Origin of the sequence: Sphingopyxis selenitireducens (genome assembly GCF_051550705.1) — a bacterium.
Taxonomy (GTDB): domain Bacteria; phylum Pseudomonadota; class Alphaproteobacteria; order Sphingomonadales; family Sphingomonadaceae; genus Sphingopyxis.
Map to the genome: position 1 here is coordinate 569,528 of NZ_JBPULG010000002.1, position 226,007 is coordinate 795,534.

General features: G+C 63.1%; 214 protein-coding genes, 4 tRNA genes and 1 pseudogene (2 of these 219 running past the window's edge). 121 read left to right on the forward strand and 98 right to left on the reverse strand.

Annotation, left to right across the window (positions count from 1 at the left end; all coding sequences use genetic code 11):
• Window positions 1-1,075, reverse strand: partial view of a CaiB/BaiF CoA transferase family protein gene (locus ACSYDV_RS08530; RefSeq protein WP_438323366.1) — the 5' portion only. 86 nt of this gene lie to the left of the window's left edge; 1,075 of the gene's 1,161 nt are visible here — the first part of the coding sequence; its start codon is at window positions 1,073-1,075; the stop codon falls past the left edge of the window.
• Between the two features lie 135 nt (window positions 1,076-1,210).
• Window positions 1,211-2,152, reverse strand: a complete 942-nt coding sequence (locus ACSYDV_RS08535; RefSeq protein ID WP_438323367.1) for a DMT family transporter — start codon at window positions 2,150-2,152, stop codon at window positions 1,211-1,213.
• An 84-nt stretch (window positions 2,153-2,236) separates the two neighbouring features.
• Here ACSYDV_RS08535 and ACSYDV_RS08540 point away from each other — a divergent pair, with 84 nt between their 5' ends.
• Window positions 2,237-2,746, forward strand: coding sequence for an Lrp/AsnC family transcriptional regulator (locus ACSYDV_RS08540; RefSeq protein ID WP_438323368.1), 510 nt, complete (start codon window positions 2,237-2,239; stop codon window positions 2,744-2,746).
• Window positions 2,747-2,752: 6 nt separating this feature from the next.
• Here ACSYDV_RS08540 and ACSYDV_RS08545 read toward each other — a convergent pair whose 3' ends face one another.
• From ACSYDV_RS08545 to ACSYDV_RS08555, 3 genes are all read right to left on the reverse strand, one after another.
• A complete protein-coding gene (locus ACSYDV_RS08545) occupies window positions 2,753-4,078 on the reverse strand; it encodes an MFS transporter (protein ID WP_438323369.1) in 1,326 nt (441 codons plus the stop codon).
• Window positions 4,079-4,197: 119 nt separating this feature from the next.
• Window positions 4,198-5,436: a helix-turn-helix transcriptional regulator gene (locus tag ACSYDV_RS08550; protein ID WP_438323370.1), complete on the reverse strand. Its 1,239-nt coding sequence runs from the start codon at window positions 5,434-5,436 to the stop codon at window positions 4,198-4,200.
• Window positions 5,437-5,785: 349 nt separating this feature from the next.
• Window positions 5,786-6,979, reverse strand: a complete 1,194-nt coding sequence (locus ACSYDV_RS08555) for a type III PLP-dependent enzyme (protein ID WP_438323371.1) — start codon at window positions 6,977-6,979, stop codon at window positions 5,786-5,788.
• A gap of 225 nt (window positions 6,980-7,204) precedes the next feature.
• Between ACSYDV_RS08555 and ACSYDV_RS08560 the strand changes: the two genes are divergently transcribed.
• Window positions 7,205-8,851 (forward strand): FAD-dependent oxidoreductase, encoded by a 1,647-nt coding sequence (locus tag ACSYDV_RS08560; RefSeq protein ID WP_438323372.1) that lies wholly within the window; start codon window positions 7,205-7,207, stop codon window positions 8,849-8,851.
• 6 nt (window positions 8,852-8,857) lie between these two features.
• Here the strand turns inward: ACSYDV_RS08560 and ACSYDV_RS08565 are convergent, their stop codons facing one another.
• The 4 genes from ACSYDV_RS08565 to ACSYDV_RS08580 all read right to left on the reverse strand — a co-directional run bounded on the left by ACSYDV_RS08565 (window position 8,858) and on the right by ACSYDV_RS08580 (window position 12,109).
• Entirely contained in the window at window positions 8,858-9,265 is a 408-nt protein-coding gene (locus ACSYDV_RS08565) for a hypothetical protein (protein WP_438323373.1), read from the reverse strand.
• A gap of 7 nt (window positions 9,266-9,272) precedes the next feature.
• Window positions 9,273-10,445: a carboxynorspermidine decarboxylase gene (locus ACSYDV_RS08570; protein ID WP_438323374.1), complete on the reverse strand. Its 1,173-nt coding sequence runs from the start codon at window positions 10,443-10,445 to the stop codon at window positions 9,273-9,275.
• A gap of 12 nt (window positions 10,446-10,457) precedes the next feature.
• Complete coding sequence (locus ACSYDV_RS08575; protein WP_438323375.1) at window positions 10,458-10,811, reverse strand: DMT family protein; 354 nt, start codon at window positions 10,809-10,811, stop codon at window positions 10,458-10,460.
• Window positions 10,812-10,900: 89 nt separating this feature from the next.
• Window positions 10,901-12,109 carry a saccharopine dehydrogenase family protein gene (locus ACSYDV_RS08580; protein ID WP_438323376.1) on the reverse strand — a complete coding sequence of 403 codons (1,209 nt, stop codon included), beginning with the start codon at window positions 12,107-12,109 and terminating at the stop codon, window positions 10,901-10,903.
• A 64-nt stretch (window positions 12,110-12,173) separates the two neighbouring features.
• Here ACSYDV_RS08580 and ACSYDV_RS08585 point away from each other — a divergent pair, with 64 nt between their 5' ends.
• Genes ACSYDV_RS08585 through ACSYDV_RS08595 form a run of 3 tightly spaced genes read left to right on the forward strand, consistent with a single transcriptional unit; the run spans window position 12,174 to window position 14,305 of the window.
• Entirely contained in the window at window positions 12,174-13,163 is a 990-nt protein-coding gene (locus tag ACSYDV_RS08585) for a threonine ammonia-lyase (protein WP_438323377.1), read from the forward strand.
• 49 nt (window positions 13,164-13,212) lie between these two features.
• On the forward strand, window positions 13,213-13,659 hold the full coding sequence (locus tag ACSYDV_RS08590; protein WP_438323378.1) for a hypothetical protein: 447 nt from the start codon (window positions 13,213-13,215) through the stop codon (window positions 13,657-13,659).
• 55 nt (window positions 13,660-13,714) lie between these two features.
• Window positions 13,715-14,305, forward strand: a complete 591-nt coding sequence (locus tag ACSYDV_RS08595) for a GNAT family N-acetyltransferase (protein WP_438323379.1) — start codon at window positions 13,715-13,717, stop codon at window positions 14,303-14,305.
• Between the two features lie 2 nt (window positions 14,306-14,307).
• Here ACSYDV_RS08595 and ACSYDV_RS08600 read toward each other — a convergent pair whose 3' ends face one another.
• From ACSYDV_RS08600 to hemA, 3 genes are read right to left on the reverse strand one after another with little or no spacing between them, the layout of a single operon-like run.
• Window positions 14,308-14,985 (reverse strand): nitroreductase family protein, encoded by a 678-nt coding sequence (locus ACSYDV_RS08600; RefSeq protein ID WP_438323380.1) that lies wholly within the window; start codon window positions 14,983-14,985, stop codon window positions 14,308-14,310.
• Complete coding sequence (locus tag ACSYDV_RS08605) at window positions 14,972-15,442, reverse strand: DUF695 domain-containing protein (RefSeq protein ID WP_438323381.1); 471 nt, start codon at window positions 15,440-15,442, stop codon at window positions 14,972-14,974. Before ACSYDV_RS08605 ends, ACSYDV_RS08600 begins: the two co-directional genes overlap by 14 nt.
• Window positions 15,439-16,659, reverse strand: coding sequence for a 5-aminolevulinate synthase (gene hemA / locus ACSYDV_RS08610; RefSeq protein ID WP_438323382.1), 1,221 nt, complete (start codon window positions 16,657-16,659; stop codon window positions 15,439-15,441). The genes ACSYDV_RS08605 and hemA overlap by 4 nt, the downstream gene beginning before the upstream one ends.
• Before the next feature lie 193 nt (window positions 16,660-16,852).
• On the opposite strand from hemA, the gene ACSYDV_RS08615 reads away from it, so the two are divergent.
• Window positions 16,853-17,386, forward strand: coding sequence for a hypothetical protein (locus tag ACSYDV_RS08615; protein ID WP_438323383.1), 534 nt, complete (start codon window positions 16,853-16,855; stop codon window positions 17,384-17,386).
• Between the two features lie 18 nt (window positions 17,387-17,404).
• Here ACSYDV_RS08615 and murI read toward each other — a convergent pair whose 3' ends face one another.
• Window positions 17,405-18,211 carry a glutamate racemase gene (murI, locus tag ACSYDV_RS08620; protein ID WP_438323384.1) on the reverse strand — a complete coding sequence of 269 codons (807 nt, stop codon included), beginning with the start codon at window positions 18,209-18,211 and terminating at the stop codon, window positions 17,405-17,407.
• Between the two features lie 209 nt (window positions 18,212-18,420).
• On the opposite strand from murI, the gene plsY reads away from it, so the two are divergent.
• The 5 genes from plsY to ACSYDV_RS08645 all read left to right on the forward strand — a co-directional run bounded on the left by plsY (window position 18,421) and on the right by ACSYDV_RS08645 (window position 25,647).
• Complete coding sequence (plsY, locus tag ACSYDV_RS08625; protein ID WP_438323385.1) at window positions 18,421-19,026, forward strand: glycerol-3-phosphate 1-O-acyltransferase PlsY; 606 nt, start codon at window positions 18,421-18,423, stop codon at window positions 19,024-19,026.
• Window positions 19,023-20,108: a DNA-processing protein DprA gene (dprA, locus tag ACSYDV_RS08630; RefSeq protein ID WP_438323387.1), complete on the forward strand. Its 1,086-nt coding sequence runs from the start codon at window positions 19,023-19,025 to the stop codon at window positions 20,106-20,108. Before plsY ends, dprA begins: the two co-directional genes overlap by 4 nt.
• A gap of 114 nt (window positions 20,109-20,222) precedes the next feature.
• The gene (locus tag ACSYDV_RS08635) at window positions 20,223-21,770 is read left to right on the forward strand and encodes a VWA domain-containing protein (protein ID WP_438323388.1); all 1,548 of its coding nucleotides are present in this window, start codon (window positions 20,223-20,225) and stop codon (window positions 21,768-21,770) included.
• Between the two features lie 86 nt (window positions 21,771-21,856).
• The gene (gene topA, locus ACSYDV_RS08640; protein ID WP_438323389.1) at window positions 21,857-24,454 is read left to right on the forward strand and encodes a type I DNA topoisomerase; all 2,598 of its coding nucleotides are present in this window, start codon (window positions 21,857-21,859) and stop codon (window positions 24,452-24,454) included.
• Window positions 24,455-24,519: 65 nt separating this feature from the next.
• Entirely contained in the window at window positions 24,520-25,647 is a 1,128-nt protein-coding gene (locus tag ACSYDV_RS08645) for an alpha/beta fold hydrolase (RefSeq protein WP_438323390.1), read from the forward strand.
• Window positions 25,648-25,650: 3 nt separating this feature from the next.
• Here the strand turns inward: ACSYDV_RS08645 and ACSYDV_RS08650 are convergent, their stop codons facing one another.
• From ACSYDV_RS08650 to lepB, 4 genes are read right to left on the reverse strand one after another with little or no spacing between them, the layout of a single operon-like run.
• A complete protein-coding gene (locus ACSYDV_RS08650) occupies window positions 25,651-26,091 on the reverse strand; it encodes a hypothetical protein (protein ID WP_438323391.1) in 441 nt (146 codons plus the stop codon).
• Window positions 26,092-26,113: 22 nt separating this feature from the next.
• Window positions 26,114-27,007, reverse strand: coding sequence for a GTPase Era (gene era, locus ACSYDV_RS08655; protein ID WP_438323392.1), 894 nt, complete (start codon window positions 27,005-27,007; stop codon window positions 26,114-26,116).
• Complete coding sequence (rnc, locus tag ACSYDV_RS08660) at window positions 27,004-27,684, reverse strand: ribonuclease III (protein WP_438323393.1); 681 nt, start codon at window positions 27,682-27,684, stop codon at window positions 27,004-27,006. Before rnc ends, era begins: the two co-directional genes overlap by 4 nt.
• On the reverse strand, window positions 27,681-28,574 hold the full coding sequence (lepB, locus tag ACSYDV_RS08665; RefSeq protein ID WP_438323394.1) for a signal peptidase I: 894 nt from the start codon (window positions 28,572-28,574) through the stop codon (window positions 27,681-27,683). The genes rnc and lepB overlap by 4 nt, the downstream gene beginning before the upstream one ends.
• 142 nt (window positions 28,575-28,716) lie before the next feature.
• Here lepB and pgi point away from each other — a divergent pair, with 142 nt between their 5' ends.
• From pgi to ACSYDV_RS08685, 4 genes are all read left to right on the forward strand, one after another.
• Complete coding sequence (gene pgi, locus ACSYDV_RS08670; RefSeq protein ID WP_438323395.1) at window positions 28,717-30,222, forward strand: glucose-6-phosphate isomerase; 1,506 nt, start codon at window positions 28,717-28,719, stop codon at window positions 30,220-30,222.
• Window positions 30,223-30,331: 109 nt separating this feature from the next.
• The gene (gene gor / locus ACSYDV_RS08675; RefSeq protein WP_438323396.1) at window positions 30,332-31,678 is read left to right on the forward strand and encodes a glutathione-disulfide reductase; all 1,347 of its coding nucleotides are present in this window, start codon (window positions 30,332-30,334) and stop codon (window positions 31,676-31,678) included.
• Window positions 31,675-31,932 (forward strand): helix-hairpin-helix domain-containing protein, encoded by a 258-nt coding sequence (locus tag ACSYDV_RS08680; protein WP_438323397.1) that lies wholly within the window; start codon window positions 31,675-31,677, stop codon window positions 31,930-31,932. Before gor ends, ACSYDV_RS08680 begins: the two co-directional genes overlap by 4 nt.
• Before the next feature lie 67 nt (window positions 31,933-31,999).
• The gene (locus tag ACSYDV_RS08685; protein ID WP_438323398.1) at window positions 32,000-33,133 is read left to right on the forward strand and encodes an NAD-dependent epimerase/dehydratase family protein; all 1,134 of its coding nucleotides are present in this window, start codon (window positions 32,000-32,002) and stop codon (window positions 33,131-33,133) included.
• Here the strand turns inward: ACSYDV_RS08685 and ACSYDV_RS08690 are convergent.
• Window positions 33,052-33,837 (reverse strand): SDR family NAD(P)-dependent oxidoreductase, encoded by a 786-nt coding sequence (locus ACSYDV_RS08690; protein WP_438323399.1) that lies wholly within the window; start codon window positions 33,835-33,837, stop codon window positions 33,052-33,054. The genes ACSYDV_RS08685 and ACSYDV_RS08690 overlap by 82 nt on opposite strands.
• Before the next feature lie 110 nt (window positions 33,838-33,947).
• On the opposite strand from ACSYDV_RS08690, the gene ACSYDV_RS08695 reads away from it, so the two are divergent.
• Complete coding sequence (locus ACSYDV_RS08695; RefSeq protein ID WP_438323400.1) at window positions 33,948-34,844, forward strand: LysR family transcriptional regulator; 897 nt, start codon at window positions 33,948-33,950, stop codon at window positions 34,842-34,844.
• On the opposite strand, the gene ACSYDV_RS08700 is transcribed toward ACSYDV_RS08695, so the two are convergent.
• Window positions 34,841-36,250, reverse strand: a complete 1,410-nt coding sequence (locus ACSYDV_RS08700) for a helix-turn-helix domain-containing protein (protein WP_438323401.1) — start codon at window positions 36,248-36,250, stop codon at window positions 34,841-34,843. The genes ACSYDV_RS08695 and ACSYDV_RS08700 overlap by 4 nt on opposite strands.
• A 124-nt stretch (window positions 36,251-36,374) precedes the next feature.
• On the opposite strand from ACSYDV_RS08700, the gene ACSYDV_RS08705 reads away from it, so the two are divergent.
• From ACSYDV_RS08705 to ACSYDV_RS08765, 13 genes are all read left to right on the forward strand, one after another.
• Complete coding sequence (locus ACSYDV_RS08705; RefSeq protein WP_438323402.1) at window positions 36,375-37,907, forward strand: acyl-CoA carboxylase subunit beta; 1,533 nt, start codon at window positions 36,375-36,377, stop codon at window positions 37,905-37,907.
• The gene (locus ACSYDV_RS08710; RefSeq protein ID WP_438323403.1) at window positions 37,908-38,177 is read left to right on the forward strand and encodes a hypothetical protein; all 270 of its coding nucleotides are present in this window, start codon (window positions 37,908-37,910) and stop codon (window positions 38,175-38,177) included.
• Between the two features lie 134 nt (window positions 38,178-38,311).
• A complete protein-coding gene (locus ACSYDV_RS08715; protein ID WP_438323404.1) occupies window positions 38,312-39,061 on the forward strand; it encodes a hypothetical protein in 750 nt (249 codons plus the stop codon).
• Between the two features lie 10 nt (window positions 39,062-39,071).
• On the forward strand, window positions 39,072-39,512 hold the full coding sequence (gene mce / locus ACSYDV_RS08720) for a methylmalonyl-CoA epimerase (RefSeq protein ID WP_438323405.1): 441 nt from the start codon (window positions 39,072-39,074) through the stop codon (window positions 39,510-39,512).
• 178 nt (window positions 39,513-39,690) lie between these two features.
• The gene (gene scpA, locus ACSYDV_RS08725; RefSeq protein ID WP_438323406.1) at window positions 39,691-41,844 is read left to right on the forward strand and encodes a methylmalonyl-CoA mutase; all 2,154 of its coding nucleotides are present in this window, start codon (window positions 39,691-39,693) and stop codon (window positions 41,842-41,844) included.
• Between the two features lie 30 nt (window positions 41,845-41,874).
• Entirely contained in the window at window positions 41,875-43,152 is a 1,278-nt protein-coding gene (locus ACSYDV_RS08730) for an O-acetylhomoserine aminocarboxypropyltransferase (protein WP_438323407.1), read from the forward strand.
• The gene (gene bioB, locus ACSYDV_RS08735) at window positions 43,149-44,168 is read left to right on the forward strand and encodes a biotin synthase BioB (protein WP_438323408.1); all 1,020 of its coding nucleotides are present in this window, start codon (window positions 43,149-43,151) and stop codon (window positions 44,166-44,168) included. Before ACSYDV_RS08730 ends, bioB begins: the two co-directional genes overlap by 4 nt.
• The gene (locus ACSYDV_RS08740) at window positions 44,165-44,416 is read left to right on the forward strand and encodes a hypothetical protein (RefSeq protein ID WP_438323409.1); all 252 of its coding nucleotides are present in this window, start codon (window positions 44,165-44,167) and stop codon (window positions 44,414-44,416) included. The genes bioB and ACSYDV_RS08740 overlap by 4 nt, the downstream gene beginning before the upstream one ends.
• Window positions 44,413-44,805: a lysozyme inhibitor LprI family protein gene (locus tag ACSYDV_RS08745; RefSeq protein ID WP_438323410.1), complete on the forward strand. Its 393-nt coding sequence runs from the start codon at window positions 44,413-44,415 to the stop codon at window positions 44,803-44,805. The genes ACSYDV_RS08740 and ACSYDV_RS08745 overlap by 4 nt, the downstream gene beginning before the upstream one ends.
• 4 nt (window positions 44,806-44,809) lie before the next feature.
• Window positions 44,810-46,816, forward strand: a complete 2,007-nt coding sequence (locus ACSYDV_RS08750) for an ATP-binding protein (RefSeq protein ID WP_438323411.1) — start codon at window positions 44,810-44,812, stop codon at window positions 46,814-46,816.
• Window positions 46,817-46,864: 48 nt separating this feature from the next.
• Window positions 46,865-47,821, forward strand: a complete 957-nt coding sequence (locus ACSYDV_RS08755) for a hypothetical protein (protein ID WP_438323412.1) — start codon at window positions 46,865-46,867, stop codon at window positions 47,819-47,821.
• 11 nt (window positions 47,822-47,832) lie between these two features.
• Window positions 47,833-48,204 (forward strand): tRNA-binding protein, encoded by a 372-nt coding sequence (locus tag ACSYDV_RS08760; RefSeq protein WP_438323413.1) that lies wholly within the window; start codon window positions 47,833-47,835, stop codon window positions 48,202-48,204.
• A 60-nt stretch (window positions 48,205-48,264) separates the two neighbouring features.
• Window positions 48,265-48,669, forward strand: coding sequence for an MAPEG family protein (locus tag ACSYDV_RS08765; protein ID WP_438323414.1), 405 nt, complete (start codon window positions 48,265-48,267; stop codon window positions 48,667-48,669).
• Between the two features lie 33 nt (window positions 48,670-48,702).
• Here the strand turns inward: ACSYDV_RS08765 and ACSYDV_RS08770 are convergent, their stop codons facing one another.
• A complete protein-coding gene (locus ACSYDV_RS08770; protein WP_438323415.1) occupies window positions 48,703-49,467 on the reverse strand; it encodes a cyclase family protein in 765 nt (254 codons plus the stop codon).
• Between the two features lie 108 nt (window positions 49,468-49,575).
• Between ACSYDV_RS08770 and ACSYDV_RS08775 the strand changes: the two genes are divergently transcribed.
• Both ACSYDV_RS08775 and alr read left to right on the forward strand, forming a co-directional pair.
• Window positions 49,576-51,204: an MFS transporter gene (locus tag ACSYDV_RS08775; protein WP_438323416.1), complete on the forward strand. Its 1,629-nt coding sequence runs from the start codon at window positions 49,576-49,578 to the stop codon at window positions 51,202-51,204.
• A gap of 44 nt (window positions 51,205-51,248) precedes the next feature.
• Window positions 51,249-52,295: an alanine racemase gene (gene alr, locus ACSYDV_RS08780; protein WP_438323417.1), complete on the forward strand. Its 1,047-nt coding sequence runs from the start codon at window positions 51,249-51,251 to the stop codon at window positions 52,293-52,295.
• A gap of 19 nt (window positions 52,296-52,314) precedes the next feature.
• On the opposite strand, the gene ACSYDV_RS08785 is transcribed toward alr, so the two are convergent.
• Window positions 52,315-55,434 carry a TonB-dependent receptor domain-containing protein gene (locus tag ACSYDV_RS08785; protein WP_438323418.1) on the reverse strand — a complete coding sequence of 1,040 codons (3,120 nt, stop codon included), beginning with the start codon at window positions 55,432-55,434 and terminating at the stop codon, window positions 52,315-52,317.
• A gap of 244 nt (window positions 55,435-55,678) precedes the next feature.
• Between ACSYDV_RS08785 and phaR the strand changes: the two genes are divergently transcribed.
• The 3 genes from phaR to ACSYDV_RS08800 are packed head-to-tail and all read left to right on the forward strand — an operon-like array spanning window position 55,679 to window position 60,091.
• Window positions 55,679-56,218 carry a polyhydroxyalkanoate synthesis repressor PhaR gene (gene phaR, locus ACSYDV_RS08790; protein ID WP_438323419.1) on the forward strand — a complete coding sequence of 180 codons (540 nt, stop codon included), beginning with the start codon at window positions 55,679-55,681 and terminating at the stop codon, window positions 56,216-56,218.
• Between the two features lie 42 nt (window positions 56,219-56,260).
• Window positions 56,261-57,787 carry a proline--tRNA ligase gene (gene proS, locus ACSYDV_RS08795; protein ID WP_438323420.1) on the forward strand — a complete coding sequence of 509 codons (1,527 nt, stop codon included), beginning with the start codon at window positions 56,261-56,263 and terminating at the stop codon, window positions 57,785-57,787.
• Window positions 57,788-60,091 carry a ribonuclease R family protein gene (locus ACSYDV_RS08800; RefSeq protein ID WP_438323421.1) on the forward strand — a complete coding sequence of 768 codons (2,304 nt, stop codon included), beginning with the start codon at window positions 57,788-57,790 and terminating at the stop codon, window positions 60,089-60,091.
• Window positions 60,092-60,191: 100 nt separating this feature from the next.
• Here the strand turns inward: ACSYDV_RS08800 and ACSYDV_RS08805 are convergent, their stop codons facing one another.
• Complete coding sequence (locus tag ACSYDV_RS08805) at window positions 60,192-60,977, reverse strand: helix-turn-helix domain-containing protein (protein ID WP_438323422.1); 786 nt, start codon at window positions 60,975-60,977, stop codon at window positions 60,192-60,194.
• Between the two features lie 120 nt (window positions 60,978-61,097).
• Here ACSYDV_RS08805 and ACSYDV_RS08810 point away from each other — a divergent pair, with 120 nt between their 5' ends.
• Window positions 61,098-61,493: a hypothetical protein gene (locus tag ACSYDV_RS08810; protein WP_438323423.1), complete on the forward strand. Its 396-nt coding sequence runs from the start codon at window positions 61,098-61,100 to the stop codon at window positions 61,491-61,493.
• Here ACSYDV_RS08810 and ACSYDV_RS08815 read toward each other — a convergent pair.
• Complete coding sequence (locus tag ACSYDV_RS08815) at window positions 61,486-61,941, reverse strand: universal stress protein (protein ID WP_438323424.1); 456 nt, start codon at window positions 61,939-61,941, stop codon at window positions 61,486-61,488. The genes ACSYDV_RS08810 and ACSYDV_RS08815 overlap by 8 nt on opposite strands.
• A 160-nt stretch (window positions 61,942-62,101) precedes the next feature.
• Between ACSYDV_RS08815 and ACSYDV_RS08820 the strand changes: the two genes are divergently transcribed.
• The 7 genes from ACSYDV_RS08820 to ACSYDV_RS08850 are packed head-to-tail and all read left to right on the forward strand — an operon-like array spanning window position 62,102 to window position 68,830.
• Window positions 62,102-63,457 carry a pyruvate dehydrogenase complex dihydrolipoamide acetyltransferase gene (locus ACSYDV_RS08820; protein ID WP_438323425.1) on the forward strand — a complete coding sequence of 452 codons (1,356 nt, stop codon included), beginning with the start codon at window positions 62,102-62,104 and terminating at the stop codon, window positions 63,455-63,457.
• A gap of 13 nt (window positions 63,458-63,470) precedes the next feature.
• The gene (locus tag ACSYDV_RS08825; RefSeq protein WP_438323426.1) at window positions 63,471-63,656 is read left to right on the forward strand and encodes a hypothetical protein; all 186 of its coding nucleotides are present in this window, start codon (window positions 63,471-63,473) and stop codon (window positions 63,654-63,656) included.
• Window positions 63,657-63,666: 10 nt separating this feature from the next.
• The gene (gene lpdA / locus ACSYDV_RS08830) at window positions 63,667-65,064 is read left to right on the forward strand and encodes a dihydrolipoyl dehydrogenase (RefSeq protein WP_438323427.1); all 1,398 of its coding nucleotides are present in this window, start codon (window positions 63,667-63,669) and stop codon (window positions 65,062-65,064) included.
• A gap of 50 nt (window positions 65,065-65,114) precedes the next feature.
• Entirely contained in the window at window positions 65,115-65,750 is a 636-nt protein-coding gene (locus ACSYDV_RS08835) for a phosphatase PAP2 family protein (protein ID WP_438323428.1), read from the forward strand.
• A 10-nt stretch (window positions 65,751-65,760) separates the two neighbouring features.
• Window positions 65,761-66,681: an aminotransferase class IV gene (locus tag ACSYDV_RS08840; RefSeq protein WP_438323429.1), complete on the forward strand. Its 921-nt coding sequence runs from the start codon at window positions 65,761-65,763 to the stop codon at window positions 66,679-66,681.
• Entirely contained in the window at window positions 66,678-67,442 is a 765-nt protein-coding gene (locus tag ACSYDV_RS08845) for a sulfotransferase-like domain-containing protein (RefSeq protein ID WP_438323430.1), read from the forward strand. Before ACSYDV_RS08840 ends, ACSYDV_RS08845 begins: the two co-directional genes overlap by 4 nt.
• Before the next feature lie 53 nt (window positions 67,443-67,495).
• A complete protein-coding gene (locus ACSYDV_RS08850; RefSeq protein WP_438323431.1) occupies window positions 67,496-68,830 on the forward strand; it encodes a Xaa-Pro dipeptidase in 1,335 nt (444 codons plus the stop codon).
• A 94-nt stretch (window positions 68,831-68,924) separates the two neighbouring features.
• On the opposite strand, the gene ACSYDV_RS08855 is transcribed toward ACSYDV_RS08850, so the two are convergent.
• Both ACSYDV_RS08855 and ACSYDV_RS08860 read right to left on the reverse strand, forming a co-directional pair.
• Window positions 68,925-69,707 carry a tyrosine-protein phosphatase gene (locus ACSYDV_RS08855; RefSeq protein ID WP_438323432.1) on the reverse strand — a complete coding sequence of 261 codons (783 nt, stop codon included), beginning with the start codon at window positions 69,705-69,707 and terminating at the stop codon, window positions 68,925-68,927.
• A 2-nt stretch (window positions 69,708-69,709) separates the two neighbouring features.
• A complete protein-coding gene (locus ACSYDV_RS08860) occupies window positions 69,710-70,513 on the reverse strand; it encodes a crotonase/enoyl-CoA hydratase family protein (RefSeq protein ID WP_088471202.1) in 804 nt (267 codons plus the stop codon).
• Window positions 70,514-70,564: 51 nt separating this feature from the next.
• Between ACSYDV_RS08860 and ACSYDV_RS08865 the strand changes: the two genes are divergently transcribed.
• Entirely contained in the window at window positions 70,565-71,704 is a 1,140-nt protein-coding gene (locus ACSYDV_RS08865; RefSeq protein ID WP_438323433.1) for an acyl-CoA dehydrogenase family protein, read from the forward strand.
• Window positions 71,701-72,408 (forward strand): acyl-CoA dehydrogenase family protein, encoded by a 708-nt coding sequence (locus ACSYDV_RS08870; protein ID WP_438323434.1) that lies wholly within the window; start codon window positions 71,701-71,703, stop codon window positions 72,406-72,408. Before ACSYDV_RS08865 ends, ACSYDV_RS08870 begins: the two co-directional genes overlap by 4 nt.
• A 119-nt stretch (window positions 72,409-72,527) precedes the next feature.
• Here the strand turns inward: ACSYDV_RS08870 and ACSYDV_RS08875 are convergent, their stop codons facing one another.
• From ACSYDV_RS08875 to ACSYDV_RS08900, 6 genes are all read right to left on the reverse strand, one after another.
• Complete coding sequence (locus ACSYDV_RS08875; RefSeq protein ID WP_438323435.1) at window positions 72,528-73,658, reverse strand: CaiB/BaiF CoA transferase family protein; 1,131 nt, start codon at window positions 73,656-73,658, stop codon at window positions 72,528-72,530.
• 103 nt (window positions 73,659-73,761) lie between these two features.
• Window positions 73,762-75,012 (reverse strand): acetyl-CoA C-acetyltransferase, encoded by a 1,251-nt coding sequence (locus ACSYDV_RS08880; protein WP_438323436.1) that lies wholly within the window; start codon window positions 75,010-75,012, stop codon window positions 73,762-73,764.
• 50 nt (window positions 75,013-75,062) lie between these two features.
• Entirely contained in the window at window positions 75,063-75,845 is a 783-nt protein-coding gene (locus ACSYDV_RS08885) for an SDR family NAD(P)-dependent oxidoreductase (protein ID WP_438323437.1), read from the reverse strand.
• A gap of 12 nt (window positions 75,846-75,857) precedes the next feature.
• On the reverse strand, window positions 75,858-77,063 hold the full coding sequence (locus tag ACSYDV_RS08890) for an acyl-CoA dehydrogenase family protein (protein ID WP_438323438.1): 1,206 nt from the start codon (window positions 77,061-77,063) through the stop codon (window positions 75,858-75,860).
• A complete protein-coding gene (locus ACSYDV_RS08895) occupies window positions 77,060-78,154 on the reverse strand; it encodes an acyl-CoA dehydrogenase family protein (protein ID WP_438323439.1) in 1,095 nt (364 codons plus the stop codon). The genes ACSYDV_RS08890 and ACSYDV_RS08895 overlap by 4 nt, the downstream gene beginning before the upstream one ends.
• Window positions 78,155-78,264: 110 nt before the next feature.
• The gene (locus ACSYDV_RS08900) at window positions 78,265-79,434 is read right to left on the reverse strand and encodes an acyl-CoA dehydrogenase family protein (protein ID WP_438323440.1); all 1,170 of its coding nucleotides are present in this window, start codon (window positions 79,432-79,434) and stop codon (window positions 78,265-78,267) included.
• Between the two features lie 189 nt (window positions 79,435-79,623).
• Here ACSYDV_RS08900 and ACSYDV_RS08905 point away from each other — a divergent pair, with 189 nt between their 5' ends.
• Window positions 79,624-80,604 (forward strand): NAD(P)H-dependent flavin oxidoreductase, encoded by a 981-nt coding sequence (locus tag ACSYDV_RS08905; protein ID WP_438323441.1) that lies wholly within the window; start codon window positions 79,624-79,626, stop codon window positions 80,602-80,604.
• Window positions 80,605-80,819: 215 nt separating this feature from the next.
• On the opposite strand, the gene ACSYDV_RS08910 is transcribed toward ACSYDV_RS08905, so the two are convergent.
• Window positions 80,820-80,895, reverse strand: a tRNA-Lys gene (locus tag ACSYDV_RS08910).
• 45 nt (window positions 80,896-80,940) lie between these two features.
• Entirely contained in the window at window positions 80,941-81,477 is a 537-nt protein-coding gene (folK, locus tag ACSYDV_RS08915; RefSeq protein ID WP_438323442.1) for a 2-amino-4-hydroxy-6-hydroxymethyldihydropteridine diphosphokinase, read from the reverse strand.
• A gap of 23 nt (window positions 81,478-81,500) precedes the next feature.
• On the opposite strand from folK, the gene ACSYDV_RS08920 reads away from it, so the two are divergent.
• Window positions 81,501-82,190, forward strand: a complete 690-nt coding sequence (locus ACSYDV_RS08920) for a uracil-DNA glycosylase (RefSeq protein ID WP_438323443.1) — start codon at window positions 81,501-81,503, stop codon at window positions 82,188-82,190.
• On the opposite strand, the gene ACSYDV_RS08925 is transcribed toward ACSYDV_RS08920, so the two are convergent.
• Entirely contained in the window at window positions 82,151-82,627 is a 477-nt protein-coding gene (locus tag ACSYDV_RS08925) for an RNA pyrophosphohydrolase (RefSeq protein ID WP_438323444.1), read from the reverse strand. The genes ACSYDV_RS08920 and ACSYDV_RS08925 overlap by 40 nt on opposite strands.
• On the reverse strand, window positions 82,624-83,565 hold the full coding sequence (locus ACSYDV_RS08930; RefSeq protein ID WP_438323445.1) for an alpha/beta hydrolase: 942 nt from the start codon (window positions 83,563-83,565) through the stop codon (window positions 82,624-82,626). Before ACSYDV_RS08930 ends, ACSYDV_RS08925 begins: the two co-directional genes overlap by 4 nt.
• A gap of 183 nt (window positions 83,566-83,748) precedes the next feature.
• Here ACSYDV_RS08930 and ACSYDV_RS08935 point away from each other — a divergent pair, with 183 nt between their 5' ends.
• From ACSYDV_RS08935 to ACSYDV_RS08955, 5 genes are all read left to right on the forward strand, one after another.
• Window positions 83,749-85,611, forward strand: a complete 1,863-nt coding sequence (locus tag ACSYDV_RS08935) for a 2-oxoacid:acceptor oxidoreductase subunit alpha (protein ID WP_438323446.1) — start codon at window positions 83,749-83,751, stop codon at window positions 85,609-85,611.
• Window positions 85,608-86,645 carry a 2-oxoacid:ferredoxin oxidoreductase subunit beta gene (locus ACSYDV_RS08940; protein WP_438323447.1) on the forward strand — a complete coding sequence of 346 codons (1,038 nt, stop codon included), beginning with the start codon at window positions 85,608-85,610 and terminating at the stop codon, window positions 86,643-86,645. The genes ACSYDV_RS08935 and ACSYDV_RS08940 overlap by 4 nt, the downstream gene beginning before the upstream one ends.
• Before the next feature lie 40 nt (window positions 86,646-86,685).
• Window positions 86,686-87,639 (forward strand): metal-dependent hydrolase, encoded by a 954-nt coding sequence (locus tag ACSYDV_RS08945; RefSeq protein ID WP_438323448.1) that lies wholly within the window; start codon window positions 86,686-86,688, stop codon window positions 87,637-87,639.
• Window positions 87,640-87,714: 75 nt separating this feature from the next.
• Window positions 87,715-88,995, forward strand: a complete 1,281-nt coding sequence (locus tag ACSYDV_RS08950; protein ID WP_438323449.1) for a class I SAM-dependent methyltransferase — start codon at window positions 87,715-87,717, stop codon at window positions 88,993-88,995.
• A 16-nt stretch (window positions 88,996-89,011) separates the two neighbouring features.
• A complete protein-coding gene (locus tag ACSYDV_RS08955) occupies window positions 89,012-90,184 on the forward strand; it encodes a serine hydrolase domain-containing protein (protein WP_438323450.1) in 1,173 nt (390 codons plus the stop codon).
• A gap of 93 nt (window positions 90,185-90,277) precedes the next feature.
• Here the strand turns inward: ACSYDV_RS08955 and ACSYDV_RS08960 are convergent, their stop codons facing one another.
• The 3 genes from ACSYDV_RS08960 to purF are packed head-to-tail and all read right to left on the reverse strand — an operon-like array spanning window position 90,278 to window position 92,921.
• Window positions 90,278-90,664: a hypothetical protein gene (locus ACSYDV_RS08960; protein WP_438323451.1), complete on the reverse strand. Its 387-nt coding sequence runs from the start codon at window positions 90,662-90,664 to the stop codon at window positions 90,278-90,280.
• 60 nt (window positions 90,665-90,724) lie between these two features.
• Window positions 90,725-91,459 carry an SDR family NAD(P)-dependent oxidoreductase gene (locus ACSYDV_RS08965; protein WP_438323452.1) on the reverse strand — a complete coding sequence of 245 codons (735 nt, stop codon included), beginning with the start codon at window positions 91,457-91,459 and terminating at the stop codon, window positions 90,725-90,727.
• A 4-nt stretch (window positions 91,460-91,463) separates the two neighbouring features.
• On the reverse strand, window positions 91,464-92,921 hold the full coding sequence (purF, locus tag ACSYDV_RS08970) for an amidophosphoribosyltransferase (protein ID WP_438323453.1): 1,458 nt from the start codon (window positions 92,919-92,921) through the stop codon (window positions 91,464-91,466).
• 146 nt (window positions 92,922-93,067) lie between these two features.
• Here purF and hisI point away from each other — a divergent pair, with 146 nt between their 5' ends.
• The 5 genes from hisI (at window position 93,068) to ACSYDV_RS08995 (ending at window position 97,883) form a co-directional block, all read left to right on the forward strand.
• Complete coding sequence (gene hisI, locus ACSYDV_RS08975; RefSeq protein ID WP_438323454.1) at window positions 93,068-93,448, forward strand: phosphoribosyl-AMP cyclohydrolase; 381 nt, start codon at window positions 93,068-93,070, stop codon at window positions 93,446-93,448.
• Entirely contained in the window at window positions 93,432-93,974 is a 543-nt protein-coding gene (locus tag ACSYDV_RS08980; protein ID WP_438323455.1) for a hypothetical protein, read from the forward strand. Before hisI ends, ACSYDV_RS08980 begins: the two co-directional genes overlap by 17 nt.
• Before the next feature lie 65 nt (window positions 93,975-94,039).
• Complete coding sequence (locus tag ACSYDV_RS08985) at window positions 94,040-94,471, forward strand: MerR family transcriptional regulator (RefSeq protein ID WP_088471169.1); 432 nt, start codon at window positions 94,040-94,042, stop codon at window positions 94,469-94,471.
• A gap of 52 nt (window positions 94,472-94,523) precedes the next feature.
• Window positions 94,524-96,326: an acyl-CoA dehydrogenase C-terminal domain-containing protein gene (locus tag ACSYDV_RS08990; RefSeq protein WP_438323456.1), complete on the forward strand. Its 1,803-nt coding sequence runs from the start codon at window positions 94,524-94,526 to the stop codon at window positions 96,324-96,326.
• A 45-nt stretch (window positions 96,327-96,371) separates the two neighbouring features.
• Entirely contained in the window at window positions 96,372-97,883 is a 1,512-nt protein-coding gene (locus ACSYDV_RS08995) for a phospholipase D-like domain-containing protein (protein WP_438323457.1), read from the forward strand.
• A gap of 96 nt (window positions 97,884-97,979) precedes the next feature.
• On the opposite strand, the gene ACSYDV_RS09000 is transcribed toward ACSYDV_RS08995, so the two are convergent.
• From ACSYDV_RS09000 to ACSYDV_RS09025, 6 genes and pseudogenes are all read right to left on the reverse strand, one after another.
• A complete protein-coding gene (locus ACSYDV_RS09000) occupies window positions 97,980-98,831 on the reverse strand; it encodes an HpcH/HpaI aldolase/citrate lyase family protein (protein WP_438323458.1) in 852 nt (283 codons plus the stop codon).
• Window positions 98,831-99,292, reverse strand: a pseudogene (locus ACSYDV_RS09005) (MaoC family dehydratase); the annotation flags it as partial. The pseudogene ACSYDV_RS09005 and the gene ACSYDV_RS09000, both read right to left, overlap by 1 nt.
• 177 nt (window positions 99,293-99,469) lie before the next feature.
• Window positions 99,470-101,311 carry an acetyl/propionyl/methylcrotonyl-CoA carboxylase subunit alpha gene (locus ACSYDV_RS09010; RefSeq protein WP_438323459.1) on the reverse strand — a complete coding sequence of 614 codons (1,842 nt, stop codon included), beginning with the start codon at window positions 101,309-101,311 and terminating at the stop codon, window positions 99,470-99,472.
• A gap of 12 nt (window positions 101,312-101,323) precedes the next feature.
• A complete protein-coding gene (locus tag ACSYDV_RS09015; RefSeq protein ID WP_438323460.1) occupies window positions 101,324-101,773 on the reverse strand; it encodes a hypothetical protein in 450 nt (149 codons plus the stop codon).
• Window positions 101,774-101,778: 5 nt separating this feature from the next.
• Window positions 101,779-103,377, reverse strand: a complete 1,599-nt coding sequence (locus tag ACSYDV_RS09020; protein WP_438323461.1) for a carboxyl transferase domain-containing protein — start codon at window positions 103,375-103,377, stop codon at window positions 101,779-101,781.
• Window positions 103,377-104,981: an AbgT family transporter gene (locus ACSYDV_RS09025; protein WP_438323462.1), complete on the reverse strand. Its 1,605-nt coding sequence runs from the start codon at window positions 104,979-104,981 to the stop codon at window positions 103,377-103,379. Before ACSYDV_RS09025 ends, ACSYDV_RS09020 begins: the two co-directional genes overlap by 1 nt.
• Window positions 104,982-105,184: 203 nt before the next feature.
• On the opposite strand from ACSYDV_RS09025, the gene ACSYDV_RS09030 reads away from it, so the two are divergent.
• Window positions 105,185-107,272, forward strand: coding sequence for a M13 family metallopeptidase (locus ACSYDV_RS09030; RefSeq protein ID WP_438323464.1), 2,088 nt, complete (start codon window positions 105,185-105,187; stop codon window positions 107,270-107,272).
• A 21-nt stretch (window positions 107,273-107,293) separates the two neighbouring features.
• Here the strand turns inward: ACSYDV_RS09030 and ACSYDV_RS09035 are convergent, their stop codons facing one another.
• The 4 genes from ACSYDV_RS09035 to ACSYDV_RS09050 are packed head-to-tail and all read right to left on the reverse strand — an operon-like array spanning window position 107,294 to window position 109,479.
• A complete protein-coding gene (locus ACSYDV_RS09035) occupies window positions 107,294-107,581 on the reverse strand; it encodes a hypothetical protein (protein ID WP_438323465.1) in 288 nt (95 codons plus the stop codon).
• Window positions 107,578-107,931: a hypothetical protein gene (locus ACSYDV_RS09040; protein ID WP_438323466.1), complete on the reverse strand. Its 354-nt coding sequence runs from the start codon at window positions 107,929-107,931 to the stop codon at window positions 107,578-107,580. Before ACSYDV_RS09040 ends, ACSYDV_RS09035 begins: the two co-directional genes overlap by 4 nt.
• Before the next feature lie 13 nt (window positions 107,932-107,944).
• Window positions 107,945-108,313, reverse strand: coding sequence for a hypothetical protein (locus tag ACSYDV_RS09045; RefSeq protein ID WP_438323467.1), 369 nt, complete (start codon window positions 108,311-108,313; stop codon window positions 107,945-107,947).
• Window positions 108,310-109,479 (reverse strand): isovaleryl-CoA dehydrogenase, encoded by a 1,170-nt coding sequence (locus tag ACSYDV_RS09050; RefSeq protein WP_438323468.1) that lies wholly within the window; start codon window positions 109,477-109,479, stop codon window positions 108,310-108,312. Before ACSYDV_RS09050 ends, ACSYDV_RS09045 begins: the two co-directional genes overlap by 4 nt.
• A gap of 100 nt (window positions 109,480-109,579) precedes the next feature.
• Here ACSYDV_RS09050 and ACSYDV_RS09055 point away from each other — a divergent pair, with 100 nt between their 5' ends.
• The 6 genes from ACSYDV_RS09055 to ACSYDV_RS09080 all read left to right on the forward strand — a co-directional run bounded on the left by ACSYDV_RS09055 (window position 109,580) and on the right by ACSYDV_RS09080 (window position 116,083).
• The gene (locus ACSYDV_RS09055) at window positions 109,580-110,482 is read left to right on the forward strand and encodes a LysR family transcriptional regulator (RefSeq protein ID WP_438323469.1); all 903 of its coding nucleotides are present in this window, start codon (window positions 109,580-109,582) and stop codon (window positions 110,480-110,482) included.
• A 26-nt stretch (window positions 110,483-110,508) separates the two neighbouring features.
• Complete coding sequence (cysD, locus tag ACSYDV_RS09060) at window positions 110,509-111,471, forward strand: sulfate adenylyltransferase subunit CysD (RefSeq protein WP_438323657.1); 963 nt, start codon at window positions 110,509-110,511, stop codon at window positions 111,469-111,471.
• The gene (cysN, locus tag ACSYDV_RS09065) at window positions 111,471-113,372 is read left to right on the forward strand and encodes a sulfate adenylyltransferase subunit CysN (RefSeq protein ID WP_438323471.1); all 1,902 of its coding nucleotides are present in this window, start codon (window positions 111,471-111,473) and stop codon (window positions 113,370-113,372) included. The genes cysD and cysN overlap by 1 nt, the downstream gene beginning before the upstream one ends.
• Window position 113,373: 1 nt before the next feature.
• The gene (locus ACSYDV_RS09070; RefSeq protein WP_438323472.1) at window positions 113,374-114,117 is read left to right on the forward strand and encodes a 3'(2'),5'-bisphosphate nucleotidase CysQ; all 744 of its coding nucleotides are present in this window, start codon (window positions 113,374-113,376) and stop codon (window positions 114,115-114,117) included.
• A gap of 74 nt (window positions 114,118-114,191) precedes the next feature.
• Window positions 114,192-115,331 carry a zinc-binding dehydrogenase gene (locus tag ACSYDV_RS09075; RefSeq protein ID WP_438323473.1) on the forward strand — a complete coding sequence of 380 codons (1,140 nt, stop codon included), beginning with the start codon at window positions 114,192-114,194 and terminating at the stop codon, window positions 115,329-115,331.
• Window positions 115,332-115,786: 455 nt separating this feature from the next.
• The gene (locus ACSYDV_RS09080; RefSeq protein ID WP_438323474.1) at window positions 115,787-116,083 is read left to right on the forward strand and encodes a hypothetical protein; all 297 of its coding nucleotides are present in this window, start codon (window positions 115,787-115,789) and stop codon (window positions 116,081-116,083) included.
• Window positions 116,084-116,129: 46 nt separating this feature from the next.
• On the opposite strand, the gene ACSYDV_RS09085 is transcribed toward ACSYDV_RS09080, so the two are convergent.
• From ACSYDV_RS09085 to ACSYDV_RS09100, 4 genes are all read right to left on the reverse strand, one after another.
• Window positions 116,130-117,281, reverse strand: a complete 1,152-nt coding sequence (locus ACSYDV_RS09085; protein ID WP_438323475.1) for a cell wall hydrolase — start codon at window positions 117,279-117,281, stop codon at window positions 116,130-116,132.
• 9 nt (window positions 117,282-117,290) lie between these two features.
• The gene (cysK, locus tag ACSYDV_RS09090; protein ID WP_438323476.1) at window positions 117,291-118,211 is read right to left on the reverse strand and encodes a cysteine synthase A; all 921 of its coding nucleotides are present in this window, start codon (window positions 118,209-118,211) and stop codon (window positions 117,291-117,293) included.
• Entirely contained in the window at window positions 118,208-118,879 is a 672-nt protein-coding gene (locus tag ACSYDV_RS09095) for an RBBP9/YdeN family alpha/beta hydrolase (RefSeq protein WP_438323477.1), read from the reverse strand. Before ACSYDV_RS09095 ends, cysK begins: the two co-directional genes overlap by 4 nt.
• A gap of 153 nt (window positions 118,880-119,032) precedes the next feature.
• A complete protein-coding gene (locus ACSYDV_RS09100; protein WP_438323478.1) occupies window positions 119,033-120,337 on the reverse strand; it encodes an MFS transporter in 1,305 nt (434 codons plus the stop codon).
• 128 nt (window positions 120,338-120,465) lie between these two features.
• Here ACSYDV_RS09100 and ACSYDV_RS09105 point away from each other — a divergent pair, with 128 nt between their 5' ends.
• Entirely contained in the window at window positions 120,466-122,187 is a 1,722-nt protein-coding gene (locus tag ACSYDV_RS09105) for a DUF885 domain-containing protein (protein WP_438323479.1), read from the forward strand.
• 52 nt (window positions 122,188-122,239) lie between these two features.
• Here ACSYDV_RS09105 and ACSYDV_RS09110 read toward each other — a convergent pair whose 3' ends face one another.
• Complete coding sequence (locus ACSYDV_RS09110; RefSeq protein WP_438323480.1) at window positions 122,240-123,538, reverse strand: RsmB/NOP family class I SAM-dependent RNA methyltransferase; 1,299 nt, start codon at window positions 123,536-123,538, stop codon at window positions 122,240-122,242.
• 52 nt (window positions 123,539-123,590) lie between these two features.
• On the opposite strand from ACSYDV_RS09110, the gene ACSYDV_RS09115 reads away from it, so the two are divergent.
• Complete coding sequence (locus ACSYDV_RS09115) at window positions 123,591-123,800, forward strand: DUF1674 domain-containing protein (RefSeq protein ID WP_438323481.1); 210 nt, start codon at window positions 123,591-123,593, stop codon at window positions 123,798-123,800.
• 205 nt (window positions 123,801-124,005) lie between these two features.
• Here the strand turns inward: ACSYDV_RS09115 and ACSYDV_RS09120 are convergent, their stop codons facing one another.
• Both ACSYDV_RS09120 and ACSYDV_RS09125 read right to left on the reverse strand, forming a co-directional pair.
• On the reverse strand, window positions 124,006-124,785 hold the full coding sequence (locus ACSYDV_RS09120) for a SapC family protein (protein WP_438323482.1): 780 nt from the start codon (window positions 124,783-124,785) through the stop codon (window positions 124,006-124,008).
• Window positions 124,786-124,896: 111 nt separating this feature from the next.
• Window positions 124,897-126,321, reverse strand: coding sequence for an FAD-binding oxidoreductase (locus ACSYDV_RS09125; protein WP_438323483.1), 1,425 nt, complete (start codon window positions 126,319-126,321; stop codon window positions 124,897-124,899).
• A gap of 188 nt (window positions 126,322-126,509) precedes the next feature.
• On the opposite strand from ACSYDV_RS09125, the gene ACSYDV_RS09130 reads away from it, so the two are divergent.
• On the forward strand, window positions 126,510-127,040 hold the full coding sequence (locus tag ACSYDV_RS09130) for a hypothetical protein (RefSeq protein ID WP_438323484.1): 531 nt from the start codon (window positions 126,510-126,512) through the stop codon (window positions 127,038-127,040).
• Between the two features lie 128 nt (window positions 127,041-127,168).
• Complete coding sequence (locus tag ACSYDV_RS09135; RefSeq protein ID WP_438323485.1) at window positions 127,169-128,551, forward strand: DEAD/DEAH box helicase; 1,383 nt, start codon at window positions 127,169-127,171, stop codon at window positions 128,549-128,551.
• A 15-nt stretch (window positions 128,552-128,566) separates the two neighbouring features.
• Here the strand turns inward: ACSYDV_RS09135 and ACSYDV_RS09140 are convergent, their stop codons facing one another.
• On the reverse strand, window positions 128,567-129,583 hold the full coding sequence (locus ACSYDV_RS09140) for an NADP-dependent oxidoreductase (protein ID WP_438323486.1): 1,017 nt from the start codon (window positions 129,581-129,583) through the stop codon (window positions 128,567-128,569).
• A gap of 100 nt (window positions 129,584-129,683) precedes the next feature.
• Between ACSYDV_RS09140 and ACSYDV_RS09145 the strand changes: the two genes are divergently transcribed.
• Window positions 129,684-129,759 (forward strand) — tRNA-Ala (locus ACSYDV_RS09145).
• 82 nt (window positions 129,760-129,841) lie between these two features.
• On the opposite strand, the gene ACSYDV_RS09150 is transcribed toward ACSYDV_RS09145, so the two are convergent.
• The 3 genes from ACSYDV_RS09150 to ACSYDV_RS09160 form a co-directional block, all read right to left on the reverse strand.
• Window positions 129,842-130,729, reverse strand: coding sequence for a hypothetical protein (locus ACSYDV_RS09150; protein ID WP_438323487.1), 888 nt, complete (start codon window positions 130,727-130,729; stop codon window positions 129,842-129,844).
• 74 nt (window positions 130,730-130,803) lie between these two features.
• A complete protein-coding gene (locus tag ACSYDV_RS09155; protein ID WP_438323488.1) occupies window positions 130,804-133,110 on the reverse strand; it encodes an ATP-dependent helicase in 2,307 nt (768 codons plus the stop codon).
• Window positions 133,111-133,238: 128 nt separating this feature from the next.
• Entirely contained in the window at window positions 133,239-135,044 is a 1,806-nt protein-coding gene (locus ACSYDV_RS09160) for a sensor domain-containing diguanylate cyclase (RefSeq protein WP_438323489.1), read from the reverse strand.
• 141 nt (window positions 135,045-135,185) lie between these two features.
• On the opposite strand from ACSYDV_RS09160, the gene ACSYDV_RS09165 reads away from it, so the two are divergent.
• A complete protein-coding gene (locus ACSYDV_RS09165) occupies window positions 135,186-136,460 on the forward strand; it encodes an MFS transporter (protein ID WP_438323490.1) in 1,275 nt (424 codons plus the stop codon).
• Here ACSYDV_RS09165 and rsmD read toward each other — a convergent pair.
• Together rsmD and ACSYDV_RS09175 are read right to left on the reverse strand one after the other, a co-directional pair.
• Window positions 136,457-136,999, reverse strand: coding sequence for a 16S rRNA (guanine(966)-N(2))-methyltransferase RsmD (gene rsmD, locus ACSYDV_RS09170; protein WP_438323658.1), 543 nt, complete (start codon window positions 136,997-136,999; stop codon window positions 136,457-136,459). The two genes, ACSYDV_RS09165 and rsmD, sit on opposite strands and share 4 nt — an antisense overlap.
• A gap of 5 nt (window positions 137,000-137,004) precedes the next feature.
• Window positions 137,005-137,856 carry a pseudouridine synthase gene (locus ACSYDV_RS09175; protein WP_438323491.1) on the reverse strand — a complete coding sequence of 284 codons (852 nt, stop codon included), beginning with the start codon at window positions 137,854-137,856 and terminating at the stop codon, window positions 137,005-137,007.
• Between the two features lie 156 nt (window positions 137,857-138,012).
• Between ACSYDV_RS09175 and ACSYDV_RS09180 the strand changes: the two genes are divergently transcribed.
• Both ACSYDV_RS09180 and ACSYDV_RS09185 read left to right on the forward strand, forming a co-directional pair.
• Window positions 138,013-138,450, forward strand: a complete 438-nt coding sequence (locus ACSYDV_RS09180) for a response regulator (RefSeq protein ID WP_438323492.1) — start codon at window positions 138,013-138,015, stop codon at window positions 138,448-138,450.
• A gap of 125 nt (window positions 138,451-138,575) precedes the next feature.
• Window positions 138,576-140,252 (forward strand): AmpG family muropeptide MFS transporter, encoded by a 1,677-nt coding sequence (locus ACSYDV_RS09185; protein WP_438323493.1) that lies wholly within the window; start codon window positions 138,576-138,578, stop codon window positions 140,250-140,252.
• Between the two features lie 152 nt (window positions 140,253-140,404).
• Here ACSYDV_RS09185 and ACSYDV_RS09190 read toward each other — a convergent pair whose 3' ends face one another.
• The 9 genes from ACSYDV_RS09190 to purB form a co-directional block, all read right to left on the reverse strand.
• Complete coding sequence (locus tag ACSYDV_RS09190; RefSeq protein ID WP_438323494.1) at window positions 140,405-141,751, reverse strand: bifunctional folylpolyglutamate synthase/dihydrofolate synthase; 1,347 nt, start codon at window positions 141,749-141,751, stop codon at window positions 140,405-140,407.
• Between the two features lie 149 nt (window positions 141,752-141,900).
• Window positions 141,901-142,752, reverse strand: a complete 852-nt coding sequence (gene accD / locus ACSYDV_RS09195) for an acetyl-CoA carboxylase, carboxyltransferase subunit beta (protein ID WP_438323495.1) — start codon at window positions 142,750-142,752, stop codon at window positions 141,901-141,903.
• Complete coding sequence (trpA, locus tag ACSYDV_RS09200) at window positions 142,749-143,549, reverse strand: tryptophan synthase subunit alpha (protein ID WP_438323496.1); 801 nt, start codon at window positions 143,547-143,549, stop codon at window positions 142,749-142,751. Before trpA ends, accD begins: the two co-directional genes overlap by 4 nt.
• Window positions 143,546-143,740 (reverse strand): hypothetical protein, encoded by a 195-nt coding sequence (locus ACSYDV_RS09205; RefSeq protein ID WP_438323497.1) that lies wholly within the window; start codon window positions 143,738-143,740, stop codon window positions 143,546-143,548. Before ACSYDV_RS09205 ends, trpA begins: the two co-directional genes overlap by 4 nt.
• Window positions 143,737-144,948 carry a tryptophan synthase subunit beta gene (trpB, locus tag ACSYDV_RS09210; RefSeq protein ID WP_438323498.1) on the reverse strand — a complete coding sequence of 404 codons (1,212 nt, stop codon included), beginning with the start codon at window positions 144,946-144,948 and terminating at the stop codon, window positions 143,737-143,739. The genes ACSYDV_RS09205 and trpB overlap by 4 nt, the downstream gene beginning before the upstream one ends.
• A complete protein-coding gene (locus tag ACSYDV_RS09215) occupies window positions 144,945-145,574 on the reverse strand; it encodes a phosphoribosylanthranilate isomerase (RefSeq protein WP_438323499.1) in 630 nt (209 codons plus the stop codon). The genes trpB and ACSYDV_RS09215 overlap by 4 nt, the downstream gene beginning before the upstream one ends.
• A 10-nt stretch (window positions 145,575-145,584) precedes the next feature.
• Complete coding sequence (pyrF, locus tag ACSYDV_RS09220; RefSeq protein WP_438323500.1) at window positions 145,585-146,259, reverse strand: orotidine-5'-phosphate decarboxylase; 675 nt, start codon at window positions 146,257-146,259, stop codon at window positions 145,585-145,587.
• Complete coding sequence (locus ACSYDV_RS09225) at window positions 146,256-146,630, reverse strand: lipopolysaccharide assembly protein LapA domain-containing protein (protein ID WP_438323501.1); 375 nt, start codon at window positions 146,628-146,630, stop codon at window positions 146,256-146,258. The genes pyrF and ACSYDV_RS09225 overlap by 4 nt, the downstream gene beginning before the upstream one ends.
• 120 nt (window positions 146,631-146,750) lie before the next feature.
• Entirely contained in the window at window positions 146,751-148,061 is a 1,311-nt protein-coding gene (purB, locus tag ACSYDV_RS09230; RefSeq protein WP_438323502.1) for an adenylosuccinate lyase, read from the reverse strand.
• A gap of 197 nt (window positions 148,062-148,258) precedes the next feature.
• On the opposite strand from purB, the gene ACSYDV_RS09235 reads away from it, so the two are divergent.
• Window positions 148,259-148,525, forward strand: coding sequence for a hypothetical protein (locus tag ACSYDV_RS09235; protein ID WP_438323503.1), 267 nt, complete (start codon window positions 148,259-148,261; stop codon window positions 148,523-148,525).
• A gap of 4 nt (window positions 148,526-148,529) precedes the next feature.
• Complete coding sequence (locus tag ACSYDV_RS09240) at window positions 148,530-148,964, forward strand: EF-hand domain-containing protein (protein WP_438323504.1); 435 nt, start codon at window positions 148,530-148,532, stop codon at window positions 148,962-148,964.
• Window positions 148,965-149,172: 208 nt separating this feature from the next.
• On the opposite strand, the gene rnk is transcribed toward ACSYDV_RS09240, so the two are convergent.
• Together rnk and radC are read right to left on the reverse strand one after the other, a co-directional pair.
• On the reverse strand, window positions 149,173-149,577 hold the full coding sequence (gene rnk, locus ACSYDV_RS09245) for a nucleoside diphosphate kinase regulator (protein WP_438323505.1): 405 nt from the start codon (window positions 149,575-149,577) through the stop codon (window positions 149,173-149,175).
• Window positions 149,578-149,948: 371 nt separating this feature from the next.
• Window positions 149,949-150,626, reverse strand: a complete 678-nt coding sequence (gene radC, locus ACSYDV_RS09250; protein ID WP_438323506.1) for a RadC family protein — start codon at window positions 150,624-150,626, stop codon at window positions 149,949-149,951.
• A 251-nt stretch (window positions 150,627-150,877) separates the two neighbouring features.
• Between radC and ACSYDV_RS09255 the strand changes: the two genes are divergently transcribed.
• The 8 genes from ACSYDV_RS09255 (at window position 150,878) to ACSYDV_RS09290 (ending at window position 157,413) form a co-directional block, all read left to right on the forward strand.
• Window positions 150,878-153,997 (forward strand): intermembrane phospholipid transport YdbH family protein, encoded by a 3,120-nt coding sequence (locus ACSYDV_RS09255; RefSeq protein ID WP_438323507.1) that lies wholly within the window; start codon window positions 150,878-150,880, stop codon window positions 153,995-153,997.
• A complete protein-coding gene (locus ACSYDV_RS09260) occupies window positions 153,994-154,209 on the forward strand; it encodes a YnbE family lipoprotein (RefSeq protein ID WP_438323508.1) in 216 nt (71 codons plus the stop codon). Before ACSYDV_RS09255 ends, ACSYDV_RS09260 begins: the two co-directional genes overlap by 4 nt.
• Before the next feature lie 17 nt (window positions 154,210-154,226).
• The gene (locus ACSYDV_RS09265; protein ID WP_438323509.1) at window positions 154,227-154,628 is read left to right on the forward strand and encodes a YdbL family probable chaperone protein; all 402 of its coding nucleotides are present in this window, start codon (window positions 154,227-154,229) and stop codon (window positions 154,626-154,628) included.
• A 221-nt stretch (window positions 154,629-154,849) separates the two neighbouring features.
• Window positions 154,850-155,170, forward strand: a complete 321-nt coding sequence (locus ACSYDV_RS09270) for an AtpZ/AtpI family protein (protein WP_438323510.1) — start codon at window positions 154,850-154,852, stop codon at window positions 155,168-155,170.
• Between the two features lie 68 nt (window positions 155,171-155,238).
• On the forward strand, window positions 155,239-156,024 hold the full coding sequence (locus ACSYDV_RS09275) for a F0F1 ATP synthase subunit A (protein ID WP_438323511.1): 786 nt from the start codon (window positions 155,239-155,241) through the stop codon (window positions 156,022-156,024).
• A gap of 40 nt (window positions 156,025-156,064) precedes the next feature.
• Window positions 156,065-156,292 carry a F0F1 ATP synthase subunit C gene (locus ACSYDV_RS09280; protein WP_003044110.1) on the forward strand — a complete coding sequence of 76 codons (228 nt, stop codon included), beginning with the start codon at window positions 156,065-156,067 and terminating at the stop codon, window positions 156,290-156,292.
• A gap of 85 nt (window positions 156,293-156,377) precedes the next feature.
• Window positions 156,378-156,878 carry a F0F1 ATP synthase subunit B family protein gene (locus tag ACSYDV_RS09285; protein ID WP_438323512.1) on the forward strand — a complete coding sequence of 167 codons (501 nt, stop codon included), beginning with the start codon at window positions 156,378-156,380 and terminating at the stop codon, window positions 156,876-156,878.
• The gene (locus ACSYDV_RS09290; RefSeq protein ID WP_438323513.1) at window positions 156,871-157,413 is read left to right on the forward strand and encodes a F0F1 ATP synthase subunit B family protein; all 543 of its coding nucleotides are present in this window, start codon (window positions 156,871-156,873) and stop codon (window positions 157,411-157,413) included. The genes ACSYDV_RS09285 and ACSYDV_RS09290 overlap by 8 nt, the downstream gene beginning before the upstream one ends.
• Before the next feature lie 273 nt (window positions 157,414-157,686).
• Here ACSYDV_RS09290 and ACSYDV_RS09295 read toward each other — a convergent pair whose 3' ends face one another.
• Window positions 157,687-157,986 (reverse strand): GIY-YIG nuclease family protein, encoded by a 300-nt coding sequence (locus tag ACSYDV_RS09295; protein WP_438323514.1) that lies wholly within the window; start codon window positions 157,984-157,986, stop codon window positions 157,687-157,689.
• Window positions 157,987-158,066: 80 nt separating this feature from the next.
• Window positions 158,067-158,786, reverse strand: coding sequence for an SDR family oxidoreductase (locus tag ACSYDV_RS09300; RefSeq protein ID WP_438323515.1), 720 nt, complete (start codon window positions 158,784-158,786; stop codon window positions 158,067-158,069).
• A gap of 73 nt (window positions 158,787-158,859) precedes the next feature.
• On the opposite strand from ACSYDV_RS09300, the gene uvrC reads away from it, so the two are divergent.
• The 7 genes from uvrC (at window position 158,860) to ACSYDV_RS09335 (ending at window position 165,599) form a co-directional block, all read left to right on the forward strand.
• Entirely contained in the window at window positions 158,860-160,794 is a 1,935-nt protein-coding gene (gene uvrC / locus ACSYDV_RS09305) for an excinuclease ABC subunit UvrC (protein WP_438323516.1), read from the forward strand.
• A 14-nt stretch (window positions 160,795-160,808) separates the two neighbouring features.
• Entirely contained in the window at window positions 160,809-161,201 is a 393-nt protein-coding gene (locus ACSYDV_RS09310) for a PaaI family thioesterase (RefSeq protein ID WP_438323517.1), read from the forward strand.
• Window positions 161,189-161,926, forward strand: coding sequence for a DNA repair protein RecO (gene recO, locus ACSYDV_RS09315; RefSeq protein WP_438323518.1), 738 nt, complete (start codon window positions 161,189-161,191; stop codon window positions 161,924-161,926). The genes ACSYDV_RS09310 and recO overlap by 13 nt, the downstream gene beginning before the upstream one ends.
• A 163-nt stretch (window positions 161,927-162,089) precedes the next feature.
• On the forward strand, window positions 162,090-163,178 hold the full coding sequence (leuB, locus tag ACSYDV_RS09320; RefSeq protein ID WP_438323519.1) for a 3-isopropylmalate dehydrogenase: 1,089 nt from the start codon (window positions 162,090-162,092) through the stop codon (window positions 163,176-163,178).
• A gap of 5 nt (window positions 163,179-163,183) precedes the next feature.
• A complete protein-coding gene (locus tag ACSYDV_RS09325) occupies window positions 163,184-164,392 on the forward strand; it encodes a trans-sulfuration enzyme family protein (protein WP_438323520.1) in 1,209 nt (402 codons plus the stop codon).
• A 17-nt stretch (window positions 164,393-164,409) separates the two neighbouring features.
• A complete protein-coding gene (apaG, locus tag ACSYDV_RS09330) occupies window positions 164,410-164,811 on the forward strand; it encodes a Co2+/Mg2+ efflux facilitator ApaG/CorD (protein WP_438323659.1) in 402 nt (133 codons plus the stop codon).
• Complete coding sequence (locus ACSYDV_RS09335; RefSeq protein ID WP_438323521.1) at window positions 164,808-165,599, forward strand: LysR family transcriptional regulator; 792 nt, start codon at window positions 164,808-164,810, stop codon at window positions 165,597-165,599. The genes apaG and ACSYDV_RS09335 overlap by 4 nt, the downstream gene beginning before the upstream one ends.
• Window positions 165,600-165,628: 29 nt before the next feature.
• Here ACSYDV_RS09335 and ACSYDV_RS09340 read toward each other — a convergent pair whose 3' ends face one another.
• From ACSYDV_RS09340 to parE, 3 genes are read right to left on the reverse strand one after another with little or no spacing between them, the layout of a single operon-like run.
• The gene (locus ACSYDV_RS09340; protein WP_438323522.1) at window positions 165,629-166,942 is read right to left on the reverse strand and encodes a serine hydrolase; all 1,314 of its coding nucleotides are present in this window, start codon (window positions 166,940-166,942) and stop codon (window positions 165,629-165,631) included.
• A gap of 10 nt (window positions 166,943-166,952) precedes the next feature.
• Window positions 166,953-167,459, reverse strand: a complete 507-nt coding sequence (locus tag ACSYDV_RS09345; protein WP_438323523.1) for a GFA family protein — start codon at window positions 167,457-167,459, stop codon at window positions 166,953-166,955.
• The gene (gene parE / locus ACSYDV_RS09350; RefSeq protein ID WP_438323524.1) at window positions 167,422-169,401 is read right to left on the reverse strand and encodes a DNA topoisomerase IV subunit B; all 1,980 of its coding nucleotides are present in this window, start codon (window positions 169,399-169,401) and stop codon (window positions 167,422-167,424) included. Before parE ends, ACSYDV_RS09345 begins: the two co-directional genes overlap by 38 nt.
• Before the next feature lie 169 nt (window positions 169,402-169,570).
• On the opposite strand from parE, the gene ACSYDV_RS09355 reads away from it, so the two are divergent.
• Complete coding sequence (locus ACSYDV_RS09355) at window positions 169,571-170,407, forward strand: outer membrane protein (protein ID WP_438323525.1); 837 nt, start codon at window positions 169,571-169,573, stop codon at window positions 170,405-170,407.
• Window positions 170,408-170,465: 58 nt separating this feature from the next.
• Here the strand turns inward: ACSYDV_RS09355 and ACSYDV_RS09360 are convergent, their stop codons facing one another.
• A complete protein-coding gene (locus tag ACSYDV_RS09360; protein ID WP_438323526.1) occupies window positions 170,466-170,864 on the reverse strand; it encodes a PaaI family thioesterase in 399 nt (132 codons plus the stop codon).
• Window positions 170,861-171,556, reverse strand: coding sequence for a GcrA family cell cycle regulator (locus ACSYDV_RS09365; protein ID WP_438323527.1), 696 nt, complete (start codon window positions 171,554-171,556; stop codon window positions 170,861-170,863). The genes ACSYDV_RS09360 and ACSYDV_RS09365 overlap by 4 nt, the downstream gene beginning before the upstream one ends.
• A 124-nt stretch (window positions 171,557-171,680) precedes the next feature.
• Here ACSYDV_RS09365 and ACSYDV_RS09370 point away from each other — a divergent pair, with 124 nt between their 5' ends.
• Window positions 171,681-172,553: an ABC transporter permease gene (locus ACSYDV_RS09370; RefSeq protein ID WP_438323528.1), complete on the forward strand. Its 873-nt coding sequence runs from the start codon at window positions 171,681-171,683 to the stop codon at window positions 172,551-172,553.
• A 73-nt stretch (window positions 172,554-172,626) separates the two neighbouring features.
• Here the strand turns inward: ACSYDV_RS09370 and hspQ are convergent, their stop codons facing one another.
• Entirely contained in the window at window positions 172,627-173,016 is a 390-nt protein-coding gene (gene hspQ, locus ACSYDV_RS09375; protein WP_438323529.1) for a heat shock protein HspQ, read from the reverse strand.
• 190 nt (window positions 173,017-173,206) lie between these two features.
• Here hspQ and ACSYDV_RS09380 point away from each other — a divergent pair, with 190 nt between their 5' ends.
• Window positions 173,207-173,833: a Yip1 family protein gene (locus ACSYDV_RS09380; RefSeq protein ID WP_438323530.1), complete on the forward strand. Its 627-nt coding sequence runs from the start codon at window positions 173,207-173,209 to the stop codon at window positions 173,831-173,833.
• Between the two features lie 67 nt (window positions 173,834-173,900).
• Here ACSYDV_RS09380 and ACSYDV_RS09385 read toward each other — a convergent pair.
• Together ACSYDV_RS09385 and ACSYDV_RS09390 are read right to left on the reverse strand one after the other, a co-directional pair.
• Window positions 173,901-173,990, reverse strand: a tRNA-Ser gene (locus tag ACSYDV_RS09385).
• A gap of 91 nt (window positions 173,991-174,081) precedes the next feature.
• Window positions 174,082-177,312 carry an amidohydrolase family protein gene (locus ACSYDV_RS09390; RefSeq protein ID WP_438323531.1) on the reverse strand — a complete coding sequence of 1,077 codons (3,231 nt, stop codon included), beginning with the start codon at window positions 177,310-177,312 and terminating at the stop codon, window positions 174,082-174,084.
• Window positions 177,313-177,453: 141 nt separating this feature from the next.
• Between ACSYDV_RS09390 and ACSYDV_RS09395 the strand changes: the two genes are divergently transcribed.
• Window positions 177,454-178,632 (forward strand): CaiB/BaiF CoA transferase family protein, encoded by a 1,179-nt coding sequence (locus ACSYDV_RS09395; RefSeq protein ID WP_438323532.1) that lies wholly within the window; start codon window positions 177,454-177,456, stop codon window positions 178,630-178,632.
• A gap of 75 nt (window positions 178,633-178,707) precedes the next feature.
• The gene (yghU, locus tag ACSYDV_RS09400; RefSeq protein ID WP_438323533.1) at window positions 178,708-179,583 is read left to right on the forward strand and encodes a glutathione-dependent disulfide-bond oxidoreductase; all 876 of its coding nucleotides are present in this window, start codon (window positions 178,708-178,710) and stop codon (window positions 179,581-179,583) included.
• 36 nt (window positions 179,584-179,619) lie between these two features.
• Here yghU and ACSYDV_RS09405 read toward each other — a convergent pair whose 3' ends face one another.
• The gene (locus ACSYDV_RS09405) at window positions 179,620-180,696 is read right to left on the reverse strand and encodes an MBL fold metallo-hydrolase (RefSeq protein WP_438323534.1); all 1,077 of its coding nucleotides are present in this window, start codon (window positions 180,694-180,696) and stop codon (window positions 179,620-179,622) included.
• Window positions 180,697-180,865: 169 nt separating this feature from the next.
• On the opposite strand from ACSYDV_RS09405, the gene ACSYDV_RS09410 reads away from it, so the two are divergent.
• Together ACSYDV_RS09410 and ACSYDV_RS09415 are read left to right on the forward strand one after the other, a co-directional pair.
• Complete coding sequence (locus ACSYDV_RS09410; RefSeq protein WP_438323535.1) at window positions 180,866-182,059, forward strand: acyl-CoA dehydrogenase family protein; 1,194 nt, start codon at window positions 180,866-180,868, stop codon at window positions 182,057-182,059.
• 107 nt (window positions 182,060-182,166) lie between these two features.
• A complete protein-coding gene (locus ACSYDV_RS09415) occupies window positions 182,167-183,306 on the forward strand; it encodes an acyl-CoA dehydrogenase family protein (RefSeq protein ID WP_438323536.1) in 1,140 nt (379 codons plus the stop codon).
• Window positions 183,307-183,351: 45 nt separating this feature from the next.
• Here the strand turns inward: ACSYDV_RS09415 and ACSYDV_RS09420 are convergent, their stop codons facing one another.
• The 4 genes from ACSYDV_RS09420 to ACSYDV_RS09435 form a co-directional block, all read right to left on the reverse strand.
• Window positions 183,352-185,859 carry a TonB-dependent receptor gene (locus ACSYDV_RS09420; RefSeq protein ID WP_438323537.1) on the reverse strand — a complete coding sequence of 836 codons (2,508 nt, stop codon included), beginning with the start codon at window positions 185,857-185,859 and terminating at the stop codon, window positions 183,352-183,354.
• A 2-nt stretch (window positions 185,860-185,861) separates the two neighbouring features.
• Complete coding sequence (locus ACSYDV_RS09425) at window positions 185,862-186,797, reverse strand: FecR family protein (protein WP_438323538.1); 936 nt, start codon at window positions 186,795-186,797, stop codon at window positions 185,862-185,864.
• Window positions 186,790-187,455 (reverse strand): RNA polymerase sigma factor, encoded by a 666-nt coding sequence (locus ACSYDV_RS09430; protein ID WP_438323539.1) that lies wholly within the window; start codon window positions 187,453-187,455, stop codon window positions 186,790-186,792. Before ACSYDV_RS09430 ends, ACSYDV_RS09425 begins: the two co-directional genes overlap by 8 nt.
• An 85-nt stretch (window positions 187,456-187,540) precedes the next feature.
• Window positions 187,541-190,747, reverse strand: coding sequence for an autotransporter outer membrane beta-barrel domain-containing protein (locus ACSYDV_RS09435; RefSeq protein ID WP_438323540.1), 3,207 nt, complete (start codon window positions 190,745-190,747; stop codon window positions 187,541-187,543).
• Between the two features lie 387 nt (window positions 190,748-191,134).
• Here ACSYDV_RS09435 and napE point away from each other — a divergent pair, with 387 nt between their 5' ends.
• From napE to ACSYDV_RS09465, 6 genes are read left to right on the forward strand one after another with little or no spacing between them, the layout of a single operon-like run.
• Window positions 191,135-191,293 (forward strand): periplasmic nitrate reductase, NapE protein, encoded by a 159-nt coding sequence (gene napE / locus ACSYDV_RS09440; RefSeq protein WP_438323541.1) that lies wholly within the window; start codon window positions 191,135-191,137, stop codon window positions 191,291-191,293.
• A complete protein-coding gene (gene napF, locus ACSYDV_RS09445) occupies window positions 191,290-191,796 on the forward strand; it encodes a ferredoxin-type protein NapF (RefSeq protein WP_438323542.1) in 507 nt (168 codons plus the stop codon). Before napE ends, napF begins: the two co-directional genes overlap by 4 nt.
• Window positions 191,789-192,082, forward strand: coding sequence for a chaperone NapD (locus ACSYDV_RS09450; protein WP_438323543.1), 294 nt, complete (start codon window positions 191,789-191,791; stop codon window positions 192,080-192,082). Before napF ends, ACSYDV_RS09450 begins: the two co-directional genes overlap by 8 nt.
• Window positions 192,079-194,571: a periplasmic nitrate reductase subunit alpha gene (gene napA / locus ACSYDV_RS09455; protein ID WP_438323544.1), complete on the forward strand. Its 2,493-nt coding sequence runs from the start codon at window positions 192,079-192,081 to the stop codon at window positions 194,569-194,571. The genes ACSYDV_RS09450 and napA overlap by 4 nt, the downstream gene beginning before the upstream one ends.
• A 14-nt stretch (window positions 194,572-194,585) precedes the next feature.
• Window positions 194,586-195,086: a nitrate reductase cytochrome c-type subunit gene (locus ACSYDV_RS09460; protein ID WP_438323545.1), complete on the forward strand. Its 501-nt coding sequence runs from the start codon at window positions 194,586-194,588 to the stop codon at window positions 195,084-195,086.
• Window positions 195,083-195,706 carry a cytochrome c3 family protein gene (locus ACSYDV_RS09465; protein ID WP_438323546.1) on the forward strand — a complete coding sequence of 208 codons (624 nt, stop codon included), beginning with the start codon at window positions 195,083-195,085 and terminating at the stop codon, window positions 195,704-195,706. Before ACSYDV_RS09460 ends, ACSYDV_RS09465 begins: the two co-directional genes overlap by 4 nt.
• Window positions 195,707-195,763: 57 nt before the next feature.
• On the opposite strand, the gene ACSYDV_RS09470 is transcribed toward ACSYDV_RS09465, so the two are convergent.
• A tRNA-Ser gene (locus ACSYDV_RS09470) sits at window positions 195,764-195,853 on the reverse strand.
• A 212-nt stretch (window positions 195,854-196,065) separates the two neighbouring features.
• Between ACSYDV_RS09470 and ACSYDV_RS09475 the strand changes: the two genes are divergently transcribed.
• From ACSYDV_RS09475 to ACSYDV_RS09540, 14 genes are all read left to right on the forward strand, one after another.
• The gene (locus ACSYDV_RS09475; protein ID WP_438323660.1) at window positions 196,066-197,061 is read left to right on the forward strand and encodes a lytic murein transglycosylase; all 996 of its coding nucleotides are present in this window, start codon (window positions 196,066-196,068) and stop codon (window positions 197,059-197,061) included.
• On the forward strand, window positions 197,045-198,013 hold the full coding sequence (locus ACSYDV_RS09480; protein WP_438323547.1) for a septal ring lytic transglycosylase RlpA family protein: 969 nt from the start codon (window positions 197,045-197,047) through the stop codon (window positions 198,011-198,013). Before ACSYDV_RS09475 ends, ACSYDV_RS09480 begins: the two co-directional genes overlap by 17 nt.
• Window positions 198,014-198,024: 11 nt before the next feature.
• Complete coding sequence (locus ACSYDV_RS09485; protein WP_438323548.1) at window positions 198,025-199,248, forward strand: D-alanyl-D-alanine carboxypeptidase family protein; 1,224 nt, start codon at window positions 198,025-198,027, stop codon at window positions 199,246-199,248.
• Window positions 199,245-199,871 (forward strand): dTMP kinase, encoded by a 627-nt coding sequence (gene tmk / locus ACSYDV_RS09490; RefSeq protein ID WP_438323549.1) that lies wholly within the window; start codon window positions 199,245-199,247, stop codon window positions 199,869-199,871. Before ACSYDV_RS09485 ends, tmk begins: the two co-directional genes overlap by 4 nt.
• The gene (locus ACSYDV_RS09495; RefSeq protein ID WP_438323661.1) at window positions 199,868-200,848 is read left to right on the forward strand and encodes a DNA polymerase III subunit delta'; all 981 of its coding nucleotides are present in this window, start codon (window positions 199,868-199,870) and stop codon (window positions 200,846-200,848) included. The genes tmk and ACSYDV_RS09495 overlap by 4 nt, the downstream gene beginning before the upstream one ends.
• A 38-nt stretch (window positions 200,849-200,886) precedes the next feature.
• Window positions 200,887-202,461, forward strand: a complete 1,575-nt coding sequence (metG, locus tag ACSYDV_RS09500) for a methionine--tRNA ligase (protein ID WP_438323550.1) — start codon at window positions 200,887-200,889, stop codon at window positions 202,459-202,461.
• The gene (locus tag ACSYDV_RS09505; RefSeq protein ID WP_438323551.1) at window positions 202,461-203,237 is read left to right on the forward strand and encodes a TatD family hydrolase; all 777 of its coding nucleotides are present in this window, start codon (window positions 202,461-202,463) and stop codon (window positions 203,235-203,237) included. Before metG ends, ACSYDV_RS09505 begins: the two co-directional genes overlap by 1 nt.
• Window positions 203,238-203,250: 13 nt before the next feature.
• A complete protein-coding gene (locus ACSYDV_RS09510; protein WP_438323552.1) occupies window positions 203,251-204,015 on the forward strand; it encodes an MBL fold metallo-hydrolase in 765 nt (254 codons plus the stop codon).
• A complete protein-coding gene (locus ACSYDV_RS09515; protein ID WP_438323553.1) occupies window positions 204,012-204,188 on the forward strand; it encodes a hypothetical protein in 177 nt (58 codons plus the stop codon). Before ACSYDV_RS09510 ends, ACSYDV_RS09515 begins: the two co-directional genes overlap by 4 nt.
• Entirely contained in the window at window positions 204,185-205,270 is a 1,086-nt protein-coding gene (locus tag ACSYDV_RS09520) for a glycosyltransferase (protein ID WP_438323554.1), read from the forward strand. Before ACSYDV_RS09515 ends, ACSYDV_RS09520 begins: the two co-directional genes overlap by 4 nt.
• Window positions 205,271-205,651: 381 nt before the next feature.
• The gene (locus tag ACSYDV_RS09525; protein ID WP_438323555.1) at window positions 205,652-205,993 is read left to right on the forward strand and encodes an SDR family NAD(P)-dependent oxidoreductase; all 342 of its coding nucleotides are present in this window, start codon (window positions 205,652-205,654) and stop codon (window positions 205,991-205,993) included.
• Window positions 205,987-206,481, forward strand: coding sequence for an SDR family NAD(P)-dependent oxidoreductase (locus tag ACSYDV_RS09530; RefSeq protein WP_438323662.1), 495 nt, complete (start codon window positions 205,987-205,989; stop codon window positions 206,479-206,481). The genes ACSYDV_RS09525 and ACSYDV_RS09530 overlap by 7 nt, the downstream gene beginning before the upstream one ends.
• Before the next feature lie 94 nt (window positions 206,482-206,575).
• Window positions 206,576-207,625 carry an alpha/beta fold hydrolase gene (locus ACSYDV_RS09535; RefSeq protein WP_438323556.1) on the forward strand — a complete coding sequence of 350 codons (1,050 nt, stop codon included), beginning with the start codon at window positions 206,576-206,578 and terminating at the stop codon, window positions 207,623-207,625.
• On the forward strand, window positions 207,622-208,164 hold the full coding sequence (locus tag ACSYDV_RS09540; protein WP_438323557.1) for a cytochrome P460 family protein: 543 nt from the start codon (window positions 207,622-207,624) through the stop codon (window positions 208,162-208,164). Before ACSYDV_RS09535 ends, ACSYDV_RS09540 begins: the two co-directional genes overlap by 4 nt.
• 129 nt (window positions 208,165-208,293) lie before the next feature.
• Here the strand turns inward: ACSYDV_RS09540 and ACSYDV_RS09545 are convergent, their stop codons facing one another.
• From ACSYDV_RS09545 to ACSYDV_RS09555, 3 genes are read right to left on the reverse strand one after another with little or no spacing between them, the layout of a single operon-like run.
• Window positions 208,294-209,079: an alpha/beta fold hydrolase gene (locus ACSYDV_RS09545; RefSeq protein WP_438323558.1), complete on the reverse strand. Its 786-nt coding sequence runs from the start codon at window positions 209,077-209,079 to the stop codon at window positions 208,294-208,296.
• A gap of 27 nt (window positions 209,080-209,106) precedes the next feature.
• Window positions 209,107-209,520, reverse strand: coding sequence for an organic hydroperoxide resistance protein (locus ACSYDV_RS09550; protein ID WP_438323559.1), 414 nt, complete (start codon window positions 209,518-209,520; stop codon window positions 209,107-209,109).
• 27 nt (window positions 209,521-209,547) lie between these two features.
• On the reverse strand, window positions 209,548-210,732 hold the full coding sequence (locus ACSYDV_RS09555; protein ID WP_438323560.1) for an epoxide hydrolase family protein: 1,185 nt from the start codon (window positions 210,730-210,732) through the stop codon (window positions 209,548-209,550).
• Between the two features lie 285 nt (window positions 210,733-211,017).
• Between ACSYDV_RS09555 and ACSYDV_RS09560 the strand changes: the two genes are divergently transcribed.
• From ACSYDV_RS09560 to ACSYDV_RS09575, 4 genes are all read left to right on the forward strand, one after another.
• Window positions 211,018-212,103, forward strand: a complete 1,086-nt coding sequence (locus ACSYDV_RS09560; RefSeq protein ID WP_438323561.1) for a redoxin domain-containing protein — start codon at window positions 211,018-211,020, stop codon at window positions 212,101-212,103.
• Between the two features lie 212 nt (window positions 212,104-212,315).
• A complete protein-coding gene (locus ACSYDV_RS09565) occupies window positions 212,316-215,009 on the forward strand; it encodes an ATP-binding protein (protein ID WP_438323562.1) in 2,694 nt (897 codons plus the stop codon).
• Between the two features lie 95 nt (window positions 215,010-215,104).
• Window positions 215,105-215,647, forward strand: coding sequence for a TetR/AcrR family transcriptional regulator (locus ACSYDV_RS09570; RefSeq protein ID WP_438323563.1), 543 nt, complete (start codon window positions 215,105-215,107; stop codon window positions 215,645-215,647).
• 47 nt (window positions 215,648-215,694) lie between these two features.
• Window positions 215,695-216,663 carry a quinone oxidoreductase family protein gene (locus tag ACSYDV_RS09575; protein ID WP_438323564.1) on the forward strand — a complete coding sequence of 323 codons (969 nt, stop codon included), beginning with the start codon at window positions 215,695-215,697 and terminating at the stop codon, window positions 216,661-216,663.
• 127 nt (window positions 216,664-216,790) lie between these two features.
• Here ACSYDV_RS09575 and ACSYDV_RS09580 read toward each other — a convergent pair whose 3' ends face one another.
• Complete coding sequence (locus tag ACSYDV_RS09580; protein WP_438323565.1) at window positions 216,791-217,288, reverse strand: hypothetical protein; 498 nt, start codon at window positions 217,286-217,288, stop codon at window positions 216,791-216,793.
• A gap of 62 nt (window positions 217,289-217,350) precedes the next feature.
• Window positions 217,351-217,590 carry a hypothetical protein gene (locus tag ACSYDV_RS09585; RefSeq protein WP_438323566.1) on the reverse strand — a complete coding sequence of 80 codons (240 nt, stop codon included), beginning with the start codon at window positions 217,588-217,590 and terminating at the stop codon, window positions 217,351-217,353.
• Between the two features lie 135 nt (window positions 217,591-217,725).
• Between ACSYDV_RS09585 and ACSYDV_RS09590 the strand changes: the two genes are divergently transcribed.
• Window positions 217,726-219,525 carry an ABC transporter ATP-binding protein gene (locus ACSYDV_RS09590; RefSeq protein ID WP_438323567.1) on the forward strand — a complete coding sequence of 600 codons (1,800 nt, stop codon included), beginning with the start codon at window positions 217,726-217,728 and terminating at the stop codon, window positions 219,523-219,525.
• 103 nt (window positions 219,526-219,628) lie between these two features.
• Here ACSYDV_RS09590 and ACSYDV_RS09595 read toward each other — a convergent pair whose 3' ends face one another.
• The 5 genes from ACSYDV_RS09595 to ACSYDV_RS09615 all read right to left on the reverse strand — a co-directional run bounded on the left by ACSYDV_RS09595 (window position 219,629) and on the right by ACSYDV_RS09615 (window position 224,953).
• On the reverse strand, window positions 219,629-221,851 hold the full coding sequence (locus tag ACSYDV_RS09595) for an esterase/lipase family protein (protein ID WP_438323568.1): 2,223 nt from the start codon (window positions 221,849-221,851) through the stop codon (window positions 219,629-219,631).
• Between the two features lie 104 nt (window positions 221,852-221,955).
• On the reverse strand, window positions 221,956-222,555 hold the full coding sequence (locus tag ACSYDV_RS09600) for a hypothetical protein (RefSeq protein ID WP_438323569.1): 600 nt from the start codon (window positions 222,553-222,555) through the stop codon (window positions 221,956-221,958).
• A gap of 143 nt (window positions 222,556-222,698) precedes the next feature.
• Window positions 222,699-222,908: a hypothetical protein gene (locus ACSYDV_RS09605; protein ID WP_056370653.1), complete on the reverse strand. Its 210-nt coding sequence runs from the start codon at window positions 222,906-222,908 to the stop codon at window positions 222,699-222,701.
• Between the two features lie 207 nt (window positions 222,909-223,115).
• Window positions 223,116-223,862 (reverse strand): LytR/AlgR family response regulator transcription factor, encoded by a 747-nt coding sequence (locus ACSYDV_RS09610; RefSeq protein WP_438323570.1) that lies wholly within the window; start codon window positions 223,860-223,862, stop codon window positions 223,116-223,118.
• Window positions 223,859-224,953 carry a sensor histidine kinase gene (locus tag ACSYDV_RS09615; protein ID WP_438323571.1) on the reverse strand — a complete coding sequence of 365 codons (1,095 nt, stop codon included), beginning with the start codon at window positions 224,951-224,953 and terminating at the stop codon, window positions 223,859-223,861. The genes ACSYDV_RS09610 and ACSYDV_RS09615 overlap by 4 nt, the downstream gene beginning before the upstream one ends.
• Window positions 224,954-225,158: 205 nt before the next feature.
• Here ACSYDV_RS09615 and ACSYDV_RS09620 point away from each other — a divergent pair, with 205 nt between their 5' ends.
• Window positions 225,159-226,007, forward strand: partial view of an aspartyl protease family protein gene (locus tag ACSYDV_RS09620; protein ID WP_438323572.1) — the 5' portion only. It continues 123 nt past the right edge of the window; only the first 849 of its 972 coding nucleotides appear in the window; the start codon lies at window positions 225,159-225,161; its stop codon lies off the right edge, out of view.

The following is a 226,007-nucleotide window of genomic DNA, read 5'->3' on the forward strand; positions in this document are numbered from 1 at the left end:
CGGCGCCATATTTCACCGGCGGCTGCATCTCGTCATAGGCGCCCACATCGGGATGGGGCCGGCGGCGGAAAAAGCCTGTCGCCGCCAGATGCGGGTCGTCCTTGATATTCTGCAAATCGCGCGCCTCCATCGCCGGGATGTCGTTCGCGGCGAACAGTTCCAGCCATTCGGCGGTCGTCCGTGCGGGGGTTTTGCGTGCGATCTCGCTATAGATGATCTGCATATGCTGCCCCGTGGCTTTGGCAGCTTCATATTCGGGGGTTTCGAGCAGGTCGGTGCTGCCGAGCAATCCCATCAGCCGCACGGTCGAGGCGGGCGTATAGGGAACGATCGCGAGATAGCCATCGGCGGTGGGGAAGGGTTGGCGCGTCGGATCGAGCTGGCGCGGATAGCCCGTCGGACCGATCGCCGGGTCGAGCGTTGCATCGCGCAAATGTTCGGTCAGCATGAATGAAGCGAAGCATTCGAACATCGGCACCTCGACCTCCTGACCCTTTCCGGTGCGCAATTTGTGGATGATTGCGGCGAGGATCGCCTGCGCGCCATAATGCCCCGCGACCTTGTCGGCGATCAGCGAGGGCAGATAGCGGGGGCGCGGATTGCCATCGACGCGCGGCAGCAGGCTGGTGGTGCCGGTCGCGGCCTGAATGACATCGTCATACGCCTGAAGATCCGCGTAAGGGCCGTCCTGCCCAAAGCCGGTGCCATGGACATAGATGATGTCGGGTTTGATCGCCTGACAGCCTGCATAGTCGAAGCCGAGCCGCGCGATCGCCTTGCCCCGGACATTGTGAAAGAAGACGTCGGCGGTCGCGATCAGGTCGCGCAGCACGGCCGCATCCTCGGGCTTTTTGAGGTCGAGGGCGATCGATCGCTTGCCGCGATTTACGGTGAGGTGGATCGACCCCATGGTGGGATCAGGAATGCCATTGCCAAGGTAGCGCGAGACATCGCCGAGTCCGGGGGCTTCGACCTTGATGATGTCGGCGCCGAGATCGGCGAGCATCTGAGTGGCATAGGGGCCGAAAATCACGGTCGTCAGGTCGATGATGCGGATGCCGGAGAGTATGGTCATGCGTGGGCGGCTCGCGCGGAAGCCGGGGCAGCGCACATCTTTGCAAAGTTGATCAGGGCCATATTGCATCTCTCCTGTCGTTGTTTCGCAATATGGTTGCAGAAGAAAACCGAAGAGGCAATCGGCGCGCGCCTTTTAATGCGGCGCCGCCGCCATCCTGCGATGCGCCGCGACGCACGAGATCACGCTGGCGCTGATCAGGAGGAATGCCAAAGCCTCGAGGAGCGTCGGCCCGCGCTGTTCCCAGATAAAGCCATAGATGAGCGCAAAGAGGGTTTCGAACAGGATCATCTGGCCGACGAGGGTGAGCGGTAGCAGGCGGCTCATCCGGTTCCACAGCGCATTGCCGGCGATCGAGGCGAGCAGGGCGACGCCGATCGTCACGCCGGCGAATTGCGCCCATTCAAGCCCGCCATGCGCGCGGGTTCCGATGAACAGGGCTACCGGGACGAGCAGCGCGCTTTGCATGCCGGTGACGATCCCGGTCAGCAGATTCCAGTCATGGCCCGAAACGCCGTCGAGCCGCGCGAGCCAGCGGGCGTTGCCGACCGCAAAGGTGGTCCAGGAGATAAGTGCACCGATCGCGCAGATCAGGCCGATAAGCGGGGCGAAACTGGTGCTGGCGGCGAGGGTGACGATCGCCTGCCACCCGATACACACTGCGCCGGCGCCGCAGAGCAGTAGCGAGGGAGCGAGCTTCGTTAGCGGGACGGCGCTACGGTCGCGGCTGCCGATGATCGTCACTGCGACTGGCAGAAAGGCGATGACCAGCGACGTCATCGCGATGCCGCCCATCTGAACCGCGCTGGACAGGAGGATATAGTAAATGGTGTTGCCCGCGAGCGCGAGCCAGCCGAGCGCGAGCCATTCGCGCCGTCCGAGCCGTGCGGTCAGCACGCGCCAGCGCGGCGCGATGAGCAGCGCAGAGATCGCACCATAAGCGAGGTAGCGGCCGATGGTCAGTTCAAGCGGGCTGAACGCGCTGGCGAGTTCGGGCGCGAGGAAGACCAGGCCCCACAGTGCGCCTGCGCCGGCGCCGCAGATGATACCTATCAGCGTCGATTCCCGGTCTCTCACTCGATGTCCTATCCCGTTGCGTCGTGAACGAGCCGGGGCATATCATCGTCTCAACGAGTAATGCGCTCTTGATTGGAACCCAAAATGCAACAAATACTCGGCGCCATGTCCAAGCCCGTCGACAGTTCCGCGCGCAAGATCGATTCCTTCGATCGGGCGATCATTCGCATCCTGCAAAAGGACAACAAGACACCGCAGCGCAAGATTGCCGAGGCCGTGAATCTGTCGGCGGCGGCGGTGCAGCGACGCGTTGCCGCGATGGAGGGGGCGGGAGTCATCACGCGCAATGTTGCGCTCGTCGATCCCTATGCCATTCCGCTGACGATTACGTCGATCGTCGAAGTGCGGCTGCACGATGAGCGGGTGGCGACGGTTGACGCCGCGAAAGCACTGTTCCGGGGAACGCCGGAGGTTCAGCAATGCTATTATGTCACCGGCGGGATCAGCTTCGTCCTCGTTATCGTGACGTCCGACATGCGCGCCTATGAGGTGCTGACGCGGCGGTTGTTTGCCGAAAATGACTATATCGAAAGCTATCGCTCGCTGATCGCGCTCGACCGGGTGAAGGCCGATACGAGCATCATCGTCCCCTGATGCGGATTATTGCGCCGGAACGGGTTCAGCGCCTTCGGTGCCTGCACTGGCATAGGTTGCGGAAATCTGGCGATAGGATTTCGACCGCAGCGCTGCGATGGTGACAATGATGCCGAGCAGTCCGGTGATCGTGAAGACGAGCGCGATACCCCTTTCGGGGCCGCGTCCGTACCAGTCGCCGATCGCCTCGGCGCCCGCGCCGTCGGTCATCAGCGGTACGAAGACGAACTGGGCGAGCGGGGCGATGAGAAAGGCGGTCAGCGGCGAAGCGGCCTGTTCGATCGACTGGGCGAAGCCGAAAACGCGGCCTTGCCGTTCGAACGGCACGACCTTTTGCAGCGCGGTTTGTTCCGCCGCTTCGGCGTAGGGCCCTACGAAGAGCCAGATGAAACAGCCGATCGCGAGCAGCGGGATGGATGACTGGATGGTGAAAACGGCAGCGACCACCCATTCGATCATACAGACGAAGAGCAGAGTGCGGATCGGATTGGTGCCGAGCCCGGTGCGGGCGATCATGGCGCCGCTGAGAATGAAGGCGCAGGAGACGAAGGCCCAGAGCAGCCCCCATTGTTCGACCGCCATCAGCGACAAGCCATATGCGTCCATCAACGCCATGAACACGCCGCCGAGCAGATTATTGAACGATGAGAAGAGGATCAGCGCGAACAGCCCCGATATGCCGGTGACGAGGCGAAAGGTTCCGGCAAGGTCGATATTCCGCGGCGCGTCATGCTCGCCCGAACTCCGCGGCTCGTCGATAGGAACGAACAGCAGATGAAGCGCGACGCACAGAGCAAAGATCATCGCAAAGCCCAGCGTCGCGACCATCCCGCCCCATGCGACGAGGAAGCCGCTGATCGCCGAGGTCGTGAGAAAACCGATGCCTGACACCATGCCGACCAGCCCGTTCGCCTTGTCGCGCCGGTCTTCGGGGACGAGGATGGTGACCAAAGTGGGCAGCGCGATCATCCGGATATTGCCGACGATGACGCCGGCCATGGTAAGCAGGATGAACAGCCACAAAGTGACGCTGGATGTGTTTGCGGTGCGGATATCGGGGACGAGCGCATAGGCGCCGAGCGCCGCGGCATAGAATGTCAGGGACATGATGCTGGAGGCGATCATCATGTTGCGCTTGCGATGATGGTCGACAAGGCTGCCGAACCAGATTCCGAGCATCGCGGTGATCACCAGATAAATACCCGCGATCATTCCTGTCGCAAACACCGACCGGGTTTCGAGAAAAATCCAGAAAGTCAGCGCGAACCACACCGTGAAATTGGTGATGTTGGCGACCAGATTATTGGCGAGGAGGAGGTGGAAGGGCTTCATTACAGGCAATCTTCATGGCGCAGGTCGATGCCGCCCTGTCCAAATGCTAGCATGGCTTGCCGGGATCGAAAAGATACGCAGCACCCCAGTCATGCAGGGCAGGTTGCGGGGCACGCCAATTACCGATCGGGCGTCATTGCGTCGCCGGAGGAGGAGGGAAGCCGCGCAAGCATGGCGACCAATTTGGCCTGGCTGACCGCGCCGGTCTTTCTGAAGACCCCTTTCAGGAGGAAGCGGACGGCGTTCAGGCTGACTGCGCGCTGGGCGGCATAATCCTGCAAACTATGTCCGGCGGCGAGGCCGACGGCCAGCCGCGCCTCGGCCGGGGTCAGCGCGAACCATTGCGCCACCCTGTCGATTTCAACGACGGGGGTTTCGCCGGGAGCGCTGCCGAGGGTCACGATCAGCGACGCGCCCGCGCTGAATCCGCCGATCTGCTGCACCGATTGCTGCGTGATGCGCGCGACCAGCACCGGACATTCGGCGCCCGACGCGCCGACCGCCTGAAAGGCGAGGCCGGCCGGATTGGGACTTTTGACCAGATCGAGCAGCCTTTTCTGGCTGGCGGGGTGAGCGAAGGCGAAGCGATCCTGCGTGACGCGGATGAAACCCGCCTCCGCATATTGGGCGGAGCGGCTGTTGGCGGCGAGAATGTTCAACTGATCGTCGAGGCTGAAGATGGCGAAGGGAGCAAAGTCGGTCGCCGCGCGGGCCGCGCCGGCGGCGAGTTCCAGCGTAGCGATGCGATCGCTGATCCGCATGGCGCGCTGAATATGCGGAGCGAGGATGCGCAGGCCGCGCTTGAGCCGTTCGACATCGCGGTCGCCCGGGCCCGGCAGCATCAATCCCAGCCGCTCCTTTCCGCGCCGGTCGAGCATGACGCAAACCATCCGGTCGATTCCCCATGGTTCCAGGAAATTGCGGAAAAAAGCCGATTCCGAAAATTCCTCACGGGTCATGATGTCATTGCTGTCGACGACGCTGCCATTGCCATAGCGCATCAATTTTCGCGACCAAGGGTGGGTTCCGGCATAGACCGCCGAATAGATTTCCTGAACGCCGGCGGCGAGCCCGGTGGCCGCGACGAAATGCGCGCGGGGCGGGGAGTTGCTTTCCCAGAGAATGAAGGCGGCTTCCCAACTCAGGGGGCATAAGGTGCCGGTTATGTGTGCGAGCGTTTCGTTCCAGCATTCGGGGTGGAGCACCGAATCGTAAATGCGCCCGATCAGCGCGTTGAGGCTTTCCCATTCGGCAGGCTCATTGTGACCCCGCGCAGCGATCGGAGCATGATCAATCGACACCCGCATCCCCCCGTTGAGACGATTGGCCGCGACGCCCTTTGAGACGGGCGTCGCCATAATATACCAAGGCCTGAGGCGGAAAGCGCATAAAAAATTTCGGCGCTACTCAAGTGGGTAGCGAAAGAACGCATCAAATGGGTCATTCACCGGGTGCGACCCGAGGGCAGGATGGTCGGCAAGGCCATCCTGTTCCTTTTAAGTCCGCCGGTCTTTGCCCGGCGGACTTCTTTTTTTCGCGAAGTCGGCAGCGGCGGACGCCCGGCGGCATTCGCACCGCGCTGCGCCGGACGGCGTTCCGGTGATATGGGGCGAAATCGACTGCGGCTGAGGCGCCCGTTTGGTGAATAAAGAAGGGGCTGGTCGCATCGCTGCGCCAGCCCCCTTTGTTTCGCTTGTCTCGCGTCGCTCAGAACAGCTTGGTCACCGTCGCGCTGCGGCGTTCCTGTTCGACTTCGCCGGTGTAGAGGCTCGCCATTGGCTCGTCGCTGACGACGTGGATTTCCTCGGCACCAAAGCCGTTGAACTTGGTTCGCATCGCGCAGCCATAGGCGCCGAGCATACCGATTTCGATGAAATCGCCAGCCTTGATATCCGCGGGCAGAAAGAAAGGGCCTGCCATATGGTCAAGGTCGTCGCACGTCGGGCCATAGAAGCTGAACGCCACCATCTCGGCATCGCTTTCCACTTCGCGTTGCAGGCTGACGGGGAAGCGCCAGCCGACATGCGCGGCGTCGAACAGCGCGCCATAGGCGCCGTCGTTGATATAAAGCTCGTCGCCGCGGCGCTTTTCGACGCGCACGACCAGCGAGCTGTATTCCGCCGACAGTGCGCGGCCCGGTTCGCACCATAGTTCGGCCGAATAGCTGATCGGCAGGCTTTCGAAGCTGCGGTGGATCGTGTCGAAATAGGCACCCAGCGGCGGGGGCTCCATCCCGGGATAGGATGACGGGAAGCCGCCCCCGACATCGATAATGTCGACGGTGACCGACGCCGCGACAATCGCAGCGCGGACGCGCTCCATCGCCTGCGCATAGGCATGCGGGGTCATCGCCTGGCTACCGACATGGAAGCAGATGCCGAGCGCATCTGCCGCCTGACGCGTCGCCATCAACAGTTCAGCGACTTCGTCGGTTTCGGCGCCGAATTTGGCGGCGAGGCTGAGCTTCGAATGATCGGACGAGACGCGCAGACGCACGAGCAGGTTCAGGTCCTGTGCGCCTTCGGTCGCGCGGACGATCTTTTCGAGTTCGTCGAGCGTGTCGAGCGAGAAGGTGCGCACGCCATGCTTCCAATAGGCCTCGGAAATCGCTTCCTCTGCTTTTACGGGATGCATGAAGCAGAGCACCGCCTGTGGCAGCGTGCGCGCGACAAGCCGCACCTCGGCGATCGAGGCGACGTCATAATGCGTGACACCCGAATCCCACAGCACGCGCAACAGGTCGGGCGATGGGTTCGCCTTGACCGCGTACAGGGTCGTGCCGGGAAACCGGTCGATGAAGAAACGCGCTGCGCGCCGCGCGGCGTGCGGGCGGACAAGCGTAACAGGTTCGACCGGCGAAAGTGCCTGAATCAGCCCGTGGGCGCTATGATGCTGGTGCAACTCAAGGGACCCCCAAAAATAACGTTCAACACAAAGGCTGCCTTGCGGTTATTGGAAGTCCCCCTGGGGCAGCGGAGGCGCATATATGGTGGGGGGTCCCCCCTGTAAAGACCCTATGCTTGCATCCGGTCGCGGACGAGACACTTTTATGTCGCCGAGGCGACGCAATAATAAGCTATTCCGGGCCTTTCGCGTCATGCGAAGAGGACCCTTAAGGAGAATTCGATGATAGCCCGCGCCGACGTCAATTACGATTTTACCGACGCGGAACTCACCGAACTGGCGGCTTATGGCATGATCGAGTCGCACAAGGCGGGCGATCTGATCGTCGCCGAAGGCGCGATGGCGCCCGATTGCATCGTCACCCTGTCGGGACATACCGACATTTTCGCTTCGACCGATGAGGGGCGAAAGCGCGTTGGCTGGATGGAGCGCGGGCAATTTGCCGGCGATCTGTCGGTGCTGACCGGCCAGCGGCACCTGTCGCGGGTCGAAATGGGCGCCGATGGCGAGATATTGCGGATCGCCCACGCCGACTTCCAGCGATTGATTGCGGCCAATTCGCATTATTCGGACATTTTCGTCCGCGTCCTGTCGGCGCGGCGCGAGTTCAGCAACCATCGCGGTTTTGCGGTGGTGATCGTCATCGGAGCGGCGATGGATCGCGGCGTCTATGCGCTGCGCGACTTGCTGGCAAAACATGGCGTCGCGCATCGCTGGTTCGACTCCGCCGATGGCCCGGTCGCGGCGCATCTGATGGCCGAACACGGATTGACCGAAGAGCAGTTGCCGGCGGTCATATTGGGGGCGGCCGATGTGCTGGCTCAGCCAACGCCCGAACAGCTTGCCGCGGGGCTTGGGCTCGACCTGCTGCCTGATGGTGCGACCGCCGACGTCATCGTCGTCGGGAGCGGACCCGGCGGGCTGGCGGCGGCGGTCTATGCAGCGTCAGAAGGGCTTTCGGTGATCGCGATCGATGCGCTGGCACCGGGCGGACAGGCGGGGACATCGTCGAAGATCGAGAATTATCTGGGCTTCCCAACCGGCATTTCGGGCAATGAACTGGCGCGGCGCGCGACGGTGCAGGCGCAGAAATTCGGCGCACGGATCGTCGCCCCGGTGCGCGGCGCGGCGATCGACCGCGACAGCGACGCCTATTGCCTGAGCCTCGCCGACGGGCGGAGGCTCCGCTCGCGCGCCGTGGTGATCGCGAGCGGCGCCCAATATCAGCGCCTGCCGATCGACGGCATCGAACATTATGAGGGTCGCGGTATCTTCTATGGCGCGACGCCCATGGAGGCGCAGCTGTGCGGCAATGCCGAGGTGACGGTCGTCGGCGCAGGGAATTCGGCGGGGCAGGGCGCGATCTATCTCGCCAATGCCGCGCGCAAGGTTCATGTCGTTTTTCGCCGTGGCAGCCTGCGCGAAACCATGTCCGAATATCTGGTCAAGCGGTTGGAAGAGCATCCCAATATCGAATTGCATGCCGCGACCGATGTCGTCGGATTGCGAGGAGAAGACTGGCTCGATGCCATTTCCTATCGCTGCCGGGTGACGGGCGCCGAAACGGATTGCGGCTGCAGCTTTCTGTTCCTCTTTCTTGGCGCGAGCCCGAACACGGGGTGGCTGCCGAAGGAAATGGTGTGCGACGAGCGTGGCTTCGTGAAGACCGGTGTCGACATCGCGCCGATGGAGCTGGTCAAGGCGGGCTGGTCACTGGGTCGCATGCCGAGCCGGTACGAGACCAGCTGGCCGCGCATCTATGCCATTGGCGACGTGCGCAAGGGATCGGTGAAGCGCGTCGCGTCATCGGTCGGCGAGGGATCGGTGGTGATCAGCGACATTCATCAGGCGCTGGCAGAGATGAATTGATGCCGGTCAATCGACGCGGTGGATTTCGACTTCAGTGAATTTGGCGATCTCTTCTTCGGCGAGCGCTTGAAGATCGCGAACCATCAGGAAGCTGCCCGAAATCGAATCGAGCAACCATTGGCCTTCGACCTGCCGGCCATCGCCACTCAGCGTGCCCCGGTAAATCACGGTATGGCCATAGGCGCCATCACCGTCGTAATATTTCCGGAAACTGACGTCAGTTCCTTCCCTCGTGCCCCGGATATCGGCGCGCTCGTCGATGCCCGTAAGCACGTCGGATGGCTCGGTCGTCGTACCCGCCAGCAGGCCGCCGTTGTCGCTTATCGTTGCTACAAAACCCGTCGGTGGTTCCCATGGTTCAGCATACCAATACTGGCCGGTCCAAAGTCCTGTGATGTTCCGCGGATCGGTCACGGCTGCTTCAACTCAACCGCGACTTGAAATCCTCATATCCAAATTCGCGGATCGGCTTCAGCGCATCGCTCTCGCTGTCCCACAGCCAGATCGACGGCAGCGGCACGCCGTTGAATGTGTTGGTTTTGACCATCGAATAATGCGCCTGATCGAGAAAGGCGAAACGCTGGCCGATGCGCGCGCCGCCGGGGAGGCGGTAGTCGCCGATCACGTCGCCCGCGAGGCAGGAAGGGCCGCCAAGCCGCGTAGGGGCACCGTCGGTGGCTTCACCGAGCATTGCGGGGCGGTAAGGGGCCTCGATCACGTCGGGCATGTGACAGGTCGCCGAAATGTCGGTGATCCCGATCGGCATGCCATTGTCGAATAGGTCGAGCACTTCGCCGATCAATATGCCGGCATCGAGCGCAATCGCTTCGCCGGGTTCGATCATCACGTCGCAATTGGTTTCTGCCCGGACGCGTTTCAGGAAGGCGATGAGATCGTCGACCTGATAATCGGCGCGGGTGACATGATGGCCCCCGCCGAAGTTGATCCATTTCAACTGGCCGAAGAAAGGGCGCAGCATCGGGTGAACCGCAGCCCATGTGCGCGCGAGCGGCGGGAAATCCTGTTCGCACAGGCTGTGCATATGAATGCCGTCGATGCCCTCCATATGTTCGGGGAGCAACTGGCTGACCGGATAACCCAAGCGGCTGCACGGTGCAGCGGGGTCATATTTTGCGACCTCGCCCTCGCTGTGCTGGGGGTTGATGCGCAGCCCGATGTCGAACGTCTCGCCCGCCGCGCGCAATTCGTCGAGCAGGGGACGAAAGCGCGCGATCTGGCCAGGTGAGTTGAAGATCAGATGGTCCGACAGGCGCGCGATCTCGGGAAGGTCGGCTTCCTTGTAACCGGCGCAATAGGTCGCAACCTCTCCGCCATATTCTTCGCGGCCAAGCTTTGCTTCATAGAGCCCCGAGGCGCAGACGCCGTCGAGATATTCGGTCACGGTCGATCCGAGCGACCACATCGAAAAGGCCTTGAGCGCCGCCAGAACGCGGGCGCCGGACGCATCGCCGATATGACGCAGCACCGACAGGTTCGCGCGCACTTTCGCCGCATCGACGACGAAAGCGGGCGAAGGGACGCTGGCGAGATCGAAACGGGCGAAAGCTCCGGGGTCGCCGGCACGGGTTTCCATGGTCGAAAATTCCTATGAGACCGCAATCGGTCCCTTGAAGATGAAAAAGGCCCCGCCGGCAATCAGCGAAAAGCCGACGAGATGGTTGAGCGTCAGCTTCTCGCCGAGCCAGAAGACCGCGAAGCCCGCAAAGATGAGAAGAGTGATCACCTCTTGCAAGGTCTTGAGTTCGGCGGCGCTGTAAACGCCATAGCCGATGCGGTTCGCGGGAACGGCCAGGCAATATTCGAAGAAGGCGATGCCCCATGCGATCAGGATCGCGAGCCACATCGGCCGCGACATGTCCCCCAGATGCCCGTACCAGGCGAAGGTCATGAAGATGTTGGAGATGATGAGCAGCCCGATGGGCGCAAGATAGGCCGTCATACACACCTCGTCGGTCATGCCAGCGAAGACGTCGCTGACGCGCTTGATGACCGGAAACGGCCCCGGCTTTAACCGGGGCCGATCTTACATCAAAAGTTCAGCGGTCCGTCCAATTCCTTCACCTGCCAGGGCAGGCCATGCTTGTTCAGCATGTCCATGAAGGGATCGGGGTCCATCTGTTCCATGTTGAACACGCCGTCACCCGCCCATGTGCCGGTGACCATCATCGCGGCGCCGATCATCGCGGGAACGCCGGTGGTATAGCTGACCGCCTGATTGCCGGTTTCGGCATAGGCGTCCTCATGGTCGCAGATATTATAGAGATAGAGCGTCTTTTCCTTGCCGTCCTTGCCAAGGCCGGTGGCGATGACGCCGATGTTGGTCTTGCCCTTCGTCGTTTCACCCAGGCTCGACGGTTCGGGCAGCACGGCTTTCAGGAACTGCAGCGGCACAATCTCGCGGCCTTCGTAGAGCACCGGGTCGATCCGCGTCATGCCGACGTTCTGCAGCACATTGAGGTGGGTGATATAGGCCTCACCAAAGGTCATCCAGAAACGGATGCGATTGATTTCGGGCAGGTGCGTCTTCAGGCTTTCGATTTCCTCATGATACATGAGGTACATCGTCTTTTCGCCGACCGCCTCGAAGTCGAATTTCTGTTTCACTGACATCGGCGGGGTTTCGACCCAGTCGCCGTTTTCCCAGTGGCGCGCGACGGCGGTGACTTCGCGGATGTTGATCTCCGGATTGAAGTTGGTCGCGAAATGCTGGCCATGATCGCCGCCGTTGCAGTCGAGAATGTCGAGCGTGTCGATGCGGTCGAAGTGATGCTTTTTGAGCCAGGTCGTGAAGACGCTCGTCACGCCGGGATCGAAGCCCGAGCCGAGCAGCGCCATCAGGCCGGCATCCTTGAAGCGTTCCTGATACGCCCACTGCCAATGATATTCGAACTTCGCCTCGTCGCGCGGTTCGTAGTTAGCGGTGTCCATATAATGCGCGCCGGTCGACAGACACGCCTCCATGATCGTCAGATCCTGATAGGGGAGCGCGAGGTTGACGACGTGGGTCGCACCGATTTCGCGGATCAGCGCCGCGGTGGCCTCGATATTGTCGGCGTCGACTTCGGCGGTCTTGATCGTCACGCCGGTGCGGGTCTTCACCGAATCCGCGATCGCATCGCATTTGAACTTGCGACGGCTGGCCAGCGTGATGTCGGGGAAAATATCGGCGTTCATCGCCATTTTATGTACCGCGACCGAACCGACGCCGCCTGCGCCGATCACCAGAACCTTGCTCATGAAAAATCTCCTGTGCGGACCTTTGCCGCCTTGTCTAGTATGAACGGCCCTATAGGACGAAGCCATGACACAGCAAAGCCCCGATCCCCTCCTCAACCCCAATCGAGCCCCCACTCTTGCTGGGATCGAACGCGCCGCGGCAAAAGTCGCTGCATTGCTGCCGCAGACACCGCTGTTGCCGCTGGAGGTCGATGGAAGGACGATCTGGTGCAAGGCCGAGTGCCTGCAACCCGTCGGCGCGTTCAAGATTCGCGGCGCGTGGCACCGGCTGACCGACCTGACACCCGAACAGGCGGCTGCGGGTGTGGTCGGCGTGTCGAGCGGCAATCATGCGCAGGGCGTCGCGTGGGCGGCAAAGAGGCTGGGGATATCCGCGACGATCGTGATGCCCGGAAATGCGCCGCAGATGAAGATTGCGGCAACGCGCGCGCTGGGAGCGGAGGTGGTGCTGTACGACCGGCTGACCGAATCGCGCGATGCGATCGCGGCGGCGTTGATCGAGAAACGCGGCGGGACACTGGTCCATGCCTATGGCGATCCGTGGATCATCGAGGGGCAGGGGAGCATGGGGATCGAGGCGCGCGCGCAGATGAAGGCGCGCGGCGTCGCTGGCCCCGACCGGATTGTCGCCTGTTGCGGCGGTGGCGGGCTGTCGGCGGGGCTGGCGCTTGCCTGTCCCGATGCAGAGGTTTTCGCGGTCGAGCCTGAAGGCTGGGACGATGTGACGCGCAGTCTGGTGGCGGGTGAAATCCTGGCGGTCGAAGACCTTGCCTGGCCGACTGAATGCGATGCGCTCCAGACGCCGCAAACCTGGCCGATCAATTTCGCGGTGCTGCGCGCGCGCGGCGTGCAGGGCGTTGTGGTGACGCGCGACGAGGTCCGTCACGCGATGCGCGTCGCATTCGAGAAATTGCATCTGGTGGTCGAGCCCGGCGGCGCGGCGGCGCTCGCGGCGGTGCTGGCGGGGAAGGTCGAAGTCAGCGACGCGACATTGATTACGCTTTCAGGGGGCAATGTCGATCCCAGGCTCTACGCGGAAATTTTGGCAGGATAGGCTGCGGAAACTTATCCGCCGCGGTGCGTTTGGACGGGGAAGGAGAAGCATGATGAAGATGAGCATGATCCTGACGGGGGCTGCAGCCATGGCGTTGCTGACCGGATGTGAAAAGGCAGAGGCGCCCGCGCCGACCGATGCGACGGTGACCGAGGTTCCGGTCGAAACGGTGCCGTCCGAAACACCCCCCGCCGAAGATGCCGCCACCGCGCCGCACCGCTTTTCGAGCTGGGCGGGCAAATGGACGGGGCCGGAAGGCATGTATGTCACCATCACCGCCGCCGAGCCCGGCAAATACAAGCTGGAGATGCAGTCGGATCTCGATACCAAGGGCACCTATGACGGCAGCGACAGCGAGCATGGCATCCAGTTCACGCGCGGCGCCGAGAAAATGTCGCTTACCCGTGCGAGCGGCGACGAGACCGGCCTGAAATATCTGGCGGGCAAGAAAGAGTGCCTGAAGGTCAAGGACGGCGAAGGCTATTGCCGCGATTGAATTTTCCCGCCAACCCTCGTCCTTTCCGCGAAGACGGTGAGGGCGAGGGGGCAGGATGAACGACATTATATCGGCGGATAAGGCCGATCACCCGGTATTGATCGAGACGCTGGCGCAGGCGTTCCAGACCGATCCCGCGCTATCGTGGATATTGCCCGACGCCGCCCACCGCGCTCGCGCGCTGCGCAGCCTGTTCCGCATACTTGTGCCCGCTGACGTCCGCGCGGGCATTGCGCTTCGTGCATCCGCCGATGAAGCCGCTGCGCTGTGGCGCGCGCCGGGACAGGCGCATGGCGGAACGATGGAGTTTCTGCGCACCGTCATCCCGCTTGTCGCGACCTTCGGCACGGCATTGCCGCGGGGGCTGAAGGCACAGGCCGGAATTGACGCGCACCGGCCCAAGGGGCGCTTCTGGTATCTCCACTATGTCGGCGTTCGCCCCGAGCATCAGGGCAAAGGGCATGGCGGCCGGATCATCCGCGCGCAGACCGCGGTGGCCGATGCCGAAGGCCTGCCGTGCTGGCTGGAAACCGCGACGCCCGAGAATGTGCCGCTTTACGAACGACTGGGTTTCGTCACGCAGGTCGAATGGGATGTTCCCGGCGGCGGCCCGCATTTCTGGGGAATGATGCGTCCGGCAGGCTGAGGTCAGTCGAAGCCGACGAACCGCACGGCTTCATCAACGCTCTTGCGGTTCGACACCACGGCGTTGGCGGGAAAATCCTCGTCCGGCCAGCCCATCGCGACGCAGATCATGATGACCTGATCGTCGGGGATATGGGCATGTTCACGCACCACCGGGCTTTGCATGATGCCCTGGCTGTTGATGACGCAGCCCAGCCCGCGCGACCAGGCCGCGTTGACCAGCGCGTTGGTCACCGCGCCGCAATCGAAGGGGGCGATGTCGCTGCCGAGCAGGATGCGGTCATAGGTCACGACGACGCTTACCGGCGCATCGAATTGACGAAAGCCGCGCAAAACCCAGTCCTGCCGCGCGTCCTTGTCCTCGCGTTCGATGCCCATGGCGCCGAACAGCTGCTTGGCGATCTCGATCTGACGGGCACGATGGTCGTCGGCGATGCCGTCGAAGCGGCGGAACTCGCGGCTGTCGGGTTTGCCGCCCAGGATGCCTTCGGTATTGCCCTGACGGATCGCCTCGAGCGGGGCGCCGGTGACGACCGAGAAATTCCAGCACTGATTGTTGAAGGAAGAGGGCGCGCGCATCGCGACTTCGATCACTTCGGCCACGAGCGCCTTGGGTACGGGCTTGTCGAGAAAACCGCGGATCGAGCGGCGTCCGACGACGATTTCGTCAAATGTCTTCATGGTCACCATCACTGTCATTGGGAGCCGATTGCAGTTCGGCGAGGGCGAGCCACTCGGGGTCGTCATATGCCTCAAAGGCGAGCGGGAAAGGATCCATCTCGCTCAGGACTCTGTTGAAATTGTCCATGAACTCGGAGGTGTCGGGTGTGTAAAATCGCCATTCGCGAATGCCGTTTTCGGTCAGGACGGCGACGCCCGAACCCCAATATTTTTCGTGGTCGGAAGCCTCCAGAACGGCATCCTCGAACTCGGTCATCTGGTCGAGCGTGTCGTCGTCGGGCAAACTACCCGTGTTCGGATCGGCATATTGCCAACGGATGATAACGAGGTTCGAAAACAGCGCCCGGTCTGCGCTGGACGGCATTCCGTTCCGATAGCGCGAAAGGACGGGGCCATGGGGGCCCATTCCCCTCGCTACAGCCCAATCGTCCGTTGGGAAAATGCCGGAATCGCTCACGCGGCTTTCTTGAGTTCCAGCTCCAGCCGGCCCCAGATTTCGGTCAGCGCCACCGTCAATTCGCGCATCATCGCCTCGTCATGCGCCGGGCCCGGGGTGAAGCGCAGGCGTTCGGTGCCGCGCGGCACGGTCGGGAAATTGATCGGCTGAACATAGACGCCATATTCGGCGAGCAGGATGTCGCTGATTTTCTTTGCGCGCACCGGATCGCCGACCATCAGCGGAACGATATGCGTGGTCGAGTCCATCACCGGAAGTCCGGCGTCGCGGAAGCTCTGCTTCAGGAAGGCCGCGGCCGCCTGCTGCGCGTCGCGCTCGACGCTCGATGCCTTGAGGTGGCGCACCGCGGCGAGGACGCCCGCGACGAGCACCGGCGACAGGCTGGTCGTGAAGATGAAGCCCGGCGCATAGCTGCGGATCACGTCGATGATATTCTTGTCGGCGGCGATATAGCCGCCCATCACGCCGAACGCCTTGCCAAGCGTGCCTTCGATGATCGTGATGCGGTTTGCCGCTTCGTCTCGATCACTGATGCCGCCGCCGCGCGGGCCGTACATGCCGACGGCATGGACTTCGTCGCAATAGGTCAGCGCGTTATATTTCTCGGCAAGGTCGCAGATCGCGTGGATCGGGGCGATGTCGCCGTCCATCGAATAGACGCTTTCGAACGCGATCAGCTTCGCCGCGCCTGAATCATCGGCCGCCAGCAACTCTTCGAGATGTTCGAGGTCATTGTGGCGCCACACGCGCTTTTCGCAGCCCGAATTGCGGATGCCCGCGATCATCGAGGCGTGGTTCAGTTCGTCCGAGTAGATGATGCAGTTCGGCAGCAGCTTGCCAAGCGTGCCCAGCGTCGCCTCGTTCGAGATATAGCCCGAGGTGAAGAGCAGCGCCCCTTCCTTGCCGTGCAGGTCGGCAAGCTCGGCCTCGAGGTCGATATGATAGTGGGTGTTGCCGCCGATGTTGCGGGTGCCGCCCGATCCGGCGCCGACGTCGTTCAGCGCCTCTTCCATCGCGGCGACCACCTTCGGGTGCTGGCCCATGGCGAGATAGTCGTTCGAGCACCAGACGGTGATCGGCTTGGGGCCATTGTGACCCGCGAAGCAGCGCGCGTTCGGAAATGCGCCCTTGTTCCGCAAAATGTCGATGAAGACGCGGTAGCGCCCTTCTTCGTGCAGCCGATCAATGGCTCGAGCGAATATGTCGTCGTAGTTCACGTCATGCCCCGCATGTGCGCCGCCTTGTCTGCGGCCGTCGATGCGGCAGCCATTAGCGGCGAAACGTGCCAAAATCCAGTGCGAACGATTCGCAAGTCATGGGCTTGATGACTGTGATCCTTCGCACGGCATCATTGACGTCGGCCGCCTAGCATGAAACGGAAATGAAGGTTTTATGAAGGAGTTGTCCAATATGCGTCTGTTCACGGTTGCGCTGCTGTCGATCGCATCGCTCGGTGTCGGTGTTTCGGCGACAAAGCCCGCTCCGAATCCGAGTCCGGCGCCGTTCGACGGCGCATGGATGAGCTGCGAAACATATCAGGGGTCGCGCATCTGCAGTTACAACCTGCTGGCCCAGCGCGGCGAGCGGGTCTGCGGCCTGCAGAGCTATTTCGCGACCAATGCCGTGTATGAGCAAAGGTTCATTGCCACCGCAAAAGCCAATGTGGCGCGCATCGACAAAATCTGCGGCGACCCGGGGTCGGAGACCGATACCTATTGCGCGGGCAAGGCGCCGTCCGATGCGGAGAAGGTCGGCTGGGGAACGTCCGACGAGACACTGATGATATGCGGCGGGCGCCTCCACGGCGTTTCCGATGGAGACGCGCCGAGCTGCGCGAAGATGAGCCGTCAGTCCGGCCTGCCCAAGGTCCGCAGTCTGGGCGATCAGGCGCCGGAAGCGACCGAGCGCGCATGGCTGGCGTCGTGCCTAAGCGGCGCCGAATAGGCGCCGCTTAGGCGAGGGTCAGATCATCTCGATCCGGTCGATGCCATAGGGCGCCAGCGTTGCGAGCGGCGGCGGCGGGCGATCGTCGCTCCGCGTGAACACCGCGATGCCGGGCGTTGCCGAGGCAGGCCATGCCTGTCCCGCGGTGAGCGCGGCGGTGCGGCGCGCAATACCCTCGGCGCCGTCGATCAGGCGGACATTGGGGCCGGCGGCCGCCTGCAATTCGTCGAGCAGCAGCGGGAAGTGCGTGCAGGCGAGAACGATGACGTCCATCGCTTCGCCGCCTGGCTGGTCGCGAAGACCGGCAATGGCGCGTGCGACGACGGCGGGATCGATCGTCCCGCCGTTGAGTTTCGCCTCGGCGCCGGTGACGAGCCCGGGGCTGCCGTGGCGCAGGACCGTTTTGCCGCCCGCGAATTTCGCGCTGAGATCGTCGACATAAGGCTGACGCACGGTAGCTTCGGTGCCCAGCACGCCGATGACGCCGCTTTCGGTGATTTCCGCCGCAGGCTTGATCGCCGGAACGGTCCCGACGATCGGAAGATCGAGCGCGGCGCGAATATGGGTGAGCGCGATCGTCGATGCCGTGTTGCACGCGACCACGACGAGCCGCGGCTGATATCGCTCGACGAGCCGCCCGAGCAGCGCCGGGACGCGCGCCGCCAGTTCGGCCTCGCTCTTCTCGCCATAGGGCAGCCCGGCATAATCGGCGGCATAGACGATCGGTGCGGTCGGCAGCAGCGCGCGGGTCGGCGCGAGGACACTGAGCCCGCCGAGGCCGCTGTCGAAAAAGAGGATGGGCGCGTCGGGTGCGGGGGCGTGCATATGTGCCGCCTAGCAGGCGGCGATGCGGCGCTCAATCCAATCTCGTCGCCCCCGCGAAGGCGGGGGCCGCAGGCGATATTGCGCTACGCCGATAGCGGCCCCCGCCTTCGCGGGGGCGACGGTCTTGTCCATTTTGGCGGCGTGACTATCCGAATCCATTGATTGCGCCGCCCAATATCGTCACACTGGCGCAAACGGAGTGGGGTTTCATGACGATATATTTGCTGATCGCCGCGGGTTATTTCCTCGGTTCCATCCCCTTTGGCGTCCTGATTACGCGAGCCTTTGGCGCGGGCGACCTGCGCCAGATCGGGTCGGGCAATATCGGCGCCACCAATGTATTGCGTACCGGACGTAAGGGGCTCGCGGCGGCGACCTTGATCCTCGACGGCGCCAAGGGTGCCGTCGCTGTGTTGCTGGCACGCCATTTCGTCCCCGAACTGGGCGACGATGGCGCGATGATCGCGGGCGCGGCGGCGATGATCGGCCACTGCTATCCCGTCTGGCTGCGCTTCAGGGGCGGCAAGGGGGTTGCGACCCTGCTGGGCCTGTCGCTCGCGCTCGCCTGGCCGATCGGGCTGGTCTTCGCCGCCGTATGGCTGGCGACCGTCTTGCTGCTGCGCATCTCGTCGCTCGGCGGGATGCTCGGCGCGGTTGCCGCGCCGGTTGCTGCGCTGGCGTTCGGCCATCCGACCTATGCGATCGGCCTCGCGGGCCTCGCGGTCATCGTGCTCTGGCGGCACCGCGAAAATATCGCCCGGCTGCGCGCCGGGACCGAACCGCGCGTCGGCAGCGGCAAGAAGGACGCTGCATGACCCATGCCGAGCGGCTGGCACGGCTGCGGCTGATCCGCACCCCGCACGTCGGCCCGGTGAGCTGGCATCAGTTGATGATGCGCTTCGGATCGGGAGAGGCGGCGCTGGACGCTCTGCCCCATCTGGTTCTTCGCGGCGGTGCGGGGAAGGCGCGGATCGCCCCCGCCGACGTTGCGCTGCGCGAATTGGAGCGTGTCGCCGAATTGGGCGCGCGGCATATATTCAGCGACGATGCGGATTATTCGCCGCTGCTCCGCGAAGTCGAGGGCGCACCCCCGGTGATCGTCGTTCGCGGCGACACCGCGATGCTTCAACGGCCGTGCGTTGCGATCGTCGGCGCACGCAATGCGTCGGCCGCAGCCTGTCGCTTTGCACGTCAGCTTGCCCTCGACCTGGCCGCGCGTGATGTCACGGTGGTCAGCGGGCTCGCGCGCGGCGTCGATACCGCTGCGCACGTCGGCGCGCTTGGCGGCGCGACTGCGGCGGTGATCGCGAGCGGGATCGATGTCGCCTTTCCGCCCGAAAATGCGCAGCTTCAGGAAAAGATCGCGGTGGACCAGCTGTTGATCGCCGAACAGCCGCCGGGAACCGAGCCACTGGCGCGCCATTTTCCGTCGCGCAACCGCATCATCGCGGGGTTGGCGCAGGGCACGGTGGTGATCGAGGCGGCGCCCAAATCCGGGTCGCTGATCACCGCGCGCCGCGCCGGCGATTATGGCCGCGAGGTGATGGCGGTGCCGGGATCGCCGCTCGATCCGCGAGCGCAGGGCTGCAACCTGCTGATCCGTGAGGGCGCGACGCTGATCCAGAATGTCGACGATGTGCTGGAAGCGGTCGGGCCGATCGACGCGCGGATGCTGCGGGAGCCCGCGCGCACCTATGCGCCTGCGCCGACGCAGGGCGAGGGGAGCGAGGGCGACCGGCGTGCGATCGCCGAACTGCTCGGTCCGACCCCGGTCGCAATAGACGAACTGGTTAGGCAGTCGGGGCAGCCCGCAGCAGCGGTGCAGCTCGTGCTGCTCGAACTCGAACTCGCGGGGCGTATCGAGCGCCATGCCGGAGCGCGAATTTCGCTGATGTGACCGGGCGCACTGCGCCGAAACCCCCTATCATCTAGCCGTTCATCGCGGTTCAGCCACGGTTCAGCGGCCGAATCGCAGTTCAATGATATTGTATAACATTCGGGGAGTCCGATGATGCGAAGTCGATTGCTGACGAGTGTAACGATGACGGCGATACTGGCGTCGGCGTCCACCCCGATCCCGCTGGCACAGGCGAGGACGGTGGCGCCGCAACAGGGCTTCTGCCGCACCGCCGATCCGCTGCCCCGTCTGGGCGTCGAGGTTGAGCAGGATCAGCAGCAAACGGGTTATGGCGCTGGCGGAAAACGCGGCGAAATGGTCGCGATGGCGTCGCCGCCGCCTCCGCCTGCTCCGCCGCCGCCACCGACATCGACCTATGTCGATGCCGCGTCCGCCGACGCGGCGGCAGTAAGTGAGTCGTCGGGTTCGGCAGAAAGTGCACGCAGCGCCGAGCCGGCGTCGCCCGAAGCGGGGTCGACGGGAGACTATCGCACCAGCCCGTCGATCTTGCCGCGGCGCCCCTATCCACGGCCACAACCGCAGCCCCAATCGGGGATATTGACCGCAGGCGAGCATGATGATCTGCTCAACCCCGAACTTTACGCCGCTTATGTCAATCGCAGCGATCTGGGGCAGGACATAAGGGCCCTGCCACGCGTTGATACGATGCGCGTCGTGACGGTGAAGGTGAACGACCGCAACGGTCAGCCGATCCCCTTTGCCGATGTCGTCGTGACATGTTCGGACGGCAACAGCATCACCATGGCGACGCAAGCCGACGGCAGCGCGGTCTTCTTTCCCGGCCTCGACCGGCTGAGCGAGCGCATCAGCGTTTCGGCGAAAAAGGCTGGACGCACGATCGCCGATGCGCGGCCCGTGCTGGTCGCCAACGCACCGGGTGGACAGTCGGTCGGGCTGACCGCGAACCAGATGGCGACGAAAGCGACCAAGCTCGACCTGATGCTGGTGATCGATACCACCGGCAGCATGGGTGACGAGATCAGCTTTCTGCAGGCGGAATTGCGCTCGATCATCGGCGCGATCACCGCGAAGCACCGTGACCTCGATATCCGCATCGGCTTTGTCTTCTATCGCGATATCGGCGACGAATATGTCACGCGCAGCTTTGCCTTCGACCGCGATATCGGCAAGGCGCAGGGCATGCTGGCGCGGCAATCGGCGAATGGCGGCGGCGATTATCCCGAGGCGATGGATCAGGCGCTGATCCGTGCGGTGGGTCAGGAATGGCGCCCCGACGCGGTGAAGTCGCTGCTGCTCGTCGCCGACGCGCCGCCGCACAATGACAAGTTCGGGCGGACGTGGGCGGCCGCCGAGGCCGCGCGCGCCAAGCGCATCCACATCACCCCGGTTGCGGCATCGGGCGTTGCCGACGAAGCCGAATATGCGATGCGCGCGATGGCGGCGGCGACCCAGTCGCGTTACCTGTTCCTGACCGACGACAGCGGGGTCGGCAATCCGCACGCACCGCCGGCGATCGATTGCTATCTCGTCACGCGCCTCGACGCGCTCGTCCGCCGCGTGGTCGACAGCCAGATCAGCGGCCGCCGCATCGAGCCCGAGGATCAGGAGGTCATCCGCAGCGTCGGCAAATATGATGCCGGCAAATGCGTGCTGCCCGCCGACTTCCAATGGCAGAGCTGATCGCGAAAAATCCGGCTTGACGGAATCAAGCTATCCCCGCCACCCTCGCGCGTACATGTGAGAGCCGGTAACGGGGATAGTTTTGAATGCAATTGGTAATCGTTGAATCGCCGGCCAAGGCGAAGACAATCGAGAAATATCTGGGCCGCGATTTCAAGGTATTGGCGTCCTATGGCCATGTCCGCGACCTGCCGCCGAAGGACGGCTCGGTCGATCCCGACGACGGCTTTGCAATGCAGTGGCAGCTCTATCCCGACAAAGCCAAGCGGATGAAGGAAATTCAGGACGCCGCGAAAACGGCGGATCGTCTGATTCTCGCGACTGACCCTGATCGCGAAGGGGAAGCGATCAGTTGGCATGTGCAGGAATTGCTGCGCAGCAAAAAGGCGCTGCCCGCCGAAGTCGACCGGGTCACGTTCAACGCCATCACCAAGGATGCGGTGCTGACCGCGATGGCGCAACCGCGCGCGCTCGACGACGATCTGATTGACGCCTATCGCGCCCGCCGCGCGCTCGATTATCTCGTCGGCTTTACCCTGTCGCCGGTATTGTGGCGCAAGCTGCCCGGGGCCAAATCGGCGGGCCGTGTCCAGTCGGTTACGCTGCGGATGATCGTCGAACGCGAGCGTGAGATCGAGGCTTTTGTTGCGCAGCAATATTGGTCGATCACGGGCCTGTTCGAAATGTCGGGGACGCCGTTCAAGGCACGTCTGGCGCGCTGGCGCGGCGACAAGATCGAGCGGCTGACGATTACCAGTGAAGCCGACGCGCGGGCGGCCGAGGCCGATGTGAAAGCGGGTCATTTTACCGTCGATCTGGTCGAGACGAAGCCGCTGACGCGTAACCCGCCGCCGCCATTCACGACGTCGACGCTGCAACAGGAAGCGGCGCGCAAGCTTGGCTTCTCGGCCAGCCATACGATGCGGATCGCGCAGGGCCTCTACGAAGACGGCGCGATCACCTACATGCGTACCGACGGCGTCCAGATGGACGGCAGCGCGATCAGCGCGGCGCGCAAGGCGATCGCGAACCGCTATGACGGCGGCTATGTTCCCGACCAGCCGCGGCAATATCAGACCAAGGCGAAGAATGCGCAGGAAGCGCACGAAGCGATCCGCCCGACCGACTTTTCGAAGGACAAGGCCGGCAGCGGCGATCATGGGCGTCTGTACGAGCTGATCTGGAAGCGCGCGCTGGCGAGCCAGATGGCGTCAGCGCGGCTCGAACGCACCAGCATCGACCTCACCGACGGCACCGGCAAGACGATGATGCGCGCGACGGGGCAGGTGGTGAAATTCCCGGGCTTCCTCGCGCTCTATGACGAAAGCCGCGACGACAATAATGACGACGATGATGCGCGTCTGTTGCCGGCGATGGCCAAGGGCGATGTGCCGGCGAAAACCGGGGTCGAGGTCGAGAGCCACGAGACGCAGCCGCCGCCGCGTTATTCGGAAGCGAGCCTCGTCAAGAAGATGGAAGAACTGGGCATCGGGCGCCCGTCGACCTATGCCGCGATCCTTCAGGTGCTGAAGGACCGTGCCTATGTGACGGTCGAAAAGAACCGCTTCATGCCGGAAGAAAGCGGGCGTTTGCTGACGGCGTTTCTCGAGCGCTTCTTCGAACGCTATGTGCAATATGATTTCACCGCCGGGCTTGAGGAAGAGCTTGACGACGTGTCGGGTGGCCGCGCGCAATGGCAGGCGGTGCTCGATCGTTTCTGGCGCGACTTCAAGCCGCGCACGGGCGAGGTGATGGAACAGAAGCCGTCGGAAATTACTGCGGCGCTCGACGAATTTCTCGGCCCCTATCTCTTCCCCGACAAGGGCGACGGCAGCGATCCGCGCATCTGTCCCAATTGCGGCACCGGCAAGCTGGCGCTGCGCGGCGGCAAGTTCGGCCCGTTCATCGCGTGCAGCAACTATCCCGACTGCAAATTCACGCGGAAGTTCGCGCAACCGGGTGGCAGCGATGGTGCCGATACCGGGCCCGAAACGATGGGCACCGATCCCGAAAGCGGACTGGAAGTGACGAAACGCAGCGGGCGCTTTGGTCCCTATATCCAGCTTGGCGACGGCAAGGAGGCGAAGCGCTCGTCGATCCCCAAGGACATAGTGGCCGAAGATTTCGACCTCGACTATGCGCTGCGGCTGCTCAGCCTGCCGCGTGAGGTCGGGACGCATCCCGAAAGCGGCAAGCCCATCATGGCGGGGCTGGGGCGCTACGGCCCCTATCTGCTCCATGACGGCAAATATGCGAAGCTGACGGGCACTACCGAAATCTTCGACATCGGCATGAACGCGGCCGTGGTCCGCATCGCCGAAGCCGCTGCGGGCGGCGGGCGCGGGCGTGCCAAGGCAGAGCCGCTCAAGACCTTTGGCGCGCATCCGACCAGCGGGGGCGACATGAAGCTGATGGCGGGACGCTTTGGCCCCTATGTCACCGACGGCACGACCAACGCGACTTTGCCAAAATCGATGGAGCCCGACGCGCTGACCGAAGAGGAAGCGATCGCGTTGATCGACGCGCGCGCTGCGAAGGGGCCGGCGAAGGGCAAGAAGAAGGCGCCCGCGAAAAAGGCACCGGCGAAAAAGGCCGCGCCGAAGAAGGCTGCGGCCAAGAAAGCTCCGGCGAAAAAGGCTCCCGCCAAGAAGAAGGCGGCGGCAGAGGACGAGGTCGCGGAATAACGGCGTTCGCAATCAAGGCTTTCGCTGTCGAGGAGGCATGATAGGGTGGCGCAGGGGAGAAATCCATGCGCCACCTGATCGCGATCCTGTTCGCTGGTACGTCGGTTTTGACTTCACCCGTCGCTGCGCAGCAGCCGGGAGACCTTGTGGCATCCGTGCCTGTGGCAGCGGCTCCGGCGGGGATGCAGGCGTGGCGGGTGCGCTATTGGACGACGCGCCAGGACGGCGTGCGGCAGGAAGTGACCGGCATGGTCGTCGCGCCGCGCGAAGCGGTGCCGCCCCGTCCACGCCGCGTGATCGCGTGGGCACATGGAACGTCGGGCGTAGTCGAGAAATGCGCGCTGTCGACCAACCCCGATTTCTTCACCGCGACCCCCGGGCTCGAACAGGCGATCCGTGAAGGCTATGTCATTGTCGCGCCCGATTACCCGGGGCTCGGCTCGCCGATGCCGCATCCCTATCTGGTCGGCGGAGATACCGCGCATTCGGTGCTCGACGCAGTGCGCGCTGCGCGGTCGATCCCCGGCGCTGCAGCGGGCGAGAAATTTGCCGTTTGGGGGGAGTCGCAAGGTGGTCATGCCGCCTTATGGACCGCTGCGAGGGCGCGATCCTATGCGCCCGATCTGACGCTCGTCGGGACGGCCGCAGCCGCGCCGCCGACGGAACTGGCCGAGAATATGCGCAAGGCAAGCGAACCCAATGTGCGTGCGCTGTTGATGGGCTTTACCATGTACAGCTGGTCGCAGCGCTTCGGCTATTCGATGGACGGCATTCTGGGCAAGGTGAACCAGGACGTCGCGCGCAAGCTGGCGCAGAATAACTGCCTGTCGCTTGATGCCAGTCCGCGCCTCGCGACGATCATCGGAATCCTGTCGTTACGCGGCGCGCTCAAGAACAAGGATCTGGGGCGGATCGAGCCATGGGCGAAGGCGATGCGCGCCAACAGTGTTGATGCGGCAAGCATGCCGGGGCCGCTGCTGATCGCCCAGAGCGTCAAAGACCCGCTCGTCGCGCCGAACGTCACGAAAAAATTTGCGAAATCGGTGTGCCGACAGCGTACCGCCGTGCGCTGGGTCGACCTTCCGGGCGGCGACCACGCCCATACCGCGCGCGACAGCGCGGCGGAGACGCTGGCATGGATCGGCGCGCGGTTCGACGGACAGGCGCCGCCGAACGATTGCCGACGGATTTAGTTTCTAGCGGAAGGTGTCCGGATCCACTGGCGGCTTACGGCTGAACCACGCGATGGAATCGGGCCGGAAGAGCATGTATATCGCTGCGGCCTGAATCACGCTGATGACGAGCGCTACTGCGAGTGAGATCCCCTGCGGCCCGAGCGGGTTGTTCATATTGCTCAGCATCGAAAGCAGGCCGATGACGAAAAACGCGGTCAGTATCCATTTGGCAATTTTGCTCGCCCGCGCCGAAATGAAATACCAGATGATCAGGTTGATGATCATGCCGATGGCGAATGATGTGACGAGGAAGCCTGTTCCAAAGCCGGTCGCCGCCATTTCGGGTGAACTGGCTAGTTTGGCCGAAAGCTCGTTCCACCCGAAGATGAAGTTGAGCACGCCGAGTACCAGCGAGCCCATAAAAAGACGGTCGAAAAGCACAATGGAATTGGGTTTCGTCATTTTCCAGCCCCCCGTTTTTGATTCAATCGACCCAATCAAGACCCATGTCGCGATAGACGCCGCGATCTTCGTCCCAGTTTGCCTTGACCTTCACATGCAGGAACAAATGGACCTTGCGGCCGAGCAGTTCGGCCAGTTCGGCGCGCGACTTGCTGCCGATTTCCTTGATCCGCTCTCCCTTGTGCCCAAGGATAATCGCGCGCTGATTGTCGCGCGCGACGAGGATTTGCTGGTGGATTTCGGCGCTGCCATCTGCGCGCGTCGTGAACTTCTCGGTCTCGACGGTCGACTGGTACGGCAGTTCCTCGTGAAGCTGGCGGTAAAGCTGTTCGCGGGTAATTTCGGCGGCGAGCATCCGTTCAGGCGCGTCGCTGACCTCATCCTCCGGGAAGTGCCAATGGCCTTCGGGCATCAGGGCTGCCAGCGTTGCCTTGAGCCCGGGAACGCCGTCGCCGGTGCTGGCCGAGATGAAGAAGGTTTCGTCGAACTTCACCCGCTCGTTGAGCTGGGTGGCGATCGTCAGCAGCTTGTCCTTGCGGGTCAGGTCGACCTTGTTGAGGACGAGGAATTTCTTCTCGGGCCGTCCCTCGATCCCCTGCAGCACGCGTTCGGCGCGCTCGCCGAGCTTTGCAGCGGCGTCGATCATCACCAAAATCGCTTCGGCCTGGTCGAGGCTGTTCCACGCGGCGGCGACCATCGCGCGGTCGAGACGGCGCGTGGGGGCGAAAATGCCCGGGGTGTCGATCAGGACGATCTGGGTCTCGCCCTCCATCGCAACGCCCATCAACCGGGTACGCGTCGTCTGCGCCTTGGGGCTGACGATCGCGACCTTCTGGCCGACGAGAGCGTTGACGATGGTCGATTTGCCCGCATTGGGCGCGCCGACAACGGCGACAAATCCACAGCGGTGGGTCATTCACTTTGTCCTTCAAGTTCCGCAAGAAGTGCGGCTGCTGCGGCTTTTTCGGCCGCCTGTTTACTGGTGCCTTCGGCTTCGGCGCGGGCAAGCTTGCCGATGGTGACCGCGACGCGAAAACGCGGCGAATGGTCGGGCCCTTCGCGCGCGACAATTTCATATTCGGGCGGGCGGCGTTTGCGCGCCAGCGCCCATTCCTGAAGCGCCGCCTTCGGATGCTTTGGCGCCACTTGCTGCCCGTCGATCATATCGCCCCAATGGGCAAGGATGAAGGCGCGCGCGGCGTCGGCGCCCCGATCGAGATAAAGCGCCCCGATCAGCGCCTCGATCGCGTCGGCGGCGATATTGTCGCTATAGCGCCCACCGTCGCTCCGCGCTTGCGCCCCGAAGCGGACGAGCGCGGTCAGATTGAGACGCTGCGCGATCGCCGCACACGTCGCGCCCGATGCCAGCACGTGCAGCCGTGACGACATTTCGCCCTCGCTGGCCCGGGGAAAGCGCGTGTAAAGTTCGGACGCAATGACAAGGCCGAGCACGCGGTCGCCCAGAAACTCCAGCCGTTGATAATCGGCGCGCCCGGTGCTGCCGTGGGTCAGCGCCAGATCATAGAGCGCCAGATCATCCGGAGTGCAGCCGATGATTTCGGCCAGCGCCCCGGCATTCAGCGGGTCGCTCAAAAGCCTTCCCCGATGCGGCTCCACCGCGCGGCAGTGAACCAGCTGATCGGGTTGAACCAGCTTGCCGAACCGTCGGTCGAGAACATGCCGACCAACGCGTGACCAACCAGATTTTCCTCGGGAACGATACCGATGCCGCCGCCCTCGACCGCCGGGAAGCGGCTGTCGGCGCTGCGGTCGCGGTTGTCGCCCATCAGGAACAAATGGCCTTCGGGAACGACGACGAGCGGGGTGTTGTCCTCGGCGATTGTTGTGATGTCGAGGATGGGATAGCTTTTGCCGCTCGGCATGGTTTCGCGGAACTGTTTGTAGCGGCACTGGCGCTGGCCGTTCGCGCTGACTTCCTCGAACTCCATCGAATAACAGGGCAGGGTGCCTGTCATCTGCGAGGCTTCGATCATATTCTGCGTTACGGGGATTACGAAATCCTCGATCGCTTCACGCTTCAGCGGTGCGCCGTTCAGCCAGACGATACCGTCCTTCACCTGTACGCTGTCGCCGCCGACGCCGATGACGCGCTTGATATAGTCATTGTCGGCAACAGGCGGCGCTTTGAACACGACGACGTCGCCGCGGTCGGGCGTGCGCGCGAAAATGCGGCCGGGGATCAGCGGAACGCTGAACGGCAGGCTGTGCTTCGAATAGCCATAGGCCATTTTGTTGACGAGCAGATAGTCGCCGATCAACAGGCGCGGCTGCATCGATTCCGACGGAATATTAAAGGGCGACAGGAAGAAACTGCGGAAAATCAGTACCGCGATCGCCAGCAAGACAAGGAAGCGGGCGGTATCGACAGCCTCTTCCTTCGCCGAAACCGGTGTCGGGTTCGGAGCGGAGGGGACAGGGCCGGATGCGGGCGGCGTCGTGGCGGCAAGGCTGGCGTCGGTCATGGCCGGGCATTGGCGATGAATAGGTCTGCGCGTCAAGCAAATATCGGCGGACGACACTGGCGCGCGGACCGCCGCGGGCCTATGAAATGGCCCTTATTCGGATCCCGTTCGACGCAGGCGGGACAATTTGGGAAGCGATTTGATGATGAAAGCCGATCATGCATGGCAGTCCCTTTCGGACTGGCAGCCGCAGCCGCTGACGGAGCTTGTCACGGCCGATCCCGAAGCGCGGCTTCAGATGCTGGTCCGCAACGTCGCCGATATCCGCTTCGATTTCGCCAAGACGCACCTCGACAGCGAGGTGGTCGCGATCCTGTCGGGCCTTGCCGATGCACAGGACTTTACAGGACGTCGCAAGACGCTGTTTTCGGGCGGTGTCGCCAACCCGACGGAGGATCGCGCCGCCGAGCATAGCGCCGAACGCGGCGACGGCGCCCCCGAGTCCGTCCACCGTGCGCAGATGTTGCACCAGCGGATGCGGATGCTGGTCGATGCGATCGAGGCTGGGGCGTTCGGCGAAATCCGGCATTTGCTCCACATCGGTATCGGCGGATCGGCACTGGGCCCCGACCTGCTCATCGACGCGCTCGGCCGTCACGGCGCGCGCATCGACGTCGCCGTCGTGTCCAATGTCGACGGCGCGGCGCTCGACGAAGCTTTCGCCAAATTCGACCCGGCGCACACGCTGGTCGCGGTCGCGTCGAAAACCTTTACCACCACCGAAACCCTGCTGAACGCCGCGTCGGCGCTGCAATGGCTGGAGGAGGGCGGGGTCGACGATCCGGTCGGTCGCGTCATCGCGCTGACCGCGATGCCCGAACGCGCGATCGAATGGGGCGTCGACGAAACGCGCATCCTGCCGTTCAGCGAAACCGTCGGCGGGCGCTATTCGCTCTGGTCGTCGATCGGCTTTCCTGCGGCGCTCGCGCTCGGCTGGGACGCATTCGCCGACATGCTGGAGGGGGCGGCCGAGATGGACCGTCATTTCCGCCTTGCGGACGGCGCCGACAATGTCTGCCTGCTCGCTGCCTTTGTTGACCAGATCTATGCCAACCGGCTGGGCTGTCAGACGCGCGCCGTCTTTGCCTATGACGAGCGACTGCGCCTGCTTCCCGACTATCTGCAGCAGCTGGAGATGGAATCGAACGGCAAGGCGGTGACGCTCGACGGCCAGCCGCTTGGCCGTCACAGCGCGCCGATCACCTGGGGCGGGGTCGGCACCGATGCCCAGCATGCGGTATTCCAGCTGCTCCATCAGGGCACGCACCTGATCCCCATCGAGTTCGTCGTCGCGCGCGAGCCCGACCATCTGCTCGACGAGGCGCATCACGAAACCCTCGTCGCCAATTGCATCGCGCAAGGCGCGGCGTTGATGACGGGCCGTGCGAGCAAGGATGGCGCGCGCAACTATCCGGGCAATCGGCCCTCGACGACGATCCTGCTCGATCAGGTGACCCCGCGCAGCCTGGGGGCGCTGATCGCCTTTTACGAGCATCGCGTTTTCGCCGGCGCGGTCCTGCTGGGCATCAACCCGTTCGACCAGTTCGGGGTCGAGCTGGGCAAGGAAATGGCCAAGGGGCTGGCCGAAGGAACGGTCGAATTCGATCCGGCGACGCAGGCGCTGATGCAGGCGGCGCTGGGTGAGTGAGGCCGCGTTCGTCACACTGACCGCAATTTTCGATTGGCAAGACGGGCAGGCGTAACCACATAGGCGTCCGATCCGAGACCTGTCCCATCGGAAAATCAGGGGTCCCCTAATGAGCAAATTCGACTTCGACCTGTTTGTCATCGGCGCCGGGTCGGGCGGGGTCCGCGCCTCGCGCGTCGCCGCTTCGCACGGCGCGCGCGTTGCGGTGGCCGAGGAGCATCGCGTCGGCGGCACCTGCGTCATCCGTGGCTGCGTTCCCAAGAAATTGCTCGTTTATGGTGCGCATTTTGCCGAGGATCTGAAAGACGCGCGCCATTTCGGCTGGGACGTTCCCGATTGCAAATTCGACTGGGACCGGCTGCGCGACAATGTGCTGGCCGAAGTCACCCGGCTCGAGGGCCTGTATGGCCAGACGCTCGACAATCACAAGGTCACCCTGTTCAAGACGCGCGCGACCGTTGTCGGCCCGCAGAAGGTACGACTTGCGGACGGGCAGGAACTCACCGCCGAACGCATCTTGATCGCGACCGGGGGCTGGCCCTTCGTCCCCGAATTTCCGGGCAGCGAACATGCGATCACCTCGAACGAGGTGTTCCATCTGGAGAAGCTGCCAAAGCGCATCGTGATTGCGGGCGGCGGCTATATCGCCAATGAATTTGCCGGTATTTTCAACGAATTCGGCAGCAAAGTGACGATCGTCAATCGCGGCGATACCATCCTTCGCGGCTATGACGAGCAGATCCGCGACCGTTTGCTCCAGATTTCGATGACCAAGGGCATCGAGTTCAAATTCAACGCGCCGTTCGAGAAGATCGAGAAGAAGGCGGACGGGGCGCTGACCGTCCATCTGGGCGGCTGCGACCCGATCGAGGCCGATGCGGTGCTCGTCGCGGCGGGGCGCGTGCCGAACGTCAAGGGTCTGGGGCTTGAGGAAGCCGGGGTCGAACTCGACGACCAAGGCGCGATCAAGGTCGATGAAACCAACCAGTCGTCGGTGCCGAGCATCTATGCCGTGGGCGACGTCACCAACCGTATTCAGCTGACCCCGGTGGCGATCCGCGAGGGGCAGGCCTTTGCCGACAGCGTTTTCGGCGGCAAGCCGACTGTTGTCGATTATGCCAATGTCCCGAGCGCGGTGTTCTGCCATCCGCCGATCGGCGCCGTGGGCATGACCGAGGCCGAGGCGCGCAACAAGCTGGGGTCGATCCGAACCTATACCAGCGACTTTCGCGCGATGAAGAATGTCCTCGCCGGCCGCAACGAGCGCGCGCTTTACAAGATGATCGTCAACGCCGCGACCGATCAGGTCGTCGGGCTCCACATGATCGGCCCCGACGCGCCGGAGATTTTGCAGGCGGCTGCGGTCGCGGTGAAGGCCGGACTGACCAAGGCCGATTTCGACGCCACCGTCGCGCTGCATCCGAGCATGGCCGAGGAACTGGTGCTGATGAAATGACCGTGCAGGCTGGTTTTGCACCAGAGGAGCGCGCGATATTGCTGGCGGTGAAGGGCGTTGGTCCAACTGTCGTCGCGCGGCTTGAAGAAATCGGCATCGCTTCGCTGACTGACCTCGCGACGCGCGACGCCGACGATATCTGCAAGCGCGTCAGCCTGCTCCTCGGCGCCAGTTGCTGGCGCAACAGCCCTCAGTCGCGCGCTGCAATCGCAGGCGCAATCGCGGGCGCCAAAGCCGGAGTGATGGGCGGCTGACGGTCCCGCTTTCGCAGGGGGCTGGCGCCTGCTAACCGCACCTCCGAAAACCGGCAGGAGGCGTCGCATGGCGGGCACGGCATTGGTTACGGGAGGCAGCGGCTATATCGCGGGCTTTCTGATCCGGCAGTTGATCGACAATGGCTGGACCGTCCACGCGACGGTGCGCAGTCTGACGCGCGAGCCCGAGGTGCGGGGCTGGCTGAAGGTGGACAATGACCGGCTCAAATTCTTTGCCGCCGATCTGGAACATGACGCCGGCTGGGCCGAGGCGATCGCGGATTGCTCTCACGTGGCGCATGTCGCTTCACCCTTTCCGATGAGCGTCCCCGCACATGCCGACGAACTGGTGATACCGGCGCGCGAGGGCGCGTTGCGGGCGCTGCGTTTCGCGCGCGCGGCGGGGATCCGGCGTTTCGTCCTTACCTCGTCGATGGCGGCGGTTGCCTATGGCCATGGCAAAGGCGCGCGGATGAACACGGAGGCGGACTGGACCAACCTCGATGATCCGAATGTCATGCCCTATGTCCGCTCGAAAACCGTCGCTGAGCGCGCCGCGCGCGACTGGGTGGCGGGCGAGGGCGGCGACATGGAATTTGCCTCGGTCAATCCGGCGGCGGTGTTCGGCCCCTTGCTGTCCGACGATCTGTCGACCTCGATCGAGGTGGTGAAGCAATTGCTTGAGGGCAAGGTGCCAATGTGTCCCGACGTGGGCTTTGGCATCGTCGACGTTCGCGACGTCGCCGACCTCCATTATCGCGCGCTGACCACGCCGGGTATCCGCGACGAACGCTATGTCTGTTCGGGTCCGTTTCTCAAGATGATCAACGTTGCCGACATCTTGCGCGACAATCTGGGGCCGCAGGCGCGCAAGGTGCCGACGAAGAAGATGCCGAACTGGATATTGCGCGCGCTTGCGATCGTGCGTCCCGAACTCAAACAGCTCGTCGCCGAACTCGGCAATGTTCGCGGCGGTGACAGCCGCCATGCGATGAAGACGCTCGGCTGGACGATGCGCCCGCCCGAAGAGGCGCTGCTGGCAACGGCGCATAGCCTGATCGAGCGGGGGCGTTGTGAAGGTCTGATGCCCCCTCCCGCAAGCGTGAGGGGGGGGGAGGCTCACGCAATCGTCGGAATAATCCCGCCCTCGGCGCGGATCGCGGCGCCATTGGTGACTGCGGCGAGCGGACTTGCCAGATAAGTCACCATCGCGCCAATCTCGTCGGCCTCGATCAGGCGGCGGATCAGCGACAGCGGGCGCAACTCGTCGAAGAACGCCTTTTCGCGTTCGACCTCGGGCGCATCGGGGTTCGACACGACCGAGCGGATGAAATCGGCGATGCCTTCCGATCGCGTCGGCCCCGGCAGCACGCTGTTGACGGTGACGCCCGTCCCCTTGGTCTGCTCGGCAAGCCCGCGCGCAATGGTCAGCTGGGCGGTTTTGGTCATGCCGTAATGGATCATCTCGGCGGGCGGCAGAAGCCCGCTTTCGCTCGCGATGAAGATTACGCGGCCCCAGTTGTTTTCGATCATCCTGGGGAAATAGTGGCGCGACAGCCGCGCACCGCTGACGACATTGACCTCGAAGATGTGGTGCCAGTCGGCATCGCTGATCTCGGCAAAAGGCTTGGCTTCATAGATGCCGAGATTGTTGACGAGGATATCAACCGCAGGAACGGCCGCGATCAACGCTTCGGCGCCTTCGGCAGTGGCCGGATCGGCCAGTACGCCGCGAACCGTGCCGACCTCGGCCAGTTCGGCCGTCGCAGCGTCGAGCTTTTCCTGACTGCGTCCGGTGATAACGACATCGACGCCTTCCGCGGCGAGGCGCCTGGCGATCGCAAAGCCGATGCCGGCGGTCGATCCGGTGACGAGGGCGGCCTTGCCTTTGAGCTTCAGGTCCATGGGAATTACCCTTCTTGGTGTGATTGGATGAAGCAAAGATAGCGCCGCGCATCATTGTTGATTAGAATGCGCTTCATCATTTCAGTCATGATTCAAAATCAGGAATGGCCATGGACAATCGGTTCGGCGATATCGAAACCTTTCTGGCGGTGGCGAACGGCGGCAGTTTCGCGGCCGCTGCGAAAGCGCTCCGTCTGACGCCTTCCGCCGTGAGCCGGAGCATCGCCCGGCTTGAAGGGCGATTGGGCGTGACGCTGATGCGGCGGACGACGCGCTCGCTTGCGCTGACCGCCGAAGGGATCGCTTATCGCGACCGGATGAGTGCGCTGCTCGCCGAACTGGAGAGTGTCGAGAGCGGGCTCGGGAGCGCGCAACAGGGACCGCGCGGACTGCTCCGCATCAATGCATCGCCCTCGATCGGAACGATGGGGCTCTTGCCGATCCTGCCGCGCTTCACCGCGCGCTATCCCGACGTCACAATCGATCTCGCGCTGTCGGACGCCATCGTCGATCTGGTCGAAGAGCGCGCCGATATTGCGATCCGCATCGGCCCGCTACGCGACACGCAGCTCCGCGCCAAGAAGCTGGGGCATAGCAGGATGATGCTCGTTGCCAGCCCTGATTATCTTGCGCGCCGTGGCACGCCCAGGACGCCCGACGATCTGGAGGGGCACGATTGCCTGCGCTTCAGTTTTCGTCGTTCGGTCGATAGCTGGCCGTTTCGTATCGACGGAAAGATCGTTTATCGGCCGGTGCACGGCAGTTTCTTTGGCAATTCGGGGGACGTGGTGCGCCTGATGGCGGTTGCGGGCGGCGGGATTGCGCGGCACGGGCGTTTTCACGTCGCGGCGGATCTGGCGGCAGGTCGCCTCGTCGAGGTGCTTCCCGATCATAATCCCGGTGACGGAGAGGATATTCACGCGCTCTACGCGCCCGAAGATCGTGCGGCAGCGCGCATCCGCGCTTTTCTGGATTTTCTCGACGAAGAGCTTGTGATCGAGGGTTAGCCGATCCGGTATGGCACGACATCGCGCCGGTCGGGATCGACCAGGATCGGGCGGTCGCTCGGTGGGAATGCCCGCTGGTCGCAATCGTCGCGCGGACAGATGCGGCACGACGGGCCGATCCGGGTCGCAGCCTGCGGCGCGCTCACATCGACTCCGTCGGCATAGACGAACTCGCCCGCATATTGGGCCTCGCATCCCAGCGCGACGGCGTAGCGGCGCGGGCTGCGCGCATAGCTGCCCGACGGCTTCACCAATCCCTTTGCCATCGAAACATAGCGCAGCCCGTCGGGCGTCTCGGCGAGCTGGAACAAGATGCGGTCGGGGATCGCCGCGGCCTCATGCACCACCCACAAGGGGCAGGCGCCGCCGAAGCGCGCGAATTGCAGCCGCGTCGCGCTGTGCCGTTTGGTGATATTGCCCGCCATGTCGACGCGGCAGAAGAACATCGGAATGCCGCGTGCGCCGGGGCGCTGAAGGGTCGAAAGGCGGTGACACGCCTGTTCGAAACTCACCCCATATTCCAGCCGCAGCCGGTCGATGTCATGGCGCACCGCGCGCGCGCTGGCGCGAAAGGGGGTATAGGGCATCAGCACCGCGCCAGCGGCATAGTTGGCGAGTCCCACGTGGAGCAATTGGCGCGCCGCCGCCGTGCGCAGCGGCGAGGCTTCGACCACCGCTGCGATTTCGCGCGTCAGGGCAAGCGCGGCGAGTTGATGCGCTAACTGAAAGCGGCGGGTTTCGGCGGGCTGTGACGGATCGATCACCAGATGGCGCATCGTCGCGTCATAGTCGCGCAGCGCCTGATTTTGCCGATAGACGATCGAAATGCCCAGGCCGCCTTGCAGCCGTCGTTCGATGGCCTCGATCGCGGGCGAATGCTCCCGTCCGCGAAGTTGACCCGCCAGCGCCTCGGCGGCGCGATCGAGCCGGTCGACATAATTGCCCGCGTCGTGGAACCAGTCGCGCACCTCTTCCCACGGAAGGCGGCTACCCTCGGCCGTGCCGCCGGTCAGCGCCTCGTCGATGATCTGGAGCCGCTGTCCTGCGCGGCGATAGGCGGCGTGGAGCGCAACAAACTGGTCGGCAAGCTGCGGCTGTTGCAGCGCCGCGCGCTCAAGCTGTTCGGGCGCCAGCGGCGCGGCGGCGAACAAAGGGTCGGCAGCGGCTTCGCGCAGCGCCCCCTGACGGCGATCGTCGGCGTCGGTGGTGACTTCTTCCCATTCCAGCGGGAACAGGCGTTGCAGCCGGTCGAGCAGCGCCGGAGTCAGCGGCCGGTCGTCATGCTCGATCTGGCTGAGATAGGAAGTCGATATGCCAAGAGTATCGGCGAACTCGGCCTGCTTCAGGGCGCGGTCGATGCGGAGTGCCTTTAGCCGGCTTCCTGCGAAGATGCGTTGGCGTGACATGCGGCGAACTCCTCGAAGGAAGGGGGTAGTTTGCAAACAATCACTTTGCAACTTTGCAAATTCACATTTGCGCCAGATGCGCAAAGGGGGCAGGGGAAATGATCCGAATTTGATGGAGAGCCATGTGTCCGCCAATATCGCCGAAATGGAACGCCGCCGTGCAGCCGCCGCGCTGGGTGGCGGGCAAAAGCGCATCGACGCGCAGCACAGCAAAGGCAAGCTGACGGCGCGCGAGCGGCTCGACGTGCTGCTCGACGAAGGCTCGTTCGAAGAGCTCGACACCTATGTCGAGCATAATTGCACCGATTTCGGCATGCAGGATCAGATCGTCCCCGGCGACGGCGTTGTCACCGGTTCGGGCACGATCAACGGCCGCCTCGTCTATGTCTTCAGCCAGGATTTCACCGTTTTCGGCGGCTCGCTGTCGGAACGGCATGCCGAGAAGATCATGAAGGTGATGGACAATGCGCTGAAGGTGGGAGCGCCGGTCATCGGCCTCAACGACAGCGGCGGCGCGCGTATTCAGGAGGGCGTTGCAAGCCTCGGCGGCTATGCCGAAGTGTTCCAGCGCAACGTGCTGGCGTCGGGCGTCGTGCCGCAGATCAGTCTGATCATGGGCCCCTGTGCCGGCGGCGCGGTTTACTCGCCCGCGATGACCGACTTCATCTTCATGGTGAAGGACAGCAGCTACATGTTCGTCACCGGCCCCGACGTGGTGAAGACGGTGACCAATGAGGTCGTCACGCAGGAAGAGCTTGGCGGCGCGATCACGCACACGACCAAAAGCTCGGTCGCCGATCTGGCGTTTGAAAATGACATCGAGGCGCTGCTCGCCGCACGCGATTTCTTCGACTATCTGCCCGAGAATAACCGCAGCGGGGTTCCGGTGCGCCCGACCAACGATCCGTGGGACCGCGCCGAGCCGAGCCTCGACACGCTGATCCCGCCGTCGGCGAACCAGCCCTATGACATGCACGAGCTGATCCGGAAGACCGTCGATGAAGGCGATTTCTTCGAGGTTCAGCCGGCGCATGCCGCGAACATCATCTGCGGATTCGGCCGCATCGAGGGGCGCACGATCGGTATTGTCGCGAACCAGCCGCTGGTGCTGGCGGGTGTGCTCGATATTAATTCGTCAAAGAAGGCGGCGCGCTTTGTGCGCTTCTGCGATGCGTTCGAAATCCCGATCATCACCTTCGTCGATGTTCCGGGCTTCCTGCCCGGCACCGCGCAGGAATATAATGGCATCATCAAGCATGGCGCGAAGCTGCTGTTCGCCTATGCCGAGGCGACGGTGCCCAAGATCACGGTGATCACGCGCAAGGCCTATGGCGGCGCCTATGACGTGATGGCGTCGAAGCATCTGCGCGGCGACCTCAACTATGCCTGGCCGACTGCAGAAATCGCGGTGATGGGCGCCAAGGGCGCGGTGGAAATCATCTTCCGCAGCGATATCGGCGATCCCGCGAAGATTGCCGAGCGTACCAAGGAATATGAGGACCGCTTCGCCAACCCGTTCGTCGCGGCATCGCGCGGCTATATCGACGAGGTCATCCACCCGCACAACACGCGCAAGCGGATCGCGCTTGGCCTGCGCAAGCTGCGCAACAAGAATATCGAGAATCCCTGGAAGAAGCACGACAATATCCCGCTGTAGATGATCGAGATGGAGTGGGTCTGGGCGTTTATTTCGGTTTTTTGGACGTTTGGCGTTTGGATGGTGGTGCGCACGGCTTTGGCGATGGGCAAGAGATGGGATGAGGCCGGATTCATTGCCAACGGCCTTGGCACGAGAATTGAGCGTGCGACTAATCCCTTAGGCTTCTCTCTCGCTCGATGGGGCATTCGGTTTTTTGCAGCTTTTGGCGTGCTGTTTGTCTTGGGCGGAATCGCAGTGACAATTGGGTGGATTGTGAAAGCGATATGAAGTCGAGGGACCAATGTTTTCGTAGGTAGCTCGTCGATTGTGACCCGAGGCACATCGTCTACGCCGGGCTAGAGGCAAGAGCAGGAAGCGGCTACGCTGCCGCGATGGTCTTGATTTTTCAATGAGGTTTGAAAATGCGTAAGCTTCTTCTCCCCCTGTCGATCCTTCCGCTTCTGGCTGCGGCACCCGCCGCATGGGCGTTCGATCCCGACACCCCGATCGACGAACCTCGGCCAGCCTTTCCCGTTACGCTGGGCAGCGAAGAGAATGAAACGATCGGAGCCGCGTTCCGGACCGCCTTCGGGCTTGCGAAGGGCGCCGAAGCAACGGCGGTGCGCGAGATTGACGGGCGAACCTATCAGTTCCGTCCCGCGGCGATCCATCTGCTGGCCAACAATGTCGGCGTGCTGCTGAGCCTCGGCAGCCTTGACGATGCGGGGCACAGCGACGGCGGGATCAACGCGATCCATTATCTGCAGGGCGGCCCGTCGGGCTGGCAACGCAAGGGCGAATGGCTGAACCTCGGTGCGGTCGGCACGGTCGGCAATGCCGCGACGAGCTGGGCCTTCAGCGATGCGATCGGCAAGAACGCCTATCTGGTCACGGCGGGCGGCGGCGTGTGGCAGGGCTGCGCGATCAGCACGGCGACGCTGACCGAACTTGCGCCGGACGGCCCGGTCGATCGCGCGGGCTTCACCGACGGGATGAGCTCGGGCGCCGGGATCGGCCAGAAGGAAGAGCAATATGAGGGCGTGATCGCGGCTGCGGTTCCCGACAAGAATTTTACCGTCGCCTACACCGGAACGCGGGCGTTCAAGCAGCAATATATATTGAAGAACGGCAAATATGAACTGGTCGGAAAAGACCAGATTCCGGGTTGCTGAGGAGAAAATGATGAAACTGGGTCGTCTCAATCATATCGGTGTTGCGACGCCGTCGATCGCCGACAGCATCGTCTTTTATCGCGATGTGATGGGGGCGACCCGAATTCACGAGCCGTTCGACCTGCCCGAACAGGGCGTGAAGGTGTGCTTCGTCGACACGCCCGGCGCCGACGGCGCGCTGAACGGCACGCAGATCGAGCTGGTCGAGCCGCTGCCCGGCAACACCTCTATCGCGGGCTTTCTCGAGAAGAACCCGGCGGGCGGGCAGCATCATATGTGCTACGAAGTCCCCGATATCCACGCCGCCAAGGCCGAGTTCGAAGCGCTGGGCAAGCGCGTCCTCGGCGAACCGCGCATTGGGGCGCACGGGACTTTGATCTTCTTCGTCCACCCGCGCGACATGGGCGGGGTGCTGACCGAAATTATGGAAACGCCGCAGGGCGGCCACTAAAAATCTTACCCCCTCTCCCGTCGGGAGAGGGTTGCGCAGCCTTGGTCCGACGGACCTAGGCGAAGCTGGGTGAGGGGATGGAACTATCGAGAGGGCGCTGCCCTCACCAACTCCGGCTAGGCGGCAAAGCCGCCAAGCCTTCATATCCTCTCCCGGTGGGAGAGGGAGGGATTGCAATATGACCGACAAACCGACCATCGACCAATGGGCCGCCGCCGCGACCAAGGAAGTCAAGGGCAAGGACCTCACCTGGCACACGCCCGAGGGGATCGACGTCAAGCCGCTCTACACGGCGGAAGACGTCTCGGTCGATCCGGGCCTTCCCGGTTTCGCGCCCTTCACGCGCGGTGTGCGCGCGTCGATGTATGCGGGGCGGCCGTGGACGATCCGGCAATATGCCGGTTTTTCGACCGCCGAGGAATCGAACGCCTTCTATCGCCGTAACCTTGCCGCGGGCCAGAAAGGCCTGTCGGTCGCCTTCGATCTCGCGACCCATCGCGGCTATGACAGCGACCATCCGCGCGTCGTCGGCGACGTCGGCAAGGCGGGCGTCGCGATCGACAGCGTCGAGGATATGAAGATCCTGTTCGACGGCATTCCGCTCGATCAGATGTCGGTGTCGATGACGATGAACGGCGCGGTGATCCCGATCCTCGCCTTCTTCATCGTCGCGGGTGAAGAGCAGGGCGTCGATCGCAAATTGCTCGACGGAACCATCCAGAACGACATCCTCAAGGAGTTCATGGTCCGCAATACGTACATCTACCCGCCCGAGCCGAGCATGCGGATCATCAGCGATATCTTCGGCTATACGTCGCGCGAGATGCCGAAGTTCAACAGCATCTCGATCAGCGGCTATCATATGCAGGAAGCCGGCGCGACGCAGGTGCAGGAGCTGGCCTTCACTATCGCCGACGGCATGGAATATGTGAAATATGGCGTGGCGTCGGGGCTCGACATTGACAAATTCGCCGGGCGGCTGAGCTTCTTTTTCGCGATCGGCATGAATTTCTTCATGGAAATCGCCAAGCTGCGCGCGGCGCGCGTGCTGTGGCACCGGGCGATGACGACGCTGGGCGCGCAAGACGAGCGCTCGAAGATGCTGCGCACGCACTGCCAGACCAGCGGCGTGTCGCTCACCGAGCAGGACCCGTACAACAATGTGATGCGCACGACGATCGAGGCGATGGCGGCGATGCTGGGCGGCACCCAGTCGCTCCACACCAACGCGCTCGACGAAGCGATCGCGTTGCCGACCGATTTTTCGGCGCGTATCGCGCGCAACACCCAGATCGTCATCCAGGAAGAAACCGGGATGACCAAGGTGGTCGATCCCCTGGGCGGCAGCTATTATGTCGAGGCGCTGACCCAGCAACTCGTCGACGCGGCGCAGGAGATCATCGACCGCGTCCAGTCCGAAGGCGGGATGGCAAAGGCCGTTGCGGCAGGCTGGCCCAAGGCGATGATCGAAACCGCCGCCGCCGCCCGGCAGGCGCGGGTCGATCGCGGCGACGATGTGATCGTCGGGGTCAACAAATATCGCCTGAAGGACGAAGATCTGCTCGAAACGCTTGAGGTCGACAATACGAAGGTGCGCGAGGCGCAGGTCGCACGCATCAACAAGACCAAGGCGAACCGCGATGAAGCGGCTTGTCAGGCGGCGCTTCAGGCGCTCCGCGATGGAGCGGCGGGCGAGCAGTCGATCGAGAACAACCTTCTCGCACTCGCGGTGGAGGCAGCGCGTGCCCGCGCGACACTCGGCGAAATCAGCTCGGCGATGGAAGAAAGCTTCGATCGCTACGGCACCCAGCCGACCCCGGTGAAGGGGGTCTATGCGGCGCCCTATGAAGGTGACGCCCGCTGGCAGCAGGTGCTCGACGGCGTAAAGGCGGTCGAACGCCGCATGGGCCGCAAACCCAAATTGCTCGTCGCGAAAATGGGGCAGGACGGTCATGATCGCGGCGCGAACGTCATCGCCTCGGCGTTCGGCGACATGGGTTTCGACGTCGTATCGGGGCCTTTGTTCCAGACACCCGATGAAACCGTCGTCCTCGCGCTCGACAGCGGCGTCGATGTCGTCGGCGCGTCCAGCCTTGCCGCGGGGCACAAGACGCTGATTCCTGAACTGATCGGCAAGCTCAAGGAAGCGGGACGTAGCGATATCAAGGTCATCGCGGGCGGGGTGATTCCGCCGCAGGACTATCAATATCTGCGCGACGCCGGGGTGCAGGGCATCTATGGACCCGGCAGCAATGTCGTCGAATGTGCCGCCGACGTGCTGAGGCTGCTTGGGCATAATATGCCGCCGCTTGATGCGGATCAGGCCGCCTGAACCTTATCCTGTGATGGAGATGTCGAAGCCGTGACCCACAAACCCGAAACACTGGCGGTCCATGCCGGAACCGCGCCCGACCCGACGACCAAGGCGCGGATCACGCCCATCTATCAGACCGCATCCTATGTCTTCGACGATGTCGAACATGCCTCGCGCCTGTTCAACCTTCAGGAATTCGGGAATATCTACACCCGGATCATGAACCCGACCAACGGCGCGCTCGAAGGCAAGATTGCGGCGCTCGAAGGCGGTCAGGCGGCGCTCGCTGTCGCGTCGGGTCACGCCGCACAGTTCCTCGCATTCCACACGCTGATGGAACCGGGCTGCGAAATCGTCGCGGCGAAGAAGCTTTATGGCGGCTCGCTCAACCAGCTTGGGCACAGCTTCCGCAAAATGGCGTGGAACACAAATTTCGTCGACGCCGACGATGCGGGCAATGTCGCCGCCGCGATCAATGACAAGACCCGCGCGGTGTTCATCGAAAGCCTCGCCAATCCCGGCGGCGTCGTCCAGGATATCGAGGCGATCGCCAAGGTCGCGCATGATGCCGGCGTGCCGCTGATCGTCGACAATACGATGGCGTCGCCGATGCTGTGCCGCCCGATCGAGCATGGCGCCGATATCGTCGTCCATTCGACGACCAAATTCCTGAACGGTCACGGCAATGCCATCGGCGGCGTGATCGTCGATGCGGGCAGCTTCGACTGGGCGAAGGGCGGCAAATATCCGACGCTCAGCGAACCCAATGCCTCTTATCACGGGCTGAAATTCACCGAGGCGTTCGGCAATCTCGCCTTCATTCTCGCGGCCCGCACGCTTGGCCTGCGCGACCTCGGCCCGGCGCTCGCGCCGATGAACGCCTTTCTCGCGCTCACCGGCATGGAAACGCTGGCACTGCGGATGGACCGGCATTGCAGTAATGCGGTCGAACTCGCGAAATGGCTGAAGGCGCATCCGAAGATCAGCTGGGTTTCCTATGCGGGCCTCCCCGACAGCCCGTACCACGAACTCGCCCAAAAATATCTGGGCGGACGTGGCGGATCGGTGTTCACCTTTGGCCTGAAGGGCGGATATGACGCGGGGGTCAAGCTCGTGTCGTCGGTCGAACTGTTCAGCCATCTCGCCAACCTCGGCGACACCCGCTCGCTGATCATCCATCCCGCATCGACCACCCACAGCCAGTTGTCCGAAGACGAACTGGTGCAGGCCGGCGCCGGCCCCGACGTGGTGCGCGTGTCGGTGGGGATCGAAAATATCGAAGACATCATCGCCGACCTCGCACAGGCGCTGGAGAAAATCGCATGACCGAAGACATGACCCGTACCGACTGGACGCGCGAGGAAATCGCCGCACTGTTCGATCTGCCGTTCGACGAGCTGATGTGGGAGGCGCAGGGCGTCCACCGCCGCCATCATTCGCGCGGCGAGGTGCAGCTTTGCACGCTCCTGTCGATCAAGACCGGCGGCTGCGTCGAGGATTGCGGCTATTGCTCGCAGTCCAAGAGCGCCGACAGCGGGCTGAAGGCGACCAAGCTGATGGACGTCCGCGCGGTGCTCCAAGCGGCGGCGCAGGCGAAGGATTCGGGGTCGCAGCGCTTCTGCATGGGCGCCGCATGGCGCAACCCCAAGGAACGCGACATGCCCGCGATCGTCGAGATGATCGAGGGCGTGCGTCAGATGGGCATGGAAACCTGCATGACGCTGGGGATGCTCAGCAAGGAACAGGCACAGACGCTCGCGGTCGCGGGCCTCGATTACTATAACCATAATATCGACACGAGCCCCGAAAATTACGGCAATGTCATCACGACGCGGACCTTTCAGGAACGCCTCGACACGCTGGAAGAAGTGCGCAGCGCGGGCATCAACGTGTGCAGCGGCGGCATCCTTGGCATGGGCGAGAACCGCGCCGACCGCGTCGGCTTCATCCACGCGCTTGCGACCCTGCCCGAACATCCGGGCAGCGTTCCTATCAACGCGCTGGTCCCGGTGAAGGGCACCGTGCTCGGGGACATGCTGGCGGGCACGCCGCTCGCGGCGATCGACGACATCGAATTCGTCCGCACCGTCGCCGTCGCGCGCGTTACCATGCCTATGAGCATGATCCGCCTGTCGGCGGGCCGCGAGAGCATGTCGGACGCAACGCAGGCGCTTTGCTTCATGGCGGGCGCGAACAGCATCTTCACCGGCGACAAGCTGCTCACCACCGCCAATGCCGGTGACAGCAAGGATGCGGCGCTGTTCGCGAAGCTCGGCCTCAAGCCGATGGAGAGCGAAGAGCCGATGCGCCGGGACGCAGAGATGGAGGTTGCGGCCGAGTGACCCGCAAGCCGCTCCTTGCTGTGCTGATGTCGCTGCTCCTGCTTCCCGCCTCCTGCGCGCTCGGCGTTGTGGCGGGCGATATGCAGGGCGTGCGGCTGGGCAGGGCGCCGGGTGCGGGCGGCCCGCTGTGGGTCGAAAATCTGCTTTGGATCGGTGCGCTTGCGCTGATCCTCTATTGGGCGCGGCAGATCAGCCGCCTGTATCGCAAACCTGCCATTGAACCGGCACCGAAGGAAACGACCGAATGATCATCGCACCTTTGCTCCTCTTGTCCGCGATGGCGGCCGAGCCCGCGGTAGATTGCGACAATGCGATGGCTCAGTTTGAGCTGAACGCCTGCGCCTATCAGGAATATGAACGCAAAGACGCGGCGCTCAACGCACAGTGGAAGCTGACGGCTGCGGCAATGAAGGTGCGCGATCGCAAGCTCGACCGCAGTTCCGACAATCGCCCCGGCTATTTCGACACGCTTCTCGCCGCGCAGCGCGCCTGGCTGACCTATCGCGACAAGCATTGCGCCAGCGAGGGGTACACAATGCGCGGGGGTTCGGCCGAACCGATGGTGATCAGCGGCTGCATGGCGACGCTCACCGAACAACGCACCAAAGATTTAAAAGCCCTCATCGAGGAATATTGAGACGATGTTCAAGAAAATCCTGATCGCCAACCGCGGTGAAATCGCCTGCCGCGTCATCAAGACCGCGCGCCGCATGGGCATATCGACCGTCGCTGTCTATTCGGACGCCGATGCGCGCGCGCCCTTCGTCCAGATGGCCGACGAGGCGGTACATATCGGCGCGTCGCCCGCGTCCGAATCCTATCTGATCGCCGACAAGATCATCGCCGCGTGCAAGGCAACCGGAGCCGACGCGGTGCATCCGGGCTATGGCTTCCTGTCCGAACGCACGAGCTTCGCCGAAGCGCTGGCCAAGGAAGGCATCGCCTTCGTCGGCCCGCCGGTGAACGCGATCGCGGCGATGGGCGACAAGATTGAATCGAAGAAGCTCGCGATGGAAGCGGGCGTGAACGTCGTTCCCGGCTTCGTGGGCGAGATCGACGATACCGAACATGCCGTGCGTATTTCGAACGAGATCGGCTATCCGGTGATGATGAAGGCGTCCGCAGGCGGCGGCGGCAAGGGCATGCGCCTTGCCTATGACGAAAAGGACGTCCGCGAGGGTTTCGAGGCGACGAAGCGCGAAGGTCTCAACAGCTTCGGCGACGACCGCGTGTTCATCGAGAAATTCATCCTCAACCCGCGCCACATCGAAATCCAGATCCTCGGCGATCAGCACGGCAACATCCTCTATCTGAACGAGCGCGAGTGCAGCATTCAGCGTCGCCATCAGAAGGTGGTCGAGGAAGCGCCGTCGCCGTTCGTGACCGAAAAGATGCGGAAAGCGATGGGCGAACAGTGCGTCGCACTCGCGCGCGCCGTCGGCTATTACAGCGCGGGCACCGTCGAGCTGATCGTGTCGGGTGCCGATCCGACGGGCGAGAGCTTCTATTTCCTCGAAATGAACACGCGGCTTCAGGTCGAGCATCCGGTGACCGAGGCGATCACCGGCATCGATCTCGTCGAACAGATGATCCGCGTCGCCGCGGGCGAAAAGCTCGAGATGACGCAGGACGACATCAAGATCGACGGCTGGGCGATCGAGAACCGCGTCTATGCCGAGGATCCCTATCGCGGCTTCCTGCCATCGACCGGGCGCCTCGTGCGCTATCGCACCCCCGTTCCCGCATGGGCGGGCGACGAGCGCGGCGAGGATGGCGTGCGCGTCGACGCAGGTGTCGAAGAGGGCGGCGAAGTGTCGATCTTCTATGATCCGATGATTGCCAAGCTGATCACCTGGGGCAAGACGCGCGACGAAGCCGCCGATTTGCAAGTCGCGGCGCTCGACCGTTTCGAGCTCGAAGGGCTTGGTCACAATATCGATTTCCTGTCGGCGATCATGCAGCATCCGCGTTTTCGCGCTGGCGAACTGACGACCGGCTTCATTGCCGAGGAATATCCCGAGGGCTTCTCTGGCGCGGAAGTTGAAGAGGATGTCGTCCGCGCGCTCGCCGCGATCGCAGGCTTTATGGCGAGCGCCGAGGCCGATCGCGCCCGCCGCGTCGACGGCCAGCTCGGCGACCGGCTCGAACCGCCTGCCAAGTGGCAGGTCAGCGTCGGCGGGGCGGCGCACAAGGTCAAGGTTGGCCACAAGCACATCAAGGTCGATGGCGACAAGGTCGATATCGCGCTCGAATATACGCCGGGCGACCGGTTGGTGGTTGCCGACATCGACGGCAGCGAACTGGCGGTCAAGGTCGCGAAGACGCGCAGCGGCTGGCGGATGACGGCGCGCGGGCGCATCCACACTGTTCAGGTTCTGCCCTGGCATGTCGCGCCGCTGTCGGCGCATATGATCGAGAAGATTCCGCCGGATCTGTCGCGCTTCCTGATCTGTCCGATGCCCGGTCTGCTCGTCGCGCTGCACGTCGGCGAAGGGGACAAGGTCGAAGCAGGCCAGCCGCTCGCGACGGTCGAGGCGATGAAGATGGAAAATATCCTTCGCGCCGAAAAAACCGGCGTGGTAAAAACCGTCAACGCCGCGCAGGGCGACAGCCTTGCCGTCGATGCTGTCATTCTGGAGATGGAATAGGCGTTCGCTTGCTGCTAACGGGTGACCGTTGGCACAAGGGGCAAGATTATGAATCGGCGCAATTTTCTGGCAGGCTCGGCGTTCGCCGGGCTTGCCTTGACGCACACGGCGGCACAGGCGCAGTTCGGTAATCTGGGCGATGTCGTCAAAGGTCTGGGCACGCCGAAACTGCCGAAATTCCTGCGCGGAGCCGATCCGGTTTCGACGAACATCAAGGACGCGGTCTTTGGCGACCCGTCGAAGGATGGCTGGAAGCCGCCGGCGAAGGTCGGCAATCTGATAGCACTGGCGCGAACCTCGGCGGGCGGGTTTACCCTCGCCGCAGGCTATTACCGCATGACCGCGCAAAGCTATTGCCTGCACGCCGGGACGCACGGGCCAGGCGGCGGTGACGGCTATCTTTACGCGCCGCTCAAAGGGTCGGCGCGCGAAGCGGTGGCCAGCATATTGCAGAACAGCGTGGCAAAGCCCGAGATAACTCAGCACGATATTCAGCTTCTTCTGTGGGCGATCGTGTCGCGGTCGAAGTTCGAGGATCTGAACAGCAATCTCAAACTCGTGGCCGGCCAGCTTCTGACCCCCAAGCAGATTGCGTCGTTGAACCGCAGCGCGCTGTCGGTGCTCACGAGTTCGGAATTTCAGCGGGTTGTGGGCGGTGTTCCCGAACCATTGCGGAGCGTGATGGAAGCCGAATCGCGGATGCGCAGCATGTTTTCGGGTCCGGCGCTGGCTTATCAGGACATGGAGCGCGTCGCGATGCTTGCGGGTGCGGTTCCTGTCGGCCCGGGAAGCGTCGACACGCCAGCGACGCGGTGGAGCCGGCACCCCGACGGTTACCTGGTACGCTATGTCCCCAGCGGATATAGTCAGACGCTGGTCGAAATCTGGGTCGAACCGGCGGGCGCCGGGGTTGGCGCCATCTATGATCCCGCGCAGCATGTTGCGGTGCCGGGCAACACGTCGCGGCAGCGACTGGCGCTGTCGGGCCGCGAATATCGGCGATAGAGGGCGATGCGATGCACTTGAATCATGACATGGCCGCACCGGCGCTGGACACCATTTCCTTCGACGACTTCCTGAAGGTCGACATCCGCGTCGGGACGATCCTGAGCGCGGAGCCCTTTCCCGAGGCGCGCAAGCCCGCGTACAAGCTGCTGATCGATTTCGGACCGGCGATCGGCACGAAGAAGAGCAGCGCGCAGATCGTCGACCGTTATGCGATCGAGGAATTGCCCGGGCGGCAGGTTGCGGCGGTGGTGAACTTCCCGCCGCGGCAGATCGGCAAGTTCATGTCCGAAGTGCTGACGCTGGGTTTCGCCGACGAAGCGGGCGCGGTGATCCTTTTCGCGCCCGACCGGGCGGTGCCGAACGGATCGCGGCTCTTCTGACCTTTCATCGCTGCGCGAGGCCGGTTAGGCTGTGCGCGGGAAACAGGGGGAAAAGAGACTATGAGCTTGCCGGTAACCGCTTTCGTGGCCGCCATCTGCGCGCTGCTGCTTTTGTTCACTGCGATCGACACCGTGCGTCAGCGCCTGCGGCTCCGTGTCGCGTTCGGCGACGGCGGCGACGATCGGCTGATCAGTGCGGTCCGCAGCCACGCCAACCTTGCCGAACATGCGCCGATCGTCATCATATTGATCGGCCTGCTCGAAACCGTCGAGGCGAACCATATGGCGCTGATGGCGATCGGCGCGATCTTCCTGATCGGCCGCGTCGCGCATATTGTCGGCCTCCATGCGCCGGTCAGCGGCAAGCCGCCGGTGCCGCGCCAGATCGGCGTCATCGCGACCTGGGCCAGTCTGCTACTGCTCAGCGGCTGGACGCTGTGGATGCTGGCGACGGTGAATCTGTAAAAGCTTCGTCCGGGGCGACGAAGAGGATAAGGTTTAGTCGACCAGCGCCACCGCGCGGATCCACCCCGCGCTTGCGCGCTCGATCTTCACCGGAAAGCAGCTCAGCGTCCAGCCGGTCGGCGGAAGCGCGGCCAGATTGGTCAGCTTCTCGATCTGGTAATAGGGCCTGATCCGCCCGGCCTTATGACCTTCCCAGATGATCGAGGGATCGCGCGTTTCGGCCCAGCGGCGCGCGGTGTGGCTGAACGGCGCGTCCCAACTCCACGCGTCGGTGCCGACGACTTTTACGCCGCGTGTCGTCAGGTAAAGCGTTGCCTCGGCGCCCATGCCGCAACCCTGATCGGTGAAATTGTCGGTGCCATAGACTGCGCCCGACTGGACCAGCACAATGTCGAGCGGCTGAAGATCATGCCCGATCCGCGCCAGTTCGGCTTCGACCTCGGCGCCGCGCACGACATGCCCCGCCGGGCGGTCCGAAAAATCGAGCTTTACCCCGGGGCGAAAGAACAGGTCGAGCGGCGCTTCGTCGATGCTCGGCGCCGCGCTCGCGCCGCTGTCGGTGGTCGAATGGAAATGCCACGGCGCATCCATATGCGTGCCATTGTGGGTGCTGAGCGTCAGGCTTTCGATCGCCCAGCCTTCGCCGTCGGGCAAGTCGTCCTTCGTCAGCCCGGGAAAGAACATCGCAATCTGTTCCCACGTATTTTCGTGGGTCATGTACGTGATCTGCGGGCGCATCACCGGCGGGTCGGAAATGACGTCGTTGGTGATCGGGATCGAAAGGTCGATGAACTGCATGGGGTGCAGTCTGCCATCATCGGCCGTCCTCGCCAAGAAGACTTGCGCGCCGCCGCTTGCCCGGTAGATATGCGGCAAAGCCCCGTACAGCGGGGCAGGGGAGAGTGTATGACCGACCACGCCGCCGCCGCCCATCCGGGCGCGGACTATCAGCCGACCGCGAAGGATATTCGCATGGTTATCGCCGCTTCATCGGCGGGGACCGTGTTCGAATGGTATGATTTCTTCATCTACGGCACCTTGGCGGCGATCATCGGCAAGGCCTTTTTCCCCAGCGACAATGCGACGCTCGAAGTGCTGCTCGTCTGGGCTGGCTTTGCGGTCGGTTTCGGGTTTCGGCCACTCGGCGCGGTGCTGTTCGGCTTTCTCGGCGACCGTCTGGGACGCAAATATACTTTCCTCGTCACCGTCACCCTGATGGGGATCGCGACCGCCGGGGTCGGCATGATCCCTTCGGCGGCGTCGATCGGCATCGCGGCGCCGATCATCGTCATTGGTCTGCGCATCCTGCAAGGCCTTGCGCTCGGCGGCGAATATGGCGGTGCGGCAATCTATGTTGCTGAACATTCTCCGCCCGGAAAACGTGGTTTCTACACCAGCTTCATTCAGGCGAGCGTCGTCGGCGGTTTCGTGCTCAGCCTGATAGTCGTCCTCGGCTGCAAGGCGCTGATGTCGGACGCGATGTGGGAAAGCTGGGGCTGGCGCGTGCCTTTCCTGCTGTCGCTGATCCTGCTCGCCATCTCGCTGTGGATGCGCCTGAAACTTTCCGAAAGCCCGGTGTTTCAGGCGATGAAGGCGCAGGGCGAACTCGCCAAAAATCCGCTAAAGGAAAGCTTCACCTATCCGGGCAATCCGCGCCGTCTGTTCATCGCGCTGTTCGGGATTGCCGCAGGGCTGACGGTGATCTGGTACACCGCGATGTTCTCTGGCCTTTCCTTCCTGAAAGGACCGATGAAGCTCGACGACACGGCGGCCGAAATCATCGTCGGTGTTGCCGCCGCGGTCGGCATGGGCTTCTTCCTGTGGGCCGGGCATCTCTCGGATCGGATCGGGCGCAAAAAGCCCATCGTCTGGGGCTATGCCGCGACGCTGGTTCTGCTCTTTCCGCTCTTCTGGCTGATGGGCAGCGTCGGCAACCCCGCGCTGACCGCCGCTGCGGAGAAGGCCCCGGTGACGGTCACGGGATCGCAGTGCAGCTTCGACCCCTTCGCACAGAAACAGACGACAGCCTGCGGCAAGACGCTGGGCGAACTGACCCGGCTTGGCGTGCCGTACAACATCGTCACGACGGCCAGCAGCTTCGACAGCGTCAAGGTCCTGATCGGCAATCGCGAGGTTGCGGGTGAAGACCCCGCCATACTCAAACCCGCGCTCGAGGCGATGGGCTATAATTTCGAAAAGCAGGTTCCAGGCGTGTTCGGCATCGCTGCCATTCTTCTGGCGCTTCTCGGGCTCTGCGCTCTGTCGGGCTTCACCTATGGCCCGGTCGCGGCGCTGCTATCCGAAATGTTCCCGCCGCATGTTCGCTATTCGTCGCTCTCGATCCCTTACCATCTTGGCACCGGCTATTTCGGCGGCTTCCTCCCCCTGATCGCGAGTTTCATCGTCGCCAAGACCGGCGATGCCTATTCGGGGCTCTGGTATACCTGGGGCGTCGTTCTGGTCGCCTTCCTGATCACCGCCTTCATGCTCAAGGACCCGGTCGAAGGACAATGGGACAAGGCATCGGGGGGCTGATCAGCCCATTGGCGCTATCGCCAAACCCGTCTAGTGGCGGGGGAATGATTTCTATCCCGTCGCCGCTCCGGCTCCGCCTCGATTCCGCAGCCCTTATCGCCAACTGGCGCTGGCTAGCCGCAGAGAGCGGCGCGGCTGCGTGCGGCGCGGCGATCAAGGCCGATGGCTATGGCCTCGGCGCGCGCGCGGTGATGGCGCATTTGGTCAAGGCGGGCTGCCGCGATTTTTTCGTCGCGACATGGGGCGAGGCAGCGGCATTGATGCCGCTTCCCGAAGGCGTGTCGCTTTCGGTCCTCCACGGCGTCGGCTCGACCGATATGGTTGCGGCCCGGATGCTTCCCGCACGCCCGGTCCTCAACAGCCTCGAACAGGTCGCGCGTTGGCGCGATGCGGGCGAAGGGCGGCCGTGCGATGTCATGATCGACACCGGGATGAACCGGCTGGGTCTGCGCGTCGAAGAGGCGTCGGGCGGCGCGCTTGATGGCCTCGCTATTCACACGCTGCTCAGCCACCTCGCATCGGCGGACGAGGACAGCCCGCAAAATGCGCAGCAGCTGGCGGCTTTTCGCGCGGTTCGTGAGAAGGTTCCCGCGCGCCGATACAGCCTCGCCAACAGCGCCGGTATCTGCCTCGGCGCTGAATATGCTTTCGACCTGACACGTCCAGGCATCGCGCTTTACGGCGGAATTCCGCGTGCCGAGTCCGAAGGAAAACTCCGCCAGGTCGTTTTTCCCGAAGCCCGCCTGTTGCAGATGCGCAGCGTCCCTGCGGGCGAAAGCGTCGGCTATGGCGCGACCTGGACAGCACCCGCCGACAGCCGCGTCGCGGTCGTCAACATGGGCTATGCCGACGGCTATCTGCGCTGCCACGCGGGCAGGGGCGGCGCGACCTGGAATGGCAAGGCCCTGCCGCTGATTGGCCGCGTCTCGATGGACCTGATTGCGTTCGACGCGACGGGCGCCGCCGGGCTGAACGAAGGCGATTGGCTGGCCATCGACTATGATCTGCCCGGTGTCGCCAGCGCGAGCGGCCTGTCCCAATATGAATTGCTGACCGGGCTCGGGGCGCGCTTCGACCGCTTTTGGGTCTAGGCGCGCCGCCGATGCCTGATCAGAAGCTGGCGCTGGCGCCCAGCCGGAAATAGCGTCCCATCACCCCGCTGAAATAGGTGATCGTCCCGCCCGTCGCCGGATAGGGATAGGGCGGCTGCTTGTCGAAGACGTTGTCGACCGTCAGGCGAAGGCCGAAACGATCGCCGACGCGGACGCTGGCCCCCATATTGACGAACAGCACGCTCGGCAGGTCGCCAAGGCCGTCGGGGTAGAAGTTCGGCGCCGCCTGCGGATTAATCTTGGCCTTTCCGGTATAGTCGAGCTGGGTGAACAGGCCGAAACTGTCATCGCGATAATCGAGGGTCAGCACGCCCTGATGCTTTGAATAGCCGATTGCGCCATCCTGCTTCGTCCGCTGCGAAGCCGTGTCGGCGCGGGTGCTGAGTTCGTCGATATACTGGTATGACAGGTTAAGCCCGAACGAACCCGTGGCGCCGAAGGCCGGGACGCGATAGTCGAGCGCCGCCAGATAGCCTTTGTACCGCTGATCGGCGAGGTTGAGGTACTGGACCTCGATGAAGTTCAGCTGATCGTCGGGCCCGCGCGTGAAGCGCGTGCAATCGGGCGCATTCGGGAAATCGGACGAGTCATAGCAATTGGCGACGATGCTGTCCGCCCCGCCATTGGTGATCGCATCCTTCAGGTGAATGTCGATATAATCGACGCTCGCGCGCAATCGCGGCGCGAAGCGCGGTTCGACGATGACGCCCAGGGTCCAGCTGTCGGACTTTTCGTTGCGCAGTGTCGGATTGCCCTCGATCGCCTGCAGGAAAGTCCGGCTGCTCGACAGCGAGGCAAAATTGGCGGGGAGGCCCGCCGCGGCGCAATTGGTCTGGCGCGTTGTCGGATCCGGGCCGTTACCGCGATTGACCGCATCGCACGGATCGCTCGCAAAACCGAAATAGCTACTCGACGGATTGAACAATTCGGTGATCGCGGGGGCGCGGATTGCGCGCGTGAAATTGCCGCGGATCACGACGTCCGGGACGAGCCCCAAGCGTCCGCCGAGCGTCCAGGTCCAGTCGCCGCCGGCGATCGAATGATCGACATAGCGGACCGCGCCTTTCACTTCGAGCAGATCGATCGGCGCGTCGTTCGAGGACGATATAATGGGCGCGAGAAATTCGGCCGAGAATTCATCCGTGTTGAACTTGCCATAGACCGGCATGACCGGGGTGCCGCGACCATAGCTGATGCGGTCGTTCGCCGGATCGCCGTCGCCATTGCTGTCGGTCAGCGGATCGGGATCGGCGGCGCCATAGAAGAAGGCGCCCGGGTCGAAGTCTTGCGATTCGCTGCGATGCTCGTAACCAACAGCGACCGAGAAATCGCCGCCGGGCAGCTTGAACAGCGGGCCGGTGAGCGAAGCGGTGAACTGTTTTTGCTTGTTCAGCGACACCGGAGTCGCGATCGAGGTGACATAATCGAGCGCGGCTTGCGAATTGCGCCCGGTGCCCAACAGGTTGATCGGCGTACACTGGCTGTTCGGCGTCGTGATCGGCGAATTGACCACGCCCGGACGGCAGACGATGTTGCCGTTGCCATCATCGATCGCATCGACGGCGTTCAGGAAATTCTGCTGCACCAGTTCGCGCGACCTGCTGCTGGTTTTCGACCGGCCATAATTGCCGGCGACTTCCCAATTCCATTGGCCTGTGAACAGATCGAACTGACCGTCGAAGCCGGCGACGAAGCGCATCACCTCGACCTCACCCGTCGAATTGCCGGTCGTCAAATCGCTGTTCGCGCGGGCGAGGTAGAAATAATCCTGCGGAAAGCCGCCCATATTCTGATCGGACATCGGGTTGTTGGCGATCGAGGTCAGGATTGCCGCGCGCGCCGCATCCGACAGGAAGGGATTGTCGATGCTGATCAGGATATTGCCGTCGGGCGATCCGGCGGGACCGGCAAGACCGGTGTTGAACACGGGCTGGGTGCGCAAATTGCGCCCCTTGCTGTTCGAATACCAGGCTTCGCCAAAGAAGCGGATGCCGTCCGACAGTTCATAATTGGCCGTTGCGACGGCGCTATACCGGCGCGTCGAGGCGAGAAGGTTGGTCGTCGGCACCGCGCTGAAGCCGTTGCCGCCTGCGAAATCGGCCCCGAAGGTTCCCGGCGCCCCGGCATATTGGCCAAACGCGATCGGCGTCAGATTGCCATTGGCATCGAAACGCAGCTGATTGCCGCTGCCGTCGGACACGCCAAAATTGGGGCCGACGACGCCGAAGAAGGCAAGTTGCTGTTCGGGGCTGAGCGGAATGCCGTCGCCGACGATCGGAATGCCCGCTTCGGACACGGCAGGCAGGCGGCGATCGGCGTAAAGTTGCTGCAGGAAGGGCGAGGCGGGATCGCTCGCGTTGCCAAAGAACAGATCGCGCGCGAACAGGGGACGGTCGGAACCGGTCAGGCCGTCGGCCTTATTATACTCGCCGGCGATCGTGATATTGCCACGGCCATCGGCGAAATTATGGCCTGCCAGTGCGCGGAAGCGGTAATTGGCCGCGTCGCCCCGGCTCGACAGCCCATATTGGCCGTCGATCTCGAAACCCTGATAGTTGCGTTTCAGGATGATGTTTACGGTGCCGGCAATCGCATCGGCGCCATAGATGGGCGCGCCGCCGACCGCGATCGTTTCGACGCGGTCAACCAGCTTGGTCGGTATGATGTTCAGATCAACCTGACTGCCCGCGCCGGTCGGGCCAAAGGTCGATGCGGTGTTCGACGAAACGAAGCGGCGTCCGTCAACCAAGGTCAGCGTGCGCTGCGAACCGAGACCGAGGAAGTTGGCAAAGGACTGTCCTTGCGACAGTGGCGACTGCGCGCCGACCGGGGATGCGCCGGGTACGCCGAACGCCGGCTGATCCTTCAGCACCTGACCCAGCGTTTCAAAGCCGCGAGCGTCGATGTCGGCCGCGCCGATGACGATCGCGGGTTCGACGGTTTCGAAGCGCGGACGCGCGATGCGCGATCCGGTGACGATGATCGCATCGCCGTCGCATGCCGCGGCGCTGCCGGCTTCGCCGCAAGCGGCCATGCTGTCCTGCGCCGAGGCGACGGGGCTGGCGGCGATGGCCACGGCGAGAGTTGCGGCACTCAGCAAGAGGCGCGGCTTGTTCATTCGATACTCCAAGGACTGTCTTGCACATAAAATGTGCCGGGGGCCTTTAGGTGTAGAAGAAATTTACCAACAAATGATGAAGCGGCGCGGGTGCTGGCGCTTCGCTCGCCATCGCGGATGTTGCAGCACCGCACCCATGTTGCGGCGCATCATATTTTGGTGCTAATGCAAGGGCTGCACACTCATCGGGCCCGGCGCGACGGAAACGCCTTTGCCATGAGTTACTAAGGGAGCGCAGGTCACAATGGCGAAGTCCAAGGCGGTTGGGGACGATGGTGTCGTCACGATCAAGAAATACGCCAACCGGCGCCTCTATGATACCGAACGCAGCTGCTACATCACGCTGGACGATCTGGGCGCGATGGTTCGCGACGGCCGTGAATTCCGCGTCGTCGATGCCAAGAGCGGTGAGGACATCACGCATAATGTGCTGACTCAGATCATCATGGACACCGAAACGCGCGGCGAAACCTTGCTGCCCGTTCCGTTCCTGCGCCACCTGATCGGCATGTATGGCGACAAGATGCAGTCGATGGTTCCGCAATATCTGGAAGCCTCGATGACGGCGTTCCGTAAAAACCAGCAGGATGTGCGTTCGGCGCTTGAGGGCGCACTCGGTGCGAATCCGCTCGCTGAACTGGCACGGCGGAATATGGAAATGTTTCAGCAGGCGGCGGGCGCCTTCATCCCGGCCGTCGGCGGCGGCAAAGGCAAGGACGCCGAAATCGCGGAGCTCAAGGCCGAAGTCGCCGAACTCCGTGCAGAACTCGCCAAGAAGAAGTAATCAGGGCATTTTTCGCCCTCAACGACAGCAAACGGAAAATTCATGGTCAAACATGCGCTCAGCGTAACCCGGCAGGCCGATTTCGCGGCCTGGTATCAGGATGTCATTGCCGAAGCCGACCTCGCCGAGGAATCGGGTGTGCGCGGCTGCATGGTCATCAAGCCGTGGGGTTATGGAATCTGGGAACGCATCCAGAAGGTGATGGACGCCGCGATCAAGGACGCAGGGGTTCAGAACGCTTACTTCCCGCTGTTCATCCCCTTGAGTTTCTTTGAGAAGGAAGCGGACCATGTGGATGGTTTCGCCAAAGAAATGGCGGTCGTCACGCATCACAGGCTGATCGGCGACGGCAAGGGCAAACTCGTCCCCGATCCCGAAGCGAAGCTGGAAGAGCCGCTGATCGTGCGCCCGACATCGGAGACGGTGATCGGCAACGCGATGAGCCGCTGGGTACAAAGCTGGCGCGACCTGCCGCTGAAGGTCAATCAATGGGCCAATGTCGTGCGCTGGGAAATGCGCACGCGCATGTTCCTGCGCACCAGCGAATTCCTGTGGCAGGAGGGCCATACCGCGCACGCCGACCGCGCCGATGCGATGGTCGAGACGCTGCGCGCGCTCGAAATGTACCGCAGCTTTGCCGAGGATGTGCTGGCGATGCCCGTCGTCGCGGGCGAAAAGCCCGAGCATGAACGCTTTCCCGGCGCGGTCGCGACCTATTCGATCGAGGCGATGATGCAGGATGGCAAGGCGCTTCAGGCCGGCACGTCGCACTATCTTGGCACCGGTTTCGCCGAGGCGGCGAATATTCGCTATCAGGACAAGGACGGCGGCCACAGCCTCTGTCACACCACCAGCTGGGGCACGTCGACCCGCATGATAGGCGGCGTCATCATGACCCACGGCGACGACGATGGCCTCCGCTGCCCGCCGCGCATCGCCCCGCATCAGATCGTCATCGTGCCGATGCTGCGCGACAATGAAGAGGATCAGGCGATCCTCGACTATTGCCGCGGCCTCGAAACCGAACTGAAGGCGCTCGACGCGTTCCGCGAGCCCGTCCGCGTCCATCTCGACGCCGGGGCGAACAAGGCACAGACCAAGCGTTGGGGCTGGGTCAAGAAGGGCGCGCCGGTCATCCTCGAAATCGGCCCGCGCGACGTCGCGGGCGGCAATGTCGCGGTGATCCGCCGCGATCGGCTCTACAAGGACGACGGCAAGCTCAACACGGCGTTCGTCGCGAAGGGCGATTTCGTTGCGGCGGCGGTCGCCACGCTCGGCGAGATTCAGGACAATCTCTACGCCGAAGCCAAGGCGCGCCTCGACGATAATATCCGCCGCGATGTCACCGACCTGAAGGCGCATTTCGCCGGTGATGATAAGTTTGTCGGCTGGGTCGAAGTGCAATGGTCGCGTCCGACCGGCGCCGTCCTCGAAGGGATCGTCGAGCAGTTGAAGGCTCTCAAACTCACGATGCGCAACACCCCGCTTGATGCAGCGCCGGTTGACGGTGCCTGCTTCTTCACTGGCGAGCCCGCGACCGAGCGGGTTCTGATAGGACGGACCTATTAATTGGCGAAAGCGCAAAAACCCGCTGGCTTGCCCACGCCGGACCAAATTCTGCGTTTCATTGAAACGAGCCAGGACGCCGTAGGCAAGCGCGAGATTGCGAAATATTTCGGACTTCATGGGGCCGAGAAAATCGCGCTGAAAGCGCTGCTCAAGGATATGACCGACGAAGGCCTCGTCGATCTGGCCGCAGGCCGCGCTTTCCACAAGCATGGCGGCTTGCCGCGCGTCACTGTGCTGCGGGTCGCGTCGATCGACGGCAGCACCGTTTGGGCCGTTCCCGACCGCTGGGAAGCCTCAACCCCGCCGCCGCAGGTCCGCGTGATGGAAAAGGGTCGCAAAGGCGCGCTCGGCGTCGGCGACCGCATCCTCGCACGGACCGAGGAGCGCGGCGCCGGCCATATCGCTCACCCGATGAAGAAATTGCAGGCCGGCGGCGAAACGATCATCGGCGTTCTTGTCGAAGATATGGGGCCGGGCGGAAAGCCGATCCTGTGGCTGCGCCCCGCCGACAAGCGCGCGCGCTATGATTTTGCCGTTGCTGACAAGGGCGATGCCAATGTCGGCGATCTCGTCCGCGCCGAACTGACCGGGCGCGGCCCAGCGATCAAGGCCAAGGTCATCGACCGCATCGGCGATCCCTTTGCGCCGCGTTCGCTCAGCATGATCGCGATCGCGAAGCACGAAATTCCGCACGTCTTCGGCGCCGAAACGCTTGCCGAGGCTGAAATCGCGGCGAAGTTGCCGCTGACTCCTGAGGGCCGAGAGGATTTGCGCGACCTGCCGATCCTCGCGATCGATCCTGTCGATGCGCGTGATCATGACGATGCCGTCTGGGCGATTCCCGACGAGGATCCGGCCAACAAGGATGGCTGGCGCGCGATCGTCGCGATCGCCGATGTCAGCTATTATGTCCGCCCCGATGGCGCGCTCGACCGCGATGCGCGGCGCCGCGGCAATAGCGTCTATTTCCCCGATCAGGTCGTGCCGATGCTGCCCGAAACGCTGTCGGCAGGCGTCTGCTCGCTGAAAGCGGGACAGGACCGCGCGGCAATGGCGTGCCACCTCGTCATCGACAAGCATGGCAAGGTGACGTCATGGCGTTTCACCCGCGCGCTCGTCCGGCTGCACGCGAACATCGCTTATGAACGCGCACAGGCGGCCTATGACGCCGACACGCCCGACGAGGGCTGGGACGCCGACGTCCTGCCCGCACTCAAAAACCTGTGGGCCTGCTGGACGCTGCTCGCCAAGGCGCGGGCCGCGCGGGCGCCGCTCGACCTTGACCTCCCTGAGCGGCAGGTGATCCTCGACGAACAGGGCGGCATCGCGGAGATACGCGTTCGCGACCGGCTCGACGCGATGCGGCTGATCGAGGATTATATGATCGCGGCGAACGTCGCGGCGGCGAAAGCGCTCGAGGCGAAGAAATCGCCCGTGATGTACCGCATCCACGAGCCGCCGAGCCGTGAAAAGCTGGTCAGCCTGAAAGATTATCTCGAAACTTTCGAACAGAGTTTCGCGCTCGGACAGGTGATCACCCCCGCGGTGTTCAACCGTCTGATCGACGGGTTTTCGGAAGACGACCGGCTGCCCGAAATCATGCAGGCGATCCTGCGCAGCCAGACGCAGGCCTATTATGGTCCCGCCAACGCGGGCCATTTCGGCCTCGCGCTCGGCAGCTACGCCCATTTCACTTCGCCGATCCGCCGCTACGCCGATCTGATCGTCCACCGCGCGCTCGTCGACAGTTACAAGCTGGAGGTGCCGGGCAAGGTCAAGGATCTGCCCGCGCGCACCGGGCTCGGCGAGGCCGACGCCAAGGGGCTGTCGCGTATCGGCGAGGCGATCAGCGCGCTCGAACGCCGCGCGATGGAGGCCGAACGCGAAACCGTCGACCGCTATGTCGCGGCCTATCTGTCGACCAAAACCGGCGAAATCGTCCCCGCGCGTATCACCGGGGTCCAGCCTTTCGGCTTTTTTGCAACCGTCGACGGACTCGGCGGCGACGGGCTGGTGCCGGTATCGACCCTCGGTAACGAGCGCTTTTTCTATGATGAGGCCGCGCGCAGCCTCGACAGCGAGCGTGGCCGCGTCAGCTATACGGTCGGGCAACGGCTGGACCTCAGGCTGATGGACGCCAACCCGATCAGCGGCGCGCTGCGCTTCGAACTTCCCGATGCGCCCGAAGGCGGCTTCCGAAACCGCCCGCCGCGCCGCGACGGGATGAAGGACAAGGCCGGCAAGCATCTTGTCGGAAAACGCGGGCGACCTGCGAACATCAAGCACAAGGGCAAACGGCGGTAAGCCTGCCATCTACACTATCGTCACCCCCGCGAAGGCGGGGGTCCCGCTTTCTTTTAACCGCCATTGAGCTGGATCCCCGCCTTCGCGGGGATGACGAAGATCAGAGATTCGCCGCCAACTGCTGCAACAGCGCCGCGCTCTCCGCATCTGCCGGGAAGAACGCCTCGATCGCCAGCTCCGACAGCGTGATATCGACCGGCGTCCCGAAGATCGTTACCGTCGACACGAAGGAAATGCGCCCCGCGACCGTGTCGAGGACCAGCGGCACCGCGATGCCGCTCGTATGATCGCCGCGATTGTCGTTCGCTTCCACAGCATAACCGCCAAGTTCCTCGCGCAACGCAACCAGCCCCGCGTCGGCGCTTGCCTCGATCTGCAAATCCAGCCGGTGCAATATATGGTCGCGCCATTCGCCATAGTTGACGATCTGCGGCGCCAGCCCTTCGGGATGCAGCGCGATGCGCAGCACATTGACCGGCGGTACCAACAGGGCAGGGGCGACCTGTTCGATCAATATCGCGATCGCTGCATTGGCCGCGACCATATTCCAGTGCCGATCGACCGCCAGCGCGGGATAGGGCTCATGCCCCTTCAGCACATGCTCGACGATCGCACGCATCGCCGCCATGTCGGGGCTGTCGAGCGGGCGCTCCTGATAATCGGGCGCATAGCCCGCCGCGAGCAACAATGCGTTGCGTGCGCGATGCGGGACGCCCAGCCGGTCGGCGATGCGCTGCAACATTTGCGCACTCGGCTTTGATCGCCCGGTCTCGATAAAGCTGAGATGGCGCGTCGAAATTTCGGTCTCGAACGCAAGGTCCATCTGGCTCATCCGCCGCCGTGACCGCCAATCACGCAATTGTTCGCCCAGCGGGGTGACTTGCATCGCATCTCTCCTTCGATGACCGGGCTAGCGAAGGTTTCGCCGCATTTCCATTACCTCCGGCGTAATCGACTGGCGTCATTTTTCGAAGGAAACAGGCGAGGCATTTGAAAGGAGAACATCATGTCCATCCAGAGCCTGAAATCCATTCTTGTCCTCGATGCCATCACCTGCGCGGGGATTTTCCTGATCGCGCTGCTCGCGGCGGTCCCCATTGCGTCGCTGCTCGGGCTTCCCGTCATCGTCGTCACGCTGGCGGGCTGGATCTGCCTTGCCAGCGCCGTGTTGATGGCTGTGGTCGCCACGCAGCAACCGCCAAGCGCCGCGCTCACCAAGTTGATCGTCGTCGGCAATCTCGGCTGGGTCGCGGCGAGCTTTGCCGTCCTCGCCGCCTTTGCAGGCCAGATGACCGACATCGGCATGGCGCTTGTGATCGCACAGGCGCTCGCGGTCCTTGTCTTTGCGTTTCTCGAAGCCAGAGGGGCTTCGGCACTCGGCCGCGTCGCCGCTGTCAGCTAAGTTCGTCGAGCCGGGCGATATCGATCCCGCCGGGCACCAGCATCACCGGGCAGTTCAGCCTTCCGGCGTCCTGCCCGGTGAAATGCGCGACCAGCGGCCCGGGCGCGCCGCTTGCGGCGGTGGCGAGCACCAGCGCCGCAATTTCGTCATTGGCATCGATCACTTCGCGCACCACCTCGGCGGGCTTGCCCGATTTGACCATGATCTGCGGCGTGAGATTGGCTTCCTGCGCCACCGCATCGGCCGCCGCGGCCACCAGTTCCTCGGCATGTTCGCGCGCTTCGGCCTCGATTGTCGCCTGAACGCCGCCGAATGCGACGAAATCCTGCGGCGGCACGATCGCCAATACCATCACCCCGCCACCGGTCCGCGACGCGCGCCGCGCAGCAAAGCGCAGCGCCAGCGACGCCTCCGGACTGTCATCAATCACCACCAGATATGTCCGCATCGCCCCGACCCCTCTTTGCTTTGCTGGTGGTCAGAGTGCTTCACATTCGTATGAAAGGCAAGTTTGCCCGGATAGACCTTGACCAAAGCAATGCTTATGACGAGGAACAATCCGTAGCGGCAGGCACCACCTGCAAGACTCCGAGGGACAAAAGCTTACCATGCCGATCGAACTGAAAATGCCCGCCCTGTCGCCGACCATGGAGGAGGGAACCCTCGCCAAATGGCTGGTTAAAGAGGGTGACACCGTCCAGTCGGGCGACCTGCTTGCCGAAATCGAAACCGACAAGGCGACGATGGAATATGAAGCGATCGACGATGGCGTGATCAGCCAGATTCTGATTCCCGAGGGCACCGACAATGTGAAAGTCGGCACCGTGATCGCGGTGATTGCGGGCGAGGGTGAAGATGCCGGAAGCGCCAAGGCGGCACCGGCTCCCGCACCTGCGGCAAAGGCCGAGGCCGAGGCTGCTCCCGCAGCGTCGGCACCAACACCTGCACCTGCACCTGCACCTGCACCTGCACCTGCACCTGCACCTGCTGCTGCTGATGCGTCGGCGCCTGCGTCCGCGCCCGCTGCCGCTGCCGCACCGGCTGCTGCGGGCGACCGCATCAAGGCAAGCCCGCTCGCCAAGCGCCTCGCCGCCAGCCAGGGCATCGATCTGTCGACGCTGACCGGCACGGGCCCCGGCGGTCGCATCGTCAAGGCCGATCTCGAAGGCGCACCCACCGGCGCCGCCGCGCCAGCGCCTGCAGTAACTGCTCCGGCAGCAGCCGCGCCGGCGGCCGCGCCCACGGTAACGGCCGAAGGCCTCCCCGATTTCGGCATCCCGCACGAAGACGTCAAACTGTCGGGCATGCGCAAAACGATCGCGCGCCGCCTGACCGAATCGATGCAGCAATCGCCGCACATCTACCTCACCGTCGATATCCGCCTCGACGCGCTGCTCAAGCTGCGCGGCGAGCTCAACGCCAGCCTCGAAAGCCGCGGGGTCAAGCTCAGCGTCAACGACATGCTGATCAAGGCTCTCGCGGTGTCGCTCGAACGCGTGCCGGCGTGCAACGTCAGCTTCGGCGGCGATGTGATGCGCCAGTACAGCCGCGCCGACATCTCGGTCGCGGTCAGCATCCCGGGCGGTCTCATCACCCCGATCATCACCGACGCGGGCGGCAAGTCGATGTCGAAAATCTCGACTGAAATGTCCGAACTCGCCGCGAAGGCGAAGGAAGGCAAGCTTCAGCCCGCCGAATATCAGGGCGGCACCGCCAGCATTTCGAACATGGGCATGATGGGGATCAAGCAGTTCACCGCCGTCATCAATCCGCCGCAGGCGATGATCATGGCGATCGGCGCGGGCGAGAAGCGTCCCTATATCGTCGACGACGCGCTCGCGATGGCAACCGTCATGTCGGCGACCGGCAGCTTCGACCATCGCGCGATCGACGGCGCCGACGGCGCGCTCTTGATGAAGACCTTCAAGGAACTGGTGGAGAACCCGCTCGGGCTGGTGGCCTGATCGGAACGGGGTGATGCGTTTCGTTCGGCAAATGCTTCATTTGTTGATCGGACTGCTCGCAACGGCATTTGTCGCAGCCGCGGCCAGCTGGGTCTGGCCCGCCGCGACGCACTGGATTTGGATCGTCGCCTATGTGGCCATGGCCATTCTCGCCCTGCGCGAGTTGGTCAAAATGCTGCGCACAAAGGCGGACGGATAAGGAGAATATTGTGGCTGACGCAAACTACGATCTGATCGTCCTCGGCTCGGGACCCGGCGGCTATGTCGCGGCGATCCGGGCCGCGCAGCTCGGTCTGAAGACCGCGATCGTCGAGCGCGAGAATCTGGGCGGTATCTGCCTCAACTGGGGCTGCATCCCGACCAAGGCGTTGCTGCGCTCGGCCGAAATCTATCATTATATGCAGCATGCGGGCGATTATGGTCTGATCGCCCAGCAGATCAGCGCCGACATCGACGCGGTGGTGAAACGCTCGCGCGGTGTGGCCAAGCAGCTCAGCCAAGGTGTTGCCTTCCTGATGAAGAAGCACAAGATCACCGTCCATATGGGCGAGGGCAAGCTGACCGCGCCGGGCAAGCTGGAAGTGAAGGGCGAAAAGGGCAGCGAAACCCTGACCGCCAAGAACATCATCGTCGCAACCGGCGCCCGCGCCCGCGACCTGCCGTTCGCGCCAACCGACGGCAAGCGCATCTGGACCTATCGCCACGCGCTCGTCCCGCCCGAAATGCCCAAGAAATTGCTGGTCATCGGTTCGGGTGCGATCGGGATCGAATTTGCGAGCTTCTACAAGGATATGGGCGCCGACGTGACGGTGGTCGAAATGCTCGACCGGCTTGTTCCCGTCGAAGACGCCGACGTGTCGGCCTTCCTTGAAAAGGCGCTCAAGAAACAGGGTATGACGATCCACACGGGCGCGGGCGTCGAGGAGCTGAAGGCGACCGCGAATGGCGTCAGCGCCAAGATCAAGGGCAAGGACGGCAAAGTCGAATCTGCCGAATTCAGCCACGCGATCGTCGCAATCGGCATCGTCCCGAACACCGAAAATATCGGGCTCGAAGCACTCGGCGTGAAAACGACCAAGGGTCATATCGACACCGACGCGATGTGCCGCACCAACGTCCCCGGCATCTGGGCGATCGGCGACGTCACCGCGCCGCCGTGGCTCGCGCACAAGGCGATGCACGAATCGATCATCGCGGTCGAAGCGATTGCGGGCAATCATCCGCACGCGATGGACGTTCGCAACATCCCCGGCTGCACCTATTGCCGCCCGCAAATCGCCAGCGTCGGCCTGACCGAGGCGAAGGCGAAGGAACTGGGCTATGAGGTCAAGGCCGGCACCTTCCCCTTCATCGGCAATGGCAAGGCGATCGCGCTGGGTGAAGCGGAAGGCTTCACCAAGACCGTGTTCGACGCGAAGACCGGCGAGCTGCTCGGCGCGCATATGATCGGCGCCGAGGTCACCGAACTCATTCAGGGCTATACCATCGGCAAGACCGCCGAACTGGTCGAGGATGATTTCATCGGCACCGTCTTCCCGCATCCGACGCTCAGCGAAACGATGCACGAAGGCGTGCTGGCGGCGTTCGGACGGCCGCTGCACATCTAACGTAATATCTTCGTCATCCCCGCCTTTGCGGGGATGACGAAGGAGGATTGATGACCACCCGCCTCCCACATTTTCTTGTCGCTGCCGCCGCCTTGCTCCTCGGCGTCATCCTGCTCGGGATCGCGGTCGGGGCGGGCTGGACGCAGGCAATCGACTGGCAGGTCTCGCACGGTCTGGCGCTTCGCGTCGACGAGAGCAGCCCGGCGTTCGTGTCCTTCATGCAATGGGCAAGCTGGATCGGCGGCGGCATACCGCGCTGGATCATAGTCATTCTGCTATGCGGGCTCGTCTGGCACTGGTGCGGCCCGCGCTGCGCCGTCGCGCTGGGCGGCGCGTCGCTGATCGCAAACCTCGCCTCCAGCGTGATGAAGCTCGGCTTCGGTCGCGCGCGCCCCGACGTCATCGATCACCTCGACCTGCAGACGAGCTTTTCCTACCCCAGCGGCCATGCGACCAGCGCCGCGGTCGTCTATCTGCTACTCGCCTGGCTCGCGCCGCCGCGCTGGCGTGCCGCGGCATGGACGCTGGCCGCGGCGATGATCGTCCTCAACGGCTTTTCGCGCATCATGCTGGGCGTCCATTGGGCGAGCGATATCGCTGGCGGCACGATGCTCGGTACGGCCTTCGCGCTGCTCGGCGTGTGGTGGGTCCGGCTTTCCGCTCGACAGTCCCGCATCAGCGGCTAGTCTTGCCTGCATGGCTCAAGGCACGCATGATTTCGTCCCCGATCCGCGCAACGACGCGATCCTGATCAACGTCAACGGCGACCTTGTCCCGCGCGCGCAGGCAAGCGTGTCGGTGTTCGACAGCGGCTTCATGCTGGGCGACGGCGTGTGGGAAGGCATCCGCGTCCACAAGGGGCGCATGGCCTTTCTGGATCAGCATCTCGATCGTTTGTGGGAGGGCGCAAAGGCGATCGCGATGGACATCGGGATCTCGCGCACCGAACTCGAACAGCGCCTTTATGCCACGATCGATGCCAACGACATGGATGCGTGCCATATCCGGCTGATGGTCACGCGCGGCATCCGCTCGACCCCCTATCAGGACCCGCGCGTCGTCATCTCGCCCGCGACGATCGTCATCATCGCCGAATATAAGAATCCGCTGCCTTCGACGGTCGAACAGGGGCTCTCGCTCTTCACCGTCCACGTCCGCCGCGGCGACCCGGCGGTACAGGATCCCAAGCTCAATTCGCATTCGAAGCTCAACTGCATCACCGCGTGCATCCAGGCCGCGCAGGCGGGCGCCGACGAGGCGCTGATGCTCGATCCCCATGGTTTTGTCGCGACATGCAATTCAACCCATTTCTTCATCGTCCGCAAGGGAGAGGTGTGGACGTCGAGCGGCGACTATTGCCTCGGCGGCATTACGCGCAGCAACGTGATCAGGCTGTGCCGCGAAAATGACATCCCGGTGTTCGAGAAGAATTTCTCGCTCACCGACGCTTACGGTGCCGATGAGGCGTTCGTGACGGGAACCTTCGCAGGGGTCGTCCCGGCGCACACGATCGACGGGCGCGTGCTGACCGAGGGCAGGGGGCCGATGGTCGAGCGATTGCAAACTCTCTACAAGGCGCTGATCGAGCGAGACATCGCCGGACGGTCGCGGCCGTGAGCGAAAGCGTCCGCATCGCCTCGAGCGGGGAGCCGCTCAAGATCGCGATGTGGTCGGGGCCGCGCAACCTCTCTACCGCGATGATGCGCAGCTTCGGCAGCCGCGCCGACAGCTTCGTCAGCGATGAGCCTTTTTACGGTGCCTATCTCAAGCACACTGGCGATCCGCAGCCGATGATGGATCAGGTGATGGCGTCGATGGATTGCGACTGGCACGGCGTCGCCCGGACGATGACCGGACCGTGCCCGACCGGGGCGCCGGTCTGGTATCAAAAACATATGGCGCATCATATGGTCGGCCCTGTCGCGCACGACGATCTGGCGGGGCTTCGCCATGCTTTCCTGATCCGCGATCCAGCCCGCGTCGTTGCCAGCTATGCCGCCAAACGCGTGTCGGTGCGCCCCGATCACCTCGGCACTGACAAGCAAGTCGAATTTTTCGATCGTGAGGCTGACCGGCTGGGCCATGCGCCGCCGGTGATCGACAGCGCTGACATTTTGCGCGACCCGCCCGCGATGCTGCAGAAATTATGCGCTGCGCTCGGCATCGCATGGGACCCCGCGATGCTGCATTGGGCAGCCGGGTTGCACCCGACCGACGGCATATGGGGCGCGCACTGGTACGACGCCGTCGTATCGAGCACCGGCTTCGGGGCGCCGGACAAGCCGCAGCCCGAACTGACGCGCGACGAACGGGCGGTCGCCGAAGCCTGCCGTCCCGATTACGACCATCTGGCGCAGCACAAGATTCCGCTGTCCTAACAACTGCTGTTTTGCCATCAATGGGATGGGCACAAATGACAGGCGGATAGAACATGCAATCCAGAATGAAGTTGGGCAGTTTTCTGCGGGGAATCGCTTTTGGCGGAACGCTCCTTTTTGCGACCTCGATGGTGCCCGCTGCAGCGCAGGAGGCTGGCGGTCAGACCGTCATTACCGCCGCACGCTATGTCGATGTGCTGACCGGCAAGACGGTCGACTATCCTGCCATCTTTGTCGGCGCCGACGGCCGTATCACCAACATAGCCGACGCGCGCACCGTTCGCTGGGGATCGAACGTCAAGCATATCGACCTCGGTGACAAAACGCTTGTTCCGGGACTGATCGACATGCACGTCCACCTCGACGGTCCCGCCGACATCGGCGGCTATCGCGGGCTCGAATTCACCGACAGTTTCTGGGGCATGACCGCGGTCAAAAATGCGCGCGACATGCTCGGCGCGGGCTTCACCACCGTCCGCAATCTTGGCGCCGGCGAGCGCAATGATATCGGGCTGAAACAGGCGATCGACAATGGCTATGCGACCGGCCCGCGCATCGTCCCCGCAGGCTATGCGCTCGGCGCGACCGGCGGACATTGCGACAGCACTTTCCTGCCGCCCAGCCTCGAAAAGAAGGACGGCAAGGAAGAGGGCATCGGCGATAACCCCGAGGAGCTGCGCTATCAGGTCCGCCGTCAGCGCAAATATGGCGCCGAGGTGATCAAGGTCTGCGCGACCGGCGGGGTCTTTTCCCGGAACACCGAACCCGGCCAGTTGCAGGTTTCCGAACCCGAATTGCGCGCGATTGCCGATGAGGCGCACCAATGGGGGCTGCGCGTTGCCGCGCACGCCCATGGTGCCGAGGGTATTCGCGCCGCGATCGCGGCGGGGATCGACACGGTCGAACATGTCAGCCTGCTCGACGACGAAGGCATCCGCATGGCCCTCGCGCGCAAGCGCCCGGTGTGGTTCTCGATGGATATCTATAACACCGAATATACGCAGGCAGAGGGCGCGAAGAATGGCGTGCTCGAGGATAATCTCCGCAAGGATCGCGAGATCGCGCAGATCCAGCGCGACAATTTCCGCAAGGCGCACAAGGCCGGTGTCCGCATGGTCTTCGGTTCCGATGCTGGCGTGATGCCGCACGGCGAGATCGGCAAACAGTTCCGCGTCATGGTCGAATATGGGATGACGCCGTTACAGGCGATTCAAGCTGCAACGCGCAACGCCGCCGAGGCGCTGGGCCGCGAAAAGGATGTCGGTGCGATCGCGGTCGGCCGCTATGCCGATATCGTCGCGGTCGATGGCGATCCGCTGACCGATGTGCGCCAGCTGGAAAGCGTTGATGCAGTGGTCAAGGGCGGCACGCTGGTGACGGGCGGCTGATTGTGAAGTCCGTCGCCCCCGCGAAGGCGGGGGCCGTTGGCAACCTTTTGCGAAGCTGATAGCGGCCCCCGCCTTTGCGGGGGCGACGCGTGGCTCAGTAAACCACCAACTTACCGACCAGCGCCTCGTGCATATCCGGCGTGAAGTTCAGCACCGCCTCAGCATAAGTCGCCACATCGCCATGGTCGCGGCGCACCGTCGCCAGAGCGGCGTCGAGGAAAATCGGGTTGACCGACATCAGCGTGCGGATCGCATCTTCGTGGATTTCGGCGCCATAGCGCGCCCGGATGGCATTGCCGCCCTGCGCGATCCGCTCCTCGATCTTCCCCGCCGTATTGGTCAGCAGATAATCCTGCATCAGGTCATCCTCATGGACGCCGAGCAGTCGGTGAACGATAGCAACCGCAAAGCCGGTGCGGTCCTTGCCCGCGACGCAATGCACCAGGCTCGGCGCGTCATATTCGGCGAGCGCGGACAGATAGAGGCGCAGCGTGTTCACCAGCGCCGGGCGATAGGGCATGCCGGCATAGACATCGACCATCCGCGAGCGTGCGGTGTCATTGTCGATCGTGCCGCCTGCGGCCTGCAAATGGGGGGCGAGGCCCGCCGTATTGCCCCCGGCGAATAGCACGCGCGCCGAAAATTTTTCCGATCGCTTGCACGGATGCAGCGCGCGCTCGTCGTCGCCGCGCAGATCGACGACGGTTTCGATCCCCAGCGTATCGACCGTGCCCAGATCGTCGGCGGTCGCTTCCTGATGATGCGCCGACCGCCACAGCACGCCGCTGCGCAGTCGCCCGCCGCCCTCGACGCCATAACCGCCATAGTCACGGAAATTGTGAATGCCGGACAGGGGCAGGACACGTTCGGCAATCATCATCATTCTCCCGTAAACACCGGCGCGCGCTTTTCGATGAAGGCATCGATAGCCTCACGGTTGTCGGCGGTTTCGTGCACGATTGCCTGATAGGCGGCACTGAGTTCGAGGATGTCGCTCATCCGGCTGTGCTGCGCTTCCCGCAGCAATCGCTTGGTCAGTCTTAGCGCACGTGGGGGGTTGCACACAATGCGTTCGGCAATCGCGACGGCACGGTCCAGCAACTCTTCGTCGGGCACGACGTCGGTGACGAGGCCATATTCCTTCGCCTGCTGCGCATCGAAACGGTCGCCGGTCAGGAACAGCTCGGCCGCGCGTGGATAACCGACGATTTTCTGGAGAAGCCACGCGCCGCCATCGCCGGGAACGATGCCGACCTTGACGAAGCTGCACGCGAATTTGGCGCTCTCGGCCGCAATGCGGATGTCGCAGGTGCAGGCGAGGTCGGCACCAAGGCCGATGGCATGGCCATTGATCGCCGCGATCATCGGGATTTCGCAATCCATCAGCGCGCGGATCACGGCCTGCACGCCGCGGCGATAGTTGGACCGCGTCGAATCGGGCTGGTCGAGCACGCCGATTCCGGTGCGGTCCTTCATGCCCTTCAGATTGCCGCCGGCGCTGAATGCCTTGCCGCTGCCGGTCAGGATGATCGCGCTAATGCTGCGGTCGCGGCCGATCTCCTGCATCGTGTCGATAATGTCGTCGCAATCCTCGTGGGTGCCGATCGCATTCATGCTGTCCGGCTTGATCATCGTCAGGATTGCGATCTTGCCCCGCCGCTCGACACTCAAAAACTCACCCATGTTCAATTTCCCTTTGCTGCTCCCGAAAAGCTATTGCATGGCTGTCGGGACATGCAAGACTTTGCACTCTATCCTTTTGATCCACCCGGCGACATTCTCGCACTGCGCGCCGATTTGCGGGCGTGGCTCGCGGTGCATCAACCCCGGGTCGATATTGTCGCGCGCGCCAATTGCTGGGCAAGCTTCGATGCGGATTTCAGCCGTGCTCTCGGCGCCGCCGGTTACATCGGCATGACGCTTCCCGCGCGCTACGGTGGCGGCGATCGCCATCCGCTCGAACGTTATGTGGTGATCGAGGAATTGCTGGCGGCGGGCGCCCCCGTTGGCGCGCACTGGATTGCCGACCGCCAGACGGGGCCGCTGATTCTGCGTTATGGCAGCGAGGAACAGCGGCAGCGCTATCTGCCCGGTATCGCGCGCGGCGAACTATACGCCTGCATCGGCCTTTCCGAACCCGGCGCAGGGTCCGACCTTGCTGCCGTGCGGACCAGCGCCCGCGAGACCGCCGAGGGCTGGCGCATAAATGGTCAGAAGATCTGGACCACCGGCGCCCATCTGTCGCACGTGATGCTCGCGCTGGTACGGACCGAGGAAGGCAGCGAGCGCAATGCGGGGCTGAGCCAGTTTCTCGTCGATCTCGACACTCCCGGCATCACGATCCGCCCGATCATCGATATGGCGGGCAATCATGACTTCAACGAGGTCTTTTTCGACGATGTCCTCGTCCCCCACGGCGCACTGGTCGGCGAACGGGGCCAGGGGTGGAAACAGGTCACCGCCGAACTCGGCCTCGAACGCTCGGGTCCCGAACGCTATTTGTCGAGCCATGCGCTGCTCGCCGCGCTGATCGACGCTGCGGGACCGGACGCCGATCCGGCTGTCGCAGGGCTGATCGGCGAACTCACCGCCGAAATGTGGACACTGCGCCAATTGTCGATGTCGACTGCGGCGAAACTCGCGGCGGGGGAGGATCCGATGGTCGAGGCGTCGGTGGTCAAGGAACTCGGCAACAGCTTCGAACAGGATATGCCGCGCCGCATTCAGGCGGTGGTGCCAAGCGGCTGGGACGATCCTGACGATCTGGCGCGGCTGCTCCGTGCACTGCTCATCGCATCGCCCAGCTTCTCGCTGCGCGGCGGAACGCGCGAAGTGATCCGCGGGATCATCGCACGCGGACTGGGTCTCAGATGAGCGCCGCGCGCGAAATGCTGTGCGATACCGCCAGCGCCGTCTTCGCCGAAGCCGCCGATGCGGGGATGGCGCCGGTCGAGGCGGCGGGCTTTGCCTTGCTGCTCGTGCCCGAGGACGATGGCGGTTTCGGTGGCGACTGGGGCGACCTCAATGCCGTGTTGAAGATTGCCGGGGTCATGGTGCCCGACCTGCCGGTTGCCGAACTGATCCTGTCGGGACTCGGCGAGGTGTCGGACGATCTCCATGCCGCCGCGACTGTCAGCCTGATGGCGGGCGCGATGGGGCAGGCGCTCGCGCTGTCGGTCGAACATGTGAACACCCGCCAGCAATTCGGCCGCCCGCTCGGCAAATTTCAGGCGGTGCAGCAATCGCTGGCAGTGATGGCGTGCGAAGTGCGCGCCGTCGATGCGGCGGCGGCGGCGATGGCAGCGCGGCTGGACTCAGCGGGATTTGATGCTGCCGATTTCGAGATTGCGGCGGCCAAGCTGCGCGCCAACCGCGCGGTGGGTGTCGTCACCGCCATCGCGCATCAAGTGCATGGCGCGATCGGCTTTACGCAGGAATATGATCTGAACCGCGTGACTATCCCGCTGATGCGCTGGCGCGGAACGCACGGCAATGATGCGCATTGGGCTGGGATGTTGGGCTGGCAGGTTGCGGGCTTTGGCGGCCCCGGTCTTTGGAAAACGCTGACCGAGCGCTGACTTCCGCCAACTATCCGTTCGCCTAACCTGTCCCGTTCGCATCGAGATCAGTCGAGATGCCCATCGTCGGCGCGTGCCTTTGGGGTGCCTCGACTTCGCTCGACACGAACGGGGAAGATTTAACGGACTGCGCCGCCTGATTTCAGCGCGGCAATCTTGTTGGCGTCATAGCCCAGACCCGCCAGCACAGCCTCACCGTCGCCGCCAACCTGCGGCGCCGGGCGCGGCGTGTCGTTCACCGTGGCCGAATAGCGCGGCGCGGGAGCGGGCTGGATCGCGCCGCCAACGGTCAGGAAGGTCTCGCGCTCGACATTGTGCGGATGCTTCGGCGCTTCGCTCAGCGACAGCACCGGCGCAAAGCAGACGTCGGTCATCTCCATGAGTTCGCACCATTCGTCGCGGGTTTTTGTCGCGAACAATGCGGCGACCTTGTCCTTCTTCGCCGGCCAATTCTCCTGATCGTCCTGCACGTCGAAGTCGGGATCGGTATCGAGCCCGGTCTTGGCGCGGAGCAGCGCGTAAAATTGCGGTTCGATCGACCCGATCGAGATGAACTTGCCGTCGCTGCAGGTATAGGTGTCATAATAGGGCGCGCCGCCGTCGAGCCGGTTGACGCCCGCCTCGTCCTTCAGCGCCCCCGCGCTGTGGAACCACCAGCTCATCCCCGCAAGCAGCGCCGAACCGTCGGTCATCGCGCAATCGATCACCTGGCCTTCGCCTGTCTTCGCGGCGTGGAGCAGCGCGCTCGACATGCCGAATGCCAGCATCATGCCGCCGCCGCCGAAATCGCCGACATAATTGACCGGCGGAACGGGCTTGCCGCCGCGCACGCCGATGCCGTGGAGGACGCCCGACAACGAGATATAGTTGATGTCGTGCCCCGCCGCCTGCGCATAAGGGCCGAACTGGCCCCAACCGGTCATGCGGCCATAGACGAGCCTGGGATTGTCGCCGAGCAGCACATCGGGGCCGAGTCCCAGCCGCTCCATCACGCCGGGCCGATAGCCTTCGATAATCCCGTCGGCGGTCTTGCACAGATCGCGGGCGATCTGCACCGCTTCGGGGTTCTTCATGTCGAGCGAGATTGAGGTGCGGTTGCGCGACAGCGGATCGCGCGGGTCCATGAAGCCGCCGGGCCGGTCGATGCGGATGACTTCGGCGCCATGGTCGGCGAGCATCATGCTGCAAAAGGGACCCGGGCCGATGCCCGCAAATTCGATGATCCTGATACCCTTGAGCGGTCCGGACATGTGGCTCTCCCATAAAAAGATGCGGCCCCGGGCATCGCCCGATCCGCAAAATCATCCTAATCATGTGACTGGCCCGGGGTGTCCCGGGCCAGTCTGAACATATTTACAGTCGCTCGATGATGATCGCGGGCGCCATGCCGCCAGCGGCGCACATGGTGACCAGGCCATAGCGGCCGCCCGAGCGTTCGAGTTCGTCGAGCGCGGTGCCGATCAGGATCGAACCGGTGGCGCCGATCGGATGGCCCAGCGCCATCGATCCGCCGTTGATGTTCACCTTTTCGCGGTCGAGGTCGAGGTCACGGATGAATTTTTCGGCGACGACCGAAAAGGCTTCGTTGATTTCCCAGACGTCGATGTCGTTCTTGGTCAGTCCCGCCTTTTCGAGCACCTTCTCGGCTGCCGGAACCGGCGCGTTGAGCATCAGCGTCGGATCGTCGCCGATGTTGGCATAGGCGACAACGCGGCCGCGCGGCTTCAGGCCATGCTTGTCGGCATATTCCTTCGACGTCAGCAGGATCGCGGCGGCGCCATCGACGACGCCCGACGAGTTGCCGGCATGATGGAAGTGCTGGATTTCCAGATCGGGATAACGGCGGTTGATCTGCTTGCGGAAGGTGAAGCCGCCGCCAAGGTCGAAATCGGCGAGGCCCGTGAAGCTGGGCTTCAATGCGGCAAGGCCTTCGGCCGTCGTTTCGGGACGCGGGAATTCTTCCCGATCGAGCGCGACGCTGCCGTCGGTATTCAGAACCGGCACCACCGACTTGTCGAAACGGCCTTCCTTGATCGCACGGTCGGCGCGCTGCTGGCTGACCAGCGCCAGCGCGTCAAGCGCCTCGCGGCTGATACCTTCGATCGTTGCGATCGCGTCGCCGCACACACCTTGATGCGACTGCGGGTGCAGTTCGTCGAGCGCTTCGTGGCCCGATCCCATCAGGCGCGGCGGCAGACCGGCGTTGGCCTGCTCGGCGGCATGCGCGGTGGTATAGCTCATCATCTCGGTACCGCCGGCGATGACGCAATCTTCCATGCCCGACATCACCGATGCTGCGGCGAAATTGACCGAGCTGATGCCGCCGCCGCAGAAGCGATCGAGCGTCGTGCCGCTGGCCTTGGTGTCATAACCCGCCGACAGTGCCGCCATACGGCCGAGGTCGCCGCCTTGCTTGCCGTTCTGGCTCGACGTCGACCAGACAATGTCGTCGACGGTCGCGGTGTCGAGATTGTTGCGATCGCGGATCGCGGCAAGGACGGTCGCGGCAAGGTGCTGCGGGTGAAGGTGCGACAGTGCGCCCTTGCCGGGCTTGCCGATCCCGCGCGGGGTGCGAACGGCGTCAATGATATAGGCTTCGGCCATGGTGATAGTCCTTTCAGTGGGGAGTGATGATTAAAGGGGAGCCATGCGGCTCAACGAGGGGCCATTCTGATCGCGCCGTCGAGACGGACCGCCTGACCGTTGAAATAGGTGTTGCGAACCATTTCCATTGCGAGGCTCGCATATTCCTCAGCCTTGCCGAGGCGCTTGGGGAAGGGCACCGATGCTTCGAGGCTTTCCTTCACCTTCGGGTTCATATTGTTGAGCAGGGGCGTGCCGAACACACCGGGCATGATGGCGTTGACGCGGATGCCAAGGTCCATCAAGTCGCGCGCCATCGGTAGGACAAGGCCGTTTACACCGGCCTTGGCCGAACCATAGATGACCTGGCCGATTTGTCCGTCCTGCGCCGCGACCGAGGCGGTCAGGATGATCGCACCGCGCTCGCCGTCTTCCATTTCGGGAAGCGTCGCCATGCCCTCGGCCGAAATCGACGCGATGCGATAGCTGGCGGTCAAGATGCCCGCGACGCCAAAGGCATAATCCTCGGTCGGAGTGCGGCGGAACGTGCCGCTTTCCTTGTTATAGGCCAGCGTTTTGCCGCGGCGCGACGTCATGGCGCAGTGAACGCAAATGCGCTCCTGCCCGTGCGCCGCACGCGCTTTGGCATAGCCGTCCAGCACCGATTGTTCGTCGGTGATGTCGACGTGGCAGAAAATGCCACCGATCGATGCCGCGACTTCTTCGCCCAGTGCTTCGTTGATGTCGAAAATGGCAACCTTGACGCCCGCGGCGGCAAGCGCCTCGGCGGTCGCCCGGCCGAGGCCCGACGCTCCACCGGTCACAACAGCCGCCGTCGATGTATCGAATTTCACTATATTGTCTCCTCAGGCCGGGATTTCGTTGAACGGCACGCCCTTATCGGGGCGGTGATCCTGCGGCAGGCCAAGGACCTTTTCCGCAATGGTGTTGAGCAGGGTTTCGTCCGAACCGCCCGCGATCCGGCCCGTCGGCGCGTTGATCCAGCTCGACGCCCAATTCTCCCGCTGCGAGGCATGTTCATCGAATGCAAAGCCGTCGCTGCCGCGCAGGTCGATCGCCAGTTCGGACAGCTTCTGGCGCGACCGCACCGCGACCAGCTTGTTCAGCGATCCTTCGGCGCCCGGCACCATGCCCGCTTCCATCATCAGCCGCGCACGCACGTTGATCGAATCGAGCCCGGCGCGCATCGCATGGTTGCGTGCGATCTGCTGACGGATGCGGCCATCCTCGATTGCCGGGCGGCCGTTGACTTCCACCTCTTTGGCGAGGTCGACGAACAGGTCGAGGTGCGGACCGAAGCCCGCGCTGTCGGTCGCCACATAGCGTTCGATCATCAGCGTTGCGATAGCGACGGCAAAGCCGCCGCCAACCGGAGACATGCGGTGATCGTCGCCGATCTTCACATCGTCGAAGAACACCTCGTTGACGTGGCTGTCGCCGCCCGCCAGCTTGATCTGGCGCACGGTGACGCCGGGCGCCTTCATATCGACCCAGAAATAGGTGAGACCCTTGTGCTTGGGGACATTGGGGTCAGTACGGACGACGATGACGCCATAGTCGCTATAATGCGCCCAGCTGGTCCACACTTTCTGGCCGTTGATTTTCCAGCCATTGCCATCGGCTTCGGCCTTTGTACGCAGACCCGCAAGATCCGATCCCGCTGCGGGTTCGGAGAAAAGCTGGCACCAGATTTCCTCTCCCTGTAGCGCCTTCAAAACGCGTTCCTTGACGAACGCCTTGTCGCCACCGAATTGCATCAGGATTGGCACCGGCATGCCCAGCGAGATTCCGAAATAGAAGTTCGGGAACCCGTGCTTCATCTCTTCGGCATCGAATGTAATTTTCTCGAGATGGCCGAGGCCCTGACCGCCATATTCGACCGGCCAGTTGATCCCGGCATAGCCCGCGTCGAACTTAGCCTTCTGGTATCGGCGGCCTAGCGCCAGATCGTCGGCTTCGGACAGGCCCTGACGCGCGTCGCGGCCAAAGTCGGGGACCATCGTTTCGAGCCACGCGGCAGCTTTGGCGCGATAGGTTTCGAGATCGCTCATGCCGCTTCTCCTGCCAGCCGGTCGACCAGAACATCTTCCCAGAACATGCTGTTCCCCTGCTCGATGGCGAGGCTGCGCGCGCGGCGCATGTGGAGGTGGAGCCCGATTTCCCACGTCACCCCGATACCGCCATGAATCTGGACACAATCGCGTGCCGCGGTGTCATAGGCCTCGGTCGCCGATAGCCGCGCGGCTGCAGCGGCCGTGATGAAATCATCCGCCCCTTCGCGCGAAGCCGCATGAATGCAATTTGCGCGCGCCAGTTCGACCAGCCCGTAAAGCTCTGCAATCCGATGCTTGACCGACTGGAACGCGCCGATGACCTGACCAAAGGCACGCCGCGTAATCGCATAGTCGCGCGCAATCTCCATCAACGCCTCGGCACCGCCGGTTTGTTCATGCGCGGTGATGACAGCCTGCAACGCGAGGATATGCAGCGCGGCGTCGCGCGCCGATCCGCCCGCTATCAGCGCGTCAGCGGGCGTCCCTTTGAAATCCAAGTCAGCGACACAGCGGCTGTTGTCGAAACTCGGAACGATGCGCCGTTCGGCATTCGCAAGGTCTGCGATCGCCAGCACCGGACCGTCCGGACCCGTGGCGAAAACAACCGCAACATCTGCCGCAGCTCCGGCGGATACGCCGGTCATTGCGCCATTCAGCTGGCCGCCCGCAAAGGTGACAACGGGCTTCGCCGGCAGCGCATCGGCGCCCGCAGCAAAGGCCACGGCTCCGATTACCTCACCGCTCGCAAGCCCTGGTAGCCAGCGCGTCTTCTGCGCGTCGCTGCCATAAAGTTCGATCGCCTTGGCGGCGCCGAAGCTGGAGGTCAGAAAGGGCGCGCCGCTGAGCGTGCGACCTGCTTGATGCGCGATCAAACCCATCTCGATCAGGCCAAGGTCCAGCCCGCCATAGGCTTCGGGAAGGGCGAGGGCGGTCCAGCCCTGTTCCTTCGCCATCGTCCAGAAGCCCTCATGATAGCGGCCAGTGACTTCCAGCAGCGGCAACAGGTCGTCCTTGCGCATCCGCGCTTCGAGCGCGCGGCGCGACTCGGTCGCGATCGCCTGTTGTCCCTCGTCGTACAGGATGCTCATGGCCGCATTATCCTCTCCCGATATCATTATTGTCCGCCAGTGAACCGGACGTTGACGTAAACGTCAAGTTCTTTGACGCTATTGGCCGCGGCCGGCAACTGGCGGCTGTGTCAGGCGCGTCCGGCCCTCCAGTCGCGCTTGATCTTCTTCGCGAGGCTCCATTTGTGAACCTCCGTCGGGCCGTCATAGATGCGGAAGGCGCGGACTTCGCGGAACACCTGTTCGACGATCGTCTTGTCGGTGACCCCGGTGCCGCCCATCACCTGAACACAGCGATCAGCGATGCGCATCAGCGCTTCGGACACCGCGACCTTCGCCATCGAGCTTTCGACCGTGCCAAGCGATCCGGTGTCGAGCACCGACGCGCACCAGTCGATCATCAGCTCGGCCTGCTTCAGGTCGATCATATTTTCCGCGAGCATGAAGCCGACGCCTTCGTGATCGACCAGCGGTTTGCCGAACGCTTCGCGGCGGTTGGCATAATCGGTCGCAATCTCGTGCGCGCGGATGCAGGCGCCCAGCCAGCGCATGCAGTGCGACAGGCGGGCGGGGGACAAACGGACCTGCGCATAGCGAAAGCCTTCGCCGGCTTCGCCCAGCATCTGGTCGGCGGGGATGCGGAGGTTGTCGATCGTCAGTGTTGCGTGGCCGCCGGGCATCGAACTGTCGATGGTGTTCGGAACATCGTCGATACGGATCGCGGGATCGGGCAGGTCGACGAGGAACATGCACGCGCCCTGTTCCGACTTCGCCATCACGATCCCGACGCGGGCGCCCAATGCGCCGGTGATAAAAGTCTTGCGACCGTTCACCACCCAATGATTGCCGTCGAGATGGCAGGTCGTTTTCATCATCGACGGGTCGGACCCGGCGCCACCCTCTTCGGCGGGTTCGGTCATAAAAAATGCGGAGCGGACATGGCCTTCGACCATCGGCTTCAGGAAGCGCTCCTTGAGTTCGGGGCTGCCTTCCTTGCCGAGGAGATACATATTGCCCTCGTCGGGCGCCATCGTGTTGCAGGCGAGCGGACCGAGCGGCGACAAGCCGCTTTTGATCAGCACCACGGCGGTCTCGCGCTGGTTGAGGTGATCGCCGTCGCCCAGAATATGCGGCGTCAGCACGCCGGCGCCGCGCGCATGTTCGCGCATTTCCATGACCAGTTCGTCGGTCGGCGCGCCATGATGGTCGCGGCGCGGGTCTTTTTCATAAGGGACGATGATTTCGCGGACGAAAGTTTCGACCTTTGCAGCGATGGCGAGGGCTCGGTCCGAAATCGTCATGCCGCCGTCCTCACGCTGCTTTGGCAAGCCATGGGGGAGGGAGTTTTGCGGCGATCTGTCATCACGGACGATTCCTTTTTTCGTTGAACTTGTCTTGCCAATCAACCGGACGTTGACGTAAGCGTCAAGTTAAATCGCGCCCGAAGGCGTTAATGCCGTAGGGTCAGCATCGACAGGGAAGGACGTTTCATGGCTTTCAAGACGCGCATCACCGAAATGTTGGGTATTGAGCATCCGATCGTGCAGGGCGGGATGCAGAGCGTCGGCTACGCCGGGCTCGCGAGCGCGGTGTCGAACGCCGGCGGCCTTGGCATCATCACCGCGCTGACCCAGCCGACCCCCGAAGCATTGCGCGAGGAAATCGAGAAATGCCGGTCGATGACCGACAAGCCCTTCGGCGTGAACATGACCGTCTTCCCGACGATCAACGCCCCCGACTACAAGGCCTATGCCCAGGCGATCATTGATGGCGGCATCAAGATCGTCGAGACTGCGGGAACCCCGGCGGTTCGCGAAATCTGGGAAATGCTGAAACCGCACGGCGTCACCATCCTCCACAAATGCACCGCGGTTCGCCACGCCTTGTCGGCCGAGCGCGCCGGCTGCGACATCATTTCGATCGACGGCTTCGAATGCGCAGGCCATCCGGGCGAAGACGATATTCCGGGCCTGATCCTCATCCCGGCCGCCGCTGACAAGGTCAAGATTCCGATGCTGGCTTCGGGCGGCTTCGGCGACGGCCGCGGTCTCGTCGCCGCGCTCAGCCTCGGCGCCGAGGGCATCAACATGGGCACGCGCTTCTGCGCGACGGTCGAAGCGCCGATCCACGACAATGTAAAACAGGCCTATGTCGACAATGACGAACGCGGCAGCTTCCTGATCTTCCGCAGCCTCAAGAACACCGCGCGTGTCGGCAAGAGCGATGTCAGCGAGGAGGTGGTGCGCCGCCTCGCTGTTCCCGATGCGACTTTCGCCGACGTCGCCGAACTGGTGAATGGCAAGGCAGGGCGCGAATTGCTGGAAACTGGCGATCTCTCGAAGGGCGTTTTCTGGGCCGGGATGGTGCAGGGACTGATCCACGACATCCCGACCTGTCAGCAGCTGATCGACCGGATCATCGCCGAAGCCGATGCGATCGTCGACCAGCGTCTCGCAGGCTTTCGCGCCTGACCCCTGACGCCGGCGCGTTTCGCGTGCACTTCATTGAACGTCGGCGCAATGCGTCGGCGTTCGATGATGTGCGCGGGTCAGGATGGGGCATCTGCGGCGCGCGCCTGTCAGGTATCAACCTGAAGACGGAAAATCTTTTCCGGTATCTTCCGGTTTACGGATTCTTGGGAAAACACCATAAACCGGCGCTTCCGGGGAAGCATGCCGTGATAATATGGTGAGCCCTGCTGGGTTCGAACCAGCGACCTACTGATTAAAAGTCAGTTGCTCTACCGACTGAGCTAAGGGCCCCGACGCGGTGCCGACATCGGTCGGTGCGCGAAGTGAGCGGTCGCCCTAGAGCGATGATGCGCTCCGGTCAACCGGCTTGGATCGCGTAAGTTGCATTGCCAGTTGCCGGACGCTGCGGGCGGTCACCGGATGACGCCAGTCGGGCGCGATAACGGACAATGGATCAAGGACGAAGCGCCGCTCTGTCATCGCAGGGTGTGGAATCGTGAGCGTCGCGTCGGCCCAGATCCCGCCCGACCACAGCAATATGTCGAGGTCGAGCGTGCGTGCGCTCCAGCGCTGGCCGGTGCGGCGTCCGAACGTCGACTCGATTGCCTGCAACCGTTCGAGCATTTCGGGCGGGGCAAGCGGCGATGCGACGAGCGCCACCGCATTCGCATATTGTCGCCGCGACGGGCCGATCGGGGCGCTGGCAATGATCGGGCTTGCATCGACCGGCTCGATATCTGCGCTTTCCAGCGCAGCAAGCGCCGCCATCAACACCCCGCGCGGATCGCCGTGCAGCACATGGCGGCGATTCGAACCCAGGCCAATCGCGTAGAGCGGCAGAGGAATGGTGGGGAAGGGCGTTGCATCGCGCATGTCGCTGCGCCTATCTCAGCAGGGTGGAAATTGGTAGCCCCTTGCCCGGCACCGAGCCGCCGCGCGACTGCCCGCGCTGCCCCCGCCTCGCCCGGCTGCGCGCAGAGTGCCGGACCGAGCATCCCGATTGGTGGAACGCGCCGGTCCACGCCTTTGGCGATCCGGAAGCATGGTTGGCCTTTGCCGGCCTTGCCCCCGGTAAACATGGCGCGAACCGCACGGGCCGACCTTTTACGGGCGATTATGCTGGAGACCTGCTGTTCGCGACGCTCGCCGAATTCGGGCTCAGCAGAGGGCATTATGACGCCCGGATCGACGATGGGTTGGAGCTGGTTGGCACGATTATCGTCAACAGTGTCAAATGCGTGCCGCCGCAGAACAAGCCGACGCCGCAGGAGATTGCGGCATGCCGCCCCTTCTTTGAAACCCAACTCGCTGCATTACCAAAGGTGCAAGTGATCATCGCGCTCGGCCGCATTGCGCACGACGCCGCGCTCCGTGCCGTCGGCGAACGCCTCGCGGCGCATCCGTTCGCGCACTGTGCCGTTCACGTGCTGCCCGACGGGCGGCATCTGGTCGATAGCTATCATTGCTCGCGCTACAACACGAACACCGGCCGGCTGACGCCTGCGATGTTTGCCGATGTGTTTCGTATGGCGCTTACGCTGAAAGGTCAGACGAGCGGGCCGAATTCCTCGACCAGCCCGCGGTAGAGCACCCGCTTGAACGGGACGATCAATTTCTCGATCTCCCCCAGTTCGGCCCAGCGCCAGGCACGAAACTCCTGATGTTTGGTGTGGATGTCGATGTCGCTGTCGGTGCCCATGAAACGCATCAGGAACCAATATTGGCGTTGGCCGCGATATTTTCCGCCCCACATTTTGCCGACGAGATGGTCGGGCAGATCATAGAAATATTCCTCGCGGCTGCGCGCGATGATCTCGACCAGCCCGCCATGGACGCCGGTCTCCTCGCCGAGTTCGCGGATCGCCGCCATTTCGGCATCCTCGCCGGGATCGATCCCGCCTTGCGGCATTTGCCAGGCCTCGCTCGACGTATCGAGTCGCTGCCCGACGAACACACGGCCATCGCGGTTCGCCAGCATCACCCCGGCGCAAGGGCGATAGGGAAGGGCGCTGTGGTCGGTCATGCGCTGGCTTCGGCGACGATCGCCTTGAGCGTAGTCAGCGCGCCGCTGATGTCGGCCTGTGCGCTGGGAATGGCCTGCGCCAGATTGATATAGCCGTGAATGCTGCCCTTCGCCTCGCGATAGGTGGTCGGCACCCCGGCCTCGATCAGCTTTGCGGCATAAGCGCGTCCCTGATCGCGCAGCGGGTCGAGCCCGGCGGTAACCAGCAGCGTCGGTGGCAGCCCTTCAGCGGGGAAGTCGAGCGGTGACGCGCGATAATCCGCCGGATCCGGGGCATATTGGTTGCCGAACCAGATCATGCTGCCCTCGGTCAGCAGATGGCCTTCGCCAAAATCGCGGTAGCTTTGCCAGTCATTGTGCGTGGTGACCGCGGGATAAATGGGGTGGATCGCGATCACCGGCTTCGACGCCGGCTTGTCGCGAAGCGTCAATGCGGTTGCGATGGTCAGATTGCCGCCGGCGCTTTCGCCCGACAGGACCAGCCCGGTGCAGGGGACATTGTCGGCGACCCAGCGCGTCGCGGCTTCGCAATCCTCGGGCGCCGCGGGAAAGGGGTGTTCGGGCGCGAGTCGATAATCAACCGCGATCACCGGCATGTCGAGCAGCCGCGCCGCCTCCGCGCAATAGGGATCATGGGTGTTCAAATCGCCGATCACCCAGCCGCCGCCATGGTAGAATACCATGACCGGACCGGCCTCGCGGGTCGGGCGATTGTCATAGATGCGGATCGGAATGTCGCCAGCCGGGCCGGGGATTGCGCGATCTTCGACATGTGCGATCTCGCCGCGCGGAACATCGGCCATCTGCCCCATAACGCGGAACATTTCGCGCGCCGCTTCGGGCGGCAGTTCCTCCATTTTCGGGCCGTCCTGTGCGTTCAAGAAGGCCAGAAAGCCCGCCACATCGGGGCGGGTGTAATGGGGTGTGCCGTCGGTCATACTGCTGATCCCTCGTTCTGTGTTCGGACGCAGCTATTCGGCATCGCAGGGCAATATTCAATGGCGAATCGAAACCGACCGCGCTCTTCCGCTTTGCGCTGCACAAACTTTTCTGAATTGCGGCTTGTCGCGGACGGGCCTAGGCCCATGTTACAGGTCGGCAATATTAAGGCAGAAAAGACAATGGCGACAGCGGTAGAGGACCGGGCAGCAGCATCTCCATCCCCCCTTTCCGACGCAGTGGTAGTGCGCTTTGCCGGGGACTCCGGCGACGGGATGCAGCTCACCGGCGGTCAGTTCACCCTCTCGTCGGCGCTGGCTGGCAATGACTTTGCGACCTTCCCCGATTTTCCCGCTGAAATCCGCGCTCCGCAGGGCACTTTGTTCGGCGTCTCGGCCTTCCAGATCAACTTCGGATCGTCGGCAATCGACACCGCGGGCGATGCGCCCGACGTCCTCGTTGCGATGAATCCTGCGGCGCTCAAGACCAACGTGCCCCAGCTTAAGCAAGGCGGTCTGATCATCGCCGACGAGGGCGAATTCAACGACCGCAACCTCGCCAAGGCGAAATATGAGTCGAACCCGCTCGAGGATGGCAGCCTGGCCAAATGGCAGCTGCTCAAGCTCAACATCAGCCAACTGACGATGGACGCCGTGAAGCCATTCGGCCTCGGCAACAAGGAAGCGCTGCGCTGCAAGAATATGTGGACGCTGGGGCTTGCGCTCTGGATGTTCGACCGCGATCGCCAGCCGCTGATCGACTGGCTCAACGGCAAATTCGCCAAGGCGCCCGACCTTGCCGCAGCCAATATCGCGGCGCTCAACGCCGGGCACGCCTATGGCGAAACCGCCGAACTCGCGGGGCCGCTTAAGCAGCACCATGTCGATCCGGCCCCGGTGGCACCCGGCCTCTATCGTACCCTGACCGGCGCGGAGGGCATCGCGCTGGGCCTCGTCGCGGGCGCGCAGCTTGCGAAGCTGCCGATGTTCTTCGGCGGCTATCCGATCACCCCCGCCTCGGCGATCCTGCATCACCTGTCGCGGCTCAAGGAATATGACGTCACGACCTTTCAGGCCGAGGACGAAATTGCCGCCATTTGTTCGGCGATCGGCGCCAGCTATGGCGGCTCGCTGGGCGTTACCAGCTCATCGGGGCCCGGCATCGCGCTGAAGGGTGAGGCGATGGGCCTTGCGATCATGACCGAACTGCCGCTGATCATCGTCAATTCGCAGCGCGGCGGCCCCTCGACGGGCCTGCCGACCAAGACCGAGCAGTCGGATCTGTATCAGGCGGTCTATGGCCGCAACGGCGACGCTCCGATGCCCGTGGTCTCGGCGCGCTCGCCCGGCGATGCGTTCGAATGCGCGATCGAGGCCGTGCGGATCGCGGTGCAATATATGACGCCGGTGATGCTGCTCACCGACGGCTATATCGCCAACGCCGCCGAGCCGTGGGCGGTGCCTGACCTCACCACCTATGACGACTTCCCGGTCGAATTTCTGACCGAAGTGCCCGAGGAGGGCTTCAAGCCCTATGGTCGCGACGAAAATCTCAAGCGTCCGTGGGTCAAGCCCGGGACGCCCGGCCTTCTCCATCGCATTGGCGGCATCGAGAAGGAAATCGACACCGGCCACATCAATTACAATCCGTCGAACCATCAGGCGATGACGGACATCCGCAAGGACAAGATCGACGGCATCAAGGTTCCCGACCAGATCGTCGAGCTCGGCGCCGAAGGCGGCAAGCTCGCGGTTGTCGGCTGGGGCTCGACCTTTGGTCCGATCCATCAGGCGGTGCGCCGCAAACGCGCCGAGGGTGCGGACGTCAGCCATATCCATATTCGTCATATCTGGCCGTTGCCGGCGAACCTGGGCGAACTGCTGAAAAGCTATGACAAGGTGATCGTGCCCGAAATGAACACGGGGCAATTGAAGACCGTGCTGCGCGACCAGTATCTGGTCGATGCCAAACCCGTGAACAAGGTGTCGGGCCAGCCCTTCACCATCGCCGAAATCGAAGCTGCTATTGAAGGAGCGCTCGCATGAACGAGATGACCACCATCGCGCGCCCGACGACGCTGAAAGATTGGGAAACCGATCAGGAAGTGCGCTGGTGCCCCGGTTGCGGCGACTATGCGATCCTGAAGGCCGTTCAGCGCACCATGCCCGAAATCGGCACCGCGCCTGAAAACACCGTGTTTATCAGCGGCATCGGCTGCTCGTCGCGTTTCCCCTATTATATGGAAACCTATGGCTTTCACACGATCCACGGCCGCGCGCCGGCGTTCGCGACGGGGCTGAAGCTTGCCAATCCGAACCTCGACATCTGGATCGTCACCGGTGATGGAGACGGACTGTCGATCGGCGGCAACCACACGATGCACCTGATCCGGCGCAATCTCGATTGCCAGATCATGTTGTTTAACAACGAGATCTATGGCCTTACAAAAGGTCAATATTCCCCGACCAGCCGCGTCGGTACGACCAGCCCGTCGACGCCCTATGGTTCGGTCGACCGTCCGGCCCAGCCCGCCGCCTTCGCGCTAGGCGCCGGCGCGCGTTTCGTTGCGCGCGGCTTCGACGTGTCAAAGAAGTTGCCCGAAGTGTTGAAAGCGGCACACGCGCACAAGGGTGCGGCTTTCATCGAAATCTTCCAGAACTGCATCGTCTACAATAAGGATGTGTTCGAAGATTTCGCCGCACCAAAGGGCGCCGAGGATCGTCAGCTCTGGCTCGAAAATGGCGAACCGATGCTGTTCGGCAAGGGCTTGAAGGGCATCGCGCTCGACGCCGAGGCGCTGCACCTGAAGGTCGTCGACGTCATTGATGGCGACTGGCAGGCCGCGGGCGTGATCGTCCATGACGTCACCAACCGCAGCGTCGCGCACATGCTCGTCGAAATGCGCTTCGGCGAATTTCCGATGGCGCTAGGCGTGCTGTACGACGATCCGCGCCCAACCTTCGAAGCCGATGTCTGGCGCCAGAATGAAGCGGCCCGCGAAGGGAAAACCGCCGATCTGCAAGGCCTGCTGAAAAAGGGCCAGACCTGGACTGTCACCGAAGGCGGTCCCGAACTCTGACGTCTTGCGCCGCGCCGACGGGTCGGGTCTATAGGACCATATGGACAATCTGACCCACAGCCTCGTTGGCGCCGTTCTTGGGCAAATGGGGCTCAAGAAAAAGACCGGCCTCGCGATGCCGACGCTGATCATCGCAGCCAACCTTCCCGATATTGATGCCAGCTGTGCCATTTATGGCATTGAATCGCTGTCGATGCGGCGCGGGATCACCCATGGGCCTATCGCGCTGCTGTTGCTGCCTATCCTGCTGTGGGCGGCGATGATCGCCTTCGATCGCTGGCAGGCTCGACGCGGCAAGCGGCCTGCCGGGCGGCTTCCGATCGACAAAGGCTGGCTGCTCGCGCTCGCCTATATCGGCTGCCTTAGCCATCCGGCGCTCGACTGGCTCAACAATTATGGCATTCGCCTGCTCGAACCCTTTTCGTCGCAATGGTTTTATGGCGACAGCTTGTTCATCATCGACCTGTGGATATGGATCGCGCTTGCGCTATCGGTCTGGTTTTCCCTCCGGCGTGAGCGCCGCGGGACAGCGAATTGGCAGCGTCCGGCGTGGGTCGGCTTTGCTGCCGTCTGCGCCTATATTTTTGCCAACGGCCTGATCACCGGCGCCGCCGAGAAAATGGGAGCCTCTGCGTTAAGCGGCAGCGGTCAGGGCGATGCGCTGGTCGTCGCGAGCCCGCCACCATTGGCTTTCTGGAAACGCGATATTTTCTGGCGCACCGCCGATCGCTTTGGGAGCGGGAGTTTCGTACCCGGCGTCGGTGGACAACTCGATATTACGGGCGAACCCATCGGCATGGACGATCCCCGACGGCCGACCTGGGTAAAGGCCGACCCCGCGGCGCGCGCCTTTCTGTTCTGGGCGCGCATGCCCGTTGCGCAGCGCGACGGCGACGCGATCCTGATCCGCGACCAACGCTATATGCACCCACTGGCGCAGAGCCGGTTCGAGGTCCGACTGACGGCGCCCGATACGGCAAGCCATCCCGAATGATTGCGGTTCGCTGAACTTGCGAGGGCGCAGCGACAAGCGATTGTCAGAAAGCTGCGTTTGGGGCAGGAAGGGGTAATGAACACGCATGTCAGCCCCCGCCGCGGCAGGCAATTGTTGCGCGCAGACCGGGCCTATCGCTCGGGCGGTATATTGGCGCGGCTGATCGCGTTGGCTCCGGCGAGCCTCTTTCATCGCATGCTCGACCGGATCGACGCAGGGCTCGGTCAAGGTACCATCGAAGCCACGCTGCCCGATCAAAGCGTCCGCTTGCTTGGCGGGCGGGGCAAGGGGCCGGCGGCGGTTGTTCACCTCCATCACTGGGCGTCGCTGGCCCGGCTTGCCCTGTCGGGATCGGTCGGATGGTATAGGGCATGGGAAAAGGGCGAATGGTCCTCACCCGATCCCGTGCCCTTGTTTGACCTGTTTATGCGCAATGGAGAGGCGCTGGGCGACGTGGGCCGCGCCCACGGGCCGTCGCGCTGGATTTACAAGACGATCCACGCACTCCACCGCAACGACCGACGGGGAGCGCGGCGGAACATTCACGCTCACTATGATTTGGGTAATGATTTCTATCGTTTGTGGCTCGATTCTGCGATGAATTATTCGAGCGCGCTGTTCACTGATCCGGGACAATCGCTGGAGCAGGCGCAGGCTGCAAAGGTCGACGCGATTCTTGACCGGCTCGATCTGCGGTCGGGCAGCCGGCTGTTCGAAATCGGTTGCGGCTGGGGCGCACTCGCCGAGCGTGCGGTCGCGCGGCACGATGTTATCTACACCGGCATCACCCTGTCGCCGGCACAGGCGGAAATCGCCGACGCGCGACTTCATGCTATCGACCTGTCGGAGCGTTCGGGGGTCGAGATTTGCGATTATCGCGACGCCCGGGGCCCTTATGACGCCATCGCCAGCGTCGAAATGGTCGAGGCGGTCGGACAAATCTATTGGCCGACCTATCTCGATGCGATCGCGCGCCTGCTGCGTCCCGGCGGTAAGGCGGCGATCCAGTATATCCTGATCAACGATGCACTGTTCGAACGCTATGCCGCCAGCAGCGACTTCATTCAGGCCTATATTTTCCCGGGCGGCTGCCTGATCTCCGAAAGCCGCTTTCGCGCGCTTGCCGAAGAACGCGGGCTGGCGTGGCGCGATGCGCGTCGTTTCGGCGGCGATTATGCCGAAACGCTGCGGCAATGGCGCGCGCGGTTCGACGCCGTTGTCGCGGCGGACCGGCTTCCCGCCGGGTTCGACGAACGCTTCGTGCGCTTGTGGCGCTATTATCTGCAATATTGCGAAGGCGGGTTTCGTGGCGGCGGCATCGACGTTGCGCAGGTCACCTTGGAAAAAACAGCCTAAACAGGGAGAGTGAAGGATGCGAAGATATTTGGCAGCGGCGCTGCTGTGTGCAGCGACGGCAGGGTGCAGCGCGCCCGCGCCGACCCAGACGACCGAAAATCTGCCAAAGGATCAGAATGTGCTATTTTGGAACCAGGACCAACGCGACGCCGCTTTCCGCACGATGGAGAAAGTCCCGAAGGTCGTGGTCAACACGATCCGTGCGGGCAATTCGGTCTTTCCGCTTCCCGAAGGCAAGCCCCTCGACCTTGGCATCGACGTCGATGCCCATATGGCGAAACAGCGTAACGCCGGGCTGATCATCCTTCAGGACGGCAAGATCCGGCTCGAAAAATATGCGCTCGGCTATGATGCTGCGGGCCGCTGGACCAGCTTCTCGGTCGCCAAGAGCTTCACCTCGACTCTCGTCGGCGCTGCGGTGAAGGACGGCTATATCAAAAGCCTCGATGACAAGGTCACGGTCTATATCCCGGGGCTGAAGGGCTCGGCCTATGATGATGTCAGCGTGGAACAGCTGCTGACGATGACCTCAGGGGTCAAATGGAACGAGGATTATACCGATCCCAAATCGGACGTCGCGCTGTTCAACCTGCAAAAACCAGTGGCGGGCGAAGATGTAACGGTCAGCTATATGAAGACCTTGCCGCGCGAAGCGCCCGCCGGGTCGAAGTGGGTGTACAAGACCGGTGAGACCAATTTGATCGGCGTGCTCGTGTCGAGCGCAACCGGCAAGAGCCTGTCCGACTATCTGTCCGAAAAGGTCTGGGGGCCTTATGGGATGGAGCAGGATGCGGTGTGGATGCTGGGCGCGACCGGGCATGAAATCAGCGGTTGCTGCGTATCGGCCAGCCTCAAGGATTATGCGCGCTTCGGCCAGTTCATCCTTGGCGGCGGCGTAGCTGGCGGCAAACAGGTTCTGCCCGACGGCTGGCTGGCGGCTGCGACGACCAAGCGGGCGGGGATCGATATTCCGGGCCGCGGCTATGGTTATCAATGGTGGACCAACGACGACGGCAGCTTCGCCGCGCAGGGCATCTTCGGTCAGGGCATCTTCATCGATCCGAAGCGCAAGCTGGTGATCGCGTCGAACGGCAACTGGCCGACCGCGACCGACCCCGAAGGCGTCGGCGCCGCGCGCGAGGCCTTTTACAAGACTGTGCAGGCTGCGGTGGACAAGGAAGCCAAATAGCAGGGCAACGTAAAAAAGTGCCGCCCCCGCAAAGGCGGGGGCGGCCATCGGCTTGGTACCAGCTGGTGGGCGCGCCTTCGCGGGCGCGACGATTCATTCAGCGGCTGTCGCCACAGCGCGCTGCGCCAGCCAGGCGGCAGTCAAAGGGATGATGCCGCCAAGCGCGATGACCCACCAGACTTCGGAAAAATCGGCCGCCGAATAAATCGCAGCGCCGATTACCGCGCCTGCGACGACCCAGCCCGCACCGGTTCCCCCCGAAGCACGCATGGCCAGCCAGCCGCCCGCAAAGGCACCGATAAACCAACCGACGATCAGGGCGACGGTCGAACCCAGCGGGATCAGTATGTCACCCGTCGCGACATCATATTCGGCTGGCGAAAATTCGCTGCCGGCATATTGGGCGAGCCAGATCAGCCCGAAAGCGACGAGGATGCCTGCCACCGCGGCAACTGCCGATCGCACGATATTGTTGGTCATTTCAAAGCCCTTGCAACCCATATTCGGCAGATCGCCTAGCATAGGAAAGCAAATATGGCGTTAAGCTTGTTCCATCACCTTGGGGAGCGCGTGGAAAGCCGTGCTGTCAAAGCCCTCGACCATCAGCCTGGCGACAAATTCGCCGACCGCCGCCGGTTCCTTGATGCTCTGTGCATCTTCGCCGGGATAGGCGCGCGCGCGCATTTGGGTCCGTGTACCGCCGGGATCGAGGATCGCGGTACGCACGGTCGAGATGTTGCGCATTTCGGCGCCATAGCTCGTCACCAGCGTCTCGAACGCCGCCTTTGACGCGGCATAGGCGCCCCAATAGGCCCGCGGCTCGCGGGCAACGCTGCTCGACAATGCGATCAGGCGCCCGTTATCGGATCGGCGGAGAAGCGGATCGAAATTGGCGATCAGCGCCTGCTGCGCGATCAGGTTCAGCGTCAGCAGCTTGTTGAATTCCTTGGCGTCGATCGCGGCGACCGGGGTCAGCGTACCGAGCATTGCGGCGTTGAGCACCAGCATGTCGAGTTTCTGCCAGCGTTCGGCCATCGCGCTTGCAAGGCGGGCAATGCTGTCGCCGTCGGTCAGGTCGAGCGGTGCGATCGTCGCGCTGCCGCCGCGCTCGTGAATGCGGTCTTCCAGCGCTTCGAGACCACCCGCAGTGCGCGCGGTGATGACGACATGTGCGCCGCGAGCCGCGAGCGATTCGGCGATCGCTTCACCAATGCCACGGCTCGCGCCGGTGACGAGCGCAACCTGGCCCGCCAATTCTTCAGTCACGTTGGTCATTATGTCAGACAACCCGTTCGGCAAGCATCGAAAATTGGTCGTCCAGGCTGTGCTCGTCGAAATCGGTCAGCGTGGTCGGGTAATCGCCCGTGAAGCAGGCATCGCAATATTGCGGGCCGTCCTCGGCGCGCTTGACCTCGCCCAGTGCGCGATAAAGTCCGTCGATCGTGACGAACGCCAGGCTGTCGGCGTTGATGAACTCGGCCATCTGGCCAACGGTCATTTGTGCCGCGAGCAGCTTGGCACGCTCGGGCGTGTCGACGCCATAAAAGCAGCTATGCTGGGTTGGCGGGCTGGCGATGCGCATATGCACCTCGGCGGCGCCGGCATCGCGCATCATCTGCACGATTTTCAGGCTGGTCGTCCCGCGCACGATCGAATCGTCGATCAGCACGATACGCTTGCCGGCGATCAGCGCCTTGTTGGCGTTGTGCTTCAGCTTGACGCCCAGATGACGGACCTTGTCGCCCGGCTGGATGAAAGTGCGTCCGACATAGTGCGAACGGATGATGCCGAGTTCAAAGGGAATGCCCGATTCCTGGGCATAGCCAAGCGCGGCGGGCGTGCCCGAATCGGGGACCGGGATGATCAGATCGGCTTCGACCGGATTTTCGCGCGCGAGTTCGGCGCCGATCGCCTTGCGCACCGAATAGACGCTCGTGCCGTCGACGATCGAATCGGGGCGTGAGAAATAGACATATTCAAAGATGCAGGGGCGCGCAGGCCGTTCGGCGAACGGGCGATGCGAGATGAGCTCGCCGTCGCGGATGATGACGAGTTCGCCCGGCTCGACCGAGCGGAGGAATTCCGCGCCGACGACGTCGAGCGCGACGCTTTCCGACGCCAGAATGAAGGCATCGCCCAGCTTGCCGATGACGAGCGGACGGATGCCCAGCGGATCGCGGCAACCAATCATGCCCTCGGCGGTCAGGCAGATCAGCGAATAGGCGCCCTCGACCTGCTTCAGCGCATCGATAAAGCGATCGAGCAGGGTGCGATATTTCGACGTTGCGACGAGGTGGATGATCACCTCGGTATCGCTGGTCGACTGGAAAATCGAACCGCGGCGCACGAGGATTTTACGCAGGGCCGTCGCGTTGGAGATATTGCCGTTATGCGCAATCGCGAACCCGCCGGTGGCGAGGTCGGCGAACAGCGGCTGGACGTTGCGCAGCGCGGTTTCGCCAGTCGTCGAATAGCGGACGTGGCCGATCGACGAGGCGCCCGCGAGCTGGCGCATGATGTCGTCACGGTCAAAATTGCCCGCGACGTGGCCCATCGCGCGGTGGGTATGGAAATCCTTGCCGTCAAAGGCGGTGACGCCTGCGGCTTCCTGACCACGATGTTGCAGGGCGTGAAGCCCCAGTGCCACGACGGCGGCGGCGCTATCGGCGCCATGAATACCAAAGACGCCACACTCTTCACGGAGTTTGTCGTCATCGAAAGGATGAGTGGTGAGCATGTCAGTCCAGCAACTAGGGGGGGCAGTGACTGGGGCGCATATAGGGACGGGAATCGCAAATGTCGCCCCCCATATTCCGCCTTCTTTTCGCACGGCGATCAACCTTGGGGTGACAGGCGCTTTCATCCTGCTCTAAAGCGCAGATTATGAACGATGAACGCGACCGCACCGACCAGTTTTCTCCGCGTTTTGACGCCTCCGGGCTGGTGACCGCGATCGTCACCGATGCCGATACCGGCGTTCTGTTGATGGTCGCGCATATGAATGCGGAGGCGATCGCGCTGACCCAGGAAACGGGGCAGGCGCATTTCTGGTCGCGATCGCGCGCCGCCATGTGGCGTAAGGGCGAAACCTCGGGCAACGGCCTGACGCTGGTGGAAATGCGCGTCGATTGCGATCAGGACGCGCTGCTGCTGCGGGTGACGCCCGCCGGGCCAGCCTGTCACACCGGACGCCGGTCCTGCTTCTATCGCCGGGTTGAATCCGATGGTCGCCTGACCTTTCTGGACGATGATGCGCAAGGCTAGCGCGGCGGCGCTCTTGTCTACGTTGCTGCTCGCAAGTTGCGGGCGCCCGGTACCCGAAGCTGACGACAAGCGGGTCGATGCCGCCAATCCGCTAGAGATTGCCGCGCGAGAGCGTGGGATCGTCCGGCCACAGGCGCCTGCGCCGACCGGCGTTTTTGAACGCACCCATGATCTGGGCCGCGACGCGATGTGTGTCGTGCCCGATGGCGCTGGCCAGTGGCGCTTTGCGCTGACCGCGGCGTTCGGGCCGGGCGTGTCATGCACCGCACGGGGGACGATGGTCCGTGACGGCGAAGGCTTGCGGCTGCGCTTTGCCGGAGCCGAGGGCTGCGAGGCCCGGGTGCACGAGGAAGAGGATGAATTGCAATTGCCGGGCAGCCTGCCGTCCGCGTGTCAGAGCATTTGCCCCCAACGCGCGTCGCTCGCCGGACTGCGTTTGCCGCGCATAAGCTGGTCTGAAGCCGATGCAAGGGGCTTGCGGATCGGTGGCGGGCAGGGCAATGTCGTTCGGCCTTGCGGGGCCTGAACGGCACATTTTCTTCATTTTCGTTACCCTTGACGTTCACGTCAACGGAAACTAATCTTTCCGGCATGACGGACGACTACGGCCACGCCCATATTGACACGCCCGATCATCTGGGCCGCGAGCATTTCAGCATCACCGACCTGTCGTCCGAGTTCGGCGTGACGGCACGTGCGCTGCGTTTTTATGAAGATGAAGGGCTGATCAGCCCGTCGCGCAAGGGATTGTCGCGCATCTATTCGAAACGCGACCGTGCCCGGCTTGCGTGGATCTTGCGCGCAAAGCGGACGGGATTCAGCCTCGCGGACATTCGCGAGATGATCGACCTTTACGACGTTGGCGACGGCCGCAAGCTGCAGCGTCAGGTGACGGTCGAAAAATGCCAGCAACGTATTGGCTTGCTGCGCCGCCAGCGCGACGATATTGACAGCGCTGTAGATGAGCTGTCACGCTTCATCGACATGGTGAAGAAAGTCGACGCTGGTCACAAGGCCGGCTGAGCCTCCCCAGGCGAGCACAACTGCCAACCTTCGCTTTCCAGAAAGATGACTCATGCCCGCTTATCGCGCTCCGGTTCAAGACACGCTGTTCCAACTTAACGAAGTGCTGGGGATTGAGCGCTACGCCAATCTTCCCGGTTTTGCCAACGCGACCCCCGACATGATCGAGGCGGTGCTGACCGAAGCCGGAAAATTCTGCGAAGAAGTTCTCTTCCCGATCAACCAGTCGGGCGATCTCGAAGGCTGCACCCGCCACGACGATGGTTCGGTAACGACGCCCAAGGGATTCAAGGAGGCCTATAAGGCCTATTGCGAGGCCGGATGGGGCCTGCTGACCGCGCCGGAAGAATTTGGCGGGCAGGGCCTGCCGCACGTCATCGGATTCCCGGTCGAGGAATATCGCAACGCCGCCAACCAGGCCTTCGCCATGTATCCGGGCCTGTCGCACGGCGCGACCGCTGCCATCCTCGTGAAGGCCTCTGACGAGCTGAAGGCGATCTATGTGCCCAAGATGGTGTCGGGCGAATGGACCGGCACGATGAACCTGACCGAACCGCATTGCGGCACCGACCTCGGCCTCATTCGCACCCGCGCCGTTCCGAATGGCGACGGCAGCTATGCTGTCACTGGCACCAAAATCTTCATTTCGTCGGGCGAGCATGACCTTGCCGACAATATCATCCACCTCGTCCTCGCGAAAACCCCCGATGCCCCCGACAGCGTCAAGGGCATTTCGCTGTTCATCGTCCCCAAATTCCTCGTCAATGAAGATGGATCGCTGGGGGACCGCAACACGCTGTCATGCGGTTCGATCGAGCATAAAATGGGCATTCACGCCAATTCGACCTGCGTCATGAATTATGACGGGGCAAAGGGCTGGCTGGTCGGCGACGAGAATAAAGGGCTCGCCGCCATGTTCATCATGATGAACGCCGCGCGCTTGGGAGTCGGTATTCAGGGGCTGGCGCAGGCCGATATCGCGTTCCAGAACGCGGTCGCCTATGCGAAGGATCGCCGTCAGGGCCGCGCGCTCACCGGTCCGCAGGATCCGCAGGAAAAGGCCGACCCGCTGTTCGTTCACCCCGACGTGCGCCGCATGCTCATGGACGGCAAGGCGACGGTTGAGGGGCTGCGCGCTCTGTGCGTCTGGGGCGCCTTGCAGGTCGATCTGGCTCATGTCGCGGAGACGGAGGAGGAACGTCAGCGCGCCGACGATCTGGTCAGCCTGCTCACTCCGGTGATCAAGGGGTATGGCACCGACAAGGGCTATGACGTCGCGACCAACGCCCAGCAGGTGTTCGGCGGCCACGGCTACATCGAAGAACAGGGCATGAGCCAATATGTTCGCGATGCCCGCATCACCATGATTTACGAAGGCGCGAACGGCGTTCAGGCAATGGATCTGGTCGGCCGCAAGCTCGCCCAAAATGGCGGCCGCGCGGTGCAGACGCTGTTTGCGATCATCGACGAAGAATGCGCTGCGGCCAAGGACAAGCCGGGCTTTGCCGATTTCGCCGCCAGCCTCGAAAAAGCCAATGGTGAACTCAAGGCGGCGACGATGTGGTTCATGCAAAATGGCATGGCGAACCCCAATAACGTCGGCGCTGGTGCCCATCATTATATGCATATCATGGGCATCGTCGCGCTGGGCCTCATGTGGCTGCGGATGATCGAGGCCGCGCAAAAGGCGCTCGACGAGGGCCGCGGAGACAAGGCATTCCTCGAAGCAAAGCTGATCACCGCTCGCCATTTCGCCGAGCGCTTCATGCCCGACGCTGGTTCGCTGCGCCGCAAGATTGAAGCCGGCAGCGAAACGATGATGGCGCTGTCGCCGGATCAGTTCTACGCTGCCTGACAGATTTTCGTGCAACCATCGCCGCCGGCAAGCGTGTCGGCGGCGATGAGCGACAACACAGGCCCGGGAAAATTGACTCCAATCGTCATCGAAGGGCGCAATTGCTGGCGAATCACGCGTGCCGACAAAGCGCGGATGATCGTCGATGCTGCCGATTATTACGCGCTGCTCGAACGTTTGATGGAGGGGGCGAAAGAACGCATCCTGCTCATCGGCTGGGATTTCGATCCGCGTATCGCGTTGAGGCCGGATAATAAGGGCGAAGGCGAACCGCTCGGCGAGTTTCTGCTGCGATTGGCGCATCGTGAACCGGGACGCGATATCGATATTCTCCGCTGGAATTTCGGCGGGCTCAAACATTTCGCGGTGCCGCGCATTCTCGCGATGATCCTCCGCTGGAAACTGACACGCGCGATCAGCTTTCGTCTCGACAGCGCGCATCCTTTGGGGTGCAGTCATCATCAAAAGGTCGCGGTATTCGACGATCATCTGGCGGTGTGCGGCGGCATCGACGTTGGATTGGCACGCTGGGATACCAGCGATCACCGGGACGATGACCCGCGCCGCACGCTGCCGGGTGGCGGTTCCTATATGCCCTGGCATGATTCGACGATGATCCTTGCGGGGCCGGTCGGCAACGCGCTGGCAGATCTGGGCAACGAACGCTGGAAGCGCGCCACGAAAAAGCCGCTGCGCGACCTGAAAGGCGATGGCGAGAATTGGCCCGACGATCTGGAGCCCGATTTTCGTGGCGTCGATGTTGCGATTTCACGCACGCGCGCGAAATATCAGGACAGCGGCGAAATCCGCGAGATAGAGCAGCTCTATCTCGATATGATCGCGGCGGCGAAGCGGTTCATCTATTTCGAGAATCAATATTTCACCTGCGGCAAGATCGCTGCAGCCATCGCCGAACGGCTGAACGAAGATGATCCGCCCGAGTTCGTCATGGTGATGCCCCAGACCGCCGATGGCTGGCTGGAACAAATGGCGATGGATGCGGCGCGGGTGCAACTTGTGCGCGAAATCGCTAAAGCCCGCCACGGCGACCGGCTGCGCGTCTATTTTCCGCGCACGAAGGGCGGCGAGGCCATCTATGTCCACGCCAAGACCGCGATCGTCGACGATCGCATGATCCGTATCGGGTCATCGAACATGAACAACCGATCGATGGGTCTCGACAGCGAATGCGACGTGACGATCGACGCAGGACTGCCAGCCAATCGCGGGATCGAACCGACGATCACGCGCCTCCGCGAATCCCTGCTTGCCGAGCATTTGAACGTAACGCCCGAAGATATCGCACGCGAATTTGCCCGCGCCGGCTCGCTGATCGAAGCGATCGAAACGCTACGCGGTGACGGGCGCTCGCTCGAACTGCTCGATCTCGTCAGCCCGGGACCGCTCGACGAATATATTGCCGACAATGAACTGCTCGACCCGACGAGCCCGGATGCGATGTTCGAGGGTTTTGCCGAGCGCGGCCTGAAGAAAAGCTGGCATCGCGGTCGCGATTGGATGCGTCATCACAGGCCGTTCAGGCGCAAACGCGCCTAAAATTCCGTTCGCATCGAGCGAAGTCGAGATGCCCCTCAGGCAAACGCCATGACGACGGGTGTCTGGACTTCGCTCAAAACGAACGGAAAAAGGGGCTTAATCCGCCAGCGACAGCAAATGCTGCGCCTGTTTCAGATGCGGCGCATCGACCATCTTGCCGTCGACCTGCAACACCCCGACGCCGGGGTTGGCGGCAAAGGCGTCGACGATCGCCTGCGCCCGCGCGACCTCTTCGGCGGCGGGCGTAAAGGCGGCGTTGATCGGTTCGACCTGCGAAGGGTGGATCGCCATCATCCCGGTGAAGCCGTCGCGGCGCGCGCGCGCGGCATAAGCCGCCAGCCCGGCCTCATCCTTGATCGCCGGAAATACGGTGTCGATCGCAGCTACCCCTGCACCGTGCGCCGCAAACAGCGTCAGCGACCGGGCGACTTCATAGGGCGACGTATAGCTGCCATCGGGATTACGGCTCGTCGCGGCACCGATCGCCGCGGGCAAATCTTCGGCGCCCCACGTCAGCCCCAGCAGGCGATCCTTCGCCTCGCGATAGCTGCCGAGGGTGAATATCGCCGACGGCGTTTCGGTCGCGATCGGCAGAATGGCAGGCAGCGACGCGTCGGCGGCGCCTTCGCTGCGCAGGATGAGGTCGAGCTGTGCGATGCTCGCCTCGCCCTCGGCCTTGGGCAGCATGATCGCGTCGGGCCGCGCGCCGATGATGGCGGCGACATCGGCAGCGGTCATATGCCCGTCGAGCGGATTGACCCGTACCAGCGTCACGACTTCGCGCGTCCCCGCCAGATATTCAGCGACCGCGTGGCGCGCCGCATCCTTGTTTGCGGGCGACACCGAATCTTCCAGGTCCAGGATAATCGCATCGGCGCCCGATGCGGCTGCCTTGGCAAAGCGTTCGGGCCGGTCGCCGGGAACGAAAAGGAGTGAGCGCAGGCGCATCAGCATGCTTTCTTTTTGAGCAGCGCGGAGCGTTCGCACTGGCAGACGATCTCGCCGCGCTGGTTGATGCAGCGGTGAAGGAAGGTCACGATACCCGCATTCGGCCGCGATTTCGATTCTTTGAGGCCGACGACCTCGGTTTCGGCATGAAGCGTGTCCCCGATGAACACCGGCTTGGGCATCACCAGCTTGTCATAGCCCAGATTGGCGACCAGCGTCCCCAGCGTCGTGTCGCCGACCGACAGCCCGACCATCAGGCTGAAGGTGAAGGTGCCATTGACCAGAATCTGTCCGAATTCTGACGCTTTCGCCGCTTCGGCATCGAGGTGCAGCGGCTGCGTATTATGCGTCATCACCGTGAACAGCAGATTGTCGGTCTCGGTCACCGTGCGCCGGATATCATGCTCCAGCGTGTCGCCAATCGCCCACTCGTCGAAAAATTTGCCAGCCATATTCTTCCCTTCTGCCCTCTCCCGTCGGGAGAGGGTTGCGCAAGCTTGGCAACTTGTTGCCTAGCTGTAGCTGGGTGAGGGGGGCAGCCGCATCGCGCGAACGCAATCCTGACACCCTCATCCAGCTCCGCCTGACCGCTTCGCGGCAAGGCTCCATATCCTTCTCTCCCAGCGGGAGAAGGATGCTTATTCCGCCGCCTCTATCCGCACCAGCAGGGCTTCGACCTGCACCTGTGCGCCCGTTACCGCGTTGAGTTCCGCCACAACCCCGTCGAACGGCGCGGTCAGGCTATGCTCCATCTTCATCGCCTCGAGGGTCAGCAGCTTCTGCCCCTTGGTCACGGTGTCGCCCGCGGCGACTTCGACCGCGATGATCTTGCCCGGCATGGGCGACAGGATCGCGCCGTCACCGGCTGCACCGCTACCGCCGCCTTCGGCGCGCCACGGCGCCAATTGCCACACGGCACCCTTTTCGGCGACAAGCATCGCCGGAGCCAACTCCTCCGCACCGGGGCCGTGCAGATCGACGTCGATCCGCTTGCCGTCGAGCAGGAAGGGGGCCGAGCGCACATCGGGGGCGTTAAGGCGGAAGCCCGCCTGCAACGATCGGGGAACCAGCGCCATCGCAGCATTGGTCAGTGCTTGCGCCGATGGCATCGGTTCGGCGGTCATCGCGTCGCCGTCGCGACCGATCAGGCCGGTGTCGACGGTTCCCGCGACGAAATCGGGATGATCCAGCGCATTTATCAGGAAGGCAGAATTGGTTTTCACCGGCCACACCGCGCTATCTTCCAGCATTTCGGACAGTGTCAGTCGCGCCTCTTCGCGATCCTCGCCATAGGCGATCAGCTTGGCGATCATCGGATCGTAAAAGGGCGAAACCGCGCCGCCTTCATAGACGCCGGTGTCGATCCGCCCGCCGTCGGCTTCGGATAGCTGGAACAGGTCGAGCGTGCCGATGCTCGGCAGAAAGCCCTTGGCGGGATCCTCGGCATAAAGCCGCGCTTCCATCGCCCAGCCGTCGATGCGCAGTTCATCCTGCGTCACCGGGATCGGTTCGCCCGATGCGACGCGAAGCTGCCATTCGACCAGATCGACCCCGGTGATTTCCTCGGTCACCGGATGCTCGACCTGCAGCCGCGTGTTCATTTCCATGAACCAGATGCGGTCGGCGCGCAGGCCGTCCGATGCGTCGGCGATGAATTCGATCGTCCCGGCGCCGACATAGTCGACCGCCTGCGCAGCGCGCACCGCGGCGGCGCACAGTTCTGCGCGGGTCGCCTCATCCATGCCGGGGGCAGGGGCTTCCTCGATCACCTTCTGGTGGCGGCGCTGCAGCGAGCAGTCGCGTTCGAACAGGTGGACGACATTGCCATGGGTGTCGCCGAACACCTGCACCTCGATATGGCGCGGGGTCAGGATATATTTCTCGATCAGAACATGGTCGTTGCCGAACGACGCCGCCGCTTCGCGCTGGCACGAAGCGAGCGCGTCGATGAAATCGGCTGCGGCATCGACCTTGCGCATCCCCTTGCCGCCGCCGCCGGCGACCGCCTTGATCAGCACTGGATAGCCGATTTCGCCCGCCCGTTCGGCGAGGAAAGCGGGCTCCTGATTTTCGCCCATATAGCCGGGGGTGACGGGAACGCCCGCGTCGGCCATCAGCTTCTTTGCGGCGTCCTTCAGCCCCATTGCTGTGATCGAGGAAGGCTTGGGGCCGACCCACACCAGCCCGGCATCGATCACCGCCTGCGCGAACTCGGCATTTTCGGAGAGGAAGCCGTAACCCGGATGGATCGCCTCGGCGCCCGTCGCCTTGGCGGCGGCGATGATCTTGTCACCGATCAGATAGGATTCGCGCGCCGGCGACGGGCCAATGTGCACCGCTTCGTCGGCTTGCTGGACATGCAGCGCCTTGGCATCTGCGTCCGAATAGACGGCAATGGTGCGAATGCCCATCTCGCGCGCAGTGCGGATGATACGGCAGGCGATTTCGCCGCGATTGGCGATAAGGAGAGAGTTGATCATGGAATGCGCCTTTCAAATCTGTCCGGTGTCGCGCCAGGCCAGCGGAATGGTTTTTCGTTCGGTCAGATAATCGACAAAAATGGTGGTCAGATCTTTCAAGCTGAATGTCGCGGTGTTCTGCCGCCCGGGCCGGTCGTCTATGATGTCATAGAGCGGTCCGGGCGGACCTGATCGCGACTGGACGAGATATCCGCCAAGGACGGCTTCGGCCGTCATGACGCATCGATCGCAGGTCTCGACGCTGATCTCTTCGCACTGAACCTTGCCGAGGCACGGCTGGATCGCTTTCTTGAGTTGCCGGGCGCTGCGTACATCCGTCACACGGCTGTTCCCGTCGGTGGTGACGATGGTCAGCGTGGCCGGTGTGAACGCAGGGGCCGGAGCCGCGTGAGCGGCCAGCGGCGTTACGCCCAAATATCCAAGCAGCAGGGCGGGGAGGAGTGATTTCCGGAAACGAGACATGGCGATCACATCCGGAACACGCCGAAGCCGCGATCTTCGATCGGGGCGTTCAGCGTTGCGGAAAAGGCGAGGCCCAGCACATCACGGGTCTGCGCGGGGTCGATGATGCCGTCATCCCACAGCCGCGCGGTGGCGTGATAGGGATTGCCTTCATCCTCATATTTCTGGCGGATCGGCGCCTTGAAGGCTTCGGCTTCCTCCGGCGACCATTTGTCGGCATCGCGGTGGACGGTGGCCAGCACCGATGCCGCCTGCTCGCCGCCCATCACGCTGATCCGCGCATTGGGCCAGGTGAACAGGAAACGTGGGCTATAGGCGCGCCCGCACATGCCATAATTGCCCGCGCCAAAGCTGCCGCCGATCAGCACCGTGATCTTCGGCACCGTCGCGGTTGCGACCGCGGTGACCAGCTTGGCGCCATGCTTGGCGATGCCCTCGGCCTCATATTTCCCGCCGACCATGAAGCCCGAGATATTCTGAAGGAATAGCAGGGGGATGCGGCGCTGCTGCGCCAGCTCGATGAAGTGCGCGCCCTTGACCGCGCTCTCGCTGAACAACACACCATTGTTCGCAAGGATCGCGACCGGGATGCCCCAGATATGCGCGAAACCGCAGACGAGCGTGCTGCCGTAATTGGCCTTGAACTCGTGAAACTCGCTGCCGTCGACGATGCGCGCAATCACTTCGTGGACGTCATAGGGTGCGCGGACGTCATCGGGAATGACGCCATAGAGTTCCTCGCCAGCATATTTGGGCGGGCGCGGGTCTTTCAGCGCGACCTCGAACCCGGTGTCGGCGCCCAGATGGCTGACGATATCGCGCACGATGGTCAGCGCATGCTCGTCATTTTCGGCCAGATGATCGACGACGCCCGACTTCCTGGCGTGGAGATCGCCCCCGCCCAGATCCTCGGCGCTGATTTCCTCACCCGTCGCGGCCTTTACCAGCGGCGGACCGGCAAGGAAGATCGTGCCCTGATTGCGGACGATGACGGTTTCGTCGGACATGGCGGGGACATAGGCGCCGCCGGCGGTGCAGCTGCCCATCACGCACGCGATTTGCGGGATGCGCCGCGCCGACATATTCGCCTGATTGAAGAAGATCCGCCCAAAATGGTCGCGGTCCGGAAAGACCTGATCCTGATGCGGCAGGTTCGCGCCGCCGCTGTCGACGAGGTAGATGCAGGGCAGGCGGTTCTCCAACGCAATCTCCTGCGCGCGAAGATGCTTCTTCACGGTCATCGGATAATAGGTGCCGCCCTTCACCGTCGCATCGTTGCACACGATCATGCACTGCCGCCCCGACACCTGCCCGATGCCGCAAATCAGTCCCGCGCCGGGCACTTCGCCGCCATACAGATCGTTCGCGGCAAGCTGGCCGATTTCCAGAAAGGGCGATCCCGGATCGAGCAACCGCTCGACGCGCTCACGCGGCAGCAGCTTGCCCCGGCTGGTATGCCGCTCGCGCGACTTCTCATTGCCGCCGAGCGCGGCTTCGGCGACCTTCGCCCACAGCGCGTCTTTCAGCGCGCCATTATGCGCAACGCGCACATGCGACGCCGGATCTTCGGGATTATATTGGGTCGGCAGGACCGGAGCGGACATTATTTTGTCTCCACAGGGATGGTATAGTGAACTTGGGCGCCGGGACCGAGCGGCAGGTCGAAACCGACCCACGCGACCGTCATCGCGATCCCCATCGCCATGAAACACAGCGCATAGGGCAGCATGAGCGCGAGCAGCGATCCAACCCCCATCGAGCGGTCCCACCGCTGGCTGAACGCCAGGATCAGCGGGAAATAGCTCATCAGCGGGGTCATGATATTGGTGTAGCTGTCGCCCATGCGATAGGCGGCGGTGGTCATTTCGGGGCTGATGCCCAGCAGCATGAACATCGGCACCACGACAGGCGACAATGCGCTCCACTTCGCCGAGGCCGACCCGATGAACAGGTCGAGGAAGGAAGAGAGCAACAGGACGCTGACCAGCAGCATCGCGGGCGGCAGCGCCATTTCGGCGAGCGCCTCGGCGCCGTTGATCGCAATGATCGGGCCGATCCGCGACCAGTTGAACATCGCGACGAAATGCGCGGCAAAGAAGACGAAGACCAGATAGGGCGCCATCGTCCGCACCCCGTGCTGCATCATGTCCATCACGTCGGCGGCCGACTTGATCGTCCCCGCCGCGCGGCCAAATGCAGTGCCGGTGAGCAGGAAAAGCAGGAAAAAGCCCGCGATCAACGACGCGTAAAGCGGCTGCAATCGCGCCGTTCCCTCGGCTGCTTCATTGATGAAGGGCGTATAGCCCGGCCACAGCGCCAGCGCAGCGAAGGCCGCGACGATCAGCAGCGCGACAAGCCCGGCACGGCGCATTCCTCTGCGCTCGTCGGCCGTCAATTCGGCCTTGTCGAGATCGGCGCGCAACTCGGCGTCGACGACACCGTTCCACTGGCCCAGTCGCGGCTCGACGATGCGGTCGGTGACGAACCAGATGATCGGGGTGAACAGCACCACGATCCCGAGGATGAAATACCAGTTGCCCAGCGGGTTCATCGTCCAGCCCGGCTCGACGATCCGCGCCGCCTCCTGCGTAAAGCTGAACAACAGCACGTCGATCTGTCCCGGCATCACATTGCCGGCATAGCCGCCCGACACCGCGGCAAAGGCGGCGGCAAGTCCCGCAAGCGGATGCCGCCCGGCGATCGCGAAGGTGATCGCGGCAAGCGGGATGAAGACGACATAGGCCGCGTCCGATGCATGGTGCGACACCATGCCGATAACCGCGACGATCGGGGTCAACAGCGACTTGCGCGCGTTGCGGAGCGAACCGCGGATCAGCGCCGAGAACAGCCCCGACCGCTCGGCCACGGCGGCGCCCATCATGATCGTCAGCACCAGACCGAGCGGCGCGAAGCTGGCGAACGTCCGCGGCATTTCGGTAAACAACCGCGCGATATTTTCTTCGGAGAACAGGCTCGACGCGCGATAGGTCAGCACGCCATTGGCAAGCTCGGCATGCTCAGGCGCCTTTTCCCCGGGATAGGACAGCGACGCCGACCAGCCCAGCGCCTCGCCGAGCGCCGAGACGAGCATCAGTACAATGATCAGATAGATGAAAATGATCGTCGGGTCGGGCAGCAAATTGCCCGCACGCTCGACGAAACCCAGGAAACCGCGCTGGCGATCGGGCCGGGGGGGAGTGCCGCTCACGCGCGATCCTCCCGGGATATCGGACGGGTTCTGGAGGCACAAAAACGGGCACGCATGATGAAATTCCTTCTGTTCATGCGTGGAATTAGCCGGTCGTTGGTCGAAGGGAAAGCGCCGCCCGACGAAGAAACTGGTTGGCATTGAAACCAGATTGGCAGGGGCCTATTCATTCGCCATCCCGAAGTCAGCGAGGCCTTTGATCCATGAAAAATCCCGTTTACGCCATATTGCTGTCCACTGCCGCGATCGTCGCGGGGCCTGTCGCCTGCACCAGCGGCAAGGAAGAAAGCTCGGCAAGTTACACCGTCGGCACCGAACTCGGCATCAGCAAGGCGGCGATGGATACCGCCGTGAAGCCCGGCGACGACTTTTACGCCTATGCGAACGGCAACTGGCAGAAGACGACCGAAATTCCTGCCGACCGCTCGTCGACCGGCGCCTTCTACACCGCCTTCCTCGAAACCGAGAAGCGCACCCGCGAACTGGTCGATGCGATCGTCAAGGGCGACGCCAAACCGGACACGGATGAGGGGCGCATCGCGGCCTTCTACAAGGCCTATACCGATACCAAGGCGATCGACGCCGCGGGCCTGAAGCCCGTCGCGGCCGATCTCGCGCGTTTCGAGGCGATCACCGACAAGGCCGCGCTGTCCAAAATCCTCGGCGAGCAGGTTCGCGCCGACGTCGATCCGCTGAATGCCACCGACTACAACACCGAAAATCTGTTCGGCATCTTCGTTACCCAGGGTCTGGCGACGCCCGGCGAAGTGGTCCCCTATATGCTTCAGGGCGGCCTCGGCCTGCCCGAGCGCGAATATTATCTGTCGGCCGATCCCAAAATGGCGAGCATCCGCACTGCGTACCAGACCTATATCGCCAAGCTGCTGACCGCCGCGGGTATCGCCGACGCGGAGACCAGGGCGAAGCGCATCTATGATCTCGAGGTTCAGATCGCCAAGTCGCACGCGTCGCGCGAACAGAGCGAGGATTTCGCCCAGTCGGCGGGCGTCTGGGCAAAGGACGATTTCGCGAAGAAGGCGCCCGGAATGGACTGGAATACCTTTTTCAGCGCTGCGAAGCTCGACGACGCCGCGAAGTTCGGTGCCTATCATGCCGGCGCGATCACCGGCCTGTCGGCGCTGGTGGCGTCGCAGCCGATCGATGCGTGGAAGGACTGGCTGGCGTTCCACCAGATCAACACCCACACCGACGTGCTGCCGACCGCGCTCGACAACGCGCATTTCGCTTTTTACGGCACGACGCTTTCGGGCACACCGCAGCAACGCAGCCGCGACAAGCGCGCGCTCGACGCGCTGAATCTCTATCTGGGCGACTCGGTCGGCCGCGTTTACGCCGACAAATATTTCCCGGCTTCGGCGAAGGCCGAGGTCGGCGACATGGTCACTGGCATCAAGGCCGCCTTTGCCAAGCGCGTCGAGACGATCGACTGGATGGCGCCGGAAACCAAGAAGGAAGCGATCAAGAAGGTCGAGACGATTTCGGTCGGCGTCGGCTATCCCGACACATGGCGCGACTATGGCAGCTACACGGTCAGCGCCGCCAACGCCTACGCCAACGCCGTTGCGGGCGAGAAGGCCGAATATGCTCATCAGCTCGCCAAGATCGGCAAGCCGATGGACAAAAAGGAATGGTGGATGGTCCCGCAAACGGTCAACGCCGTGAACCTGCCGGTCCAGAACGCGCTGAACTTCCCCGCCGCGATCCTGCAGGTGCCCTTCTTCAACGCCAAGGCCGATCCCGCCTATAATTTCGGCGCGATCGGTGCCGTCATCGGTCACGAGATCAGCCACAGCTTCGACAATAATGGCGCTGCGTTCGATTCCACCGGCGCGCTGCGTAACTGGTGGACGGCCGCCGATCTGAAGAAGTTCGACGAAGCGGGCGCTGCGCTTGCCGCGCAATACGACAGCTATAAGCCGTTCCCCGATCTCGCGGTTAACGGCAAGCTGACGCTGGGTGAGAATATCGCCGACGTCGCGGGGCTGCAGGCCTCCTACGACGCCTATCGCGCGTCGCTGAAGGGCAAGGAAGCGCCGGTTATCAACGGCTTCACCGGCGACCAGCGCTTCTTCATCGCCTATGCGCAAACTTGGGCGACCAAGATGCGCGACGAGGCGCTGCGCCAGCGCGTCGCGACCGACGGGCATGCGCCGGGCAACTACCGCGCGCTCACCGTCCGCAACCTCGATGCATGGTACAAGGCGTTCGACGTCAAGGAAGGCGACAAGCTCTACCTCGCGCCCGACAAGCGCGTGCGCGTCTGGGGATGATGAAACGGCGGGGCGGGGCAATTACTTCGCCCCGTCCTTGCCGGTCTGATCGCCCGGCTTTTCTTTCAGGATCAGATAGCGATAGACGCCGACGCAGTTGATCGCGAGCAGCGCGATATTCTGCCAGCCGATGCCTTCGCTGTCGCTTTGCAGAAAGCCCCACGCGATCAACGCCATGCTGCTCGTGACAAAGATGACGAACGCCCAGCCTGTCGGACGCCGGCCGAGGTTCAGGGACACGATCAGCGCCGCGAGCGTCCCGGCACCCGCCCCATAATATTGGAACAGATCGAGCAGACCGTCGCTCATGATGCGATGGCACCAAATATCGCGAATATGCCCGACGCGGTCAGAACCGGCCAGCCGATATGGCGCCCGCGCGTGTAGATGGCGTCGAACAATCCGACCCCGGTCCATGCGATCCCGGTCAGCAGGATCAGCCCGCTCGGGCTCCCCGGCCACACGACGACCGCTGCCGATACCAGCATCAACACCGACATCGCATACCAGGCAAAACGAAAAACCCGGCGCGCCAGATCGACGCCCATAATGCCCTGATCGACCATCATCAGTGGCCGGATCAGTCGCTTTTCGCCCAGAAATCCGTGAACGGCGGCCGTTGTCACCATGAATGCCGCAGACAGGTAAAGCCAAGTCATGTCGCGTCGCCGATCATCTGTCTGCGTCCGGCAGGACGATGCTGGCAACAAGACCGGCAATCGAAACCGCAAAGGCCAACCCGATTAATGCGGTCAAAATCCCGAGCGAAAAATTTCCGGGATTGGCGCTCGCGGGATCGAACAGCTTCCCGAAAAAGCTTCCGTAAAGCATCCCGACAGCGATGCCCCATGATGCGGAAAAGAAACTCCGCGTCACACGGGTCGGACGGCGAACCGCGATGGCGGCGGCGATCATCATCGCCCCCGCCAGCATATCGTCCATCCAGAAGGCGACCGGACGACCGGCACCCCACGAACGATAGGCTTCGCCGCCCATCAGCAACAGCGCACCGACAATCGCCAGGATGCGCAGGGATTTCAAGCGCCGGAGCCGATCAGTTCGCGGCCGATGAGCATGCGGCGGATTTCGTTGGTGCCTGCGCCAATGTCGAGCAGCTTTGCATCGCGCCAGTAACGCTCGACCGGCCAATCCTTGGTATAGCCCGCTCCGCCCAGCGCCTGGATCGCTTCGCCCGCGACCTTCACCGCGCTCTCGCTGGCCAGCAGGATGCAGCCTGCGGCGTCGAAACGCGTCGTCTGGCCCGCGTCGCACGCCTTGGCGACGTTGTAGACATAGGAGCGTGCCGACTGGAGGGCGACATACATGTCGGCGACCTTCGCCTGCATCAGCTGGAACGACCCGATCGGCTTGCCGAACTGCTTGCGGTCGCGAACGTAAGGAATGACCGTGTCGAGGCACGCCTGCATGATCCCGAGCTGAAGCCCCGCGAGCACGACGCGTTCATAATCAAGCCCCGACATCAGCACGCCGACGCCGCCATTTTCAGGGCCCATGACCTGTTCCGCGGACACTTCACAATCGGTGAAGACCAGTTCGGCGGTCGGCGAACCGCGCATCCCGACCTTGTCGATCTTCTGCCCGATGCTGAACCCCGGCATATCCTTTTCGATCAGGAAGGCCGTGATCCCGCGCGAGCCCGCTTCGGGGCTCGTCTTCGCATAAACGACCAGTGTATCGGCGCAGGTTGCGTTGGTGATCCAGAATTTCGTGCCGTTGAGGACATAGCCATTGCTCGTCTTCTCGGCCTTCAGCTTCATCGACACGACGTCGCTGCCCGCACCCGCTTCGGACATAGCGAGGCTGCCGACATGCTCGCCGCTGATCAGCTTGGGCAGATATTTCGCTTTCTGCTCGGCATTGCCCCAGCGGCGGATCTGGTTGACGCACAGGTTCGAATGCGCGCCATATGACAGGCCGATGGCGCCGCTCGCGCGGCTGACTTCCTCGACCGCGATGACATGCTCAAGATAGCCGAGGCCAAGGCCGCCGAACTCTTCCTCGACGGTAATGCCGTGCAGGCCAAGATCGCCCATCTGCGTCCACAATTCGTCGCGCGGGAACCAGTCGTCGGCATCGGCCCTCGCGGCGAGCGGTGCAATCTGTTCGTCGGCGAAGCGGGCGGTGGTGTCGCGGATCATATCGGCGGTTTCACCGAGGGCGAAATCGAAATCGGGGGTGGCGCGCATGGAAAACCTATCGATCGAGGGCAGGACAGGGCGGGATACTGCCTCAAAAGTTCATCATATGGAAATTGAAACGATTGCAGATTTAGCATAAGCAAAATTTATGATTAAGCGTGCACACATCCGTCAGTTTCTCGCCGTCGTCGATGCGGGCAGTTTTACACAGGCCGCACTTCGCATCCGCGTCACCCAGCCCGCGCTGTCCACCGGTATTGCCGAACTCGAAAAGCTGGTCGGCACGCCCCTGTTCATCCGCAACCGCCGCCAGATAAGGCTGACCGAGGCGGGCGGGCGCTTCCTGCCGATCGCGCGCGATCTCGAACGGGGCTTTCGCGCCGCCGATGGCTTCGGCCGAGATGCAGATAATCGCGCCAGCGAACTCAAACTCGGTATCATCCGATCGGTGTCGGGCGAACTGCTCCATGCGATCGTCGCGGCGCTACGGCCGGGTTTCACGATCGAACTCGTCGAAAATGGCGACTCCGAACTGCGCGCCGCGATCGGCAGTGGGCGCATCAACATCGGCCTGGTCCCGCTGCGGGCGGGGGAGGGCGGCGGCCATATCCTGTCGCTTTATGAGGAGCCGCTGACGATGTTCGTCGCCGCCGACCATCCGCTCGCAGGCCGGATCGAGGTCGCGCCCGAAGAACTGGCCGCCGAAACGATGATCGCGCGCCGCTCATGCGAATATCTCGACGCGACGAGCCGCTTCTTCACCCGCCACGGCGTGCGCCCGCGCTTTGCGCTGCGCAGCGACAGCGACGACCGCTGCCTCGCGATGGTCGCGGCAGGGATAGGCATCACGACCGCGCCCGTTTCGCTGGCGATCGACGGCATCGTTCCGCTGAAGGTCACCGGCTATGATTTTCGCCGCGAACTGGGGCTGGTCGTCGATCCGGCCTGGGCCGCGCTTCCCGAGGTCGAGCCCCGGCTCGCCCACGCGCTCGAAACGATCAAAAGCATCGCCGCCGACTGGCGCGAAACCAAAGTCGATATTGCGGCGTGATCATGATCCCTGCAAGTCTGGCTTGCATGGGCAAAAGGCCATACAGTTTGCTCGGCGCCGCGACGCACGGCAAGGGCGGGAACATGATCGATACGCTGACCCATCTCGACCGGCTGGAGGCCGAGAGCATTCATATCATGCGCGAAGTGATGGCTGACGCGGCCAATCCGGTGATGCTGTACAGCGTCGGCAAGGATAGCGCCGTTATGCTGCATCTTGCCCGCAAGGCTTTCTATCCCTCCCCGCCGCCGTTCCCGCTGCTCCACGTCGACACGACTTGGAAATTTCAGGCGATGTACGAACTGCGCGACCGTATGGCGGCCGAAAGCGGGATGGAATTGCTCGTCTATCAGAATCCCGAGGCGAAAGAGCGCGGGATCAACCCGTTCGACCATGGCCCGCTCCACACCGATATGTGGAAGACCGAGGGTCTGAAGCAGGCGCTCGACAAATATGGCTTCGACGTCGCCTTTGGTGGCGCACGCCGCGACGAGGAAAAGAGCCGCGCGAAAGAGCGCATCTTCTCCTTCCGCACCGCATCGCACGGTTGGGACCCGAAACGCCAACGGCCCGAATTGTGGAACCTCTACAACGCCCGTAAAGCGAAGGGCGAAAGCATCCGCGTCTTTCCGATCAGCAACTGGACCGAGCTCGACATCTGGCAGTATATCGCGCGCGAGAATATCCCGATCGTTCCTCTCTATTTCGCCGCCCCGCGCCCGACGGTCGAACGCGACGGCTTGCTCCTGATGGTCGACGACGACCGCTTCCCGCTGCTGCCCGGTGAAACCCCGGTCGAACGCTCGATCCGCTTCCGCACCCTCGGCTGCTATCCGCTGACCGGCGCGGTCGAGAGCGAAGCAACGACCCTATCTGAAGTGATCCAGGAAATGCTGCTCACCACTACCAGCGAGCGGCAGGGCCGCGCGATCGACAAGGATGCGGGTGACGGTTCGATGGAGAAGAAGAAGCAGGAGGGTTACTTCTGATGACCGATCCGATTTACGTCACCGACGCGCTCATCGCCGAGGATATCGACGCCTATCTCGCGCAGCATCAACAGAAATCGCTGCTCCGTTTCATTACCTGCGGTTCGGTCGACGACGGCAAATCGACGCTGATCGGGCGGCTGCTTTACGACAGCAAGATGATCTTCGAGGATCAGCTCACCGCGCTCGAGGCCGACAGCAAGCGCGTCGGCACGCAGGGCGGAGAGATCGACTTCGCGCTCCTCGTCGACGGCCTCGCCGCCGAGCGCGAGCAGGGGATCACGATCGACGTCGCCTATCGCTTTTTCACGACCGAGAAGCGCAAGTTCATCGTCGCCGACACCCCGGGCCACGAACAATATACGCGCAACATGGTCACCGGTGCTTCGACCGCCGACCTCGCCGTCATCCTGATCGACGCGCGGAAGGGCGTACTCACCCAGACGCGCCGCCACAGCTTCCTCGCACAGCTGATCGGCATCAAGCATATCGTGCTGGCGGTGAACAAGATGGACCTCGTCGGCTATGACAAGGCGGTTTTCGAACGCATCGTGCTGTCGTACCGCGCCTTCGCGACCGAAATCGGCATTACGAACTTTACCCCGATCCCGATATCGGGGTTCAAGGGCGACAATATCACCGCGCTGTCGGACAACACGCCCTGGTTCAAGGGCCCTGCGCTGATCGAGCATCTCGAAAATGTCGACGTCGCGGTCAGCGATGACGAAGCGAAACCCTTTCGCCTGCCGGTCCAATGGGTCAACCGTCCCAATCTCGATTTCCGGGGTTTCTCGGGCCAGATCGCCAGCGGCACGGTCAAACCCGCCGATGCCGTCCGCATCCTGCCCAGCGGCAAGACCACAACGGTCAGCCGCATCGTGACGCTGGACGGCGACCTCGACGAAGCCGTCGCGGGCCAGTCGATCACGCTGACCCTCGCCGACGAGGTCGATTGCTCGCGCGGTGACGTGATCGCCATCGCCGACACGCCGCCCGAGGCCGCCGACCAGTTCGAGGCAACGCTCGTCTGGATGGCCGACGAAGCGATGATCGCGGGCCGCGCCTATTGGCTCAAACTCGCGACGCAAAGCGTCTCGGCGACGATCCAGCCCCCGAAGTATGAGATTAACGTCAACACGCTCGACCATCTGGCGGCGAAGACGCTCGAACTCAACGGCATCGGCGTCGTCGAACTCTCGACCGACAAGCCGATCGTGTTCGAGGCCTATGGCGACAATCGGACGCTCGGTGGTTTCATCCTGATCGACAAGCTGACCAACGCGACCGTCGCCGCGGGGATGCTGCACTTCAGCTTGCGCCGCGCGCAAAATGTCCATTGGCAGGCAACCGACATCAGCCGCGACATGCGCGCCGACCTCAAGAACCAGAAGCCCGCCTTGCTCTGGTTCACCGGCCTCTCGGGCTCAGGCAAGTCGACGATCGCGAACCTCGTCGAAAAGAAGCTGCACCGGATGAACCGCCACAGCTTCCTGCTCGACGGCGACAATGTCCGCCACGGCCTCAACCGCGACCTGGGCTTTACAGAGGCCGACCGGATCGAGAACATCCGCCGCGTCGGTGAGGTCGCGAAGCTGATGAGCGACGCGGGGCTGATCGTGATCACCGCCTTCATCTCGCCATTCCGCGCCGAGCGTGACATGGTGCGCGCAATGCTGCCCGAAGGTGAATTTATCGAAGTCTTCATCGACACGCCGCTGGCGGAGGCGGAGAAACGCGACGTCAAAGGCCTCTACAAAAAGGCACGCGCCGGACAGCTCAAGAATTTCACCGGCATCGACAGCCCCTATGAAGCGCCCGAGAGCCCCGAAATTCGCATCGATACGACCGCAATGACCCCCGATCAGGCTGCCAACCTGATCATCGACCGGCTGCTCGGCTGACATGGCCGAAAGCGACGAGCAACTCGCCGAACGGCTCGCTACGGCGGCGGGGCGGATATTGCTCGACCTGCAGACAAGGGGAGACCTCGAAGGCAAGGCATTGGGGCAGGCGGGGGATGAGGCCGCCAATGCGATGCTGTGCCGCGAATTGCGCACTGCGCGTCCCGACGATGGCGTGCTGTCCGAAGAGGAAAGGGACAGCGCGGCGCGCCTCGCGCACAGCCGCGTCTGGATCGTCGATCCGCTCGACGGCACCCGCGAATATGGCGAGGGACGCAGCGACTGGGCGGTGCATGTTGCGCTTGCGGTCGATGGCGTCGCCAGCGTCGGCGCGGTGGCGCTGCCGGGCCTCGGCATCACCTTGACTTCGGGCGCGCCAACGCCGCTCGCACCGGCAAACACGCCGCTGAAAATGCTGGTCAGCCGGACCCGCCCCGCCGCCGAGGCCATCCATGTCGCCGAACGCATGGGTGCCGAATTGCTTGCCATGGGCTCGGCGGGCGCCAAGGCGATGGCGGTTGTGCGCGGCGAGGCCGATATCTACCTCCATACCGGCGGCCAGTATGAATGGGACAATTGCGCGCCCGCCGCGGTTGCGCAGGCGGCAGGTCTGCACGTCAGCCGCGTCGACGGATCGCCGATCCGCTACAACAACGCCAACCCCTATCTGCCCGACCTGCTGATCTGCCGGAAAGAGCTCGCGGATGAAGTGCTCCGGCTCGCAGCGGAATTTTCGCCCGCCTGAGCGGCGAGCCATTGCAAGCCGCGCCCGCCCGCCGTAACCCGTTGCATCGAGCAACCGAAAACGGGAGAACCGCGATGACCGACCTGCCTGACACAAACCTGACCATGCTGACCCTCGCCAAGCCCGAGGGCGAGCTGGAAGTATCGCTCGAACGCCGTCCGATGCCGACGCCCCAGCCGCACGAGGTTCTGGTCAAGATCCTTGCAACCCCGATCAACCCGTCCGACCTCGGCCTGCTGTTTGGCGCCGCCGACATGACGACCGCGCGCGCATCGACCCGCGATGGCCTGCCCGTGATCACCGCCGCCATTCCCGCGCCGGCGATGCGCGCGATGGCCGGGCGCGTCGGCGACGCGCTGGCGATCGGTAACGAAGGCTGCGGCCTCGTCGTTGCGGCGGGATCGTCGCCCGAAGCGCAGGCGCTGCTCGGCAAGACCGTCGCGCTGATCGGCGGCGAAATCTATGCCGAATACCGCTGCCTGCCCGCGCAAATGTGCATGGTCCTGCCCGACGGCACCGATCCGAAGGACGGCGCCTCCTGCTTCGTCAATCCGCTCACCAGTCTCGCCTTCACCGAAACGATGAAGAATGAAGGCCATAGCGCGATCGTCCACACCGCCGCCGCGTCGAACCTCGGCCAGATGCTCGTCAAAATCTGCGTCAAGGACGGTATCCCGCTCGTCAATATCGTGCGGAGCGACGCGCAGGTCGAAATCCTGAAAGGCCTCGGTGCGAAATATATCGTCAACAGCAGCGCCGACGACTTCATGGAGCGGCTGATCGACGCGATCGCCGAAACCGGAGCAACGATCGGCTTCGACGCGACCGGCGGCGGCAAGTTGGCGGGGCAGGTACTGACCGCGATGGAAGCTGCGGCGGTCAAGCGCATGACGACTTACAGTCGCTATGGGTCGGACACATTCAAGCAAGTTTATATCTATGGCGCGCTCGATCTGTCGCCGACGATTTTTTCGGCGCGCAGCTTCGGCCTGACCTGGTCGCTGTCGGGCTTCCTGCTCACGCCCTTCCTGCAAAAGGCCGGGATGGAAACCAATATGCGGCTCCGCAAGCGCGTGATCGACGAACTGACAACGACGTTCAAAAGCCACTACAGCCACGAAATCTCGCTTACCGACGCGCTGTCGCTCGACGTCGCGCAGGCCTATAATGCGAAGCGGACCGGTGAGAAATATCTGATCAAACCGCACGGCTAACAAGCGCCAGCTTCGCTTTCGGGCATCAGGCGATGCGCGTCACCCGGGCTTGCTCCGGGGACCACAACGTCGGCGGCCTGTGGATGCCGGATCAACGCCGGGACACGAAGGGGAAACGGCGGCTAACGACCGAAAGCCGCCCTTTCTTATTTCGTCACCCTGAACTTGTTTCAGGGTCCACGGCCTGCCGGTTCCTTCGGCGCGGCGCTGGACGAGAGACCGGATCATGGATGCTGAAACAAGTTCAGCATGACGAAGTTTAAAGGGCAGCTTTCCCGCCCAAAGCTGCGGCCTTCCATCATCGTCACCCCGGACTTGATCCGGGGTCCCGCTTGAAGTCCGGTGCTGGTCAATGTCTCAAAAGTGGGATCCCGGATCAAACCCGGGATGACGAAGTGGAAATGGTAACTAGCGACGGATTGTAAATACTAGCCGATATAGTATTCACCAAAGAGATGACCGATCCAGGCTCTAATTTCGTCGAATGGGGCATCGCTGCCGCAATCGTTTCTGTGGCGGTTACAATTTCATCTCGACGGATAAAACGCGAGGGCATGTCAGAAATCGCTCCGGCAAATTCGCGTCAAAAAGTTATCTGCGTTGCACTTCTTGTGGCGATGTGCGGATTGTGGGCCATCTATTCCGCTGGTTGGCATTTGTTCGGCGGCTATGAAAAGCATGTGGCGCTGTTCGTCCAACTTTTAGTCACTCTTTATGCGGTCAGAATCTCGAACATGTTGCGGATCTCGTAGCGTCGACTCACCACTCCAAAGCCGAAACCTGCGCACACTCCACTTCTTACCGCTTCATGCACTGCCGCTCATCGTCGCGCTTATACTCACTGCAATTCCACAGCGCCTTTTCAAACCCGGCCTTGTCGTCGCGCAGGTAGGAAAAGCTCATCGCCGCGCGCTGCGTGTCGTTCATCGCGTCGCTCTCGGGCTTCAGCACCGGGTTGGTCCACCCCATGAACTTGCAAAAGGGTTTGTCTCCGCACAGCCGCAGCGCCGTCGTCACGAAACTTTCGGGCGCCGCTTTACGGTCGAGCTGGGTATAGATGGTGTCGCGCCCCGCGGCTTCGCCCGCACCGACGACAACACGCGCTTCTCCGACTGCGGCGTTGGCATCGACGCCCGCAAGCTCGGTCGGCAGCCCTAGCGCGCCCGCGTGCAATGGCGACAGTGCGGCCATCTTGGCAACCGCCCCGTCACTACCCGACACAGCGCCGCGAAACGCACCGGGCGTGCCCCAATATCCGGGCCAGCGAAAAAAGAGATGCGTATCGACGATCGCGATCTTCTCCAGCGTGTCGCTCCAATAAGGGCGGACCCAGTCGGTGTGATAATGGGTGGCGAGCCCGACGGTGGGATCGGTCTTGCCGGCCAGCATCTGGTCGGCGTTCATCTGCGCACGCGTCCATGCCGCGTCTGAATAACGGCGGTTCAGCGCACCGTCGCAAGTGAAGGTGAACTGGCATCCGGTCGTGCGTTCAGAACCCTGGAACACGACACCGCAGATCGACTTGGGAAAGGCGGGATGCCGCGCGCGGTTGATGACGACCTGACCGACCGACAATTGCCCGCGCGTGTCGTCGCCGGCCTCGTAAATCATCGCGGCGGTCAGGCAATCGCGCGCCCGGGCGCGGCTGTCGCCATTCCCTGCATAGGAAAAGGGCCGCGCCCCGACAAAGCCCTTCAACACCAGCGGAATGCGCGCATTGGCGGCGCGTGCATCATCTTCGGCGACCGGCGCCAGTTCCATGGGAAGCACTTCCGGAACCACATCGGCGGGCGGCGCGATCGGATGGGGCCGGGCACGAAAAGCATCGGCGCCCGTCGGCTGGCTGGCGTAGAGTACCGCCACAACGACCGCCAGCGCCAGCAGGGCAAACGCCCAGCCGGTCCAGTCGCGCCGCAAGGGCAACGCTGCCTGATCCCCGCTGGGGCGCATCACCGTGCCTCAGATCTCCGGCAGGAAATCGGGAACCGACAGATAGCGTTCACCGGTGTCGTAATTGAAACCGAGCACGCGGCTGCCCGGCGGCAGCTCGGCGAGTTTCTGCGCGATCGCGGCGAGCGTGGCGCCCGAAGAAATCCCGACCAGCATGCCTTCTTCGGTCGCGGCGCGGCGCGCGAAATCCTTGGCATCGGCGGCATCGACCTTGATCACCCCGTCGAGCAGGTCGGTGTGCAGGTTGCGGGGAATGAAGCCCGCTCCAATGCCCTGAATCGGGTGCGGTGCGGGTTGGCCGCCAGAAATCACCGGCGATGCCAGCGGTTCGACTGCGAATATTTTCAGATTGGGCCAATGTGCTTTGAGAAACTGCGCCGTGCCGGTGATATGGCCGCCGGTGCCGACGCCAGTGATCAGCGCGTCGATCGGGGCGTCCTTGAAATCGGCAAGAATTTCGGGGCCGGTCGTGCGGAAATGAACCTCGACATTGGCCTCATTTTCGAACTGCTGCGGCATCCATGCGCCAGCGGTCGTCTCGACTAGCTCGATCGCGCGTTCGATTGCGCCCTTCATGCCCTTTTCGCGCGGCGTCAGGTCAAAGGTCGCGCCATAGGCGAGCATCAGACGGCGACGCTCGACCGACATGCTTTCGGGCATGACGAGGACCAGCTTATATCCCTTGACCGCGGCGGCCATCGCCAGGCCGATGCCGGTGTTCCCCGACGTCGGCTCGACGATGGTCCCGCCGGGCTGGAGGCTGCCGTCTTCCTCGGCAGCCTCGATCATGGCCAGACCGATGCGATCCTTGATCGAACCACCGGGATTGCTGCGCTCCGATTTCACCCAGACTTCAGCGTCGGGGAACAATCGGGCGACGCGAATATGCGGTGTATTCCCGATGGTTTCGAGGATCGAATTGGCTTTCATGATCTGTGCGCGCTTTCTTTATATTCGAACCGGGAGTCCCGCCGGGCAAAGCGATTGGGCCAGTCTCCGGTGCGGAGCCACTGCGCTTCGTCCGCCAGGGCGGGTGTGGGGACAGGTTGTAACGATGCCAGCAGATACTGTCCATAAGGCCAGTCGCCTATGCCCGAGTCGGCATTGATATGACCGAAGGGGCCGGCGTTGACGAAACGCGCGTCCCACTGCCGCGACAGGCGCCAGACATGCGCCGTCTTGGCATAGCTGTCATTGTCGCTGGCGACGACAATCGTCGGCGTACGCGACGTGAAGGATGGCACGTCTGCAAAGCTGGCGACCCGGGGGACGTGCCGAAGCTGTGACAAGTCGGGCGGTGCGACAAGCAGGGCGCCGGCGATGCGCGATCGGGCGAAACCGCCCGCAGCGGAAAACCAGTGCGCAAAAGCGTGGCAGCCAAGGCTATGCGCCGCGATCAGTACTGGTTCGTCCTCGGCATCGATGGCTGCGGAAATCTGGCGGACCCATTCTTCCTTGTCGGGTTCGTCCCAATGGCCGAGTTCGACTCGCTCGCAGGCGAAGAATTTATGCTCCCACAGGCTTTGCCAATGGGCCGGGCCGCTGTTGTTCAGGCCAGGGATTGTCAGAATTTTATGGCGTATGGTGGCATCATGCATGGCGGTCGCTCCATCGTGAGAGGGAAGGGGGGAGCCGTGGTGACGGGTGCCACCTGCATAATTCAACTAAATTAATTGACAATAACTATGTGGCGAATGGACGAGGCTTTGCGACGAGTTGATCTGGCGGGGTCGGCTCGCCGCGACAATCCGTCAGCCGGTCTGCTTGAACTGGGGTTCGAAGGTCTTTGCACGCCGTAGTTCGGGGAACAACCATGCCCATAGCGCGGTGACTCCGATCGCCGCAGCGCCGCCGAATACGACCGCGCCGACAGGTCCCATCGCCGCGGCCATCGAACCCGCACGCATCTCGCCAAGCTCGTTCGATGCCGAAATGGCAAGCCCCGACACCGCGCTGACCCGTCCGCGCATATGGTCGGGGGTGTTGAGCTGGATCAGCGTTCCCCGCACGAAGACCGAGAACATGTCGGCCGCCCCCATGATCGCGAGGAGCCCCAGCGACAGCGCAAAGTTGGTGGAAAGCCCGAAGCCGACCGTAACGGCCCCGAACACCGCGACCGCCCACAGCATCTTCACCCCGACGTTGCGCTCGATCGGGCGAAAGGCAAGGCCCAGCGCTACGACTGCGGCGCCGAGCGCGGGGGCCGCGCGCAGGAAGCCCAGGCCTTCAGGGCCGGTCTGCAAAATGTCGCGGGCGTAGACGGGCAGCATCGCAGTCGCGCCGGACAGGATTACCGCAAAAAGATCGAGTGTGATCGTGCCGAGCAGGAAGCGTTCCCGCCAGGTGAACTGGAGCCCGTCGAGCATCTCGCGCAGTGGGTGGCGACGCACTTCGGCGGGCGGCGGTTGCACCGGGCGCACCCGGCTGATCGTCAGCGCCGAAATGGCGAGCATCGCCGCAGAGAAGATATAGACCGAAGTCGGATGGACGGCATAGATCAGCCCGCCGGCGGCAGGGCCGATGACCGACGCCGATTGCCATGCGATGCTGCTCATCGCGATCGCACGCGGCAAGACGGCCGGCGGCACGATATTGGGCGCGATCGCACTCATCGCCGGTCCCGAAAACACGCGAGCGACACCGTGCAGCGCAGCGAGCCCGAACAGCAACGGCAGCGTCAACCCGTCGATCCAGGTGAACCACCCCAGCATCGCTGCAATGACGATGTCGATGCTGTTGGAGAATATCGCAACGCTGCGACGCTCGAACCGGTCGGCGACCCAGCCTGCAACGGGGGTCAGGATGGCGAGCGGAACGAACTGGAACAGGCCGAGCAGGCCGAGCTGAAATGATGCCTCGCGGATCGACATGCCATAGTCGCTGCGCGCCGTGTCATAGAGCTGATATCCGATGACCACGACCATCGCCATCGTCGCCATCACCGCAGTGAACCGCGCGAGCCAGAAATAGCGATAGTCGACAAAGCTGAGCGGGGAGGGGGGCTTGGCGGAGGCCGCAGATGTCGCGGGCTCGGCGGGAGGAGGGATCGTCGCCATTGCGCCTTGCCCTATACGGCTTTTCGGCCCTGTCCAGAGGCGGCGCGACCGCCGTTCGTCGATTTGCGGATGTCATCGATGGATTCGGGTGGCAGAAGGTGGGGCAAAGATGACAGGGAGATCGCCGGATGAAACGTAAATTTGCCCGCTTCGGTGGCGCCGCAATGGCTGCGACGCTGCTTGTTCTGACCGCCTGCAACGCCTCCGACAACAAATCCCCGTCGGCGGCTGGCGCGGAAAACTGGACCCAGTTTCGCGACGATTTCCTCAAAGGCTATTTCCCGCTCAACCCCAATTTCGCGGTCTATCAGGGCAAGCATGAATTTGACGGGCAACTCCCCGACTGGTCGCCCGAAGGGCTCGAGAAGCAGGCAGCGTTTCTGGAAAAGACCATCGCCGAGGCCAAGGCCTTCGATGGCAAGATGACCGACGCCGAAAAGTTTGAGCGCGATTATCTGGTCCATGTTGCGCAGGGGCAGCTGTTCTTTCTCCGCGACACCGACTTCGCCCAAAAGAACCCGGCCTTTTACGTCGGTGCGCTTGACCCCAATGTCTATATCGCGCGACCCTACGCCGATGCGACGACGCGGATGAAGGCCTTCATCTCCTATGCAGAGAAAGTCCCGGCGGCGGCGGCGCAGATCAAGGCGAATCTGAAGCTGCCGCTCCCTGCGACCTTCGTCAAATTCGGCACGGCGGGCTTCGGGGGCTTTGCCGACTATTATACCGGCGATGCCAAGGCGGCCTTTGCCGAGGTCAAGGATCCGGCCCTGCAAAAGCAGTTCGACGAAGCCGCAGCCAAGGCTGGCGCCGCGATGACCGACCTTGCGAAATATGTCGGTTCGCAGCCCGGAACCCCCGACGGTTATGCACTGGGCGCCGATAAATTCGCCAAGATGATCCTGACCAACGAAGGCGTCGATACACCGCTCGACGAACTCGAGCGGATCGGTCAGGCCGACCTCAAGCGCAATCAGGATGCGCTAAAGGCCGCATGCGCCACCTTTGCGGCAGGCATGGCGCTTGGCGACTGCATGAAAAAGATGAATGGCGACAAGCCCGCCGATGGCCCGGTAGCCGAGGCACGGCGCCAGTTGCCGACGCTGCGCGCATTTCTGGTCGAAAAGGATCTGGTGTCGATCCCCGGCACCGAAGAGGCAAAGGTCGAGGAATCGCCGCCGTACAACCGTCAGAACAGCGCCTATATCGACATTCCGGGGCCATATGAGAAAGGCCTGCCGTCGGTCTATTATATCTCGCCCCCCGACCCGAGCTGGGATGCAAAGACCCAGGCCGACTTTGTGCCCGGCAAGAAGGACCTGCTCTTCACCTCGGCGCATGAGGTGTGGCCGGGGCACTTCCTGAACTTCCTGCATTCGAACCGCGCGACCAGCATCTTCGGCAAGCTGTTCGTCGGCTATGCCTTTGCCGAGGGCTGGGCGCATTATACCGAGGAAATGATGTGGGAAGCGGGTCTGAACGAGGGCGACGCCGAAACCCATATCGGCCAGTTGTCGAACGCGCTGCTCCGCAATTGCCGCTATCTCTCGGCGATCGGCCTGCACACCCGCGGCATGACCGTCGCGGACTCGGAAAAGCTGTTCAAGGAGCAATGCTATCAGGACGAAGGCAATGCCCGGCAACAGGCGGCGCGCGGCACTTATGATCCGCTCTACCTCAACTATACGATGGGCAAGCTGATGATCCGCAAGCTGCGGGAGGATTGGACGAAGGGCGACCGCACGAAGTGGAAGGCCTTCCACGACGAATTCCTCTCCTATGGCGGCCCACCGATCCCGATGGTCCGCGCCGCAATGATGAAAGAGGATGCGCCGAAGGCGGTCTTCTGATTCGATGATCGTGCGACCGGGCTAGCGGAGGCCGCTGGCCCGGTCGCGCGGATCAGGCTGCCGGCGCGCGCAACCGCGCGACGAAGAAACCATCGAGCCCGCCTGCCTCGGCGAGCGTCCCGGGCAGGGTCCGGACGAAACCTTCTGCGTCAGGGGTGACGTTGCCGGGCAATTCGTCGACCCGCGCGGGATCAATCGCCCAATCGCTGTGCCGACCCAGAAAGGCCGTTATCTGGTCTTCGCCTTCGGCCCGCTCCAGCGAACAGGTTGCGTAGACGAGCGTCCCGCCCGGTTTGACCCACTGCGCCGCCCGGTCGAGCAGTTCGGATTGCAAAAGCGCCATTTCGGCGATCTGCGCGGGCTCGATCCGGTGCAAGACATCGGGATGGCGGCGAAAAATGCCTGTCGCCGTGCAAGGTGCGTCGAGCAGGACGGCATCTGCCTTCTCTTCCGGCGCCCATGACCGGATGTCACCCTGTTCGATGACGGCAGACAAGCCGGTGCGGTCGAGATTTTCTTGCAGCCGACCGAGGCGCTTGGCGCTCGAATCGACCGCAGTGACCCGCCAGCCTGCCGCCGCAAGTTGCATGGTCTTGCCGCCGGGGGCAGCGCAGAGGTCAAGTACATGATGGCCTTCGCCCGCACCAAGCAGGCGCGCGGGAAGGCTGGCCGCCAGATCCTGAACCCACCAGCCGCCTTCGCTAAATCCGGGCATCGCTTCGACGGCCAGGCCGCGCGGCAGGCGGCGATGCAGCGGCGCGAGCGTGACCGCGTCGGCCCATTCCTCTGCGCCCGGTTCGGCAGCAAAGCTGAGATCGATGGGAGGCGCCGCGCTCCATGCGATGGCGGCCGCGTCGGCCATTTCCGGACTCCATTCCTCGGCCCAGCGCTCGGCGGTGGACAGCGGCAGGCTGGCCGTTTCCGGAAGCTGCCAGCCATCCTGTTGCGCCCGCGACAATATGGCATGAACCAGCCGTCGTGGTCCGTTTGCGAGGAGCGGGAGGGCGGTCGCGACGACGGCATGCGGCGGGCTTTTCAGCACGAGCAGCTGGGCGAGCGCGATGCGCAGAACCGCGCGCGATTTTACGTCGTCGGGCAGGATTTGCGCCGTCGCACTGTCGATCAATATGTCGATGTCGGCCATCCAGCGCAGCGTTTCCGACACGATCGCGACGGCAAAAGCCCGATCGTTGGGTTGAAGACCTTGCGTCGCGGCATGCATGGCGACGTCGAGCGGATCGCCGCGACGGAGAATCGCGTCGATCAGGCGCAGCGCAGCGCGGCGGGTCGCCGTCCCCGGCGGGTCCATTTCGGTCGCAGGGCGCCTTTTGTTCGGACGACGATCGGTCATGGGTGATGTTCCAATGGTTGGCGTGAGGCGCGCAGGAGTCTATGGTTATCCCATGACCCGAACAAGCGAAGAAGAGAGCATCGGCGGCACCCCGCGAGCTGCGAAGCGCCCGGCGCATTTGAAGCCGCCTGCGGGATGGGTCAACGACCCTCTGCCGGTGCCTGAGCCGATACAAGAGGACAAGGCCGAGGATCAACCGGGTGGCCGCAATCCTGTGCGTTATGGCGATTGGGAGCTCAAGGGGCTGGCGATCGACTTCTGATGCACCATGCCCAAAGGGCACCGCGGCCAAACAGGTTCAACGTCAGGCCGGTTCGTAACGAGCCACGTGTTCCGCCGCCCGATCATCAATGGAACGCCGGACAAATATTGCCCGATCATATCGTCAAATGGCGACCGCCCGAACCGGAATCCGCCGGATTTTCCAGCGGGCCCGGTTCGGGCGGTCACGATGACGGATCCGCTTTTTAGACGGTCGGTGCTTCCGTGATCAGCGGCATTTTGCCACTCTTCACCTGTTCGGCAAAAATTTCGCGCATCAGCTGCAACGAGAAGAGGTGCGCGAAGATCAGCGGCAGCATGCCGTTCTGCATCATCTTGCGCAGCACGTCGCCGCGCAGTTCGCGCAGCTTGTTCTCGTCGACCATCTGGAAACCGCGATAGACATAGGGCTTGTCGGCGCCCTCGGGCTGGATCGCGACTTCGCCGTCCATCAGCAGGTCGGCCTTTTTCAGTTCTTCGACGAACATGCTGGTGCGCTGACCGGCTTCTTCGAAATTCTGGCAGAACTGCAGGACGGCATTGGTCGCTTCCGACGGCTTTCCGTCAGCGAACAATTCATCGCCTTCGTCGAACTTGCCGACCGCGTTCGCCGTGGGGTCGAAGCAAAGCGACAATTCGTCCGAATCGGGACGCAGGCGTGCCAGAAGGAAGGGATAGCGGCGGATATAGGCCGGGACATAAACCGGATTGACCAGCTTGCCTTCCGCATCGACGAACGTGTTGATGCCTTCGTTGAGGCCCATCAGTGCCAGCGGAACCGGATTGTCGCCTGCCGAGAATACGATCGGATAAAAGCGCGACGCGGCGACGAGTTCGTCGCTGGTCAGCGGCACGGCATGCTGATCGACCAGGAAATCGGCGCGATCAAGGGCGCGCGCACGGAAATCGGCATGGTCGACGCTCGAAAGCGGGACGAGGTCCTTATAGAAAAGCGGCAGATTGGCATTGGCGGGCGCAGTGGCCATGATCGAACTCCAAACAGGAATCCCCGGACGGGGCGGGACGAAAAGACAATGGGGCGCCTTATTGGGCTAAGCGTCACGGCGCAAGTGGCCGATCGCTATGGGGCCGCGCGGTCAGGCGATTAATTTGCCGGGATTGAACAGGCATTTGGGATCGAGCCCGGCTTTGACGCCGCGCAGCGCCGCCAATCGTGCCGGACTGTCGAGTTCAGCCAATATGTCGCGCTTCATCTGGCCAATACCATGTTCGGCGGACAGGGAGCCGCCAAGCTCGATGACATGGGCATAGACCAGCCGGCTGGCTGCCGCGCCATGTTCGGCAAGCCACGCCGCGCCATCGCTATCGATGGGGGGCTGGACATGATGGTGGACGTTGCCGTCGCCCAGATGTCCGAAGGACAGCGCGCGGACGCCCGGAAACCCATCGGCGAGCCGCCGTGCATTGTCGGCGATGAAGCGCGGCATCAGGTCCACGGGGACGCTGATGTCGTGCTGGATCGCCGGACCTTCCGCGCGTTCCGCTTCCGATATGGAATCGCGCAATCGCCAGAAATCTTCGCTTTCACGGTCGCTTTTGGCGATTGCGGCGTCGCGGATCCATTCCGCTTCCAGTGCGGCCGCAAGTTCTGCCTGCAGGGCCGCGTCCAGCGAATCGCCATCGTCGCCGGCCAGTTCGACAAGGGCGTACCAAGGGTGATGGTCTGCCAGCGGGGCACGTGTTTGCGGAATGTGGCGCAGCACTGCATCGAGGCAGCTATGCGGAATAATCTCGAATCCCTCGAGCTCGCGGCCGATGGCGCGATCGAGCTGGCGCAGCAGCAACAGGGCATCTTCGGGCGACTTGAGGCCGATCCATGCGGTTCGCCGGGCCGTCGTGGCGGGAACGAGGCGAAGGCACGCCGCCGTTACGATGCCCAGTGTCCCCTCCGCGCCGCAAAGAAGGTGCCGCAGGTCATAGCCGCGATTGTCCTTCTTGAGCGGGGCCAGCCCGTCGAAGATGCGGCCGTCGGGCAATACCGCCTCGACGCCTGCGACCAGCATGCGCATGGTGCCGTGGCGCAGCACCTGGGTGCCCCCGGCGTTGGTTGAGACGAGCCCGCCGATCGTCGCCGAGCCCTTGCCGCCCAGCGTCAGGGGAAATCGCAGGCCGCGCGTCAGCGCGGCTTCGTGGAAATGTTCCAGAATGACTCCCGCTTCGGCCACCGCGAACCCGGCGTCGCGGTCGATGCTCAGAACCCGGTTCATCCGCCGCAGGCTCAGCAACAGCTGGGTCCCCGATGCGTCGGGGGTCGCGCCGCCGACCATGCCGCTGTTGCCACCCTGCGGTACGATTGCCACCTCGGCCTCGGCGCAAAGACGAACGACGGCGGACACGTCTTCGGTCGAGGCCGGCGACAGCATGGCTGCGGCGACGCCGTGATATTTTCCGCGCCAGTCGGTCAGCCAGGGGGCCATCGCATCGGCATCATCGGTAAAGCCTTTCGGCCCCAGCAACGCCTTTAACGCGTCGAGCAACGCGGGCGACGGAGCGCGAGTCATGCCGGTCGGCGCCGAAAAAAACCGGAGGGATTTGCGGGCAGGGGTCGACAGCAATTCATTTGGTGTTCAATCATGCTCCTTAAAGGGAGCGATGGACGAATAGAATCTGTTCGTCCAGCCGGCATGATGCGGGAGCGACGGGTGAACTGGATATTGCATCGATATAGCGAAGGCGCGGCCGCATCGCCGTGTTGACCGCTACCGTCTTGTTGATCGCGGCGGCCGCGCCGACCGCCGACGTTGACGTACCGGTCGCTCCGCCGGAGTCGCTCGTCGGGCTGGTTCCGCCGATGCCGGTGGCGCCTGCTTCGCCCTATTGGCAAGTGGTGATCGAGCAACAACTCATCATTCGTGTGCCTGCGCAGCGTTCGCCGCTCAACAATTTCGCTGCAGGGCCGACGCCGCAACTGCGGCTGCGCGAACAGCCGGTCGTATGGAAAGAGAAAAAGGCTCCCAAATGCGTGGCGATGCGCAATATCATGGGAATGCAGGCGGCGCAGGGCGACAGTATCGACCTGATTACGCGGCAGAAGCAGCGACTGCGGGCTCAGCTAAATCGCGGTTGCCGGGCGCTCGATTTCTATGCCGGCTTTTATATGCAGGGCAATAAGGATGGCCGGCTTTGCGAAGGGCGCGACCAGATTCACGCCCGCACCGGCGCGAAGTGCGAGGTCAATAAATTTCGCCTGATGGTGCCGGTCCCGCGCGACGAGGATTAGGTCTCGCGATTAATCGCGGCATTTCGTCGCCTTTTCTTGACTTTTCATCGCACTTTCCCCATTGGCCGCCCCAGCACGCGCTGGCGTGGGACGCGGTGCTAACCCCTTTTTCCGGACATGATGACCCTATGAAATTTGCCGACATCGGCCTTTCCGACGAACTTCTGCGCGCCGTTACCGAGGCGGGCTATGATGAACCGACCCCGATCCAGGCGGGAGCAATCCCCTCTGTCCTGATGATGCGCGACATGATCGGCATCGCTCAGACGGGAACGGGCAAGACCGCATCTTTCGTGCTGCCGATGATCGACATTCTGGCGCATGGCCGTGCTCGTGCCCGTATGCCGCGTTCGCTGATCCTCGAACCGACGCGTGAACTCGCGGCGCAAGTCGCGGAAAATTTTGAAAAATACGGCAAGTATCACAAGCTGTCGATGGCGCTGCTGATCGGCGGCGTTCAGATGGGCGATCAGGTCAAGGCGCTGGAAAAGGGCGTCGACGTCCTGATCGCGACTCCGGGCCGCCTGATGGACCTGTTCGAACGCGGCAAGATCCTGTTGACCGGTTGCAACCTGCTTGTCATCGACGAGGCGGACCGGATGCTCGACATGGGCTTCATTCCCGACATCGAGAATATCTGCACCAAGCTGCCCGCGAATCGGCAGACTTTGCTGTTCTCGGCGACCATGCCGCCGCCCATCAAGAAGCTCGCGGACAAATTTCTGTCGAATCCCAAGACGATCGAAGTGGCCCGTCCGGCAAGCCGGAACGAGAATATCGCCCAATATCTCGTCAAGACGTCGGAACGCAGCAAGCGCGACACGCTCCGCGGCCTGATCGAGGCTGAGAATGTCGGCACCGCGATCATCTTTTGCAACCGCAAGACGACGGTGCGCGAACTGGCGAAGTCGTTGCAGCGCTCGGGCTATCAGGCGGGCGAGATCCATGGTGACATGGACCAGTCGAGCCGGATCGCCGAACTCGATCGCTTCAAAAACGGCTCGATCAACATCTTGGTGGCGTCCGACGTCGCGGCGCGCGGTCTCGACGTCAAAGGCGTCAGCCACGTGTTCAATTTCGACGCGCCTTGGCACCCTGATGATTATGTCCACCGCATCGGCCGCACTGGCCGTGCCGGAGCGAAAGGCCGTGCCTTCACGCTGGTGACGCCCTCCGATGACGAGGCGGTCGACAACATCCAGAAGCTGACGGGCTACACGATCCCGGTTCACGACACGGGCGCGCCAAAAGCCGAAGCGGCCCGGCCAGAATCCTCTGAAGAAGAGCGGGCGCCGCGCCGTAGCGCGCGTTCGGAGCGTGGCGGCCGTGGTCGCGGCGCCGCGAAGCCGGCGCGCGAAACTGTCGCTGAAGCGCCGCCGCCGGCGAAGCCAAGAAAGGCCGACGATAGCCGCCGGTCGCCTGCTCCGTCGCGTCGCGACGATCAGGATGGTCCCGACGACGGCTGGAACGGCCCGATGCCGGGCTTCCTTTCGGTCGGGTTCAACAGCTGATCAGGCGGAGGCCGGTCAGAGCCTGACCAGCATCTTCCCGATATTGTCGCCGGAAAACAGGCCGAGAAAGGCGCGGGGCGTGGCCTCCAGTCCGTCGTGCACGGTTTCGCGGATCGTGACGGCACCGCTGGCGATCAACGCGCCCATATCGGCGTAGAATTCCTCCATGCAATCGATGAACTGGTCGGTGTAGATAAAGCCTTCCATGCGGATTCGTGCCGGGATGGTGCGAACCAGATATTTCATGTCCTGCGCCTTGGCGTCGTTATAGACGTCGATCATCCCGCAAATGGCAAAGCGCGCGAAATCATTGGCAACGGCAAAGGCGGCGTCGAGATGCTCGCCGCCGACATTGTCGAAATAGACGTCGATCCCCGGCTTGCCCAGCGATTGCAGCGCGTCCTTAAGGCCGGGCAATATCGGCCCGGCTTTGTAATCGACCACAGCGTCGGCGCCCAATTCCTTGACCCAGGCGCATTTTTCCGCGCCGCCGGCGGAGCCGATGACGGTCATTTCGCGTGCCTTGGCGATCTGGACCACAGAAGATCCAACCGCGCCCGCGGCGGCCGAAACAAATATCGTGTCGCCCGGCCTCGCCGCGGCGACGCGCAAGAGCCCGATCCACGCGGTGCCGCCGGTGAGCCCCATATTGTGAAGAAAGGTCTGCGGCGTCATTCCCGCACTCAACAATTCGGCGGGAATCTTGTTGGGCATCATGTCGAGCCCGATGATCCCACCGTCGCGCCATCCGCCCATATGGACGATCAAGTCGCCGGGGGCAAAGCCGTCGATCCGGCTCTCCATCACTTCGCCGATGGCACCGCCGGTCATCGGCTGATCGAGCTGGAAACAGGCGGCGTAGCTGCCCGCGTCGTTCATCCGGCCACGCATATAGGGGTCGACCGAAAGCCACAGATTGCGGACGCGAAGCTGGTCGGTTTCGAGCGTCTGATCGGGAAGGTCGCGCAATGCGAAATCGTCAACCGACGGCAGCCCCTGTGGACGCCGGACCAGATGCCATGCCTTGGCCATAGAACCCCCCGTTCCCCATTTCTTGACCCGTGGATTTCAGCTCTGGTCAGAAAAGCCGTTGCCACTGTCAAGCCGCGTCGATAAACCGACCTCCGGTCGCGGGGCCGTAGCTCAGATGGGAGAGCGCTGCAATCGCACTGCAGAGGTCAGGGGTTCGATTCCCCTCGGCTCCACCACGGCCTTTCCCCTGACATGATATTATTTTGGCCTTGCAAGAGCGTCGACCGGGGACAGGCAGCTCGTCCCCGGCCGTTGCGTTCAGGCAGGGGGCGTCGGCGGGGCGGCCTTTTTCCGGCCCGCGAACCAACCACGCACTCCGACCACCGCTTTGGTCCGCCACAACAACAGAAAAAGCGCAAAGAGTGCCGCCCAGGGCAACACCGCCGCACCGGCGACCAGAATGAAGGACAGCATCAGGCCGCCACTGCGGATCAGCATATTGAGCGCATCGCTGAACGGGTTGCCATAGCCGATGCCGGGGAGACCGCCGGTACCCTGATAGTCAAAGGTCATCGGCGTGGTTGCAAGCAAAGCTTCTCCCGCGCGGCGGGTGTCGCTTTCGGCATTTTGTTGCTGGCGCAGCGTGGCAATCTGCTGCTGAAGTTCGGTGCGCTCGCGGTCGCCGAGGCCAGCCTGCTTCAGTCGCGTTTCGAGCCGGGTGATTTCCGCGCCCGTCCCGGCGCTGCGCCGCTGCGACTCGCTGATCGTCGATCCGACATCGTCGCCGGTGATATTGGCGAGGGCGAGCACGCCTTCTGCCTTTTCGACGGTCGCGATGGCGTCTTTGCCGAAACGGCGGGCGATAGCGGGGTCGAGCTTGAACTGGAGCTGGCCTGCGATTTCGTTTTCGCGGACGAGGCGATAGGACATGCCGGTGATACGGCAGCGGTTGATGCCGAGCGCCTCACAGGCTGCTGCATGGTCTTCCTGCACTTTCGCGATGCGCTTGTCGTCGAGACGGAAGGCGTATTGATAGTTGAACGCGACACCCGGCGCCGCGGTGATCGCGACGTCCGGCCCGCCGGCCGCATCAACGGCGGCCTCAGTTGCGGCAGGGGCTTCGGCGGAGATGGATTCTTCGGAAGGCTTTTGGCCGCAACCGGCCAAGGCGAGCGCAACGGCGCCCGCTAAGAGCTTCATTTTCATTGATGATTCTCCCAAACGCGACTCGTTGATCGCATGTGAGGACATATCACAACTTATATAGTAGACAATAGCAGTCAGGCGAGCTTGATGAAGCTGTCGAGGACGCGCTTGACCCCCGCCTGTTCAAACTCGACCTCCAGCTTGTTGCCGTCGATGTCGGTGACCGCGCCATATCCGAATTTCTCGTGGAACACGCGCATGCCGATCGCGATATCGCTGCGGGCCTTGGCGCCGACCGATGCAGCGCGGCCGCCTTCGGTGGGGGCGGGCGCGCGAGTGACGGTCGAGGATTTGACCGCCGCGCGCTGCCACGCCGGGCCGCGCGTCATCGTGCGCGTGGCATTGCGTTCCGCGACCTGTGCGAAAGGGTCGCTCTGCGCCGACCAGTTGGCGCGCCACAGGCTTTGTCCCCCGCCGAAGCTGTTTTCGCTGTCGACATGTTCTGGCGGGATTTCGCCGATGAAGCGGCTGGGGATGCTGCTCATCCACTGGCCATAGATGCGGCGGTTGGCGGCGTGATAGATGGTCGCGCGCTGGCGGGCGCGGGTGATCGCGACATAGGCGAGGCGGCGTTCTTCCTCGAGGCTGGCGGTGCCGCCTTCGTCCATCGACCGCTGCGACGGGAAAACACCATCCTCCCAGCCGGCAAGGAAGACATGATCGAATTCGAGGCCCTTGGCGGCATGGATCGTCATGATCGTGACGGTTTCGCTCTGATCGTCATTGTCGCGGTCCATCACCAGGCTGACATGCTCCAGGAATTCCTCGAGCGTTTCATACTCCTCCATCGCGCGGACAAGTTCGGACAGATTTTCCAATCGGCCCGCCGCCTCGACGCTGCGGTCGGCCTGCAACATAGCGGTATAGCCCGACTCGTCGAGGATCAGTTGGGTCAGTTCGGGGTGCGAGAGCTGGTTCGCCTTTTCCTGCCATCCACGCACCTGTGCGACGAAGTTCGCGAGCTGGCGCCGCGCCTGCGGGGTCAGCTCGTCGGTTTCAATGAGGCGCGCGCCGGCATGGAGCAGCGATGCCTGTTCGTGGCGCGCGAACTGGTGAATGCGCTGGAGCGCCTTGTCGCCAAGCCCGCGCTTGGGCGTGTTGACGATGCGTTCGAACGCCAGATCGTCGGCCGCCGAGTGAACGAGCCGCAGATAGGCGAGGGCGTCGCGAATTTCGGCGCGCTCATAGAAACGGAAACCGCCGACGATGCGGTACGGCATGCCGATCGCGATAAAGCGGTCTTCGAACTCGCGCGTCTGAAACTGCGCGCGGACGAGGATCGCCGCGCGGTCGAGCGAGATGCGCTGGCGCTGGAGGCTTTCGAGCTCTTCACCGATCCGCCGTGCTTCTTCGGGGCCGTCCCACACACCGACGACGCGCAATTTGTCGCCGGGCTCAAGGTCGGTCCACAGCGTCTTGCCAAGGCGGCCGCTGTTCTGTGCGATCAATGCCGAGGCGGCGGCCAGGATTTGCGGCGTCGAGCGATAATTTTGTTCGAGGCGGATCACCGTGGCGCCGGGGAAATCCTTTTCAAAGCGCAAGATGTTCGCGACCTCGGCGCCGCGCCACGAATAGATCGACTGGTCGTCGTCGCCGACGCAGCAGATATTCTTACGGGTCTGGGCGAGGAGGCGCAGCCACAGATATTGGCTGGCGTTGGTGTCCTGATATTCGTCGACGAGGATATATTTGAAGCGCTCCTGATACTGTTCCAGCACATCGCGGTGGTTTTTCAGGATCACCAGCATGTGGAGCAACAGGTCGCCAAAGTCGCAGGCGTTGAGCGTCTTCAGCCGTGCCTGATAAAGGGCATAGAAATGCTGCCCCTTGCCGTCGGCATAGGCTTCCTTGTCACCGGCATCGAGATCGCCGGGGATAAGCCCGCGGTTCTTCCACTTGTCGATCAGCCCGGCGAGCTGACGCGCGGGCCAGCGCTTCTCGTCCAGCCCCTCGGCCTGAATCAGCTGCTTGAGGACGCGAAGCTGGTCGTCGGTGTCGAGGATGGTGAAATTGCTCTGCAGTCCGACCAGTTCGGCGTGGCGGCGCAGCATCTTGGCCGCGATGCTGTGGAAGGTGCCGAGCCAGGGCATTCCCTCTACGACGTCGCCGACCATGCGACCGATGCGCTCGCGCATCTCGCGCGCGGCCTTGTTGGTGAAGGTCACCGCAAGGATTTCGGACGGCCAGGCGCGGCGCGTCGCCATGATGTGCGCGAGGCGCGCGGTCAGCGCCGCCGTCTTGCCGGTGCCGGCACCTGCCAGCATCAGCACCGGACCTTCGGTCGTCAGAACCGCCTGCCGCTGCGGACCGTTCAATCCTTGCAGATAGGGCGGGTCGGATGGACCGGGCGGGGGCAGGTCGGGCGGGGAGGCGGGGGGCATGTTCACGCGCGAACGATTAGGGAACAGCGGCGGGGCTGTCCAGTGCGGTGAGGCTGGGCTGTCTCGCGCCTCGGCATCCTTGCACAAGCTGCGAGCGGGTTGCGGGATTGGAACGGACTTCTATGGGGCTACGCCGATTTGGAATCCCGGACCTTCGCCACTTCAACCCTGTCTCGACCAAGGGCCTTGGCGCGCAGCAGTGCGGCGTCTGCCGTACGGATAAGCCGATCATAGGTGCAATGGCCGGGCGCAACAGCCGCGCCGACCGAAACCGTGACGGGCTCCAGATCGCGATCGCCATGCCCCAGCCGAAGTGCGGAGATGCGGGCGCGAATATCCTGAGCGCGCTCCTCGGCCTGGCGGGGTGACAGGGTCGGGAGAAGGATCAGAAACTCTTCGCCGCCATAGCGAAAGGCGAGCCCCGCTTCGCGCGTCGCATGGGCCAGCACATGACCGACCCCGCGCAGGACCGCATCTCCGGCTTCATGACCATGTTCGTCGTTGAATCGCTTGAAATGATCGACATCGATCATCAGGCATCCCAGCGGCTCGCCAAGGCGCTCGGCTTGGGCAATCTGGGTTTCCAGAATATGCCCGAGCTGACGGCGATTGGCGAGGCCGGTCAGCGAATCGGCCATGGCCATCTCGCGCAGCGTGTCGCGCAATTGCAGGTTGGCGATCGCCAGCCCGATATTTTCCGCAAGCATGTCGAAATAGATTTCGGGTACGGCCGTGCGCGGAAGATTGGCGTCCGGCATCTCGAAATAGAGCAGGCCCAGCGTTTCACGTTGGGCGGTGAGCGGCAGGCACAGCGTGTCCACCGGCTGGTCGGTATCGCGCTCGATATGATCGCACGGAACATCGACATGGCCGCCCGCCGGGCGATGCGGGAGGCCACGGCGCAACGCCCAGCAGGAAACGGCCGAGAACTCGGTTCCGGATCGAACCGGGCCGAGCCAGCTACACGCTTCCGCCACGACATTGCGTTGCCGGTCGAGCAGATAGAGCCGCCCCGGCAGCCCCGGTGCGATTTCGGGCACGAAGCGCTGAACCACCTCTTTCAGGTCGTGGAGCGTGTCGCAGCCCTGCATCCGCTGCGTCATCCGCGACAAAAGGTCGCGCATCATCCGGTCTGCGTCGCGCTCGGCCTCGAGCCGCTGCCGTTCGAGGCCATTTTCGCGGAAAATGCGGATCGCCTGCGCCATGTCGCCGATCTCGTCGATATGACTGATTTCGGGCGGTTCGGCGGCGAAATCCTGTACCGCGAGGCGGTTGACCACGTCGCTGAGCTTGACGACCGGATGCAGCACACGCTGCTTGAAGACGAAATAGAGCACGAACAGGACAAGCAGCGCGGTCAGCCCGAGTACGACTTCGGAGATCGTCTTCCATATCCGGGCAAGGTCGGTCGCGTCGGTGACCTGCGCCGCGATCCGGCTGTCGAGCCGGTCCTGAAAACGCTGAACCTCGATTTCGGCGCGGTCGAGCTGGCGTTCGTATTCGGCGCCGAACAGCAACTGGCGCGCGGCGACGGTGTCGCCTTTCTCGTAAGCTGCCAGCGCGGTTTCCTGCTCGTCGCGGAGCAGGTCGGCCAGGCTGATCGCCTTTTTCAATGCGCCGAGTTCGCCCGCTGTGGCGCCCGCGTCGCCGATGTGCCGGATGCGATCCTCAACGGTCTTGAGGGCCGCGACCTCGCTACGATAAGTGGCAAGATAGGTCGGATCGCCCGTGTTGACATATTGTCGCGCCCGATCGCTCAGCGCGTAAATGTCGATCCCCAGTTCAGACGTCGCCTGATCGAGTTCGTAACGCTGCTCGACCGCCGCGCGCTCGCGTTCCTGCGCGTTGGATGCAAAAATCATGGTCGTGCTCGACACGATCGTCAGTACGACGGTTGCCCCATAAGCCCAATTGGTGATTGTCGCCAAACGCATCGCCGGACCCTAGCCAGCCGATCCTTGGCAACAGGTTAACTCGTTTTGCTTTGCCCGCGGGCCGGACGGCGTATTCCGCTTGCATGGCGCGCGGCAAGGCGTTCAAAGCGGCTCGACAATGAAAGCGGAGAGGCATCGCTCATGGATCTGGCACCCTATCGCGCGCATCGCCGCGTCCTGACCGCAAGCCTCGTCGGCACCGCGGTCGAATTCTACGATTTCTATATTTACGGCACGGCGGCGGCGCTGGTGTTCGGTCCCTTGTTCTTTCCGTCGGAATCGGCCTCGGCACAGCTGATGCTGAGCTTCATGAGCTTTGGCCTCGCCTTTTTCGCACGGCCTGTTGGGGCGATTGTATTCGGCCATTATGGCGACCGCATCGGGCGCAAGTCGACGCTGGTCGCCTCGCTGATGCTGATGGGGGCGTCGACACTGCTGATCGCCTTTCTGCCCACCTATGCGATGGTCGGATGGGTCGCCCCCTTGCTGCTGTGCCTGCTGCGCTTCGGGCAGGGCTTTGGCCTTGGCGGCGAATGGGGCGGCGCGGCGTTGCTCGCGGTCGAGAATGCCCCGCCGGGTTGGCGCGGGCGGTTCGGAATGTTCCCGCAGCTCGGCGCGCCGGTCGGCTTTATCGCCGCCAACGGGCTGTTCCTGATCCTCGGGCTGACGCTCAACGACAGCGATTTCGCGGCGTGGGGCTGGCGTATTCCGTTCCTGCTCTCGGCCGTACTCGTCGGATTAGGGTTGTGGGTGCGATTGAAAATCGGGGAGACCCCCGACTTTGCCGAGGCGATGGAGAAGGGACCTCCAGCCGGAATCCCGATCGGCGAACTGCTGCGCAACCATGTGCTGGTAACGCTCGCGGGGACCTTTGCGGTCGTCGCCTGTTTCGCGATCTTCTACCTCGCGACCGCGTTCGCGCTGGCGCACGGGACGACGGTGCTGGGCTATCCTAAAGAGCAGTTTCTGCTGATCCAGCTCGGCGCGATCCTGTTCATGGCGGTCGGGATCATCGTCGCGGGCTATGCCAGCGATGCGGTCAGCGCGCAGCGCGTGCTGACCTGGGGCTGCGGCGCGACGGTGCTGATCGGCTTTATATTCGGGCCGACGCTGGCGTCGGGATCATGGTGGATCGTCGGGCTGGGGCTGGCGAGCGCATTGTTCGTGATGGGGCTGGTCTATGGCCCGCTCGGCGTGTGGCTCACCGACCTGTTCCCGGTGCGCGTGCGCTATACCGGTGCGTCGATGGCGTTCAATCTGGGCGGCATATTGGGCGGGGCGATGGCGCCGATCGTCGCGCAGGGCCTGAGCGACTGGCGCGGGACCGCCGTGGTCGGGCTGTATCTGTCCCTCGCGGGAATATTCAGCTGGCTCGGGCTGTCGATGGTGCGGCGGCGGGCAGCCGCCCAAATCTAATCTACCCGCAGCAGCGTCAGCTTGGCTTTACCGACCTTGCGTTCGGCGTCGATCGCAAAGCCCGCGACCTCGACAGTCTCGTCATGAGCGGTCTCGACCGAGATCCAGCTGTCGGCGCCGATCCAGCCCAGCCGGTTCAGCTTGTCGAGCGCAACGCCCGCCGCGCCCGTGCCATAGGGCGGGTCGAGCATCAGCAAGTCATACGTGCGTTTCGCCGGCCCAAGCGCCAGCACCGACGTCGCGCGCACATCGGCGCGCGCAGCGGCGTCGAGCGATCCCAAATTCTTGCGCAGCGTGTCCAGCGCATCGCGATCCTGTTCGGCAAACAGGCATTGCTCCGCCCCGCGCGACAGCGCCTCGATCCCGAGCGCGCCCGATCCCGCGAACAGGTCGGCGACGACCAGCCCCTCGAAACTGCCGAGGCGGCTGGTCAGCATCGAGAACAAGGTCTCGCGCGTGCGGTCGGCGGTCGGGCGCGTCGTGTCGCCCTTCGGCGCCAGCAGCTTGCGGCCGCGCCATTCGCCCGAAATAACCCGCATCGCCATCAGCGCAGGTGCCGGCGGAATTTGAACAGCTCGTCGCGCGGCACGACATCGACCGCACCGACCGGCAGGCCGTCAAGTTCGAACGAACCATAGCGGGTACGGATCAGGCGGCTGACCTGCAGTCCGAAATGTTCGAGCACTTTGCGCACTTCGCGGTTCTTGCCCTCGGTCAGCGTCATTTCGACCCACTGGTTACGCCCGGTGCGGCGTTCGAGATTGGCGTCGATCTTGCCATAGCGCACGCCCTCGATCTCGATACCCATCGAGAGTTCCTCAAGCTGCTCCTGGCTGATTTCGCCAAAGGCGCGGGCGCGATAGGTGCGCTCGACTCCGCTCGCGGGCAGTTCGAGCTGGCGCTTGAATTCGCCATCGTTGGTCAGCAGCAGCAGCCCCTCGGTATTATAGTCGAGACGGCCGACGGGCATCAGGCGCGGCAAATCCTTGGGCAAGACGTCATAGATCGTCTTGCGTCCCTTGGGATCGCGCGCGGCGGTGATGCATCCGACCGGCTTGTAGAAACGATAGAGGCGCGTCGAAACGGGCTTGGCGACGGGGTTGCCGTCGACCGTCAACCCTTCGAGCGAGCTGAGCAGCGGCGCGGGCTGAACGATGACCTGACCATTGAGCGCGATGCGGCCTTCCTCGACCATCCGTTCGACATCGCGGCGCGAGCCGACCCCGGCGCGCGCGAGCAGCTTGGCGATGCGCTGCGGACCTTCCTCGTCGCGCTCGGTCTCGACGGGCTTGGGTTTGCGCGCGGACGAGTCGGCGCGGGCGGCGCGGCGGCCACGGGGGGCGTCGCGCGGAGCGTCGCGATCGGGGGCGGAACGGGGAGGACGGCGGGTCGTCATGGGAACGGATGCGGCTTTCTTGTCGTTATTGGCCACGATACTGTGGCTTTACGATCACGCTCATAGCCGGAAAGTGGTCGCTTCGTCGATGGCAAGCAGAAGCAATCTTGCGGGACGGCTCCGGGCGCGGCATGGGGCCATTAAAGGGAGTAAAACATGCTCTTCGCGTCCCGCCCGTCGTGTATCAAGCGGCTGCTGATCATTGAAGATGATCCGCTGGTCGCGTTCGATAATGAGCGGACGCTGAAACACGCCGGATATGATGTTGTCGCGACAGTCGATTCGGGCGAGGCGGCGGTCGGCATATTGGCCGGCGAGCAACTCGATGCCATCGTCCTCGATCTGCAGCTTGCGGGCCATATGAGCGGGCGCGACGTCGCGCGGCTTGCACGCGACCGCGGCATCGCCGTGCTGCTGGTCACCGGCAAATGCCCCGACGATGCGGGCGATATCGCACTGGCGTGCCTCAACAAGCCGCACAGCGCCTCGGCGCTCGCCGGCGCCGTCCATGCGATCGAGACGATGCTGTGCAAGAACAAGCCACCGCGCAAGGTGAGCGGGCTCCAGACCTATTGGCAGCCCAAGGCCGCCTGAGCCGCGACGAAACGGGGGCCGAGGCCGCCCGATCGCCAATTCGCGGCTTCCAATTTATCCTCAAGGCTTTAGGCCTTTGAAACAATCGGGCGTGGCCGACGGCTACGCCGCATAAGGGGAATATCATGGCGACAGATGCAGCGATGCCGGGACCGGCGGGATGGCGCGACAGTTTGCGTCCCTATCTCGAACCCGCGCCGCTCGCCGCGCTGTTCCTTGGCATATCGTCGGGTTTTCCCTTTGCGATGATCGGCGCGACGCTGACGACGCGGCTGGCGCAGGACGGGATCGAGAAATCGTCGGTCACCGCCTTCGCGCTGACCTTTCTCGCCTATAATCTCAAATGGGCGTGGGCGCCGGCGATCGACCGCTTTCGCATTCCGATCCTTGGCCGCATCGGCCAACGGCGCTCATGGTTGATCCTTGTCGGCGCGCTTGTTTTCCTCGCGGTGTCGGTCCTGGGCAATCTCGATCCCAAGGCGTCGCTTGCCGTGGTCGCGCTCGCGGCGATTTCGGTCGGGCTTGCGGGTGCGACCTTCGACATCGTCATCGATGCCTATCGGATCGAACTGCTCGCGCCCGAACAATTGGGCACAGGGTCGGGCATGTCCCAATATGGCTGGCGCATCGGCGCGGCGGTTGCGGGCGCGCTGGCACTGGTCGTCGCCGACCGCGCGGGCTGGGGCGTCGCCTATATGGTGTGCGCGGCGCTGGTGCTGCCCGCGATCGTCACCGGGCTGGTGATGGGCGAACCCGAGCGCAAGATCGAGCGGCACTGGCCCGCCTTTCTGTCGCGCAACCATTATGCGATTTTCATCGGCAGCTTCCCGGTCGCCTTCCTGCTTGCACAGCAAATCGACCAGTGGCTGAAGGTCGATATCCTGACCCTGATGGTCCTTGTGGGATATTTGTTCCCGCTGTTCGACCTTTCCGCCCGCCGCGCGCGCGATATCGGGTGGAGCGGGAATGTGAACTGGATCATCGCGCTGCCCGCGCTGGCGCTGGTCGCGGTGCTGGCGGCCGATTGGGCAACAATCGCGGCCTATGTCGCCCCGGCATTGCTGTGGGTGCTGCTGGCCGTCGGCGCTGCCGTCATTGGGGCGCTGCTCGTTCTGCCGACCAAATCGCGCGCCGGCCAAGCGCCCGACAAGGGAGCGGTCGGACCGCTTTCGGAGTTTTTTTCACGCGAAGGCGCGATCCTGATCCTGTTCTTCCTCTTGTTCCACAAATTGGGCGACACGCTCGCCAACCTGACCTTCCGCCTGCTGTTCGAGGATCTGGGCTACACCAACGACGAGATCGCCTTTTACGATGTCGGACTGGGTTTTTGGGCCTTGCTGGCAGGGGTGTTCGTCGGTGGGATACTTTATGCGCGGCTGGGGATGAAAAGGTCGGTGCTGCTCAGCCTCGTCCTGATGGCGATTTCCAACTTCAGCTTCGCGGGCCTTGCAATGGCCGGGCACAGCAATTGGGGCATGGCGGGCGCGATCGGGTTCGAGAATTTCGCGAGCGGGATCGGCGGCGTCTGCGTCGTCGCCTATCTGTCGGCGCTCGCCGACCTGCGCTTCACCGCGACGCATTTCGCGCTCTTCTCTGCCGCGGCAAGCATCCTTGGGCGGTTCGTAACCGGGACGAGTGCGGGCAGCTTGATCGAGGTCTTCGGCTATGTGGAGTTTTATTTGCTGACGACCGCGCTGGCCGTGCCGGGAATCTTGATCTTCTGGTGGATGATGCGGTCGGGGCTGGTCGATCGGTCGATCGGCACGGCGGGCGAGGTCGCGGCGCCTGTGCATGAGGCGTGATGAAAGCATTGAGAGTCTCGACCTAAGGCTGCTCTTTCCGCCCGTTCGCATCGAGCGACGTCGAGATGCTCATCAGCCTGACTCTGTGCCAACGGGTGTCTGGACTTCGCTCGACACGAACGGGGATTGAAAGGTGAGCTTACGGCGAAAGGTCAGGCCGGCCATTCCTCGTTGAGTTCGAGGGCCTGTCCGACAAGATAGAGCGAGCCGCCGATCAATATGTTGCGCGCCGGACTGTCGTTCGCCAGCGCGCGGATGGCCAGTGCAAGATCGTCCTGCGCCGACACATGCGCGATCCCCGCGTCGCGCGCGATTTGGGCGAGATCGGCGGGGGCATGATGTTCATGGCCGGGGGTCGGCACCGCGACGAGTTTGCCGATGTAGGGCGCCAGCAACGCGAGAAAACCCACGGCATCCTTGTTGGAAAGCATCCCCAGGACAAGATCGACGGGCTCGCGGCGAGCAAGCGTTTGGCTGAGAAGCGCGGAGAGTTGTTGCGCGGCGTCCAGATTATGGCCGCCATCGACCCAGATATTATGTCCCTGGGGCAGACGCTCCATCAGCGGGCCTTCGCCGAGCAACTGCATCCGCCCGGGCCAGAAGGCGGCGGCGACGCCGCGCGCGATCTCGGCATCGGTCGGTCGCGGTTCGGCGAGCTGCAGCATCGCGATGGCGAGGCCGGCGTTGCGCGTTTGATGCGCGCCGGTCATGCGCGGACGAAGCGTTTCAGCGACGTCGTGCAGATTTGAACTCCAGCGAAAGCCGTCGGCTTCGGGATCGACGGTCCAGCCCGCGCCCTCCGAAAAGATAGTAACGCTGGCTTCGGCAGCGCGCTCTGCGATGATGCCGCTCAGCGGCGCGGGATAGGCGAGGGTTGCAACGCGGGTTCCGGGCTTGATGATCCCGGCCTTTTCCCACGCGATGCGAACCGCGGGATCTGCGGGGGTTCCGACCTCGGGCGCCAACAGGAACGCCTCATGGTCGATGCCAAGCGACGCGATGCCGCAAACGGCGGGGGCGGGAATGATGTTGGTCGCGTCAAGGCGGCCGCCAAGGCCGACTTCGATAATGACATCGTCCGCCGGGACGCGCGCGAAGGCGAGCAAGGCGGCAGCGGTCGTGATTTCAAAGAAGCTGGCGTGCAGATCGGCTGCTGCGTCCAAAACTTCTTCGAGCAGTGCGGCGAGCAGCGCGTCGTCGATCAACTGACCGGCAAGCCGGATGCGTTCGTTGAACCGAACGAGGTGCGGGCTGGTGTAGCTGTGCACCGTGCGTCCGCTCGCCTCAAGGATCGAGCGAAGGAAGGCGCAGGTCGATCCTTTGCCATTGGTGCCCGCGACGTGGAAGGTGCGCGGGAGCTGATCTTGCGGATTGCCGAGGCGCGCGCAGATTTCGGCGATGCGCTCGAGGCCGAGAATGTCGCGGCCTGGTGAGAGCGCGGCCAGGCGGTCGAGTTGGGTCTGGACCGCGGGGTCGGTGCTGTGGGCGTGGTCGGGCATGGTCAATGGCTCGATTAGAGGAAAACGGCGCTCCCGCAATCCGTCATGCCGGGCTTGACCCGGCACCCGCCTTTTCCTTCACGACAGGCAGGCCCCGGATCAAGTCCGGGGTGACGAGAATAGAGAGTGGCGCTTCGTTGCGACGTTGGTCAGGCGGCCTTTTCAGGCGCCAGATAGCCGATCAGGCGGCCGAGCGTTTCGGGCAGGTCCTTGCGCGCGACGACCATGTCGATCATCCCGTGATCGAGCAGATATTCGGCGCGCTGGAATCCTTCGGGCAGCTTTTCGCGGATCGTATTCTCGATCACGCGCTGGCCCGCGAAGCCGATCAGCGCCTTGGGCTCGCTGATCTGCACGTCGCCGAGCATCGCATAGCTGGCGGTGACACCGCCCGTCGTCGGATCGGTGAGCAGCACGATATAGGGCAGGCCGGCGCGGCGCAGGCGCGCGAGCGCAACCGTCGCGCGCGGCATCTGCATCAGCGACAGTGTGCCTTCCTGCATGCGCGCGCCGCCTGCGGCGGTGATCGCGATATAGGGGCAGCCGCGCTTGATCGCCTGTTCGACGCCGGCGACAAAGGCTTCACCAACGGCGACGCCCATCGACCCGCCCATGAAGGCGAAATCCTGGACACCGATCACGACCGGCTGGCCCGAAATGCGGCCAAAGCCGTTTTGATAGGCATCGCGGTCGCCGGTCGAGGTGCGCGCGGCCTTGATGCGGTCGACATATTTTTTGGTGTCGCGGAATTTCAGCGGATCTTCGGGCGCGGCGGGTGCGGCGATCAGTTCGTGAATGCCGCCGTCGAACAGCTGTGCAAAGCGTTCCTTGGCGCCGATACGGTCATGATGTTCGCAGCGTGGGCAGACGTTGAGATTATCTTCCCATTCCTTGACGAACACCATCTGCTGGCACTGGCGGCATTTGTGCCAGAGATTGTCGGCAGTATCGCGCTTGGCGGCGAAGGGCAGGGCGTTGCGAACGCGGTCGAGCCAGCTCATGCGGCGATCTCCTTTGCGCCGTGAATAGCATCGGCGAGCGAACGGGTGAAGGCTTCGACATGGGCCGGGGCGTCGGCGCCATGTTTTGCGATGATGTCGACCAGCGCCGACCCGACGACGACGCCGTCGGCGACCTTGGCGATTTCAGCGGCCTGCTGCGGCGTGCGGACGCCGAAACCGACCGCGACGGGAAGGTCGGTCATGGCTTTCAGGCGCGCGACGGCATCATCGATGCTCGCCTGCGCGGCCTGTTGCAGCCCGGTGATCCCGGCGACCGAGACATAATAGAGGAAACCGCCCGCGCCTTCGAGCACGGCGGGAAGCCGCGCGGCGTCGGTGGTCGGGGTGGCGAGGCGGATCAGATCGACTCCGGCGGCACGGAGGCTCGGGCCGAGTTCGGCGTCCTCTTCTGACGGGATATCGACGCAGATGACGCCGTCGATGCCAGCCTTGGCGCATTCGGCGGCGAACCAGTCGCCGCCACGGATCGTCATCGGATTGGCATAGCCCATCAGGACGAGCGGAACGTCGGCGTGGCGGCTGCGGAAAGCGGTGGCGATCGCGAAGATATCGGCGGTTTTGGTGCCCGCCGCCATGCTGCGCAAATTGGCAGCCTGGATCGCGGGGCCATCGGCCATCGGATCGGTGAAGGGCATGCCCAGCTCGATCACATCGGCGCCGCCCGCGACGAGCGCATCGAGGATCGCGCCGGTGTCGGCAGGGGTCGGATCACCCACGGTCACGAAGGTGACGAGCGCCGGGTGCGGCTTGCCAAAGGCGGTGGTGAAGCGGGTCATCGGGAAGAACCCCTCAGATAAAGGACAATCGCGATCACCGCGGCGATGATCGCATTATAGGCCAGTCGTGCCGAAGCCAGATTCCATGCGTCGAAATTCAGGCCATAGCGAAACAGCAGATCGACCGCCGACAAGAGGACCAGAAACAGGCAGAAATCGGTAACAACGCCGAACAGCTTCGATCGCTTCACAACTCGACCCCCAGCGCGTCGGCGACGGTGAAGATATCCTTGTCGCCGCGACCCGACAGGTTGACGATGATGATCTTGTCCTTGCCCAGCGTCGGCGCGATGCGTTCGGCAGCAGCAATCGCATGCGCGCTTTCGAGCGCCGGGATGATGCCTTCGAGCTGGGTGAGCTTCCGAAAGCTCGCGAGCGCCTCGGCGTCGGTGACGGGGACATAGCGCGCACGGCCGATGTCATGCAGCCAGCTATGCTCAGGACCGATGCCCGGATAGTCGAGGCCCGCCGAAATGCTGTGCGCCTCGGTGATCTGGCCGTCCTCATCCTGCAACAAATAGGTTTTATTGCCATGCAATATGCCCGGCTTGCCGCCGGCGAGGCTCGCGGCGTGCTTGCCAGCAAGGCCTTCGCCCGCCGCCTCGACCCCGACGATCTCGACGCTTTCATCGTCGAGGAAGGGGTGGAACAGGCCGATCGCGTTCGATCCCCCGCCGACGGGGGCGATCAGCATGTCGGGCAAGCGGCCTTCCGCTTCGAGGATTTGCTCGCGCGCTTCGGTGCCGATCACCGACTGGAAATCGCGGACAAGCTCGGGATAGGGGTGCGGCCCCGCAACGGTGCCGATGATATAGAAAGTGTCGTGGACGTTCGCGACCCAGTGGCGCAGCGCCTCGTTCATCGCGTCCTTCAGCGTCTTCGCGCCGCTTTCGACCGCCACGACTTCGGCGCCCAGCAATTTCATGCGGAACACATTGGGCTGCTGCCGCGCGACATCGACCGCGCCCATGAAGATGGTGCAGGGCAGGCCAAAGAGCGCCGCGACGGTCGCGGTGGCGACGCCATGCTGGCCGGCGCCCGTTTCGGCGATGATCTTTTGCTTGCCCATCCGCTTGGCAAGCAGGATCTGGCCGATGCAATTGTTGATCTTGTGCGCGCCGGTGTGGTTCAGATCCTCGCGTTTGAGGTAAATCTTCGCGCCGCCCAGATCGTTCGTCAACCGCTCGGCGAACCAGAGCGGGCTCGGACGGCCGACATAATTCTTCAGCAGATACTCAAACTCTGCCTTGAACGCGGGATCGACCTGCGCCGCGCGATATTCGCGCTCGAGGTCGAGGATCAGCGGCATCAGCGTTTCGGCGACATAGCGCCCGCCGAAGTCGCCGAAATGGCCGCGCGCGTCGGGCTGGCTGCGGAGGCTGTTGGGCAAGTCTGTCATAGCCCGGCCGCTTTAAGGAAAGCGGCGATCTTGTCCACATCCTTGACGCCCGGCGCGCTTTCGACCCCCGAAGAGACGTCGATGAGCGGCGCGCCGGTCGCGGCGATCGCTTCGGCGACATTGTCCGGGGAAAGCCCGCCGGCGATGCCCCAGTCCATCGTGTGGCGATGGTTCCTGAGCAGCGACCAGTCGAAGCGGGTGCCGTTCCCGCCCGGCAGCGCCTGCGCGGGGGCGTCGAACAGGATCCGGTCGGTGATACCGCGATATTTCTGAATCCGCTCCAGCGTCCCCGCATCCTTGAGCCCAACGGCCTTCCAGATTTCGGCGGGAACGAGGCGCTTGACGACGGCAAGCCATTCGGGGGTTTCATTGCCGTGAAACTGGATGATGTCGGGCCGGATCGCGGCGAGCGCGTCGCTGGTCAGCCGCTGCGACGCGTTGACGAGCAACAGTGCGACCTTGACCCGCCCGGCGGCGTGCTGGCGGAGTGCCACTGCGGTCTTGAGGTCGACGTGACGCGGGCTCGACTCAAAATGGACAAGGCCGATGTGGGTCGCGCCGTGCCGGACGGCGGCGTCGATGGTTTCCGGCGTTCGCACACCGCAGATTTTTGCCATTATGGACATGATGGACCTTTTAAAGCGTCGCTTCGATGGCGCGTGCCGCCAGGTCGGGATCTGGCGACTGGCTGATCGGGCGGCCGACCACAAGGATCGAGGCGCCGTCGGACATCGCCTGCGCCGGCGTCACGATACGTTTCTGGTCGCCCGCCTTGCCGTCCGCCGGACGCACGCCGGGGACGACGAAAAAGCCGCCTGGCCAGACCTTGCGCGCCGCTTTCACTTCATGGCCCGAGCAGACGATGCCGTCGAGGCCTGACTCGCGGGCGAGGGCGGCAAGGCGCACGACCTGATCGTGCGGCGTGCCGCCGACCCCAATGTCGTCGAGGTCGGGTGCGTCGAGGCTGGTCAGCACCGTCACCGCAACAACCTTGGTGTTCAGCCCAGCGACGGCCTTTGCCTCTTCCATCATCGCGCGGCCGCCCGCGGCATGGACGGTAAGGATCGCGGGCTCCAGAGAGCGCAGCGCCTGTACAGCCTTGGCAACGGTGTTCGGAATGTCGTGAAGCTTGAGGTCGAGAAAGATGGGCAGGCCGAGCTTGCCCATTTCATGGACGCCATGATGGCCGTTGGCGCAGAAAAATTCGAGTCCGAGCTTCAGCCCGCCAACATGGTGCCGCACCTTCTGCGCGAGCGCGAGCGCGCTATCGAGCTGCGGGGTGTCGATGGCGAGATAAAGCGGCGAACTCATGGTGTCTCCAGCGGTAAGGTTGGGCTGTCGTTGGCAGGCGCGGTTGCAGTTGAGCTGGTCGGGGTGACTGAACTGGTTGGGGTGACGGGCGCCGCGACCGGCTCGGCGGGGCGGTTCGCCATCGCGCGCAGATCGGCAAGCTGGCGCTCGCTGGCGTCGAGGCGGCGCTTCATCGTCCAGCGCGCGGTGCGCAGCGCGATCCACATCGGCACGGCGCCGATCAGGAAGGCGCCGAGGATCAGCACCGGCAATTTGGTGTCGAGCACTTGCCCCGGCCAGATGGTGACGGTGACGGGCAACCAGTTCGCCATGGCGAAAATGACAAGAATGGCGGTCAGCAAGACCCAGATGATCGTTCGCAGGATTCCCACTTTGGCTTGCTCCTCTGTCGGTCTGTCGCCAACCCTATGACAGAATGCCGCGGGTTTCCAGTCCCGGGGGCGGGATGCTCCCGATCCTCCCCGTCGCTTCGCGACAGGGAGGATTTGGGTTCAGCCGAACACGCGGTCGAAAATCGTGTCGACGTGCTTCATATGATAGCCAAGGTCGAACAGGTCGGTGAGCTGTTCGGCCGACAGTTTGGCGGTGACGTCGCCATCGGCCTTGAGCAGTTCGAGCAGCGAAAGCGCGCCGTCGCTGTCCCACACCTTCATCGCATTGCGCTGGACGAGGACATAGCTTTCCTCGCGGCTGGCGCCCGCCTGGGTCAGCGCGAGCAGAACGCGCTGTGAGTGGACCAGGCCGCCCATGCGGTCCAGATTCTTCTGCATCCGCTCGGGATAGATCAGCAGCTTGTCGATGACGCCGGTCAGGCGGCCGAGTGCGAAATCAAGGGTGATCGTCGCGTCGGGGCCGATGAAGCGTTCGACCGACGAGTGGCTGATATCGCGTTCGTGCCACAGCGCGACATTCTCCAGAGCCGGAACGACGGCGCTGCGCACCATGCGCGCAAGGCCGGTGAGGTTTTCGGTGAGGATCGGGTTGCGCTTGTGCGGCATCGCCGACGAACCCTTTTGGCCCGGCGAGAAATACTCCTCGGCTTCCAGCACTTCGGTGCGCTGCAAATGACGGACTTCGACTGCGAGGCGTTCGATCGAACCGGCGATCACGCCGAGCGTCGCAAAGAACATCGCGTGACGGTCGCGCGGGATGACCTGCGTCGAGACGGGCTCGATCGCAAGGCCGAGCTTGGCGGCGACATGCGCTTCGACGCGCGGATCGATGTTGGCGAATGTGCCGACGGCGCCGGAGATGGCACAGGTTGCGATATCGGCGCGCGCGGCGATGAGCCGAGTCTTGCAGCGTTCGAACTCCGCATAGGCCTGCGCGAGCTTGAGCCCGAAGGTGACGGGTTCGGCGTGGATGCCGTGGCTGCGCCCGATCGTCGGGGTGAGCTTATGTTCATAGGCGCGGCGCTTGATCGCTTCGAGCAGCGCATCGAGGTCGGCGAGCAAAAGATCGGCGGCCTGCGCGAGCTGAACCGCAAGGCAGGTGTCGAGCACGTCGCTGCTGGTCATGCCCTGATGCATGAAGCGCGCTTCTTCGCCGACATTTTCGGCAACCCAGGTCAGAAAGGCGATGACGTCATGCTTGGTGACCGCCTCGATCGCGTCGATCGCGGGAACGTCGATAACGGGGTTGGTGGCCCACCAGTCCCACAGCGCCTTGGCGGCCGATTTGGGAACGGTACCCAGTTCCGCGAGCGCGTCGGTCGCATGCGCTTCGATCTCGAACCAGATGCGAAAGCGATTCTCGGCCGACCAAATTGCAGTCATGTCCGGCCGTGCGTAACGCGGAACCATTGATTTTCCTTCCTTTTATGACGTTTTATCGTGGAAACTGCGCGGAACCACGATGGGCCGCCCCGTAGCAGGGACGGGGCGTTTCTCCAAATCCCGCAACATCGCAACTTTCGCCTGATCCCGGTGGTTGCCCTCATGTCCCTTTCGAAAAGGTGGTGGGTCGCAATCAGCTCTGCCGCCATTACAGGAGAAGATGAGTGATTAAACAGATGCTTTTGATCGGCGCGGCCGCGGTAAGTTTCCCGGCACTGGCACAGACGACCGAACCGACTGACGATCAGCCGACGACGTCGCAGCCCGCCCCGACCGATGCACCGGCCCCCGGACCGGACGGCCAGCCCGTCCCCACCGACACCCCCCCGGTTGCTGAACCGGCCCCCCCGACCGCCGAGCCTGCACCGGCCCCCGAACCCGACACGGAATCGGAACCCGATGCGGAGCCTCAGGCGATGACGCAGGAGTAAGACAATGTTGAAGCAGATTCTTTTGATTGGCGCAGCCGCCGTCAGCTTTCCGGCTCTAGCACAAGAGGCTCCGCCCGCCAGCGATCCCACGGCGCCCGCGCCGGCTTCGGAACCCGCGCCGGCCCCCGACGCGGCAACACAATCCGCACCCGCATCGGGTCAGCCGGCTCCGTCGGGCGCCGCTGCAACACCGGCTCAGGTCGCGCAGATCGTCGATCAGGAATTCGCGTCCTATGACGCCGATTCCACGGGCGATCTGAATGAGGCGGAATTTGGCGCCTGGATGAAGAAGCTGCGTGCGGCCACCGATCCTTCGGTCGACCCCGAATCGGCTGAGGTGAAGACGTGGATCGGACAGGCCTTTGCGGCCGCTGATGGCGACAAGTCGAAGAGTGTCAGCAAGACCGAACTGACGGGCTTCCTGTCACGCGGCGCCTAATTCGCCCAGCTTGATCCGCCCCGGGTGAGATCAAGTAAGATAATGCGGCCGTCGGAGCGATCCGGCGGCCGCATTGCTGTGCGGTGGCGGGAAACGGCAAGCCGTTCATCCCTTTTGAAGAGAAGTTCACCCCTTTTCGTCATTCCCGCGAAAGCGGGAATGACGGGGGACGGCATACCGACCGTGACGACCGGACAAACGCCCCCTGTCACTTCGGCTGGACGACGGTGACGATCGACAGTTTGCGTTCGTGGCCGTCGCGGTCGGGCCACAGGATTTCCTGCCCTTCGCGCATGCCGATCAGGCCGGCGCCAACGGGGGTCATGATCGAAATGCGCCCGGCGGAAATGTCGGCGTCCCCGGGAAAGACCAGCTGGACGGTGCGCGACGCACCATTGGCGTCGTCGACGAACGCCACGGTCGACCCCATGGTCACGACATCGGCGGGAATTTTCGCGGCGGCGCAGATTTTCGCGCGGCCGATTTCTTCGAGCAACAGGTCACTGACCTGCGGCGTGCGCTCCTGCCGCGCGATGGCGAGATCGGTCAGCGTGTCGGCTTCGGAGTCGATCATATGGATTGGCGGCCGCTTGGCCGCATTACGCTTTGTCATGGATATGGCTTTCCGGGTGGGTGGGCGCGCGGATGCGCGGCCCTACCAGCAATTATGTGGAGATTTCGCCCCGGGCTCGGGGCGAGACGCACCGGAACCCGGGGCTAGAGGCCCGCGAGAAATTGACCCGCGTGGAGGTTGATCCGGAAAAGGCTCGGTCGAATCTGCATGGGCAGAAGATGGTGCTTACATGGCCGCAAGTCAAACGATGTGATCGTGCCGGGCCGAGATTAGCCGTATCCGCGCGAACAATGCCGCCCATCTCGTAACCCCGACCTTGCCATATCGTCACCCCGGACTTGATCCGGGGTCCAGCTGTGTCGCGCCGCCGGGGACCAGGCCGCTATGACGCGGGAAAGGGAGCCTTTCCCCTAAAGCAGTCCCATCGCGCGGAAACTGCGGTAATCCGCGCCACCGATGATGATATGATCGTGCAATGTGATACCCAGTTTCGCCGCGGCCTCGGCGATATCGCGGGTGATCGCGATATCCTGACGGCTCGGTTCGGGGCTGCCGCTCGGGTGGTTGTGGACAAGGATGATCGCCGATGCCCCGAGTTCGAGCGCGCGCCGGATGACTTCGCGGACATAGATCGCCGACTGGTCGATCGATCCTTCGCTCGCCAGTTCGTCACGGATCAGCATGTTGCGCGCATTCAGATAGAGGATGCGCACGCGCTCGACGTCGATCGGGCCCATGTCCGCGCGCAGCCAGTCGAGCAGCGCGTCCCAGCTGGACAGCAGCGGCTTGTCGCGAAATTCGCCCTTGAGCATTCGAATGCCCGTGGCCTGAACGATCTTCAGCGCCGCGATCGCGGTTTCGCCCATGCCGTCGACGCGGCGCAAGGATTGGGGATCGGCGGCAATCAGTTGCGCCAGCGAGCCGAATTCACGCAGCAGCGCCTTGGCCAGCGGCTTGGTGTCGCGGCGCGGGATGGCGAGGGCGAGCAGATATTCGACCAGCTCATAATCGGCGAGGCCATCGCCATCGTCGAGCAGGCGGGTGCGTAGCCGCGCGCGGTGCCCCTGATGATCCGGTACATCCCCCATGATGGAGGGAATAACCGCCTTGTGAGCAGCACTCAACGGTCATAGGAAAGGATGATGGCAATCCGGAGCAATTTCTTGCAGCGAAACGGGATTTCCTGCGTTGCAGCCCTGAATGCTGTGCGGGCCGGAGGACGATATATCTACGCCATGACGTCATCGTCCGCTTCTCCTTTTCGCGGCACCCAGCCTTTCGCGGCCATCACATGATCGACACGCAGGAAACGCCAAGGGCCCGGTGGCGGCACAGAACCATGTTGTTCAAGAAGCGCTGGCTGACCGCTGGCGCGGTTGGCGTCCTCATCGCCGGGGTCTGGCTGGCGCGCGAGCCGATCGCCGACAGGTTCATTCGCGACGAACTCGAAAGCCGCGACGTGCCTGCGCGCTATACGATCGAGGAAATTGGCTTTCGCAGCGAACGCTTGTCGAACATCGTGATCGGCGATCCGGCGCGTCCCGACCTCACCGCCAGATCGGTTGTCGTCACGCTCGGCTATGGCTGGTCGGGTCCCTATGTTTCGGGGATCAGGGCGGAGGGCGTGCGGCTCTATGGCCGCTTTACCGAGGGGCGACTGTCCTTTGGTTCGCTCGACAAGTTTCGCGACCCGACCAGCAAAGACCCCTTCGCCTTGCCTGACCTCAAGGTGGCGTTGCTCGATGCGCGGGCGCGGGTCGAGACGCCCTGGGGCGATATGGGTGCCGCGCTGAACGGCGGCGGCAATTTGCGGACCGACTTCACCGGCAAGCTCGCGCTTGTCGCGCCGCAGGTTTCGGCGGCGGGATGCAGCGGGGAGGGGCTCAGCTTTTACGGGACGGTGCGGGTGCGCGACGTGCGGCCGCAACTGGTCGGGCCGCTGCGCGGGACAAGCCTGGTCTGCGCCAACGGCGACGTGCGCGCGACGTCGCCGCAAATCGCGCTCGACCTGTCGCTGTCGGAAGATCTGCAAAGCTGGAAGGGCACCGCCGACGCGAGCATCGCTCAGCTGGTCGCCGGGCCGGTGCACGCCGACCGGTTGGGGGCGCTCGCGCGCTTCGACGGAACCGCGGTACAGACCGGGCTCGCGATCAAAGCCGATATGGCGCGGCTGCGCGGCGCGGATTTCGCGGCCGAAACGGTCAGCCTCGAAGCGAAAGGCCAAGTCGGCAGCGGTGCGCCGCGGCTCGATGGCAAGGTCAGCTTCGCCCGCGCAAGCGGCAGCGACGCCCTCCGGCGCTCGCTCGCGGGAAGCGCGCAGGGTCTCGACGGAACGCCGATCGGACCCTTGGCGACAAAGGCTGCGCTTGCGCTCAGCCGGATGCTGGCCGACGCTGGCGGCAGCGCGGAATTCGCATTGCTCGGCGAAGGACCGTCGGCACGGATCGACCTGATCGCACCGCGATTGACGAGCGCGAGCGGCGCGCATTTCACCGGCAGCCCCGACAGCCGCGTCGGCTATCTCTATGGCACCCGCGAACCCGCCGTGCTGGCATCGGGGCGCTGGAGCTTTGGCGGCGGCGACCTGCCCTCCGGCACGATTCGCCTCGACCGCCAGGCCGACGGGACGGTCACCGGGCTGGCGAGCCTGGAACCCTATAGCGCCACGGGGTCGCGCCTGACTCTCGAGCCGGTGCGCTTTTCGGGCGACCGGAGCGGGCTTTTGCGCTTTGCGACCTCAGCCGACCTGTCGGGCCCGCTCGCCGGGGGACGCGTCGAGCGGCTCAGCGTGCCGCTCAACGGCTTTCTCGCGCCGACCGGCGCGCTGGCATTGAACGGCGGGTGCAGCCGGGTGGCGGCCGAGCGGATCGAGGTTTCGGGGTTCCGGCTCGCGCGGACCGCAATCGACCTCTGCAGCCGGCCCGGCGCGCCCTTGCTGAGCGCCGGGCCGGGCGGGCTGCGCGGCGATATCCGCGTCCCGGGGCTCCGGTTGCGCGGCGCCAGCGGCACGTCCCCTTTCGCCTTCGACAGCGGTCCCGCACAGATCGACCTTGCCGCGATGCGCTGGTCGCTCGCGCGCGCCGACGTCCGGCTGGGAGAGGGCGAGAGCGCCACGCGATTCGCCGCCCAAAGCCTGTCGGGCCGCGGAACGGCGCAGGGGATGGCAGGCGACCTCGTCGGCGCGAGCGGCAAGATCGGTGCAGTGCCGCTGAACATGAGCGAGATCGGCGGGCAATGGCGCTGGGCAGGCGGCGCACTGACGCTCGACGGCGGGCTGGTCCTGACCGACGCGGACCCCGATCCGCGCTTCTTCCCGCTGGTCAGCAAGGATGCGCAGCTGCGCTTCGCGGGCGGGGTGATCGACGCGACCGCGGGGTTCAGCGAGCAAAAGACGGGGACGAAAATCCTCGACACTATGATCCGCCACCGATTGGAGGATGCGACGGGCTTTGCCGATCTTTCGGTCAAGGAGCTGCGCTTTGGCGACGCGTTTCAGCCGGACAGGCTGACCCGCCTCGCGCTCGGCGTCGTCGCCAATGTCCAGGGCGCGGTGGTCGGCGACGGTCGCATCGACTGGACGGCCGAGGGGGTGACGAGTCGCGGCACCTTCGCCACCGCCGACACCAGCCTCGCCGCCGCCTTCGGCCCCGTCACCGGGCTGACCACGACGCTGACCTTCGACGACCTCATCAATTTGCGCACCGCACCGGGACAGATCGCGCGGATCAGGGAGATTAATCCGGGGATTCCGGTGGTCGACGGAACGATCGAATATCGCCTGCTTGGCGACAACAAGGTTCGGGTCGAGGGCGGCAGCTGGCCCTTTGCGGGCGGGCAATTGCTGCTCCACCCCGCGACGCTCGATTTCAACGCCACCGAGCCGCGGCGGCTGTCGTTCGACATCGTCGGGGTCGACGCCGCCGTCTTCCTGCAAAGCTTCGGGTTCGAGAATATCAACGCGACCGGTCGGTTCGACGGGACGCTGCCGGTCGAGTTCGACGGGCTGGGCGGGCGAATCGTCGGCGGGCGGATCGATTCGCGGGATGGCGGCGGTACGCTCGCCTATGTCGGCGAATTGTCGAACCGCAATCTGGGCGCGATCGCCAATTTCGCCTTTGGCGCGCTGCGCAGCCTGAAATATGACGATTTGTCGATCATCATGAACGGTGACCTCGACGGCGAGATGATCACCGATATCCGCTTCGGCGGCGTGGGGCAGGGGGAGGGCGCGACGCGCAATTTCCTGACCAATCAGGTCGCGAAACTGCCTTTCGTGTTCAACATCAAGATCACCGCGCCTTTCCGTCAGCTTCTGACGTCGGCAAAGGGGTTTTACGATCCGACGATCTTCATCGAACAGAATCTTCCGGCCCTGATGCGCGCGCAAGAAGAGGCCGAAGCCGCCAAAAAAGGTGTAGCCGCACCTGTTCAGCCACCAGAAAGCGAGCCCATGCAATGAAGATAGCCGACGAACAAGCGAGGAGGCAGGCCATCGGTGCAAAATGTCTGGCGATCATGGCGGGAACGGCGGCGCTGGCCGGCTGCGTCCAGATCGAAACGCCCGACAAGCCGATCGAAATCAACCTGAACATCAACATCAAGCAAGAAATCGTGTACAGGCTGGATGGCGATGCCAAGAAGCTGATCGAGCAGAATAGCGAGATATTCTGACAGGGAATGGAATGGATATGCGTTTGAAACATTGGAAACCCACTGGCCTTGCGCTGGCAGCGATTGCCGCCACCGCTGCGGTTGCATTTGCGGTGCCTTCGGCGATGGCGCAGCGCGATCCCGCCTATGCTGCGGCGCGTGCGGCAGGACAGGTCGGCGAACAGCCCGACGGCTATCTGGGCTTTGCAAGCAGCCCGACCCCGGCGATCCGCGCGCTCGTGGAAGATCTGAACATCAAGCGCAAGGCGGCCTATACCGAACGCGCGCAGGCGACCGGCAGCACGGTCCAGCAATTCGCCTTCACCAGCGGATGCAATCTGATCGCACAGACCAAGCCGGGCGAAAAATATCAGGCGCCCGACGGCAGCTGGAAGACCCGCGACGGCAGCCCGCCGGTCCGGGATTCGCGCTGCCCGTAAATGCCCGAATTTCCAAGGGGGGCCTGAGGGCCCTTTCATGCCGCCGCGCCCCTAAACGCGGCGGCATTTTTGCGCGCTGCAGCAAAGACATTGTTGCAGGCATTGACTTAATCGGGCGGCATTCCTAAACGGACCGCGCCTTAGGGGTCTCCCGAATTTTCGGGCCTTTTTTTGTAGGCAGAATCGAAGGCTTTCGGCTCTGTTTCAGGAGGGTACAGAAGATGACGGGGAACGGCAGCGATCCGGAACCAGCTTCGGAGGATTCGCGCCTGGTCTCGCTCGAAGAGCGATTGGACCGGGCCGAAGCCGCAGAAGCGAAACGGACCGCGGTGAACGCCGGACCAGAATCCGATGCCAACTACCGGCTCGGAAATCGGGTTCTGGCTGAGCTGCTGGGCGGTATGATCGGGGGCGGGCTGTTCGGCTGGCTCATCGATCGCATCGCCGGCACGTCGCCCTGGGGTTTGTTGGGGATGTTGTTCCTGGGCATTATCGTGGCCTTTCGGAATATCATCCGCATCTCTTCGACGCCTCGTAAGTAACGGGGACGCAAGGTAATTTTGGACGGGGCGGCCGACAAAGCCGTTCCGCAATGCGCGTGGAGTGAATAGTGGCGGCGGAATCCGGCAAAATCGACCCGATGCACCAGTTCGAGGTGACGCCGCTTGGCGGCGGCTTCAATTTGGGCGGGCACGAAATCCTGTTCACGAACAGTGCGCTGTGGATGGTCATCGCGGCCATCGCACTCGGGCTTTTCATGTGGGGCGGCATGCGTCGTCAGCTCGTTCCGGGTCGCTGGCAGGCCGCGGTCGAAGGCTTCACCGGCTTTATTTCGAGCATGATGATGCAGAATATCGGGACGGAAGGGCGCAAATATACGCCCTATGTCTTCTCGCTCTTCATGTTCATCCTCTTCTGCAACCTGCTTGGCATGTTGCCGCTGGGCGTGCTGGGGCTTCACCCCTTCACCGTCACCAGCCACATCGCGATCACCGGCGTTCTGGCGCTGATCAGCTTCGCGATCGTCCTCGTCGTCGGTTTCTGGCGCCATAAACTGCACTTTTTCTCGCTCTTCGTGCCGCACGGCACGCCGCTGCCGATGATCCCGATCATCGCACCGATCGAGTTTGTGTCGTTCATGGTTCGCCCGTTCAGCCTTGGTCTGCGTCTCTTCGTCGCGATGACCGCCGGTCACGTGCTGCTGAAAGTGCTTTCGGGCTTCGTCATCAACGGCTTCAATGCCGAGACGCTGTGGCTCGGTTCGATCGTGTCGGTGCTGAGCTTCATCCTGATGATCGGGATCAGCGCGCTCGAACTGCTGGTCGCCGGCATCCAGGCCTATGTTTTCGCCCTGTTGACCTCGCTGTACATCAACGACGCGGTCAATCTTCACTAAGTTCGTTTCTTTCAAACGTTTACACCAAGGAGTTATTACAATGGACGCAGAAGCAGCAAAGCTGATCGGTGCTGGTCTCGCCGCAATCGGTGCCGGCATGGCCGCCATCGGCGTGGGCAATGTTTTCGGTAGCTTCCTCGAAAGCGCACTGCGCAACCCCGCCGCCGCTGACGGCCAGCAGGGTCGCCTGTTCATCGGCTTCGCCGCTGCCGAACTTCTCGGCCTGCTGGCGTTCGTCGTTGCGATGATCCTGCTCTTCGTCGTCTGATTTCAGGCGATTTGGGTGGTGCCGGTTCCTTCGGGGACCGGCTTCGCCGCCCACAGGTTTTTCAAGAATTTAGGGTCCGTCTTTCATGCCCCAGATAGCCCAGCTAACCGCTGACAATTGGTATCTTGCCTCGCAGCTCTTCTGGCTGCTGGTCGTTTTCGCCGGGATCTACCTGGTGATCGGTCGCGGCATGCTGCCCAAAATCGAAGCGACGGTGGACGCTCGCGACCGCAAGGTGGCGGACGATCTGGCGGCGGCCAAAGCGGCGCACGCCGCCGCCGATGCCATTGAGGAAAGCTACCGCCAGCAAAGCGACGCAAGCCGCGCCGCTGCGCAAAAGGCGGTTGCCGATGCCAAGGACAAGGCCGCGAAGGACGCCGAAAAGCGTCTGGCGAAGGTCGATGCCGAGCTGTCGGAAAAGCTGACTGCGGCTGAAGCCGATGTCGCCGCTGCGCGGACCTCGGCAATGGCTGAAATCGAATCGGTTGCGGCCGAAGCAGCGGGCGATTTGGTCGCCAGGCTGTCGGGCGTAAAAGTCGGCGCGGCGGATGCCAAGTCGGCGGTGAAGGCGGTGCTCCATGGCTAATTTCGCAATCCTCTTTTCGGAGGCAGCGGGCGAAGTCCACGCCGATCCGACAGCGTTCGGCATGGACGCGACGGTCTGGGTCTCGATCGCGATGCTCGCCTTCCTTGGCATTCTGGTCTGGAAAGGCGTTCCGAAAATGATCGGCGCCTCGCTGGACAGAAAGATCGCCGAGATTTCGAAGCAGCTGAACGAAGCAGAGGCGCTCCGTCTGGACGCTGAATCGCTGAAGGCGGAATATGAGGCGAAGCTCGCCGCTGCCGCCCGCGAAGCCGACGAAATGCGCACCCGCGCCGAAGCCGAAGCCGAAACGCTGGTCGCCAAGGCAAAAGCCGACGCCACCGCGCTGATCGGACGCCGCAAGCAGATGGCCGAAGACCGCATCGCCGCGGCCGAAGCCACCGCGCTCGCCGAAGTCCGCACCGCGACGGCAAAAGCCGCGACCGCCGCCGCCGCCGCACTGATTGCCGAAAAGCATGATGCCGCGTCGGACAAGGCACTGGTCGATGACGCCATCGCGGCAGTTGCCAAGGCCTGAGGCCTTTCGCGACAGTGCTGAACGACAAAACGCCCGCGGATTCCGCGGGCGTTTTGCTGTGTGGTTGCAGGCCGATAGCAATTACCCGATCGTCAACATCCGTTCGCATCGAGCCAAGTCGAGATACCCATCGGCTTGGCACCATCTCTACGCGTGTCTCGACCTCGCTCGACACGAACGCGAAGAGAAGCGGCTGGTAACGCCCACTTTCCACCCAAAAGCGAACCCACCCAAATCGTCACCCCGGACTTGATCCGGGGTCCCGCTCCCTTCTCACGCGAGCAAGTCGAACATGTCCTGCCAATCGGGGTTTCCGCGCTCGATCAGGTCGAACTTCCATTGGCGTTGCCATCGCTTGAGACGCTTTTCATGCTCGATGCAGTGGATCATGTCCTCGCCACGCTCTGCCCAGACCAGACGGGTTAGTCCGTAGCGCGCGCAGAAGTCGGAGCCATCACCTGCGCGGTGTTGATGGATGCGTGCGGCAAGATGCGAGGTCACGCCGACATACATTGTGCCGCGATAGCGATCGGCCATGATGTAGACCCAGCCGCCCTGCCGTTCGCATTCCATTGTTTGAGAGTCGTAAAAGCGGGACCCCGGGTCAAGCCCGGGGTGACGAGGGTTGGAGGAGGCTGGTCAGTACCGCCCCCTCAATATTTGATCATGATCCGCCGCGCGAGGCCAGGCGAGATGCTGTGCATCAACTGCAGCATTTTCGTCTGGCCCACATTGACCTCGGCCTTGCCGGCCTTGATCCCGCGAACGATCTCGGCGGCGCAGTCGGATGCCGACATCATCTTGCCGCCGCGCCCGGCGGTCAGGCTGGTCGCGACGAGCGGGGGCAGCGCCTCCATCACCTTCACGCCGCTGCCCCTCAGTTGATAGCGCAGCGCCTGCGTGAAGCTGCGCAGTCCCGCCTTGGTCGCGCAATAGATCGGGCCGCCGCCGCGCGGAGCGATGGCAAGGCCGGAGGTGACATTGACGATCATCGCCTCGCTTTGAGCCTTCAGTTGCGGCAGCAGGCGCGTTGCGAGCGCGATCGGCGCGTAAAGGTTCGTGTCGATGCAGCGCGCCGCGTCGGGCAGGGTGGATGCATCATCGGGCACATATTCGCTGCCGACCCCGGCGTTGTTGACGAGCAGCGCGAGCGGCTTGCCGTGGGCGTCGTTCACCACTGCATCGATCCCTGCCTCCTGCGACAGGTCACCGGCGATGGTACCGAAGCCGAGCGCGGCCATTGCCCGCAATCGCTCGGCCGAACGTCCGGTGACGATGACGTCGGCGCCCGCCGCCTGAAGTTGCAGCGCGATCTCGCGCCCGATGCCGTCGCTGCCCCCGGTGACCAGCGCCAATTTTCCGCGAACATCCATATGACCCCCATCCATGTCTGTTTTACCTTCGACACTATGGCGACGCGCGGCGCCTTCGCCTACATGCAAAATCATGGCCCGCCCCAATGCTCCCGACCGATTCAATGAGGACAAGGCGACCTATGTCGTGCGCGGCGGCGACGGGGAAGGCGACAAGCCCGATCTGGAGCGCGGCGCCGAGGCGATCCGCAGCGTCGTGCGCAAATTGCCCGCGCGTCCGGGCGTTTACCGTATGCTCGATGCGCGGGGCGACGTCCTCTATGTCGGCAAGGCGCGCGCGCTCAAGAACCGCGTCACCAACTATACGCAGGTCGCGAAACTGCCGCAGCGGTTACAGCGGATGGTCTCGCAGACGCGCGCGATGGAGATCATCACCACGACGAGCGAGGCCGAGGCGCTGTTGCTCGAGGCGCAGCTCATCAAGCGTTACCGCCCGCCGTATAATGTGCTGCTCCGCGACGACAAAAGCTTCCCCTTCATCCTGCTGCGCACCGACCATGATTTTCCGCGCGTGCAGAAGCATCGCGGCGCGCGGCGGGCGAAGGGGCGCTATTACGGGCCGTTCGCGAGCGCGGGGTCGGTGGCGCAGACGCTCAACGCGTTGCAGAAGACCTTCTTGCTGCGCAGTTGCACCGACAGCTTCTTTTCCAACCGGTCGCGGCCATGCCTGCTCTATCAGATCAAGCGGTGCAGCGCGCCGTGCGTCGACCGGATTTCGAAGGAGGATTATGCCGGGCTGGTAAGCGACGCGCAGGATTTCCTCGAGGGACGCTCGACGGCGGTCCAGAAGCGTCTGGGCGACGCGATGACCAAGGCGGCCGAGGCGATGGATTATGAGCAGGCGGCGGTCATCCGCGACCGGCTGAAGTCGCTGACCTTCATTCAGGGCAGCCAGTCGGTGCACGCCGACGGGCTGGGCGACGCCGACGTCTTCGCGCTCGCCGCAAAGGGCGGGCAGCTGTGCATTGCGGGCTTCTTCATTCGTGGCGGGCAGAATTGGGGGCATCGCAGCTTCTTCCCCGCGCATGTGGCGGGCGTGCCCGAGGAGGAGGTGATGGCCAGCTTCCTGATGCAATTTTACGAGGGCGTGCCGCCGCCGAAGCTGATCCTCGTCGACCGCGAGCCAGAGGAATGCGCGCTGCTGTCCGAGGCGCTGGGCGAGAGCGCCGGGCGCAAGGTCGAGATCAGCGTCCCGCAGCGCGGCCATCGCCGCCGCCTGCTCGAACAGGCGGTGCGCAATGCGGGCGAGGAACTCGACCGGCGGCTGGCCGAAAGCAGCAGTCAGGCGAAGCTGGGGCGCGAGCTCGCCGAACTGTTCGACCTCGAACGGTCACCGCAACGAATAGAGATCTACGACAACAGCCATATCCAGGGCACCAATGCGCTGGGCGCGATGGTCGTCGCGGGCCCCGAGGGCTGGATCAAGGGCGCGTATCGCAAATTCAACATCAAGCGCGCCGAGACGATGCCGGGCGACGATTTTGCGATGATGCGCGAAGTATTTCAGCGCCGTTTCGCACGCGCAATCGAGGAAGATCACGAGCGGACTAAAGGCGAATGGCCCGATCTTGTGCTGATCGATGGCGGCAAAGGACAGGTGTCGGCAGTGTCGGAGGTGTTCGCCGAGTTGGGGATCGATGATCTGCCCTATGTCGGGGTCGCCAAGGGGCCGGATCGCAACGCCGGTCGCGAGACCTTCTACTATCCCGACGGGCGCGAATTCACCCTGCCGCCGAACAATGCGGTGCTGTTCTACATCCAGCGGCTTCGCGACGAAGCGCACCGCTTTGCGATCGGCGCGCACCGGCAGAAGCGGGCGAAGGCGATGGGATCGTCGCCGCTCGACGAGGTTCCGAGCATCGGCCCGGCGCGCAAAAAAGCGCTGCTGATGCATTTTGGCACCGGGCGCGCGGTGCGCAACGCGAGCCTTGAGGATCTGCAAAAGGCCCCGGGGGTCAGCGGCGCAGTCGCGCAGGCGGTCTATGATTTTTATCATCCCGACGGGTGAGGAAAGGGAGAGATATGGATTTCGCAACGATGATGCCGCTGGCGGGGAGGCTGGGCGTGACGATCGACGAGGGCAGCAAGGAGCGCGTCGCTGGCCGCATGCCGGTGCGCGCCGATATCTGCACCGCGGGGAATATCGTCCATGGCGGCGCGATCATGGCCTTTGCCGACTGTCTGGGCGCGGTCGGGGCGTTTCTGACGCTGCCCGAGGGGGCGAGCAACACCACGACGATCGAGAGCAAGACCAATTTTCTGGGCTCCGGACCGGTCGGTTCGGTGCTGATCGGCGAGGCGGCCCCCGTGAAGATCGGCAAGCGCGTGTCGGTGTGGCAGACGCGCATCCGTACCGAGGATGGCGCTGAGGTCGCGCTGGTGACGCAAACGCAGCTGGTGCTTTGGCCAGCCTGACCGCCCCCGCCGTCGTCTGCGCCATCCGCATGCACGGTGAGCATGGCGCGATCCTGCGCGCGCTGACCGAAGAGGCGGGGCTGGTTGCCGGCTATGTGCGCGGCGGACGGTCGCGCCGGTTGCGGCCGATTTTGATGGCGGGCAATCTGATCGCGCTTGAACTGCGGGCGCGCACCGAGGAGCAGCTGGCGGGGGCGACCGCCGAATTGTTGACAAGCCGCGCGCCCTTGCTCGCCGAGCCTTTGCCCGCCGCGGCGATCGACTGGGTGACCAGCCTGACCGCGGCGACCCTGCCCGAAAGCCAGCCCTATCCGGCGCTGTTCGTGACACTGTCGGCGCTGCTCGACGCGATCGAGGCGGCGGCAGCGGCGCGACAATGGGCGGCGGCGCTCGCGCGTTATGAGCTGTTGTTACTTGCCGAGCTAGGGTTCGGACTCGACCTCGACGAATGTGTCGTCACGGGCGCACGCGTCGATCTGGGCTTTGTCAGTCCCAAGTCGGGCGGCGCAGTAAGCGTCGGCGCGGCGGTGGGATATGAGGAGCGCTTGCTGCGTCTGCCACCATTTCTGCGCTGCGCCGATGGCGATCCGACGCTGGCCGATGCACTCGACGGGCTGGCGATCACCGGCCATTTTCTCGACCGGTCGCTGCTGGATGGCCGCGCGCGCGATCTGCTGGACGTCCGGGCGCGATTGATCGATCGGCTTAACAGGGCGGTTGCGTGACTCGTCTCCGCTGCCTAGAGGAGCCTCGTCAAACCGAAATCATCCGCTCTTTTCCGTTTGTGCCGAGCCTGTCGAGGCACCGTCCTTTCCCTGACGGCGCCAAAAAAGCAGAACGGCCCTTCGACAAGCTCAGGGCGACCGACACATTGAGCGCAGGACGTTCATGGCCGGAAAGATAGAAAAGGGCGAAGCTTTGAAAATCCTTTTGCTGGCCGGAGACGGCATCGGTCCCGAAATCATGGTCGAAGCCGAGAAGGTGCTGACGGCGCTCGCGCTGCCTGTCACGCTCGATCGCGCGCTGGTCGGCGGGGCCGCTTATGCCGCGACAGGCCATCCGCTGCCCCCCGAAACGCTCGACAAGGCGAAAGCCGCCGATGCGATCCTGTTCGGTGCGGTCGGAGATCCGCGTTTCGACAATGTCGAGCGGCATTTGCGGCCCGAACAGGCGATCCTCGGGTTGCGCGCCGCACTCGGCCTGTTCGCCAATCTGCGTCCTGCCAAAATGTTCGCCGGTCTGGAAGATGCGTCGGCGTTGCGGCCCGAAATCGCATCGGCAATCGACCTGCTGATCGTTCGTGAGCTCAACGGCGATGTGTATTTCGGCGAGAAGGGAACGCGCACGACCGTCGATGGCCAGCGCGAAGGCTATGACATCATGGCGTATAGCGAGAACGAAGTGCGCCGCATCGCACATGTCGCCTTCCGCGCCGCGCAGGGCCGCAACAAGCGGCTATGCTCGGTCGATAAGGCGAATGTGCTCGAAACATCGCAGCTGTGGCGCGACGTCGTGATCGAAGTTTCCGCCGAATATCCCGACGTCACGTTGACCCATATGTATGTCGACAATGCCGCGATGCAGCTGGTGCGCAACCCGGGCCAGTTCGATGTCGTCGTCACCGGCAATTTGTTCGGCGATATATTGTCCGATCAGGCGTCGATGTGCGTCGGGTCGATCGGGCTGCTCGCGTCGGCGTCTCTGAGCGAAGGCGCGCAGGGCTTGTACGAGCCGATCCATGGCAGCGCCCCCGATATCGCGGGCAAGGGCGTCGCCAACCCGCTGGCGATGATCCTGTCGCTCGCGATGTTGCTGCGCCATTCGGGCGGCGACGAGGCGAGCGCCGCGCGGATCGAGGCGGCGGTGGCGAAGGTGTTCGCCGACGGAAGCCGCGGCGCCGATCTGGGGGGCGATATGGGAACGACGGCATTGGGCGATGCGGTGGTTTCGGCCCTGAACAATCAGACAAACGGATAAATGCAATGAAGAAGACGACGGGTTTTGATCGCGAAACGACGCGGGGCTGGCACCCCGCGACGCAGGCGGTGCGCGGCGGAACGTGGCGCAGCGAGCATGGCGAAACGTCGGAGGCGCTCTTCCTGACCTCCGGCTATACCTATGAAAGCGCCGAGGAAGTCGCGGCGCGCTTTGCCGGCGAAGAAACCGGCATGACCTATTCGCGCCTCCAGAACCCGACGGTGGCGATGCTCGAAGAGCGGATCGCGCTGATCGAAGGCGCCGAGGCGTGCCGCACGCAGGCGACGGGCATGGCGGCGATGACCGCTGCGCTGCTCTGCCAGCTGTCGGCGGGCGACCATATCGTTGCGGCGAAGGCGGCTTTCGGGTCGTGCCGCTGGCTCGTCGATCATCTGTGCCCGCGCTTCGGGATCGAAACGACGGTCATCGACGGCCGCGACAATGATGCTTGGGAAAAGGCGATCAAGCCAAACACCAAAGTATTTTTCTTTGAAACCCCCGCCAACCCGACGATGGACATCGTCGACATGAGGCATGTGTGTGCGCTGGCGAAGGCGCATGGCATCACCAGCGTCGTCGACAATGCCTTTGCAACTGCGGTGCTGCAGCGTCCGATGGATTTCGGCGCCGATGTCGTCGCCTATTCGGCGACCAAGCTGATGGAAGGTCAGGGGCGCGTCCTCGCCGGTGCCGTTTGCGGGACCGAGAAGTTCATCAACGAGGTGCTGTTGCCGTTTCAGCGAAACACCGGCCCGAACCTTTCGCCGTTTAACGCATGGGTGGTCCACAAGGGGCTCGAGACGCTCGACCTGCGCGCGCGGCGCCAGTCGGAAAATGCGCTGGCGGTCGGCAAGGCGATCGAGGGCCGCGTCGCGCGGATGCTCCATCCGGGGCTGGCCAGCCACCCGCAGCACAATCTGGCGATGAGCCAGATGGAGGCGTGCGGGCCGATCTTTTCCTTCATCCTCGACGGCGGGCGCGAACAGGCGATGCGCTTCCTCAACGCGCTCGAACTGGTCGATATCAGCAACAATATTGGCGACTCGCGCAGCCTGTGCTGCCACCCGGCGTCGACGACGCATTATGGAGTCAGCGCCGAAGCGCGCGCCGATATGGGCGTGGTCGAAGGGATGCTGCGGATCAACATCGGGCTGGAAGACCCGCGCGATGTGATCGCCGATCTGGACCAGGCATTGACCAAGGTCGGTCTTTAGGGGATTCAGGCGCGATGATGATCGACTCCTTCTTTCCGTTTGCGGCGACTACTGGGTCGATCACGGTTCGCGTATCGGTCAGCTATCTGCCCGAACAGTCGCATCCTGCGCTTGGTCGCTGGTTCTGGGCTTATCATGTGCGGATTGAAAATCATGGCGACGTCGCGGTGCAACTGATCAGCCGCCACTGGCGGATCAGCGACGGGCGCGGCCAGATCAGCGAAGTCGAGGGCGAAGGCGTCGTCGGCGAACAGCCGCTGATCGGCCCCGGCGCGTCGTTCGATTATGTGTCCGGCTGCCCGCTTCCGACCCCCGATGGATCGATGGTCGGCAGCTATGCGATGGAAATGGGTGATGGGTCACAGATGCTCGTCGCCATACCGCACTTTCCTCTCGTCGCGCCGGCGACCGCGTCGTGAAGCGGACCCATCTGCCGCTCAATGCGCTGCGCGTGTTCGACGCCGCAGCCCGACATCTGAGTTTTACGCGAGCCGCCGACGAACTGGCGGTGACGCCTGCTGCGGTCGGGCAGCAAATTCGCGCACTGGAAGATATGCTGGGTGTTGTGCTGTTTCGCCGCACGCCCAAGGGGCTGGAACTGACCGGAGAGGCCGATGCCGGGCTCGACGCGCTGCGTCAGGGTTTCCTCCAGTTCGAGGAATCGGTGCGCGCGATGCAGGCGGGGCAGTCGTCGCAGTCTCTCACGATCGCCGCGCCGCGTGATCTGACCGCAAAATGGCTGGCGCCACGACTGGCGCGTTACAGCCAGCAGGCACCCGATGTACGCTTTACCCTAGTGTCCGCAGACAGCGGGATCGATTTCACCGAGGCGAACCTCGACCTAGCGATTTTCTGGTCCGATGGTGCGGGCGAGCATGAGGGGGTCGCGCTGGCCGAAGCCTTCATGGTTACCGTCGCGGGGCCAGGCAGCGGCAGTGAAACGAGGATCGCCTGGCCGGGCTGTCCCGTCGCCGAGGGCGAACCGGCGTTGAGGTTGGGCGATGCCGGGCTTGCGATCGATGCGGCGGCAAACGGGCTAGGGCAGGCGAATGTGCCAGCGATGCTGGCCGAGGCTGATATCGCTGCCGGACGTGTCCGGCAGGTGGGTGACCCGTTTGCGGTTAAGCGGGGATATTGGCTGGTCGCGCCGACGCCACAGTGGCGGCAGGCGAAGGTCAAGGCGCTGGTTGCGGCGCTGACGGCCTGAACAAGCCCGCAAGGTTCAGTCTTTGAACGCTACTTTGCAGCAAGCGCGAGCAGGCGGGTGACGCGGCCGATCAGATCTTCGGCGGCGACGTTGGCGGCGGGGTTGTTCCAGCTTGCGGTGATGACGAACCATCGGCCATCCGACTTTCGCTGTCCTAGCAGACTCATCGACAATACGCCGTTTTCCGACCCGCCTTTATAGCCTAGGTAGCTCCAGTCAGCTGCGGGGGCGGGGCCGACCCCGTTGTTAATCGTCATCGCGGCCATCGAAGCCTCGGACTGGCGCGCTCGCAGATCGGCCATTGCGCGTGCGATATCGTTGGGACTGGCGAACCATTCGAGGCTGTCGATAAAGCGCGGGCCATCGGAGAAACTGATCCCGTCGACATTGGCAAGGGTAAGGCGGTGTCGATTGGCGTCAATCAAGCTGCGCTGCGCGCGATCGTCGCCCGCGATGAAGGCGGCGCGTTCGATCGCGAAATTATTGCCTTTGAGCGCGAAAGCCTCGACCGTCGTCAACAGCGGGATGTTGCGCGAGGGGGCGCTATGCCCCGCGCTGCGCATCCGCGCCTCGATCGCGTTGCGGCCGAGCAGGTGGATCAGCGTGTCGGTCGCGCCATTGTCGCTGACCGAGATCATCCAGTTGGCGAGGGTCTGCAGTGTGACCGGGGTGTCTTTGAGCCAGTTTCCGGTGGCGATCGACGAGAAGCTGAGGTGAGAGAGAGGGACGACATCGGCCCAGCTACGGCTCCCTGATGCGATCTGCGCCGCGAGTTCGTCGAGGACATAAAGCTTGAAGGTCGAGCCGACCGCGAATTGCGCATCGGCATTGGCGGCGGCGAGGGGACGGATGACGGTCCCGTCGAGTTCGGCGACCAGAAAACCGGTCCGTCCGGGTAGCGCGGCGAGTTCGGCCGCGACTGCGGCAAAGCTGTCGTTGGTCATCGCAAAGCCAGCTAGTTGCAGGCCGGTCGCACGCCCTTCGGCATCGATATCGAGAGTGAAGGTTGCGACGCCCTTTTCGAAGCGAAGCTGGACCACACCCGCACGTCCAGTGGTTGACATCGCGCTTTCGACTGCGAGCGGGCGCCCATATCGGGCGATCAGGCTGACGGTAATCGCTTTGAACGGCGTTTCCGGGATCGCCGTCTGGAACGACGGAGCGAAAAAGGCGGCGAAGGCTGTGCGGCCCTCCAGCAGGTCGACCAGCTGCGCGGCACGGCGCTCAAAGGCGGTAGCGGATGCAGGAAGGACTGTTGCCGGGGACTGGGCGAGGGTCGCGGAACCGGGCAGAACAGCCGCCAGCATCGCGGCGCCAATCAATCCTTTGCGGCGGGATTGCACGGCCTTCTCCTCAATTCCGGGGTGCCGCGAGCGATGGTTTTGCGGTGGCTGCCTCTCTTGCATCGACGCACCACCATTTCGGGCGTGCACCATGAAAGGTGTGAGCAACAGGCATGAGTTCCTTGCCATTCGGCCTGTCGAACGTGCCCAGAACTAGAGCGATAACCTGCTTATCATCGATCGCGCCTAATGTGCTCCCGCAGGCAGGACAAAAGGCACGGCTCGAAAAATCCGACGATCGCCATGTCGAAGGTGCCCCTCCGGGGCCGGTCCAGGTCACCTGGTCTCCGGAAAATTCAACCCATGCGACCGTGAGAGAACCGCTATGCCGCTGGCATATTTTGCAGGAGCAGGTGTGAGGATTTGAGGCAGTCCCGACGGCTTCGAACCGGATGCTCCCGCACAGGCACCCGCCACTATATCGCTTGCCCACCAGAGGCTCCTCTCCAACTTCCGTGCGCCCCCTCTCCAGACCTCCATCAGGCGTCGATCGCCGCCTCATCAAGTGTCGCGGCATTGGCTTGGATGAACTGGAAGCGATGTTCGGGGTGCTTGCCCATCAGCCGGTCGACCAGATTCTTCACCAGATGCCGCTCCTCATATTCCTGCGGCAGCGTGACGCGCAGCATCGAGCGCGTCGCCGGGTCCATCGTCGTTTCCTTGAGCTGGTTCGGGTTCATCTCGCCCAAGCCCTTGAAGCGGCCGACGTCGACCTTCTTGTTCTTGAATTGTTTCGCTTCGATTTCAGCGCGATGTGCGTCGTCGCGGGCATAGGTTGTCACATTGCCGGAGGTCAGGCGATAAAGCGGCGGCTGCGCCAGATAGACATGACCGCGCCGCACGATGTCGGGCATTTCCTGAAAGAAGAAGGTCATCAGCAAGGTTGCGATGTGCGCGCCGTCGACGTCGGCGTCGGTCATGATCACAATTTTCTCGTAGCGCAGACGATCAGCATCGCAATCCTTACGCATCCCGCAGCCGAGAGCGAGCGCAAGGTCGGCGATTTCCTGATTGGCGCGGATCTTGTCGTTGCTGGCGCTGGCGACGTTCAAAATCTTGCCGCGGATAGGCAGGATTGCCTGGGTTTTGCGGTTGCGTGCTTGCTTCGCACTGCCCCCGGCGCTGTCGCCTTCGACTATAAATAATTCTGTGCCTTCGGGGCCGTCGTTCGCACAATCGGTGAGTTTGCCGGGAAGGCGCAGCTTTCGGCCGCTGGTGGCCGTCTTGCGCTTGACCTCCCGTTCGGCCTTGCGCTTCAGCCGTTCGTCCATCCGGTCGAGGACAAGGCCAAGCAGCGCGCGACCGCGATCCATATTGTCAGAAAGGAAATGGTCGAAATGGTCGCGCACCGCATTTTCCGTGAGACGCGCGGCCTCAGGGCTCGATAGCCGGTCCTTGGTCTGGCTTTGGAATTGCGGATCGCGAATGAACACCGACAACATCATCTCGCCGCCGTTGAACACGTCTTCGGGAGTGATTTGCGCGGCTTTTTTCTGGCCGATCAACTCGCCGAAACCGCGCAACCCTTTGGTCAGCGCGGCGCGTAGACCTGCTTCGTGGGTGCCGCCAGCCGGGGTTGGGATGGTGTTACAATACCAGCTGTACGACCCGTCCGACCATAGAGGCCAGGCGATTGCCCATTCGGCGCGGCCCTGATCGCCCGGAAAATCCTGACGCCCGACGAAGGGCTCGGCGGTCGCGCACTCGCGAGTGCCAATCTGTTCCTTCAAATGGTCGGCGAGGCCGCCCGGAAATTGAAACACGGCTTCGGTCGGAGTGTCGTCGCCAATCAACTCGGCGGCGCATTTCCAGCGAATCTCAACGCCCGCGAACAAATAGGCCTTTGACCGTGCCATGCGGTAGAGCCGCTGCGGTTTAAATCGCCCGTGATCACCAAAGATTTCAGGGTCGGGGATAAAGGAAACGCTGGTCCCACGACGATTGGGAGTTGGGCCAAGTTCTTCAAGCCCGCCCAGCGGGGTTCCCTGTGAAAAACGCTGGCGATAGAGCAATTTATTGCGCGCAACTTCGATTACAGTTTCGGTCGACAGCGCGTTGACGACGCTGACACCAACACCGTGAAGGCCGCCCGATGTGGCATAGGCTTTGCCCTCGAACTTGCCGCCGGAGTGGAGCATGGTCATGATCACCTCTAGCGCCGATTTACCCGGGAATTTCGGATGCGGATCGACTGGCATGCCGCGGCCATTGTCAACGACGGTCAAGCGATTGCCGACCTCGAGACTTATTTCGATGCGGCTTGCGTGCCCCGCGACCGCCTCGTCCATGCTGTTATCGATCACTTCGGCAGCAAGGTGGTGGAGCGCGCGTTCGTCGGTGCCGCCGATATACATGCCGGGTCGCCGCCGGACTGGTTCCAGCCCTTCGAGCACCTCGATCTGCGAGGCATTATAGCTTTCGGTGATGGGCGCGCTGCCGTCGAACAAATCGTGACTCATGCCTCAGCTATAGGGGGCGGGAAAGGTCGCTGGCAAGCGGGGTTTCAGCCCTCTTTGCGCGTCCCGCCCCAAGCTCGGTTCATCGCATTTATGGCATCCCGGGGAACTAGCGAAAGGCGCAACGGGTTTCTACTCCGGCTGCAAAGCCCTAAAAAAGTGGAGAAATAAAATGAAACTTGCCTCTCTCCTTGTCGCTTCGGCGGCAACCATGCTGGCTGCGCCGGCGATGGCTCAAGACGGACATGACCGTTCGCAGGATTTTAATGGCCCCTATGTGGCGATCGGCGGCGGCGGCACGCTGCAGGGCAGCGACCGCGGTGAAACACTGCTATTCGATACCAATCGTGACGGCACCTATGGCGATCCGGTCAACACCGCCGGTGGCATTGATGCCTTCTCACCAGGCTTCTGTAACGGCGCCGCAACCAGCACCGCCAATGTCGGGTGCCGCAACGACAAGGACGGTCCGGAGTATTTCGCGCGCGTCGGCTATGACAAGCGCATGGGCAATTTCGTCCTTGGCGCGGTCATTGAAGGCGGACGCAGCGAAGCGCGCGACAGCGTCAGCGGCTTTTCGCTCACGCCTGCAAGCTATACGATGAGCCGTGAAGCCGATTGGCAAGCGAGTGCGCGTCTTCGTGCCGGTTACACACCCGGTGGCGGTGCGCTTTTCTATGTCACGGGTGGTCCCGCATATGCACGGCTCGATAATAAGTTCGTCACGACCAATATCGCGAACAGCTTCACCGACAATGGCAAGACCAATGGCTGGGGCTATACTGCGGGCGGTGGTGCGGAAATCATGGTGACGAAGAAGGTGTCGCTCGGGCTCGAGTATCTCTACACCGACGTCAAGGACGATGACTATACAGTCAACGTCGGCGCGGGCACTGCAGACCCGGCGACCAACCCGTTCCTGCTCAATGGCGGCGGGACCGACATTCAGCGCAGCAGCGCCAATATGCGCACGCACAGCATACGCGGGACAATCGGTTTCCGATTCTGAACATTCTGCGAGAGAAATAGGTGAGGCGCCGGACCGGAAGGTCTGGCGCCTTTCCTTGTCAGCGCGCCGACGGTATAGCGAAGATCGCAAAATTGCCGTTGGCGCTCGCCACCAACCGGTCATTCTGGAACAGTCGTGCATCGATATTGGCGATCCGTTTGCCCTGGTGAAGGACGGTCGCATCGCAGGTCAGCGGGCCTTCGCGAACGCCGACGTGATAGTTGAACTTGATCTCCAGCGTTGCGCACACCAACTCGCCGTCGAGCAAGCTCATGAGCGCGCCCCCCATCGTCGTGTCGGCGAGCGAATAGGCGACACCACCATGGGCGACGCCATTCGGATTGAAATGGCGTGCGGCTTCGATATCGATCAACATCCGGCATCGGCCGCCACCACGCTCGACCATTTGAAGGCCGAGCGCGCGCGCAAACTCAAAATCCTGCCCGAAAGGCTTCACCGAACCCGCGGGCCGCCAAAGGGCGGCGGCGGGGGCGGGCGGCGCGTGCCGCGCGGCAACTGTGCCTGATAGGCGCGCCCACAATGTTCGACGCAATAAGGGAAGCCGGGGTTCACGGCGACGCCGCAGAAATGGAAGTCGGGTTCGCCCGGATGCCCCATCGGCCAGCGGCAGATACGGTCGTTGAGGTCGAGCAGGCTCGTCTTGTCGGCCATTTCCGGGCTCGGCTTTGCGGGCACCATACGGCGCGGCGGCGCGGGCGGAATGGGCGCCTGCTGATCGCCGGGCCCCTGGCGGATGAAGCCGCCCGGGCCGATCGAAACGATGCGCGGCGTGTCGGAACGCGGCGGCGCATCTTCAGTAGGTGCTGCATCAACAGTGGGTGCTTCGGCAGCGGGACGCGGCGTGGGTGCAATCGTCGGTGCCACCGGACGCGCCGGGGCGGGCGCAGCAGCACGCGGCGCGGGCGGTGGGGCCGCCGGCTTGGGCGCTGCGGGCGCGGCCTTGACTGCAGGCTTGGCTTTTTCAGCCGCCTTGACGGGAGATGGACGCGACTTCAAACCAAGCCGATGCGCCTTGCCGATTACGGCGTTGCGACTGACCCCGCCAAGCTCGTCAGCGATCTGGCTCGCGGTCAGGCCTTTTTCCCACATGGTGCGCAGACTTTCGATGCGCTCATCGGTCCATGACATGCTTCAATTCCTTATCATTTCACGCCGCAGGCGGTTATTATAGTCGCTTGGGCGACCCGTTGCGGGTCGTCGCCGTCACTGCCCAGCTTGCGGTAATATCGGGGAGGCGATAGGCGAGAACGCTATGAACGACCAGCCCCAAATTTCGAGCCCCGACTCCAGCGATTTCGCCGCGCCCCCGCGCTTTGCGGAACCCGGCGTGCCACATATCCGGACACTAAACGTACCGGGCATGCAGGCCCTATATGTCAAGGAGGTGAGGCGCTTTTTCAAGGTCCAGCTGCAAACTATCTGGGCGCCCGCCATTACCACCCTCTTGTTTCTGGTGATTTTCACCGTTGCGCTTGGCGGAGCAGGCCGCACGGTGATCGGCGTGCCCTTCGCAGATTTCATCGCACCGGGACTAATCATGATGGCGATGCTGCAGAATAGCTTCGCCAACTCCAGCTTTTCGCTGCTTGTCGGCAAGATCCAGGGGACGATCGTCGATTATCTGATGCCTCCGCTGGCGGTGGGTGAGTTGATCATCGCGCTGGTAGGCGCCGCGATCACGCGCGCGATCCTAGTCGGACTCGCGCTTTGGCTGGCGATGCTGCTGTGGCCCGGCGTCCATGTGTTGCCCGCACATATGTGGGCAGTTGCAGTTTTCGGTGTACTTGGTGCGGCGATGCTTGGCTTTCTTGGGTTAATTACCTCGGTCTGGGCGGAGAAGTTCGACCATGCAGCGGCGGTGACCAATTTCATAGTTACTCCGCTCGCCCTGCTTTCCGGTACATTTTACTCGGTGGACCGGCTCGCGTCTTGGTTCCAGACGATCGCGCATGCGAACCCCGTCTATTATGCGATCATGGGCTTTCGCTATGGGTTTATCGGGACTGTCGATTCGACGATTGCAAATCCGGTCACAACAGCCGCGCTGGTCCTGATCGCGGTCAATATCGCGCTGGGTCTACTGACTTATCGCCTGCTCGTGTCCGGATGGAAGCTGAAAGCCTGAGGCTAGCGCCGATTCTGTCGTCAGCACTTCGCGCCGTCACTCCCCATGCCTCCGATACAGGGAAAGGCGCGGATCAGTGGCGGTGGATGGCGCGGATGCGGTAGCGGCCGTCACCTAGCCCGTCGAACATCGCCTCGACCTGCGGATGGTCGATCGGTCCGCCGTCGGAATCCACGACCAGATTCTGCTGGCTGACATAAGCGATATAGGAGGAATCGTCGTTCTCAGCGAGCAGATGATAGTAGGGCTGTTCCTTTGCCGGACGGATATCCTCCGGAATCGCTTCATACCATTCGTCGCTGTTCGCAAAGACAGGATCGACGTCGAACACGACGCCGCGAAAATCGAACATGCGGTGCCGCACAATATCGCCCGGCGCGAAACGCGCGCGCTCGACCAACGGCGCGGTGACAGCTTTAGGCGGGATTGGGGCCGCCAAATCGGGTGTAGATTTTGCGTTCATATGCTCAATTTATGGCTGTTTATATTTGTTTCAAGCCCGTTACACTCGAGCGCTCGGATGACAAGTCGAATCCGGCTGTGATGCAGATTACTGAGCTGTTGGCCGTCTGGGCTAGGCTGCCCTTGCGACCTCCACCCGATCCGGGTCGGGATCGGGACCGTCTTGATTGGCAACAAGGGAAAGGCATCTGATGAGCGAAATTCCGTCGAGCAAAACCACTCCGCCGACAACGCCGACATCAGGCGTTATCGAGCGGGCTAAAAATATCATTCTCAAACCGAAGGAGACGTGGGCCGCTATCGATACCGAACCCGCAACGGTGCAGTCGATCTATGTGCCCTATGTGGTGTTGCTTGCGGCGATTGGTCCTGTTGCGCAACTTATCGGAGGGCAGGTATTCGGCTATGGCGCCTTCGGAGTTACCTTCCGTCCGTCGCTAGGTTCTGCGCTGGGTTCGGCGCTTCTGTCCTATGGCCTGGCACTGGCGAGCATTTTCGTCCTTTCGCTCATTATCGACGCGCTTGCGCCGAACTTCGGCGGACAGAAAAATCAGGTTCAGGCGCTGAAAGTTGCGGCTTATTCCGCTACGGCGGGTTGGCTTGCCGGCATATTCGGACTGATCCCGGCGCTGGCAATACTCGGAATATTGGGCCTCTATGGCCTTTATCTTCTCTATCTCGGACTTCCGATCCTTATGAAGGTGCCGGAAGACAAGGCGGCGGGATACACCATCGTCGTGGTCATTGCCGCTGTGGTGATTTTCCTGATTATCGGGGTGATCGTCGCCAGCTTCGCGGCGCCTTCAGCGTTTATCTAAAGGGCGGAGCCGTCCCGGAGACATCCGGGACGGCGTACCGTCTATCCATCGGTCGAAAATGGAAAACTGGAGGAGAGTGAGGGATTCGAACCCTCGGTACCGTTGCCGGCACTTCGCATTTCGAGTGCGACGCTTTCGACCACTCAGCCAACTCTCCTCGCTGAGAGTGGACGCCACTAGCGGCGGTCCGAACGTCTTGCAACCCTCTCGTCACAAAATTCGGCCCGCCGGCGGATTTTGGCTCTGGCTTACGGCTTGTCGGCTTCCCACCAATAGGGTTGGCGCTTGCGGTTGCCCGTCTCGGCTTCATTCATTGTCATCGGATCAAACAGACGCCCGCCAAGCATGACGCGGTGGATTTTCTCGCTATTTCGGATGTTTGCGGTGGGATCGGCGTCGAGAATCAGTAGGTCGGCGAGCTTGCCCATTTCGAGTGACCCGACATCCTTCGCATAGCCAAGCGCCGTCGCGGGCATAATCGTGGCGGCGCGCAGTGCGTCGATATTGCTCCAGCCGCCTCGCACGAATGACCAGATTTCCCAATGTGCGCCGACGCCTGCTTGCTGGCCATGCGCGCCGATCGATACATTGCGCCCAGCAGCAGCAATTTTGCCCGCTTCGCGTGCCGAGTCATCGTCAACATAATCGCCCTCCGGTGCGATAACGCGGCGCTTGTTGTTCGCGGCGAGCTCGGCGGGGGGGATATGCCGGGCGAGGATCGGTTGTTCCCAGACATTGGTGTGGGCGCGCCAATAGGGATCGCCCGCGGGGCCGCCATAAGTGACGACGAGAGTCGGGGTGTAATCGACCTTGGTCTGGCCCCAGAGCTGGACCAGATCCTTGTAGAAGATGTCGAGCGGAATATTGTGCTCGACGGTCGAATTGCCGTCCTGAATCAGCGTGACGTCCTGGGTGAAGAGCGAGCCGCCCTCCGGCACCACGGTCATTCCCTCCGCCTGCGCTGCCTTCACCACCATCTGGCGCTGTTCGCGGCGCGGCTGGTTGTAGTTTTTGACGCTGTGGGCGCCTTGCGCCTTCAGGCGGCGGACATGCGCGAGGGCATCATCATATCCGTTGATTTCGGCATAAACCCCCGCCGCCTTGGCGCCATAAATGATTTCGCCTGTCGAAAAGATGCGCGGCGCGAGGATCAGCCCGGCACGCTGCATTTCCGATGAAACGAAAATCTCCGACGCCCGCGACGACGGATTGTGGCTGGTCGTCGTCCCCATCGCGAGATTGACGATTTCGGACCAGTTCTGCTGCGGCACCAACTCGTCGTCGCCGTGGGGGCCGTGGGCATGGGCATCGACGAAACCGGGGATGATCGTCTTGCCAGTCGCGTCGATGGTCGTAGCGCCCGCCGGGACGCTGATCGCGCCCGCGGGGCCGATCGCGGCGATGCGGTCGCCCTGGATCAGGATTGCACCATTGTCGATAACGCCGCCGTCAGTGCCCGCCATGGTAACGATCTTCGCTCCGGTGATCAGCACCGCGCCCATATGCTTCGCCGCCGCCTGCGTTATCGCAAGCGAGACGCCGTCGGTGGGCGGGGTGAATTGGGGCGCCTTGTCGTCAGTGGGAGCGCCGGCGAACAGACTGGCAAGGTCGGCGCTGAACAAGGCCGGGCCGCGGCTCCAGTGGAGGCGGCTGCCGCCGTTCGACCAGTGGATATAGTCGGCGCCGCTGCCGCTGACGCGGGTGACGGGGAGGGCGCCGCTCTTGGTCCCGAGCGATACATCCTGACCGCCGGGCATCAGCGGCGTGACATAGGCGTCGTAATTCTGGCGGAAGGCGAGCGTGCGGCCATCGGGTGAGATTTCATAGTCGCTGACGAGTTCGCCGCCCGCATGGACGCGCTTGTCCTGACCACCCAGATCGGTGCTGACGAGCTGGCTTTTTCCATCGGCGGCGGTGACCATGAAGACACGGTCGTTCGCGGCGCCGAACTGGGGTTTTGCACCGTCGTCGCTGACCCGCTCGGCAGCGCCGCCGGCGGCCGCAATGCGGTAGACACCCGGATTCTCGCTCCAGCGTTCGGACCGCAGCCCGCCGCCCTTGCGCCGTTCGAAAGCGATCGTCTTGCCGTCGGGCGAGAAGCGGGGTTCGGCATAATGACCGGGCGCCGTGGTCAGCTTACGCGAGGTGCCCCCGTTCTCGCCCGTGACATGGATTTCTCCGAGCCCGGTGTCGGTCCAGCGGACGAACACGATCGAACGCCCGTCGCGCGACCAGCTAGGCCAGAGTTCGAACGCATCGTCCTTGGCCGCGGTCAGGCGCCGAGCAGTGCCGCCGGTCGCGCGCTTGATCCACAGCTTGCCAAGCGTTTCGAAGACAACGCTTCGCCCGTCGGGCGAGACTTCGGCCCAGCGTGGCATTTGGGTGGTAAAGCTGTCGGGGGCGACCTCGACCGCCGGGTGCGTCGCATCGACGATCACCCGGTCATCGTTGATCGTGAAGGGGATCACCCGGGCGTCGCCGCCATTGCCACCGACGCGGCGGAGCTTGCCTCCTGCCCAGAAGAGGATCGCGCCGCTGTCGGGGGTCCACGCCATATTGGGATAGACGCCCGTAACTGCCCAGGTTTCCTGCACATCCTGATCGAGAGCATCATAGACTTTATGCTCGGCGCCGGAGGAGAGGTCCTTGACATAGAGCTTCGACTTGGTGCCCTCACGGCGAACGAAGGCAAGGCGTTTGCCGTCGGGCGATGGTGTAGGGCGCACCGCACCGCCCGCGCCTGCGGCGATGGTTGTGACTTTACCGTCGCCAAGGTCATAGCGTTCGATGTGGAACAGGTCGGTGTTGCTATCCTGCGCATATTCGAAGATCGGACCGGCTGTGACGTTGCGGGTGTAATAGACGCCCTTGCCATCAGGGCTGACGACGGGCTCCCCAAGTTCCTTCTGGTGGCGTTCATTGGGTTTCTTGACCAGCGGTACGCCCGCACCGCCCGAGACATGGTACATCCACACCTCGCCCGTACCGAGCGAACGCCCGGTGGTGAAATGCTTTTTGGCGACGAGGAACTGGCCGTCGGGGGTCCAGCTTGGCTGGTTGAGCAGGCGGAAGTCCTCCTTGCTCAGCTGACGCCGGTCGCTGCCGTCGCGGTTCATCAGCCAGATATTGTCGCCACCGCCGGCGTCGGAGACGAAGGCTATGCGCTTGCCGTCGGGCGAAAAGCGCGGTTGATGTTCGAAGGCGAGGCCTGCGGCGATCCGCGTAGGCGTCCCGCCCTCGATCGGCATGGTGTAAATATCCCCGAGCAGGTCGAAGGCGATCGTGCGGCCGTCCGGGGCGACGTCGACATTCATCCAGCTGCCCTCGTCGACCGCGATCGGCACCTTGCGCGTCGTCAGGCCGGGTGGGGCGTTTACGTCCCATTTCTCTCCCTTCGCATCGGCAGTGGTTGCGGTTTGGGCGAAGGTGGAGGTGGTACAGGCGAGTGCTGTCAGGAGGGCGAGTGCGGAGCGCGTCATGAAATTATCCCCGTTTGAATATAATAGCTGTGACCATATGGCGCGCATGCGAACATGCAAGCGACAGGTTTCGACGAAGAACTGGCGGGCTCGACGGGCGGCTGCTAGCCCAAGGAAAAGAAGGAACAAGGGAGAGCAAGGGTGCCACTGACGGGAATAAGGGTGCTGGATTTCGGCCGCTATATCGCCGGGCCTTATTGCGCCGGGCTGCTTGCCGACTATGGCGCCGATGTCATCCGGATCGAAGCGCCGGGAGGCAATGACGACCGCTTTTCGGTTCCCGTAGCGGAGGATGGTTCGGGCGCAATGTTCATGCAGATGAACCGCGCAAAACGCGGCCTGACGCTGAAACCCGGCAGCCCGCAAGGACGCGAGATCGTGCGCCGCCTCGTCGAAACCGCCGATGTCGTGGTCGCCAATCTACCGCACGAAGCCATGGTCAAGCTGGGGCTCGACTATGACAGCCTGTCGGCGATCAACCCGCGGATTATCCTCGCCACGGCATCGGCGTTCGGCAGCGAGGGTCCGCTGGCGCAAAATGTCGGCTTTGATGCGGTCGGGCAGGCGATGTCGGGAGCGGTTCACCTGACCGGGACCACCGATCAGCCCTATCGCGCGCAGGTCAATTATGTCGATTTCGGCACGGCGCTGCACAGCGCCTTTGGAGTCATGGTCGCGCTGCGCGAACGCGAGGCGACGGGGAAGGGGCAATGTGTGTCCGGGTCGCTGCTCGGCACGGCGCTGACGATGACCAATGCGCTGACGATCGACCATGCGCTGAACGGGATCGAGCGCCAGCCAATCGGCAACCGCGCCTTTAGTTCGGGGCCGACCGACATCTTCCGTACCCGTGACGGCTGGATCGTGACCCAGATCGTGGGTAACGGCATTTTCGCGCGCTGGGCCGAACTGGTCGCGCGTCCCGAACTGATCACCGATCCGCTCTATGCCAGCGACATTTTGCGCGGCGACAATGGCTTGGAGCTGAGCGCGATCATGCAGCGCTGGTGCATGGACCGTAGCAGCGCCGATGCGATTGCCGAGATGGGCGCCGCGCGTGTTCCCGCAGCGCCAGTGCTGCGCGCGGGCGAAGTGCTGGCGCAGCCACAAGTCGCGGCGATGGGGCTGGTGGAGCCGATCGACTATCCCGGCGCGGCCGCTCCCGTGCCGGTGATCCGGGCGCCAATGACATTGTCCGGTATCGACAAGGCCCAGCTGCGGCGTGCGCCACAGGTCGGCGAACATAGCGACGCCATCCTTGCCGAACTGGGTTATGACGCCGACGCAATTTCAGCTTTGCGTGCGGACAGGATTATTTGAACCGACGAGGGTAGACGCCGCGGCGACGTGCATTTACGTTACCGATCAGTACAAAATTCAGCGCAGGAGCCCGCAATGACCGAACAAAGTGAATATGTTCCGCCGAAAATCTGGACATGGGACAAGGAAAGCGGAGGGCGCTTCGCCAATATCAACCGCCCGATCGCCGGGCCGACTCATGACAAGGAATTGCCGATCGGCAAGCATCCCTTGCAGCTCTATTCGTTGGGCACCCCCAATGGCGTGAAGGTGACGGTGATGCTGGAAGAACTGCTTGCAGCGGGGCATAGCGGCGCCGAATATGATGCGTGGCTGATCCGCATCAACGAGGGCGACCAGTTTTCGAGCGGCTATGTCGCCGCCAATCCGAACAGCAAAATCCCGGTGCTGGTCGATCGCAGCGGTCCCGAACCGATCCGGGTGTTTGAATCGGGGGCGATCCTGATCCACCTTGCCGAAAAATTCGGTGAATTTCTGCCCACCGAAACCGCCAGGCGTGCCGAAACGCTGTCGTGGCTGATGTGGCAGATGGGCAGCACGCCGTTTCTGGGCGGCGGCTTCGGCCATTTCTACGCCTATGCGCCGTACAAGATGGAATATCCGATCGATCGCTATGCGATGGAGGTGAAGCGCCAACTGGACGTACTCGACCGCCGCCTCGCAGAAAGCGAGTATATTGCCGGCGCCGACTATACGATCGCCGACATGGCAATCTGGCCCTGGTATGGCGCACTGGCCAAGGGGCTGGTTTATGACGCCGGCGAGTTTTTGCAGGTACAGGATTACAAGAATGTCCAGCGCTGGACCGATCAGCTCGCGGCGCGGCCTGCGGTCAAGCGTGGGCGTATGGTCAATCGCGTGATGGGCGACCCGGCGAGCCAGCTTCACGAACGCCATGACGCATCGGATTTCGACCTGCGCACGCAGGACAAGCTGGAACCCGCTGAATAGAGGCCCTCGCTTGCCGATTGCCGGAACGCGGCTGCGTTAAAACCAGCTGCCGCGTTCAATTCCCTTGCTTCCAGCCGGAAGCGAGAAATATTGCCCGTCCTCGCCGATGACGATCGGGCCGTCGAAACGCTTTGGCGCGTCGCCAAGGAAGGCGGCGTTAAAATAGGACGATGGCAGCGGCGGCACGATATGACTCAACACCAGCATCTTCACGCCCGCAGTCTTTGCGCTGGCGGCCGCCTGCGCCGGGCTGGCGTGATAGTCGAGGATATCATGCATGATTTCCGACGTCTGTTTGCGACCGGCGTTGGCAAGCCCGCGGACGAGTTCGTCGACCATTGCAGGCTCCAGCGCTTCGTGGACGAGCAGGTCGGCGCCCTTGGCGGCGCTTTCAAGCGACTTTGATGCGGCCGTGTCGCCGCTCAGGACGAGACTGCGCCCCTTATAGTCGAAGCGGTAGCCCACGGCCGGATGGACGGGGCGGTGATCGACCGGAAAGGCGGTGACTGTCAGCCCATCGGCTTGATAGACGACGACCGGCTTGTCGGGATTGCCAAAGGCCATAGCGGTTGCTCCCGCAGCCTCAGGCGGCGTGTTGATGACGCCATGATGCGCGGTGCGATAGCTATTGTCGGCGGTGTAGGCGGTGTTGAAGCCCGCGATCACCGCATCAACCCCCGTCGGGCCATAAACGGGGAGGGGGCTCTTATGGCTCGCCCCGGTCCAGCGCAGCAGCATCATCGGCCCCATGCCATCGATATGGTCCGAGTGAAAATGGGTCAGGAACAGCGCGCGGATCTGACCGTTCGGCAATCCCATCAGCGAAATATTGCGCGCGCCGCCTTCGCCCGCATCGACGACGAACATCGCCCTGCCTGCAATCACGACGGCGCAAGGCCCCGCGCGATTGCGGTTGGGCAAGGGCGATCCGGTGCCGCACAGCGCGATATGCAATCCGTCGGGCAGGCTGGTAAGCGGGGCGCGGGCAATGTTGCGCTCGACACCCCGTTCGAACAGCCAAACCCCGATCGGTCGCTGAAACACGAAAGCCAAGGCCCCCCCGATCACAAGCAGCGAAAATCCCCCCAGTGCGAAGCGCTTGCTTCTGGTCATGTCCATCCCCCCACGGTCTTTCGGCCATCATGCAACCGGCGGGCGCGCTGGACAAGCCATGGGGTTGCGCGCATTCTGGCCCCAGCGGAAGAGTTGCAGCCAGCAACTTACCGTTTACGTAAAGGTGAGCGCTTATTATAAGGGCGCCATTGCCCAAGGGAGAATCGTCATGGACATGGAGTTCAGCCCCGAAGATCTGGCTTTCCAGCAGGAAGTTCGCCAGTTCATCGCCGAAAATTATCCGCCCGAACTGCGCGAACGGCAGGACGAGGGCGAAGAGATGTCCAAGGAGGATTTCCTCTCCTGGCACCGCATTCTTCACAAGAAGGGTTGGGTCGCCCCCGCGTGGCCGGTCGAATATGGCGGCACGGGGTGGACCCCGACGCAGCGCTTCATCTGGTCAGAGGAAACCGCGCGCGCCGACTGCATTCGCTTGATGCCCTTTGGCCTCGCGATGGTCGGCCCGGTGATCTACACCTTCGGCACTCCCGAACAAAAGGCCCATTTCCTGCCGCGCATCCTTTCGGGCGAGGATTGGTGGTGTCAGGGCTATTCGGAACCGGGTTCGGGTTCGGATCTGGCCTCGCTGCGCACCACCGCAGTTCGCGACGGTGACGATTATATCATCAATGGCCAGAAAACCTGGACGACGCTGGCACAGCATGCCGACTGGGGTTTCTTCCTCGTCCGCACCGACAAGGATGCCAAGCAACAGGAAGGCATCAGCTTCCTTCTCATCGACATGAAGTCGCCCGGCATCACCGTGCGCCCGATCATCACGCTGGGCGGCGAGCATGAAGTCAATGAAGTGTGGCTGGAGGACGTTCGCGTTCCCGTGTCGCAGCGCGTTTATGAAGAGAATAAGGGCTGGACCTGCGCCAAGTTCCTGCTCGCGCACGAACGCACCGGCATCGCCGGCGTCGCGTCGTCGAAGCGCGCAATCGAGAAGGTGAAGGATATCGCCCGCACCGAAGTCGATGGCGACAAGCCGCTGATCGCCAACGCCTTCTTCAAGCGCAAGATCGCCGAGCTGGAAGTCGACCTGACCGCGCTCGAATTCACCGAGTTGCGCAGCCTTGCGGGTCCGAACGCAGGCCGTGGTCCGGGGCCGGAATCGAGCCTGCTCAAGATCAAGGGCAGCGAAATCCAGCAGCGGCTCACCGAATTGGCGCTGGAAGCGGTCGGCCATTATGGCGCGCCTTATTTCCGAGGCTTCGGCGAAGGCGATAACGAGCATCCGATCGGGCCCGATTATGCCCATCGCGCCGCGCCGACCTATTTCAACACCCGCAAGACGACGATCTATGGCGGATCGAACGAGATTCAGCGCAACATCATCGCGAAGATGGTTCTGGGTCTCTGACGCATGCGTCGCCCCCGCGCAGGCGGGGGCCGTTGGAGGCTTCGCCCTCCCGGTCTTTGTAAAACTACAGCGGCCCCCGCCTTCGCGGGGGCGACGGGGATAGTAAAATGGATTTCACCTACACCGAAACGCAGGACATGATCCGCGATACGCTGTCGCGCTTCCTGGCCGACACTTATGAATTCGAAACGCGGCAAAAGTTCACCGCGAGCGATGCCGGGCGAGACCCCGGCATCTGGAAGGCGCTGGCGCAGGATCTCGGCATGCTCGGCGCGGCCTTTTCCGAAGAGCAGGGCGGCCTTGGCGGCGGCGCGCTGGAAAATGCCATCGTGATGGAAGAACTGGGCAAGGTATTGGGCATCGAGCCTTACCTTCCGACCGTCGTCATCGGCGGCGGCGCGCTCAAGGCCGTGGGCGGCGCGCAGGCCGACGCGCTGATCCCCGAGATCATCGCCGGCAATGCGATCATCGCCTTTGCCTATGCCGAGCCGCAGGGCCGCTATGACCTTGCCAATCTGCGCACCACCGCAAAGAAGGACGGCGCGGGCTATGTGCTGAATGGCCACAAGGGTGTCGTTTATGCCGCGCCATGGGCGACGCATCTGCTGGTTACCGCGCGCACCGGAGGCTCGCAACGCGAGCGCGATGGCGTCTCGCTGTTCCTGATCGACGCGAACCTGCCCGGCATCGTCCGCCGCGACTATCCGACCGTCGATGGTAGCCGCGCGTCGGAAATCTATTTCGAGAATGTCGCGATCCCCGGCGATGCGCTGCTCGGCGGCGAAGGAACCGGGCTGGGGCTGATCGAACAGATCGTCGATGAAGCCACCGTTGCAACCTGTGCCGAGGCGACCGGGGTGATGCAGAAACTGCACGAAGGCACGCTGGAATATACGCAACAGCGCAAGCAATTCGGCGTGCCGATTGCGAAGTTCCAGGTGCTCCAGCATCGCATGGTGGACATGTTCATGGAGGTCGAACAGGCTCGCTCCATGACGATCATGGGTGTGCTGAAGCTCGGCCTGCCCGCGAACGAGCGTATGGCGGCGGTTTCGGCCGCCAAGGCGAAGGTCAGCCGCGGCGCGAATTTCGTCGGCCAGAATGCCGTCCAGACGCATGGCGGCATCGGCATCACGCAGGAACTGGCGATTGGCCATTATTTCAAGCGTGCGACGATGATCGAAGGCCAGTTCGGCAGCCATGATTATCATATGGAGCGCTACGAGCGGCTGACGCTGGGCGAATGACGCTAGACCCTCCCTGTCGCATAGCGATGGGGAGGATTTTCAGATTTAATAGGCGACGTCGACGGCGATACGGATCGTGCGCGGCCGCAGCGGCGTCATAAAGCCTTCATTGCCCTCGACGAACGGTGTGCCGAGCGAAAAGCGGTTACCTCGGGAATCGAAGAGATTGGTAAGTGTGAGCGACAGGCCACGGCGCGCATTGCCAAGGCGCATAGCGAGGCCGGTGTCAATATAGTCGCCCTGACTTTCGCCCAGCACCGGGCCGATACCGAGCCGCGAGGGGCCGATATAATTGGCCCAGCCGTTCAGGCGGAAGTCTTCGTCCCCGATCAAGGTTACATAATTGACCGAACCGCGCACCGCATGGCTCGCGACATTAGGGATGCGGCCGAGGCGCCCGGGCGCGGCCTGCGCAACGAGCGCGATGGCCGGTGCCAGCTTCTCGACCCGGCTGTGATTATAGACCGCGCCGAGTTCAAAGGTCAGCGCGTTGGTCGGCCGCACGGCCACTGCCCCTGACACGCTGGTAATCCGCCCGTCGCCGATGTTCGCTGTGGTTGGAAAGCCGCTGCCGTCGATAAAATCCGCCTGAATGTCACGCCAGTCGCTGTGCGATATCGACACGCTGGCGTCAAAAGGCGTCTCGCCCCTCTGGCCGAGGCGAATGCCGCCTTCCCACGTCCGGACCTGATCATTGCGAAAGCGCCGCACGAAATCGCGGTCGATCGCCAGCCCGCCTGGCCGGAAACCTTCCTGATAACGGACATAAAGCCGGACATGCTCGAACGGCATGGCGAGCAACGAAAAGGACGGCAAAAGGTCGGTTTCGTTGCGATAGGCGGTCGTTGCACGCCCGGCCTCCTCAAGGTCGAAGGATACGCCTTCAGCACTGCCGCCAAGGCGCGCGCGCGACAGGCGCAGCCCGCCCGATGCGATCAGGTCGGGTATCAGTTCAACTGTCGCCTCGGCATAGCCGGTGAATTCGGTAATCTGGTTGGTCACCCCGGGGAGGCCAGCGCGGAGCCCGCCATAAGCGAATTCGCGCTTCTGCCGCGTCCGGTTGTCGATGAAACTCGCGCCGATCACCCACCCAAGGCCATTGTGGTACGGACGCGACAGCCGGTTTTCGCTGACGAACATGCGCGTCGCATTATGCTGGTCGAGGACGCGGGGAACTTCGGCCAATGGCTGGACGTCCAGCGGCGCGAACAGGCGCGCAATATCGACCGCCCCTGTCAGTTGCGGCGGCGGAGAGGCGCCCCCGCCGGGAGGAACGGTCCCCGGATCCGTGTTGGGAAGACTGGCGTCGAAGCGTTCGAACAAACGGTGGGTTATCCACGCGTTGGACGACTGGAAATGCAACCCGTCCCAGTCTTTCATCAGCACCAGCGTCCCCATGCCATAACGCGCAGTGGCATTTTGTTCGACCATCGAACGAAGGTTGAGCGGCGGCGCGTCCTTGCTGACGAACTGCGCGTCGTCGGCGGTGATCGCTTGATAGACGCCGCCAAGGTCGACATTCCAGCCATTGCCAGCGTCGAAACGGAAGGTGCCGCGCCCGCCGCGAACATGGACGCGGTTGATATCATTCTGACCACGCAAGGGATTGTCGATATAGCCGCCGTCGGTCAGCATATAGCCGACAAGACGCAGCGCGTTGCCTGTGTCGCCGACCGGGACATTCGCGATCGTGGCGATGTCGCCGCCGGGGTCGCCATGCTGGGTCAGCGAGATGCCTGCGACCGCTTGAATAGACATTGCGCGCGGGTCGGGCGCCTTGGGCGTCACGCGAATGATACCGCCGAGCGATCCGGCGCCGTAGAGCGTGCCCTGCGGCCCTTCGAGAATTTCGACATTGTCGACGTCATAGAGGCGCAGGTCGGGGTCGGGGGCGTTATAGCTCAGGCGGATGTCGCCCAGATACTGGCCGACGGTGGCCTGCGTCGGGCCGGTGAAGCTGGAATCGGCGATGCCGCGGATGAACAGCTTGTTGCGGCCCGATCCCATATGGGTCGAGGATACGGTGGCGACCCGCGACAGGATTGAATCCATCCCGCGCTCGCCGCCAAACGCCAAATCGCCGCCGTCCAGCATGGAGGCGACGCCCGCGAGGTGCGAGTAAGGCAGGTCGGTTTTCGATGCGGTGACGATAATCTCGTCCTGCGGCAGGGCGACGGTGTCTCTCGCCGGTTCGCGCGCACGGGCATGCGGCGGCGCGACTGGAGGAGAGGTCGACCGGCGCGCTACGCGGGCCGGGCGGCGTTCGATCCGCCAGCTCGTCGCGCTGACCCGCACGGCGCGGGCGTCGGAACCGGCAAGCATTCGGCGGATCGCCTCTTCGACGCTCATCCGACCGCGGACCCGCTTGACCCGCGCTTCCCACAATTTTGCATCGACAACGCTGATGCTGACCCCCGCTTGGCGGCTGAGGACGGGGAGGGTGTTCGACAAATTCCCCTGCGGCACGTCAAACGCGCGCTCTTCAGCCGCAGCGGTCTGAGCCGAAAGGCTCAGCATCACCGCGGCAACGACCAAGGGAAAGCGGCCGGTCATGCTCAGCGTGTCAGCACCCAGCCATCGCCGCGTCGCGCCGCTCTGGTTCCCGACAACGCCGCAAGGTCAGCAACCGTGCGGCTGCGATCCTCGTCGACGATCAACGCGCCGCGAAACGACAGCTCTGCGGCTTCGGGGGAGATCGTCACGCTCATACCTGCGGTCCGCTTCAAATCTTCGGCGACAATGGCGAGGGGGGTGCCGTTATAGACGAGCAACCCGGTCCGCCATCCGCCGATGCCGGCAATATCGACGGGCCGGGCGACGGGCGCCCTGGTGTCGCCGTCGCGGGCTTCGATGCCCTGACCGGCGACGACGCGGACCTTGTCGCGGTCGGGGTTGTAGAGGACGATACCTTCGGACACTGCCACCGAAGTCTGGCGGCTGCGGCGAATGACGTTGAACGCGGTGCCCAGATCGACAATCCTGGCGCCGCCGGCTTCGACGATGAAGGGATCCGTGTCGCGATGGACGACGTGAAACATCGCTTCGCCAGATTCCAGTCGCGCAAACCGCGGGCGATCCTCGTCGAGTTCGATGACCGAGGCGCCGTTAATCTCGATCTTCGATCCATCGGCAAGGTCGATGGTCCGATGCTCGCCCGCCGCGGTTTCGATCCGTTGCGTGGCGTCGAGCAGTCCAAGATTAGGCAGGATGAGGGCGCCGACCAGTGCGGCCGCCATCGCACCGCCGAACCAGGCGCGACGCGAAGGCCGGCGAGGTGCCTCTTCCGCGATGACGATCGAGGGCTTCGGTTCGGCCGAAAGGGCGTCAAGATCGCAATCGAGGCTTGCCACCATGTCGTAAGTTTCGGCGTGTTCGGGGGCTTCGGCGAGCCAGTCGGAAAAACCATCCCAGTCGTCGAACGCAGGATCGCGCTGACGGATCAGCCAGTCGATCGCATGCGCCTGTGCAGCGGTTCGAGCGTCATTATGCATCGAACTGCCTCCGCACAGCAATCAGCGCCGCATATACCTTGCGCAAATCGGCCTCGACCGTGCTCAGGCTGACCCCCATTTCACCCGCAATCTCCCGCTGGGTTACTCCATCGACGCGAAAGCGGCGAAAGATACGCGCCGATCGTTCGCCGGTCGCTACGATCGCCCGTTCGACCTGTTCCAGCTGTTCGCGGGATATCAGCACGGTTTCCACCGACGGTTTTTGCACCGCAGCGGTCTCACCCCATGCTGCATCGCGCAGTTCACGCTGGCGCGCTGAGCGATAGCGGTCCAGCATCAGATTATTCGCCGCACGCATGACATAGGGCAGGGGATCAGCGATCGGACCCGTTGCGCGTTCAGTCAGGCGCATCCATAAATCCTGAAACAAATCCTCGGCGGAATCGCCAGCGCCGCGTAACTGCAAAAAACGCACGATGCGGTCGCGGTTGGCGAGTAATACGCCTTCAATGCCTTGCGCGGCGTCGGTTCGATCTCTCGCCTCGGTCATGAATCGCTTGCTTTGGAACGCCATGTTTCGCGGATGAACGCCGCCCCAGCGCGCGCCGCACGTCCCCCTGATGACGCTGTCATATAGCGTCACCACCACGCCGCGCAACAGCGGTGCGTTTGGGGAAAGGGCGGCGAGTACGGTCATCTCAATTCAGTCCATGAAGCCAAGGCAAGGGGGAAGCGAGATAGGAGGGGTGCTTCCCCCTTGCACAGGGCCGGCCAAGGGGGGCTTACAGGCCGACCCGCAGGCTCGCACGGAAGGCCCAAGCCATATGGCTTTGCTGTTCTTCCGCGGAGATTTCGCCGCCGATCTGGAAGGCGGAGTTTCCGGCAGTGCCGCGGAAACGACCAATCCAACCGCTCGTGCGATCATCAGGGGTAAGGGTGAAGGGATCGCCGTTCTTGAACGACGCAGTGGTGGCGCCCAGCATGCCGCTGACGATCTGGCGACGGCCGCCTTCGAGTTCGAAGCGCGTCCAGCCATCATATTCGTCGGCGCCGCCAAACTCCAGGCCGATTGCGACGGTACCGGACACCGCCAGCTCGTCGCTGTCGCGGCCGAGAACGGTCAGGTTCAGGGCATCGTTACCGCCCGTTTCGGTGTAGCCGTCTTCGGTCAGCTTGTAATAGTCGACCGCCAGTGTCGGACGGATGGTGAACCCTGCCGCCTTGGTGTCGTAGGCGACCGAGCCCGATGCCGAATAAAGCTTGGCATCCCATTTCCCGCGGATCGTTTCTTCAATGTCGTCCGCGCCGGCTTCGGCGCTGAAGATACGCGTTCCTTTGAGGCTGATCGGTGCCGCAGCAGCGCGGGCGCTGGCGATGAGGCCGCCCGAGCGAAGACGCCAGTGCAGTGCGCCTTCCCACTGGTTCGAGCTGACTTCATTCGCGTTGGCCTTGTTGCCGTCCTTGCCGTTCAGATAGGCAACCGAGCCGCCGAAATTACCGACATCGGTTTCGATCTCAGCACCCAGCGAGATGCCCCAGCCGGTGATGTCATAACCCGCGGTGTCGCCGATGCTCTTCGACGTGCCCCATACGGCCTGATTCACCCAATAGCCCCATTTGCCCTCGTCCTGATACGGTGCAGTGGGATCCTGAAGGAAGCGCGACAAAGCGCGTGAGCCCGAGGTGACGGTTTCGAAGACGCCGCCTTCATGCTCGGGCAGCATCTGGCCAAGCTGGTTACGGAACTGGCCGCCATCGACGATGCCCAGGAACACGCCCTCGACCTTTTCGTTGGCCGACAAGGCGTCGATCACGGCATTGAATGCGCCCGCTTCCGACCTGTTGAGTCCGAGTTCGGTCACGCTCTTGCGCGACACGTCAACGATCAACTGGGTCGCGTTCGACGTCAACGTGCCCTTGTAGAGGAACGGCAACAGCGTCGATGAAGTGGTCAGATTGTTGGCGCCAGTCAGCGACCCTGCGGTCATAACGATATGCTTGCCTTCGGCCTCGTCGATGCTGGTCAGCTTCAGTGCGAGCTTGGAGTCGGCACCAAAGCTGGCGTTCCCAGTCACTTGCAGCGCAGTGCCAGCGGCACCGCCGTCAAGCGTTACGCCCAGCACACCCTTGTCCGTCACGGCCAGTGACGAAATGGTCGCCGCACCGGCAACGTCGAATGTGCCGCCGCTGACCGACACGGCCAGACCCTGCGAATTGAGCAGGCCGCCCGAGAAGGCCGAGCTGCCGCCGATCGTCAGCTTGTCAGTGCCGCCGCCAAAATCGACGGTGCCGGTGAACTTCGACGAACCGGCGAGCGTCATCTCGTCATTGCCGCCGCCAAAATTGGCCTTGCCGGCATAAGTCGCGTCGCCCGACAGCGCGAGCTTGTTGTTGCCGGCGCCAAAGAAGCTGTTCCCCTTCACCGAACCATCGGCGATGTCGAAGACATCGTTGCCGCCGCCGAAGCGAACGTCGCCGACGATGCTGGGCGCGGTGACACCCGATGCCACGGCGGTCTGCTTGACCGTTGCGCCCCCCGCATTCGCACTCAGATCGATCGCAATATTGCGATCGGACGTGGCTAGCGCGCCCGTGGCGCTGATTGTGCCGCTGTTTTCAATCAGATCAACATTGCCCGACAGATCGACGATACCGCGCGCGGTGCCATTGTCGCCGCCCGTTTTGGCAGCGATCGTGCCGCTGTTGCGGATCAGCGGAACATTGCCGCCTGCGTCGATCACGACGGCAGTCGCGACAGCGCCTGCAACATTGCCGCCCGTCGTTGCTTCAATCTTTCCGGCATTGCGGAGTTCGGGGGTCGTCGCGCCGCTGCCGATGCGAATGCCGGTTGCTGCCGCGTCCTTCGATATGGCGCTGACCGCTCCGCTGATGCCGATGCCGCCCGCGATCGTCACATTGCCGCCGAGGCCGCCGATCTGGATCGCATTGGCGTTCTTGCCCGCATAAAGTCCATTACCGACGACCGAACCGTCGATGATCAGACCCAACCCGGTGCCGGTGCCTGCAACAGCGCCGATCGTGACGTCGCGGCCTGCAGCTCCGATACGAAGCGCGGGAGCTGAACCGAAGGAAGTCACCGCGGCCAAACCTTCCTTGTCGTCGTCGATGCCGTCCTTGTCCTCATCCTTGTCGTCGGGCTTGGTGTCCTTGGGCGGAACGGCAAGAACGATACCGCCCGTCACATCGCCTTCGATCGACAGTGCCGGACCGCCGATCAGCAGGTCGTCGGCGTCAAGTTTCGACGGGTCGGCAGGGGGAGTCGAGTAGCGATAACCGGTAGCCGTAAGCTTGCCTTGGACAACCAGTGCGCCATTGATGTTGCCGGCGAGACGAGCGGCGACGGCGTCCTGACCAACAGCCGTGATCGTACCGGCAAGACGAACATTGCCGGTGACGTCTTGCAGGCCGACGCCGAGCGCGCGGTCGCCAAGTACCGAAATCGTGCCGTCATTGGTAAAATTGCCTGTCAGCGGGCCGCCAAGGCGGATGCCGGCAGAGTCATTGCCCTCGATCGTGATCGTTCCGCTATTGACGATGTTGCCGGTAAAGGTGCCGCCGGTAGCAATGCCCACGCGGTTATTGCCGATCGCATAAGGGCCGTCGATGTCGCCGTCATTGTCGATGTCGGTCGGGGCATAGGGTTCGTCGATGATGATCTTGCCAGTCGCGGCATTGGTGATCCCGCCGACGGTTCCGGCATTGGCGAAAATGCCGTTCGCGCCGTTGACGTTGCTGATCTCGATCGTGCCTTCGTTGACGACCTTGTGGTTGCTGTCGATGGTGACCGCAGTGCCGCCGCCCGGCTTCACCGAGCCTGCCGACGTGATCTTCACATCGTCGGGCGCGCCGGCCTTTACCGTCGAGGTGCGAACAGGTGTGGTGGTGGCGGTGGCAATCGTCGTTTCAGCGTGGACGGGCAGCGAGGCGAAGGTGGCGAGGCAGGTGGAGGCCAGCAAAATCTTGCGCATTGAGTTCCTCTTGTGATTTCAATCGGGGAGTCCTCCCGGGACAATCACAAGACGGAGTCGGAGCGAACCGCCCTTGGAAAATATTTTAAGGAAGCGATCCGAGTTCCGGCTCAGTTCTGGAAACATGTCCCAAAGACCTGTTATTATTTAAATTTTTTTCGACACCCATGCCTCGACCCATCTGCATTTTCGAAGGGCAGCCGGTGTCGGCAGGTACTGAAAATATCGCAAAACTGCGGATAACAGGCGGCGGACGGACAGGAGAACCCGTCATATCGATCGGCACCAAATGCATGTTTCGCGCGCTTCGATGAGGCGTAGCCATTCGCCAAACTATTTGATACGCTTCGGTTATCCCTTCGAAACAATTGCTGGGGGAAGTCGCCGATGAAGCAAGTTGCGGACCGGAAGACAAAGCGGAAAGAGGTTCAGCTCTTCCTGTTCCTTACCGTCGTGCTTTTTCCTGTGCTCGCGATCGGGATCGTTGCCGCTTATGGCTTCATGGTCTGGATGTGGCAGCTGGTCAGCGGCCCCCCGGGATTATGACAGACAAGGTGGTGTTTTCGTCCGATCGGCGCGCTTTTTTGCGCGGCAAGGCGGAAGTCGACCCCATCTTTCGTCCGCCTTGGGCCATCGCCGAAGCCGAGTTTCTGGATGCGTGCACCGGATGTGACTCCTGCGTCACCGCTTGCCCCGAACACGTGCTGATCGCGGGTGAGGGCGGCTATCCCCATTTCGATCCGTCGCGGGGCGAATGCGTGTTTTGCCGACAATGCGTCGACGCATGCGAGACCGGGGCGCTAGACGGTGCGCGCGATCGGCCATGGGCGATCAAAGGAGAGATTGCCGCCACCTGCCTCGCGCGGAACGGAGTAACCTGTTTCAGTTGTCGCGACGCGTGCGGCGAGGCGGCGATCCGCTTTCGTCCGGCGCTGGGCGGCGCGCACCCGGACCTCCACCAGGCGCGATGCACCGGCTGCGGCGCGTGCGTTGGTGTGTGCCCCGTATCCGCGATCACATTGTCGGTGCCGGAGGCCGCTCATGGTTGACGAAGTCCATATCGCAAGTTTCATCGTTCACCACCAGCCGAGCGCAATGGCTGCCGTGGAGCGGCTGGTTGGCGATATGCCCGGCGCCGAGATCGCGGCGCGCGAAGGAGGGCGCTGCATATTGCTTCATGAATGCGACAGCCCCCGCGAACTGATCGCCTGCATGGATGCGGTGCAGGCGATCGCGGGCGTGATCAGCGTCAACCTTGTCTATCATCATGCCGAGCCGCGCGCCGCGCTCGATGATCTCCTCCCGTCCTGGGCCGAAGAAGGAACCTCCTTATGACGACGCGACGCGACTTCATCCGGGCGAGTGCGGTCGGCGCAGCGGCGACGACAGCCAGCATCGCGGTGCCCGCGCACTTTGCCGAAGCGGCGACCGCGGCCCCGCCGACCGAGGTCAAATGGTCGAAGGCGCCGTGTCGATTCTGTGGCACCGGCTGCGGCGTGCAGGTTGCGGTACAGGACAATCGCGTCGTCGCGACGCACGGCGATGCCGATGCCGAGGTCAATCGCGGGCTCAATTGCGTCAAAGGCTATTTCCTGTCGAAGATCATGTACGGCAACGACCGGCTTACCACGCCTTTGTTACGCAAGAAGGGGGGGCAATACGCCAAGGATGGCGATTTCGAGCCGGTGAGCTGGGACGAGGCGTTCGACGTGATGGCGGCGCAGTTCAAGCGCGTATTGAAGGCCAAGGGCGGCACCGGGATCGGCATGGCGGGATCGGGCCAATGGACCGTCTGGGAAGGCTATGCCGCGAACAAGCTGATGAAGGCGGGGTTCCGCTCGAACCATATCGATCCCAACGCGCGGCATTGCATGGCCTCGGCGGTCACCGGCTTTATGCGGACCTTCGGCATGGACGAGCCGATGGGCTGCTATGATGATTTCGAGGCCGCCGATGCCTTTGTGCTCTGGGGCTCGAACATGGCGGAAATGCACCCGATATTGTGGACGCGCGTTACTGACCGGCGGCTGTCGCACGATCATGTGAAGGTCGCGGTGCTTTCGACCTTCGAGCATCGCAGCTTCGACCTTGCCGACATCCCGATCATCTTCAAGCCGCAGACCGATCTCGCGATCCTCAACTATATCGCGAACCACATCATCCAGACCGGCCGCGTCAACGAGGATTTCGTCCGCAAGCATGTGAGCTTCAAGCGCGGCAACGACGACATCGGCTATGGTCTGCGCCCCGACAATCCGCTCGAATTAAAAGCAAAGAACGCCAAGGATCCGACGGGCAGCACCCCGATCGACTTCGATGCGTTCAAGGCGTTCGTAGAGCCCTATACCCTCGATTATGCCGCCGAGCTCAGCGGGGTCGAAAAGGGTTTCCTGAAGCACTTGGCAGAGCTTTACGCCGACCCGAAGGTCAAGGTGATGTCACTGTGGACGATGGGATTCAACCAGCACACGCGCGGCACATGGGCCAATAATATGGTCTATAATATCCACCTTCTGACCGGAAAAATCGCCACCCCGGGCAACAGCCCCTTTTCGCTTACCGGTCAGCCCTCGGCCTGCGGCACCGCGCGTGAGGTCGGCACTTTCTCGCATCGCCTGCCCGCCGATCTGGTCGTCACCGATCCAGAGCATCGCAAACACGCCGAGGAGATATGGAAGCTGCCCGGCGGACTGATCGTCGACAAGGTCGGCTATCATATCGTCGAACAGAACCGGATGCTGAAGGATGGCAAGCTCAACGCCTATTGGGTGATGGCGAACAACAATATGCAAGCCGGGGCGAACCTCGAGAACGAAGGCTATCCGGGCTATCGCAACCCGGACAATTTCATCGTCGTATCTGACCCCTATCCGACCGTCACCGCGCAGGCAGCCGACCTGATCCTGCCCACGGCGATGTGGGTCGAAAAGGAAGGCGCCTACGGCAATGCCGAGCGGCGAACGCAGTTCTGGCACCAACTCGTCAAGGCGCCGGGCGAGGCGCGGTCCGACCTGTGGCAGCTCATGGAGTTTTCCAAGCGCTTCACCACCGACGAATGCTGGCCCGCCGACCTGCTCGCCGCGAACCCGGCGTATAAGGGCAAGACGCTGTTCGAAGTTCTCTATCGCAACGGCAAGGTCGACCGATTTGCCCCCGGCGAGGTCGAGGCGGGCTATGCCAATGACGAGGCGGCGGCGTTCGGCTTCTATCCGCAGAAGGGATTGTTCGAGGAATATGCCGAATTCGGTCGAGGTCACGGCCACGACCTCGCGCCCTTCGACGAATATCACAAGGCACGCGGGCTACGTTGGCCGGTCGTCAACGGCAAGGAAACGCGCTGGCGTTACAAAGAGGGCACCGACCCCTATGTGAAGGCGGGGACCGACTGGCAATTCTATGGCAACAAGGATGGCCGCGCGGTGATCTGGGCGCTGCCCTACGAGCCCCCCGCCGAATCGCCCGACGCCGAATATGATTTGTGGCTCGCGACCGGCCGCGTGCTTGAGCATTGGCATTCGGGATCGATGACGATGCGCGTTCCCGAACTCTACAAGGCGTTTCCCTCGGCCGTCGTCTTCATGAACCCCGACGACGCCAAGGCGCGCGGGCTGAAGCGCGGCGATGAGGTGAAGGTCATTTCGCGCCGCGGCGAAATGCGCAGCCGCATTGAAACGCGAGGTCGCAATCGCGTGCCGACGGGGCTGGTGTTCGTGCCCTGGTTCGATGCGGCGCAGCTGATCAACAAGACGACGCTGGATGCGACCTGCCCGATCTCCAAGCAGACCGATTTCAAAAAATGTGCGGTGAAGGTGGTGATGGCCTGAGAGGGAGGATCGTGATGCGTTTGCTGTTATATCTGATCGCCGCCGTCAGCCTTGCCGCCTGCGGTTCGAAGCATGAGGAAACGCCGCGGAAGGCACCCGGCGCACCCGTGGTCATCACCGCAGCCGGACAGGTCGATGCGTTGCGCCGAGGAGTCCCGATCGACAAGGAAGCATCGCCGCTACCAATGGCACGCGTTGAGAATTTCGACCGTGTCCGTCCGGTTAATTACGAGATGCAGCCTCCAACGATCCCGCACGCGATCGACAATTATCAGCTCACCGTGAATACCAATCGGTGCATGCTCTGCCACACCCGGTCGAACGCACGGAAATTCCAGGCGCCGCCCGTCAGCGATGCGCATTATCTGACGCGCGACGGCAAGGTCCTCGAACAAATCTCGTCGCGCCGCTATTTCTGCGTCCAGTGCCACGTCGTCCAGACCGACGCAGAGCCCTTGGTCGGCAACCGGTTTGAGGGGCTCAACCAGACACTCGCAAAGGAGGAAACGCCATGATCGGCAATCGGCTTCGCGCGATCGGGGGAAGCGTCTGGGGCTGGATCAAGCCGTTCTGGGATACATTGCGCCGGCCCGCCGTTCATTTGAGCCTTGGGTTCCTGACGCTGGGGGGCTTTATTGCCGGGATCGTCTTCTGGGGCGGTTTCAATACCGCGATGGAGGCAACGAACACTGAGGCATTCTGTACCGGCTGTCACGAGATGAACGACAATGTGTTCGCCGAGCTCAAGACGACGATTCATTATAATAATCGCTCGGGCGTCCGTGCGGTCTGCTCGGACTGCCATGTCCCGCACAATTGGACCGACAAGATGGGCCGGAAGATGCAGGCGTCGAAAGAAGTATGGGGCAAGGTTTTCGGTACAATCGACACGCGCGAGAAGTTTCTCGACAAGCGCCTTGAGCTTGCCAAGCATGAGTGGGCACGACTGAAGGCCAATGACTCGCTCGAATGTCGCAACTGCCATCAATATGATTCGATGGATCTGACCCGGCAGGCGCCTCGCGCCGCATGGATCCATCAAAACTACCTTGGTACCGGCAAAAATACCTGCATCGATTGCCACAAGGGCATCGCACACCATCTGCCCGATATGAAAGGCATTCCGCAGGGTTGAGGCTTCGTTCCGGAAGTGGGCACCACTTATACCGCCGGTATATGTGGGGCCGGTATTTGGCGGACAGGGTGGGATTCGAACCCACGGTGAGCTTGCACCCACGGCGGTTTTCAAGACCGCTGCCTTAAACCACTCGGCCACCTGTCCGTTGCCCGACGCAATAACGTCCGCGCGCCATGCGGCAAGCGAAACCTTTCAACCTCGATCCGTCGCGCAAATGACTCAGACTGTCTTGCCCCTGGATGGCCAAGGCACGTGCATCTGTGTCAGACATTGCTTATGGGTGGGACATGAAACGCGCTAGCCAGTTCAGAATCGGACGCCTTTTTCCGTCATTGGGCGTCGTCCTTTCGGCGTGGATGCTCACCGCATCGGCACCGCTCCACGCGCAAAGCGGCGATCCCGCTTTCGATAATTATGTCCAGTCGTTGTGGCCCAAAGCGCAGGCGCGCGGTGTGTCGCGCACGACGTTCGACCGGGTGACTGCGGGACTGCGCTATAACCCGCGCGTCATCGCGCTCGACCGCGACAATCTGGGCAGCCCGCCGAGCAACAACACCCCGATCCCGGCGTTTGCGCCCTATAAGGCGAAGCATGTCGACGCCGCGCGGATCAGCGGCGGCCGCCGCGTTCACGACCGGTTGCTGCCTTTGTTGTCGCGGATTGAACAGCGCACCGGCGTCCCGACCAGCATCATGATCGCGATCTATGGACACGAGACGGCCTATGGTCAGGTGACCGGCAATTTCGACCTGCCCGAGGCACTGGCTACGCTGGCGTATGAAGGCCGCCGCCGCAGCCTGTTCGAACCCGAATTTCTGGCGACGCTACAGATGGTCGAGCGCGGGGTGCCGCGCAACGTGCTGAAGGGCAGTTGGGCGGGTGCCTTTGGCTATCCGCAATTTCTGCCGTCGGTCTATTTGCAGGTTGCCGAAGATGGCGACGGTGACGGGCGCGCGAACATCTGGTCGAGCGAGGCTGATGCGATCGAATCGATCGGTGCCTATCTGCGCCGCGCCGGCTGGCGTGCCGGTCAGCCATGGGGCGTTGCGGTACGTCTTCCCGACGGTTTCAACCGCGCGCGGGTCGCCTCGAAGCTGGCGCCCACGCGCTGCGCGCGTGTGTTCGAACGGCACAGTCGCTGGCGTTCGATGGCCGAATGGCGCGCGGATGGAATTCAGCCGGTCAGCGGAAGCTGGCCTGACGGAAAGGTTCAGGCAGTTCTTCTCGAACCTGACGGCCCCGGAAAAACGGCCTATTTGTTGACCGGTAACTATCGTGCGATATTGGACTATAATTGTTCCAATTTTTACGCACTTTCTGTGGGGTTGCTGGCGGATGAAATCGATCGTTAAAGGCGGGCTGATGATGGCCGGGGCGATGTTGTCGCTCACCGGCTGTACGAGTATCGAAGGCAAGCGCGATAATGGTCCGGTTCCGGTGGCGAACGGCGTCGTCGATGGCGCCGCCACGCTTGGCGCGCCCTTCACGATCGGGAGTGTCACCTACACCCCCGCCGATATCCCCGATTATGACGATGTCGGCTATGCTGGCAGTTATGGAGACGAACGCGCCGGACAGCCGACCGCAAATGGCGAGACTTTCGATCCCGCGGGAATAAGCGCCGCGCACAAGACGCTGCCACTGCCGAGCTATGTCGAAGTCACGGCGCTCGAGACCGGACGAACGATATTGGTGCGCGTCAATGATCGCGGACCGATGGTCAATGACCGGCTGATCGACCTGTCGCGAGGCGCGGCCGAGCAGTTGGGACTCACCAATGGGACCGCCGCAGTCCGCGTGCGGCGCACCAACCCGCCGGCGTCTGAAAAGGCGCAACTGCGTGCGGGCAAACCGGCGGTGGAGCGGATGGCGACGCCCGACTCGTTACTCGCTATTTTACGCAACAAGATGAAGGCGTTGCCTGTCCCGACGAATGCCCCTGCCGCCGTCGCGATTGCTGCACAGCCGGCGGCTCCGATCGCGTCGGGGAAGGCGAAGCCCGGCGCCGATCGTTTCATCGTCGAGGGGCAGGGCGCTAAGCCCGCACCTCCCTCCAAACCCGCGGCGCCCGCCGTCAAACCCGCACCCGCTGTGGTCGGCAGCCATATCGTCCAGGTTGCGGCGTTCAGCAGCGAAGCCCGCGCCAATGCGGCCGCAAAATCCGTGGGCGGCACGGTGAGCAAGGCGGGAAATTTGTGGCGCGTGCGTGTCGGCCCCTTTGCCAGCGACGCCGATGCGCGGACCGCGCTTGGTAAGGCGAAGGCCAAGGGCTTCAGCGATGCCGTGATCATGCACGACCGGTGAATATCCGGCGCATGCGACACGCGAACACCATTTTGAAGAGCGGAGCGGCGGCGCTCGCCGCCTTGGCGCTTGCCGCCGCGCTGCCCGCAGCGTCGGCGGGCAACAAAAAGGCGCCCGGCGCGCCAGTCAGCCGCCCGCTCTATGTCACCCAGGCGCCGATCGTGATGCTGAAGGATCTCGATTCCGGCGCGATCCTCTTTTCGCGCGGCGCCGACAAGCGTTTTGCGCCCGCCTCTATGGCGAAGGTGATGACGGCTTATGTCGTGCTCGACCTGATCAAAAAGGGCGAGCTGGCGCGCGACAAGCAATTCACCATGACCGAGGCGATCTGGAAGAAATGGAATGGCAGCCGCGGTGGATCGACAATGTTCATCCGCCCCGGCGAGAAGGTGACGGTCGACGAGCTACTAAAAGGACTGATAACCGTTTCGGGCAATGACGCGGCCGCGCTCCTCGCAGTGGGAATTGACGGTAGCGAGGAAGAATTCGTCAAACGAATGAATGCTGTAGCACGCCAAATAGATATGTTGTCGAGCCAGTTCGGGAACCCGGCAGGCTGGCCCGATGGCGGGGTGACAAAGGTCAATGCGGCTGACCTGATCACGCTAGCCGACCGGCTGATCCGCGACCATCCCGGAGGCTATGCGCGCTATTTCTCGATCCCCAGGCTCCAGCACGGCAAATCGCCCGACGGGAAGCCGATCATCCAGCCGAACCGCAACCCGATTTTGGGTCGCTTCGTTGGTGCCGACGGGTTGAAAACGGGGCATACCGCCGAAGCGGGCTATTGCTTTCTCGGATCGGCGAAGCGCGACGGGCGTCGGCTGATCATGGTCGTCGCCGGAATGGCCAGCGAAAAATCGCGCCGCGATGAGGCCGAGCGGCTGATGACCTGGGGCTTCGAGCATTGGGAGGGACGCGAGCTCGTCCCCGCGGGCGCCAGCCTTGGCCGGATTGATGTGGGGAAGGGCGCCGCTTCGACGGTCGCGGCCGAAACGGGCATGGCGGTCCGCATGACGGTTCCCAAGGGCTATACCGGTGGCTATCGCGCGGTCATGCGCACCCAAGCCCCGCTCGCCGCGCCGATCGTGCGCGGAACGCCCATCGCCGATCTGATCGTCACGCCCGACGGCTTGCCGCCACAGGCGACGCCCCTGCTCGCCGCCGCCGACGTCGGCCCGGGTGGCTGGTGGGCGCGAACCCGCACAGGATTTTACCGGCTGACAGGCCTGTGAGCGGCCGTTTCATCACTTTGGAGGGTGGGGAAGGCGTCGGGAAATCGACGCAGATTCGCGCGCTCGCCGCCGCGCTCGCCGCGCAAGGCATCGAAGTCGTCGCAACGCGCGAACCCGGCGGCAGCGCGGGGGCAGAGGCGATCCGTTCACTGTTGATGGAGGGAGCCGACGACCGCTGGGACGCACGCAGCGAAGCGTTGCTCTTCGCTGCGGCGCGCGCCGACCATGTTGCGCGCACGATCCGCCCGGCGCTGGATCGCGGCGCGTGGGTGCTGTGCGATCGTTTCGTCGATTCGACCCGCGCCTATCAGGGCGGGGGCGGCGGCATCACCGACGCTGATATTATGCGGCTGCATGAATTTGGCTCGTTGGGGCTGCTTCCCGATCGCACCTTCCTGCTGACCGTCAGCGCCGAAGAGGCCGCGCGACGGCTTTCGGTTCGCGATGCGGGCGGCGCCGACCGGATGGGCAGCAAGCCCGCTGACTATCAGGCGCGGCTGGCCGCGCGCTTTATCGACATCGCGGAAGCCGAACCCGATCGCTGGCGCGTCGTTGACGCCGACGCCCCGGCGGACGTCGTGACGGCCACGATCCTAGCAGCACTTGCCGAGTGGCTGTCATGATCGGCCATCAGGACGCGACAAGCGCCTTTCTGGAGGCGTGGCAGGGCGGACGGCTTCATCATGCCTGGCTGCTTGCCGGTCCGCAGGGGATGGGGAAGGGCGCCTTCGCCGCGCGCGTGGCACGTTTTCTGGTGACCCATGGCAAGGCCGGGGGCGGGCAGGCGGTAGCACTCGATGACGTCGGCGACGGCGCCGCCGCGCGCCTCGTCGATGCAGGCAATCATCCCGAGATATTATCCCTGACGCGCCAGCCAAAGGACAAGAGCAAGGATCTCGCACGCAACATCACGATTGATCAGGTAAGGCAAATGATCCGCCGCCTCCACCTGTCGCTGTCGCTCGGCGATTGGCGCGTGATCATCGTCGATGCGGTTGACGATCTGGAGAATGACGGCGCCAACGCGTTGCTCAAGACACTTGAGGAACCGCCGGCACAAACCTTGTTCCTGCTCGTCAGCCATTCGCCCGGACGTTTGCTGCCGACGATAAGATCACGTTGCAGAACCTTGCGTTTTCATCCTGTTGGCTATGACGTCATGACAACATGGCTGCACGAATTGCGCCCGATGCTCGAGATGCCTGAAGTCCGGGCGATCGCCGCGGCGTCGGGAGGGGTGCCCGGCAAGGCGATCGCTCTGATCGACAGCGACGTCGCGGTGATGGAAAAGAAATTACGCGCGATCGCGGCCACCGGTGATCCGGGCAATCGGCTGCGCGAGGCATTGGCGCGCGAAGTCAGTGGAGTTGCGAACCGCACACGGCTCGAATTGGTGATCGATATCGTGCCCGGACTGCTCTCGGAACTGGCGCGCGAACGCCCAGTGACAGAGATTGGCCCGGTTCTTGCGCAATGGGACCGTGTGCAGCGCACCGTCCGCGATGCTGTGCGCGGATCCTATGACGGCGCGATGGTTGGTTTCGAGATCGGCAATTGCCTGGCCGAGCTGGCGCCGCGATCCGCGCAGGCGGCACGCTGACGCTTCCCCTTGCGCGCGCCAGAGGCTAAGGCGCGCGCATGTCTGATCCTTATTATATCACCACCGCCATCAGCTATCCCAACGGCCGTCCGCACATCGGCCATGCTTATGAGGCGATCGCCACCGACGTCATGGCGCGGTTTCAGCGTGCGCGCGGCCGCGACGTGCGACTGATCACCGGCACCGACGAACACGGACTGAAGATGGTTCAGACCGCGCGCGCTGCCGGCCGCGAAACGCTCGCATTCGCCGACGAAATATCGGGATATTTCCGCGCGATGTGCGACGGGCTGAACATCAGCTACGACAATTTCATGCGTACCTCCAGCCCCGCGCATCACGCCGCGTCGCAGTCACTGTGGCGCGCGATGGAGGCCAAGGGCGATCTGTATCTCGACCGCTATGAAGGCTGGTATTCGGTTCGCGACGAGGCTTTTTACGACGAAAGCGAACTTACCGACGGCGAGGGCGGCGTTCGGCTGTCGCCGCAGGGCACCCCGGTCGAATGGACCGCCGAGGAAACCTGGTTCTTCCGCCTGTCGGCGTATCAGGACAAATTGCTCGCGCTCTATGCCGAACAGCCCGACTTCATCCGTCCCGACAGCCGCCGTAACGAGGTTTTACGCTTCGTCGAGGGTGGGCTGAAGGATCTCAGCGTCTCGCGCACCAGCTTCGACTGGGGTGTTCCGGTTCCGGGCAGCCCGGGACATGTGATGTATGTTTGGGTCGATGCGCTCACCACCTATCTCTCGGGTATCGGCTATCCCGATCTCGAAGGCGATTTCGCGCGCTTCTGGCCCGCCGACATTCACATGATCGGCAAAGATATTGTGCGTTTTCATACTGTTTACTGGCCGGCCTTCCTGATGAGTGCCGATCTGCCGCTGCCCAAGCAGATTTTCGGTCATGGCTTCCTGCTCAACCGCGGCGAGAAAATGTCAAAGTCGCTTGGCAATGTCGTCGACCCGATGGCGCTCGCCGAGCAGTTCGGCGTCGATCCGATGCGCTATTACCTGTTACGCGAAGTCAGCTTCGGTCAGGACGGGACCTTCTCTGCCGAGGCGATCGTGCGCGCGACCAACGCCGATCTTGCGAACAGCTTCGGCAATCTGGCACAGCGCAGCTTATCGATGATTTTCAAGAATTTGGGCGGCGAACTTTCGGCGGACCATACACCCACACAGGATGACATCGATCTTCTTGCCGACGTCGGCGACATGGCCGCAGTGCGTCTGCCGCGTGAATTTGAGCAGCTCGCTTTCTCGCTGGGGATCGAAGATTGGCTGCGCGCCGTGTTCGCATGCAACCAATATGTCGATACGCAAGCGCCGTGGGCGCTGCGCAAGACGGACCCCGACCGCATGCGTGCTGTGCTGATGACCTTGTTCCAGGTCGTCCGCACCCTGGCAATCGCAATCCGCCCCGTCGTGCCGGCGGCTGCCGACGCATTGCTTGACCAGATGGGGATCGCCGACGACGCGCGCGACTACGCCGCGCTCGCCGATGCTGACTGGTTCGCGAAGCTCGCGGCGAGCGACTTCGCTGTCGGCCAGCCGGTGCCCATCTTCCCGCGCCTCGAACTTCCCGAGGCGGAAGGAGAGGACGCGGCCTGATGCTCGTCGATTCGCATTGCCACCTGAATTACAAAGGCCTGGCCGAACAGCAGGGCGAGGTGCTGGCGCGCGCACGTGACCGCGGGGTCACGGCGATGCTGAACATTGCAACGCGCGAAAGCGAGTGGGACGATGTACTCGCCGCCGCAGAGACTAACGCTGATGTCTGGGCTAGCGTCGGCATCCATCCGCATGACGCCGATCAGCATCCTGACATCGATACCGAGAAGCTGGTCGAGCGGGCCGCGCATCCCCGCGTGATCGGGATCGGAGAGACCGGGCTCGACTATTATTACGACAAGAGCGACCGCGCGCGGCAGCAGGACAGTTTTCGTCGCCATATCCATGCGTCGCAGCGAACCGGACTGCCGATCATCGTCCACACCCGCGATGCCGAAGCCGATACGTTGATGCTGCTCGGCGAGGAGATGGGCAGGGCGGTTTTCCCTGGCGTGATCCATTGCTTCACCGCGAGCGACGATTTTGCGCGGAAGGCGCTCGACCTTGGCCTCTATATCTCGATTTCGGGTATTGTGACGTTCAAGAACGCCGCTGATCTTCAGGCGACCGCGAAATGGTTGCCGCAGGAGCGGCTGCTGATCGAAACCGATTCCCCCTTTCTTGCTCCGGTGCCGCACCGAGGCAAAACCGGCGAGCCGGCCTTCGTTGCCGACACGCTGGCGTTTCTCGCCGACCTGCGCGGTGAAGACAGGGAAGCGCTAGCGGCAGCAACCAGCACCAATTTCTATACTCTTTTCAGCAAGGCGGCGGCATGACGTCATATAGCGCATGAAGGTCCGCATCCTTGGCTGCGGGACCTCTTCGGGCGTCCCGCGGATTGGCAACGACTGGGGCCAGTGCGACCCCGACAATCCGCGCAACCTGCGTAGCCGCGCCTCCATCCTGATCTCGCTCGGCGGCTTTCGGCTGCTCGTCGACACCAGCCCCGACATGCGATTACAGCTTCTTGACGCCGAAGTGGGGGAGGTCGATGCGATCATCTGGACGCATGAGCATGCCGATCATTGCCATGGTCTCGACGACCTGCGCCAAATCATGCATTTGCGTGGTTCGGCGGTCCCCGCCTATGCCCGCGACCATGTACTCGATATCCTGAAATGGCGCTTCACTTATGCCTTTGCGGGCAATGCCGGCTATCCGGCGTCGGTCGATCCGATCGAGTTGATGGATCATCAATCCATTGGCCCGATCGAAGTGTCAGCGATCGAAATGCCGCACGGGCCGATCAAGGCGACCGGGCTGATCTTCAGCGATGGCGCGCATAAGATCGCCTATGCGACTGATTTTTCAAAGTTTACTGATGAGATGGTAGACTTTTTCCAAGGCGTTGATCTGTTCGTGATCGACGCACTGCGCCGCTACCCGCATCCGACCCATCCGCATCTGGCGATGTCGCTCGCGGCACTCGACAAGATTGGAAATCCACGCGCGATCATCACGCACATGGATAACACGATGGATTATGACGATCTGGCGGACGAATTGCCGGCCGGCGTCGAACCGGGTTATGACGGGCTGGAGGTGCAGTTATGAACGGTGACACGACGGTTCAGATGATCTGGTTCGCCGGAGCGTTCGCGCTGGTGCTGAGTTCGCTGCTCGCTCGGCGGCTCCCGATGAAAGACTGGATGAAAATGGCTCTCGCATGGGTCGCGATTTTCGGGCTGGTTTTCCTTGTCGTTCGTACCTGGCAGGTGATGGCGTGACGCCACCCAAGGTTGCTTACGTCATCAATTCGCTCGAGGGGGGCGGGGCAGCGTTGCCGGTGCCCGCAATCCTGGAGGTGTTGCGCGGCTGCGGCGCAGAGGTCAGAGTGCTGGCACTGACGCGTCGCGACGCCCGGGCGCTGCCCGCGATGGAGGCGGCGGGACTCGACGTTCGGATTCGCAATGGCGGCGAAACCGATCATCTTGCCGCCGCCCGCTGGCTGACGCAGGAACTTCGCGTATGGAATGCGACCCATATGTGGACGTCGCTCAGCCGCGCGACGATCCTCGGACTGTTGCTGGCCCCCAAATTGGGCATTCCCGTCGTGTCATGGCAGCACAACGCGTTTTTGAAGCCGTGGAACACGCGCTTGATGCGCCTGTTGCAGAAGCGCGCAGCACTGTGGGTCGCCGATTCACGATCCGTCGCCGAATTGACTGCCACGCGGCTAAAAGTATCGCCCGATCGGCTCGAAACCTGGCCGATCTATGCCGCGGATCCCACTATGCCGCAGGCCCAGCCTTGGCAGCCAGGTGAAACGCTACGCTTGGGCAGTCTTGGCCGGCTGCACCCTGCAAAAGGGTATGACATATTGATCGAGGCGCTGGCACTGCTCCGCGCCGAAGGCTTTACGTCGCCGGTTCCATTCGACATCGCCATCGCGGGCGACGGAGGGCAATCCGAACAACTAATGGCAGCGGCGCGCTCGGCCGGGGTTGAGGCGCTGCGCTTCACTGGGTATACGGCCGACCCGCGTTCATTTCTGGCCGGATTGCATCTTTATCTGCAGCCATCGCGCCGCGAAGGCTTTTGCATCGCAGGCCATGAAGCGCTGACCGCAAGTTTGCCGGTGATCGCGTCCCGCGTTGGCGAACTGGCATTTTCTGTCCGGCCAGACGTCAACGGATGGTTGGTCGATCCCGAAGATGGACCCGGGCTGGCCGCCGCGCTCCGCGATGCCCTGTCGAGCCCACCCCGGCTTGCAGAATATGGGCGGGCAGCGCGCACGCAGATACTGGAAGATTATTCGCAGGCGCGTTTCGAACAAACGGGCAGGGCCATCTGGGACCGGGTCGATTGAGCTGGAACTGCGCAAGCAGAAGCATGTTTTGCGGTCCGGATACCGCATTGGCCAATATCACTCCCGATCGGGAAAATGGGTACGTTGCGGCCATGCCGTCGCCCTCCCCAAAAAGTACGCCCACCCGGTCGAAACCGGGCGGGCGTCAGATGAAGAGCTGAGTTTCCTGAAAGGAAGAGCTCCCTTGGGTCGCTCGGCGCAGATAGCTTCGCAGACGGGACGATAATTGTACGGCAACGCCAAAAAAAGGGATCGACGCAAAGCGCGAGCCTAACGGCATTTCACAGCGGCTAACGTGACGTCAGTCATCTTTCGGACCAGCTAGCATTCACCACCCACGGCGGACTTTGTCGCGGGGCACATGGGCTGAAAGGGAAGAATATGAGACGAACCTGGCTGGTTACCGGCTGTTCGCGCGGTTTCGGGCGCGCGCTGGCAGAAGCGATTCTGGACGCGGGCGACAATTTGCTGGCGACGGCGCGCGACCCCGGGATGTTGGACGGAATGGCCGCTGGAAGGTCCGGCCGTCTTGTGACAGCGCCTCTGGACGTGACCGATGAGACGCAGGCAGCGGCTGCAGTGAATGCGGCGATCGCGGCGTTTGGCTCGCTCGATATATTGGTGAACAACGCCGGATATGGCGATATTGGTTCGTCGAAGATACGCCCATTGTTTCTTTTCGGCAGCAAATCGAAACCAATTTATTTGGTACCATCATCATGACCAAGGCCGCCATTTCCCATATGCGTGAGAAGCGGCGAGGGCATATCGTTCAGTTTTCGTCCGTCGGTGGGCGGCTTGGCGCCCCTGGCCGCGCGGCCTATTCGGCGGCCAAGTGGGGCGTGGAAGGCTTCTCGGAAGTGCTGGCGCAGGAAATGAAACTTGTCGGCGTCAAGGTCAGCATTGTCGAGCCCGGAGGGTTCCGGACCGATTTTGCGGGACCATCAACGACGATCAATAGCGGCCGCCCGGAGTATGACGAGGTGGTGGGAAAAGCTGGGCGTATGCAAGCCGCCTATCATGGCCGTCAGCCGGGAGATCCGCACCGCGGCGCCGCGGCTATCCTGAAACTGGTTGCTATGGAGAATCCGCCACTTCGTCTGCCTCTCGGGAACGACGCGGTGACTGCGATCGCGCTGTCCGATCAGAAGCGACTGGATGAATTGGAGCGCTTCCGCCCGCTGAGCGTCTCCACCGACTTTCCGGCGTAACGCGGCCCTCACAGCACATCACGACAGCTAACATGCCTTTATCGCGAACGAAGCTAAGATCGCGATATCTGGAAGAGGCTTCAAGGAGCAAGTCATGAAGAATTTTTCGCCTGAAGCCATCGCGTCCGATCGACGGGGCTTCTTGCGTGGCAGCGCGTTAGTCGCGGCCACGGTCGTTAGCGGCGTCGCGCAAGCCCGCACGATGACCGCCCAGAGGGGGGACCAGTCGCCCATGTCTCCGTCCTTTGGCCCGATCCGCCAAATCGACGCCGGGGTACTCAACATTGGCTATATCGAAATGGGCCGCGCATCAGGCACCCCGATCCTGCTGTTCCACGGCTGGCCTTATGCGATTGACGCCTTTGCCGAGGTGGCACCTTTGTTGGCAACGAGAGGCTATCGGGTCATCGTGCCACATCTTCGCGGACACGGCACCACGCTGTTCCGGTCGGAGGCGACCCCGCGTAACGCGCAGCAGGCGGCGCTCGCCGCCGACGGCATCGCACTCATGGACGCGCTGCGGATTCCGAAAGCGATCGTCGCGGGTTTCGATTGGGGCGCTCGAACAGCCGATATCATGGCGGCGCTCTGGCCCGAACGCTGCACGGCGCTCGTCTCGGTCAGCGGCTATCTGATTGGTAGCCAGGCGGCGAATGCCAAGCCGCTTCCGCCCGCCGCCGAACTGCAATGGTGGTATCAGTTCTATTTCGCGACCGAGCGCGGCAAAGCCGGATATGCCGCGAACACCAACGCCTTCAACAAGCAGATCTGGCAACTCGCTTCGCCAAAATGGGCGTTCGACGACACCACATTCGAGCGTTCGGCTGCCTCGTTTGCCAATCCCGATCATGTCGAGATCGTGATCCACAATTACCGCTGGCGACTGAGCCTTGCCGATGGCGAGCGTCAATATGACGCGCTCGAGGCGAAGCTGGCGGCGGCGCCCGTCATTTCGATCCCGGCGATCACGATGGAAGGTGATGCGAATGGCGCACCGCATCCGCAGCCGGCACAATATCGCGCCAAATTCTCCGGTCCCTATGCCCACCGCCTGATCACAGGTGGCATCGGCCACAATCTGCCGCAGGAAGCGCCGGCCGCGTTCGCGCAGGCGGTGCTCGACGTCGCGAAGCTCGCACGATGAGCGGGGTACGAAAGCTCGGCGCCGCGGCGCTGATCGCCTCGACGCTGCTCTTCGGTGTGTCGGGGGGCGTCGCCGCGTCGCGGGCGGAGGAGAATGCATCGCCGATCTTTGGCGTGAAGCTTCCAAAGGGGTATCGCGACTGGAAACTGATCAGCGTCGCGCAGGAGAACGGCCGGAACAACGATATCCGCGCCATTCTGGGCAACGAGATCGCGGTCAAGGCCTTCCGGGACGGCAAGCGCCCCTTTCCCGACGGAGCGATCATCGTCCGGCTCGCTTGGCGATACGAATCCTCGGCGCGCAACGACAAGGTGTTCCCGGCGCCGCAGTCGTTCGTCGCGGGGGCGCCGACCAATGTGCAGGTCAGCGTCAAGCATGCAAAGCGCTATGCCGCGACCGGCGGCTGGGGCTACGGCCAGTTCGAGGACGGCCGGCCGAATCCCGACGAAGCGCTGACCCGGTCCTGCTTCGCCTGTCACCAGAAGCTCGAGACGCTCGACCCCGGCACCGATCTGGTCTTCACCGCCTATTCGCGCTGATCTGCGCGAGACGGCTCCGCGCAAGACGGCCTATATCCCGAAACAGGAACGGCCGGTCATGTCGCGGACATGACCGGCCGGGAGTGCACGCCGGAACTTCCGGGGGATGAGAGAGCCGGCGACGCGCTCCTATGGGGCGGTCGCCGCCCGTTCGATGAGGCGGGCCACCTCGGGCGCATGCGACACCATCACGACGTGCGAAGCACCCTTGACCACGACGGTCTGACGCGACTTGGCACGCTCGGCCATGAAACCCATGGCGACGGGCGGAATGTTTTTGTCGCCGTCGCCATAGATGAACCACGAAGGCAGATGCTTCCACGCGGGCGCGGTCGACGCCTCGGACAGCGCCGCCTCGGCTACCGGACGCTGGCCGGCGGCCATCAGCCGCGCTTCTGGGGCTGGCACATCGGCGGCGAACTGATCGTGAAAGCGCGCCTGGAGAATATAGAGATCGTTGCCCCCGCTCGTCAGTTTGACCGGCGGCGCGAGCGCGGGGCCGAGCGTGCTGCCGGGGAACTGTCCGGTCAGTCGGAGCGCAGTCTCGCCGGTGTCGGGCGCAAAGGCGGCGACATAGACCAGTCCTTTCACGTTCGTCAGCCCTTCGGCGGCTTCGCTGATGACCGAGCCGCCATAGGAGTGGCCGACCAGCACCACCGGGCCCTCGATTCCCTTTACGACATCGGCGACCACATCGGCGTCGGCGCGGACGCCGCGCAGCGGGTTGGGGGCCGCGACCACCGTGTAGCCGCCCTGCTGCAGGATCGGGATGACGCGGTTCCAGCTCGATGAATCGGCGAAGGCGCCGTGGACGAGAACGATGGTCGGTTTGGCGGGTGCAGCCTGTGCCTGCGCTCCGGTGGCGAACAATGCCGCGGCGAGCATAAGCCCGCCGGGGATGATCCTCTTTTTCATATGCTTCTCCTGATGTCGGAAATTGGCTCAGACGAGCGCCACGACGGCGTCGATGTTGCCCTTGATCGCCTTCGAATAGGGGCAGGTGCGGTGTGCGGCCTCGATGATCTGGCGCGCGACATCGGGGTCGACCCCGGGGACATGGACGTTGAGGCGGGCGGCGAGCGAATAGCCGTCATCGCCTTGGCGAAGCTCGACTTCGGCATCGATCGCAAGGTCGGCGGGCAGCACGATGTTCCTAGCCCTGGCGGCGATAGCCATCGCGCCCTGGAAGCAGGCGGACCAGCCTGCCGCAAACAATTGCTCGGGGTTGGTTCCCTTGCCGGGGCCGCCCGGCGTCGACAGCCTGACGTCGAGGCGGCCGTCGCTGCTCTTCGCGGCGCCGTCGCGGCCGCCCGTCACATGTACGGCGGCGGTATAGAGGGTCTTGGTAGCGGACATTGTAGTTCTCCTTCGGGGTGGTTAGCGTCAGCGAAGCGGACGGAAGGCCGCGCGGACCTCTTCGGCGAACAGTTTCGGCTGTTCCCAAGCGGCGAAATGCCCGCCGTCGCCGGCTTCGTTGAAATAGGTGAGGTTGCTGTAGCAGCGCTCGGCCCAGCTTCTCGGCGCACGGAAGATTTCCCCGGGGAAGACGCTGACCGCGACCGGCATGTCGATGATGCCGCGCGCATTGAAATTGTTCGAATGATCTTCCCAATAGATGCGCGCCGCCGAGGCGCCGGTGCCGGTCAGCCAATAGAGCGAAATATCGTCGAGAATCGCGTCGCGCCCGAGCACGCGTTCGGGCTGGCCATCGGCATAGACCCACTGTGCAATCTTCTCATACATCCATGCCGCCATGCCGACCGGCGAGTCGACCAGCGAATAGCCGATCGTCTGCGGCCGCGTGTTCATCATCGCCGCATAGGCAGAATTGTCGCGATAGAAGGCTTCGAGCTGGTCGAACGCGCCTCGCTCCTTCGCCGTCAGTCCTGCGGGCGCCGGATCTCCCGCCGCGAGCGTGCGGGCGACATCGGCGGGGACCACGGCGGGCATGTTGAGATGGATGCCGGCGAGCCCCGGTACATGCTGGAGCGCCATGCGCTGCGAGATCACCGATCCGCAATCGCCGCCCTGGCTGACGTAGCGGTCATAGCCGAGGCGCAGCATCAGCGTCGACCAAGCGCGCCCGATATGATCCGAGCCCCAGCCGGGCACCGTCGGTTTGCCCGAAAAGCCGAAGCCCGGGATCGACGGGATGACGAGGTGGAACGCGTCTTCCGCCTTTCCGCCATGCGCGGTCGGATTGGTGAGGGGGTCGATCACCCGCATGAATTCGAGGATCGAGCCCGGCCAGCCATGCGTCAGGATCATCGGCATCGCCTTGTCATGGCGCGAGCGGACGTGGATAAAGTGGATGTCGAGTCCGTCGATTTCGGTGATGAACATTGGCAACGCGTTCAGCCGCGCCTCGACCTTGCGCCAGTCATAGTCGCCGGCCCAATAGCGCGTCATTGCCTCGAGCGTCTGACGGCGCACGCCTTGGCCGTCGTCGGCGACCGGCTGCGCATCCGCCCAGCGGGTTTCCGCGACGCGTCGCTTCATCGCCGCAAGGTCAGAATCGGGGATCGCTATTTTGAACGGCCGGATCGCGGTATTGCTTGTGCGAGCCATGGAGGGGACGGCGGCCATAGCGCCGAGTGCGGCGGCCGCAGTCACGAAACCGCGGCGTGACGGGGTGAGGTCTCCAGGCAAATCTCGTCTCCTGATCGGTGGGAAGTAATGGCCAAGAGACATAGCGATGCCGGCGTTAGACGCTTGTTAGGCGCGGTGAGGCGTTGTTAGCCCTGCGATGCACAAACTAATGGGCGAAGCTGGCGACTAACGGGTCACGAGCCCCCGATTGCTTACATCGGTGTGACCGGAGCATTGAAACCGGCTGCAATGGAGGTAGGCATCATGACCAAAGGACGATCGATCGGATTTATCGCGGCAGCACTCGTCGCGGCAAGCGCGGTCACCACCATCTGCTTTGGGGATGCGCTGGGCATAGCCCATGCGCGAAGCGCGCCGATCGGAGCAACCCCGAGGCCGGTCGAGGTACTAGGCGCCGCAAAGCCGTGGCTCACAGTAGTTCCCGGAGGACCGCAGGAACTTCGCGGCAAGGTCGTGATCGTGAATTTCTGGACCTATTCGTGCATCAACTCGCTGCGCGCGCTGCCCTATCTTCGCGCGTGGAACGAGCGTTATGGCGACAGGGGCCTTGCGGTAGTGGGTGTCCACGCGCCCGAGTTCGGTTTTGAACATGATGCTTCGAAGGTCCGGCTGGCGGCGAGCCAGCTCAAGGTCGGCTATCCGAATCTGCAGGACAATGATTATGCGGTATGGAAGCGCTTCGCGAACCAGGGCTGGCCGGGCTTCTATTTTATCGACGCCGAGGGCAGGGTTCGCGGCTATCGGATCGGCGAGGGCGATTATGCAAGCGGGGAGCAACTGATCCGCAAGCTTCTCACGGAAGCGGGTCACGATCTTTCAAACATTCCCCTCTCGCCGATCATCGGCGCCGGCGTCGAGGCTGAAGCCGACTGGGCCCATCTCGGGTCGCCTGAATCCTATATCGGTTACGACAAGGCCGAAAATTTCCGGTCGCCCGGCGGACTGCGACCGGACCAGGCCACCAACTATGCCCCCGGTTCGAATCTTTCGCTCAACAGCTGGGATGCTTCCGGTAAATGGACGGTCGGGAGCGAGTTTGCGACACTGGGCAGCGCCGCAGGGTCGATCCGCTACCGCTTTCACGCACGCGATGCCCACCTTGTCCTTGGCCGCGCGCCGGGTGGCCAGCCGGTGCGCTTTCGTGTCACGATCGACGGTGCTGCACCGGGCGTCGATCGCGGCACTGACGTCAATTCAGAGGGATGGGGAGAGGTTCGCGAGGACCGGCTGTATCAACTTGTCCGGCAGCGGGGCACGATCGGCGATCGCACCGTGACGGTTGAATTCTCGGCCCCAGGGGTGCGAGCTTACGCCTTTACCTTCGGGTAATACGGACCTCATCGTCGGGCGAGAGCCCGGTCCCTGTGAACCCGGCGGCTTGGACAGACTAAGAGCTTTCTGCCACAGGTCGCAGCACCGCCTTCTTGCCATAAGGGTTTGGAAGCGCAGGCGCGGGGACCAGGGAAATCGTGACGGATAGCGAGAGACTCGGCGATCAATTGGCTTTCGGGCCATTCTGCCTGTGGCCCGACGAAAGGCTGTTGACGAGGGACGGCGAGCCGCTCCCCATCGGCGGACGCTCGTTCGATCTCCTCGTCGCCTTGATTGAAAAGCCCGGTGCGGTGCTGTCGAAACGCGATCTTCTGAAACGCGTGTGGTCCGATGTGGTCGTCGAAGACGGCAGCCTCCGCTTTCACATGGCCGGTCTCCGGAAATTGCTTGGCGATGGTCAGGACGGTGCCCGCTATATCGCGACACAGGTCGGCGTGGGCTATGCCTTTGTCGCGGCAGTTGAACGGCGGGCGGCAGCAGGCGGCTTGTCGGACGCGGTAACGCCGACTGCTGACGGTACCGCAAGCCGTAGCGACCGCGCGCTCAATCTGCCGCCTCAGCCGCATTTGATCGGACGCGAGCGCGATGTGGAATTGCTCGGCGAACGGATCGCCGGCACGCCTCTGTTTACGATCGTTGGTCCGGCGGGCGTGGGAAAGACATCGCTCGCGTTGGAAATAGCGCATCGGAGAGCTTCCGACTTCGGTGGCCATGCCGCCTTCGTCGATTTCGCCATGCTGGAGAATCCGGCTGTCGTCCCTTCGATGATTGCCGGAGCGATGGGCATCGCGGTCGATGGCGACGATCCGCTCGCGGTGATCCTCGGCCATGTCCGTGACCATCGCTTTCTCCTGATCCTCGACAATTGCGAACATCTGATCGAGCCGACCGCGACCATCGTTGAACGCTTCATCGACGATGCGCCGCTGATGCGCGTAATCGCTACGTCGCGCGAGCCGCTGCGAGTGCGCGGCGAGCATGTGCATCGCCTGGGAGCCTTGTCTTATCCCGAAGATACCGGCGGCCTGACGACCGAACAGATCCTTGCCTACCCGGCGGTCGAGCTCTTTTGCTCGCGCGTCGCCGCCGCCGACATTGATTTCGTCGCCGACGAGGCGACGGCGCACCTCGCAGCAGACGTCTGTCGGCGTCTCGACGGCATGGCGCTGCCGATCGAACTCGTCGCCGTGCGTGCGGCGACCCACGGCATCCCGGCGACGGCGCGCCAGCTCGGCGAGCGCTTCAGTCTTGGCTGGTCAGGCCGGCGAACCGCCCAGCGGCGCCAGCAAACGCTTCAGGCGACGCTCGACTGGAGCTATGATCTGCTTTCGGCCGCCGAAAGGACCGTGTTCGAGCGGCTTTCGATTTTCGTCGGTCCTTTCTCGATCGATGCGGCGCTCGATATCGCAGCCGACGGAACGACGGGATCGGACGAAGTCGCATTGGCACTCGACGAGCTGGCGTCGAAATCCCTTGTGGCAGTCAACCGCGCCGGCGGTGCCTGCATCTATCGCCTGCTCGAAATGACGCGTGCCTATGCGCGGGAAAAACTGCGCGTGAGGGGAGGCGGTGAATATGTCGCGGCGGCGCGACGTCACGCGAGCTATTATCTCGGTGAACTCGAGGCGATTACTGGCCAAGACGAGAGCGCCCTCGAAGACACCGGGGCACTCCGTCAGCAACTCGGCAACATTCGCAGCGCGCTCGACTTCAGTTTCGGCGACGATGGTGACTTGAAAATCGCCCTGCGCCTCGCCGCGTCGAGCGCGCCGGTGTTTCTCAACCTGTCGCATCTGATCGAGTGCCAGAGCTGGTGCGTCCGGGCGCTTGCCGAAGCGAAAACCATTACGGGAGATGCCGGTAGCAGGATCACGCCCGAGGTGGAACTGGAGCTTCAGGGCGCGCTGGGAACGGCGCTGATGTTTACGCAGGGCAATAGTTCGGCTGCGGGCGATGCGTTGGGCCGCGCGCTTGAACTCGCGACGCGGCTCGAAGACAATTGGAACCACCTGCGGATGCTCGCCCGCCTGCATATTTTCAACAAGAGACTCGGTAATTATGCTGCCGCCCGGTTGGATGCGGCAAAGGCAGTCGAGGTCGCGGCGCATATCGGTGACGACGAGGCGTTCGGCGTCGCTTTCTCTCTGTCTGGAATATCGCACTATCTTGCGGGCGACTTGACGCGCGCGCGGGAGGAACTCGAACAGGCGATGGCTAAGAGCGGGCCGACGCTGCGTAGCCGCACGATCCGCTATGGTTTCGACAACCGCAGCCGGACGGGGATCGCGCTCGCCTATACACTCTGGCTTTTGGGCGAGCCCGATATGGCAAGCCAGCTTGCCCGCCGGACGGTCCGCGAAACCGGGCAACTCGATCACGGCATCACCCAATGCATCGCGCTGGTCTGGGCGATCATCATTCATCTGTGGAGCAATGATCTCCCAGCAGCGGAGGAAGCGGTCGACGCTCTTTCCGCTCGCGCCGAAGCCAGCGCCCTCAATCCCTATATCGTCGCGGCTGGAGGTTTTCGCGATGCGATAGATTTCGAGCGCGGCATGCGGGATGATGCTCTGGTCACCCTCGAAATGAGCATCGCCAGCCTGCGTGCCGCGCGATACGAACTGCTCGTAACGCCGTTCACCCTCATGCTGCTATGGGGTTTGTTACGCAGCGAGCGGCTTCGCGAGGCGCATGATCTCGTCGAGGTCACGATATCTCGGTGCGAAGAGCTGGGCGAATTCTTCGCTATGCCGGAACTTTTGCGGATCAAGGCGGAACTGGCCCATCGCCTCGACGGTGATGGCGCGATGAGCGAGAAATTGATGCATGACGCGATGTCTCTTGCCCACGGGCAGAAGGCTCGAGCCTGGCAAGACAGGATTGAAAAATCACTATCGGTTTAGAAGGAAAGTCGAGGTAGGCGGCCATCACAAATAATTCTTGAATGATCATTCCAATACGCTATATGGGCAAAATGGCACGACCCAAGGAATTCGATGTGGAAGCCGCCGTGGAGGCTGCCGTGGAAATATTCCGCGAGCATGGCTTCGAAGGCACCTCGGCGCAGATGCTCGTCGATGCGATGAAGATCGGTCGTCAGAGTCTGTACGATACGTTCGGCGACAAATGGGGAATCTATTGCAGTGCAGTGAGGCACTATTCACAGGGCGAAGTGCGTGAGCATATCGAGGTGCTCGATCGCCATGACCGGGCGATCGAAGGCATCCGCGCCATGCTGGAACGCGTGGCGGCAGAAGCTGAACGCCCCTGTCTTGGCGTGGGATCGATAGCCGAGTTCGGTTGTACAAGACCGGAGCTGGCAAAAATACGCCAAGCCTCGGGCGATGTTCTGAGCCGGGCCTTGGCGAAGACGCTTCGCGCGGCGCGGGAACAGGGGAATCTGGCTGAAGACCTCGATATCGATCAGCTCGTCACTTTCCTGATCGCCACGATTTCCGCGATCCGCCTTGCTGCGCGGGGCGGAGCGGGGAAGGACCATGTGAACGGGTTGGCCGGCCTCGCGATGCGCTCCCTGCGCTAAATTTTTTGCCCAATTTTGGAATGATCGTTCTATAAGGAGAATAGGAAATGAAAGCTGTTGCAATGACCTCGATCGGCGCGACCGATGTTCTGAAAACCCTCGATCTTCCCGAGCCCGTTCCGGGGCCGGGAGAAATTCTGGTCGATGTTTCGGCCGCCGGGGTGAATTTCATGGACGTGGGGATCAGGCAGGGAATGGCGTGGCACGAAATGCCTCTGCCTCGCGTTCTGGGCGCCGAAGGCGCGGGCCGCATCGCTGCGCTGGGTGAGGGCGTCGATGATCTTGCGGTCGGGCAGTGCGTAGCCTGGGTCTATGCACCGGGTAGTTATGCCGAACGTATCGTCCTGCCCGCGACCTCCGCTGTGCCGCTGCCGGATGACGTGGATGACCGTCTTGCCGCTTCGCTGATGATGCAGGGATTGACGGCAAGTCATTTTGCCACCGACTTTTATCCGGTCCAATCGGGTGACGTGGCACTGGTGCATGCGGCCGCCGGCGGCCTTGGGCAAATTCTCACGCAGATCATCAAACTGCGTGGCGGCTCGGTGATCGGCAGAGTCTCGTCGGCGGCGAAAATCGACGCGGCGAAGGCGGCTGGCGCCGACCATGTTATCGTCGATGCTACAGGTGATTTTGCCGAAGAGGTACTCCGGCTGACGGGAGGCGAGGGGGTACATGTGGTCTTTGACGGTTCCGGGCCCACGACGTTCGAAGGATCGCTCGCATCGCTTCGCCGCTCGGGGACATTCTGTTGGTACGGGCCCGTGTTGGGTGGCCCGGGCGGGGTCGACATCATGAGCCTGCCGCGCAGCGTCAAGATCGGATACGCCGTTTTCTCCGACCACATTCACACGCCGGAACTGCTTCGCGACCGGACGGCGCGGCTGTTCGACTGGGTACGCGGGGGCAAGGTGAACATCGCCCCGGCGACCGAATTCGCCTTGTCGGACGCCGCGGCAGCGCATGAAGCGATGGAAAGCAGGGCGACCACCGGCAAGCTGCTACTAATCCCCTGAGATGTCTTCCCATTGGGTGCCTAGAACGGTGGCATGCCTCGTTGGTCGGTTTGAAGCCGACAGGCCGCAAGTGGGAATTACTCGCCGTGGTCCTGCCGTGCACCTCGATGTGCCGCAGGATCGCCAACTACCTCCAGCGCAGCGTAAAGTTGGTAACCGCGACGTGCGGGTAACCCAAGTCGTCCCAGGGAATCGGCCGATCGAGCGGGTCATCGACAAGCGGTCCGTCGATATTCTGGAAATCGAGCGAAAGACCCGACAGAACCCGGCCGGTATTCATCAGCGTGAGAAGGCGATCGAAAGCATCTGAAGAGAGGTCCAGTCGTACCATATAGTCAGCCACGCAATGGTTCGATTCATGGTCTGTGAATGCGCTCCGCCGGATGCTGCCGTTCCAGTCACGACCTTCATCCACAGCCTCCAGGATGACGAGATCGCCTTTGAGTGCGTCGAGATTTCCTGGTGCGCTGCTTATGAGTTGGCCGGCGATTGCGCTTAGCGGGGCAGTGACGCACCGTTCCAACCGCGCATAGTCGCCATGCGCCCCCCCCATATTCAACTCAATCTCGCCGACATCGAAGCGGAGGAAATCCGGAATCATGGCGAAGATGGCAGCACTGTTCATGGACGCCCCTGAGTAGCCTTCTGCAGAACGTCTCGTCTACAGATCGCAAATTTTCATACCACTCATGCCAGCGGGAACGGGAAAAGCCCAAACTTATCCGGACCGAACGGAATATCAGGTGTAAACCACCAGAAATATTTGATATTTAAGTGTTCGCACTCAGCCGCGGCCGGGCGCGGCGCATTGAACCCGAATTGCCGCGGCAAGAAAGGCCCGAGGATTGCCAACGGCATGGAACGCCGATAAACACCCGAATCATTCCAACGCGAAGAAAGGAGGGCATAGATGAAATTTCCAACCACATGCCCTCCCGGCGGGTTTCCTGCCAACGGGCGCTTCCACCACTAGGTCCTGAAGCCTCCGTGATCCGACCTCTGTCCGGATTACCCCTTGAATAGAAACGCATTGGAGACGGCGCATCCGCGCCGGTTCATGATATGACATCGACACCCGACAATGATCGCGCGGATTCCATCCGCCGCGTCCTCGATTTTACTTTCCATCACTGGGCCGCGCAGCGTGGACGCGCGGCCTTCATCGGCCTGTTTATAACCGCAGCGACGGTCACGGAGATTTTCGTGCCGCTTTTCGCCGGGCGTTTGATCGACGCTCTGGCGGCAGACCGACGAGACGGAGCGCTTGCGCTGTTCGCGGCGATGGCGGCGCTTGGCCTCTCGATGGTACTGCTCCGTCACGTCGCGTGGGCGGGCATCATTCCCTTCACGCTTCGTATGATGCAGGGCGTAACGCAGGGCGCTTTTCATCGCGTACAGCGCTTCTCGACCGACTGGCATGCCAACGCCTTCGCTGGTTCGACGGTGCGCAAGATCACACGTGGTATGTGGGCGTTCGACACGCTCAACGACGTGCTTTTGCTTCAATTGCTGCCGTCAGCGGTCGTGCTGGTCGGCACAATGCTGCTGCTCGGCTGGCATTGGCCGGTGCTCGGGCTTGTCATGGGGGTCGGGTCGGCCGCCTATGTGGCGATGACCATTATGCTCGCGACGCGCTGGGCATCTCCCGCCGCAACGCTGTCCAACGCATGGGATACCAAATTGGGTGGCCTGCTGTCGGATGCGGTCGGCTCCAACGCCGTGGTCAAGGCGTTCGGCGCGGAGGATCGCGAAGAGGAGCGCGTCGGCGGGCTGCTGACCAAATGGGCTAAACGCACCCGGCGCACGTGGATGCGCTATACTTGGTCGGGCAGCGCGCAGATACTGCTTCTCTGGATCATGCGCGGAGCGATCACGGGCGTGGCCCTGTGGCTGTGGTGGCAAGGGGCTGCGACGCCGGGCGACGTGACCTATGTGCTTACCAGCTATTTCGTCGTCCACGGTTATCTCGTCGACATCGGCTTCCACATTCATCATCTCCAGCGCGCCGTGAACGAGATGGAGGAACTGGTCGATCTCCACGGTCAGCCGCTGGGAATCGAGGATCGCACCGATGCGGCCCCGATCCGCATCGCGGCGGGCGAGGTCCGCGTGGAGAATGTCACCTTCCGCTATGGCGGGCATGAAAAGCCACTCTATGAACATCTAGACGTGCTGATCGGGGGCGGTGAGCGGATCGGTCTGGTCGGCCATTCGGGATCGGGCAAGACGACCTTCGTCAAGCTGATCCAGCGCCTTTATGATGTGAATGAAGGTCGCGTGACCATCGACGGTCAGGATGTGTCACACGCAACCCAGCAGTCGCTGCGAGCGCAGATTGCGATCGTCCAGCAGGAGCCGATCCTGTTCCACCGCAGCTTGGCCGACAACATCGCTTATGCTCGTCCGGGGGCGAGCCAGGCCGAAGTCGAGGCCGCAGCGCGGCTTGCCAACGCCCATGACTTCATCGCACGGCTACCACGCGGCTATGCGACGCCCGTCGGCGAGCGCGGCGTCAAATTGTCGGGCGGTGAGCGCCAGCGCGTGGCGCTTGCCCGCGCCTTTCTGGCGGATTCCCCCATCCTCATTCTGGACGAGGCGACCTCCAGCCTCGATTCGGAAAGCGAGGCGCTGATCCAGCAGGCGATGGACCGGTTGATGAAAGGGCGGACCGCGATCGTTATTGCCCACCGGCTTTCGACGGTACGCACGCTCGATCGGATATTGGTGTTCGATCAGGGCCGGATCGTCGAGGACGGCGACCATGAAACGCTGCTCGCCAATCCGGGCGGTCAATATCGACGTCTGTTCGATCGACAGTCCGGGAATATCGTCGATGAGGATCCGATGTTCGTCGATGCCTGAGCCGACGGACAGAATGACGCTATCGATCGTTGACGTTGGTCGACGATCGATAGCGTCAGCCGGGCAGCGACAGCTTTTGCTTTTGGATGGATGCGGCGTCGGTTTATCTGGTGTTCGACCAGGTGGAGAGGATGACTTCGCGGTCCGCGCGATCTTTGCTTTGTAGCTTCAGCGTCCACTTTCCTGCAGTGATCGCCCGATCGATGAAGATCGAGCGGAATATCTGGCTCGCTTCGGGGGTGCCACTCAGGTTGGCACCGACTGCCACCCCCTTGTCATCGATCAGCGTTGCCGACACCGTATTCGCAGCCACGAAGGTCAGGCCCAGATTTTGAGCCACTTCTACCGGGATCGAGACATTCATCATCTGACCTGGCGCAATCAATATGATTTTCGAAAAGTCGGGCGCGACCGCAGCGGCTTCTTCCTGATCGTCAACGCCGACTATCATCAGGCGAGCCGGTGCACGCTCACTTTCCCCCGATATTGTCGAGTGCGATCCGCCCGCCACCTGTTTGCCCGGACCTAGCGCGACGCGCGGTTTCACGAAGGAGGAGAAGGGCTCCGCTCCGGTCATGCTCGTATGCAAAATATTCTGCGTCTCATGGTCCGATATCGTCCATTTCGCCGATGGTTCGGCGACCACGCCATCGTTCATGCTCAACATTCGACAGACAGGCGGCAGCGGATTTCCGGCCAGCACCGAAAAGGGCACGCCTTTGCGGTTGATATTCTCCGCGTTAAATCTCAGCACCGTGAGAGGTCGCAGTTCGCGCAGCGCGTCCATCGATCGTCCGCCGAGTTCCAGCGGTATACTGATCAGATCGGCACAGGAGCTGCCTTTATTGGGTGTACCCAGCATTACGAGATGCGACACCTGCGGTTTGCCGTCGGGATAGATTGGCATTGTCGCATGAATATAGCGCCGGCTGATCAGTCCGCCCATCGAGTGGGCGACGAGATCGACGTGCCATGCATTGCGATCCTTCTGGGCATAGCGGACATAGTTTGCGAGTTCGATGGCATTTTGGGCGATCGTGTTGGTGGGACCGAAATTGCCCATCTCCTCACCGGTGCGCATCCGCCCATGTTCCGGCTTTTCGCCGACCGGGAAAGCTTTCCAATCATAGCTGTGGCTGATGGTCAGGATGTTCTGCCACAACTCCCAAGCTTTCCAATTCGACCATAGGCCATGGACGAGCACAAGCGGCTTTGGCGCGACCTTCAGATTGCGCGTCATGTCGTCAACCTTCTTGCCCGCATCGTCAACCTCGGCCTTGATACGCTGCACAAGCCGCGGGCGCCCGTCATCGAACCAGGCATAGCCCGAACTATCCCATTTGAACTGGACCTCACGCTGCTCGCCGGGAGGTACGCTGACTGTGACCTCGCCCAGAAGACCATCGGGCTTTGCGCCATCCCATTTGTCGCCTTTGTAGGTATCACGAAACTTGACCGTTGCCGCTTTCTCGTCGGCGCTGTCGTTCGCGACCACCGCAGTCAGCCGAACGATATTCCCGTCGGTCGTACCAATCTGCTCTGTGATTTCCTTCCAAGCCTCCCATGTAGGAAACTGCATGTCCTCAAATTTGAGGTCGACGAGGCGCAGCGCGCCGCTGCAGCGGCGCAGGCTCCAGCGCAGCGAGTCCGTGGCACCATAAGAGGTTTCGGAATGGCCGCCCGAGAGCCGATTGGGATCCGCCGGATTGACGCGATCCTCACCACTGCTGGAGAAACGCATTGCGTCGACCGTCGTCGGAATTTCGGCGATTTTCTGGTTCGTTGCTTCCTTGGCCTTGCACTGGCCGCTGAAACTCGCCGAACTCGACCCCGAAACGGTGCCCTTTATGTCCGGGAGGCGCACGCTGACCGTGTAGCGGCCGTCCGTATCCACAGTAATATCAACGCCAGCTTCGAGCCCGGTAGCATTCGCACGCGTTTGGCTCTTGCTTACGAAACGGCCTGACATCTGTCGCATCGCTCGCTCATGCGGGCAGATCATCTGGTCGTTGGAATTGATGGTTTCGGTCGCGACCGAGGCCAGGTTTATATTCGCGGTTCCGAGGCTGTAATCCGCGCCTTGCGACGGCCGCACGGCCACTTGAGCGACATAATCATACTCCATCGACGCGTCGGTCGTCTCGGTGCCTTTGCCCGACACGCGTGTGACCGTCTTTGAATCGCTGTTCGCCTGATGACGGGCATATTCGATCGTTCCGGCCCAGCCGGCATCGCATCTGGCAGCCGCAGCGGCGGTGGCTGGGGCGGCGGCACCGCTCAGCGTCAGCCCGAGTGCAACGGCTGGCAGAGTGCGCAAGAGGGTCATTAAATAATCCTGTCGTACTGCCCTCACTCGCGCCGGCTGATGGCGGCGAGACGGGAGGAGATTGGAGAGTTGCGAGCATGAAGGGACTGCGGGATCGCGGGGCGTCAGTAGACCTCGTTCCAACCTTCGGATGCCGAATATTGGTTCGCGTAACCCCAGCACATCAATCCCGGCCGTTCGGCCGAAGCGCTTCCTTTGGTCAGGCGATAGAGAAGCTGGCGGCAGCGAAAGCCGCCCACTGGCTCTTCGCTTACGACGGTGAGCGAACCTTGCGATTCCGCACCTTTCCAGCGATGAACGTGGCCGATTGGCAGCTCGCCGACGATGCTGCGGGCGCCATCGAAAGGACGCCTCGTGCCATCGCGTGGAAAGACCGGCCAGCTGTCATAGGCGAAGCCGCCTTCGCAACTGGTACAACGCACCTTGCCAAAGTCGTCATAGGCCTGCTTCACTGCGGCAAAGCCCTCGGGCTTGGGCATACGGCTGGGATATTTGGTTTCGGGTTCAGGCGCCTTTTTGGCGCTCGCAGATGCCTTGGCTTTCTCGCCTGAAGGCATATCCGACCGCGCCTTATCTTCGCCAGCCTGTTTCGGCGCCTCGACGATACGATCCGCAATCCGCTTGAGGAAGCCCTGTCCAAAGGTCGGCGAGGGCAGTGCGAGGAGAAGCGCGACGCAGCCGGCCGCGGGGATCAGGGTCCGCATGAAGATTCCTTTTTCTTTCTTTTGCGAGAGCGCCAAATGGAAGCTTGGGCGCCTGGGCACGGCCACTGTCAGGCCTGCATTTTTCTGGGTGGCGGAGTGCCGGCAGAGGGGGCGATCCCGCCGGCACTCCTTTGCCGATGCGATCAGCCTTCGGGCTTGGCTTCAGCTTTCGCACGGGCCTCGGGCTTCGCTTCGGCTTTGGCGCGCGCCTCGGGCTTGGCTTCTGCCTTCGCGCGCGCCTCAGGCTTGGCCTCCGCCCTGGCGTGAGCTTCGGGCTTGGCTTCGGCTTTTGCCAGTACGGGCATCGGCAAGCCGAGGGCGATCGCAGCGGCGAGGAAGGGGAGTTTGCTCATATATGGCTCCATCGTCTGTGAAGGTGGAACAGAGAGAACCAGAAGCAGCGCGGGGCCGTCCGGTCGTCTCTGTTTGCGGCTCGATGCCGCGATCTTCACGATATGGGAGGCCAGGTTCCGGCGCCTTGCGCTTGCTTCGAAACCGGATCGTTGTGCGACCGGTGTGCTCGCGCCTCGACTAAGGCCGACGTCGGTGAGACGAATGCGTCAGGCAAGGCCGAGGCGGTCGAGTACGACCCGGACGTAGCTCGGCCCTACCTGCACGATTGCGCCATCTTCCATCTCGAGCGCGATGAGCCCTTTGCCGAGCCGCTGCACGGCTTTCACCAGTGCGGGCCGTATGAAGGTCGATCGGTGCACGCGCGTCAACAGCCGCGGATCGAGCAGTTGCTCCAGTGCGGTCATCGAAATGCGGTGGATGTGACTTCGCGTCGAGGTATGGAGCAGCACATAGTCGCGCGCAGCCTCTACCCATTCGATTTGGGCAATCGGAAGACGAAGGTTGCCACTGGCGACCTGAACCCAGATCGCTTCCTCGCGAATTTCCTCTGGCGGGGCGCTGGCGACCCGGTCGGCGGCATCGCGCATCGCGCGCCGCCGCCGCGCCCGCTCGACGGCCTGGCGCAGCCGGTCGAACCGGACGGGCTTTAGAAGATAGTCGGCAGCATCCACCTCAAAGGCGTCGGGCGCATATTGTTCAAACGCAGTGACGAAGATGATTTCGGGACGCGGATCGGCGACGAGATCGGCGGCCACGCGGATGCCGCTCTTTTGCGGCATAGAGATGTCGAGCATAACAAGGTCGGGCTTGAGCGCCGCGATCCGCTCTTCCGCCTCTTCACCGGTCGAAGCCGTTCCCACGACCTCAACATCGTCAATGTCGCCAAACAGCGTTTCGAGGCGCCGGAGTGCCAGCGGCTCGTCGTCCACCAGCAGGACGCGCAGCGGGTTCATGCTGCAAGCTCGTCGCTGCGCCGCTCGAGCGGCAGGCGCGCGATCGCAAGGAAGCCGCGCTCGCGTTTCAGCGTTTCAAGGCTGCCACTGGTTCCATAGAGCGTCTCCAACCGCTGGCGGACATTGGCGATGCCGACGCCGGTGCCGGGCCTTGCATCCTTTTCCTGACCGGCCCCGTCGTCCTCGACCGAGACGAGCAATATATTATCGTCGCTCGACGCTTCGACCTTGATCGTCACTGGTACCGTGGACGGAGCGAGCGCATATTTGATGGCATTTTCGATCAGCGGCTGAAGGAGGAAGCCGGGCACCAGCGCACTGTTAAGCGCAGGGGGACAGATGAATTCGACCGCGAGCCGTTCGCCGAAGCGGACGCTTTCGATCTCGAGATAATGTTGCAGCGTTGCGAGTTCGTCTTCGAGCGGCAACAAGGCGTCGGGCTCGGACGACAATGTCGCGCGCAGGAATTCTGAGAGCTTGGCGAGCATCGCATCGGCGGTGCGATATTCTTTCGTGACGATCAGTGACGAGATCGCGTTGAGCGTGTTGAACAGGAAATGCGGGTTGAGCTGATAGCGGAGCGCCGCGAGGCTGGCGGCGCTAGCGGCGGCTTCGGCGCGGCTTGCCGCTTCGCGTGCTACGGCAAGTTCCAATTCGCGTTCGCGCGTCAGCTTGTTCGCCTCGATCACCGTGAACGCTGCGCCGAGCAGCGCGAACTGCCAGACGAGCGCGATAAAATTGTTCGTAGCGCGCAGCGCGAAGGGAGCGGATTGTTGCGGCGACACGACGAGCCGTCCGATCCATTCGCCAGTTGTTGCGTCGATCAGCGCGAGCACTCCAGAGGCAAGGAACACCGCTGCGCCCATTGCAGCGAGCCGGACCACCATATTGCGGCGGCGCGTGATCCTGACCGCCCAATAGACGCCGCCCGAAAGTAGCGCGCCCATCACGCATATGTTGATGACCGAGATGGTGACGTAGACGCCGGCGCCGCTGAACACATGATAGGGGATGATGTAGAGTATCCCGGACAGGATCCAGGTCGCGGCGACCAGATAGATGGTCTGACGATGTTCGGGCTTCAGCTGCATGGCAATTCCAATGTGTAGTGCGCGACCAGCATAAAGGAAGTGGGCGCAGTTGACGTCCTTGCTCGTCGCACCGGCGTCCGCATTCGTCGCGCGAGAATCCGCTCCGGCGAGCCGATGCCTGCCTTCGTCGCAGAGGCGTGGTGCCCGCCCGGAGCCCGCCATAACCGGTCCCTGTTCGCGGCTCCCCGCCGCCAGGAGATCGGCCATGGCCCACACTCGTTATCGTTATAGTCTGGTCGCATTCGGCCTGCTCGGCGCGCTGATCGTCGCCGAGCAGGCGCGGGCCGCCGCCACCGAACAGCCGGTGGCTGTCACCGCCCCGTCGACAGCCATGCAGCCGCTCGAAATTCTGCCGTCGGGTCACCCGGTCGTTCAGGTGAGTATCGACGGCTCGACGCCGAAACGCTTCGTTATCGACACCGCTGCGAGCAGCACCACGATCATGCCGAAGCTGCGCGCAGAACTGCCGGGACTGGTCGCCAAATTGTCGGGGGACCCGCTCGATGGCGCGGCCGGACGAACCGATGTCGAAACGACAGTGGTCAAGCAGGTCGAGGTCGCCGGATATAGCTTTCGTTCGCCCGAACTCATGCTGCTTCCGCCCGGGCCAACCGACAAGCTTGGCATCGACGGCATATTGGGCGCCGATATCATCGCGGACTTTGCCGTCGAGATGGACATGCCGGGCGGCCGCTGGCGGATGACGCCCAAGGTCGAGGCTGAAATGCTCGCCGGGCTTTCGACGACGGTTCCTTTCGTCCTCGACGATATGCGCGCACCGCGTCTGACAATTCGCCTGGGCGGCGTCCAGGTTCCCGCAATATTGGACACCGGCGCGCGCGGGACGATCATCAACTGGGCGGCGGGAAGGGCGATCGGACTTGCTCCCGACAGCCCGGGACTTGCCAAGGCGTCGGACATCAAAGGTGCGACGAACCATGCGATGCCCAGCGTCGAAGTGCCGATCGACGAATTGACGATCGGCGAAGCCAAGATCGAAGACCGCAAGATACGCATCGCGGACCTGCCGGTATTCAAGGTGCTGGGGTTCACC

Excerpts from the sequence above, each read along its gene's own strand:
- ACSYDV_RS08540 (WP_438323368.1), top strand. The coding sequence starts at position 2,237 with ATGCAACAAATACTCGGCGCCATGTCCAAGCCCGTCGACAGTTCCGCG.
- ACSYDV_RS08545 (WP_438323369.1), bottom strand. The coding sequence starts at position 4,078 with ATGAAGCCCTTCCACCTCCTCCTCGCCAATAATCTGGTCGCCAACATC.
- ACSYDV_RS08550 (WP_438323370.1), bottom strand. The coding sequence starts at position 5,436 with ATGGCGACGCCCGTCTCAAAGGGCGTCGCGGCCAATCGTCTCAACGGG.
- ACSYDV_RS08560 (WP_438323372.1), top strand. The coding sequence starts at position 7,205 with ATGATAGCCCGCGCCGACGTCAATTACGATTTTACCGACGCGGAACTC.
- ACSYDV_RS08570 (WP_438323374.1), bottom strand. The coding sequence starts at position 10,445 with ATGGAAACCCGTGCCGGCGACCCCGGAGCTTTCGCCCGTTTCGATCTC.
- ACSYDV_RS08575 (WP_438323375.1), bottom strand. The coding sequence starts at position 10,811 with ATGACGGCCTATCTTGCGCCCATCGGGCTGCTCATCATCTCCAACATC.
- ACSYDV_RS08580 (WP_438323376.1), bottom strand. The coding sequence starts at position 12,109 with ATGAGCAAGGTTCTGGTGATCGGCGCAGGCGGCGTCGGTTCGGTCGCG.
- ACSYDV_RS08585 (WP_438323377.1), top strand. The coding sequence starts at position 12,174 with ATGACACAGCAAAGCCCCGATCCCCTCCTCAACCCCAATCGAGCCCCC.
- ACSYDV_RS08590 (WP_438323378.1), top strand. The coding sequence starts at position 13,213 with ATGATGAAGATGAGCATGATCCTGACGGGGGCTGCAGCCATGGCGTTG.
- ACSYDV_RS08595 (WP_438323379.1), top strand. The coding sequence starts at position 13,715 with ATGAACGACATTATATCGGCGGATAAGGCCGATCACCCGGTATTGATC.
- ACSYDV_RS08600 (WP_438323380.1), bottom strand. The coding sequence starts at position 14,985 with ATGAAGACATTTGACGAAATCGTCGTCGGACGCCGCTCGATCCGCGGT.
- ACSYDV_RS08615 (WP_438323383.1), top strand. The coding sequence starts at position 16,853 with ATGCGTCTGTTCACGGTTGCGCTGCTGTCGATCGCATCGCTCGGTGTC.
- murI (WP_438323384.1), bottom strand. The coding sequence starts at position 18,211 with ATGCACGCCCCCGCACCCGACGCGCCCATCCTCTTTTTCGACAGCGGC.
- plsY (WP_438323385.1), top strand. The coding sequence starts at position 18,421 with ATGACGATATATTTGCTGATCGCCGCGGGTTATTTCCTCGGTTCCATC.
- dprA (WP_438323387.1), top strand. The coding sequence starts at position 19,023 with ATGACCCATGCCGAGCGGCTGGCACGGCTGCGGCTGATCCGCACCCCG.
- ACSYDV_RS08635 (WP_438323388.1), top strand. The coding sequence starts at position 20,223 with ATGCGAAGTCGATTGCTGACGAGTGTAACGATGACGGCGATACTGGCG.
- topA (WP_438323389.1), top strand. The coding sequence starts at position 21,857 with ATGCAATTGGTAATCGTTGAATCGCCGGCCAAGGCGAAGACAATCGAG.
- ACSYDV_RS08645 (WP_438323390.1), top strand. The coding sequence starts at position 24,520 with ATGCGCCACCTGATCGCGATCCTGTTCGCTGGTACGTCGGTTTTGACT.
- ACSYDV_RS08650 (WP_438323391.1), bottom strand. The coding sequence starts at position 26,091 with ATGACGAAACCCAATTCCATTGTGCTTTTCGACCGTCTTTTTATGGGC.
- era (WP_438323392.1), bottom strand. The coding sequence starts at position 27,007 with ATGACCCACCGCTGTGGATTTGTCGCCGTTGTCGGCGCGCCCAATGCG.
- lepB (WP_438323394.1), bottom strand. The coding sequence starts at position 28,574 with ATGACCGACGCCAGCCTTGCCGCCACGACGCCGCCCGCATCCGGCCCT.
- pgi (WP_438323395.1), top strand. The coding sequence starts at position 28,717 with ATGATGAAAGCCGATCATGCATGGCAGTCCCTTTCGGACTGGCAGCCG.
- gor (WP_438323396.1), top strand. The coding sequence starts at position 30,332 with ATGAGCAAATTCGACTTCGACCTGTTTGTCATCGGCGCCGGGTCGGGC.
- ACSYDV_RS08680 (WP_438323397.1), top strand. The coding sequence starts at position 31,675 with ATGACCGTGCAGGCTGGTTTTGCACCAGAGGAGCGCGCGATATTGCTG.
- ACSYDV_RS08685 (WP_438323398.1), top strand. The coding sequence starts at position 32,000 with ATGGCGGGCACGGCATTGGTTACGGGAGGCAGCGGCTATATCGCGGGC.
- ACSYDV_RS08690 (WP_438323399.1), bottom strand. The coding sequence starts at position 33,837 with ATGGACCTGAAGCTCAAAGGCAAGGCCGCCCTCGTCACCGGATCGACC.
- ACSYDV_RS08695 (WP_438323400.1), top strand. The coding sequence starts at position 33,948 with ATGGACAATCGGTTCGGCGATATCGAAACCTTTCTGGCGGTGGCGAAC.
- ACSYDV_RS08700 (WP_438323401.1), bottom strand. The coding sequence starts at position 36,250 with ATGTCACGCCAACGCATCTTCGCAGGAAGCCGGCTAAAGGCACTCCGC.
- ACSYDV_RS08710 (WP_438323403.1), top strand. The coding sequence starts at position 37,908 with ATGATCGAGATGGAGTGGGTCTGGGCGTTTATTTCGGTTTTTTGGACG.
- ACSYDV_RS08715 (WP_438323404.1), top strand. The coding sequence starts at position 38,312 with ATGCGTAAGCTTCTTCTCCCCCTGTCGATCCTTCCGCTTCTGGCTGCG.
- mce (WP_438323405.1), top strand. The coding sequence starts at position 39,072 with ATGAAACTGGGTCGTCTCAATCATATCGGTGTTGCGACGCCGTCGATC.
- scpA (WP_438323406.1), top strand. The coding sequence starts at position 39,691 with ATGACCGACAAACCGACCATCGACCAATGGGCCGCCGCCGCGACCAAG.
- bioB (WP_438323408.1), top strand. The coding sequence starts at position 43,149 with ATGACCGAAGACATGACCCGTACCGACTGGACGCGCGAGGAAATCGCC.
- ACSYDV_RS08745 (WP_438323410.1), top strand. The coding sequence starts at position 44,413 with ATGATCATCGCACCTTTGCTCCTCTTGTCCGCGATGGCGGCCGAGCCC.
- ACSYDV_RS08750 (WP_438323411.1), top strand. The coding sequence starts at position 44,810 with ATGTTCAAGAAAATCCTGATCGCCAACCGCGGTGAAATCGCCTGCCGC.
- ACSYDV_RS08755 (WP_438323412.1), top strand. The coding sequence starts at position 46,865 with ATGAATCGGCGCAATTTTCTGGCAGGCTCGGCGTTCGCCGGGCTTGCC.
- ACSYDV_RS08760 (WP_438323413.1), top strand. The coding sequence starts at position 47,833 with ATGCACTTGAATCATGACATGGCCGCACCGGCGCTGGACACCATTTCC.
- ACSYDV_RS08765 (WP_438323414.1), top strand. The coding sequence starts at position 48,265 with ATGAGCTTGCCGGTAACCGCTTTCGTGGCCGCCATCTGCGCGCTGCTG.
- ACSYDV_RS08770 (WP_438323415.1), bottom strand. The coding sequence starts at position 49,467 with ATGCAGTTCATCGACCTTTCGATCCCGATCACCAACGACGTCATTTCC.
- ACSYDV_RS08775 (WP_438323416.1), top strand. The coding sequence starts at position 49,576 with ATGACCGACCACGCCGCCGCCGCCCATCCGGGCGCGGACTATCAGCCG.
- alr (WP_438323417.1), top strand. The coding sequence starts at position 51,249 with ATGATTTCTATCCCGTCGCCGCTCCGGCTCCGCCTCGATTCCGCAGCC.
- ACSYDV_RS08785 (WP_438323418.1), bottom strand. The coding sequence starts at position 55,434 with ATGAACAAGCCGCGCCTCTTGCTGAGTGCCGCAACTCTCGCCGTGGCC.
- phaR (WP_438323419.1), top strand. The coding sequence starts at position 55,679 with ATGGCGAAGTCCAAGGCGGTTGGGGACGATGGTGTCGTCACGATCAAG.
- proS (WP_438323420.1), top strand. The coding sequence starts at position 56,261 with ATGGTCAAACATGCGCTCAGCGTAACCCGGCAGGCCGATTTCGCGGCC.
- ACSYDV_RS08805 (WP_438323422.1), bottom strand. The coding sequence starts at position 60,977 with ATGCAAGTCACCCCGCTGGGCGAACAATTGCGTGATTGGCGGTCACGG.
- ACSYDV_RS08810 (WP_438323423.1), top strand. The coding sequence starts at position 61,098 with ATGTCCATCCAGAGCCTGAAATCCATTCTTGTCCTCGATGCCATCACC.
- ACSYDV_RS08815 (WP_438323424.1), bottom strand. The coding sequence starts at position 61,941 with ATGCGGACATATCTGGTGGTGATTGATGACAGTCCGGAGGCGTCGCTG.
- ACSYDV_RS08820 (WP_438323425.1), top strand. The coding sequence starts at position 62,102 with ATGCCGATCGAACTGAAAATGCCCGCCCTGTCGCCGACCATGGAGGAG.
- ACSYDV_RS08825 (WP_438323426.1), top strand. The coding sequence starts at position 63,471 with ATGCGTTTCGTTCGGCAAATGCTTCATTTGTTGATCGGACTGCTCGCA.
- ACSYDV_RS08835 (WP_438323428.1), top strand. The coding sequence starts at position 65,115 with ATGACCACCCGCCTCCCACATTTTCTTGTCGCTGCCGCCGCCTTGCTC.
- ACSYDV_RS08840 (WP_438323429.1), top strand. The coding sequence starts at position 65,761 with ATGGCTCAAGGCACGCATGATTTCGTCCCCGATCCGCGCAACGACGCG.
- ACSYDV_RS08850 (WP_438323431.1), top strand. The coding sequence starts at position 67,496 with ATGCAATCCAGAATGAAGTTGGGCAGTTTTCTGCGGGGAATCGCTTTT.
- ACSYDV_RS08855 (WP_438323432.1), bottom strand. The coding sequence starts at position 69,707 with ATGATTGCCGAACGTGTCCTGCCCCTGTCCGGCATTCACAATTTCCGT.
- ACSYDV_RS08860 (WP_088471202.1), bottom strand. The coding sequence starts at position 70,513 with ATGGGTGAGTTTTTGAGTGTCGAGCGGCGGGGCAAGATCGCAATCCTG.
- ACSYDV_RS08865 (WP_438323433.1), top strand. The coding sequence starts at position 70,565 with ATGCAAGACTTTGCACTCTATCCTTTTGATCCACCCGGCGACATTCTC.
- ACSYDV_RS08870 (WP_438323434.1), top strand. The coding sequence starts at position 71,701 with ATGAGCGCCGCGCGCGAAATGCTGTGCGATACCGCCAGCGCCGTCTTC.
- ACSYDV_RS08875 (WP_438323435.1), bottom strand. The coding sequence starts at position 73,658 with ATGTCCGGACCGCTCAAGGGTATCAGGATCATCGAATTTGCGGGCATC.
- ACSYDV_RS08880 (WP_438323436.1), bottom strand. The coding sequence starts at position 75,012 with ATGGCCGAAGCCTATATCATTGACGCCGTTCGCACCCCGCGCGGGATC.
- ACSYDV_RS08890 (WP_438323438.1), bottom strand. The coding sequence starts at position 77,063 with ATGAGCGATCTCGAAACCTATCGCGCCAAAGCTGCCGCGTGGCTCGAA.
- ACSYDV_RS08895 (WP_438323439.1), bottom strand. The coding sequence starts at position 78,154 with ATGAGCATCCTGTACGACGAGGGACAACAGGCGATCGCGACCGAGTCG.
- ACSYDV_RS08900 (WP_438323440.1), bottom strand. The coding sequence starts at position 79,434 with ATGACGATTTCGGACCGAGCCCTCGCCATCGCTGCAAAGGTCGAAACT.
- ACSYDV_RS08905 (WP_438323441.1), top strand. The coding sequence starts at position 79,624 with ATGGCTTTCAAGACGCGCATCACCGAAATGTTGGGTATTGAGCATCCG.
- folK (WP_438323442.1), bottom strand. The coding sequence starts at position 81,477 with ATGCGCGATGCAACGCCCTTCCCCACCATTCCTCTGCCGCTCTACGCG.
- ACSYDV_RS08925 (WP_438323444.1), bottom strand. The coding sequence starts at position 82,627 with ATGACCGACCACAGCGCCCTTCCCTATCGCCCTTGCGCCGGGGTGATG.
- ACSYDV_RS08930 (WP_438323445.1), bottom strand. The coding sequence starts at position 83,565 with ATGACCGACGGCACACCCCATTACACCCGCCCCGATGTGGCGGGCTTT.
- ACSYDV_RS08935 (WP_438323446.1), top strand. The coding sequence starts at position 83,749 with ATGGCGACAGCGGTAGAGGACCGGGCAGCAGCATCTCCATCCCCCCTT.
- ACSYDV_RS08940 (WP_438323447.1), top strand. The coding sequence starts at position 85,608 with ATGAACGAGATGACCACCATCGCGCGCCCGACGACGCTGAAAGATTGG.
- ACSYDV_RS08945 (WP_438323448.1), top strand. The coding sequence starts at position 86,686 with ATGGACAATCTGACCCACAGCCTCGTTGGCGCCGTTCTTGGGCAAATG.
- ACSYDV_RS08950 (WP_438323449.1), top strand. The coding sequence starts at position 87,715 with ATGAACACGCATGTCAGCCCCCGCCGCGGCAGGCAATTGTTGCGCGCA.
- ACSYDV_RS08955 (WP_438323450.1), top strand. The coding sequence starts at position 89,012 with ATGCGAAGATATTTGGCAGCGGCGCTGCTGTGTGCAGCGACGGCAGGG.
- ACSYDV_RS08960 (WP_438323451.1), bottom strand. The coding sequence starts at position 90,664 with ATGACCAACAATATCGTGCGATCGGCAGTTGCCGCGGTGGCAGGCATC.
- ACSYDV_RS08965 (WP_438323452.1), bottom strand. The coding sequence starts at position 91,459 with ATGACCAACGTGACTGAAGAATTGGCGGGCCAGGTTGCGCTCGTCACC.
- purF (WP_438323453.1), bottom strand. The coding sequence starts at position 92,921 with ATGCTCACCACTCATCCTTTCGATGACGACAAACTCCGTGAAGAGTGT.
- hisI (WP_438323454.1), top strand. The coding sequence starts at position 93,068 with ATGAACGATGAACGCGACCGCACCGACCAGTTTTCTCCGCGTTTTGAC.
- ACSYDV_RS08980 (WP_438323455.1), top strand. The coding sequence starts at position 93,432 with ATGATGCGCAAGGCTAGCGCGGCGGCGCTCTTGTCTACGTTGCTGCTC.
- ACSYDV_RS08985 (WP_088471169.1), top strand. The coding sequence starts at position 94,040 with ATGACGGACGACTACGGCCACGCCCATATTGACACGCCCGATCATCTG.
- ACSYDV_RS08990 (WP_438323456.1), top strand. The coding sequence starts at position 94,524 with ATGCCCGCTTATCGCGCTCCGGTTCAAGACACGCTGTTCCAACTTAAC.
- ACSYDV_RS08995 (WP_438323457.1), top strand. The coding sequence starts at position 96,372 with ATGAGCGACAACACAGGCCCGGGAAAATTGACTCCAATCGTCATCGAA.
- ACSYDV_RS09000 (WP_438323458.1), bottom strand. The coding sequence starts at position 98,831 with ATGCGCCTGCGCTCACTCCTTTTCGTTCCCGGCGACCGGCCCGAACGC.
- ACSYDV_RS09010 (WP_438323459.1), bottom strand. The coding sequence starts at position 101,311 with ATGATCAACTCTCTCCTTATCGCCAATCGCGGCGAAATCGCCTGCCGT.
- ACSYDV_RS09015 (WP_438323460.1), bottom strand. The coding sequence starts at position 101,773 with ATGTCTCGTTTCCGGAAATCACTCCTCCCCGCCCTGCTGCTTGGATAT.
- ACSYDV_RS09020 (WP_438323461.1), bottom strand. The coding sequence starts at position 103,377 with ATGTCCGCTCCGGTCCTGCCGACCCAATATAATCCCGAAGATCCGGCG.
- ACSYDV_RS09030 (WP_438323464.1), top strand. The coding sequence starts at position 105,185 with ATGAAAAATCCCGTTTACGCCATATTGCTGTCCACTGCCGCGATCGTC.
- ACSYDV_RS09035 (WP_438323465.1), bottom strand. The coding sequence starts at position 107,581 with ATGAGCGACGGTCTGCTCGATCTGTTCCAATATTATGGGGCGGGTGCC.
- ACSYDV_RS09040 (WP_438323466.1), bottom strand. The coding sequence starts at position 107,931 with ATGACTTGGCTTTACCTGTCTGCGGCATTCATGGTGACAACGGCCGCC.
- ACSYDV_RS09050 (WP_438323468.1), bottom strand. The coding sequence starts at position 109,479 with ATGCGCGCCACCCCCGATTTCGATTTCGCCCTCGGTGAAACCGCCGAT.
- ACSYDV_RS09055 (WP_438323469.1), top strand. The coding sequence starts at position 109,580 with ATGATTAAGCGTGCACACATCCGTCAGTTTCTCGCCGTCGTCGATGCG.
- cysD (WP_438323657.1), top strand. The coding sequence starts at position 110,509 with ATGGGCAAAAGGCCATACAGTTTGCTCGGCGCCGCGACGCACGGCAAG.
- cysN (WP_438323471.1), top strand. The coding sequence starts at position 111,471 with ATGACCGATCCGATTTACGTCACCGACGCGCTCATCGCCGAGGATATC.
- ACSYDV_RS09070 (WP_438323472.1), top strand. The coding sequence starts at position 113,374 with ATGGCCGAAAGCGACGAGCAACTCGCCGAACGGCTCGCTACGGCGGCG.
- ACSYDV_RS09075 (WP_438323473.1), top strand. The coding sequence starts at position 114,192 with ATGACCGACCTGCCTGACACAAACCTGACCATGCTGACCCTCGCCAAG.
- ACSYDV_RS09080 (WP_438323474.1), top strand. The coding sequence starts at position 115,787 with ATGACCGATCCAGGCTCTAATTTCGTCGAATGGGGCATCGCTGCCGCA.
- ACSYDV_RS09085 (WP_438323475.1), bottom strand. The coding sequence starts at position 117,281 with ATGCGCCCCAGCGGGGATCAGGCAGCGTTGCCCTTGCGGCGCGACTGG.
- cysK (WP_438323476.1), bottom strand. The coding sequence starts at position 118,211 with ATGAAAGCCAATTCGATCCTCGAAACCATCGGGAATACACCGCATATT.
- ACSYDV_RS09095 (WP_438323477.1), bottom strand. The coding sequence starts at position 118,879 with ATGCATGATGCCACCATACGCCATAAAATTCTGACAATCCCTGGCCTG.
- ACSYDV_RS09100 (WP_438323478.1), bottom strand. The coding sequence starts at position 120,337 with ATGGCGACGATCCCTCCTCCCGCCGAGCCCGCGACATCTGCGGCCTCC.
- ACSYDV_RS09105 (WP_438323479.1), top strand. The coding sequence starts at position 120,466 with ATGAAACGTAAATTTGCCCGCTTCGGTGGCGCCGCAATGGCTGCGACG.
- ACSYDV_RS09110 (WP_438323480.1), bottom strand. The coding sequence starts at position 123,538 with ATGACCGATCGTCGTCCGAACAAAAGGCGCCCTGCGACCGAAATGGAC.
- ACSYDV_RS09115 (WP_438323481.1), top strand. The coding sequence starts at position 123,591 with ATGACCCGAACAAGCGAAGAAGAGAGCATCGGCGGCACCCCGCGAGCT.
- ACSYDV_RS09120 (WP_438323482.1), bottom strand. The coding sequence starts at position 124,785 with ATGGCCACTGCGCCCGCCAATGCCAATCTGCCGCTTTTCTATAAGGAC.
- ACSYDV_RS09125 (WP_438323483.1), bottom strand. The coding sequence starts at position 126,321 with ATGACTCGCGCTCCGTCGCCCGCGTTGCTCGACGCGTTAAAGGCGTTG.
- ACSYDV_RS09135 (WP_438323485.1), top strand. The coding sequence starts at position 127,169 with ATGAAATTTGCCGACATCGGCCTTTCCGACGAACTTCTGCGCGCCGTT.
- ACSYDV_RS09140 (WP_438323486.1), bottom strand. The coding sequence starts at position 129,583 with ATGGCCAAGGCATGGCATCTGGTCCGGCGTCCACAGGGGCTGCCGTCG.
- ACSYDV_RS09150 (WP_438323487.1), bottom strand. The coding sequence starts at position 130,729 with ATGAAAATGAAGCTCTTAGCGGGCGCCGTTGCGCTCGCCTTGGCCGGT.
- ACSYDV_RS09155 (WP_438323488.1), bottom strand. The coding sequence starts at position 133,110 with ATGCCCCCCGCCTCCCCGCCCGACCTGCCCCCGCCCGGTCCATCCGAC.
- ACSYDV_RS09160 (WP_438323489.1), bottom strand. The coding sequence starts at position 135,044 with ATGCGTTTGGCGACAATCACCAATTGGGCTTATGGGGCAACCGTCGTA.
- ACSYDV_RS09165 (WP_438323490.1), top strand. The coding sequence starts at position 135,186 with ATGGATCTGGCACCCTATCGCGCGCATCGCCGCGTCCTGACCGCAAGC.
- rsmD (WP_438323658.1), bottom strand. The coding sequence starts at position 136,999 with ATGCGGGTTATTTCGGGCGAATGGCGCGGCCGCAAGCTGCTGGCGCCG.
- ACSYDV_RS09175 (WP_438323491.1), bottom strand. The coding sequence starts at position 137,856 with ATGACGACCCGCCGTCCTCCCCGTTCCGCCCCCGATCGCGACGCTCCG.
- ACSYDV_RS09180 (WP_438323492.1), top strand. The coding sequence starts at position 138,013 with ATGCTCTTCGCGTCCCGCCCGTCGTGTATCAAGCGGCTGCTGATCATT.
- ACSYDV_RS09185 (WP_438323493.1), top strand. The coding sequence starts at position 138,576 with ATGGCGACAGATGCAGCGATGCCGGGACCGGCGGGATGGCGCGACAGT.
- ACSYDV_RS09190 (WP_438323494.1), bottom strand. The coding sequence starts at position 141,751 with ATGCCCGACCACGCCCACAGCACCGACCCCGCGGTCCAGACCCAACTC.
- accD (WP_438323495.1), bottom strand. The coding sequence starts at position 142,752 with ATGAGCTGGCTCGACCGCGTTCGCAACGCCCTGCCCTTCGCCGCCAAG.
- trpA (WP_438323496.1), bottom strand. The coding sequence starts at position 143,549 with ATGACCCGCTTCACCACCGCCTTTGGCAAGCCGCACCCGGCGCTCGTC.
- trpB (WP_438323498.1), bottom strand. The coding sequence starts at position 144,948 with ATGACAGACTTGCCCAACAGCCTCCGCAGCCAGCCCGACGCGCGCGGC.
- ACSYDV_RS09215 (WP_438323499.1), bottom strand. The coding sequence starts at position 145,574 with ATGTCCATAATGGCAAAAATCTGCGGTGTGCGAACGCCGGAAACCATC.
- pyrF (WP_438323500.1), bottom strand. The coding sequence starts at position 146,259 with ATGAGTTCGCCGCTTTATCTCGCCATCGACACCCCGCAGCTCGATAGC.
- purB (WP_438323502.1), bottom strand. The coding sequence starts at position 148,061 with ATGGTTCCGCGTTACGCACGGCCGGACATGACTGCAATTTGGTCGGCC.
- ACSYDV_RS09240 (WP_438323504.1), top strand. The coding sequence starts at position 148,530 with ATGTTGAAGCAGATTCTTTTGATTGGCGCAGCCGCCGTCAGCTTTCCG.
- rnk (WP_438323505.1), bottom strand. The coding sequence starts at position 149,577 with ATGACAAAGCGTAATGCGGCCAAGCGGCCGCCAATCCATATGATCGAC.
- radC (WP_438323506.1), bottom strand. The coding sequence starts at position 150,626 with ATGGGGGATGTACCGGATCATCAGGGGCACCGCGCGCGGCTACGCACC.
- ACSYDV_RS09255 (WP_438323507.1), top strand. The coding sequence starts at position 150,878 with ATGTTGTTCAAGAAGCGCTGGCTGACCGCTGGCGCGGTTGGCGTCCTC.
- ACSYDV_RS09260 (WP_438323508.1), top strand. The coding sequence starts at position 153,994 with ATGAAGATAGCCGACGAACAAGCGAGGAGGCAGGCCATCGGTGCAAAA.
- ACSYDV_RS09265 (WP_438323509.1), top strand. The coding sequence starts at position 154,227 with ATGCGTTTGAAACATTGGAAACCCACTGGCCTTGCGCTGGCAGCGATT.
- ACSYDV_RS09270 (WP_438323510.1), top strand. The coding sequence starts at position 154,850 with ATGACGGGGAACGGCAGCGATCCGGAACCAGCTTCGGAGGATTCGCGC.
- ACSYDV_RS09280 (WP_003044110.1), top strand. The coding sequence starts at position 156,065 with ATGGACGCAGAAGCAGCAAAGCTGATCGGTGCTGGTCTCGCCGCAATC.
- ACSYDV_RS09285 (WP_438323512.1), top strand. The coding sequence starts at position 156,378 with ATGCCCCAGATAGCCCAGCTAACCGCTGACAATTGGTATCTTGCCTCG.
- ACSYDV_RS09290 (WP_438323513.1), top strand. The coding sequence starts at position 156,871 with ATGGCTAATTTCGCAATCCTCTTTTCGGAGGCAGCGGGCGAAGTCCAC.
- ACSYDV_RS09295 (WP_438323514.1), bottom strand. The coding sequence starts at position 157,986 with ATGGAATGCGAACGGCAGGGCGGCTGGGTCTACATCATGGCCGATCGC.
- ACSYDV_RS09300 (WP_438323515.1), bottom strand. The coding sequence starts at position 158,786 with ATGGATGTTCGCGGAAAATTGGCGCTGGTCACCGGGGGCAGCGACGGC.
- uvrC (WP_438323516.1), top strand. The coding sequence starts at position 158,860 with ATGGCCCGCCCCAATGCTCCCGACCGATTCAATGAGGACAAGGCGACC.
- ACSYDV_RS09310 (WP_438323517.1), top strand. The coding sequence starts at position 160,809 with ATGGATTTCGCAACGATGATGCCGCTGGCGGGGAGGCTGGGCGTGACG.
- leuB (WP_438323519.1), top strand. The coding sequence starts at position 162,090 with ATGGCCGGAAAGATAGAAAAGGGCGAAGCTTTGAAAATCCTTTTGCTG.
- ACSYDV_RS09325 (WP_438323520.1), top strand. The coding sequence starts at position 163,184 with ATGAAGAAGACGACGGGTTTTGATCGCGAAACGACGCGGGGCTGGCAC.
- apaG (WP_438323659.1), top strand. The coding sequence starts at position 164,410 with ATGATCGACTCCTTCTTTCCGTTTGCGGCGACTACTGGGTCGATCACG.
- ACSYDV_RS09345 (WP_438323523.1), bottom strand. The coding sequence starts at position 167,459 with ATGCCGCGACACTTGATGAGGCGGCGATCGACGCCTGATGGAGGTCTG.
- parE (WP_438323524.1), bottom strand. The coding sequence starts at position 169,401 with ATGAGTCACGATTTGTTCGACGGCAGCGCGCCCATCACCGAAAGCTAT.
- ACSYDV_RS09355 (WP_438323525.1), top strand. The coding sequence starts at position 169,571 with ATGAAACTTGCCTCTCTCCTTGTCGCTTCGGCGGCAACCATGCTGGCT.
- ACSYDV_RS09365 (WP_438323527.1), bottom strand. The coding sequence starts at position 171,556 with ATGTCATGGACCGATGAGCGCATCGAAAGTCTGCGCACCATGTGGGAA.
- ACSYDV_RS09370 (WP_438323528.1), top strand. The coding sequence starts at position 171,681 with ATGAACGACCAGCCCCAAATTTCGAGCCCCGACTCCAGCGATTTCGCC.
- hspQ (WP_438323529.1), bottom strand. The coding sequence starts at position 173,016 with ATGAACGCAAAATCTACACCCGATTTGGCGGCCCCAATCCCGCCTAAA.
- ACSYDV_RS09380 (WP_438323530.1), top strand. The coding sequence starts at position 173,207 with ATGAGCGAAATTCCGTCGAGCAAAACCACTCCGCCGACAACGCCGACA.
- ACSYDV_RS09390 (WP_438323531.1), bottom strand. The coding sequence starts at position 177,312 with ATGACGCGCTCCGCACTCGCCCTCCTGACAGCACTCGCCTGTACCACC.
- yghU (WP_438323533.1), top strand. The coding sequence starts at position 178,708 with ATGACCGAACAAAGTGAATATGTTCCGCCGAAAATCTGGACATGGGAC.
- ACSYDV_RS09405 (WP_438323534.1), bottom strand. The coding sequence starts at position 180,696 with ATGACCAGAAGCAAGCGCTTCGCACTGGGGGGATTTTCGCTGCTTGTG.
- ACSYDV_RS09410 (WP_438323535.1), top strand. The coding sequence starts at position 180,866 with ATGGACATGGAGTTCAGCCCCGAAGATCTGGCTTTCCAGCAGGAAGTT.
- ACSYDV_RS09415 (WP_438323536.1), top strand. The coding sequence starts at position 182,167 with ATGGATTTCACCTACACCGAAACGCAGGACATGATCCGCGATACGCTG.
- ACSYDV_RS09420 (WP_438323537.1), bottom strand. The coding sequence starts at position 185,859 with ATGACCGGCCGCTTTCCCTTGGTCGTTGCCGCGGTGATGCTGAGCCTT.
- ACSYDV_RS09425 (WP_438323538.1), bottom strand. The coding sequence starts at position 186,797 with ATGCATAATGACGCTCGAACCGCTGCACAGGCGCATGCGATCGACTGG.
- ACSYDV_RS09430 (WP_438323539.1), bottom strand. The coding sequence starts at position 187,455 with ATGACCGTACTCGCCGCCCTTTCCCCAAACGCACCGCTGTTGCGCGGC.
- ACSYDV_RS09435 (WP_438323540.1), bottom strand. The coding sequence starts at position 190,747 with ATGCGCAAGATTTTGCTGGCCTCCACCTGCCTCGCCACCTTCGCCTCG.
- napE (WP_438323541.1), top strand. The coding sequence starts at position 191,135 with ATGAAGCAAGTTGCGGACCGGAAGACAAAGCGGAAAGAGGTTCAGCTC.
- napF (WP_438323542.1), top strand. The coding sequence starts at position 191,290 with ATGACAGACAAGGTGGTGTTTTCGTCCGATCGGCGCGCTTTTTTGCGC.
- ACSYDV_RS09450 (WP_438323543.1), top strand. The coding sequence starts at position 191,789 with ATGGTTGACGAAGTCCATATCGCAAGTTTCATCGTTCACCACCAGCCG.
- napA (WP_438323544.1), top strand. The coding sequence starts at position 192,079 with ATGACGACGCGACGCGACTTCATCCGGGCGAGTGCGGTCGGCGCAGCG.
- ACSYDV_RS09460 (WP_438323545.1), top strand. The coding sequence starts at position 194,586 with ATGCGTTTGCTGTTATATCTGATCGCCGCCGTCAGCCTTGCCGCCTGC.
- ACSYDV_RS09465 (WP_438323546.1), top strand. The coding sequence starts at position 195,083 with ATGATCGGCAATCGGCTTCGCGCGATCGGGGGAAGCGTCTGGGGCTGG.
- ACSYDV_RS09475 (WP_438323660.1), top strand. The coding sequence starts at position 196,066 with ATGCTCACCGCATCGGCACCGCTCCACGCGCAAAGCGGCGATCCCGCT.
- ACSYDV_RS09480 (WP_438323547.1), top strand. The coding sequence starts at position 197,045 with ATGAAATCGATCGTTAAAGGCGGGCTGATGATGGCCGGGGCGATGTTG.
- ACSYDV_RS09485 (WP_438323548.1), top strand. The coding sequence starts at position 198,025 with ATGCGACACGCGAACACCATTTTGAAGAGCGGAGCGGCGGCGCTCGCC.
- ACSYDV_RS09495 (WP_438323661.1), top strand. The coding sequence starts at position 199,868 with ATGATCGGCCATCAGGACGCGACAAGCGCCTTTCTGGAGGCGTGGCAG.
- metG (WP_438323550.1), top strand. The coding sequence starts at position 200,887 with ATGTCTGATCCTTATTATATCACCACCGCCATCAGCTATCCCAACGGC.
- ACSYDV_RS09505 (WP_438323551.1), top strand. The coding sequence starts at position 202,461 with ATGCTCGTCGATTCGCATTGCCACCTGAATTACAAAGGCCTGGCCGAA.
- ACSYDV_RS09510 (WP_438323552.1), top strand. The coding sequence starts at position 203,251 with ATGAAGGTCCGCATCCTTGGCTGCGGGACCTCTTCGGGCGTCCCGCGG.
- ACSYDV_RS09515 (WP_438323553.1), top strand. The coding sequence starts at position 204,012 with ATGAACGGTGACACGACGGTTCAGATGATCTGGTTCGCCGGAGCGTTC.
- ACSYDV_RS09525 (WP_438323555.1), top strand. The coding sequence starts at position 205,652 with ATGAGACGAACCTGGCTGGTTACCGGCTGTTCGCGCGGTTTCGGGCGC.
- ACSYDV_RS09535 (WP_438323556.1), top strand. The coding sequence starts at position 206,576 with ATGAAGAATTTTTCGCCTGAAGCCATCGCGTCCGATCGACGGGGCTTC.
- ACSYDV_RS09540 (WP_438323557.1), top strand. The coding sequence starts at position 207,622 with ATGAGCGGGGTACGAAAGCTCGGCGCCGCGGCGCTGATCGCCTCGACG.
- ACSYDV_RS09545 (WP_438323558.1), bottom strand. The coding sequence starts at position 209,079 with ATGAAAAAGAGGATCATCCCCGGCGGGCTTATGCTCGCCGCGGCATTG.
- ACSYDV_RS09550 (WP_438323559.1), bottom strand. The coding sequence starts at position 209,520 with ATGTCCGCTACCAAGACCCTCTATACCGCCGCCGTACATGTGACGGGC.
- ACSYDV_RS09555 (WP_438323560.1), bottom strand. The coding sequence starts at position 210,732 with ATGGCTCGCACAAGCAATACCGCGATCCGGCCGTTCAAAATAGCGATC.
- ACSYDV_RS09560 (WP_438323561.1), top strand. The coding sequence starts at position 211,018 with ATGACCAAAGGACGATCGATCGGATTTATCGCGGCAGCACTCGTCGCG.
- ACSYDV_RS09575 (WP_438323564.1), top strand. The coding sequence starts at position 215,695 with ATGAAAGCTGTTGCAATGACCTCGATCGGCGCGACCGATGTTCTGAAA.
- ACSYDV_RS09580 (WP_438323565.1), bottom strand. The coding sequence starts at position 217,288 with ATGAACAGTGCTGCCATCTTCGCCATGATTCCGGATTTCCTCCGCTTC.
- ACSYDV_RS09590 (WP_438323567.1), top strand. The coding sequence starts at position 217,726 with ATGACATCGACACCCGACAATGATCGCGCGGATTCCATCCGCCGCGTC.
- ACSYDV_RS09595 (WP_438323568.1), bottom strand. The coding sequence starts at position 221,851 with ATGACCCTCTTGCGCACTCTGCCAGCCGTTGCACTCGGGCTGACGCTG.
- ACSYDV_RS09600 (WP_438323569.1), bottom strand. The coding sequence starts at position 222,555 with ATGCGGACCCTGATCCCCGCGGCCGGCTGCGTCGCGCTTCTCCTCGCA.
- ACSYDV_RS09605 (WP_056370653.1), bottom strand. The coding sequence starts at position 222,908 with ATGAGCAAACTCCCCTTCCTCGCCGCTGCGATCGCCCTCGGCTTGCCG.
- ACSYDV_RS09610 (WP_438323570.1), bottom strand. The coding sequence starts at position 223,862 with ATGAACCCGCTGCGCGTCCTGCTGGTGGACGACGAGCCGCTGGCACTC.
- ACSYDV_RS09615 (WP_438323571.1), bottom strand. The coding sequence starts at position 224,953 with ATGCAGCTGAAGCCCGAACATCGTCAGACCATCTATCTGGTCGCCGCG.